The organism is Novosphingobium profundi (assembly GCF_020524485.1).
Taxonomy (GTDB): domain Bacteria; phylum Pseudomonadota; class Alphaproteobacteria; order Sphingomonadales; family Sphingomonadaceae; genus Novosphingobium; species Novosphingobium profundi_A.
The window spans coordinates 168774-397590 of record NZ_JAIVLF010000004.1; the positions used below are offsets into that span (position 1 = coordinate 168774).

At 64.7% G+C, this 228817-nt stretch carries 205 protein-coding genes, 5 tRNA genes, 2 pseudogenes and 1 riboswitch (2 of these 213 only partly in view); of the genes and pseudogenes, 105 read left to right on the forward strand and 107 right to left on the reverse strand.

Translation table 11 applies throughout. The features are described 5' to 3' along the window. From LC060_RS11130 to LC060_RS11145, 4 genes are all read right to left on the reverse strand, one after another. Positions 1-52: the beginning of a PilZ domain-containing protein gene (locus LC060_RS11130; protein ID WP_226635574.1), read on the reverse strand. 281 nt of this gene lie to the left of the window's left edge; only the first 52 of its 333 coding nucleotides appear in the window; its start codon is at positions 50-52; the stop codon falls past the left edge of the window. A gap of 76 nt (positions 53-128) precedes the next feature. Beyond that, positions 129-356 carry a hypothetical protein gene (locus LC060_RS11135; protein WP_226635575.1) on the reverse strand — a complete coding sequence of 76 codons (228 nt, stop codon included), beginning with the start codon at positions 354-356 and terminating at the stop codon, positions 129-131. Continuing rightward, entirely contained in the window at positions 356-4606 is a 4251-nt protein-coding gene (locus tag LC060_RS11140) for a translocation/assembly module TamB domain-containing protein (protein WP_226635577.1), read from the reverse strand. The genes LC060_RS11135 and LC060_RS11140 overlap by 1 nt, the downstream gene beginning before the upstream one ends. Continuing rightward, on the reverse strand, positions 4606-6765 hold the full coding sequence (locus LC060_RS11145; RefSeq protein ID WP_413465117.1) for an autotransporter assembly complex protein TamA: 2160 nt from the start codon (positions 6763-6765) through the stop codon (positions 4606-4608). The genes LC060_RS11140 and LC060_RS11145 overlap by 1 nt, the downstream gene beginning before the upstream one ends. A 257-nt stretch (positions 6766-7022) precedes the next feature. Here LC060_RS11145 and LC060_RS11150 point away from each other — a divergent pair, with 257 nt between their 5' ends. The 5 genes from LC060_RS11150 to LC060_RS11170 all read left to right on the forward strand — a co-directional run bounded on the left by LC060_RS11150 (position 7023) and on the right by LC060_RS11170 (position 11180). Further along, positions 7023-8066, forward strand: coding sequence for a YihY/virulence factor BrkB family protein (locus tag LC060_RS11150; protein WP_226635581.1), 1044 nt, complete (start codon positions 7023-7025; stop codon positions 8064-8066). A 75-nt stretch (positions 8067-8141) separates the two neighbouring features. Beyond that, entirely contained in the window at positions 8142-9443 is a 1302-nt protein-coding gene (ribB, locus tag LC060_RS11155; RefSeq protein ID WP_226635583.1) for a 3,4-dihydroxy-2-butanone-4-phosphate synthase, read from the forward strand. 13 nt (positions 9444-9456) lie between these two features. After that, positions 9457-9879: a 6,7-dimethyl-8-ribityllumazine synthase gene (gene ribH, locus LC060_RS11160; RefSeq protein WP_039393850.1), complete on the forward strand. Its 423-nt coding sequence runs from the start codon at positions 9457-9459 to the stop codon at positions 9877-9879. 304 nt (positions 9880-10183) lie between these two features. Continuing rightward, on the forward strand, positions 10184-10348 hold the full coding sequence (locus LC060_RS11165) for a hypothetical protein (RefSeq protein WP_159108105.1): 165 nt from the start codon (positions 10184-10186) through the stop codon (positions 10346-10348). Positions 10349-10574: 226 nt separating this feature from the next. After that, positions 10575-11180, forward strand: a complete 606-nt coding sequence (locus LC060_RS11170; protein ID WP_413465107.1) for a MarR family transcriptional regulator — start codon at positions 10575-10577, stop codon at positions 11178-11180. A gap of 98 nt (positions 11181-11278) precedes the next feature. Here LC060_RS11170 and eno read toward each other — a convergent pair whose 3' ends face one another. Further along, positions 11279-12565: a phosphopyruvate hydratase gene (eno, locus tag LC060_RS11175; RefSeq protein WP_226635587.1), complete on the reverse strand. Its 1287-nt coding sequence runs from the start codon at positions 12563-12565 to the stop codon at positions 11279-11281. Positions 12566-12762: 197 nt separating this feature from the next. Between eno and LC060_RS11180 the strand changes: the two genes are divergently transcribed. The 5 genes from LC060_RS11180 (at position 12763) to LC060_RS11200 (ending at position 14903) form a co-directional block, all read left to right on the forward strand. Continuing rightward, the gene (locus LC060_RS11180; protein WP_226635589.1) at positions 12763-13284 is read left to right on the forward strand and encodes a hypothetical protein; all 522 of its coding nucleotides are present in this window, start codon (positions 12763-12765) and stop codon (positions 13282-13284) included. 26 nt (positions 13285-13310) lie between these two features. Next, positions 13311-13706: a phage holin family protein gene (locus tag LC060_RS11185; RefSeq protein WP_226635591.1), complete on the forward strand. Its 396-nt coding sequence runs from the start codon at positions 13311-13313 to the stop codon at positions 13704-13706. Further along, entirely contained in the window at positions 13703-14020 is a 318-nt protein-coding gene (locus LC060_RS11190; protein WP_226635593.1) for a hypothetical protein, read from the forward strand. Before LC060_RS11185 ends, LC060_RS11190 begins: the two co-directional genes overlap by 4 nt. Beyond that, entirely contained in the window at positions 14013-14552 is a 540-nt protein-coding gene (locus tag LC060_RS11195; RefSeq protein ID WP_226635595.1) for a hypothetical protein, read from the forward strand. Before LC060_RS11190 ends, LC060_RS11195 begins: the two co-directional genes overlap by 8 nt. Positions 14553-14678: 126 nt before the next feature. Next, positions 14679-14903: a DUF4170 domain-containing protein gene (locus LC060_RS11200; RefSeq protein ID WP_039393863.1), complete on the forward strand. Its 225-nt coding sequence runs from the start codon at positions 14679-14681 to the stop codon at positions 14901-14903. A 108-nt stretch (positions 14904-15011) separates the two neighbouring features. Here the strand turns inward: LC060_RS11200 and greA are convergent, their stop codons facing one another. The 4 genes from greA to carA all read right to left on the reverse strand — a co-directional run bounded on the left by greA (position 15012) and on the right by carA (position 20441). Continuing rightward, entirely contained in the window at positions 15012-15488 is a 477-nt protein-coding gene (greA, locus tag LC060_RS11205; protein ID WP_226635597.1) for a transcription elongation factor GreA, read from the reverse strand. A gap of 137 nt (positions 15489-15625) precedes the next feature. After that, on the reverse strand, positions 15626-18949 hold the full coding sequence (gene carB, locus LC060_RS11210) for a carbamoyl-phosphate synthase large subunit (protein WP_226635603.1): 3324 nt from the start codon (positions 18947-18949) through the stop codon (positions 15626-15628). 29 nt (positions 18950-18978) lie between these two features. Further along, positions 18979-19278: a hypothetical protein gene (locus tag LC060_RS11215; protein WP_226635604.1), complete on the reverse strand. Its 300-nt coding sequence runs from the start codon at positions 19276-19278 to the stop codon at positions 18979-18981. Then, positions 19275-20441 carry a glutamine-hydrolyzing carbamoyl-phosphate synthase small subunit gene (gene carA / locus LC060_RS11220; protein WP_226635606.1) on the reverse strand — a complete coding sequence of 389 codons (1167 nt, stop codon included), beginning with the start codon at positions 20439-20441 and terminating at the stop codon, positions 19275-19277. The genes LC060_RS11215 and carA overlap by 4 nt, the downstream gene beginning before the upstream one ends. A gap of 160 nt (positions 20442-20601) precedes the next feature. On the opposite strand from carA, the gene LC060_RS11225 reads away from it, so the two are divergent. The 4 genes from LC060_RS11225 (at position 20602) to LC060_RS11240 (ending at position 25745) form a co-directional block, all read left to right on the forward strand. Next, the gene (locus LC060_RS11225; RefSeq protein ID WP_213501649.1) at positions 20602-21054 is read left to right on the forward strand and encodes a GatB/YqeY domain-containing protein; all 453 of its coding nucleotides are present in this window, start codon (positions 20602-20604) and stop codon (positions 21052-21054) included. Between the two features lie 37 nt (positions 21055-21091). Next, complete coding sequence (gene dnaG / locus LC060_RS11230) at positions 21092-22978, forward strand: DNA primase (RefSeq protein WP_226635608.1); 1887 nt, start codon at positions 21092-21094, stop codon at positions 22976-22978. 54 nt (positions 22979-23032) lie between these two features. Then, positions 23033-25042, forward strand: a complete 2010-nt coding sequence (gene rpoD / locus LC060_RS11235; RefSeq protein WP_226635610.1) for an RNA polymerase sigma factor RpoD — start codon at positions 23033-23035, stop codon at positions 25040-25042. A 142-nt stretch (positions 25043-25184) separates the two neighbouring features. Continuing rightward, positions 25185-25745: a hypothetical protein gene (locus LC060_RS11240; RefSeq protein ID WP_226635612.1), complete on the forward strand. Its 561-nt coding sequence runs from the start codon at positions 25185-25187 to the stop codon at positions 25743-25745. Here LC060_RS11240 and LC060_RS11245 read toward each other — a convergent pair whose 3' ends face one another. Together LC060_RS11245 and LC060_RS11250 are read right to left on the reverse strand one after the other, a co-directional pair. Further along, positions 25746-26201: a DUF3237 domain-containing protein gene (locus tag LC060_RS11245; RefSeq protein ID WP_226635614.1), complete on the reverse strand. Its 456-nt coding sequence runs from the start codon at positions 26199-26201 to the stop codon at positions 25746-25748. Continuing rightward, positions 26198-27505, reverse strand: coding sequence for a flavin-dependent oxidoreductase (locus tag LC060_RS11250; RefSeq protein WP_226635615.1), 1308 nt, complete (start codon positions 27503-27505; stop codon positions 26198-26200). Before LC060_RS11250 ends, LC060_RS11245 begins: the two co-directional genes overlap by 4 nt. A 252-nt stretch (positions 27506-27757) precedes the next feature. Here LC060_RS11250 and rpiB point away from each other — a divergent pair, with 252 nt between their 5' ends. From rpiB to LC060_RS11290, 8 genes are all read left to right on the forward strand, one after another. Next, entirely contained in the window at positions 27758-28195 is a 438-nt protein-coding gene (gene rpiB / locus LC060_RS11255; protein WP_226635617.1) for a ribose 5-phosphate isomerase B, read from the forward strand. Between the two features lie 20 nt (positions 28196-28215). After that, positions 28216-29514: a serine hydroxymethyltransferase gene (gene glyA / locus LC060_RS11260; RefSeq protein WP_226635619.1), complete on the forward strand. Its 1299-nt coding sequence runs from the start codon at positions 28216-28218 to the stop codon at positions 29512-29514. Positions 29515-29518: 4 nt separating this feature from the next. Beyond that, entirely contained in the window at positions 29519-29746 is a 228-nt protein-coding gene (locus LC060_RS11265; RefSeq protein WP_226635621.1) for a hypothetical protein, read from the forward strand. 40 nt (positions 29747-29786) lie between these two features. Beyond that, positions 29787-30275, forward strand: a complete 489-nt coding sequence (gene nrdR / locus LC060_RS11270) for a transcriptional regulator NrdR (RefSeq protein WP_039393889.1) — start codon at positions 29787-29789, stop codon at positions 30273-30275. Beyond that, on the forward strand, positions 30268-31044 hold the full coding sequence (locus LC060_RS11275) for an RNA methyltransferase (RefSeq protein WP_226635623.1): 777 nt from the start codon (positions 30268-30270) through the stop codon (positions 31042-31044). Before nrdR ends, LC060_RS11275 begins: the two co-directional genes overlap by 8 nt. Positions 31045-31151: 107 nt before the next feature. Then, positions 31152-31257: riboswitch (SAM-I-IV-variant riboswitch) on the forward strand. A gap of 39 nt (positions 31258-31296) precedes the next feature. Next, positions 31297-32223 (forward strand): homoserine O-succinyltransferase, encoded by a 927-nt coding sequence (locus LC060_RS11280; RefSeq protein ID WP_213501639.1) that lies wholly within the window; start codon positions 31297-31299, stop codon positions 32221-32223. Positions 32224-32466: 243 nt separating this feature from the next. Next, the gene (rpsD, locus tag LC060_RS11285) at positions 32467-33078 is read left to right on the forward strand and encodes a 30S ribosomal protein S4 (protein WP_148626548.1); all 612 of its coding nucleotides are present in this window, start codon (positions 32467-32469) and stop codon (positions 33076-33078) included. A 146-nt stretch (positions 33079-33224) separates the two neighbouring features. Continuing rightward, a complete protein-coding gene (locus tag LC060_RS11290; RefSeq protein WP_226635625.1) occupies positions 33225-33413 on the forward strand; it encodes a hypothetical protein in 189 nt (62 codons plus the stop codon). Between the two features lie 13 nt (positions 33414-33426). On the opposite strand, the gene LC060_RS11295 is transcribed toward LC060_RS11290, so the two are convergent. The 3 genes from LC060_RS11295 to LC060_RS11305 form a co-directional block, all read right to left on the reverse strand. Further along, positions 33427-35418 carry an alpha/beta fold hydrolase gene (locus tag LC060_RS11295; protein ID WP_226635627.1) on the reverse strand — a complete coding sequence of 664 codons (1992 nt, stop codon included), beginning with the start codon at positions 35416-35418 and terminating at the stop codon, positions 33427-33429. Positions 35419-35562: 144 nt separating this feature from the next. Next, positions 35563-36198: a ParA family protein gene (locus LC060_RS11300; protein WP_226635629.1), complete on the reverse strand. Its 636-nt coding sequence runs from the start codon at positions 36196-36198 to the stop codon at positions 35563-35565. A 107-nt stretch (positions 36199-36305) separates the two neighbouring features. Beyond that, on the reverse strand, positions 36306-37466 hold the full coding sequence (locus LC060_RS11305; protein WP_413465108.1) for a L,D-transpeptidase family protein: 1161 nt from the start codon (positions 37464-37466) through the stop codon (positions 36306-36308). 81 nt (positions 37467-37547) lie between these two features. On the opposite strand from LC060_RS11305, the gene LC060_RS11310 reads away from it, so the two are divergent. Both LC060_RS11310 and LC060_RS11315 read left to right on the forward strand, forming a co-directional pair. Next, on the forward strand, positions 37548-38147 hold the full coding sequence (locus tag LC060_RS11310) for a murein L,D-transpeptidase catalytic domain family protein (protein WP_226635630.1): 600 nt from the start codon (positions 37548-37550) through the stop codon (positions 38145-38147). 133 nt (positions 38148-38280) lie between these two features. Continuing rightward, positions 38281-38607 carry a DMT family transporter gene (locus LC060_RS11315; protein ID WP_226635632.1) on the forward strand — a complete coding sequence of 109 codons (327 nt, stop codon included), beginning with the start codon at positions 38281-38283 and terminating at the stop codon, positions 38605-38607. Positions 38608-38611: 4 nt separating this feature from the next. On the opposite strand, the gene tgt is transcribed toward LC060_RS11315, so the two are convergent. The 9 genes from tgt to LC060_RS11360 form a co-directional block, all read right to left on the reverse strand. After that, positions 38612-39745, reverse strand: a complete 1134-nt coding sequence (gene tgt, locus LC060_RS11320) for a tRNA guanosine(34) transglycosylase Tgt (RefSeq protein ID WP_226635633.1) — start codon at positions 39743-39745, stop codon at positions 38612-38614. A gap of 86 nt (positions 39746-39831) precedes the next feature. After that, complete coding sequence (locus LC060_RS11325) at positions 39832-40887, reverse strand: YdiY family protein (RefSeq protein ID WP_226635635.1); 1056 nt, start codon at positions 40885-40887, stop codon at positions 39832-39834. Between the two features lie 17 nt (positions 40888-40904). Next, positions 40905-41678: an ABC transporter permease gene (locus LC060_RS11330; RefSeq protein ID WP_226635637.1), complete on the reverse strand. Its 774-nt coding sequence runs from the start codon at positions 41676-41678 to the stop codon at positions 40905-40907. Next, complete coding sequence (locus tag LC060_RS11335; RefSeq protein ID WP_413465109.1) at positions 41675-42637, reverse strand: ABC transporter ATP-binding protein; 963 nt, start codon at positions 42635-42637, stop codon at positions 41675-41677. Before LC060_RS11335 ends, LC060_RS11330 begins: the two co-directional genes overlap by 4 nt. A 58-nt stretch (positions 42638-42695) precedes the next feature. After that, on the reverse strand, positions 42696-43736 hold the full coding sequence (gene queA / locus LC060_RS11340; RefSeq protein WP_226635638.1) for a tRNA preQ1(34) S-adenosylmethionine ribosyltransferase-isomerase QueA: 1041 nt from the start codon (positions 43734-43736) through the stop codon (positions 42696-42698). A 61-nt stretch (positions 43737-43797) separates the two neighbouring features. Next, entirely contained in the window at positions 43798-44487 is a 690-nt protein-coding gene (locus tag LC060_RS11345) for a peptidylprolyl isomerase (RefSeq protein ID WP_226635640.1), read from the reverse strand. A 94-nt stretch (positions 44488-44581) separates the two neighbouring features. Continuing rightward, positions 44582-45109 carry a pantetheine-phosphate adenylyltransferase gene (gene coaD, locus LC060_RS11350; protein ID WP_226635642.1) on the reverse strand — a complete coding sequence of 176 codons (528 nt, stop codon included), beginning with the start codon at positions 45107-45109 and terminating at the stop codon, positions 44582-44584. 70 nt (positions 45110-45179) lie between these two features. Further along, positions 45180-46088: a polyprenyl synthetase family protein gene (locus tag LC060_RS11355; protein ID WP_226635644.1), complete on the reverse strand. Its 909-nt coding sequence runs from the start codon at positions 46086-46088 to the stop codon at positions 45180-45182. Between the two features lie 3 nt (positions 46089-46091). Then, a complete protein-coding gene (locus LC060_RS11360) occupies positions 46092-46346 on the reverse strand; it encodes an exodeoxyribonuclease VII small subunit (protein WP_226636511.1) in 255 nt (84 codons plus the stop codon). Between the two features lie 137 nt (positions 46347-46483). Here LC060_RS11360 and purL point away from each other — a divergent pair, with 137 nt between their 5' ends. Continuing rightward, positions 46484-48643, forward strand: a complete 2160-nt coding sequence (gene purL / locus LC060_RS11365) for a phosphoribosylformylglycinamidine synthase subunit PurL (RefSeq protein ID WP_226635646.1) — start codon at positions 46484-46486, stop codon at positions 48641-48643. 85 nt (positions 48644-48728) lie between these two features. Here the strand turns inward: purL and LC060_RS11370 are convergent, their stop codons facing one another. After that, the gene (locus LC060_RS11370) at positions 48729-49433 is read right to left on the reverse strand and encodes an HD-GYP domain-containing protein (RefSeq protein WP_226635648.1); all 705 of its coding nucleotides are present in this window, start codon (positions 49431-49433) and stop codon (positions 48729-48731) included. A gap of 238 nt (positions 49434-49671) precedes the next feature. Continuing rightward, complete coding sequence (gene serB, locus LC060_RS11375) at positions 49672-50568, reverse strand: phosphoserine phosphatase SerB (protein WP_226635649.1); 897 nt, start codon at positions 50566-50568, stop codon at positions 49672-49674. On the opposite strand from serB, the gene miaA reads away from it, so the two are divergent. From miaA to LC060_RS11410, 7 genes are all read left to right on the forward strand, one after another. Continuing rightward, positions 50561-51547: a tRNA (adenosine(37)-N6)-dimethylallyltransferase MiaA gene (miaA, locus tag LC060_RS11380; protein WP_226635651.1), complete on the forward strand. Its 987-nt coding sequence runs from the start codon at positions 50561-50563 to the stop codon at positions 51545-51547. The genes serB and miaA overlap by 8 nt on opposite strands. A gap of 177 nt (positions 51548-51724) precedes the next feature. Further along, entirely contained in the window at positions 51725-53467 is a 1743-nt protein-coding gene (gene ilvB, locus LC060_RS11385) for a biosynthetic-type acetolactate synthase large subunit (RefSeq protein WP_226635653.1), read from the forward strand. Positions 53468-53496: 29 nt separating this feature from the next. Then, positions 53497-54015: an acetolactate synthase small subunit gene (gene ilvN / locus LC060_RS11390; protein ID WP_413465110.1), complete on the forward strand. Its 519-nt coding sequence runs from the start codon at positions 53497-53499 to the stop codon at positions 54013-54015. Positions 54016-54097: 82 nt separating this feature from the next. Next, positions 54098-55168 carry a ketol-acid reductoisomerase gene (gene ilvC / locus LC060_RS11395; RefSeq protein WP_226636521.1) on the forward strand — a complete coding sequence of 357 codons (1071 nt, stop codon included), beginning with the start codon at positions 54098-54100 and terminating at the stop codon, positions 55166-55168. A gap of 139 nt (positions 55169-55307) precedes the next feature. Continuing rightward, positions 55308-55685 (forward strand): I78 family peptidase inhibitor, encoded by a 378-nt coding sequence (locus LC060_RS11400; RefSeq protein ID WP_226635655.1) that lies wholly within the window; start codon positions 55308-55310, stop codon positions 55683-55685. 289 nt (positions 55686-55974) lie between these two features. Then, positions 55975-57648, forward strand: coding sequence for a 2-isopropylmalate synthase (leuA, locus tag LC060_RS11405; RefSeq protein ID WP_226635657.1), 1674 nt, complete (start codon positions 55975-55977; stop codon positions 57646-57648). A 243-nt stretch (positions 57649-57891) separates the two neighbouring features. Next, on the forward strand, positions 57892-58788 hold the full coding sequence (locus LC060_RS11410; RefSeq protein ID WP_226636523.1) for an NAD(P)H-dependent flavin oxidoreductase: 897 nt from the start codon (positions 57892-57894) through the stop codon (positions 58786-58788). On the opposite strand, the gene LC060_RS11415 is transcribed toward LC060_RS11410, so the two are convergent. The 3 genes from LC060_RS11415 to LC060_RS11425 all read right to left on the reverse strand — a co-directional run bounded on the left by LC060_RS11415 (position 58743) and on the right by LC060_RS11425 (position 60728). Continuing rightward, positions 58743-59339 (reverse strand): AHH domain-containing protein, encoded by a 597-nt coding sequence (locus tag LC060_RS11415; protein WP_226635659.1) that lies wholly within the window; start codon positions 59337-59339, stop codon positions 58743-58745. The two genes, LC060_RS11410 and LC060_RS11415, sit on opposite strands and share 46 nt — an antisense overlap. Continuing rightward, the gene (locus LC060_RS11420; RefSeq protein ID WP_226635660.1) at positions 59336-60112 is read right to left on the reverse strand and encodes a hypothetical protein; all 777 of its coding nucleotides are present in this window, start codon (positions 60110-60112) and stop codon (positions 59336-59338) included. The genes LC060_RS11415 and LC060_RS11420 overlap by 4 nt, the downstream gene beginning before the upstream one ends. A 121-nt stretch (positions 60113-60233) precedes the next feature. After that, a complete protein-coding gene (locus tag LC060_RS11425; protein ID WP_226635662.1) occupies positions 60234-60728 on the reverse strand; it encodes a flavodoxin family protein in 495 nt (164 codons plus the stop codon). An 83-nt stretch (positions 60729-60811) separates the two neighbouring features. On the opposite strand from LC060_RS11425, the gene recJ reads away from it, so the two are divergent. From recJ to LC060_RS11445, 4 genes are all read left to right on the forward strand, one after another. After that, the gene (gene recJ / locus LC060_RS11430; RefSeq protein WP_226635664.1) at positions 60812-62608 is read left to right on the forward strand and encodes a single-stranded-DNA-specific exonuclease RecJ; all 1797 of its coding nucleotides are present in this window, start codon (positions 60812-60814) and stop codon (positions 62606-62608) included. A 106-nt stretch (positions 62609-62714) separates the two neighbouring features. Next, positions 62715-62790: transfer RNA gene (locus tag LC060_RS11435), tRNA-Glu, on the forward strand. A gap of 39 nt (positions 62791-62829) precedes the next feature. Then, positions 62830-62905: transfer RNA gene (locus tag LC060_RS11440), tRNA-Glu, on the forward strand. A gap of 32 nt (positions 62906-62937) precedes the next feature. Next, a tRNA-Glu gene (locus tag LC060_RS11445) sits at positions 62938-63013 on the forward strand. Between the two features lie 70 nt (positions 63014-63083). Here the strand turns inward: LC060_RS11445 and LC060_RS11450 are convergent. The 5 genes from LC060_RS11450 to LC060_RS11470 form a co-directional block, all read right to left on the reverse strand. After that, entirely contained in the window at positions 63084-63821 is a 738-nt protein-coding gene (locus LC060_RS11450; protein WP_226635666.1) for an extensin family protein, read from the reverse strand. A gap of 61 nt (positions 63822-63882) precedes the next feature. Further along, positions 63883-64083, reverse strand: coding sequence for a hypothetical protein (locus LC060_RS11455; RefSeq protein ID WP_226635673.1), 201 nt, complete (start codon positions 64081-64083; stop codon positions 63883-63885). Positions 64084-64169: 86 nt separating this feature from the next. Further along, positions 64170-67694 (reverse strand): error-prone DNA polymerase, encoded by a 3525-nt coding sequence (locus LC060_RS11460; RefSeq protein ID WP_226635675.1) that lies wholly within the window; start codon positions 67692-67694, stop codon positions 64170-64172. A 74-nt stretch (positions 67695-67768) separates the two neighbouring features. Beyond that, on the reverse strand, positions 67769-69331 hold the full coding sequence (locus LC060_RS11465) for a M20/M25/M40 family metallo-hydrolase (protein WP_226635677.1): 1563 nt from the start codon (positions 69329-69331) through the stop codon (positions 67769-67771). A gap of 207 nt (positions 69332-69538) precedes the next feature. Further along, entirely contained in the window at positions 69539-70600 is a 1062-nt protein-coding gene (locus LC060_RS11470) for an SDR family oxidoreductase (protein ID WP_226635679.1), read from the reverse strand. A gap of 115 nt (positions 70601-70715) precedes the next feature. Here LC060_RS11470 and LC060_RS11475 point away from each other — a divergent pair, with 115 nt between their 5' ends. Together LC060_RS11475 and LC060_RS11480 are read left to right on the forward strand one after the other, a co-directional pair. Then, positions 70716-71093: a winged helix-turn-helix transcriptional regulator gene (locus LC060_RS11475; protein WP_213501588.1), complete on the forward strand. Its 378-nt coding sequence runs from the start codon at positions 70716-70718 to the stop codon at positions 71091-71093. A 36-nt stretch (positions 71094-71129) separates the two neighbouring features. Next, positions 71130-71978: a pirin family protein gene (locus LC060_RS11480; protein WP_226635681.1), complete on the forward strand. Its 849-nt coding sequence runs from the start codon at positions 71130-71132 to the stop codon at positions 71976-71978. A gap of 15 nt (positions 71979-71993) precedes the next feature. On the opposite strand, the gene LC060_RS11485 is transcribed toward LC060_RS11480, so the two are convergent. The 4 genes from LC060_RS11485 to LC060_RS11500 all read right to left on the reverse strand — a co-directional run bounded on the left by LC060_RS11485 (position 71994) and on the right by LC060_RS11500 (position 76748). Beyond that, complete coding sequence (locus tag LC060_RS11485) at positions 71994-72377, reverse strand: reverse transcriptase-like protein (RefSeq protein WP_226635683.1); 384 nt, start codon at positions 72375-72377, stop codon at positions 71994-71996. A gap of 273 nt (positions 72378-72650) precedes the next feature. Then, on the reverse strand, positions 72651-74225 hold the full coding sequence (locus LC060_RS11490) for a DNA polymerase Y family protein (RefSeq protein ID WP_226635685.1): 1575 nt from the start codon (positions 74223-74225) through the stop codon (positions 72651-72653). Between the two features lie 6 nt (positions 74226-74231). After that, on the reverse strand, positions 74232-74990 hold the full coding sequence (locus LC060_RS11495; RefSeq protein ID WP_226635686.1) for a hypothetical protein: 759 nt from the start codon (positions 74988-74990) through the stop codon (positions 74232-74234). 207 nt (positions 74991-75197) lie between these two features. After that, positions 75198-76748, reverse strand: a complete 1551-nt coding sequence (locus LC060_RS11500) for an amino acid permease (RefSeq protein WP_148626517.1) — start codon at positions 76746-76748, stop codon at positions 75198-75200. A 179-nt stretch (positions 76749-76927) separates the two neighbouring features. Between LC060_RS11500 and panB the strand changes: the two genes are divergently transcribed. Next, on the forward strand, positions 76928-77803 hold the full coding sequence (panB, locus tag LC060_RS11505; RefSeq protein ID WP_226635688.1) for a 3-methyl-2-oxobutanoate hydroxymethyltransferase: 876 nt from the start codon (positions 76928-76930) through the stop codon (positions 77801-77803). Between the two features lie 7 nt (positions 77804-77810). On the opposite strand, the gene LC060_RS11510 is transcribed toward panB, so the two are convergent. The 4 genes from LC060_RS11510 to LC060_RS11525 are packed head-to-tail and all read right to left on the reverse strand — an operon-like array spanning position 77811 to position 84517. Continuing rightward, positions 77811-79613 (reverse strand): tetratricopeptide repeat protein, encoded by a 1803-nt coding sequence (locus LC060_RS11510; RefSeq protein WP_226635690.1) that lies wholly within the window; start codon positions 79611-79613, stop codon positions 77811-77813. Positions 79614-79620: 7 nt separating this feature from the next. Further along, positions 79621-80997, reverse strand: coding sequence for a PEP-CTERM-box response regulator transcription factor (gene prsR, locus LC060_RS11515; RefSeq protein ID WP_213501576.1), 1377 nt, complete (start codon positions 80995-80997; stop codon positions 79621-79623). Beyond that, positions 80997-83132, reverse strand: coding sequence for an XrtA/PEP-CTERM system histidine kinase PrsK (prsK, locus tag LC060_RS11520; RefSeq protein ID WP_226635692.1), 2136 nt, complete (start codon positions 83130-83132; stop codon positions 80997-80999). Before prsK ends, prsR begins: the two co-directional genes overlap by 1 nt. Further along, positions 83132-84517, reverse strand: coding sequence for a TIGR03013 family XrtA/PEP-CTERM system glycosyltransferase (locus tag LC060_RS11525; RefSeq protein ID WP_226635694.1), 1386 nt, complete (start codon positions 84515-84517; stop codon positions 83132-83134). The genes prsK and LC060_RS11525 overlap by 1 nt, the downstream gene beginning before the upstream one ends. Positions 84518-84814: 297 nt before the next feature. Between LC060_RS11525 and LC060_RS11530 the strand changes: the two genes are divergently transcribed. After that, the gene (locus tag LC060_RS11530; protein ID WP_226635696.1) at positions 84815-85351 is read left to right on the forward strand and encodes a hypothetical protein; all 537 of its coding nucleotides are present in this window, start codon (positions 84815-84817) and stop codon (positions 85349-85351) included. Between the two features lie 23 nt (positions 85352-85374). On the opposite strand, the gene LC060_RS11535 is transcribed toward LC060_RS11530, so the two are convergent. From LC060_RS11535 to efp, 6 genes are all read right to left on the reverse strand, one after another. Continuing rightward, the gene (locus LC060_RS11535) at positions 85375-86703 is read right to left on the reverse strand and encodes an amidohydrolase (RefSeq protein WP_226635698.1); all 1329 of its coding nucleotides are present in this window, start codon (positions 86701-86703) and stop codon (positions 85375-85377) included. Positions 86704-86801: 98 nt separating this feature from the next. Further along, positions 86802-86885 (reverse strand) — tRNA-Leu (locus LC060_RS11540). Positions 86886-86988: 103 nt separating this feature from the next. Then, on the reverse strand, positions 86989-87342 hold the full coding sequence (locus LC060_RS11545) for a hypothetical protein (RefSeq protein ID WP_226635700.1): 354 nt from the start codon (positions 87340-87342) through the stop codon (positions 86989-86991). Positions 87343-87585: 243 nt separating this feature from the next. Next, the gene (locus LC060_RS11550) at positions 87586-88422 is read right to left on the reverse strand and encodes an inositol monophosphatase family protein (RefSeq protein ID WP_226635702.1); all 837 of its coding nucleotides are present in this window, start codon (positions 88420-88422) and stop codon (positions 87586-87588) included. An 81-nt stretch (positions 88423-88503) separates the two neighbouring features. Then, positions 88504-88875 (reverse strand): hypothetical protein, encoded by a 372-nt coding sequence (locus tag LC060_RS11555; RefSeq protein ID WP_226635704.1) that lies wholly within the window; start codon positions 88873-88875, stop codon positions 88504-88506. A 2-nt stretch (positions 88876-88877) separates the two neighbouring features. After that, a complete protein-coding gene (efp, locus tag LC060_RS11560; protein WP_148626507.1) occupies positions 88878-89441 on the reverse strand; it encodes an elongation factor P in 564 nt (187 codons plus the stop codon). 144 nt (positions 89442-89585) lie between these two features. On the opposite strand from efp, the gene LC060_RS11565 reads away from it, so the two are divergent. Further along, positions 89586-90008: a hypothetical protein gene (locus LC060_RS11565; RefSeq protein ID WP_226635706.1), complete on the forward strand. Its 423-nt coding sequence runs from the start codon at positions 89586-89588 to the stop codon at positions 90006-90008. Between the two features lie 138 nt (positions 90009-90146). Beyond that, a complete protein-coding gene (locus LC060_RS11570) occupies positions 90147-91247 on the forward strand; it encodes an ABC transporter substrate-binding protein (protein ID WP_226635708.1) in 1101 nt (366 codons plus the stop codon). 1 nt (position 91248) lies between these two features. Here LC060_RS11570 and LC060_RS11575 read toward each other — a convergent pair whose 3' ends face one another. The 3 genes from LC060_RS11575 to LC060_RS11585 form a co-directional block, all read right to left on the reverse strand. Further along, positions 91249-92505 carry a diguanylate cyclase gene (locus LC060_RS11575; RefSeq protein WP_226635710.1) on the reverse strand — a complete coding sequence of 419 codons (1257 nt, stop codon included), beginning with the start codon at positions 92503-92505 and terminating at the stop codon, positions 91249-91251. Between the two features lie 207 nt (positions 92506-92712). Continuing rightward, on the reverse strand, positions 92713-95250 hold the full coding sequence (locus LC060_RS11580; RefSeq protein WP_226635712.1) for a penicillin-binding protein 1A: 2538 nt from the start codon (positions 95248-95250) through the stop codon (positions 92713-92715). A 127-nt stretch (positions 95251-95377) separates the two neighbouring features. After that, positions 95378-96265, reverse strand: a complete 888-nt coding sequence (locus tag LC060_RS11585) for an N-acetylmuramoyl-L-alanine amidase family protein (RefSeq protein ID WP_226635720.1) — start codon at positions 96263-96265, stop codon at positions 95378-95380. Between the two features lie 638 nt (positions 96266-96903). Between LC060_RS11585 and LC060_RS11590 the strand changes: the two genes are divergently transcribed. From LC060_RS11590 to zapE, 3 genes are all read left to right on the forward strand, one after another. Then, positions 96904-99753 (forward strand): Rne/Rng family ribonuclease, encoded by a 2850-nt coding sequence (locus LC060_RS11590; RefSeq protein WP_226635722.1) that lies wholly within the window; start codon positions 96904-96906, stop codon positions 99751-99753. Positions 99754-100161: 408 nt separating this feature from the next. Then, entirely contained in the window at positions 100162-100944 is a 783-nt protein-coding gene (locus LC060_RS11595) for a succinate dehydrogenase iron-sulfur subunit (protein WP_039393979.1), read from the forward strand. A gap of 98 nt (positions 100945-101042) precedes the next feature. Continuing rightward, positions 101043-102158 carry a cell division protein ZapE gene (zapE, locus tag LC060_RS11600; protein WP_226635724.1) on the forward strand — a complete coding sequence of 372 codons (1116 nt, stop codon included), beginning with the start codon at positions 101043-101045 and terminating at the stop codon, positions 102156-102158. Between the two features lie 898 nt (positions 102159-103056). On the opposite strand, the gene LC060_RS11605 is transcribed toward zapE, so the two are convergent. The 13 genes from LC060_RS11605 to LC060_RS11665 all read right to left on the reverse strand — a co-directional run bounded on the left by LC060_RS11605 (position 103057) and on the right by LC060_RS11665 (position 121561). Then, complete coding sequence (locus tag LC060_RS11605; RefSeq protein WP_226635726.1) at positions 103057-105351, reverse strand: EAL domain-containing protein; 2295 nt, start codon at positions 105349-105351, stop codon at positions 103057-103059. A gap of 237 nt (positions 105352-105588) precedes the next feature. Then, a complete protein-coding gene (locus LC060_RS11610) occupies positions 105589-107484 on the reverse strand; it encodes an XrtA/PEP-CTERM system amidotransferase (protein WP_226635728.1) in 1896 nt (631 codons plus the stop codon). 12 nt (positions 107485-107496) lie between these two features. Continuing rightward, on the reverse strand, positions 107497-108981 hold the full coding sequence (gene xrtA, locus LC060_RS11615; RefSeq protein ID WP_413465111.1) for an exosortase A: 1485 nt from the start codon (positions 108979-108981) through the stop codon (positions 107497-107499). Positions 108982-109048: 67 nt separating this feature from the next. Beyond that, positions 109049-110263 (reverse strand): TIGR03087 family PEP-CTERM/XrtA system glycosyltransferase, encoded by a 1215-nt coding sequence (locus tag LC060_RS11620; protein ID WP_226636525.1) that lies wholly within the window; start codon positions 110261-110263, stop codon positions 109049-109051. Between the two features lie 5 nt (positions 110264-110268). After that, entirely contained in the window at positions 110269-111345 is a 1077-nt protein-coding gene (locus tag LC060_RS11625; protein WP_226635732.1) for a FemAB family XrtA/PEP-CTERM system-associated protein, read from the reverse strand. Further along, the gene (locus LC060_RS11630; protein ID WP_226635733.1) at positions 111342-112220 is read right to left on the reverse strand and encodes an XrtA system polysaccharide deacetylase; all 879 of its coding nucleotides are present in this window, start codon (positions 112218-112220) and stop codon (positions 111342-111344) included. Before LC060_RS11630 ends, LC060_RS11625 begins: the two co-directional genes overlap by 4 nt. Beyond that, complete coding sequence (locus LC060_RS11635) at positions 112217-113500, reverse strand: XrtA/PEP-CTERM system-associated ATPase (RefSeq protein ID WP_226635735.1); 1284 nt, start codon at positions 113498-113500, stop codon at positions 112217-112219. Before LC060_RS11635 ends, LC060_RS11630 begins: the two co-directional genes overlap by 4 nt. Before the next feature lie 20 nt (positions 113501-113520). Beyond that, positions 113521-115251 carry a preprotein translocase subunit YajC gene (locus tag LC060_RS11640; RefSeq protein WP_226635737.1) on the reverse strand — a complete coding sequence of 577 codons (1731 nt, stop codon included), beginning with the start codon at positions 115249-115251 and terminating at the stop codon, positions 113521-113523. Next, a complete protein-coding gene (locus LC060_RS11645) occupies positions 115251-116420 on the reverse strand; it encodes an AAA family ATPase (RefSeq protein WP_226635739.1) in 1170 nt (389 codons plus the stop codon). The genes LC060_RS11640 and LC060_RS11645 overlap by 1 nt, the downstream gene beginning before the upstream one ends. Then, on the reverse strand, positions 116417-117937 hold the full coding sequence (locus tag LC060_RS11650; RefSeq protein WP_226635741.1) for an XrtA system polysaccharide chain length determinant: 1521 nt from the start codon (positions 117935-117937) through the stop codon (positions 116417-116419). The genes LC060_RS11645 and LC060_RS11650 overlap by 4 nt, the downstream gene beginning before the upstream one ends. Before the next feature lie 16 nt (positions 117938-117953). Continuing rightward, complete coding sequence (locus LC060_RS11655; protein ID WP_148626490.1) at positions 117954-118595, reverse strand: XrtA/PEP-CTERM system exopolysaccharide export protein; 642 nt, start codon at positions 118593-118595, stop codon at positions 117954-117956. A 180-nt stretch (positions 118596-118775) separates the two neighbouring features. After that, positions 118776-120002 (reverse strand): pyridoxal-dependent decarboxylase, exosortase A system-associated, encoded by a 1227-nt coding sequence (locus LC060_RS11660; RefSeq protein ID WP_226635743.1) that lies wholly within the window; start codon positions 120000-120002, stop codon positions 118776-118778. Continuing rightward, positions 119999-121561 carry an acyl-CoA ligase (AMP-forming), exosortase A system-associated gene (locus tag LC060_RS11665; RefSeq protein WP_226635745.1) on the reverse strand — a complete coding sequence of 521 codons (1563 nt, stop codon included), beginning with the start codon at positions 121559-121561 and terminating at the stop codon, positions 119999-120001. The genes LC060_RS11660 and LC060_RS11665 overlap by 4 nt, the downstream gene beginning before the upstream one ends. A 24-nt stretch (positions 121562-121585) precedes the next feature. On the opposite strand from LC060_RS11665, the gene LC060_RS11670 reads away from it, so the two are divergent. Genes LC060_RS11670 through LC060_RS11685 form a run of 4 tightly spaced genes read left to right on the forward strand, consistent with a single transcriptional unit; the run spans position 121586 to position 124415 of the window. Then, complete coding sequence (locus tag LC060_RS11670) at positions 121586-122617, forward strand: GNAT family N-acetyltransferase (RefSeq protein WP_226635746.1); 1032 nt, start codon at positions 121586-121588, stop codon at positions 122615-122617. 40 nt (positions 122618-122657) lie between these two features. Beyond that, positions 122658-122921, forward strand: a complete 264-nt coding sequence (locus LC060_RS11675) for an acyl carrier protein (protein WP_226635748.1) — start codon at positions 122658-122660, stop codon at positions 122919-122921. Positions 122922-122940: 19 nt separating this feature from the next. Next, a complete protein-coding gene (locus LC060_RS11680) occupies positions 122941-123624 on the forward strand; it encodes a hypothetical protein (RefSeq protein WP_226635750.1) in 684 nt (227 codons plus the stop codon). Beyond that, entirely contained in the window at positions 123621-124415 is a 795-nt protein-coding gene (locus tag LC060_RS11685; RefSeq protein ID WP_226635752.1) for a hydrolase 1, exosortase A system-associated, read from the forward strand. Before LC060_RS11680 ends, LC060_RS11685 begins: the two co-directional genes overlap by 4 nt. Positions 124416-124489: 74 nt before the next feature. On the opposite strand, the gene trxB is transcribed toward LC060_RS11685, so the two are convergent. After that, the gene (gene trxB / locus LC060_RS11690) at positions 124490-125461 is read right to left on the reverse strand and encodes a thioredoxin-disulfide reductase (protein ID WP_226635754.1); all 972 of its coding nucleotides are present in this window, start codon (positions 125459-125461) and stop codon (positions 124490-124492) included. Positions 125462-125656: 195 nt separating this feature from the next. Between trxB and LC060_RS11695 the strand changes: the two genes are divergently transcribed. Beyond that, the gene (locus LC060_RS11695) at positions 125657-126535 is read left to right on the forward strand and encodes an alpha/beta fold hydrolase (protein WP_226635756.1); all 879 of its coding nucleotides are present in this window, start codon (positions 125657-125659) and stop codon (positions 126533-126535) included. Positions 126536-126652: 117 nt separating this feature from the next. On the opposite strand, the gene LC060_RS11700 is transcribed toward LC060_RS11695, so the two are convergent. The 5 genes from LC060_RS11700 to LC060_RS11720 form a co-directional block, all read right to left on the reverse strand. Beyond that, positions 126653-126853 (reverse strand): hypothetical protein, encoded by a 201-nt coding sequence (locus LC060_RS11700; RefSeq protein ID WP_226635758.1) that lies wholly within the window; start codon positions 126851-126853, stop codon positions 126653-126655. A 73-nt stretch (positions 126854-126926) separates the two neighbouring features. After that, positions 126927-127070 carry a hypothetical protein gene (locus tag LC060_RS11705; RefSeq protein WP_226635759.1) on the reverse strand — a complete coding sequence of 48 codons (144 nt, stop codon included), beginning with the start codon at positions 127068-127070 and terminating at the stop codon, positions 126927-126929. Positions 127071-127623: 553 nt separating this feature from the next. Continuing rightward, complete coding sequence (fghA, locus tag LC060_RS11710) at positions 127624-128463, reverse strand: S-formylglutathione hydrolase (protein ID WP_226635761.1); 840 nt, start codon at positions 128461-128463, stop codon at positions 127624-127626. Positions 128464-128476: 13 nt separating this feature from the next. Then, entirely contained in the window at positions 128477-128854 is a 378-nt protein-coding gene (locus tag LC060_RS11715; protein ID WP_226635763.1) for a VOC family protein, read from the reverse strand. Positions 128855-128868: 14 nt separating this feature from the next. After that, positions 128869-129981, reverse strand: coding sequence for an S-(hydroxymethyl)glutathione dehydrogenase/class III alcohol dehydrogenase (locus LC060_RS11720; RefSeq protein WP_226635765.1), 1113 nt, complete (start codon positions 129979-129981; stop codon positions 128869-128871). Between the two features lie 169 nt (positions 129982-130150). On the opposite strand from LC060_RS11720, the gene LC060_RS11725 reads away from it, so the two are divergent. Beyond that, entirely contained in the window at positions 130151-131056 is a 906-nt protein-coding gene (locus LC060_RS11725; RefSeq protein ID WP_226635766.1) for a LysR family transcriptional regulator, read from the forward strand. On the opposite strand, the gene LC060_RS11730 is transcribed toward LC060_RS11725, so the two are convergent. After that, entirely contained in the window at positions 131046-132560 is a 1515-nt protein-coding gene (locus tag LC060_RS11730; RefSeq protein ID WP_226635768.1) for an EAL domain-containing protein, read from the reverse strand. The genes LC060_RS11725 and LC060_RS11730 overlap by 11 nt on opposite strands. Positions 132561-132805: 245 nt before the next feature. Then, positions 132806-133969, reverse strand: coding sequence for an isovaleryl-CoA dehydrogenase (locus tag LC060_RS11735; protein ID WP_226635769.1), 1164 nt, complete (start codon positions 133967-133969; stop codon positions 132806-132808). 170 nt (positions 133970-134139) lie between these two features. Here LC060_RS11735 and LC060_RS11740 point away from each other — a divergent pair, with 170 nt between their 5' ends. Next, positions 134140-134874, forward strand: a complete 735-nt coding sequence (locus LC060_RS11740; RefSeq protein ID WP_226635771.1) for a hypothetical protein — start codon at positions 134140-134142, stop codon at positions 134872-134874. Between the two features lie 10 nt (positions 134875-134884). On the opposite strand, the gene LC060_RS11745 is transcribed toward LC060_RS11740, so the two are convergent. After that, positions 134885-135658: an enoyl-CoA hydratase/isomerase family protein gene (locus tag LC060_RS11745; RefSeq protein ID WP_226635773.1), complete on the reverse strand. Its 774-nt coding sequence runs from the start codon at positions 135656-135658 to the stop codon at positions 134885-134887. Positions 135659-135953: 295 nt separating this feature from the next. On the opposite strand from LC060_RS11745, the gene LC060_RS11750 reads away from it, so the two are divergent. Continuing rightward, positions 135954-136784 carry a sulfite exporter TauE/SafE family protein gene (locus LC060_RS11750; protein WP_039395616.1) on the forward strand — a complete coding sequence of 277 codons (831 nt, stop codon included), beginning with the start codon at positions 135954-135956 and terminating at the stop codon, positions 136782-136784. Between the two features lie 61 nt (positions 136785-136845). Continuing rightward, positions 136846-137991 carry a pyridoxal phosphate-dependent aminotransferase gene (locus LC060_RS11755; protein WP_226635774.1) on the forward strand — a complete coding sequence of 382 codons (1146 nt, stop codon included), beginning with the start codon at positions 136846-136848 and terminating at the stop codon, positions 137989-137991. Here the strand turns inward: LC060_RS11755 and LC060_RS11760 are convergent. Beyond that, positions 137979-138887, reverse strand: coding sequence for a LysR family transcriptional regulator (locus tag LC060_RS11760; RefSeq protein ID WP_226635776.1), 909 nt, complete (start codon positions 138885-138887; stop codon positions 137979-137981). The two genes, LC060_RS11755 and LC060_RS11760, sit on opposite strands and share 13 nt — an antisense overlap. Positions 138888-139115: 228 nt before the next feature. Here LC060_RS11760 and LC060_RS11765 point away from each other — a divergent pair, with 228 nt between their 5' ends. The 4 genes from LC060_RS11765 to LC060_RS11780 are packed head-to-tail and all read left to right on the forward strand — an operon-like array spanning position 139116 to position 143681. After that, positions 139116-141023 (forward strand): FUSC family protein, encoded by a 1908-nt coding sequence (locus LC060_RS11765; protein ID WP_226635778.1) that lies wholly within the window; start codon positions 139116-139118, stop codon positions 141021-141023. Next, entirely contained in the window at positions 141020-141241 is a 222-nt protein-coding gene (locus LC060_RS11770; RefSeq protein WP_226635779.1) for a DUF1656 domain-containing protein, read from the forward strand. The genes LC060_RS11765 and LC060_RS11770 overlap by 4 nt, the downstream gene beginning before the upstream one ends. Next, the gene (locus LC060_RS11775) at positions 141238-142209 is read left to right on the forward strand and encodes an HlyD family secretion protein (RefSeq protein WP_226635781.1); all 972 of its coding nucleotides are present in this window, start codon (positions 141238-141240) and stop codon (positions 142207-142209) included. The genes LC060_RS11770 and LC060_RS11775 overlap by 4 nt, the downstream gene beginning before the upstream one ends. Continuing rightward, a complete protein-coding gene (locus LC060_RS11780; RefSeq protein WP_226635782.1) occupies positions 142206-143681 on the forward strand; it encodes an efflux transporter outer membrane subunit in 1476 nt (491 codons plus the stop codon). Before LC060_RS11775 ends, LC060_RS11780 begins: the two co-directional genes overlap by 4 nt. 21 nt (positions 143682-143702) lie before the next feature. Here the strand turns inward: LC060_RS11780 and LC060_RS11785 are convergent, their stop codons facing one another. The 4 genes from LC060_RS11785 to LC060_RS11800 form a co-directional block, all read right to left on the reverse strand. Further along, positions 143703-144251 (reverse strand): superoxide dismutase family protein, encoded by a 549-nt coding sequence (locus LC060_RS11785; protein WP_226635784.1) that lies wholly within the window; start codon positions 144249-144251, stop codon positions 143703-143705. An 88-nt stretch (positions 144252-144339) separates the two neighbouring features. Next, complete coding sequence (locus LC060_RS11790) at positions 144340-145620, reverse strand: FG-GAP repeat domain-containing protein (protein WP_226635785.1); 1281 nt, start codon at positions 145618-145620, stop codon at positions 144340-144342. A gap of 32 nt (positions 145621-145652) precedes the next feature. After that, positions 145653-146834, reverse strand: a complete 1182-nt coding sequence (locus LC060_RS11795; RefSeq protein ID WP_226635786.1) for a hypothetical protein — start codon at positions 146832-146834, stop codon at positions 145653-145655. A 15-nt stretch (positions 146835-146849) separates the two neighbouring features. After that, positions 146850-147827: a sugar phosphate isomerase/epimerase family protein gene (locus LC060_RS11800; RefSeq protein WP_226635788.1), complete on the reverse strand. Its 978-nt coding sequence runs from the start codon at positions 147825-147827 to the stop codon at positions 146850-146852. Positions 147828-147992: 165 nt separating this feature from the next. On the opposite strand from LC060_RS11800, the gene LC060_RS11805 reads away from it, so the two are divergent. From LC060_RS11805 to LC060_RS11835, 7 genes and pseudogenes are all read left to right on the forward strand, one after another. Next, positions 147993-148613, forward strand: coding sequence for a TetR/AcrR family transcriptional regulator (locus LC060_RS11805; RefSeq protein WP_226635789.1), 621 nt, complete (start codon positions 147993-147995; stop codon positions 148611-148613). Between the two features lie 130 nt (positions 148614-148743). Beyond that, positions 148744-150201, forward strand: coding sequence for a Wadjet anti-phage system protein JetA family protein (locus LC060_RS11810; RefSeq protein ID WP_226635790.1), 1458 nt, complete (start codon positions 148744-148746; stop codon positions 150199-150201). Next, entirely contained in the window at positions 150198-150983 is a 786-nt protein-coding gene (locus LC060_RS11815) for a DUF4194 domain-containing protein (RefSeq protein WP_226635792.1), read from the forward strand. The genes LC060_RS11810 and LC060_RS11815 overlap by 4 nt, the downstream gene beginning before the upstream one ends. Further along, positions 150980-154402: an SbcC/MukB-like Walker B domain-containing protein gene (locus LC060_RS21060; protein ID WP_226635794.1), complete on the forward strand. Its 3423-nt coding sequence runs from the start codon at positions 150980-150982 to the stop codon at positions 154400-154402. Before LC060_RS11815 ends, LC060_RS21060 begins: the two co-directional genes overlap by 4 nt. A gap of 415 nt (positions 154403-154817) precedes the next feature. Next, a complete protein-coding gene (locus LC060_RS11825; protein ID WP_413465122.1) occupies positions 154818-155003 on the forward strand; it encodes a hypothetical protein in 186 nt (61 codons plus the stop codon). Then, positions 154994-155272 (forward strand): annotated as a pseudogene (locus LC060_RS11830) (transposase); the annotation flags it as partial. The gene LC060_RS11825 and the pseudogene LC060_RS11830, both read left to right, overlap by 10 nt. Next, positions 155218-156066 carry a tyrosine-type recombinase/integrase gene (locus tag LC060_RS11835; protein WP_226635797.1) on the forward strand — a complete coding sequence of 283 codons (849 nt, stop codon included), beginning with the start codon at positions 155218-155220 and terminating at the stop codon, positions 156064-156066. The pseudogene LC060_RS11830 and the gene LC060_RS11835, both read left to right, overlap by 55 nt. A gap of 456 nt (positions 156067-156522) precedes the next feature. Here LC060_RS11835 and LC060_RS11840 read toward each other — a convergent pair whose 3' ends face one another. Next, positions 156523-157407, reverse strand: a complete 885-nt coding sequence (locus LC060_RS11840; protein WP_226635799.1) for a LysR family transcriptional regulator — start codon at positions 157405-157407, stop codon at positions 156523-156525. 90 nt (positions 157408-157497) lie between these two features. Between LC060_RS11840 and LC060_RS11845 the strand changes: the two genes are divergently transcribed. The 3 genes from LC060_RS11845 to LC060_RS11855 are packed head-to-tail and all read left to right on the forward strand — an operon-like array spanning position 157498 to position 160112. Next, a complete protein-coding gene (locus tag LC060_RS11845; RefSeq protein WP_226635801.1) occupies positions 157498-157995 on the forward strand; it encodes a lactoylglutathione lyase family protein in 498 nt (165 codons plus the stop codon). Further along, positions 157988-158968, forward strand: a complete 981-nt coding sequence (locus tag LC060_RS11850; protein ID WP_226635803.1) for a zinc-binding dehydrogenase — start codon at positions 157988-157990, stop codon at positions 158966-158968. Before LC060_RS11845 ends, LC060_RS11850 begins: the two co-directional genes overlap by 8 nt. Before the next feature lie 25 nt (positions 158969-158993). After that, complete coding sequence (locus LC060_RS11855; protein ID WP_226635805.1) at positions 158994-160112, forward strand: NADH:flavin oxidoreductase/NADH oxidase; 1119 nt, start codon at positions 158994-158996, stop codon at positions 160110-160112. 37 nt (positions 160113-160149) lie between these two features. Here the strand turns inward: LC060_RS11855 and LC060_RS11860 are convergent, their stop codons facing one another. Further along, on the reverse strand, positions 160150-160674 hold the full coding sequence (locus LC060_RS11860) for an SRPBCC domain-containing protein (RefSeq protein WP_226635806.1): 525 nt from the start codon (positions 160672-160674) through the stop codon (positions 160150-160152). 76 nt (positions 160675-160750) lie between these two features. Between LC060_RS11860 and LC060_RS11865 the strand changes: the two genes are divergently transcribed. From LC060_RS11865 to LC060_RS11875, 3 genes and pseudogenes are all read left to right on the forward strand, one after another. Next, on the forward strand, positions 160751-160912 hold the full coding sequence (locus LC060_RS11865; protein WP_319005424.1) for a LysR family transcriptional regulator: 162 nt from the start codon (positions 160751-160753) through the stop codon (positions 160910-160912). A 71-nt stretch (positions 160913-160983) separates the two neighbouring features. Then, entirely contained in the window at positions 160984-162012 is a 1029-nt protein-coding gene (locus LC060_RS11870) for an IS110 family transposase (RefSeq protein ID WP_226635808.1), read from the forward strand. Positions 162013-162324: 312 nt separating this feature from the next. After that, a pseudogene (locus LC060_RS11875) lies at positions 162325-163107 on the forward strand (IS5 family transposase). Positions 163108-163244: 137 nt separating this feature from the next. On the opposite strand, the gene LC060_RS11880 reads toward LC060_RS11875, so the two are convergent. The 3 genes from LC060_RS11880 to LC060_RS11890 form a co-directional block, all read right to left on the reverse strand. Further along, the gene (locus LC060_RS11880; protein ID WP_226636527.1) at positions 163245-164552 is read right to left on the reverse strand and encodes an MFS transporter; all 1308 of its coding nucleotides are present in this window, start codon (positions 164550-164552) and stop codon (positions 163245-163247) included. 62 nt (positions 164553-164614) lie between these two features. Continuing rightward, entirely contained in the window at positions 164615-165406 is a 792-nt protein-coding gene (locus LC060_RS11885; protein WP_226635815.1) for a 2-keto-4-pentenoate hydratase, read from the reverse strand. A 90-nt stretch (positions 165407-165496) separates the two neighbouring features. After that, positions 165497-167002 carry a UxaA family hydrolase gene (locus tag LC060_RS11890; protein WP_226635817.1) on the reverse strand — a complete coding sequence of 502 codons (1506 nt, stop codon included), beginning with the start codon at positions 167000-167002 and terminating at the stop codon, positions 165497-165499. A gap of 115 nt (positions 167003-167117) precedes the next feature. On the opposite strand from LC060_RS11890, the gene LC060_RS11895 reads away from it, so the two are divergent. The 5 genes from LC060_RS11895 to LC060_RS11915 all read left to right on the forward strand — a co-directional run bounded on the left by LC060_RS11895 (position 167118) and on the right by LC060_RS11915 (position 172403). Then, positions 167118-168134 (forward strand): LacI family DNA-binding transcriptional regulator, encoded by a 1017-nt coding sequence (locus LC060_RS11895; RefSeq protein ID WP_226635819.1) that lies wholly within the window; start codon positions 167118-167120, stop codon positions 168132-168134. A 138-nt stretch (positions 168135-168272) separates the two neighbouring features. Further along, entirely contained in the window at positions 168273-168923 is a 651-nt protein-coding gene (locus LC060_RS11900) for an RpiB/LacA/LacB family sugar-phosphate isomerase (RefSeq protein ID WP_226635821.1), read from the forward strand. A gap of 127 nt (positions 168924-169050) precedes the next feature. Further along, positions 169051-169824 carry a 2-dehydro-3-deoxy-D-gluconate 5-dehydrogenase KduD gene (gene kduD, locus LC060_RS11905; RefSeq protein WP_226635823.1) on the forward strand — a complete coding sequence of 258 codons (774 nt, stop codon included), beginning with the start codon at positions 169051-169053 and terminating at the stop codon, positions 169822-169824. A gap of 7 nt (positions 169825-169831) precedes the next feature. Next, a complete protein-coding gene (locus LC060_RS11910) occupies positions 169832-170854 on the forward strand; it encodes a sugar kinase (protein WP_226635826.1) in 1023 nt (340 codons plus the stop codon). Further along, on the forward strand, positions 170817-172403 hold the full coding sequence (locus LC060_RS11915; RefSeq protein ID WP_226635828.1) for a carboxylesterase/lipase family protein: 1587 nt from the start codon (positions 170817-170819) through the stop codon (positions 172401-172403). The genes LC060_RS11910 and LC060_RS11915 overlap by 38 nt, the downstream gene beginning before the upstream one ends. 24 nt (positions 172404-172427) lie before the next feature. Here the strand turns inward: LC060_RS11915 and LC060_RS11920 are convergent, their stop codons facing one another. Both LC060_RS11920 and LC060_RS11925 read right to left on the reverse strand, forming a co-directional pair. After that, positions 172428-172838, reverse strand: coding sequence for a cupin domain-containing protein (locus LC060_RS11920; protein WP_226635830.1), 411 nt, complete (start codon positions 172836-172838; stop codon positions 172428-172430). Then, on the reverse strand, positions 172835-174139 hold the full coding sequence (locus tag LC060_RS11925) for a polysaccharide lyase family 1 protein (RefSeq protein ID WP_226636529.1): 1305 nt from the start codon (positions 174137-174139) through the stop codon (positions 172835-172837). The genes LC060_RS11920 and LC060_RS11925 overlap by 4 nt, the downstream gene beginning before the upstream one ends. A gap of 317 nt (positions 174140-174456) precedes the next feature. On the opposite strand from LC060_RS11925, the gene LC060_RS11930 reads away from it, so the two are divergent. From LC060_RS11930 to LC060_RS11950, 5 genes are read left to right on the forward strand one after another with little or no spacing between them, the layout of a single operon-like run. Further along, positions 174457-177210, forward strand: coding sequence for a TonB-dependent receptor (locus LC060_RS11930; protein ID WP_226635832.1), 2754 nt, complete (start codon positions 174457-174459; stop codon positions 177208-177210). A gap of 38 nt (positions 177211-177248) precedes the next feature. Continuing rightward, on the forward strand, positions 177249-178253 hold the full coding sequence (locus LC060_RS11935; RefSeq protein ID WP_226635834.1) for an alpha/beta hydrolase: 1005 nt from the start codon (positions 177249-177251) through the stop codon (positions 178251-178253). A gap of 27 nt (positions 178254-178280) precedes the next feature. After that, positions 178281-179906 carry a family 43 glycosylhydrolase gene (locus LC060_RS11940; protein ID WP_226635836.1) on the forward strand — a complete coding sequence of 542 codons (1626 nt, stop codon included), beginning with the start codon at positions 178281-178283 and terminating at the stop codon, positions 179904-179906. Beyond that, positions 179906-181321: a glucuronate isomerase gene (uxaC, locus tag LC060_RS11945; protein ID WP_226635838.1), complete on the forward strand. Its 1416-nt coding sequence runs from the start codon at positions 179906-179908 to the stop codon at positions 181319-181321. Before LC060_RS11940 ends, uxaC begins: the two co-directional genes overlap by 1 nt. After that, the gene (locus LC060_RS11950; RefSeq protein WP_226635839.1) at positions 181318-182694 is read left to right on the forward strand and encodes a mannitol dehydrogenase family protein; all 1377 of its coding nucleotides are present in this window, start codon (positions 181318-181320) and stop codon (positions 182692-182694) included. Before uxaC ends, LC060_RS11950 begins: the two co-directional genes overlap by 4 nt. Before the next feature lie 487 nt (positions 182695-183181). Here LC060_RS11950 and LC060_RS11955 read toward each other — a convergent pair whose 3' ends face one another. The 4 genes from LC060_RS11955 to rlxS are packed head-to-tail and all read right to left on the reverse strand — an operon-like array spanning position 183182 to position 186046. After that, positions 183182-183382, reverse strand: a complete 201-nt coding sequence (locus LC060_RS11955; protein ID WP_226635841.1) for a hypothetical protein — start codon at positions 183380-183382, stop codon at positions 183182-183184. Between the two features lie 32 nt (positions 183383-183414). Further along, positions 183415-183603, reverse strand: coding sequence for a helix-turn-helix domain-containing protein (locus LC060_RS11960; protein ID WP_214198258.1), 189 nt, complete (start codon positions 183601-183603; stop codon positions 183415-183417). Further along, positions 183600-184049, reverse strand: coding sequence for a CopG family transcriptional regulator (locus LC060_RS11965; protein ID WP_226635843.1), 450 nt, complete (start codon positions 184047-184049; stop codon positions 183600-183602). The genes LC060_RS11960 and LC060_RS11965 overlap by 4 nt, the downstream gene beginning before the upstream one ends. 44 nt (positions 184050-184093) lie before the next feature. After that, a complete protein-coding gene (gene rlxS / locus LC060_RS11970) occupies positions 184094-186046 on the reverse strand; it encodes a relaxase/mobilization nuclease RlxS (RefSeq protein WP_226635845.1) in 1953 nt (650 codons plus the stop codon). A gap of 364 nt (positions 186047-186410) precedes the next feature. Between rlxS and LC060_RS11975 the strand changes: the two genes are divergently transcribed. Next, positions 186411-186773: a hypothetical protein gene (locus tag LC060_RS11975; protein WP_226635847.1), complete on the forward strand. Its 363-nt coding sequence runs from the start codon at positions 186411-186413 to the stop codon at positions 186771-186773. A gap of 21 nt (positions 186774-186794) precedes the next feature. Here LC060_RS11975 and LC060_RS11980 read toward each other — a convergent pair whose 3' ends face one another. The 3 genes from LC060_RS11980 to LC060_RS11990 all read right to left on the reverse strand — a co-directional run bounded on the left by LC060_RS11980 (position 186795) and on the right by LC060_RS11990 (position 189887). Continuing rightward, the gene (locus LC060_RS11980; RefSeq protein ID WP_226635849.1) at positions 186795-187724 is read right to left on the reverse strand and encodes a HEPN domain-containing protein; all 930 of its coding nucleotides are present in this window, start codon (positions 187722-187724) and stop codon (positions 186795-186797) included. A gap of 101 nt (positions 187725-187825) precedes the next feature. Then, complete coding sequence (locus LC060_RS11985; RefSeq protein ID WP_226635850.1) at positions 187826-188047, reverse strand: RNA polymerase sigma factor; 222 nt, start codon at positions 188045-188047, stop codon at positions 187826-187828. A 55-nt stretch (positions 188048-188102) separates the two neighbouring features. After that, entirely contained in the window at positions 188103-189887 is a 1785-nt protein-coding gene (locus LC060_RS11990) for a ParB/RepB/Spo0J family partition protein (protein ID WP_226635852.1), read from the reverse strand. Between the two features lie 887 nt (positions 189888-190774). Between LC060_RS11990 and LC060_RS11995 the strand changes: the two genes are divergently transcribed. Both LC060_RS11995 and LC060_RS12000 read left to right on the forward strand, forming a co-directional pair. After that, positions 190775-191020 (forward strand): BrnT family toxin, encoded by a 246-nt coding sequence (locus LC060_RS11995; RefSeq protein ID WP_226635854.1) that lies wholly within the window; start codon positions 190775-190777, stop codon positions 191018-191020. Further along, positions 191017-191304: a BrnA antitoxin family protein gene (locus LC060_RS12000; RefSeq protein ID WP_226635856.1), complete on the forward strand. Its 288-nt coding sequence runs from the start codon at positions 191017-191019 to the stop codon at positions 191302-191304. Before LC060_RS11995 ends, LC060_RS12000 begins: the two co-directional genes overlap by 4 nt. An 84-nt stretch (positions 191305-191388) precedes the next feature. Here LC060_RS12000 and LC060_RS21130 read toward each other — a convergent pair whose 3' ends face one another. Both LC060_RS21130 and LC060_RS12010 read right to left on the reverse strand, forming a co-directional pair. Beyond that, on the reverse strand, positions 191389-191688 hold the full coding sequence (locus tag LC060_RS21130) for a GNAT family N-acetyltransferase (protein ID WP_226636531.1): 300 nt from the start codon (positions 191686-191688) through the stop codon (positions 191389-191391). A 310-nt stretch (positions 191689-191998) separates the two neighbouring features. Further along, positions 191999-193123: an alkene reductase gene (locus LC060_RS12010; protein ID WP_226635858.1), complete on the reverse strand. Its 1125-nt coding sequence runs from the start codon at positions 193121-193123 to the stop codon at positions 191999-192001. 131 nt (positions 193124-193254) lie between these two features. Between LC060_RS12010 and LC060_RS12015 the strand changes: the two genes are divergently transcribed. After that, positions 193255-194151, forward strand: a complete 897-nt coding sequence (locus tag LC060_RS12015) for a LysR family transcriptional regulator (protein WP_226635860.1) — start codon at positions 193255-193257, stop codon at positions 194149-194151. Positions 194152-194792: 641 nt separating this feature from the next. After that, positions 194793-195095: a hypothetical protein gene (locus LC060_RS12020; protein WP_226635862.1), complete on the forward strand. Its 303-nt coding sequence runs from the start codon at positions 194793-194795 to the stop codon at positions 195093-195095. A 249-nt stretch (positions 195096-195344) separates the two neighbouring features. Here LC060_RS12020 and LC060_RS12025 read toward each other — a convergent pair whose 3' ends face one another. Then, on the reverse strand, positions 195345-195677 hold the full coding sequence (locus tag LC060_RS12025) for a hypothetical protein (RefSeq protein WP_226635864.1): 333 nt from the start codon (positions 195675-195677) through the stop codon (positions 195345-195347). A 546-nt stretch (positions 195678-196223) separates the two neighbouring features. Beyond that, positions 196224-197270, reverse strand: coding sequence for a hypothetical protein (locus LC060_RS12030; protein WP_226635872.1), 1047 nt, complete (start codon positions 197268-197270; stop codon positions 196224-196226). Between the two features lie 840 nt (positions 197271-198110). Here LC060_RS12030 and LC060_RS12035 point away from each other — a divergent pair. Beyond that, positions 198111-198809, forward strand: a complete 699-nt coding sequence (locus LC060_RS12035) for a pirin family protein (protein ID WP_226635874.1) — start codon at positions 198111-198113, stop codon at positions 198807-198809. 20 nt (positions 198810-198829) lie between these two features. Here the strand turns inward: LC060_RS12035 and LC060_RS12040 are convergent, their stop codons facing one another. Beyond that, the gene (locus LC060_RS12040) at positions 198830-201676 is read right to left on the reverse strand and encodes a two-component regulator propeller domain-containing protein (protein WP_226635876.1); all 2847 of its coding nucleotides are present in this window, start codon (positions 201674-201676) and stop codon (positions 198830-198832) included. Positions 201677-201935: 259 nt separating this feature from the next. On the opposite strand from LC060_RS12040, the gene LC060_RS12045 reads away from it, so the two are divergent. The 13 genes from LC060_RS12045 (at position 201936) to katG (ending at position 214638) form a co-directional block, all read left to right on the forward strand. After that, positions 201936-202631, forward strand: a complete 696-nt coding sequence (locus tag LC060_RS12045; RefSeq protein ID WP_226635878.1) for a helix-turn-helix domain-containing protein — start codon at positions 201936-201938, stop codon at positions 202629-202631. Further along, on the forward strand, positions 202628-203203 hold the full coding sequence (locus tag LC060_RS12050) for a TMEM175 family protein (RefSeq protein ID WP_226635880.1): 576 nt from the start codon (positions 202628-202630) through the stop codon (positions 203201-203203). The genes LC060_RS12045 and LC060_RS12050 overlap by 4 nt, the downstream gene beginning before the upstream one ends. 154 nt (positions 203204-203357) lie before the next feature. Further along, positions 203358-203942 (forward strand): hypothetical protein, encoded by a 585-nt coding sequence (locus tag LC060_RS12055; protein ID WP_226635882.1) that lies wholly within the window; start codon positions 203358-203360, stop codon positions 203940-203942. A gap of 50 nt (positions 203943-203992) precedes the next feature. Then, on the forward strand, positions 203993-204655 hold the full coding sequence (locus tag LC060_RS12060; RefSeq protein ID WP_226635884.1) for a response regulator transcription factor: 663 nt from the start codon (positions 203993-203995) through the stop codon (positions 204653-204655). 265 nt (positions 204656-204920) lie between these two features. Then, a complete protein-coding gene (locus LC060_RS12065) occupies positions 204921-205580 on the forward strand; it encodes a hydrolase (protein ID WP_226635886.1) in 660 nt (219 codons plus the stop codon). 83 nt (positions 205581-205663) lie between these two features. Next, positions 205664-206500, forward strand: coding sequence for an alpha/beta fold hydrolase (locus LC060_RS12070; RefSeq protein WP_226635888.1), 837 nt, complete (start codon positions 205664-205666; stop codon positions 206498-206500). Positions 206501-206604: 104 nt separating this feature from the next. Continuing rightward, positions 206605-206868 (forward strand): DUF1427 family protein, encoded by a 264-nt coding sequence (locus LC060_RS12075; protein WP_226635890.1) that lies wholly within the window; start codon positions 206605-206607, stop codon positions 206866-206868. 95 nt (positions 206869-206963) lie between these two features. Continuing rightward, a complete protein-coding gene (locus tag LC060_RS12080; RefSeq protein WP_226635892.1) occupies positions 206964-208814 on the forward strand; it encodes an amidohydrolase in 1851 nt (616 codons plus the stop codon). 183 nt (positions 208815-208997) lie between these two features. Then, positions 208998-209897 (forward strand): glyoxalase, encoded by a 900-nt coding sequence (locus tag LC060_RS12085; RefSeq protein ID WP_226635894.1) that lies wholly within the window; start codon positions 208998-209000, stop codon positions 209895-209897. Continuing rightward, positions 209894-210325: a DoxX family protein gene (locus tag LC060_RS12090; RefSeq protein WP_226635896.1), complete on the forward strand. Its 432-nt coding sequence runs from the start codon at positions 209894-209896 to the stop codon at positions 210323-210325. Before LC060_RS12085 ends, LC060_RS12090 begins: the two co-directional genes overlap by 4 nt. Beyond that, positions 210318-211685, forward strand: a complete 1368-nt coding sequence (locus tag LC060_RS12095; protein WP_413465112.1) for an alginate export family protein — start codon at positions 210318-210320, stop codon at positions 211683-211685. Before LC060_RS12090 ends, LC060_RS12095 begins: the two co-directional genes overlap by 8 nt. A 34-nt stretch (positions 211686-211719) precedes the next feature. Then, on the forward strand, positions 211720-212421 hold the full coding sequence (locus LC060_RS12100) for a YoaK family protein (protein WP_226635898.1): 702 nt from the start codon (positions 211720-211722) through the stop codon (positions 212419-212421). Between the two features lie 33 nt (positions 212422-212454). Beyond that, positions 212455-214638 (forward strand): catalase/peroxidase HPI, encoded by a 2184-nt coding sequence (gene katG, locus LC060_RS12105; protein ID WP_226635899.1) that lies wholly within the window; start codon positions 212455-212457, stop codon positions 214636-214638. A 49-nt stretch (positions 214639-214687) separates the two neighbouring features. Here katG and LC060_RS12110 read toward each other — a convergent pair whose 3' ends face one another. From LC060_RS12110 to LC060_RS12120, 3 genes are all read right to left on the reverse strand, one after another. Beyond that, a complete protein-coding gene (locus LC060_RS12110) occupies positions 214688-215107 on the reverse strand; it encodes an OsmC family protein (protein ID WP_226635901.1) in 420 nt (139 codons plus the stop codon). Between the two features lie 23 nt (positions 215108-215130). After that, positions 215131-215460: a GNAT family N-acetyltransferase gene (locus LC060_RS12115; RefSeq protein WP_226635903.1), complete on the reverse strand. Its 330-nt coding sequence runs from the start codon at positions 215458-215460 to the stop codon at positions 215131-215133. Positions 215461-215529: 69 nt separating this feature from the next. Next, the gene (locus LC060_RS12120; RefSeq protein WP_214199552.1) at positions 215530-216228 is read right to left on the reverse strand and encodes a pirin family protein; all 699 of its coding nucleotides are present in this window, start codon (positions 216226-216228) and stop codon (positions 215530-215532) included. Between the two features lie 119 nt (positions 216229-216347). Here LC060_RS12120 and LC060_RS12125 point away from each other — a divergent pair, with 119 nt between their 5' ends. Next, positions 216348-217277: a LysR family transcriptional regulator gene (locus LC060_RS12125; RefSeq protein ID WP_226635905.1), complete on the forward strand. Its 930-nt coding sequence runs from the start codon at positions 216348-216350 to the stop codon at positions 217275-217277. A gap of 47 nt (positions 217278-217324) precedes the next feature. On the opposite strand, the gene LC060_RS12130 is transcribed toward LC060_RS12125, so the two are convergent. Next, the gene (locus LC060_RS12130) at positions 217325-218110 is read right to left on the reverse strand and encodes an SDR family NAD(P)-dependent oxidoreductase (RefSeq protein WP_226635907.1); all 786 of its coding nucleotides are present in this window, start codon (positions 218108-218110) and stop codon (positions 217325-217327) included. Between the two features lie 110 nt (positions 218111-218220). On the opposite strand from LC060_RS12130, the gene LC060_RS12135 reads away from it, so the two are divergent. Both LC060_RS12135 and LC060_RS12140 read left to right on the forward strand, forming a co-directional pair. Then, on the forward strand, positions 218221-219114 hold the full coding sequence (locus LC060_RS12135; RefSeq protein WP_226635909.1) for a LysR family transcriptional regulator: 894 nt from the start codon (positions 218221-218223) through the stop codon (positions 219112-219114). A 258-nt stretch (positions 219115-219372) separates the two neighbouring features. After that, a complete protein-coding gene (locus LC060_RS12140) occupies positions 219373-219552 on the forward strand; it encodes a hypothetical protein (protein ID WP_226635910.1) in 180 nt (59 codons plus the stop codon). A gap of 314 nt (positions 219553-219866) precedes the next feature. Here the strand turns inward: LC060_RS12140 and LC060_RS12145 are convergent, their stop codons facing one another. From LC060_RS12145 to aspS, 7 genes are all read right to left on the reverse strand, one after another. Beyond that, positions 219867-221192, reverse strand: a complete 1326-nt coding sequence (locus tag LC060_RS12145) for a tyrosine-type recombinase/integrase (RefSeq protein ID WP_226635912.1) — start codon at positions 221190-221192, stop codon at positions 219867-219869. 201 nt (positions 221193-221393) lie between these two features. Then, a tRNA-Met gene (locus LC060_RS12150) sits at positions 221394-221470 on the reverse strand. Positions 221471-221577: 107 nt separating this feature from the next. After that, positions 221578-222123: a 2'-5' RNA ligase family protein gene (locus LC060_RS12155; protein ID WP_226635914.1), complete on the reverse strand. Its 546-nt coding sequence runs from the start codon at positions 222121-222123 to the stop codon at positions 221578-221580. 37 nt (positions 222124-222160) lie between these two features. Next, entirely contained in the window at positions 222161-223135 is a 975-nt protein-coding gene (gene mltG / locus LC060_RS12160) for an endolytic transglycosylase MltG (protein WP_413465113.1), read from the reverse strand. A 31-nt stretch (positions 223136-223166) separates the two neighbouring features. Then, the gene (gene fabF, locus LC060_RS12165; RefSeq protein WP_226635917.1) at positions 223167-224426 is read right to left on the reverse strand and encodes a beta-ketoacyl-ACP synthase II; all 1260 of its coding nucleotides are present in this window, start codon (positions 224424-224426) and stop codon (positions 223167-223169) included. A gap of 133 nt (positions 224427-224559) precedes the next feature. After that, entirely contained in the window at positions 224560-224796 is a 237-nt protein-coding gene (locus LC060_RS12170) for an acyl carrier protein (protein WP_028657713.1), read from the reverse strand. A gap of 184 nt (positions 224797-224980) precedes the next feature. Further along, positions 224981-226774: an aspartate--tRNA ligase gene (aspS, locus tag LC060_RS12175; protein WP_226635919.1), complete on the reverse strand. Its 1794-nt coding sequence runs from the start codon at positions 226772-226774 to the stop codon at positions 224981-224983. A 170-nt stretch (positions 226775-226944) separates the two neighbouring features. On the opposite strand from aspS, the gene LC060_RS12180 reads away from it, so the two are divergent. Both LC060_RS12180 and rnd read left to right on the forward strand, forming a co-directional pair. Beyond that, a complete protein-coding gene (locus tag LC060_RS12180; RefSeq protein WP_226635920.1) occupies positions 226945-227958 on the forward strand; it encodes a hypothetical protein in 1014 nt (337 codons plus the stop codon). 75 nt (positions 227959-228033) lie between these two features. Further along, positions 228034-228817, forward strand: the 5' portion of a protein-coding gene (rnd, locus tag LC060_RS12185) for a ribonuclease D (protein ID WP_226635921.1). The gene runs 467 nt beyond the window's last position; only the first 784 of its 1251 coding nucleotides appear in the window; it begins with the start codon at positions 228034-228036; its stop codon lies off the right edge, out of view.

The following is a 228817-nucleotide window of genomic DNA, read 5'->3' on the forward strand; positions in this document are numbered from 1 at the left end:
GCAGCACCTCGTGGCGACCGGACAGCCGATCACCGGGATTTCCGGCGTACATTTCAAAACCTCTCGTGATGCGCGACCTTGGTCTGCAATCGTTAGCAAGTGCAGGTAAACACGAGGTTGCCTCAGGCCTACCTGACAGGAGCAGTGCTAACGCCTTCGCCGCCCGTAGGAGCGGCCGTAGGTGCCGAAGGGGTCAGCTGCGCATCAATCGCCTTGCTGCTCGCCTCAATGCGCTTCGTGGCCTCCTCGTAGCGCTCCTCGAACCCGGGCTCCTGCTGGCAGGCGGCGAGCAAGCCCGCACCTGCCAGCGCCAGGGCCAGCACCAGGGATCGCAAGACACTCGCACATCGCGGCATCAGTAATCCTTCCGGATGCGCACGTTGACGCTGTTGACGCCCGAACCACCCGCTTGGCTCAGAACCGAGAGCCAGTTGGTCACGCTGACCTCCAGCTGCGTCGCGGTGAACCCGCGGGCATCGGTGATGAGTTCGACGTAGATGTCGTCGGTCAGGTACTGACCTGCAGCAAGCGCGGTTCCGCGCCCGCTGTCCTCATCCGCGCCCAGGATACGCAGCCGGTCGACCCCGGTCGCCGAGCGCAGCGATCCGAGCGGGTTGAGACCGCCCCCCGAAGCCCGCAGCGAGTTGAGGGAGGAGGCGAGCTGTACGGCCTGGATGGCCGAGAGGTTCGCCACCGAACTGCCGAACAGGATACGTGAGACGATCTCGTCGTCGGGCAGGCTGGGCGAGGAATTGAAGTCGAACTGCGGATCGTAGGCCTGGCCCGAAACGATCACGCTCACCTGGACGTCCTCGATCGCTTCGGTCGCGGTGATGGCAACCGTGGGGTCGATCGTCCGGCCTCCATTGAAGGTGATGAGACCCTCGCTGAGATCGAAGGAGCGGCCCGCAAAGCCCAGGGTCCCGCGAACAAGTTCCACCTGGCCAGCCATTGTCGGCTCACTGCTGGTGCCATTGATGGTAAAGTCGGCCGACCACTCCGATTCCAGGCCCATACCGGAAACGTAGAGCTTTTCAGGTGCGACAAGATGGAGGTCGAGGCGGATGTTGCCGAAGGCGCCTGCCATGCTCTCCGCTTCCTCGTCGCCTGTCACGCGAACCGGACCACGACGCGGCTTGAAGCGCACGCCGGTCAGCTTGGGTACCTCGGAGACGCTGTCCATCACGATCTGATAGCGTGTCTCGGGAAGCCGGATTTCACCGGACAGGAGCGGCGTTTCGCTCGCCTTCTTCTGGAAGCGCAGCGAACCGCTGGCGCTGGCCGACAGCGAGCTGCTCTTGGCCAGGCGCGCATCGTCGAGTTCGACCTGGATATCCATCGGATAGCCACCCGCTGCCGACAGGCTGACAAAGCCGCTGGCATCGATAGTGCCAGCGCCAGCCTTGCCGGTCAGCGAGCGCAGGGCGAAGCGGTCCCCCGTAAAGGCACCTTCCAGATCCATCTCCGAAAGCCGGGTGCCATAGGCCTGGTTCTCATAGGTCAGGCCCCGGCCCTTAACCACACCCTCCAGGCATGGATCCATGAGCTTGCAGGAAAAGTCCGCAGCGAGCCCCACAGAGCCCGTCAGCGACTGGCCAGGCTGGCCCGCAAAGGAGAACAGCGTGGCAGCCGGCCCGTTGTAACGGATACCACCGCTCAAGGGCGCTTCGAGAAGCCGTGTCATCCATGGGCCTTCGCTCGCCGGAAGCGGCCGCAGGTTGGCGGCCATACGGCCGATCACGCTGCCTCGGCGGCGTACGACCGAGCGCACTTCCGCCCCGTCGGCCAGCAGCTTGCCGACAAGGTTCATGTTCACCGGCTCGCTCACAGTGCTGGAACTGGTCCGCGTGAAGTTCGCAAGCGTCAGGCGTGCGTCGGCCTGCGGGAAGGAGGCCGCATTTTCCTGCGCGAAATCGACGCTGCCATTGACCGTACCCCCAAGGCCGAGGCCCGGCATGAAGGCATTGGCCATGGCGACGTCGAGCCCTTCAAGCCGCGCCTTGAGCGACATGCCCGCGCCATAGTCACCCGAAAGGCGCAAGGTGCCTCCGCCAATCGAGACGGCGCTGGGCAGAAGCTCGTAGCCATCCTCCTTGATCGCAATGCGGGCCGGGTTGATCGTCTTGACGGTCTGTCCGCGCATACGACCGCGCAGGGCCACTCGCCACAATTCAGGCTGCATCTCGGCGTTGAAGCCAAGCCGGAAGGGAATACCGCTCACACCCTCGATCAGCCCCTTCGCCTTGCCAGCACCGTCGCGGTAATCGATCAGCACGCGCCCTGCGGCCAGATCGTATTCGCCCATGCTGACGCCCGACACCTGCGCGTCGGCGACGAGCAGCGGCTGATCGTAGAGCACCGCACGCCCATCAATGATAGCCGAACCGATGGCGAGGTTTGCAGGCCCCTGGAACACCGTGTCCTTGGCGCGCAGGTTGAACTTCGCGGCCTGGTATTCGCCGTCCGCCGAAAGATCGACCTTGCCGCCGACCCCATTGCCCGAGGCGCTCAGCTGACCGGCGAAAGGCCCACTGGCGGTCTGGACAAGGCGTCCGGCGAAATCGATTCCTGAAAGCGTAGCGGAATTGATTTGCACCGCCATGGCCTTGGCCATTTCCAGCGTGACGTCGGCCGTGAGCGGTCCGTAATCGGTATCGCTCGTCATATCGAGACGGTAGCCGCCCTTCGCCCCGGTCACGCGCGCATCGACATTGGCAAGACCAATGCCCAGCCCCGGCCGTTCAGCCGTGAGGTGCGCGTCGGGATCGGTCATGGTGCCCTTTACCCGTACGGCAATCGCGCCGTACTGCTCGGACGTGCCATCGGCGTTGAACGCAATACGGCCATCAGGCGACCACAGGCCCGATCCGCCCCGCACGTTGAGGTAAGGCGCAGTCAGGTTGACGTTCGAAAAGCGCGCCACACCGTCCGCGCCGTAACGCACGCGTGAGGACACCGCAAAATCGCCGCCAAGGTAGGTCGCGACATTCTCGTTGAGGAGCTTGGTCGAACGCGCCTTAACCGTACCGTCGAGGCCATAGTTCGCGCCCTCGCCCTTCAGCTCCATGTCGGCGTTGATCGTGAAGATGCCGACGCTGGAAAGCTCGTAGTTGTCGATCCGTCCGTCGAGCGCGCCGGTATAGAAGCCCTCGCTCATGTCCGCGGCCAGGAGCAGCCCGGCATCGATGCGGTCAGAGCGCAGGCGCATGTTGTCCGAAAGGATGCGCGTCCCCTTGACCGCGACATCGCCATCAAGGCGCACCTGCTCCAGGGTTCCTCCGGCGACCGCGTCGAGCCCCGTGATGCGGGCGACACGCGCCGAGACCGGAATGAGTATCCGCTCGGCATCGACCGTCGCCGCGCCACGTGCTGTGAAACCCTGCAGTCCCATGTCGTTCATGACCAGGCGCGCGGCCGTGATCTCGTAGTCCACGGACGGCGTCGCAAAGGCGCCATCCAGCGCAAGATGCGCATCGACCCCCGAACCGTGCAGGTTTTCGGTGAGCACCGAAGGGCTGAGCAAGGTGAAGTCGAGCGCGAAGTCCTCGAAGGTGTTGTTGGACAGGTCGATCCGGCCCGCAGGCACGAGACGGAAAGCATCGCTGCTGACCTGTCCCTTGAGCGCCAAGCTGCGCTCGGCAAGTGCGGCGGTCACATCAAGCCGGGTGATCGGCCCCAGCAGGGCCGCTGTCGGCCCTTCGAAAAGACGCGCAACCTGCGTGTCTCCGCGAACCTGGAAGGTGCCGTCGCGCGCGCGCAGGGTGAGATCCGCCAGCGGTGCGCCGCCGTACGTGCCCTCCAGCGTGCCATCCCAGCTCGCCCAGTCACCCTTGCCGGTCAGCGCCAGGTCCATCGGCTGGGTGAGGCCAGCAAGCGCGGCAATGACACCCTCGGTGGGCGCCTTAAGGTCCAGATCGATACCAAGGCGATTTTTCGCAGGCTGAGCGTCGAGTTTCACGAGGAAACTATCGCCCCCCTCCTTGCCTTCGATGGGAATTGTCGCGCCCTTGGCATCAACGATGGCCCGGCCATCGGAAATATGCGTCTCTCCCGATAGCGCCATGATGCGACGTTCGCCCGAAACCGGCGCCTCGGCGATGAAACGGTCGATCCGCAGCTCGCCGATGTCGATGTCGAGATCGGGAAGCAGCGGGCCTTCGCTCGGCGGGGCCTCCTTGAACACCGGCACGCGGCGCAGAACCATCTGCTGCGCTGTCGCGCTGCGCACATCGACGTGGTTCTGGAGATAGGCAAAGGGCCGCCAGTCGACATGGATTTCGGGCGAAAAGAGGAATTCCCCCTTCGTATCACGCACCGAGAGGTCATGCAGCGTCATCTCGCCGTATAGGGATCCCTCGATCCGGCCGACGCGAAGCCGCATGCCGTTCTCGAAGGTGAGACCCGCGATCTGCTCGGCCACGAAGCGATGCCCAGGCCCGGTATCGATGCCGAAGATCACGGCCGCGACAAGCACCACGATCCCCAGCACCGCAGCCACGACCGTCTTTACAAGGCGTACGCGCGCGCGATGCCACAGGCTCGGCTTGGTCGGAGCGGTTTCCACCGTGTCGCTTTCGCCGGTGTCGGGAAGTTCGTCCTGGGCCATCAGAAGGCCTGCCCGATCGAGACATAGACGTTGATGGAAGATTCTCCTGGACGCCGGTTGATGGGCGTCGCCACATCAAGACGCATCGGTCCAAAATTGGTGTAGAAGCGACCGCCGATACCCACGCCGTAACGGATATCGTTGAACTGTGGCATGGTCTCGCGATAGGCTTGGCCTGCATCAACGAAGGCAACCACACCGAAGTTTCCGAAGCGATACCGCGCTTCGACAGAGCCCTCGTTGAGGCTGCGGCCACCGACCGGACGGTCATCGGGGGCCTGTTCACCAAGCCCCTGATAGCTGAAGCCACGCACCGAACCGCCGCCACCGGCATAGAGGCGCCGCGAGGGCGCGAGATCAAACAGCCCCACGCCCTGGATCGTGCCGAAACGCACGCGCCCGGCGATCACCAGGCTGTCGGTCACCGGGTAGTAGGCCGAGCCATCGATGCGCGCGCGCAGGTAAGGATTGAACCCCTTGTTGAGGGTTGCCTCGGGCTGGATCAGCGTGGTCAGGCGGAAGCCCTTGGTCGGATCGAGGAGGCTGTCGGACGTGTCCCATCCGAGCTGCCCGTTGACGCCCGCGATGTAGTAGGTGCGGCGGCTGCGATCACCCGTTTCGGGGCGATAGTCGGTCTCGGCCGTCCCGATCAGTTCGACACCGACGCCATAAGTGAGCCGCTTCTGCCACAAGGGCGTGGAATCGCGGCTGATGCGCGCCGCGAGGCGTCCGGTATAGGCGTCGTAAGCGTCGTAGTCGTTGTAGAACGCCTCGGCGGTCAGCTCAAGCGTGCGGTCACGCTGGCCCGCATTGGAACGGCGGAACGTACTGCCAAGCCCCATCTGCTGTGTGCCGAGGATTCCGTTGACGCTAACCGCACCTTCGGGCGGGAACATGTTGCGGTGGGTCCAGGCCGCCTGCGCGGTGATGCCCTCACCCGCAGCATAGCCGAGCGAACCGGCGATCGTGCGGGCAGGGCCCTTGTCCTGCTTGACGTGGAGGCGCACCGCCTCGGTGCCGTCCTCCAGCACCTCGCCTGTCTGTTCGGGCTCCACCGCGACCGTCGAGAACAGGCTGGTGCCGATGAGCGCCTTGCGCAGATCGTCGACCATGCGGCTGTCGTAGAGATCTCCCTCCTCGAAACGCGCCAGCACTTCCACGTGCTCGGCATCGAAGGCCGTGTCGCCATCGGTGGTGATACCGCCGAAGCGTCCGCGCGGACCAATCGTGACGGGCAGCGTGTAGACGCCATCGCCTGTATCGCGGTCGAGCAGGATGTCGCGCTGGCCGACCTTGGCGAAAGGATAACCGTTCTGCGGCAAGGCTACTGCCACGCGCGCCTCGGCGCCCTGCACGCGCTGCGCCACGATCGGCTCTCCGACCTTGAGCGGCATGTTCTCCGCGATAAGACCTTCCGGCTCGGTCGGATCAGCCTCAATCACGATATCCGAGAACGTGAAGCGTTGCCCGGGAACCACCGAAATGCGCGCGGTAAGTTCGCCCTCATCGCTGTCGCGCGCAGGAGCAAGTCGCGTACGGATGCGCGGAGTATACCAGCCATCCGCCTCGAGCAGGGTCTGGAGAAGCTGCGCGTCTTCCTCAAGACGGGCCGAGACCATGGCGGAGTTGTTCGCCTTGCCATCGCCCTTCTCGAGGGCGGAGAGCGAGTTGAACATGCTCTTGATCGCCGTCGGGCTTTCCTCGTCCGCGCTTTCAAGCCCCTCGAGCTCGACGCGGTAGCGCACCTCGCCCTGCTCCTCCTCGCCGCCCTCCTCGGCGAATTCAACCGGGGTCACCTCGAACTGGTCAAGCGGCGGCAAAGGCTCGGAAAGTTCGGCGTCGCGAATGGGCGCGTTTTCGATCTGAGGGACAGCCTGCGCATCGTTGGGAAGCGTCTGCACCGTCTGCACGGGAGCTTCTGGCGCACGCGCGTCCTGATTTTCGCCATCACCGGCCATGCGGCGTTCGAAATCGGCGATCGATTCGAGCGGCTTGTCGAGTTCGGGATCCTCGCTCGCGCCCAGATCGGGCACGCGAGAATTGAATTCCTCATCATCGATGACAGGCTCGACCTCGGGCAGGCCAGACGCGTCCGGCAGCGCGGGCACATCCATGGCCCCAGCCTTCAGCGAGGACGGCGCCTCGGCACGTTCCTGCATGGCCGGATCGCCCGGCACCTGGCTTTCCTGCGCCAGAACGGGCGCGGCGTAGGCCAGGCCGACCGAAAGTGACAAAAGTGCGCAGCCGCAGCGGATAACACGTGCCCCCCTGGTTCGGGTACGGAGACAAGGTGTATCGCTTAGTCCGTTCATAAACAACGCTGTTTCTGTCCCCATGCGCGCCAAGGCCGTGTCCACACCGCCGATAACCCTTATCGCATTGCAACCACAATGGTTCCCGTTCAGTTTGTTAGCGCATGACCGAGGACTATCTCCCCCCTGACGCCCCGCCCGGTGCGGATTCCAACTGGCCCCTGCAGATGCCGCCCCGCGCCTGGCTGCGAATCCTGCGCAGAGTCTGGATCATGGCGGGCTTCCATGAACTGGGCCTTCTGGCAGGAGGACTGGCGTTCTACTGCTTCCTCGCGCTGACACCGCTGATCGCCGCGACGGTGATGATCTACGGCCTGGTCGGCGATGCCGACACCGTGCGCAAGCAGATGCAGAGCATCGTCGATGTCGTCCCGCCCGAAGTCGCCCAGGTCCTTCAGGCGCAGCTCATTCAGATCGTTTCGACCAGCTCGGGCGTTACCGGCCTTGCTCTTGTCATTGCGCTGTTCTTCGCCATCTTCGGCGGGATGCGCGCGGCCAACGGCATGATCAGCGCGCTCAACATCGTCAACGAGGAGCACGAGACGCGCGGCACCATCGCGGTTTCCTTGCGCGCTGCAAGCCTGACCCTGGCCGCCGTCTTCATTGCGCTGACCGGCGTCCTGGCAGGCGGCGTCTTCACCTGGCTGCAACGCCAGGCCTCGTTCTACCTTGGCACCTCGACCGCAACCCTGTTTACCTGGCTGACATGGCTCGCCGCGTTGATCCTGGGCACCAGCGGCTTTGCCCTCATCATGCGCTTCGGGCCCGACCGACGCCCGGCCAAATGGCGCTGGCTGGCGCCCGGCGCGATGCTGGCCACCTTCCTGTGGCTGGCGATCTCGTTCGGCTTCTCGTTCTATGTCGCCTATATCAGCGACTACAACGCCACCTACGGATCGCTCTCGGCCATCGTCGTCTTCCTGATGTGGCTTTACCTCTCGGCCTACGGGGTCCTGCTGGGCGCCCTGCTCAACGCCGAGATCGAGCGGCAGGTATTCCGCGACACGACCGCGGGCCGCACACGCCCTCCCGGCGAGCGCGGCGCGGTCCTGGCTGACATTCTCGATGACACGATCCCCACGCTCGAGGATCTCGAGCAGCACAAGGTTCGTCGCGCGCGTCTGGCGCGCCAACGCCTCGATAGCTGACCATCGGATATTCACCCCTTGCATTGTGATGTGATAAAGGTCTAACGGCCGCACATCGCAATGTGAGAAAGACCAATGCCCTCCAAAGTCATCGACCAGGTCCGCAAGCTCATCACCGAAGGCGGCATGAGCCGCGCCGGGCTTGCCCGCGCCGCCGGCCTCCACGCCAACACCCTGCGCGACTGCACCGAGGATAGCTGGAACCCCACCACCGAAACCCTCGCCAAGCTCGAACACGTGCTCTTCTCGAACGACGAGACCCCTGTCCTCGTCCCCATCGAGGAGATCATCGACGAGGCGCGCAACGGCCGCATGTTCATCCTCGTCGACGACGAGGACCGCGAGAACGAGGGCGATCTCGTCATCCCGGCCCAGATGGCGACGCCCGCCGCGATCAACTTCATGGCGACCCACGGCCGCGGGCTCATCTGCCTCTCGCTCACCAACCAGCGCGTCGACGAACTCGGCCTCGATCTGATGAGCCAGCAGAACGGCACCCGACACGAGACCGCCTTCACCACCTCGATCGAGGCGCGCGAGGGCGTGACCACGGGCATCTCTGCCGGTGACCGTGCCCGCACCGTGTCGGTTGCCATCGACGGCACCAAGTCCAAGGCCGACATCGTCACCCCCGGCCACGTCTTTCCGCTGCGCGCCCGTGATGGTGGCGTTCTCGTGCGCACCGGCCACACCGAGGCCGCGGTCGACATCTCGCGCCTCGCAGGTCTCAACCCCTCGGGCGTGATCTGCGAGATCATGAAGGATGACGGGACGATGGCCCGCATGGACGATCTTGTCAGCTTCGCGCGCCTGCACGACCTCAAGATCGGCACCATTCGCGATCTCATCGCCTACCGCCGCAAGCACGACCGCATGGTTGAGAAGACCAACGAGCTGACCTTCACGAGCCGCTATGGCGGCCAGTGGACGGCCTGCTGCTACCACAACCGTGCGACCGGCGATGAGACCATCGCGCTGGTCAAGGGGCGCATCGACCCCGCGCAGCCAACGCTGGTGCGCATGCACACGCTGTCCACCTTCGTCGACATCTTCGGCGAGGAATCGCAGGATCGCTCCGACCTCCTGCAGCGCTCGATGAAGATCATCGCCGAGGAAGGCTCGGGCGTCATCGTCGTCATCAACAGCCCGATGTCGCAATCTTTCTCCGAAGTGATGGACCTCAAGCGCCAGTTCCGCGATGGAAAGAATCCGGACCTGGAGGAGCTGCGCGATTACGGCGTGGGCGCGCAGATCCTCGCCGAACTGGGAATCCACGATATGATCCTCCTGACCAACACCCGTCATTCGCTCGTCGCGCTCGAAGGCTATGGCCTCGATATCGTCGGCGAACGCCCCATCACGTCCAGCGAAAGCTAAGGAAGCTATCACCATGGCTCGTTTTCTCATCGTCGAAGCCCGCTTCTACGACCACCTCAACGACATGCTCGTCGCAGGCGCCCGCAAGGCGCTGGAAGCCGAAGGCCATTCGGTTGACGTCATCACGGTTCCCGGCGCGCTCGAGATCCCGGGAGCCCTCGCCCTCGCGGATGGTGCCGGTGAATACGATGGCTATGTCGCCATTGGCGTCGTCATCCGCGGCGAGACCTACCATTTCGAGATTGTCGCGGGTGAAAGCGCGCGCGGCATCATGGCGCTGACCATGGACGGCATCGCCATCGGCAACGGCATCCTGACCGTCGAGAACGAAGAGCAGGCCCTCGTCCGCGCCGATCCGGCACAGAAAGACAAGGGCGGCGAAGCGGCCAAGGCGGCACTTGCCCTGCTCAAGCTGCAGGACAAGTTCGGCCGCTAAGAAAGGCATCATCACCGCCTTGCGAAGGGCGCCGCGGCCTTGGCCCGGCGCCCTTTTTCATGCGCGCGCCAGTCGCGGAAGCACGGTAGCTTTCGCCCTCGCACCAGTCCCGAAACGCAACAGCGCGCAAACCCCGATTGCTCTACCCTCGAATGGCCCTAAGAAGGGGGCATATGGCGTTTTAGAGCCATAACGGATGTTAATGTGACATCAGGCTCGGAACGCCCGATCCAGGGGGCGTTCACAAGGAGCCAAACCCGGGGTCGCAGCCGGTACACCAACAGCCGACAGGAGAAACGGCACCATGAAGGACCGGGCTCAATTGCAGGAATTGCTCGATGATCTCTACGACCGCCTCGCCCAGCTCGACATGGCAGGGGAAAGCGTGGCCGCCGCCCATCTCGATGCAGCCGTAACGCTGCTCAACCGATCGATCGAACTGCTACCAACTGCAACCGAAATGGAATAACCTCGTAAAGACGCGGTCCCGTAAGCGCGCTTAAGGTTGTCGGACCATGTCAGACGATCGGGGCAAGAATTCGTCAGGACGGGACGCCAAGGCCGCACGCGGGGATGATGCGGCTCAGTCAGGAATTGTACGCAGGATTGCTCCGACGTCGATGTGGATCTCGGCTCCCGGTTGGCCATCCGGCCCATCGGACCACCCACTCCTTGTGCGACGGTGATCCGGACTGATGGAAAATACAGACCAGAGGATGCGAAACCGAAACAAGGCGATCCGCCTGATCGGCATCGCCAACGAGCTCCTGGCCATGGCGCGCCAGCTCGAACTTGACGACGACGCACCCGAGGGTGCCTCGCCTTTCGATGCCCTGCCCGATCTTGCCGCAGCCGATGGGCATACACGGCGTCTGCGGGCAGCCACGTCCGCCAACGACACGGGCCGCAAGGACCATCCCATCTGGGTAGAACTCGCCCGACAGACCTACGAAGACCGGCGGCGGCGCTCCAAGATCTTCCAATCCGACGACCTGTTTGGCGAACCGGCCTGGGATATCCTTCTGGACCTGTTCATTGCCGCCAAGGAACGGCGCAGCGTTTCGGTAACGAGCGCATGCATCGGCTCTGCCGTGCCGTCCACCACCGCTCTACGCTGGATCACGATTCTGGAAAAACAGGGACTTCTCCTGCGCGAAGCAGATCCCGGCGATGCTCGCCGCGTCTACGTGAAGTTGAGCGCGCGTGGCTACGGTGCCATGCTCGAGTACTTCACCGCCGCCTCGCGCTCGGTGGTCTTGCTCGAAGAAGGCGGCACGACCGCAGCCCTCAAGGCGCAATAAAAAAAGGCCCCGATACCAATGTGGTACCGGGGCTTCTTCAACTCTGAGCCAGGAGCGCCGCGCCTTCGTGTGACGCGTACGCCTGCCAGATCGGCCTATCAGCCAAGCGAAACCTTGAAGGCTTCGGCTCCGGCGTAGTGCGCCGCGCCGCCCAGTTCTTCCTCGATGCGGATGAGCTGGTTGTACTTGGCAAGCCGGTCCGAACGCGCGAGCGAGCCGGTCTTGATCTGACCGCAGTTGGTCGCAACAGCGAGGTCGGCAATGGTCGCGTCCTCGGTTTCGCCCGAACGGTGCGACATGACGGCGGTATAACCGGCACGGTTCGCGATCGAGACGGCCTCAAGGGTCTCGGTCAGCGTGCCGATCTGGTTGACCTTGACCAGGAGCGAGTTGGCGAGGCCCTGCTCGATACCCATGGTCAGGCGCTTGGGGTTGGTCACGAAGAGGTCGTCACCCACCAGCTGCACCTTGTCGCCAACCTTTTCGGTGAGCGCCTTCCAGCCTTCGAAGTCGTCCTCGGCCATGCCGTCCTCGACCGAGATGATCGGGTAGGCCGCGCACAGATCGGCAAGGTAGTCGGCGAAAGCGGCGGGGGCGAGCGAGAGCCCCTCACCGCTGATCTCGTACTTGCCCTCGCGGAAGAACTCGGTCGAGGCGCAGTCCAGGGCAAGCTGGATGTCGGAGCCGGGCTTGAAGCCGGCCTTCTCGATGGACGCCATCACGAAGTCGAGCGCATCGCGCGTGCTGGCAAGGTTGGGGGCAAAGCCGCCTTCGTCACCGACCGCAGTCGCCAGGCCCTTCTCCGACAGACCCTTCTTGAGCGTGTGGAAGATCTCGGCGCCCCAGCGCACGGCCTCGGTGATCGAACCGGCGCCGACCGGCATGATCATGAATTCCTGGAAATCGATCGGGTTGTCGGCGTGCTCGCCGCCGTTGATGATGTTCATCATCGGAACCGGCAGCACATGCGCCGAGACACCACCGATGTAGGAATAGAGCGGCAAGCCACGGGCATTCGCGGCCGCCTTGGCAAGCGCCAGGCTGGTGCCCAGGATCGCGTTCGCGCCCAGGCGGCTCTTGTTCTCGGTCCCGTCGAGATCAATCATCGCCAAGTCCAGGTCGCGCTGGTCTTCGGCATCGAGGCCGATCAGGCACTCGGCGATATCGTCGTTAACCGCGTCCACGGCCTTGAGCACACCCTTGCCCAGGTAGCGGTCCTTGTCCCCGTCACGAAGTTCGACCGCTTCATGCGCACCCGTCGACGCGCCCGAGGGCACAGCGGCCCGGCCGAAGCTGCCGTCTTCCAACAGCACGTCAACCTCCACGGTGGGGTTGCCACGGCTATCCAGAATTTCACGGCCATGAATATCGATGATCGCGGTCATTTTCGAAACCTCCTCTGTCGCCACGTTCCAGTGACTCTGGTTGGCGCTCTAAGCAGCGGAACAACCTGTGACAAGTTGCGTTGCAGCATTATTGAGTAGCTTGTGTTACCCTGTGTGCACACCATATCATTCAGACGCCGCACGCGATGCCGGGGCAAAGGCACACTGCGGCGATTGGGCAAAGGAAGGAAACCTCGATGGTCGAATCCACCGTAGACGACACGACGACCCCTGGCGCGGATGCCGCCAAGAGCCACTTCACCAAGGCGGTCGACGAAGCCAAGGCAGGCGCCCACGCCCTTGCGGACGAGTATCGCGCCAAGTTCTCCCAGAAGAAGGACAGCCTGAACGAGGAAGCAAAGCACTGCTCGGACGAGGCGCGCGGAAAGGCTGATGCCTTTGCTGCAGACGCCAAGGCCAAGGCCGGCGAATATGCAGTGGAAGGCAAGGCACAGACAAGCAAGGCCATCGTGCGCCTCTCCAAGGTCATCGACGACAACGTCGCCTACATCGACGACAAGGCGGGCGTGAAGTACGGCGATTATGCCCGCTCGGCCTCCAAGTCGATGCAGGACGCTGCCGCACGCCTCGATGAAAAGTCGTTCGAGGAACTGGGCGAGGACACCCGCGCCTTCGTGCGCTCCAATCCGACACTTTCGGTCGGCATGGCCGTGGCCGCAGGCTACGTCCTGGGCCGTCTGTTTTCGAAAAGCAGCTGATCACCCCTGACGACCGAGCCTGATTGATGCTTCACCAACCCCCGCCGGGGACCGAGCCGAGCCCGGGAACCGACGACGTCACCCTTGCCGAGGATCTGCGCCTCCTTGCCGATGAGGCCAAGGTCCTCGCCAAGGCCGAACTTGGCTTCCAAAAAGCGCGCGCGGCCTATGCCGGGCAGCAGGTCAAGAAGATCGTGGCCCTGCTCGTCATCGGGCTTGTGCTACTTTTCTTTGCGGCCATGGCGGCCGTGGTCGGCCTCGTCATCGCGCTTGGCCAGGTGATCGGCGCCTGGGGCGCAATGGCCGTTGTCACACTTGGACTTGCCGTCCTCGCGGGGCTGTGCGCAATGAATGCCAAGCGCAAGCTCGGCGCCATGAAGCGCGTCATCGCCAACACGACCAGCGAAGAGGCTCGGCCATGAAGAGTTCGGCCCAAGAGGTCATGGCACAGCGCGAGGTGCGCAATGCGGCCAAGGACGCCTTCGACGCGCGCTATGGCGCGATCCGCGCCGACATGGAGGAGCGCGGCATTGCCGGGCGCATCCTCGACGAGACCGTCGAGGCCGCGCGCGGCGCATTCGACGAGGCCGTGGCCGTCGTCGAGGACAACCCGGCGGTCGTGGGCGGAACCCTCGCCGCGCTGGCGCTTTGGATATTCAGAAATCCCCTAATCTCCTGGGTCGAGACGCTGCTGCGGCTTGATCACGACCATGAAGAGGACACCGACAATGGCTGACAGCGAACCCACCACCCCCGCCACTTCGGCAACCAGCGCGAATACGGGCAACATCGTGGCCCTGCACTCCTCAAGCAAGGACGAGCGTCCTTCCGAAAAAGTGATCGGCTTCGTGAAGCGCCACCCGGTTATCACCGTGGCCGGAGGCCTGGCGGTTGGCGCAGCGGTTGCCGCACTCCTGCCGCGCCGGATGACGCGCGGCGCGGCCACGCGCGCAGTCAGCATTGCCCAGACGGCGGGCACCACCACGTTCCTGTTCGGCAAGCGCGCTGGCGACGAGATCCGCCTCCTCGGCCACCGCGCAAGCGACGAAACCCATGCGGCCCTCGAAGGACTCGAAGAACGCGCCGAGCACGCGGGCGACTATGCCGCGGGCAAGCTTGAAAAATTGGCCACTGCAGCGCTGGGTTTTGCATCCTCCATCGCCCGCAAGAGCGGCAAGCGCATCGAACAGGCAGGCGAGGCAACCAGCGAAGGCACGCACAAACTCGCGGATTTCGCGGAAGATCTGCGCAAGAAGGTGGGCCACTGAGGCTTCTTGATAATGATTTGCAGGAGCTGAAATAGCCCGATTTCCGGGAAGATCCGGCCTTGCCCCCAGCCCAGTCGGAAATTATAGGGCCAAGGCGTCTCCCAACAGGAAAAAGTGGCACATCACATGCAGCAGAAACTTCACCTCGTGATGGGCGGCCGGGTCAAGGATCCGACCGGTCTCGAATTCGTCGACCTCAACGACATGGACATCGTGGGCGTGTTCCCGAACATGGCAACCGCGAAGGACGCCTGGAAGTCGGCCGCACAGCGCACCGTCGATGACGCCGAGATGAAGTACGTGATCGTGCACCTGCACCGTCTGCTCGACCCCGAGAACAACGAAGTCTGATCCAGATTTCGGCACACACGAAAAGAGCCGGGAAGGACACCCTTCCCGGCTCTTTTCGTTTGCCGGTGGCGGTCCGGGCGATCAGATCAGCCCGGAATGCACGTCACATCAGATGAAGTCGATCTTCTCGACGAGGTAGAACTTGTCACCCGAAGGGACGGTCACCTCGACCTCTTCGTTCACCTTCTTGCCGATCAGCGCCTTGCCGAGCGGCGAGTTGTAGCTGATGCGCCCCGCCTTCGCGTCGGCCTCATACGGCCCCACGATCTGGTACTTCACCGGCTTGTCGTCATCGTCGAGCAGGGTCACGGTCGCGCCGAAGATGATCTTGTCACCCGACAGCGTTGCCGGATCGACGATATGCGCGCGGCTGATCTTGTCCTCAAGATCGCCGATCGTGGCCTCGATCTGACCCTGGCGTTCCTTCGCCGCGTGATATTCCGCATTTTCCGAAAGGTCGCCATGCGCGCGCGCTTCCTCGATCGCATCGACGACCCGAGGACGCTCTTCGCGCAGCGCCTTGATCTCTGCCATGAGCCGTTCGTAGCCCTCGGCGAGCATCGGCAGCTTTTCAACACTTGCCATCTAAATCTTCCTCCTGTTGCCGTCCCATGCTCGCCCCGCTGCGTCCCGCCAGGCGACTAGTCGCCTGCCCGGTCCCCGGCGCGCGCGCCATGAGGGACCGGTCCGATCTGCAGCGATGTGGGAAGGCAAGATCGATTTCAGCTATAATAATCTTGCAACGAACGGACTTCAAGCTGGCTCCCGCGAATCGTCGCGATTGCCTCGCTTGCCGCAATGCTCGCGGCGGCCGTGGTGAAGATCGAGACCTTCGCGGTCAAGGCCGAGGCCCGGATCGACTGCGAGTCCTTGAGGCTCTGCCACCCCTCGGTCGTGTTGAAGATCAGCGAGACCTCGCCATCCTCGATCTTGTCGACGATGTGCGGACGGCCCTCGGCCACCTTGTTCACCAGTTCAACCGCGATCCCGGCCTTCGCCAGGAACTGCTGCGTGCCCGACGTCGCGATGATGCGGAAGCCTTCAGCGGCCAGCTTCTGGACGGCGGGAAGGATGTGGTCCTTGTCGCTGTCCTTGACCGAGACGAAGACCGTGCCTTCCACCGGCAGGCGCATGCCTGCGCCCAGCTGGGCCTTGGCAAAGGCGCGCGGATAGTCGCGGTCGATGCCCATGACTTCGCCGGTCGACTTCATCTCCGGGCTCAGCACCGGGTCGGTGCCCGGGAAGCGCGCGAAGGGGAAGACCGCTTCCTTGACGGCGAAGTAGTCGAGCTCGCGCTTGATCGGCGGGAAGGTCGACAGCTTTTCGCCAGCCATGACGCGTGCGGCGATCTTGGCGATGGGCTGGCCGATCGCCTTGGCAACGAAGGGCACGGTGCGCGAGGCGCGCGGGTTGACCTCAATGAGGTAGACCTCACCATCCTTGACCGCGAACTGCACGTTCATCAGGCCGCGAACGCCAAGACCCAGCGCAAGCGCGTGCGACTGGCGCTCCATTTCCTCGATGATCTGAGCCGGAAGGCTGTAAGCGGGAATGGTGCAGGCGCTGTCGCCCGAGTGTACGCCCGCTTCCTCGATGTGCTGCATGACACCGGCAACTACGACCTGCTCGCCGTCGCACAGCACGTCGACGTCGCATTCGACCGCATCGCGCAGGTACTGGTCGATGAGGACCGGGCTATCGCCCGAGACCTGCACCGCGGTCGCGATGTAGTCATCGAGCTGCTGCTCGCTGTCGACGATCTCCATGGCGCGGCCACCCAGCACGTAGCTGGGACGCGTCAGCACGGGATAGCCGATGCGGTTGGCGACGGCGACGGCTTCGTCACGGCTGCGCGCCATACCGTTGGCGGGCTGCTTGAGCTTGAGCTTGTCGACCAGCGCGGCAAAGCGCTCACGGTCTTCGGCAAGGTCGATGGCGTCGGGCGAGGTACCCAGGATCGGGATACCCGCCTTCTCCAGCGCAGCCGCCAGCTTGAGCGGGGTCTGACCGCCGAACTGGACAATGACGCCGACGAGTTCACCCTTCGACTGTTCCACGCGCAGGATTTCCAGCACGTCCTCGGCCGTCAGCGGCTCGAAGTAGAGACGGTCGGAGGTGTCATAGTCGGTCGAAACGGTTTCCGGGTTGCAGTTGACCATGATGGTCTCGAACCCGGCCTCTTCCAGCGCGAAGCAGGCGTGGACGCAGCAGTAGTCGAACTCGATGCCCTGGCCGATACGGTTGGGACCGCCGCCCAGGATGACGACCTTCTTGCGCTCGGACGGCATGGCCTCGTCCTCGGGCTCCCCGAAGAGCGGCGCTTCGTAGGTCGAGTACATGTAGGGCGTGATCGCCTCGAACTCGGCCGCACAGCTATCAATGCGCTTGAAGACGGGGCGCACACCCAGCTTGTTGCGAAGTGCGCGCACTTCCTCTTCGCTAGTGGCACCGGCCATCGCGCGGATGGTGTCGTGCAGGAGCCCCGAGCTCTTGGCCTGGGTTTCGCCAAGACCACCCGCGACATGGACCGAACGCACGGCGAGCGTCGCCAGGCGCTTGTCGGAGAAGCCCATGGCCTTCACCCGACGCAGGCCCGCCGCATCGATCGGGAGGCCATGCTCCATGATCTTGGCTTCCTCGGCGATAATCTCCTCGATGTGGCGCAGGAACCACAGGTCGTAGAAGGTAATCGCGTGGATTTCCTCGATCGTGAAGCCCTCGCGCATGGCCTGGGCCACGTTGAGGAGACGGGTCGGGGTGCGCTGCGAAAGGGCCGCGGTGATGGTGTCGCGGCTTGCGCCTTCCAGCTCGACCACGCGATTGAAGCCGTCGAGCCCGGTTTCGAGGCCGCGCAGGGCCTTCTGCATCGATTCCTTGACGTTACGGCCAATTGCCATGACCTCGCCGACCGACTTCATCGCGGTCGAAAGCTCGGGCTTGGAGCCCTTGAACTTCTCGAAGGTGAAGCGCGGGATCTTGGTGACGACGTAGTCGATGGTCGGCTCGAACGAGGCGGGCGTGGCGCCCGTGATCTCGTTGGTGACCTCATCGAGGGTGTAGCCCACGGCGAGCTTGGCCGCGACGCGCGCGATCGGGAAGCCGGTGGCCTTCGAGGCCAGCGCCGAGGAGCGCGAGACGCGCGGGTTCATCTCGATGACGATGAGACGGCCGTCCTTGGGGTTCACCGCGAACTGGACGTTCGAGCCGCCGGTCTCGACACCGATCTCGCGCAGCACCTCGAGCGAGGCGGTGCGCATGATCTGGTATTCCTTGTCGGTCAGCGTGAGCGCCGGAGCCACCGTGATCGAGTCGCCAGTGTGGACGCCCATCGGATCAACGTTCTCGATCGAGCAGATGATGATGCAGTTGTCCTTGCGGTCGCGGACTACCTCCATCTCGTACTCTTTCCAGCCCAGCAGCGATTCCTCGATGAGGACCTCGGTGGTGGGGGACGCGTCGAGACCCGACTTCACGATCGCTTCGAACTCGGCCTTGTTGTAGGCAATGCCGCCGCCGGTACCGCCCAGCGTGAAGGAAGGACGAATGATCGAAGGCAGACCCGTGCGCTCAAGGACGGCAAGAGCCTCGTCCAGCGTGTGGGCGACACCCGAACGCGCGCTTTCGAGGCCGATCTTGTCCATCGCCTCGCGGAAGCGCTGACGGTCCTCGGCCTTGTCGATGGCATCGGCGTCCGCGCCGATCATCTTGACGCCCCACTTCTCCAGCGTGCCGTCATTGAACAGCGCGAGCGCGCAGTTGAGCGCGGTCTGGCCACCCATCGTGGGAAGCACCGCGTCGGGGCGCTCCTTCTCGATGATCTTGGCGACGACTTCGGGCGTGATCGGCTCGACGTAGGTTGCATCGGCCATGTCCGGGTCGGTCATGATCGTGGCCGGGTTCGAGTTGACGAGGATGACCCGGTAGCCCTCTTCCTTGAGAGCCTTGATCGCCTGGGTGCCGGAATAGTCGAATTCGCAGGCCTGGCCGATGATGATGGGTCCCGCGCCGATGACGAGGATCGAGGAGATGTCTGTGCGTTTGGGCATGGTTCAATCCTGCCTTAAGATTATGCGGGTCAAAGGGGAGACGAAGCGGTCGGGGCCGGGGTTCCCGGCGCGTCGGCTTCGATAATGCGGGCCTGAGGGAGCGAGCGGCGCACCTCGCGAAGGGTGCAGGCCTGCTCGGCCGCGCTCAGATCGGGAGAGAGGGTAACCACCGGAGCGCCCTTCCCGCCCGAGAACATCGCCTCGGGCACACCGCAGATTTCCGCGATGGCCTTCCCGTCCGTCGTCACCACCTGGGCCTTGGGCGGCGGTTCGCCACAGGCCGCCAGCGCGAGGGCGGGAAGGAGAAGGGAAAGGCGCGAGGAGATCATCCCAGCATCCCGACGAACTTCTCGAACAGGTAGAAGCTGTCCTGCGGGCCCGGCGAGGCTTCGGGGTGGTACTGCACGCCGAAAGCCTTCTTGCCCTTGATCGCGATGCCGCAGTTGGAGCCGTCGAAGAGCGAGACGTGGGTTTCCTCGATGGTGTCGGGGAGCGTCGCGTTGTCGACCGCGAAGCCGTGGTTCATCGAGGTGATCTCGACCACGCCGTCCTCGTGGCGCTTGACCGGGTGGTTCGCGCCGCGGTGGCCCTGGAACATCTTGGCGGTCTTGGCGCCCGCCGCGATGGCCAGCATCTGATGGCCAAGGCAGATGCCGAAGATTGGCACGTCGCGGTCCAACAGCCCCTTGATGACGGGAACGGCATAGGTGCCGGTCGCCGCCGGGTCGCCCGGGCCGTTCGAGAGGAACACGCCGTCAGGCTTGAGTTCGAGCACCTTTTCAAGGCTCGTCTCGGCCGGAACCACGGTGACTCGCGCGCCAGCCTTCACCAGGTTGCGGAAGATGTTGTCCTTCGCGCCGTAGTCGAGCGCGACAACGTGGGGGCGATCATCGCCCTCACCCGCCGCGTAACCTGCGCCCAGCGTCCAGGTCGAACCTTCCCAGCTCTCGTCCGCGGTGCGGGTGACGACCTTGGCCAGGTCCATGCCCTCAAGCCCCGGCCAGGCCTTCGCCTGCGCGATCAGGGCCGGAACGTCGAAGTTGCCTTCGGGATCGTGCGCGATGACCGCGTTGGGCGCGCCCGTCTTGCGGATGCGGCGGGTCAGAGCGCGGGTATCGATGCCCGAAAGGCCGATCTTGCCCTTGGCCGCGAGCCAGTCGCCGAACTCACCGCCCGAGCGGAAGTTCGAGGCGAGCGTCACGTCCTCGCGTACGACGCAGCCAACCGCGCCGTCGACCTTGGATTCCAGGTCCTCGTCGTTCACGCCGACATTGCCGATGTGGGGGAAGGTGAAGGTGACGATCTGGCCCGAGTAGGACGGATCGGTCATCACTTCCTGGTAGCCGGTCATGGCCGTGTTGAAGCAGACTTCGCCTTCTGCCACACCCACAGCGCCAAAGCCGCGGCCCCACAGAACCTCGCCTGTGCTGAGTACAAGAGCGCCCGTGGCTCCTTCCGGTTTAGGCGCAGGCGAAGATGCGGCGTCGGCCATAATGGGTCGCTCCGTTGAGGGTGTTTCTGACATGTGTGCTAAGGCGCTCCCGCTAGAGAGGGTTGTACATCACGTCAAGGCGGCTAGATGCAATTTTCGCGCTGCCTTGCTACTTATGCAATCCCAGCACGTCCCACATCCATACACCGACAGGAAAACAATGCTTCGTGATTCGATCAAGGCCGCCCAGATCGCAGCCATGAAGGCCGGCGACAAACCGCGCCTTGCAACCGTTCGGCTGATTCTCGCCAAGCTCAAGGACCGCGACATCGAGCTGCGCACCAGCGAAGCGCCCGCCGATGACGACGCCATGGTGATCGAGGTCCTGCAGAAGATGGTCAAGCAGCGCCGCGAATCGATCAAGCTGTTCGAAGAAGGTGGACGCCCCGAACGCGCCGCCGAGGAACAGGCCGAAGTCGAGGTCATCGAGACCTTCCTCCCCGCCCAGATGAGCGAAGAGGAAACCAAGGCCAAGATCGAGGCGATCAAGGCCGAAGTCGGCGCGAGTGGCATGAAGGACATGGGCAAGGTCATGGGCCTGCTCAAGGAGCGCCACGCAAGCGAGCTCGACATGGGCAAGGCCAGTGGCTGGGTGAAGGCCGCGCTCTCCTGATACGCCTCCCCTTCCCGCTCTAAGGCAGACTTTTTCCGTGCTTACGCCCCAATGGCTCGACCAGCTCCGTTCCCGCACCACGCTATCGGCGCTGGTGGGCCGTTCGGTGCGCCTCCAGAAAGCGGGGCGTGAGCACAAGGCCTGCTGCCCCTTCCACGACGAGAAGTCGCCCAGCTTCTACGTCAACGACGAGAAGGGGTTCTACCACTGCTTTGGCTGCGGCGCGCATGGCGATGCGATCCGCTGGATGACCGACCACCAGGGCCTCGCCTTCATGGACGCGGTCAAGGAACTTGCTGGTGAAGCGGGGATGGACGTCCCCGAGCCCGACCCGCGCGCCGCCAAGGCCGCGCAGAAGCGCGATACGCTCAACGACGTGACAACGGCCGCGCAGGAGTGGTTTCGCCACAACCTGACCACGCCCGAAGGTGCCGAGGCGCGCGCCTACCTCCAGACGCGCGGGTTCGATCCGCGTATCATCGCGCGCTTCGGCTTCGGCTTCGCGCCCGATGAACGCCAGGCCCTCAAGCAGGCCCTCGTGCGCTTTCCCGAACCGATGCTGATCGAGGCAGGCCTGCGCATCGAGGTCGAGGACCGCGACCCTTACGACCGTTTTCGTGGCCGACTGATGCTTCCCATCGAGGACGCGCGCGGCCGGGTCATCGCCTTTGGTGGACGCATTCTCTCAAAAGAGAAGACCAAGGCCCCGAAATACCTCAATTCTCCTGACACACCGCTGTTCGACAAGGGGCGCACGCTCTACAACCTGCACCGCGCCGCGCCCGCCGCGCGCCAGTCGGGCCGGATCGTGGTGGTCGAAGGCTACATGGACGTGATCGCGCTCGCCGCTGCGGGCATCGACGAGGCCGTAGCCCCACTCGGCACCGCGCTTACCGAGCACCAGATCGAAATGCTCTGGCGCCATGTGGAGGCGCCGATCCTGTGCTTTGATGGCGATGCCGCCGGGCAGCGCGCGGCGCTGCGCGCGATTACCCGCGCCCTCCCCCTGCTGCGCCCGGCCCATACCTTGCGCATCGTGCGCTTGCCCGAAGGGCTCGACCCTGACGATCTCATCAAGGCGCGCGGGCCTGCGGCCATGGAAGAGGTCCTTGGCGAGGCGCGAAGCCTGCTCGACGTGCTGTGGGAGGTGGAGAAGGACGCGCATCCCCTCACCACGCCCGAGGACAAGGCGGGTCTCAAGGCGCGCCTCGTCCAGCATGTGGAGACAATCCAGCACCCCGACATCGCCAGCCTCTACAAGCGCGAACTGCTCGACCGATATGGCGAGTTCGCTTTCCCGCGCCGCGAGAACCGCTGGCAGGGCGGACAGGGCGGCAGTGATTCGCGCCGTCCATTCACACCGCGAGGCCCCGGCCAGGGACGCTGGAACGGACGTCCAGCGACGCCCCCCTCGCTTCCCGAATCAATCGAGAAGCTGAAAAAGGCACTTTCAGGCGGATCGCGCGACGGGCTCGCTGCCGCGGTCATCGCCGGACTGATGCGTTGGCCCGAACTCGTCCCCCGCCACGCCGAGGCGCTGGCCCGCACGCCGGGCCTTGATTCGCGCTTCGACGCGTTGCTCGAATGTTGCGACGCCATGGCACCGCTTGAAAAAGACGCGCTATCCACCATATTGTCGGAAAATGGTCTGGAAGTTCCCAGAACCGCTGAATATTCGGGGTTTCGCTTCGGCTTTCTGGCCCCGGGCGCGAATGCAGAGCATGCGGCAGCGGAACTCGCCCAGGCCATCGATCTCTTGGTGGAACGTCCGGTCCTGGAGGCGGCACTGGCACAGGCGACAGCCCGGTTCGAAAGCGAAGTTTCGGACGAAACTTTTGCCGAGCAGCAACGTCTCCTCAAGAGAAAGCTGGAATTTGATAAACGCCTCAGGCAAATGGCGACAAGACATGCGTCTTCGTCCTGATTGTATAATTATACGCTCACAGGGTGTCGGGCAGCACGGGATAACGGCGGAAGAATGAGCAAGAACGAGACCAACGGCGGCGAAAACGACGGTACCGACGCGCCGCTGATCGACCTCAACGAGGCTTCGGTCAAAAAGCTGATCGCGCGCGCCAAGCGCAAGGGCTACATCACGATCGACGAACTCAACGAGGCCCTGCCCCAGGACCAGATGAATTCGGATCAGATCGAGGATATCTACGCCGCGATCAACGAGATGGGCGTCAACATCGTCGAGAACGACGAGGACGCCCAGAACGAGGACGAGGAAGAGGTCGAGGAAGTCGATTCCTCCGACGACACCTCGCCCAAGCCGGCCGTCGAGACCAAGAAGAAGGAAACGGTCGAGCGCACCGATGACCCGGTGCGCATGTACCTGCGCGAGATGGGCGCGGTCGAGCTGCTCAGCCGCGAGGGCGAAATCGCCATCGCCAAGCGCATCGAAGCGGGCCGCGACATGATGATCCTGGGCCTGTGCGAGAGCCCGATCACCTTCCACGCCATCATCCAGTGGTCCGAAGCCCTCAACAACGAGGAAATGCAGCTGCGCGAGATCCTTGATCTTGACGCCATGCTGTCGAAGGAGCCTGCCCCCGAAAGCCTCAACGAGGACGGTGAGAGCGACGACGACGGCGAGATTTCCGAGGCCACCGCAGGGCCCTCCTACAAGGACGACGACGAAGAGGAATCTTCGGAAGAAGGCGAAGAAGGCGAGGACGGCGAAGGCAGCCGCAAGGAAGAGGAAGAGGAAGAGGACAACACCCTCAGCCTCGCCCAGATGGAAGCGGCTCTCAAGCCCGAGGCGCTCGAGAAGTTCGCCACCATCACCGAGCTGTTCCAGGCCTTCGAGAAGCTCCAGTCCGAACGCCTTGAAGCGCTCGCGCTGGGCATCGATTTCCCGGCCGCCAAGGAAGACCGTTACAACGAACTGCGCGAGGAACTCACCGCGCAGGTCGAATCGGTCCAGTTCCACGCGACCAAGATCGAATACCTCGTCGACAACCTCTACACCTTCAACCGTCGCCTCACGACGCTGGGCGGCCAGATGCTGCGCCTTGCCGAACGTCACAAGGTGAAGCGCGTCGACTTCCTCAACAGCTACGTCGGTCGCGAGCTCGACGACACCTGGCTGCCGGAAGTGGGCAAGAAGGACAAGAAGTGGGCCGCGTTCGCGGAAAACGAGGCTGACGCGGTCGAACGCATCCGCCAGGAAGTCTCGGACATCGCGGCGGCCACCGGCATGGCGCTCCCCGAGTTCCGCCGCATCGTCAACATGGTCCAGAAGGGTGAGCGCGAGGCGCGCATCGCCAAGAAGGAAATGGTCGAGGCGAACCTGCGCCTGGTGATCTCGATCGCCAAGAAGTACACGAACCGTGGCCTCCAGTTCCTGGACCTCATCCAGGAAGGCAACATCGGCCTGATGAAGGCGGTCGACAAGTTCGAGTACCGCCGCGGCTACAAGTTCTCGACGTACGCGACGTGGTGGATCCGTCAGGCCATCACCCGCTCGATTGCGGACCAGGCACGCACGATCCGTATCCCGGTCCACATGATCGAGACGATCAACAAGCTCGTGCGTACAAGCCGCCAGTTCCTCCACGAGCAGGGCCGCGAGCCCACCCCAGAGGAAATGGCCGAGCGTCTCTCGATGCCGCTCGAGAAGGTGCGCAAGGTGATGAAGATCGCCAAGGAGCCGATCTCCCTTGAAACGCCGATTGGCGATGAGGAAGATTCGCACCTGGGCGACTTCATCGAGGACAAGAACGCGATCATCCCGGTCGATGCTGCGATCCAGTCCAACCTCAAGGAAACGGTCACCCGCGTCCTTGCCAGCCTCACCCCGCGTGAGGAACGCGTGCTGCGCATGCGTTTCGGCATCGGTATGAACACCGACCACACGCTGGAAGAAGTCGGCCAGCAGTTCTCGGTGACCCGCGAACGTATCCGTCAGATCGAGGCAAAGGCACTGCGCAAGCTCAAGCACCCGAGCCGCAGCCGCAAGATGCGCTCGTTCCTCGATCAGTAAGAAGACGGGTTTCCCATCGATCACGAAGCGCCCGCGGACCTGCTCCGCGGGCGCTTTTCTTTGCGATTGGAAAGGCTCACCTTTTGTGCTTGGTATCCCTCAAGGGGGACATCGATTTATGCGCGGCACCTTAGGATTTGCGATGGGCCTGCTCACCTGCGGCATGACGGCAAGCGCCCAAGGACAGAGCACCACACAGCGAACCACGGCGGCGACGCGTGGAGATAGCCAGCAACTGGCCAAACGGGTCACGGCCGCCGCCTATCCCCGCGACATCCGCGACCGGGAGATGGACCGTATCGTGGACACCGCTCTCGATGCCATTCGCGCAAGCTACGCCTTTGCAGACACGGCTCCGCCCTTTGCCCGCGACATGATCGAGGAGCATCTTGCCCGATTTTCCGCAGAGATGCGCAAGTTCGCCTACGACAAGATCGCGCTTCGCATGACACAGATGCTCGAACGCGAGTTCGCCCGCAGGTTCAATCGTCTTTCGTTGCTCGCGCTGGAGGCGCGGACCGGCACACCTCAAGGCCAGGAGAGCCTTCAGCAAATCGGCCGGGAAATCTACACGAGCGATCCCGGTATTCTTGAAACCGAAGACGCCATCGTGCGCACGTTCGTGGCCGCCGAGCGCGATAAATCACGGCAGTTGCGCCAGAACATTCGCGACATTCAGGCGGGCCGCATCCTCAGCCCCTGATCAGCCGACGCGGTGGACCGAGAGATAGACCGTGGAGCCCGTCTTGCCACCGGCCGCGACAAACAGCGTGCGATTGACCCAGGTGTAGTCCGGGTGGCCAGTGTCGAGCCGGATCGCGGTGCGCATGTAGTATTCGGAAAAATCGAGCGTTTCGCCCGCCGCAATGCGTTCGGCCGCTTCGGGCGGCATATGGCGCAACCCCTGACTGATGACTTCGATCACCGCGCCGTCATCGGTTTCGATGGCATAGCGCGCATCGAGATAGGCGACATCGTCGGTGCGCACGGTCTGCCAGTCGGCCCCGATGGCGAGCAGCTTTCCGTTGATCGCCGCGCCCGTCACGCGCCCGCCGACAATGGGAATGATGCGGCGAGTGCCTTGGGCGTTTTCACCCATCTCGTGCGGGGGCGAAAGCTCGACCTCGAATTCGCAGACATGCTCCAGCGTGGGGGTCACGGCAGTTTCTCCTCGATCTTGTGGGCACCCTCGACGCGCGCGCCGGGTGCGATGGTGGCCGGCGATGCGTTCAGTTCCTGCATCGCGAAACCCGCCGCGCGCTGGTAGGCGCGCATGAATTCTTCCCGCTCGCCCCTGGGGATCACGTCCTCGATATCCTCGAAAATGCCACCGCAGCGCTCCTCGACCATACCCAGCAGACCAAAGGGCCCGGCCCCACGGTTGCGCAGCGCCAACTGGCCGACCGGCTCGCAATAGCGGGCATCGAACGCGGCCAGCGCCTCGGCGCTGACACCCATCTCAAGGAACAGCGCGCCGATCCGGCGCGCGTCCATGATCGCCTGCGACGCGCCATTGGAGCCGGTCGGGTACATCGGATGAGCGGCATCGCCCATTAGCGCCACCGGCCCGTCGACCCAGGTCGGGATCGGATCGCGGTCGATCATCGGGTTCTCGTAAGCCACGTCCGCGCCCGCAATCAGCGCGGGCAAATCGATCCAGTCGTAGACGAAATCGGTGAAGTGATGGGCAAAGCTCTCGACGTCGACCGGGCGGAACCAGCCCAGGCTCTGCCAGTCGTGATCCTCGTCGAAGGTCTGCTCGGCGATCCAGTTCACGTCGCACAGGCCCTCGGCATCGGGCTGCGAGATCGGGTAGATGACGACGCGGTGGCGCGCCGTGCCCAGCCCCACGAAGGACGATCCGGTGCGAATGGCCTTGGCGCGCGTGGTGCCGCGCCACATGACCGTGCCACCCCAGTGGATCGGCGCCTGGTCCGGGTGCATCTGGGCACGCACGCTCGAATGAATGCCGTCCGCGCCAAACAGGAGCGTGCCGTGCTCCTCGACCTCGGTGCCATCGGCAAGGCGGCACAGCGCGGTGACCGAGCCATCCGCCTCCTTGCGATACCCCGTGACGCGCTGGCCGAGGCGCACCTTGTCCGCGCCAAGCCGGGCAATCGCGGTTTCATGCAGCAGCATGTGGAAGCGCCCGCGATGCACCGCGTACTGGTCCCAATGATACCCGGCCAGGCGTCCGCGCGGCTCGCTGTAGATCTCGCGCCCGTTGAGCCCGACCAGCGCCCATTCTTTGGCTGGAATGCCGATGGTGCCCATCACGGCCTGGTCAATACCCAGGTCAGCCAGTTCGCGCACTGCGTTGGGCTGCAGGTTGATCCCCACGCCCAGCGGGCGGGGCTCACGCACGCTTTCCAGGACGAGGCAGTCAACGCCAATCTGGTCGAGGGTCAGGGCGAGGCAAAGGCCTCCGATACCGCCTCCGGCGATGAGAACGCGTGGTTGCACCCTGACTTTCCTTCTTTCGCTGCGCATCATCCGCCGCTCACAGCAAGTTTCTTGCGCGAGCGGGTGGAGGGCGCGTACACTGAGCCACACCGCGACGCAACTGGATGAGGCTCGCACATCCAGCCCCTCTCTCCGGCACGCAGCCATTCTTGCCCAACAATCAAAGATAAGCGCTCAGGGACTCGCAAAACGACACCGCGATGACTAAGGGGGCGCTATCAACTCCTCTCTCTGTCAAAAGATCCATTCGCCATGCGTATTGCCATTGCTTCCGATCATGCCGCCGTGGACCTCAAGGCCACGCTGCGCGACTATCTCATCGAACTGGGCCACGAAGTGGCCGACCTCGGCCCCGAAACGGCCGACCGTGTCGACTACCCCGACTACGGCTACCTGCTCGGCTCGGTCGTCGCCGACGGCACCGCCGACTACGGCGTGGCGCTGTGCGGTTCGGGTATCGGCATCTCGATGGCGGTTAACCGCAACCTGGCCTGCCGCTGCGCGCTCGTCTCCGAGCCGCTCTCGGCCGCCCTTGCGCGTGAGCACAACAACGCGAACTGCATCGCGATGGGCGCGCGCCTGACCGGGATCGACATGGCCAAGGCCTGCCTCGATGCTTTCCTTTCGACCGAGTTCGGTGGCGGACGCCACGCCGGACGCGTCGAGAAGCTCTCCAACCCTCCCGCCTGAATCCAAGGGGCCCTTCGAACATGACCGTTGATACCGCAATCCGTTCCCCCGGCTTCTTCACCGACAGCGTGGCCGACAGCGATCCCGCCATCGCCGCCGCCATCGGCAAGGAACTGAAGCGCGAACGCAAGCAGATCGAACTGATCGCGTCGGAAAACATCGTCTCCAAGGCCGTCCTGGAGGCGCAGGGCTCGGTGCTGACCAACAAGTACGCCGAAGGCTACCCGGGCAAGCGCTACTACCAGGGTTGTGAACCCTCGGACGTGGTCGAGAGCCTCGCCATCGAACGCGCCAAGGAGCTGTTCGGCTGCGAATTCGCCAACGTCCAGCCCCACTCGGGCGCGCAGGCCAATGGCGCGGTCCTCCTCGCAACGGTCAAGCCGGGCGACACGATCCTGGGCATGAGCCTGGATGCCGGTGGACACCTCACCCACGGCGCCCGCGCGGCGCTGTCGGGCAAGTGGTTCAACGCGGTCCAGTACGGCGTGACCAAGGACACCCACCTCATCGACTACGACGAGGTCCAGAAGCTGGCGAGCGAGCACCAGCCCAAGCTCATCATCGCGGGCGGCTCGGCCTATCCGCGCGTGATCGATTTCAAGCGCATGCGCGAGATCGCCGACAGCGTGGGCGCCATCTTCCAGGTCGACATGGCGCACTTCGCCGGTCTGGTCGCGGCGGGTCTGCACCCCTCACCCTTCCCCTACGCGCACATCGCGACCACCACCACGCACAAGACCCTGCGCGGTCCGCGCGGCGGCATGATCCTCACCAACGACGAGAAGCTCGCCAAGAAGATCAACTCGGCGGTCTTCCCGGGTCTCCAGGGCGGTCCTCTGATGCACGTCATCGCGGCCAAGGCCGTGGCCTTCGGGGAAGCCCTGCGCCCCGAGTTCAAGGACTACGCGGCCAAGGTGATCGAGAACGCCAAGGTGCTGGCCGACACGCTCAAGGAGCGCGGCGCGGCCATCGTCTCGGGCGGCACCGACACCCACGTGGCTCTTGTCGACCTCTCGCCGCTCGGCGTGACCGGCAAGGACGCGGACGAGGCGCTCGAGCGTGCGGGCATCACCTGCAACAAGAACGGCATCCCCTTCGATCCGCTGCCGCCGATGAAGACCAGCGGCATCCGCGTCGGCACGCCGGCGGGCACGACCCGCGGTTTCGGCCCGGAAGAGTTCCGTGAAATCGGCAACATGGTCGCCGATGTCCTCGACGGTCTCGCCAAGTGCGGCGAGGAAGGCGACGCACAGGTGGAACAGAACGTGCGTGCGCGCGTAGAAGCCTTGTGTGACCGCTTCCCGATCTACGAGGACTAAGACCATGACCGACCCCCAGCGCCCCAACGAGACTGGCGACTTCGTGACCGATGCACGCCTTGAACTTTCCGGAATGCTGCGCGATGGCCTCGACCATCCCTCGACCCGGCCGGTTCTCGTCTGGGGGGCGCTGGGTGCGGTGGCAGGCGCAGCCCTGCCCTTCGTCTCGGTGGGCCTGGGGCTTGCCGCAGGCGCCGGATACAAGTTCTACAAGCGCGTGCGGCCCGACTGAAGTCGCGCCCGCCCCTCTTCTTTTGAAACGATAGGCCCGAATGCGCTGCCCTTTCTGCGCCCATGACGATTCCCAGGTAAAGGACAGCCGTCCGGCCGAGGACAACGCCGCGATCCGCCGCCGCCGCCAGTGCTCCAGCTGCGGCGCGCGCTTCACCACGTTCGAACGGGTGCAGCTGCGCGAGATCACGGTGCTCAAGTCCGGCGAGGAAGGCGAGGAGAGGCGCGAGCCCTTCGACCGCCTCAAGATCGAGAAATCGGTCTCGCTCGCCTGCCGCAAGCGCAGGATCGACCGCGAGAGGATCGACCAGCTCGTCTCGGGCGTCCAGCGCCAGATCGAGACCACCGGCGATGCCGAAATCCACTCACGCGAGATCGGCGAGATGGTGATGGACGGCCTGCGACAGCTCGACTCGGTTGCCTACATCCGCTTCGCCTCGGTCTACCGCGCCTTCAACGAAGCCCGCGACTTCGAGGAATTTGCAGGCACCGTGCGCGACGTGGCGACAGGCGACACCCAGAATGACTGATACCCCCACCCCTTCCGCGCCGACGTTCGGCACCGTTCCCGAAGACCGCAAGCCCATCGTCGTGCTCGTGCGGCCGCAGCTGGGCGAGAACATCGGCAAGGCCGCGCGCGCCATGCTGAACTTCGGGCTCACCGAAATGCGCCTCGTTTCGCCGCGCGACGGCTGGCCCAACCCTTCGGCAGGCCCCGCTGCGGCAGGCGCCAACGTGATCCTCGAAGAAGCCGAGGTCTACGAGACACTGGCCGACGCGGTCGCGGACTGCACCAATGTCTATGCGACCACCGTGCGCAAGCGCGGCGTGACCAAGCGCGTGGTGACGCCCGAAGAAGCGGCAGGTGAAATCTACGCCGAGCCGGGCCGTTCGGCCTTCGTGTTCGGCCCGGAACGCTCCGGGCTGGAAACCGAGGACGTGGCGCTCGCCCGCTCGATCCTGACCGTTCCGATCAACCCGGAATTTGCCTCGCTCAACCTCGCGCAGGCCGTGATCCTGTGCGCCTATGAGTGGTCCAAGGGCGCTGGCCTCACCCAGCCTACGCAGGAAGAGGTCCTGCCGCCTGCTCCGCAGGACGAACTGGAAGGGCTCATCGGCCACTTCGAGAAGCTGCTCGAACCCAAGAACTACTTCTGGCCCGAGACCCGCGCCGAGGCGAACCGCCTGACCTTGCGCAACCTTCTCACCAAGCCCGCGTGGAACCACCTGGAAGTGCGCACCATGCGCGGTGTCCTCTCCACGCTCGAAAAGGCCCGGCGCCCACGCGGCGAAGACTAAGCGCCCCTTCGGGCGTTGCGCCCTATCCCGCAACGCCCGCTCACCTATTTTCAACCCGCTTCGCGCAAAATCCCGTTTTGCTTTTGCGCGGCTGGGTGTATGGGCACATCCAGCATCAAGAGTTGGGGCGACGCCCAACGCCAACCTGCCGTTCCGGGCAAGGTGGTACTCCGCAAGGAGGATGTGGCCGTCCCGGCAAGCAAACGGACACGCCACATTTCGCGTCGCTTCCGCCCAGGAGTACGACGTCAAATGCCGATCAAGATCCCCGACGACCTGCCCGCACGCCAGACCCTCGAAGCCGAGGGCGTGACGGTCATGGGCGAGGCCGACGCGGTGCGTCAGGACATTCGCCCGCTGCAGATCGGGCTGCTCAACCTCATGCCCGACAAGGTGCGCACCGAGACCCAGCTCGCCCGCCTGCTCGGCGCCACTCCGCTGCAGATCGAACTGACGCTGGTGCGCATGACCGACCATGTCTCGCGCAACACAGCGCAGGACCACATGGAAGCCTTTTACCGTCCCTGGGAGGACGTGCGCGAGGAACGCTTCGACGGCTTCATCATCACCGGCGCTCCGGTCGAGCGCATGCCCTATGAAGAGGTGAACTACTGGGAGGAGCTGCGCCAGATCCTGGCCTGGACCCAAACCAACGTCCACCGCACGCTGACCATCTGCTGGGCCGCGCAGGCCGCGCTCTACCATTTCCATGGCATCCCCAAGCGCGTGCTCGACGCCAAGGCCTACGGCCTCTACCCGCACGAAGTCCACGCCCCCGCCTCGCCCTTCCTGCGTGGCTTTGCCGATGTCTTCAACGTGCCGGTTTCCCGCTGGACAGAAGTCTGTCCCGACGCACTGGGCGCCGCCGAACGCCTGGAGGTGCTGGCCTCCAACCCGGTCACGGGTCCGTGCCTCGTCGATGACCCTGCGCACCGTATGCTCCACATGTTCAACCATCTGGAATACGACACCGAGACGCTTGCCAACGAGTTCTTCCGCGACGGCGGCGCGCAGTTGCCGCACCGCTACTTCCCGGAAGACAACCCGAGCCGCCGCCCGCTCAATTCCTGGCGTGCCCACGGACACCTCCTGATCGGCAACTGGATCAACGCGATCTACCAGACCACCCCCTTCGATCTGGCCACGATGGGCATGGCAGGCTCGCTCGAAGCGCTGTAAGCGGTCGGGACGCGGCCCTGCGCGCGCCGAAGGGGCGTTTGCGCTTGACTTTGCGCCCCCATCCCGTAAGGGCCAGCGCTTCACGGGACGCCTTCCCTTTCGAGAGTAGGCGCCTCCTTCGGCCCCGCACCCCGGTGAAGCGGCGGCCGCATCCGGCATTTCATGGCCGGATGGTGCGCTCCGGGAAACTAGGGATCGCCTTGCCACGGTGGCACAGGCGGCAGCAGAACGGAAAGAAACGTTATGTCGAAGCGTAAGAGCGCTAAGTACAAACTCGATCGCCGCATGGGCGAGAACATCTGGGGCCGTCCCAAGAGCTCGGTCAACCGCCGCAGCTACGGCCCGGGCCAGCACGGTCAGCGCCGCAAGGGCAAGCTGTCGGACTACGGTCTGCAGCTGCGCGCCAAGCAGAAGCTCAAGGGCTACTACGGCGACGTGACCGAGAAGCAGTTCAAGCGCACCTACCAGGAAGCGTCCTCGATGAAGGGCGACACCGGCATGAACCTGATCGGTCTCCTGGAGCAGCGCCTGGACATGGTCGTCTACCGCGCCAAGTTCGCGCCGACCATCTTCGCGGCTCGCCAGATCGTCTCGCACGGCCACATTCGCGTCAACGGTGTGAAGTGCAACATCGCTTCGCGTCGCATCCGCGTGGGTGACGTGATCTCGCTCGGTGAAAAGGCCAAGGAAATGGCTCTCGTCATCGAAGCTCAGGCTCTGCCCGAGCGCGAGATTCCCGACTATGTCGCTTCGGAAGGCGACAAGGTGACCTTCGTCCGCGTTCCCACGCTCGACGAAGTCCCCTACCCGGTGAAGATGGAACCGAACCTCGTCGTCGAGTTCTACTCGCGCTAAGAGTTCGGCTCCTTCGGGAACGAAATTCTTTCGGAAAGGGCGGTCCCTCGGGGCCGCCCTTTTTTCGTGGCAACTCGCGGAAAAGCTGGGTCATTTCATCGCGAAAAAGCGGAACCTTCACAGGCCTCGTGTATTGCGCAGAGGCAATGACCCGCTTTCGCTACATCACCCCGCACCGCACCGGCAAATGGTACCCCGATCTCGAGACCGCGCAGCGCCATGCCTGCGACATCGGCGCGGGTTTCCGGGACGAACGCACCGGCCGCTTCGTCGCCTATGTCGACACCTATCTGGAGGAAGACGAAGCCGAATTCGCACTCGGCTCCGTTTCCTGAGGGAAACCTTCGCTCAGTCGAGCTTCAGCTCCGTGTGCAGGAAGGCATCACTGTCGGCCAGGAGCTGCGTGCGCGCCTCGCTGCTGTAGAGAAAGTGATCGAGGCCATCGAACTCGACATAGCGCACCGACTTGCCTGCCTGCTCCAGCTTCTTCGCCATGACCTGGCTTTCACGCACGCCCACGTTCTGGTCGAGCGTGCCATGGAACAGCAGCACCGGCGCCTTGATCTTCTCCGCGTTCTGCGCCGGTGAGCCTTCGCGCAGGTGCGGACCGTTGCCAAGCTCTTCGCGCACCAGCGCGGCGTTGGTGAAGCCCTCGGCCTCGGCGCGCAGGATTTCAAAGTCGGTGACGGGTGCAACGGCGACCACCGCCTTGAACAGATCCGGGTCGAGCACGCCGCTCTGGAGCGCAGCGTACCCCCCGTAGGACCATCCGAAGATCGCCAGCTTGTCGGGCGCGGCAATGCCCTGCGCCACCAGCCAGCGCCCGGCGTCATTGACATCACCGATGGCCGTCTTCCACGACTTGAACCCGTTTTCCTTGTACCATTCCGAACCGTAACCGGCGGAACCGCGGTAGTTGGGCTGGAGAACCGCGAAACCGCGTGCGGCAAAGAACTGGACCATCCAGTCGAAGCCCCACTCGTCGCGCGCGCTCGGCCCACCGTGCGGCATGACGATGGCAGGCAGATCGCGGCCCGTGCTGCCCGGCGGCAAGGTGAGATAGCCCGGGATCTGGACGCCGTCCCCGGCCGGGAACATCACCGGCTTCATCGGCGCCAGCTCCAGGTCGACGAGCTTCGGGCGCACCGGCAGGACTTCCTCAAGACGCCGCTCGGCCTTGTTGAAGAGATAGAGCATGCCCGGCTCGGTATCGCCGGTCACGCGCAGCAGGAGGTTCTTCTCCTCCCGGTCGGCATCGACGACCCGGACAGCGACCTCCCCGGGCAGCGCGCCGGCGAGCGCCTTGGACAGCGCCCCCATCTCAGGATCGAAGTAGACCTGCTCGCGCCGCTCGCGCGCATAGGAGAGTCCTACGACACGGTTGTCGCGCCCGATGCGGATGAGGCCGTCGATATCGACGTCGTCCGCCGCAAAGAGCTTTTCGCGCGTCAGCGAGCCATCGAGCGAGACCGCATAGAGGCCGCGATGCCCGTTCTCCCACGCCCATCCGAAAGCACGGTTGCTCTTGCCATCAACGGCCAGCGGCTCGAAGCGCAGGACGCCTGTCTCCTCCGGACCACCCCAACTCGAGAGCCACTGCCATTCCCAGTCGCCCGGCGTGCGGTAGAAGAAATCCTCGGTCGGCTTGAGGAGCCCGCTCGCGCCGGTCTGCTGGCGGCTCTTGACGCGAATCGTTCCATGACCGTCGGTCATGTACCCGGTCGCGAATTCATCGGGCTTCTCGACCCGGCGGCGGCGCCCCTTGATCGTGTCGACCATCTCGACACCAAGGCCCTCTTCCTCGTTCGCGAGGCGCGTGCCGATGGTGTTTTCCGGCACGAAGACCTTGGTCATCAGGACGCGCCCGGGCTCACCTTCTACGTCCCAGTCAATCACGCTCCCCCCGTTCTGGAAGAACGTGCGCGCGCGCAGGGATTTCGTGTTCGACAGAAGCGTCGCATTCTTGCCGTCATCGTCCAGCCCGAAGATGCGGGTGAAGCTGACAAGCTGCCCCGCATAGTCCACGATGTAGTGCACCTGGCAGACCAGGCGCGCGTTGGTGGACCATTTGCAGAAGCGCAGTTCCCCTTCCTCGGTCGGGACGCTGGTGATGGCCGTCGGGAAACCACCCTCGGCAAGGTTGGCGACTTCGAGCACACGGCCACCCTTGCGCGGCGAGATGAAGGCGATCTTCGTTCCGTCCGGGGACAGGCTGATCTGGGTAATATCCTCCAGAGCCCCGAACCGCGCGGCCAGCTGTTCTCCACTTTCCCCGGACTGCGCCTGTGCCTGCAGCGGCACGGCCGCCGCCATCGCCGAGCCCAGGAACAGCCCGGACACGAGCGCACGCAAACCTCTCAAGACCACCCCGAAACCCCTCATTTCCCTATTACGGAAAGGGACTATGCGAGCGTCCAATGAGGCGGTCAAGTTGCCGAAATTTAATGCAAAGTAATTTCGAGGAAGAGTTGCGCAGAAAGCGCACTATTCGCCCGGCGGCATGCCCACCTGCTCACAGACCCAGCCCCACAAGGCATCGACTTCCAGAGCCGCCTTGCCTTCGGGTTCGATCTCACGCGCGACTTCGCCGCTTCCGGCGCTGCGGTGAAAGGCGGCGCGTTCGCCGAAGTGGTGGGGGCTGACCGAAAGCCCGAGGTTACGCGCGGCCTCAGCCGCTTCCTCAAGCATCCGGGTTGCGCGCGCGGGAACGGCGTTGAAGACGACGTGTGCCGGCTTGGAGGCATAGGCCATGAGCCCTGCCGTGGCCTCCAGCGCATGGAGATCAAAAGCCCGCGCCTTGGTGGGAACAAGCACGATGTCGGCCACCCGCACAGCCTCGCGCGAGGCGGTATCACCATGGGGCGGCGTGTCGATCACGATGACATCGGCGCCGGCACGCTTGGCCCGCTCGACCGTGCTGAACAGGCGCACCGGGGGGCAGGTGATGACTTCGGGCAGGAACTCGCCGCGCCAGTCTCCCCAGGCCGCGGCGGTCGCCTGGGGGTCGGTATCGATCACCTGGACCTGGTTGCCCGCGTAGACCGCGCTGGCGGCAATGTGGAGGGCGAGCGTCGTCTTGCCCGACCCGCCTTTCTGGCTGACAATCGCTATCGTGGTCATCCGGGCTGTCTCTCCTCACCCCGCTGGAGAACGTGTCCGCCCCGCGAATCAAGGCCTGGACCATGCGAATGTCCGGGCCCCGCCCCGCCTTGTCCAGCAAAAGACCTTCAGCCGCTCAGGGCACACTCGGTTTCTTGCATGGCGCCGTCAGAGGAGGCCACGGCCGCCGCCATGCGCGCGTCGCGTCCATAGATGTCGGGATAGAGCTCCACCCCGTGCCCGTCCTGCGCGCGGCCAGCGGTGAAATAGGTAATGTAGACCGGCAATGCCTTGCCGAGCGCCAGGCGGGTCTCGCGCCGTGACGCCAGGACCGCGTCGATCTCGGCGCGCGTGGCTGCGCCTTCCAGCAAGGTCGCCGCAAAGCCGAGCGCGTCCCCGGTACGGATACAGCCGTGGCTGAAGGCGCGCACCTCTCGCTCGAAGAGCGCCTTGCCCGGTGTGTCGTGCATGTACACGCTGTAGGGATTTGGCATGTCGAGCTTCATCTGGCCCAGCGCGTTGTTCGGCCCGGGCTTCTGGCGCCAACGGCCGCCCGTGCGCACGTAGCCCTTGCTGGCCGGGAACCGCCCGTTGTTCTCGCGCACGATGCTTTGCGGGATATTCCACCAGGGATTGAAGATGACCCCACGCACTTCGGCCCGGAAGGTGGGAGACGGGGTCGAGACCTTGCCCACGATGACAGGCCAGGAACCTACCTGCGCACCCTCACGCCACAGGCGTGCCGTGAACGCCGCCGTATTGACGAGAATGTAGTCGCGTTCCATGCGGTGGGGCAACCAGCGCCACCGCTCCATGTTGCGTGCCAGCGTGGCGCGCCGCTGGGGATCGGTTTCCTGCGCCAAGGCCTGTCGCAAGGCCGCGTAGTCCGGATGGTCTGGCCATAGCGCATCCAGAAACGAGGTCAGCCCTCCTGCGGCCCGCGCCCGGGCGAGCCATGCGGCGATGTCGATCTCGGCATCGGGATCGGCAATGTGCCAGCCGCTCCGCATGCGCGCAGATGCCTCGCCCAGCAGAGCGGTCCGAGCCAGATCGAGAGCCAGTTCCTGCGCCGCGCTGGCAATGACGTCGGTGTCACCACCCTTTCGCGCATCCTCGAGGACCGAGGTGTCGAGCGGGCGCAGACCATGCTCGGGCAAAGACCCTGCCGCCGCCTCGAGAGCGGCCAGCTCCGTCTGCGACCAGGGGGCCGTTTGCGCGGCCGCAGGTGCTCCTACGAGCGCAAATGCAAGAGCCGTGGCACAAAGCAATGAATTGACATGTCTTTTCATATACAAAAGATTCGTTGTCTGAGTTTATGACTTAATATATACATATAACAGACAAACAATAAACGGGTCGGACACACAAGCATGAACTTCAACAGGCGCCACTTCCTTGGCGCGCTCGCCACGGGTGCGGCCAGCCTGGCCTCGCCCATCTCTTTTGCAGCCACTCCCAGCCGCCAGATACCGCGCGGACTTGCGCAGGCCAAGGCCGCGCTCGACGCCCATGGCGCGCGGGTGCGCCACCGCGACATCGTGGGTCTTGTGGATTTCAGCGCCCCCTCCGGTGATCCGCGGTTCAGCCTTGTCGATATCGGCAACGGCCGGGTCATCGCGGATTTCCACGTCGCGCATGGCCGGGGATCGGACCCGAGCAATACCGGCATGCTCCAGCGCTTCTCGAACCGACCGGGATCGAACGCCTCGTGCCAGGGCAGCTTCCTGATCGGGGAAACCTACTATGGCAAGCATGGCCGCTCGCGCCGGATCCACGGGCTCGATCCCGAAAATTCGATGGCCTATCCGCGCGCCATCGTGATCCACGGCGCCTCCTACGTCTCGGCAGACATGGCGCGCCACACCGGACGCGTGGGGCGCAGCCTCGGATGCTTCACGGTGTCCCAGCGCGACATCGGCCCCGTGCTGAGCAAGCTGGCGCCGGGCCGCCTGCTCTTCGCCCACCGCTAAGACCACCATCCGGCAGGCATTGACGCCGTCCGAAGCCGGTATTAGCCAAAGCCCTTGCAAGGACGACCTTCCCCCTCGCGTTTGCAGGGGCGACCAAACCGGGACGGCCCGGCAGCACACAGGAGGCTGCCGCATGGCATGGATTTTCGTCGTACTCGCCGGTCTGCTCGAGACCGTCTGGATCTATTTTCTCAAGAACACCGAAGACGGGATCAGCGCACTGGGCGCCCTTGCCATGGCCGCCTCGCTGCTTGGCAGCTTCTGGTTGCTGGCCCTTGCCATGCGCGCGAACCCGCTTGCCGCGGCCTATGCCGCCTGGACCGGGATCGGAACGCTCGGCGCGTTCCTGCTTGGCTTTCTGGTCTTCGGGGAGCGGCTGAGCCCGGCGGCGATCGCCGGGCTCGTGCTCATCGTCTCGGGCACCGTGCTCCTGCGCGTGGCAACAGGCAGCGGCGCCTGACGCGCTATTTGCGGTTGGCGAAGTAGTCGCGCCGAAAATCGGCCGCGAAGGCATCGAAGCGCTGTTGGGCGATAGCGTCGCGCATGCCCTGCATGAGCTGCTGGTAGAACCAGATGTTGTGCTCGGTCAGCAGCATCGCGCCGAGCATCTCGCCCGAGCGGATGAGGTGGTGCAGGTAGGCGCGGGTATAGGTCTGGCAGACCGGACAACCGCAGCGCTCATCGACAGGCCCGGTATCCTCGGCATGGCGCGCGTTGCGCATGTTGAGGGGACCGTTCCAGGTGAACGCCTGCCCATTGCGTCCCGAGCGGGTGGGCAACACGCAGTCGAACATGTCGACCCCGCGTTCGACCGCGCCGACCAGATCGTCGGGCTTGCCCACGCCCATGAGGTAGCGCGGACGATCCTCAGGCAACTGCTGGGGCGCAAATTCAAGCGTCGCGAACATCGCTTCCTGCCCCTCGCCAACGGCCAGACCGCCAATGGCGTAGCCATCGAAGCCGATGTCGACGAGCGCATCCGCGCTGGCCTTGCGCAAGCCTTCGTCGAGCGCGCCTTGCTGGATACCGAAGAGCGCCGAGCGCTCGGCATGTTCCTCGCCGCTGTCGAAGCCCTCGCGGCTGCGCCGGGCCCAGCGCATCGACATCTCCATCGAGCGCGCGATGACATCGCGCGGCTGGTCGATCTTGGGGCATTCGTCAAAGGCCATGACGATGTCCGAGCCAAGCAGGCGCTGGATTTCCATCGAGCGCTCGGGGCTGAGCATGTGGCGCGAGCCGTCGAGGTGGCTGGCGAAGGTCACTCCCTCCTCGGTGATCTTGCGCAGGTCCGAGAGGCTCATCACCTGGTAGCCGCCGCTGTCCGTCAGGATCGGGCGATCCCAGTTCATGAACTTGTGCAAGCCCCCCAGGCGCGCCATGCGCTCGGCGCCCGGGCGCAGCATGAGGTGGTAGGTGTTGCCAAGGATGATGTCGGCCCCGGCGGCGCGCACGTCCTGCGGCTTCATCGCCTTGACCGTGGCCGCGGTGCCCACGGGCATGAAGGCAGGCGTGCGGATCTCGCCCCGGCGCATCTGGATGACACCGGTACGGGCCCGACCGTCGCGGGCGTGGATCGAAAACTGGAAACGCGGTTTCATGCCCCGCCCGTTAGAGCATTTTCCCGAGAGATGGAATTATCTGATGGTTCGGAAAAGAACACGGCGAACCCACCGCTCCAGACGCATCAGAAGCCATAGACCAGTGAGAAGCTCGAGGTCGTATCAGTCTTGAGCGTTCCGGTCGCCGGTGAGGTTTCGTGCTCGAAATTGTAGGAGAGCTTCAGCTTGATGTGATCGGTCATCGCGGTTTCGAGCGCGGTGAGCGAGGTGAAGGTATTGTTTTCCGTGCTCACATACCCGCTGGCAACCTGCGAGAGCTTGACCGTTTCATTGAGCTTCCATGCGAAATCCAGCGACATGAGAGCGGAATACTGAGTGTCGCCAGGCTGATCGACATAGTCGATCACACGCATCGCCGGGCCTGCCTCAACCGAAAGCGTCATGGCACTTGTATTGATCAGGCGTCGGCCGAGACCGCCGGAGAGCGAGAAGCGGTTGTCGAAGCCCGAAATCGGGTCCTTCTCATACTGCGCGCGCGAATAGATGAAGTAGCCTTCATGCAGCGTGTAACGCGGCTGGTAGGCAAAGACGTACTTGTTGTTCGTCGTGCGCCCTTCGGTCTCCTGGTAGTTGGCACTGGCGGTAATCGTGTGCTGCCACTTGATTCCCTGCCGGTCGAACTTCATGCCGCCCGTCACGCCGAAGTTATTGGTGTTACCGGTGTTGCGAAAGCCGCCCAGCTCAACCTGCCCCTTCCAGAGCTGAAGAATACCGGCCTGCCGGATCCGACGCTGCTTCGCTTCGAACTTGGCACGCTCCTCGGCCGCACGGCGATCGCGGTAGCTCTTGTGCATGCCCCGGATCTCGTCCTTGAACCAGGGCTGCACCTTGATCGCGAACTTCACGACCGCATCAACCTCGGCGTCCTCGTCACCCTTCATCGATTCCTCGAGCATGGCCCGCACGTTGCGCGGCAAGCTCGGGCGCTCGGCATCGACGAAGGGGATCGGCTCCACGAAGGTCGGAAGCAAGACGACGACGGGCCGGGGGGGAATGGGATCGGGCATCGCGATGACGTCCCAGTCCACGGCGCTGCCCTCCGGAGGCTCATCTTGCGCGAAGGCCGGAACGGAGAGCAGGACAAGGGGAAGGACGAGGCTTGACCGGAAGCGAAAAGGCATTGGCGATGGTTACGTAATCACGAACGCAAACGCCAGCCCGTTGCAAAGATTCGTGCAATAATTGCAATGCAGAGAGCCAGGAAGCCGAGCGCCATGAGAAGCGAGACGATAACCGGGAAATCCGCCTGGCCATAGAAGCACCAACGCAGGCCATTGACGAGATAGACCATCGGATTGGCGAGAGCCACCGAACGCCAGGGCTCGGGCAGGAGGTCGATCGAGTAGAAGGTCCCGCCCAGAAACGTCAGCGGCATCACGAACAGCGAAGGCACCATGCCCACCTGCTCGAAGCTCTTGGCCCAGATCCCGAGGATGAACCCGAAGAGCGAGAACGAGGCCGAGACAAGCAGGACAAATCCGAGCACCAGCACCGGATGGACAATCGTGTAGTCGACGAAGAAGCGCGCGGTCCCCAGAATGATCGCGGCAAGAACCAGCGATTTCGTCGCCGCCGCCCCCACGAAACCGACAAGGGTCTCGGCAAAGCCCACGGGGGCCGAGAGCAACTCGTAGATCGCGCCCGTGAAACGCGGCATGTAGATGCCAAAGGCGCCGTTCGCCGTACTCTCGCTCAGGAGTGTGAGCATAAGCAGGCCGGGCACGATGAAAGCGCCGTAGTCGACCCCCTCAAGGCCGGACTCCATGCGGCCACCAATGGCCGCGCCGAAGACGACGAAGTAGAGCATCGTCGAAAGCAACGGCGCGATAATCGACTGGAGCGCGGTGCGCAGGGCCCGCGCAAGTTCATGCTTGTAAATGGTCCACGCGCTGCGGGCGTTGAACAGGCTCATGCGCCCTCTCCCGTGTCGGACTGGTTTTCGAGGAGGTTCACGAAGATCTCCTCCAGGTTGGATTCGCGGATGTCGATGGCGATATAGTCGACCCCGTGGGCGATCAGCGCCTTGGTGAGCGCGGCCACCTCGGACTTGCCCTGCCCGGTGCCGTCCCCACCCCGGTAGACAAGCGCACGGCCATCTTCAGCCAGGCTCAGCGAGTGACCTGCAAGCCCCTCGGGGACGGCGGACATCGGCGCTGCCAGCGTGAAGACCGCTTCGGTGCGGCCGAGCCGGGCCATCATGGCGCGGGTCTCCTCGACCATACGGATGCGCCCCTTCTGGATGATCCCCACGCGGTCGGCCATTTCCTCGGCCTCCTCGATGTAATGGGTGGTGAGGATGATCGTGGTGCCCTGCTCGCGCAGCGCGGAAATGTGCCTCCACATGTCGCGGCGCAGTTCCACGTCCACGCCCGCCGTGGGCTCGTCGAGGAACAGCAGTTCGGGATCGTGGGCGAGCGCCTTGGCGATCAGGACGCGGCGCTTCATGCCGCCCGAAAGAGCGCTCAGCGATTCCTCGCGCTTGTCCCAGAGGCTGAGCGCGCGCAGGATTTTCTCCACCCGCACCGCATCGGGCGCAAGGCCGAACAGGCCGCGCGAATAGTTCACCGTGTGGAGCACCGTCTCGAACATGTCGGTGGCCAGTTCCTGAGGGACGAGCCCGATGCGGCGGCGCAAGGTCCGCCAGTGGCGTCCCATGTCCTCACCAAAGGCCCGGATCGTGCCCGAGCTGGGCTGAACGAGGCCGCAGACCGCGCCGATCAGCGTGGTCTTGCCCGCCCCATTGGGCCCCAGAAGCGCGAAGATCTCGCCCTTGCGAATGGTCAGGTCGACACCGTTCAGCGCGGTGAAGCCCCCGTCATAGGTCTTGGTCAGACCCTCGATTTCGAGAATGTCCTGCATGGCCGGGAACATGGGAGGAAGCCCACGCGCTTCCAAGCCCCCACGCGGCAATTGCCGGACAAAAAAGAGATCAGGCCTTCGCGCCCGGGATCAGCAGGCTGGAATCGCCGTAGCTGTAGAAGCGGTAGCCGTGCTCGATGGCGTGGGCATAGACCGCCTGCATTTTCTCCAGCCCCATCAGCGCCGAGACGAGCATGAAGAGCGTCGACTTGGGCAGGTGGAAGTTGGTCATCAGCCCGTCGATCGCCTTGAAGCGGTAGCCCGGCGTAATGAAGATCGCGGTGTCGCCCTCGAAAGGACGGACCACGCCGTCCTCGCCGGTCGCGCTTTCCAGAAGTCGCAGGCTGGTCGTGCCGACCGCGATGATGCGCCCGCCCGCCGCGCGCGCGGCGTTGAGGCGATCCGCCGTCTCGGCGTCGATCCGGCCCCATTCGGAATGCATCTGATGTTCGGCGGTGTCGTCCGCCTTGACCGGAAGAAAGGTGCCCGCCCCGACATGGAGCGTCAGCGTCTCGCGCCCAATCCCGGCCGCATCGAGCCGCGCGACCAGTTCAGGCGTGAAGTGCAAGGCCGCCGTAGGCGCGGCCACCGCGCCCTTCTCGCGCGCGAACATGGTCTGGTAGTCGCTCTTGTCCGCCTCGTCGGTGTCGCGCTTGCCCGCGATGTAGGGCGGGAGCGGCATGCGCCCGGCGCGTTCGAGCAGGATCTCGACCGGCTCTTCACCCTGAAAGGCCAGCGTCCAGCTGCCGTCGTCCCAACGTTCCTCAGCGATGGCCTCGACCTCAGCGGGAAATTCGATGCGGTCACCAACCTTGAGGCGCTTGCCATTGCGCACGAAGGCCTGCCACCGGCGCAGGTCCAAGCGCTTGTGCAGGGTCGCGCCGATGCGCGCCTCGCCGCGGCGGCCTTCAAGCTGGGCGGGAATGACGCGGGTGTCGTTGAAGACGAGGATATCGCCCGGGGCGAGGACCTCTGGGAGCTCGCGCACGATGCGGTCGGCCAGCGGCGCATCGCCATCGGCCACAAGAAAACGTGCCGCATCGCGGGGCTTGGCCGGGCGCAGCGCGATGTTCTCGGTTGGGAGATCGAAATCGAAAAGGTCTACTCGCATGACGGGCAGCCGCTAGACGCGAAACACGCCTGCGGCAAGATGCAAGCGGCCCGGAGGCCTCTTACTGCGAGGCCGAGTTGTTGAGATCGTCGAGCGTGACGGGTGTATCGTCGGTCACCGCCGGAGCGGGCGCCGCCGGCTTCCCCTTGTGCTCGGAGAAGAGCGAAGCCTGGACGATCTTCGTGGGATCCTCGGGCGGTTCGCCGCGGTGGATCGCATCGACGTAGTTCATGCCAGCGATGACGCGGCCGAACACGGTGTACTTATGGTCGAGCGCGAAGCGCGGATAGAACACGATGAAGAACTGGCTGTTCGCGCTGTTGGGATCGTTGGTGCGCGCCATCGCAACCGAGCCGCGCACGTGCGGCATCGCATTGAATTCCGCTTCCAGGTCGGGAAGGGCGGAGCCGCCCTGCCCGGTGCCCGTCGGATCGCCAGTCTGCGCCATGAAGCCATCGATCACGCGGTGGAAGATCAGACCGTCGTAGAAGCCTTCGCTGGCGAGCTTGCTGACACGTTCGACGTGGTGGGGCGCCCATTCGGGCACGAGGCGGATGAGCACGCGGCCACCGTTGCTGAGGTCGAGGACCAGCACGTTCTGCGGATCATGGCTCGGGTCCATGTCGATCTTGGTGGGCAGCTGCGCCGGAGCCTCGGTGGCCGCGGCGTCCTTGTCCTTGGCGAACGCGGCCGGGCTGGCAAGTACAGTGGCACCCAACATCAGCGCGGCAACGGTAAGGCGAAATTTCATGGATTACTCACAAGCTCGAAAACCGATCCTCGGCAGGGCGATAGAGCCCTCTCGCTGTCGGTACAATGAATGATTTTGCGGGATGCCCCCGCGCTCAGTAGTCGCCGAGGCGCCCCCGCGCGTCGATCCGGGCGATCACGTCCTCGCGCACGGCCGGGCTCACGAACTTGGTGATATCGCCCCCGAACAGCGCGATCTCCTTGACCAGCTTGGAGGCGATCGGCTGCAGGCTGACGTCAGCCATCAGGAACACGGTCTCGATGTCGGGATCGAGCTGCTGGTTCATGCCGGCCATCTGGTATTCGTACTCGAAGTCCGCGACAGCGCGCAGGCCCCTGAGGATGATCGTTGCGTTCTGCCGCTTCGCGAACTTCATCAGGAGCGCATTGAAGGCGACCACCGTGACGTTCTCGACGCCCAGTTCCTTCACCTCCCGCTCGACCATGGCCATGCGCTCTTCGGGCGTGAACATCGGGTTCTTGGACGGATTGGTCGTCACCCCGATGATCAGGCGATCCACCAGCTTCGCGCCGCGCCGGATGATGTCGGCATGGCCCAGCGTAATCGGATCGAACGTGCCGGGATAGACGCCCACGCGCTCCGCAGTCCGGGTCTCAGTCATTTCGGCTTCCTCCATGCGGCTCGCGGGCCGCGGCTTCCTGCCTTGATGTGCGCTGCCTTGCGCGAGAAAATCAGTGATCGCGCTCGACGATATAGCGCGCAACGCTGCGCAGAAGATCGGCTTCCTCGCCATGCCCCGAAAGGTGCCCGACGGCCTGTTCCACCAGCATGCGGGCCTGTTCGCGCGCACGGTCCGCGCCCATCAGCGAGACGAAGGTGGCCTTGCCCGCATCGGCATCCTTGCCCACGGCCTTGCCCGCCACCTCGGCATCGCCTTCATGATCGATGAGGTCGTCCGCGATCTGGAAGGCCAGCCCGATGTCGCGCGCATAGCTGCGCAGGTGCGTGCGTCCCTCGGGCGGAACATGGCCCAGGATTGCGCCCATCTCCACCGCGGCGCCCAGCAGGGCCCCGGTCTTGAGCTGCTGGAGGCGCGTGATCGTGTGCAGGTCGAATTCGGACGTTTCCGCCACCAGATCCATCATCTGGCCGCCCGCCATGCCTTCCGCCCCGCTGGAAGTCGCCAGCACGCGCACCAGTTCGATGCGGGTGAAGGGATCCGCGCTTGTCGCCGGATCGGACAGCACCTCGAAGGCAAAATCGTGCAGGGAATCGCCCGCCAGGACCGCTGCCGATTCGTCGAAGGCCAGATGCAGGGTCGGCTTGCCGTGGCGCAGGGCATCATCGTCCATGCACGGCAGGTCGTCGTGGATCAGTGAATAGACGTGGATCGATTCGAGCGCGATGGCCGCGCGGATTGCCGCCTCGCGCTGAACGCCATACATGCCCGCAACCGCCGTCAGCAGCAGCGGACGCAGCCGTTTGCCCCCACCGATGGCGGCATAGCGCATCGCCTGGTAGAGACGCGCACGCGCATCGTCGGGTACCGGCAGCAGCGCATCGAACGCGCCATCCACTTCGCCCGCAATCGCGACCAGCGCCTCTTTCAGCAGCGAATCGCCCGAAGCCCCCTCTCCCACCTCTCAGCGCTCCGGCGTGTCGAAGGGCTGGGTGGAGACGGGCGCGCCGTCGGGCCCGGTCACGATCTTCTCGATCCGGGCCTGGGCCGCATCGAGCCGCTTCTGACAGTGCTGACGCAGCTTCTCGCCCTTTTCATAGAGCGAGATCGAATCCTCCAGCGGCACTTCACCGCTTTCCAGCTGGCGCACAATGGTTTCCAGTTCGCGCAGCGCGTCTTCAAAGCTGAGCGTGTCGAGTTCGGGTGTCTGGGCATCCATGCGCCAAGCAATGGCGCTGCCCGGCACAAGGGTCAAGGTCGCACAGCCCTCTTCCGACAGGCAATTCGTGCATCAAAGGCCGGATCCGCGATATTGGAGACTAGCAAGCGCGCATCGACATGGCTAAGGGCCTCCCCATGAGCGAAATCACCCCTGACGTCGTCGAGGCGCATGGCCTCAGCCCCGAGGAATACGAGCGCGTCGTGAACGCGATGGGCCGCGTGCCCAATCTCCTTGAACTCGGCATCTTCTCGGTCATGTGGTCCGAGCACTGCTCGTACAAGTCGAGCCGCTTCCACTTGAAGCAGCTCCCGACCGAGGCGCCCTGGGTCATCTGCGGCCCGGGCGAGAACGCGGGCGTGATCGACATCGGCGACGGCCAGGCCGCCATCTTCAAGATGGAAAGCCACAACCACCCCTCGTACATCGAACCCTACCAGGGTGCGGCGACGGGCGTCGGCGGCATCCTGCGCGACGTCTTCACGATGGGCGCGCGCCCGGTCGCGAACATGAACGCACTGCGTTTCGGCCGCCCTGAACACCCCAAGATGAAGCACCTCGTGCAGGGTGTGGTTTCGGGCATCGGTGGCTATGGCAACTGCGTGGGCGTTCCGACTGTCGGCGGCGAGACCAACTTCCACAAGGCCTACGACGGCAACATCCTCGTCAACGCGATGACCGTGGGCGTCGCGGACACCGACAAGATCTTCTACTGCGCCGCGACCGGCCTTGGTAACCCCATCGTCTATGTCGGCTCGAAGACCGGCCGCGACGGCATCCACGGCGCGACCATGGCGTCCGCCGACTTCGACGAGAAGTCCGAAGAAAAGCGCCCGACCGTGCAGGTTGGCGACCCCTTCACCGAGAAGCTGCTGATCGAGGCATGCCTCGAGCTAATGGCAACCGACGCCATCGTCGCGATCCAGGACATGGGCGCGGCGGGCCTCACCTCGTCTTCGGTCGAGATGGCCAGCAAGGGCGGCGCAGGCATCCGCCTCGACATGAACCAGGTGCCCTGCCGCGAAGAGGCGATGACGCCCTACGAGATGATGCTGAGCGAGAGCCAGGAGCGTATGCTCATGGTGCTCAAGCCCGGCAAGGAAGCCATGGCCGAAGCCATCTTCAAGAAGTGGGAACTCGACTTCGCGGTGATCGGTGAAGTGACCGACACCGGCCACATGGTCCTCGAATTCGACGGCGACGTGGTCTGCGACATTCCGCTTGGGCCCTTGGCTGACGACGCGCCGGAATACCAGCGCCCCTATGTCTCGGCTGAGGACTACAAGGCCTGGGCCGCGGTCCCCGCGATGGGCGATGTGCCCGCGACCACCGATCTGGGCGCAGACCTCACCACGCTCATCGGCTCGGCCGACCTCGCCTCGCGCGCGTGGATCTGGCAGCAGTACGACAGCCAGGTCGGCGCCGACACGATGCAGAAGTCGGGCGGTGATGCTGCAGTCGTGCGTGTCCACGACACGAAGAAGGCGCTCGCGATCAGCACCGACTGCTCGCCGCGCTACTGCTACGCCGACCCTTACGAGGGCGGCAAGCAGGCCGTGGCCGAGACCTACCGCAACATCTCGGCCGTAGGCGGTCTGCCGCTGGCGATCACCAACTGCCTCAACTTCGCCAACCCCCAGCGCCCGGAAATCATGGCGCAGATCGTCGGCTGCCTGAACGGTATGGGCGATGCCTGCCGCGCGCTCGACTACCCGATCGTGTCGGGCAATGTGTCGCTCTACAACGAATCGAAGGCCACCGGCGGCGGCTCGGCGATCCTGCCGACCCCGGCGATCGGCGGTGTCGGCCTGCTTGCCGATCACGACGCGATGGCCACCATTGCCTTCAAGAACGAAGGCGATGAAATCTGGCTGATCGGCGGCAAGGGCTCGCACCTGGGTCAGTCGCTCTGGCTCAAGACCATCGCGGGCAAGGAAGCGGGCGACGCGCCCGTCGTCGACCTCAAGGCCGAGGCCGCGAACGGCGGCACGGTGCGCAGCCTGATCGGCGCGGGCACGGTCAACGCCGTCCACGACATTTCGGATGGCGGCCTTCTCGTCGCGCTGGCCGAAATGGCGCTGGCAAGCGGCCTTGGCTGCACGCTCGAAGGTGAACTGACCACCGCCGAAGCCTTTGGCGAGGACCAGTCGCGCTATGTCGTGACGGCCCCTGCAGGAACCGAGATCCCGGGTGCCGAGAAGATCGGCACCGTTGGCGGCTCCTCGGTTGCCGGTGTCGAAGTCGCCGAACTGCGCCGCGTCAACGAGGCGTTCTTCAAGGACTGGATGGAAGCCTGATCGGCTTTCCTTGAGGAAACACACTTCCCGGCCGCCCCCGCACCACAAGGTTCGGGGGCGGTTTCGTTTCGGCACAGCCCAAAATTCAGAGCTTGGCCTCTTCCAGGCTTCTGGCGAAGAGCGCGAGCAGGTCGGGATCGAAACTGCCGCGTGTGCGGCGCATCTCGTCGAGCGCCATCGCGCTTGACCAGGCCTGCTTGTAGCTTCGGCTTGAAATCAGCGCGTCGTAGACATCGCAGATCGTCGCAACACGAACCGGCTCGGCAATGTCCTTCGCGATCAGCCCGCCCGGATAGCCACTGCCATCGAGCCGTTCATGGTGATGGCGGCAGACCGCGATCATCATCGGGCTCGCCAAACCCCAGCGCTCCAGAAGCTGGCCTCCGCTTTCGGCATGGCCGCGCATGACCTCAGCCTGGGCCGCGTCGAGGCGCCCCGGCTTGTCGAGTATCTCGTCCGGGATTGTCAGCTTGCCGATGTCGTGAAAAAGGCCCGCAAGGCCCATTTCCAGGACATATTCCCGGTCGTGCCCGGCGTGATGTGCAAAGTTCATCATCAGGCACGACACCGCAAGCGCGTGCGAGCGCAGACCCCTGCGCCCGAAATGGTCATGCACCGATGTCAGTATCCCCGCGCGATTTTCGCGCAGCCAACGCTCGATCTGGATGACAAGCCTGCGCGCCTCCTGCAGCCCCGAAGGCTCTGCGCGCAGGACCTCCTGCGCAATACGGCCCAGGCGAAGGCGCACATCGACGCGGATGTCCATCTCGGTCTCGGGCGTCCAGGGCATGGATTCGAGCCAGCCCCCTCGGGACGTCCGCCCGCTCTCTGCAATCCAACCGCCGCCAAAGGCCATAAATTCCGCGTGTCCCGTGCCTTGACCATCAAGCTGCGGTCCAACCACCATAGCTGCGTTTACAAACTCTTAATGGCCCCTCGTAGGTGCATAAAGAACGGCGTTTTTGCGTGACATGTGCAAGCACGGGGTCTGGCTAGCGCCATGCTTCGGGGGCACCCGCCGTGAAAACTCAGCCGTGCACCCAGTCCTGCTCGTCGATACCCAGAAGGCGCAGAACGTCGGTAAGGTCGCCCCGGTCGATCCAGCCATTGGCCGCAAGGCGCGCCTTGGGCTTGGCGTGGTAGGCGATGCCGTAGGTCGAGGCCTCCAGCATCGGAATGTCGTTGGCGCCATCGCCCGTCGCAAGGCTGGGCACAAAGTCGCCGCCTTCGCCCGCAACAGCCGCGATTTCGGCCAGCAACGTCGCCTTCTTGACCGAACTGTCAACCACCGGCCCGGCCAGTTCACCGGTCAGCTTGCCATCGGCGACGGCGAGGCGGTTGCCCACGACGTGCTCAAACCCCAGCATCGCGGCAATGGGATCGGCGAAGTGGTGGAAGCCGCCGGTGACGAGCACGGTGCGGCAGCCGAACTTCTTGAGCGTCTCGACCAGCGTCTTGGCGCCGGGCATCGGACGGATACGCTCGGCCAGGCAATCATCGACCGCATTCTCGCGCAGCCCTGCGAGAAGCCCTACCCGCTCGCGCAGCGCCGATTCGAAATCGAGCTCGCCCTGCATCGCGCGCTCGGTGATGTCCGCGATCCGCTCCTTGAGCCCGGCGAAATCGGCCAGCTCGTCGATGCATTCCTGCCCGATCATCGTCGAATCCATGTCCGAGATGAAGACCTTGGGCAGGAACGGCTCATGGTCGGTGACAAGGCCATCACTCGCGCCGAAATGGGCGTCCAGCGTTTCGCGCAGGACATCCGCACCATCGTCGGGCGAGGCGATCTGGAGCGTCCTGTCACAGAAGTCGAGCATCGCCGCCGAGGCCAGGCGCACCCCGCCCTTCTCCATCTCGGCGCGCACGGTGTCGATTTTTGCCGAGAGATTTTCTGCGTCTGCTATCAGCCGGGCGATGAGCACTACCAAATTCCTTGATGCGAAATATGATTCCAAGGCCGAGGACCGGCCGCCGCTGGCGCTCATTGCAGGGCCGACGGCCAGCGGCAAGAGCGATTGTGCGGTAGCCTTGACCCAGGAGCTGGAGAAGCGCGGCCGCAGCGCCGTGGTTCTCAACGCCGACGCCTCGCAGGTCTATGCCGATATTCCGATCCTGAGCGCTTGTCCGACCGAGGAAGAGCGCGGCGGGATCACGCACCGCCTGTTCGGCACCTGGGACGCGGCCACGGCCTGTTCTGCGGCCGATTGGGCCACGGCCGCCCGCGCGGAGATTGCCGATGCCCATGAACGCGGCGCGGTCCCGATCCTCGTCGGCGGCACCGGCCTCTATATCCGCACCCTGCTTGACGGCATCGCCCCGATCCCGGCCATCGATCCCGCCGTGCGCGAGGCGGTGCGCGCCCTCCCCGTCGCCGAGGCGCACGCCGCGCTTTCCCACGAAGACCCGGCGCGCGCCGCGCAGCTCGCCCCGGCGGACACCACTCGCGTGGCGCGCGCGCTGGAAGTCGTGCGCTCCACTGGCCTCCCCCTTGCCCATTGGCAGGAACGCAAGGAAGGCGGGATCACCGATCAGGTCACGCTCTTCCCGGCCATCCTCATGCCCGAACGGCAATGGCTCTACGAACGCTGCGACCTGCGCTTCACGCGCATGGTAGAGGCTGGCGCCCTCACCGAAGTCGAGGCGCTTCTGGCGCGCCAGCTTGATCCCGACCTGCCCGCAATGCGCGCAATCGGCGTACCCGAACTGGCCGCTCACCTGCGCGGCGAGATCACCTGCGAGGAGGCCATCGCGCGCGGCACGCAGGCAACGCGCCGCTACGCCAAGCGCCAGTTCACCTGGCTGCGCCACCAGCCCCCGGAAGACTGGCCCCGAATCGAGTCTGAAAATTACACCTTAAAGTCCATTTGCGATATTTTATTTCGACGTTTTGGGTTGACGTGATATTTCGCAATGCCTAAAGGCTGCCTCGTCAAGCCCTCGGAAGTTGGGCTCGGAGGAGAGGATGACCCGGCGCGGCGATTGCCGTGCCGGGTCCGCTTCTTTGGAGGGAAACCCTCCTGACTTATCCATCTCGCGGCCCCCGGATTTCCGGGGCCCTGAGGCAAAAAGGAACGTGTTGTGAGTGACGAGCGCAGCGGCGCGAACATCCTGGTCGAAAGCCTGGTCCGGCAGGGCGTCGAATTCGTATTCGGCTATCCCGGCGGGGCGGTTCTACCGATCTACGATGCCCTATTCGGCGATGAACGCCTGCGTCATATCCTCGTGCGGCACGAAGCCGGCGCGGCCCACGCAGCCGAAGGCTATGCCCGCTCGACCGGCAAGCCCGGCGTCGTGCTGGTCACCTCGGGCCCGGGCGCGACGAACGCCATCACCGGCATTGCCGACGCGTACATGGATTCGATCCCGCTCGTCGTCATCTCGGGCCAGGTCGCGACCAACCTGATCGGTTCGGACGGCTTCCAGGAAGCCGACACGGTCGGCATCTCGCGCCACTGCACCAAGCACAACTACCTCGTGAAGGACCCGGCCGATCTTGCCGCGGTCATCGACGAGGCGTTCCAGATCGCGACGACCGGCCGCCCCGGCCCGGTCCTCATCGACATTCCCAAGAACGTCCAGGTCGCCACCGCCACCTGGAGCGACGCGCCCATCCAGCGCCGTGATCGTTACGTGCCCCGCCTGCGCGCGGACACCAACGAGATCGCCGAAGCGATCGAGATGATCGCCTCGGCCCGCGCGCCCGTGCTCTACACCGGCGGCGGCGTCATCAACTCGGGCCCGCACGCCACCGCGCTGCTGCGCGAACTGCAGGCCAAGACCGGCGCGCCCGTCACCTCGACCCTGATGGGTCTGGGCGCGTTCCCGGCGGATCACGCGGACTGGCTCGGCATGCTGGGCATGCACGGCACCTACGAGGCCAACCTGGCGATGAACCAGGCCGATCTCATCGTCTGTGTCGGTGCGCGCTTCGATGACCGCGTGACCGGGCGTCTCGATGCCTTCGCGCCCAACTCGAAGAAGATCCACATCGACATCGACCGCGCCTCGATCAACAAGATCGTGCCCGTCGACCTGCCGCTCGTGGGCGACTGCGGCGAGATCCTGAGCCAGCTTCTCGAAGCTTGGGGAACCCGCGCACCGCAGGACCTGTCGGGCTGGAAGACCCGGATCGACACCTGGCGTGAACGCAACAGCCTCGCCTATCCCGGCAACACCGCCGCGATCATGCCCCAGCACGCGGTCGAGCGCCTGTTCGAACTGACCAAGGCGAAGGACCCGATCATCGCCACCGAAGTCGGCCAGCACCAGATGTGGGCGGCGCAGTACTTCCACTTCTTCGGTCCGAACAAGTGGCTGACCTCGGGTGGCCTTGGCACGATGGGCTATGGCCTGCCCGCCGCCATCGGCGCGCAGCTCGGCAACCCGGACAGCCTCGTCATCGACATCGCGGGCGACGCCTCGATCCAGATGAACATCCAGGAGATGGGCACCGCCAGCCAGTACCGCCTGCCGGTCAAGGTGTTCATCCTCAACAACGAATGGATGGGCATGGTGCGTCAGTGGCAGGAGCTCACCTACGAGAGCCGCTACTCGAATTCCTACTCGAGCAGCCTGCCCGACTTCGTGACGCTGGCGGAGGCCTATGGCTGGAAAGGTATCCGCATCGAGAACGAAGGCCAGCTTGATGCTGGCATCGAGGAAATGATGGCCTATCAGGGCCCGGTCATCGTCGATTGCCGCGTGGCCAAGGAATCGAACTGCTTCCCGATGATCCCCTCGGGCGCGGCCCATACCGAGATGATCCTCTACGGCGATGCCGTTGCCGGTACGCTCGACGATGCCGCCAAGGCGCTCGTCTGAGCGCTCTTGCGAACCCAGGAATACGGACAATGATGCAGATTAAGCAAGAGGTCGAGGAACGGCACGTCCTGACCGTCATGGTCGACAACGAAGCCGGTATCCTTGCCAAGATCGCCGGGCTGTTCACCGCACGCGGCTACAACATCGACAGCCTCACCGTGGCCGACATCACCGAGAACCACTCGGTGAGCCGGATCACCATCGTCACCCACGGTCCGCCGAGCCAGATCGACCAGATCCACGCGCAGCTCGAACGCCTCGTGCCCGTGCACAAGGTGGTCGACCTCACCGAAGCAGGCCCGCACGTGCAGCGCGAACTCGCGCTCATCAAGGTCGCGGGCGTGGGCGAAAAGCGCGTCGAGGCGCTGCGCGTCGCCGACGTGTTCCGCGCCAAGGCGGTCGACACGACCACGTCCAGCTTCGTCTTCGAGCTCACCGGCAGCCCGGAGAAGATCGACAGCTTCGTTGCCATCATGCGCGAGCTGGGTCTTGTCGAAGTGGGCCGCACCGGCATCGTCGCGATGATGCGCGGCGCCGAGGAAGCCTGACCAATTAATCCCAACTTCGCGTCGCACCGCACTTGATTGCGGGCAGGCGGTCGATAAACCGCGACGCAGGATCGAAAGCGAGCTGGCCGTCCCATCCGCACAGGACGCGCCCGAGCACCAGAAGGAAAGCCAGATGAAAGTCTATTACGACGCCGATTGCGACATCAACCTGATCACCTCCAAGAAGGTCGCGATCCTGGGCTACGGCAGCCAGGGCCACGCCCACGCGCAGAACCTGCGTGACAGCGGCGTCAAGGACGTGGCGATCGCGCTGCGCCCGGGTTCGGCTTCGGCCGCGAAGGCCGAAGGCGCGGGCTTCAAGGTCATGGCGAACGCCGAAGCGGCCGCCTGGGCCGACGTGCTCATGATCCTCGCGCCCGACGAGCACCAGGCCGCCATCTACGCTGCCGACCTGCACGACAACCTGAAGCCGGGCGCCGCGCTCGCCTTCGCCCACGGCCTCAACGTCCACTTCGGCCTGATCGAGCCGCGCAAGGACATCGACGTCATCATGATCGCGCCCAAGGGCCCGGGCCACACCGTGCGCGGTGAATACCAGCGTGGCGGCGGCGTGCCCTGCCTCGTCGCAGTCGACCAGGACGTCTCGGGCAACGCCCACGACATCGCCCTTGCCTACGCTTCGGGCGTCGGCGGCGGCCGTTCGGGCATCATCGAGACCAACTTCCGCGAAGAGTGCGAAACCGACCTCTTCGGTGAGCAGGCCGTGCTCTGCGGCGGCACCACCGCCCTCGTCCAGGCCGGTTTCGAAACCCTGGTCGAAGCCGGTTACGCGCCGGAAATGGCCTACTTCGAGTGCCTCCACGAGCTCAAGCTGATCGTCGACCTGATGTATGAGGGCGGCATCGCCAACATGCGCTACTCGATCTCGAACACCGCCGAATACGGCGACATCAAGACCGGTCCGCGTCTCATCACCGAAGAGACCAAGAAGGAAATGAAGCGCGTTCTGGAAGACATCCAGTCGGGCCGTTTCGTGAAGGACTTCGTCCTCGACAACCGCGCCGGCCAGCCGGAACTGAAGGCGTCGCGCAAGACCGCGCAGCGCCACCAGATCGAGGAAACCGGCGCCAAGCTGCGCGCCATGATGCCCTGGATCGGCGCCAACGCCCTCGTCGACAAGACCAAGAACTGATCGCGCTGCGTCCCACCGGACGCCGCATCGCGACACTTGCAGACCCGATCCTGTTCGCGCAGGGTCGGGTCTGTGCTTTCTCGGGTTCTGCAAACACGCAGCCAGCGCCCGTTCAGCCGCCCCTTGCGAAGGATCGCGAATGACACGCTATACCCGCCGTATCCCCGCCCTCGTGGCCGCTCTTGCCCTTCCCCTGATGGCCCTGCCCGCCTGCTCGGCCTCCTCGCAAGGAGGCCCCGACATGGCCGCAAGCCCCACCGATCCGACACCGGCTGCATCCCGCGACGCCTCCCCCATCGGCCCTGAGCCGGAAGCGCTGTGCGGTGTCGAGCTGTTCGAACGTCACGTCGGCGAAGAGGCCACGGAAGCTCTCCTTGCCTCGATCCGTGAAGCGCGCGGCAAGAAGCCCATGCGCGTCCTGCCACCCGGCTCTGTGATGACCATGGATTTTCGCCAGGACCGCCTCAATATCCTGACCGACGAGGACAATATCATCACCACCATGCGCTGCGGCTGATCTCTCCCCACGCCCGGTTCTGCCGCCACGCGGACAGATGCGCGCCGCGCGGCGCGGCGTGCGGATTTGGCGCAATCAGGCCCTTTACATTGCGCGCAGCAGTGCCCATAGGCTTTGGCATGACTCGTCGTCTTGGCCTTCTCCTGCGACTTACGCGCCCTTGGGCGTGAGCTTGCGTGCTGCCCTGACAGCGCGCACGGCGCTCAAGGGGACCTGAGAAAGACGCGCGCAGGACGCCAGATCCGCGCAGCGCAAGGCCAGCAAGACAAATTCCGAACGAGACACACCCATGACAATGCTGAAAGACCCCTCGGTCAAGTATCGCCCCTTCCCGCAGATCGACCTGCCCAACCGCCAGTGGCCGTCGCAGACGATCACCAAGGCGCCGCGCTGGCTCTCCACGGACCTGCGCGATGGCAACCAGGCCCTTATCGATCCGATGGGCGCGGAGAAGAAGACCCGCTTCTTCGACCTGCTCGTCAAGGTTGGCCTCAAGGAGATCGAGGTCGGCTTCCCGAGCGCAGGCGCGACCGAGTTCAATTTCATCCGCGGTCTCGTCGATTCGGGCCGTATCCCCGAGGACGTCCTCGTCCAGGTGCTGACCCAGTCGCGCCAGGACCTGATCGAGAAGTCGTTCGAGAGCCTCGCGGGCGTTCACGAAGCGATCGTCCACGTCTACAATGCGGTCTCGCCGCTGTGGCGCAACGTGGTCTTCAACATGGACCGCAAGGACGTGCGTGGCATTGCCGTCAACGGCGCGAAGATCATCCGCGACCAGATCGCCAAGTACCCGCAGACCAAGTGGAACGTGGAGTACAGCCCCGAGACCTTCTCGACCGCCGAACTCGACTTCTCGATCGAGTGCTGCGAGGCGGTGATGGAGGTTCTCCAGCCCACGCCCGAGAACCCGATCATCCTCAATCTGCCGGCCACGGTCGAGGCGGCGACGCCCAACATCTACGCCGACCAGATCGAGTACTTCTGCCGCAACCTGCCCAACCGCGAAAGCGCGGTCATCTCGCTGCACACCCACAACGACCGGGGCACCGGCGTTGCCGCGGCGGAACTGGGCCTCATGGCGGGCGCGGACCGTGTCGAGGGCTGCCTGTTCGGCAATGGCGAGCGCACCGGCAACTGCTGCCTGGTGACGGTTGCGATGAACATGTACACGCAAGGGGTCAGCCCCGAGCTGGATTTCTCGGACATCGACGAGGTCATCCAGACGGTCGAATACTGCAACCAGCTCAAGGTCCCCGAGCGTCACCCCTACGGCGGCGAACTGGTCTTCACCGCGTTCTCGGGCTCGCACCAGGACGCGATCAAGAAGGGCTTTGCGGCCAAGGAAACGCGCAACAACGAAGTCTGGGCCGTGCCGTATCTGCCGATCGACCCCGCCGACCTCGGCCGCGACTACGAGGCGGTCATCCGCGTCAATTCGCAGTCGGGCAAGGGCGGCTTTGCCTGGGTCATCGAGCAGGACCAGGGCCTCAAGCTGCCCAAGCGCATGCAGGCGCACTTCTCCAAGCACGTGCAGAACCTGGCCGACGAACTCGGCCGCGAGTTGCAAGCCGGTGACATCTGGGACGTGTTCCGCGCAGCCTATCGCCTCGATGCGCCGCAGCGTTTCCAGCTCATCGACTGGGACGAGGCACGTGGCAGCGACGGCACCCGCGTCTTTGCTGGCAAGATCGGCGTCGATGGCCAGGAACAGTCGGTCTCGGGCCGCGGCAAGGGCCTGATCTCCTCGATCGTGGCGACGCTCGATGAGGGCTTCGGCGTCAAGCTCGACGTGCGCGACTACGCCGAGCACTCGATGGGCAAGGATTCCAACGCCCGCGCCGCCGCTTACGTCGAATGCGTGACGCCCGAGGGCCAGGTCATCTGGGGCGTGGGCATCGACGAGGACGTGGCGACCGCCAGCGTGCGCGCCGTGCTGAGCGCGGCCAACGCCGTGGGCGCCTGATCCTGCTACCAAGACAAACGCAGAAGGGCGGGAAGAGCATAGGCTTTTCCCGCCCTTCTCATATGCCGCGCCGACGATTTTTCTTTCCCTATACGTAAAGCAATCTCGACAGTCCGCTTCCGCCTGCCTATCCTTTTGGACAAAGCACATGTTCTGGAAGAGAGATTGCCCGTGACTGGACCTGACAGCGGCGCCGCAGCGCGTCTTCGCGCCAAGCTGCGCCTGCCCGTGATTGCCGCCCCGATGTTCCTTGTGTCCGGCCCCGAGCTCGTGATCGCACAGGTGCGCTCCGGCATTGTCGGCAGTTTTCCCTCGCTCAACGCGCGGCCCGTCAGCCAGCTCGACGAGTGGCTTCATCAGATTACCGAGGAAACGACGGGGTGCGAGGCTCCCTTCGCGGTCAACCTGATCGTCCACAAGTCGAACGCCCGCGTCGAGGAAGACCTCGCCGTGCTCGAGAAGTGGAAGGTGCCGCTTGTCATCACCTCGCTCGGAGCCAATGCCGAACTGAACCAGGCTGTCCATGGCTGGGGCGGGATGGTCCTGCACGACGTGATCGACAATCGCTTCGCCCGCAAGGCCGTGGACAAGGGCGCGGACGGTCTCATCGCGGTCGCCGCAGGTGCTGGCGGGCATGCGGGGCGCCTTTCCCCCTTCGCGCTGGTTCAGGAGATCCGCAGCTGGTTTGATGGGCCCCTCGCCCTCTCCGGCTCGATTGCCAATGGTCCCGCCATCCTCGCCGCCCAGGCCCTTGGCGCCGACTTCGCCTATATCGGCACCCCCTGGATCGCGACCGAGGAAGCCCAGGCCGTCCAGGGCTACAAGGACGCCATCGTGGCGGGTTCCGCCTCCGACATCGTCTATTCGAACCTGTTTACCGGCGTTCACGGCAACTACTTGCGCCCCTCGATCGTGGCGGCCGGTCTCGATCCCGACAACCTGCCCGAAGGAGACCGAAGCCAGATGAACTTCGGTTCGGGTGGGAACACCGCCGCCAAGGCCTGGAAGGACATCTGGGGCGCCGGGCAAGGGATCGGTGCTGTCCAGACCGTGGAAAGCGTCGCTGCGCGCACCGAGCGCCTCGAACGCGAATATCAGGAGGCCCTGATCCGTCTGCGTGGCCGCACCGGCATGGCCTGAACCACAGGCTCGGCGCTTTCCGGCGGCACGGCGGGGACAGGCGTGGCCGCCCAGAGGGCTTCTGCTACCTCATCGAGCTCGGAGAAGTCGCGTGTGGCCGGGTCGTAGCGGTTCAGCAGCGGACGCTGGACCCGCGTGTCGAGCAGGAAGCGCCGCAAGGCCCGCTGCAGAAGTGCGAGGCGCATCTGCGCCTGGCGTGCCGCCTGTGCGGGATCGCGGCTCCGCTGGCGGGCCCAGTCCGCCTCGATCTGCCCCACCCGCAAGGTGACGAGTTCGCTGTAACGGCGATGCGGCCCCCGGTGGAGCGGCAGCCCAAGCCGCAGCGCCGCCACCTCGCGGCAGGGAAGCAGCAGGCCGTTCTCGCGAAAGTCCTCGAAGCGGGCATGACCATCGCCGATTTCGCGAAACATGCGCTCAAAACTGGTGCGGGCGAGCAATTGGCGCGGCAGGAGATGATGGCGCTGAAGGGCGGGATCGTATCCCGGCGCGTTCTGCCGGTTGACCGATCGGAACGCGAGGAAGTTACGTCGACCACCCTCGGGCGGGGTCATTCAGCACGCCACGCCCAGATCTTGCGCCCCTGCCCGGCGGGCTCGAGGACAAGCTGCTCGGCACCGATAGAGACGTCCACCTCGCCCGGAGGCACGCCGTTTGCGACAAGGTAATCGACCAGCCGCACCGCCAGCTTGATATCCGCCACGGGATCGTCCTTGGTCCCGGCTTCGAGTTGCATCTCCGCGCCGGCAAAGAAGGCCAACCCCTGGCTCGCCACGCTGCCATCGGGCGCGCGCGCCAGCGAGGTCAGCCCCAGCGCCGGAAAAGCCCCGCCCGCCAGCCAGTTGAGGACGAGGCGGGCAAAATAGGCGGGCTCCATCGCACTGCGGGCCGGAGGCCAGAGGACTTCCCGGAGCGGCAAATGCAGCGCCAGGTTCGCGGCCAGCCCGGCCATAGTGCGAATGACCGGCGCCAGTCCCGCTCCGGCGGCAATGTGGCCCGCAGGCCCCAGGATAACGGCTTCGCCCGGCGTAGTCGGCGCATCCTCGCCCATCGGAGCAAAGCCATATCTCCGGGACGAAGCCGGCAGCGGTTCGGCCTCGGCGGGAGCGAGCCCGCGCAGGTCGAACGTCAGGCCGCTTGCCAGGATTTCCACCCAGCCTTCCTCCGCCGGGGGCTCATGGCTCAGGCGCGCGACAAGGCCATCGTTGCCGCCCTCTTCGACAACGCGGCGTATGGTGGCAAGATCCGGGCGGGTTCCAGGCGCGAAGACAAGCGCAAAGGCCTCGTCCGCGACGGGCCAGGCCCTGGTTGAAACGCTCGCTTCCACCGCTCTTGCCGTCCTCCCGGGCCCCCGAACCGCATTGGCGCACAGCCAAGCCTACTCGTCCAATAGGCCACAACTGGCCCCCGTTCGTCGAGTCTCTTGCGCGCATTCGTCTCACGACGGGTCAGAAGACGCCCATGGCAAGCCCTGTCGCGAGCGCCTCGCCCATCTCCCGGCATGCCGATAGAGAGGCCTGCGGCACTATCTTGGGCGCCAGGATCTCCTCGGGCGTCTGCGCCCCCAGGTTGACGATCATCCCCTCGGCCACACGCTTGAGCCGCCAGCCCGTGGCGATCCGCTCGATCTGGGCCTGCGCGCCGTGTCCGTCCGAGCCGGCCGCGATCACCGTCGCATAGCCCCGCCCCTCGATGCGGCCCAGCACGGGGTAGTAGGCCTGGTCGAACATCTCCTTCATCTCGCCCGTCACGCTGGCAAGGTTCTCCGGGCACACGAAAACATAAGCCCCGGCCTCCAGGATATCGTCCGCCGTGACATCGCGGGCCCGTATACGGCGCACACCGCCCCCCTCACCTGCATCACGTGCGCCCTCTTCCAGCGCCTCCGACAGCGCGCGGGCCGCCCCTGTTCGGCTGTGCCAGATGATCGCCAGATGGCTCATTGCGGGGTGTACTCCTCATGCAGGGGTGTTGGCGGCGTGAACGCTCTTTACCGTTGCCACGCGGTACGTGTAACCGCAGCGCCATGGCTTCGCGACCTTCAACCGTTTTCGGCATCGAGCGCTCCCTCACCGGCAAGTCCTGGCTCTGGCGTGGGGGAAACATGGACATCTCGCAAGGCTTCGGAAGCCCCGGCGGACTGGAGGATGACATCGTCACCCAGCTCCTCCTCTCGCGCGGGGTCGATCGCAGCGATCTGGACCGCCACCGCAATCCCTCGCTGCGCGCCTTTCTGCCCGACCCGTCCGAGTTCCAGGACATGGACGTGGCCGCTGCGCGCCTGGCCGATGCGGTCCAGAGGCGCGAGGCGATCACCGTCTACGGCGACTACGACGTCGATGGCGCAACCAGCGCAGCGCTGCTGATCCTGCTGCTGCGCCGCCTGGGCATCGAGGCCCGGTACTACATCCCCGACCGCCTGCTCGAAGGCTACGGCCCTTCGGGCGAGGCGCTTGTGCGCCTGGGCAAGGAAGGCTCCGATCTCGTCGTCACGGTCGACTGCGGGGCCATGGCGCACGAGGCGCTGGCCATGGCGAAGGATGCCGGGCTCGATGTCGTCGTGGTCGACCACCACAAGTGCTCGCCCGAGCTTCCCAGAACGGTCGCGCTGGTCAATCCCAACCGCCTCGACGAGAGCGACCTTGCCGCCTCGCACGGAAATCTCGCGGCCGTGGGCGTTGCGTTCCTCCTTGCCATCGCCACCGTGCGCACGCTGCGCGCGCGCGGCTACTTCCAGGAGAGGCGCGAGCCCGACCTCTTTGCCCTGCTTGATCTCGTCGCCCTGGGCACGGTGGCGGACGTCGCCTCGCTCCACGGCCTCAACCGCGCGCTCGTAGCGCAAGGGCTCAAGGTCATGGCCCGGCGCGAGCACATCGGCATGTCCGCGCTGATCGATGCGAGCCGCCTGAGCCGCGCCCCCACCTGCTCGGACCTCGGCTTTGCGCTGGGTCCGCGCATCAACGCCGGCGGGCGCGTGGGCGAATCGACGCTGGGCGTGCGCCTTCTCACCACCACCGACCCGCACGAGGCCGAGCAGATCGCTGCCCAGCTCTCGCACCTCAATGACGAGCGCCGCGCAATCGAGCAGGCCGTGCAGGAAGCGGCCGAGGAGCAGTTGGCCCGCCAGGACAACCGCTCGGTCCTTGTCCTGGCCGGCGCAGGCTGGCACCCCGGCGTCATCGGGATCGTCGCCGGGCGCATCAAGGAGAAGACCGGCAAACCTGCACTCGTCATCGCGCTCGAGGCTGACGAGGCGGGCAATGGCAAGGGATCGGGCCGCTCGATTGCGGGCGTGGACCTGGGTGCGGCGATCATTGCCGCGCGCGAAGTGGGCCTGCTGGTGGCGGGCGGCGGCCACGCGATGGCCTGCGGCCTTACCATTGCGCCGGACAAGCTGGATGCCCTGTCCGACTGGCTCGACGACAGGTTGGCCGGAGACGTCGCCCGCGCCAGCGCCAGCCAGTCGATTCGCCTCGATCTTGCGCTGTCGCCGGGCGGCCTGACGCCCGACCTCGTCGAAACACTCGACGGCGCAGGCCCTTACGGGATGGGCTGGCCGGGCCCGCGCGTGGCCGTGGGGCCGGTGCGCGTGTTCAAGGCGGACGTCGTGGGCAAGGACCACGTGCGCCTGATCGTGGGCGGACAGGATGGCGGGCGTTTCAAGGCCATGGCCTTCCGCGCGGCCGAGACCGACATGGGCCAGGCCCTCCTCCATGGCAGCGAAGGACGCCGCCTGTGGCTCGCCGGACGCACCAAGATCGACGACTGGGGCCCGCGCCCTCAGGCCGAACTGCATATCGAAGACGCCGCCTTTGCCGACTGAGTTTCAAGAATTTTTGCAGGAATTTCATTTTTCGCCAACGATAGGGGTTGACCGTTCATGGGACCCCCGCTAGAGGCGCGGTCCTGCCACCGGCGCAGCACGGTTTGGCCCCTTCGTCTAGCGGTCTAGGACGCGGCCCTTTCACGGCTGAAACACGGGTTCGAGTCCCGTAGGGGTCACCATTCCGGTGCTGTGCCTGGCAGGTTTTAAAATGGCTTAACGGCCCCTTCGTCTAGCGGTCTAGGACGCGGCCCTCTCACGGCTGAAACACGGGTTCGAGTCCCGTAGGGGTCACCAAGCTTTTTTGAAACGCCTTACATGGCCTTCGTGGCCCCTTCGTCTAGCGGTCTAGGACGCGGCCCTTTCACGGCTGAAACACGGGTTCGAGTCCCGTAGGGGTCACCACTTCTTCTTCCGGCAAGAAACGCCGGTCCGGGCGCATCAGCCCTTCCCCTCACCTTCGTGATACCTCGTCCTAGCGACAGGCCGTAGCGCCCATCGTACGCTGCGCCTGGTCCAGATGCAGGTGATTGGCGTGCGCCGCGTTGTAATCAGGCGAAAGCACGGTCGCGAAGGGTCCGCAGGCCGCATCGCGCACCGCGTGGAGAAACGCCGCCTTGCCGCCGGTCTCTTCGTCCCAGTCATCGAGCAAGGTGATACGCGTGCCATCCTCCAGGACGAAGCCCGCAATGTCGATGGCGTTGCCTGTGGCGTGCTCGCTCCAGTTGCCCTGCTCGCCGCCACCGATCCGTCGGCAGTTGTAGGTTCCCATGTGCTCGATCCGGGCGACACCCTGCCCCAGATGCGCGCGCGCCGCCGGTTCGATGCCATGGCGCAGCCAGCGCGCAAAGGCCGCATCGACCGCGCAGGTCGTCTGCGCCGTGGAGGGGCGTAGCCCAAACCCCAAGGCGGAGACCGAGGCCAGTTGCTGGCGATCTTCGCGCCGACATGCACCGTCGCCGGTGGCGGGCAGGATGTCAGGAACGATGGCGCTGCGTTCCAGAAACGCGATACATGCCCTGGGATCGTCACGCAGGGCCGCGAGCTTGAACCCCGTGGCCCAGCCCTCGGGCTGGTCAAGCGTCAGCGGCACACGCGGATCATGTTCGGGATGATCGGCGAGCCAGGCCAGCCCTGCCGCCACAAGGCACACCAGCGCCAGGAGAACGAGGGCAATCCGGTCGAGAGGCAAGCGGCCAAGAAACGAGGACATGGCCCTTACAAGCCGTGTCGCGCCGCTTTGCTCCCGCCCGCAGCCCCCTTGGGTCGCTCTCTCAGTCGCTCAGCATGGCCACAACGAACCAGGACAGGCCGGTTGCAGCCAGGAACAGGGGCCAGGACCAGAAGAAGACATGACCGTCAATCGACGCACGCTCGAGCAGGAGCACACCGCCACGCATGCCCTGCGAGCCCAGAATACCGGCCACCACCCATGTCAGCAGCCCGGCCGGAAAGAACGCCTTGATAAGCGCCACGTCGCAATCTCCTCCTTCAGTTCCCCGGCTAGACATGCGCCCAAGTGGTTAACGTCGTGCAAATACATAGCGAACGATAGCGAAATTCAATGAAAGTCGCGTGACTTGGGGATCACGCGGACATCGCGCGGGTGGCTGCGATTGTAGCCGCAATCGCGATTGCCCGGCCCCGGCGCCCGCCAGGGCTCGACCGGCGCGAAGGCCTCCCCCTCTTCGCTGCCCCGAGCCCCGGCCCTGTCCATCTGCTCGGCGCGGCTCGGCAGCGGGTGGGACACATGATCGGCGCGCGCCGGAGAGGCAGGCAGAAGGTCCTCGGACAGGCGGTGCAGGTCCTGCGTCGCGTCGGTAAGGTGCGCGGCGATGACGTGGATCACCTCGTCGTCGTATTCGACCCGCCCGCGCACTTCCATGACGCGCGCGCCCATGATGACGCGGCGCTGCTTCTCCATGAGATCGGGCCAGACCACGATATTGGCCACGCCCGTCTCGTCCTCCAGCGTGATGAAACACACGCCCTTGGCGCTTCCCGGACGCTGGCGGATGAGGACCACGCCCGCGACCTTGACCATCGCGCGGAACTTGCGTGCGCGCAGATCCGCGCAGCGTACGAAGCCGCGTTCGGCCAGGGATGCCCTCAGGAAGGCCATGGGATGCGCTTTCAGGCTCAGGCGCTGGGTCTGGTAGTCGGCGACCACTTCCTCGCTGAGAGGCATGCCAGGGAGGCGTGTGGGCGATGTCTCGGCCCCCTCGTCGCGGGCCGCCGCCGCCGCGAAGAGCGGAAGGTCGGGCGCGGCGATCAGGCTGCGCGCCTCCCACAAGGCCTGGCGGCGCGGCAGCGACAGCGAGGAGAAGGCATCGGCCGAGGCCAGCTTCTCGATCAGGGCGGGCCCCAGATGCGCCCGCTCGCGCAGGGCCGCAACGTCCGTAAAGGCCCCTCCGGCAGAGCGCGCGGCCACCAGCTTGGCCGCCGCATGCTCGGGAAAACCGTCGATCTGCCGCAGGCCCAGCCGCAGCGCGACACGTCCACCGTCCCGGGGAGAGCCCTCCAGCGTGCAGTCCCAGTGCGAGTGGTTCACATCGACGGCACGCACCTCCACCCCGTGCTCACGCGCATCGCGCACGATCTGCGCGGGCGCGTAGAAGCCCATGGGCTGCGAATTGAGGAGCGCGGCGGCAAAGGCCGCCGGGAAATGGCATTTCAGCCAGCTCGACACGTAGACGAGGTGCGCAAAGCTCGCCGCGTGGCTTTCAGGAAAGCCGTATTCGCCAAAGCCCTTGATCTGGTTGAAACAGCGCTCGGCGAAATCGAGATCGTAACCACGCGCGACCATGCGCCCGACCATCATGTCCTCCAGCTCGTGGACCATCCCGCGCGAACGGAAGGTCGCCATGGCCTTGCGCAGCCGGTTGGCCTCGGCGCTGGAGAACTTCGCGGCATCAAGCGCGATCTTCATGGCCTGCTCCTGGAAGATCGGAACCCCCAGCGTGCGCGCGAGAATACTGGTCAACTCGTCCGGCGGGCCATGCTCGGGCGCGGGCGCGGGGATTGCCACCGCCTCCTCCCCGCGCCGCCGCTTGAGGTAGGGATGGACCATGTCGCCCTGGATGGGGCCGGGGCGCACGATGGCGACCTGAATGACAAGGTCGTAGAATTCGCGCGGGCGCAGGCGCGGAAGCATGTTCATCTGCGCGCGGCTCTCCACCTGGAACACGCCCAGCGAATCTCCCTTGCGCAGCATTGCATAGGTCTCCGGGTCCTCGCGCGGGACCGTGGCCAGCGTCAGGTCGCGGCCATGGTGCGCCCCCAGCAGGTCCAGGCACTTGCGAATGCAGGTGAGCATGCCAAGCGCCAGGACATCGACCTTGAGAATGCCCAGCGCGTCGATGTCATCCTTGTCCCACTCGATGAAAGAGCGGTCCGCCATGGCCCCGTTGCCGATCGGCACGGTTTCGCTCAACGCCCCCTGAGTGAGGATAAAGCCGCCCACATGCTGCGACAAATGACGAGGCATACCAATCATTTGTTCGGTCAACTTGAGAACACGCCGCAAGTGCGGATCGGTAAGGTCCATGCCCGTCTCGTGGACGTGCTTCTCGCCTATCTCCTTGCCGTAGCCACCCCAGACGGTGCGCGCGAGCGCGCTTGTCACGTCCTCGGTCAGGCCCATCGCCTTACCCACCTCGCGGATCGCCATGCGCGGACGGTAGTGGATGACCGTGGCGCACAGCCCCGCGCGGTGGCGGCCGTAACGCCGGTAGATGTACTGGATCACCTCCTCGCGCCGCTCGTGCTCGAAGTCGACGTCGATGTCGGGCGGCTCCTTGCGCTCCTCGGAAATGAAGCGGTCGAACAGGAGCGCGTGCTTGGCCGGATCGACCGCGGTGATCTCGAGACAGTAGCAGACCGCCGAATTGGCCGCCGATCCGCGCCCCTGGCACAGGATCGGCGGCTCCTGCCCGCGCGCGAAGTCGACGATGTCCTTTATCGTCAGGAAATAGCGCGCCAGCCCCATCTTGCCGATCAGCGCGAGTTCGCGGCGCAACGTGGCGTCCACCGCCTCGGGTGTACCTTCGGGGTAGCGCCGGGCCGCCCCCTCCCAGGTCAGGAGCTCAAGCTGCGCCTGCGGATCGCGCCCTCCGGGGCAGATCTCCTCGGGGTACTCGTACTGCAGTTCCTCCAGGCTGAAGGTGCAGGCATCGGCGAGGTCACGCGCGGCGCGGATCGCGTGGGGCCAGCGCGCAAAGAGCCGCTCCATCTCGGCGGGAGACTTGAGGTGCCGCTCGCCATTGGGCTCCAGCGCCAATCCGGCGCGTGCGACGGTAGTCCGGTGGCGGATCGCGGTCATCACGTCGTGGAGCGGGCGGCGCTCGGGCGCGTGATACAGCACGTCGTTGGTGGCGAGCAGCGAAAGCCCTGACCCACGTGCCATCGCGTCGAGCTGCGCGATCCGCGCCACATCATCCCCGACATGGAGATAGCACGCGGCAATGTGGCCTAGCCCGGGGAGGTGGACGGCAAGGTCGGGCAGCAGCTCATCCAGCGCACCTGTGCGTTCAAGCAACGCCGGGGCCTGCGCGCTCTCCCCCCCAAGGGCAACCACGTTGCTTTCCACGGCAATCGTGAAACGCTCCTCCAGGTCGCGCGGAGGCACCAGCACAAGGTGGACACCCTCCCCCCGCGCGGCCAGCATCGCCAGCGAAATCTCGCACACGCCCTTGTCCTGCCATTCCCCGTCCAGCGTCCCCATGCGCCCGGCTGAAATCAGCGCGCAGAGCCGCCCATAGGCCGCACGGTCCTGCGGATAGGCAAGGAAGGTCAGCCCCTCGACGGTTTCGATCCGGCACCCGATGACCGGGCGCAGCTTGAGCGCATGCGCCTCGGCGTGGATGCGCACCACGCCCGCCATCGAGTTCACATCGGCAATGCCGATGGCATCGTAGCCCAGCTCGTACGCGGTCTCGACCAGGCTCACCGCATCCGAGGCTCCGCGCAGGAACGAGAAGCAGCTCACCAGACCCAGCTCCACAAAGGAACTGCGCGCAGGTGGCTCCACGCTGTCAGGGTCGACAGTCACGCGGCGGCGGTCAGGGGTCAGCGGAGCTTCGGGCATGGCAAACGAACGCAATCACGAAAGGAACAAATGTTCCTTATATGTTCTCATTTACTCATGCGCCAGCCCGGAGCCTAGGAATAGGTGGCGATCGTCGCGGCCATGTCATCGAAACGCACCCAGGCGGCCACCGCCACCGCCGCCGTGAGCAGGCAGGTCACGCAGATGGCCAGGGTTCCGCGCGAAAGCGGCTGCGGGCGCAAGGGAAGCAAGGTCATCACGGCCACGCCCAGCGGCAGCGCCACCGCGCCCGGCATATCCGGCCCCACCCCCTGCATCAGCAGGAAGCCCAGCGTCAGGCCGTACCCCAGGCTCACGGCCGCCACCACGCCGTCCACCGCCAGCGCAAGGCCAGCAGGGACGAAACGCCGCAGCCCGGCGGCAAGCCCCGTCAGCATGAGCGGGATCGTCAGCGGATAGGCCGCCACCGGCGCAAGCGCCTGTGCCGCGCATCCCAGCAGCAGGATTGGCACCATTGCGCCGACGTCGCCGCTCACGCCCCGGGGCTTGCGGCCGAACGTCGCCACAGCCAGCGCCACCGCGGCAAAGGCGACCATGGCCTGAAGGCGGGGGATCGCGGCCAGCCTGTCATAGTAGTTCGCCCCCTCGCCCGAAACCGAGAGCATGTTGACCCCTGTGAAAACCAGCGCCGATCCGACCAGCAGCACCAGCATCCGCACCAGACCACTGAGCGCCGCGCGCGCCTCGACACGCCCCGCGAGCGCCAGCCCGCCGCCCGCAACGGCAAGGGCCAGCATGCCCCAGCCCCACACCGGCGCATAGTCGAACACGAAAAGGCCAAAGACATCGAAGAAGACCCGACCGGGGGCGGGTCTGGGCAAAGGCTCCGGCCCCAGCAGCGCCCGCGTCAGGCCCAGCGTCTGGTCGCCCATCTGCTGGAGCGAACCCCGGTCCAGATTGGCCGGTGTGGCCTGGGGCGAATGGTAGAGTTCGGGCCGCCCGATGAAGGCGAAGTTCCAGGCCGCGTAGTCGCCCTCGAGCGCAACGGTAAGATCGGTGTCGTTGGGCAGGAAGGCATAGATGAAGGTGGACAGCGAATCCCCGCCCGGGTGCCTCGCCGCCTTCGCCCAGAGGCCCGCCACTTCGCCGTTGTCCCGCGAGGTCTGGAACAGGCGGGCCACACCCCCGCCGCCGCGCGCCTCGAGATTGATGATCGCACCGATCCGCTCGGCCTCGGGCGCGGCTTCAAAGAACATCCTGGCTCCGCGAAGCCCGGCCTCTTCGCCATCGGTCAGGAGAACGTAAAGGGTGCGTGCTGGCACAGGTCCGGCCTTCAGAGCCCGCACGGTTTCAAGGATCGTGGCCACCCCGGCGCCATCGTCGGCTGCGCCGGGCGAGCCTTCAACGCTGTCGTAATGCGCCATCAAGGCCACCCCGGGCAGCGAGGGATCGCGCCCGGGCAGCTGCGCGATGACGTTGATGAGCGGAATGTCCGCTCTCTCCAGTCCCGCCCTCGCGTTGAGATGCTTGCGCCCCGGATCGTCAAACGCGCCGGCCTGTTCACGCACCACCAGCCCCTGTTCGCGCAGCTGCGCGCTCAGCCAGGCACGTACCTGCGCAATTTCGGCGGAGCCGCTGGGGTGCGGTCTTCGGGCGATCCGATCAACATGTGCCATGGCCCTTTCGGCCGAGAACGCCTCGACCGGAGTATCCTGTCCGTGCGGTGACGGAGGCGTGGTCCCCATGATCGCCAGGACCAGAGCGCACAGAACTGCACTGCATAACACCAGAACCTGCTTCAACGGCGCACTCCCCTCAAGTGCGCCGTTTGTCCTGCCTCGGGCGCAAGGCTGTCAAGAGCCCCCGCCCTTGTGCTGGACGTGTCAGGGAATGAGGCGATCCTCGCGCAACTTTGCAAAGAGATCGAAGAACGCCTCGTCGGTGGCCTCATACCCGGTGAAGCCCAGCTTTCGGCTCTTGCCCATGTCGGTGACAACCTCGATGGGACGCCCCAGGTCAGCATCGGTGTGCCAGGGGGAGGCCAAGCGTGCGAGGTCGCTTTCGACGAGGCCATGGCGCGCCGCGATATCGGTCCAGATGTCCGCGTCGTGCGCCATCTGCTCTTCCAGCGGGCGCACGGTGCCATCGAAGGGCGCAGCCTCGATGCCGAACCACTGCGCGATCCGCTCCCACATCCAGCTCCAGCGAAAGACATCGCCGTTGACGATGTTGAAGGCCTCGTTCGCCGCAGCGGGCGAGGTCGCGGCCCAGACCAGCTGGCGGGCCAGCTGGCGCGCATCGGTCATGTCGGTGAGGCCGTTCCACTGCATGGCCGATCCCGGGAAGGTGAAGGGACGCCCCGTTTCGCGGCAGATCGTGGCATAGACAGCCAGCGTGGTGCCCATGTTCATGGCGTTGCCCACGGCCTTGCCGATCACCGTGTGCGGGCGGTGGACCGACCAGGTGAAGCCATCGCGCTCGGCCGCGGCGAACAGCTCGTCCTCCTGTGCATAGTAGAAGTTCTCGACATCGAGCCGCCCCTGGTCCTCGCGGAAGGGGGTCTTGGGCAGGTGGCCCTTGCCGTAGGCCTCGAGCGGCCCGAGGTAGTGCTTGAGCCCGGTCACCAGCGCTACGTGCCGCGCACGGCTTGCCGAAGGCAGCGCGGCCAGCAGGTTGCGCACCATCGCGCCGTTCACGCGGATGTTTTCGGCCTCGCTGTCCCGGCGCAGCCAGGTGGTGAGGAAGACGGCGTCGGGATGGATGTCCGCCAGCGCGGCCTTCGTCCCTTGTGCGTCGAGCAGATCGGCCGCGACCGGCGCCACGCCGTCCTGTTCCTGCGGGCGGCGGGCGAGGCCATGGACCTTCCAGCCTTGGGCGACGAGCTGGCACGCCACGGCGCTGCCGGTAATGCCAGTTGCGCCCACCACGAGTGCAGTGCGGGTCATGCAATTCTCCGTTTCTCAGCTTTGCAGGTTTACCTTGGCGCCCGATCTAGGCAGGAACGCACGAGCCTTCCAGAAGGCACCATTTCGGGACATAGGCACCAGGAGGTAACCACCCATGCAACCAGGTACCCCCGAGGACCAGTGGCGCGAGGACTGCGCGCCGCGCCGGGTCCTCGAACTCTTCGCGACCAAGTGGACCAGCATGGTCCTGCACACGCTCCACGCCCGCCACGAAGGGGCCGCGCGCACCGGTGTGCTGTTGCGCAGCCTTCCTGGAATCTCCAAGAAGATGCTGACGCAAACTCTTAGGGATATGGAATATTCCGGTCTGATATCACGCCACGTTCAGGGCACGATCCCGCCCGCTGTCGAATATCGCCTGACACCGCTCGGCCTGCGCTTCGTGGAGCCTGTCGAACTGCTCTACGGCTGGGGGCGCGACAACGCGGACGCCCTCGACGAATTGAAACAAAGGCCGACCTCGCGCCGTTGAGCGCACGTTCGCTGCATCCCAAAGAAAGACCTCTCCATGCGCCAGGTTCTCCGCCAGCACCCCGCCCTTCGCGACGATATCGGCGACCTCACCACCCGCCGGCCGCTACCAAGCCGCGATCTGCCCCAGCTCGATCCGTTCCTGTTTCTCAACCACCACGGGCCTCAGGTCTACGCCCCCGGCAACCACGGCCTCCCCTTCGGCCCGCATCCGCACCGTGGCTTCGAGACGGTCAGCTTCATCCTTAAGGGCGAGATGGCGCACCTCGACAGCGGCGGGCATGAAAGCGTGATCGGCGAAGGCGGGATCCAGTGGATGACGGCGGGCTCGGGGCTCGTCCACGCCGAGATCAGCCCGGAAAGCTTCAAACAGAGCGGCGGCCCGCTCGAGATCCTGCAACTGTGGGTCAACCTGCCCGCCCGCCTCAAGATGACGCACCCCGACTACACCGGCCTGCAGCGCACGGACATTCCGGCCATCGCCGTGCCGGGCGGGACGGTGAACCTGATCTCCGGCGATTTCGAAGGGCAGAAGGGTCCCTATGCCTCGCTCACCGGCGTCGCGATGATGACGGTGGAACTGGAGGCCGGAGCCAGCCTGACGCTGCCCGCGCCCTCGGTGCGCACGGTGTTCCTCTATGTCGTGGCGGGCGAGCCCGTGGTCGGGGGCACTGCGTGCCAGGAAGCGCATCTCGTCGAGCTCGATCAGGGCGGTGATGCCGTCGAGGTCACGACGCACGGCCCCGTAACCCTGCTTTACGGGCACGCCGATCCCATCGGCGAACCAGTCGTGGCGCATGGCCCCTTCGTCATGAACACCCGCGAAGAAATCCACGCCGCGATCCAGGACTACCAGGCAGGCAAGTTCGGCGCGATTGCCGGGTAATCCGGCAACGCGCCTTCAACGCAGACGCCGCTTGTCGAGCGCGATCCCGGCGAGGTTCTGCCCTCGCCGGATCCAGCGCACGCGCACTCTGGGACCTCCCGCGATGAGTTCGCGCAAGCGCGTGGCGTATGGCTCCCGCCCCGAACCACCGTCCAGCACGCCCTGCGCCTCGTTCACCACGGCCAGCGCATCGCCGAGCAGGACCACGTCCTCAAGGCCGATGCGGCAGGCAAGATCCAGCGCCTCCAGCAGCGCCAGCCACTCGGCATCGAAACTGCCGCCCTCTCCCATATCCTCGAACAGATGCGCCTCGCCGCGTACGACGACCGCCGCTTCCATCCGGCCCGGGTTGGGACGGCAACCGCCGTCGAAATAGATCTTGGTCCTGCCACCTGCCATGGCGTCCTCTACCGCGCCACTCTCGCGTGTGCGAGCCCCCTCTTCCAGGGTTGCCGAATGCGGATCGGGTCAAGTGCGACCTGAAGAAAGAAGCATTTTTCAAGGGGCCATCGCCCCTTGACCCCAAAATCGGCGACCTCGCCTTTCTCAGCCAGGGTGGCGCGCGCGAGGTGAGCTAGACGGGATGGGCAGCCCGAGGGCGATGGCCCTCGGAAAATTCTTTATTGACTTTAAATATAAATCCCAAATTACTGAAAAATATATATTTATAAATTACCCAAAGAGCCCTTGGAGAAACCACGCCGGGACACCCCCGCGCCCGTCGCCAACGACCCCGCTGCGGTAGATCCAGTAGCGGCGTCCTGTGGCATCCTCGATCCGGTAATAGTCGCGCAGGCGCACGGCGCCGCGTTCGCGCCACCATTCCGGAGCAATGCGTTCAGGCCCTTCGGAGCGCAAAACGTCATGCGTCGCCCCCCGCCAGCGAAAGCGCCGGGGCAGGCCGTCCGGGGTCTCGTAGATTACCGATATCGGCTCAGGCTTATCCAGCATTTTCAAAGGTCTGATTTCATAATCGGACACACATTGCGAAGTCTTGAGGGGAGCCAGAGGCTCCTGCCAGCGCTGCGCGCGCTCGGGCATGTGGCTGGCGAAGGGAACCGGACGACGCACCGCCTCGGCCCCAAGGCGTACCGTCAGCCGGTCTACGCAAGCCGCAAGGCTGGTTCCGCGCGCCTCGCCTTCCTCGCCTGCCTGTTCGAGATCGCGCTGGGCCAGATCGAGCGGCTCGCACCAGGGCGCACGCAGGCGCACCATCTCGATCCCGAAGCCCGCATCGACATCCTCGATCCGCCGCGCGAAGAGCCCGGCCAGATGCGCGGTCGCGCGCGAGGGCGCCGCCATCTCGACCTTGCGTACGACGAGTTCGCCATCGACTTTCCAGAGCCCCAGTTCGAGCCGCCGTGCCCCTTCTCCCCGGCCTTCAAGCACGCGCTCCATGTCCGCCGAGAGATCCCGCACCACCTGCTCCAGGAGGGCCAGATGGCGGATCGGTTCGAGCAGGCGCCGCTGGACAAGCGGGGCGTGGGTGACGAGCACGGGCAGGAGCGGCTCGGGCACGCGGCCCAGAAGCTGGTCCATGCGCATGAGCGGGTTGGCGCTGGCCGAACGGCGGTTGCGAAAGCGCCGCACCAGCGCGTCGCGCGCCACGCCGTCCAGATCCCCCAGCCGCTTCAGTCCCAACCGCCGCAGCACGGTCAGCACATCTCCATCGAGCCGGAGCGCGGCCACGGGAAGGCTGACGAGGCGCTGGGCGGGATCGTCCCCTTCGCGCAGGATCGCCCCGTCCGGGCCATGGTGCGCAAGCGCCCAGGCCGCCCCGGCGGTGGGCGCGATGGCCATGCGGGTCGCCAGCCGGCGGCGTGCAAAGGCCTTGCGCGCATCGGCCAGCAGCGCCGCCTCGCCCCCGAACAGATGCGCGACCCCGGTCACGTCAACCAGCAGGCCATCGGGGGGATCAAGCGCCGACCAGGGTCCCCAGCGCAGCGCCCAGCCCGCAAGCTTTTCCAGAAACGCCAGGTCTCCTGCCGGATCGGACGGAGCCACGGCGAGGCCAGGACAAAGCGTGCGCGCATCGGCCAGCATCATGCCCGCCTGCGCGCCCGCCGTGAGCCCGGCGGCATTGGCCGCGGCAATGCGCGGCCCATGCGCGGTCTCCGCGATCAGCGCGAGCGGGTGGGCATCGGCGCCCTCCCCTTCGGCAAGCCCCTCGCCCAGCCGCCAGCGGTCGAGCGCCAGAACGCGCAGCCAGATGCCGAGGATACGGCGGGAGGAGGCTCCTTCCAGCATGGCGCGTCAGGCCCCGCCGCCTCCCTTGGCACGCGCCAGGGTGTTCTGCAGTTCGGGCGCCGCGCCGCCCGTTTCGGCCACCAGCCGTCCATCCCCGCACAAAAGCCACTGGCCCGGAGGATGGCGCCGCGCACGAAAGAGCTGCGCCTGCCAACTCGGCGCTCCGGGCGCCTGCGCGTTCCAACGCGGCGCAAGCGATGGCGCGGAGGCGACCTCCCAGCGCATCCGCGCCGAGGAAAGATCGCGCCGGGCATCGAGCCGGACCAGCCAGAACGGCACGCCATGGCGCTCGGCGGCAAGACCAAGACGGCGCGATGCGGTCATGTCGAGCGCGCGCGGGTTGCCCGAAATCTCGCCGATGACGAAGGCAAGGTCGCGGCAGCGCAGCCCTTCCTCGAGCGCGAAGAGCGCATCCTCCGGGCTCTTCACCGCGACGTGGATCAGGCGGTCGCGCAAGCTCTCGGGAAGCCCGGGCCGGTAAGGGCGTCCGCTGCGGGTCAGGGCCTTGCGGTCCTGCACCCAGAGCCACATGCGCGTATCGGGCGTGTCGGCCAGCGGATCGGGCGCGCGGGCCTGCTGGCGATCAAGCGCAAGGGCCAGGGCCAGCGCAGCGCCCGCGCCCTCATCGCCCGAAGCGAAGATCTCGCCATGCGCGGTGGCTTCCCCTGCCTGTCCCGGCGCCCATCGCTCGCCCTGCTGCTCACCAAGACGGGTGGCGCCAAGCTCGGCGGCGGTCGGCAGGGAAAGGGACGGATGCGAAGTCATGGCAGAACACCGTTACGGGAACAATGTTCTTATTATGTTCTCATTGAGGTCCGTTTGCAATCGCCTTGCTGTGCGCAAGGGTGTGGAGATGCATGTGGATAACCTGTGCGCACAATGAGGATATCGTCAGCGCGATTTCTCTCCCCGCACGAAAAAGGGGGCGCCGAGACGCCCCCTTTTCCTGTTTCGAAACCTGATGCGCAAGGCTCAGTCGATCGGCGGGACCGGCTGCGGCGGCGCATCGGCGTCGCTCTCGTGGACCTCAACGAGGCCGCGTCCGACGTGGCTCTTGCGGTAGCCGTAGGCGAAATAGACGATCAGGCCGATGCCGCCCCAGACCGGAAGAACCATCTTCGATTCAAACGGCAGATTGAGGAACAGGCCGAAGCAGCCAGCGGCCGCCAGCGGGGCAACCACCCACACCAGCGGCGTGCGGAACGGGCGCGGACGGTCGGGCTGGGTGCGGCGCAGGATCAGCACGGCCAGGGCCACCATGAAAAAGGCGAACAGCGTGCCCGAGTTCGAGATGTCGGCCAGCTGGCCCACCGGCAGGAAGGCCGCGAAGAAGGAGACGGCAACGCCGGTGATCATGGTCACGATGTGTGGGGTCTTCCACTTGGGGTGGATCGAGGCGAGCTTCTCGGGGAGAAGCCCATCGCGCGCCATCACGAAGAAGATGCGGGTCTGACCAAAGAGCATGATCAGGATGACCGAGGGCAGCGCCAGGAAGGCGGCCACGCCGATGAGGTCACCCACGCGCTCCCAGCCCACCGCGCGCAGCACGTGCGCCAGCGCCTCGCGCGAGCAGACGAGCGGCTCGGTGCCGGCGGCGACAAGGCTCTTGCACTGGTCGGCCAGCATCGAGGTGCCGGGCGCCAGAATCTCTCCGTTGGGGCCCGAAACCGGCTGCGCGCCGATCGCGCCGATCGCGCCTGCGGCAACCAGCAGGTAGAACACGGTACAGATCGCCAGGCTGCCGATCAGGCCGATGGGCACGTTCTTCTGGGGGTTCTTGGTCTCCTCGGCCGCGGTCGAGACCGCGTCGAAGCCGACGTAGGCAAAGAAGATCGAGGCCGCCGCGCCCACCGCGCCAAGGCCCGCACCCTGGCCGTTGCCGAACCAGCCGTTGGGCATGAAGGGCTCGAAGTTCTCGCCCTTGATGACGGGCAGCGTGAGGACGATGAAGACGGTAAGTGCGGTGACCTTGATCGCCACTAGCACGGCGTTGACGCGCGCACTTTCGGTAGTGCCGACCATCAGCAGCGCGGTCACCAGCAGCGCGATCAGGAGCGCGGGCAGGTTCACGATACCGCCCGCATAGGGCCCGACCGAGATCGCATGGGGCAAGGTGATGCCCCAGCTGTTGAGCAGGCCCACGAAGTATCCCGACCAGCCGACCGAAACGGCGCTGGCGGCCACCGCATATTCGAGGATGAGCGCCCAGCCCACCATCCAGGCGAGAAGTTCGCCCATGACCGCGTAAGTATAGGTGTATGCCGAGCCCGAAACCGGCACCATCGAGGCGATCTCGGAGTAGCACAAGGCCGCCACGCCGCACACGACAGCCGCGATGACGAAGGCCCACATCATGCCCGGCCCCGCCTTCTGCGCGGCCTCGGAAGTGAGAACGAAGATACCGGTGCCGATGATCGCGCCGACGCCCAGAAGCGTCAGCTGAATGGCCCCGAGCGACCGATGTAGTGATTTCTTTTCCGCCGTCGCCAAAATGGCGTCGAGCGGTTTGACGCGTCCAAACATGCGTGGATCCCTGAATTCGCTGATGGGCGCAAGCTAGTCCAAGGCGCGCGCAAGGCAATAGCTGCAAGCCCCATAAGGGCAGCCTTTGAACAGGAATCCGCGCAAAACATGCCGTTTGCGCCAAGTTTCACCTCCCGCTAGGAGGCGCAGCACATAACGGGCACATCAAAGGAGAGGCCATGTCCACGACGTTCCAGCTCGACACGGCGACCAGCCGTGCCCATCCCACGCCCGCGCCGATGAAGCGCCTGACGATCCCGGCCATCCGCGCACGCAAGGATGATGGCGTCACGGCAGAGCCCATCGTCATGCTCACCGCCTACACCGCGCGCCAGGCACAGCTGCTCGATGCGCACTGCGACCTCCTGCTCGTGGGCGACAGCCTGGGCCAGGTAATCTACGGCCTGTCCTCCAGCGTGCCGGTGACGCTGGAGATGATGATCAACCATGGCGCCGCCGTCGTGCGCGGCAGCTACCACGCCGCGGTTGTCGTCGACATGCCGTTTGGCACCTATGAGCAGTCGCCCGAGCAGGCCTTTGCCAACGCGGCCCGCCTGCTGAAGGAAACCGGCTGCGCGGCGGTCAAACTGGAGGGCGGCGAGGCCATGGCCGAAACCGTCGCCTTCCTGACGCAGCGCGGCATTCCGGTGATGGGCCATGTCGGCCTCACCCCCCAGGCGGTCAACGTGCTGGGCGGCTACAACGCACGCGGGCGCTCGGACGCGGAAGCCCAGAAGATCGTGGACGATGCCAAGGCGCTCGACGCGGCCGGGGCCTTTGCGGTCGTGATCGAGGGCGTGGTTGAGCCCATCGCGATTGCCGCCACCAAGGCGATTGCCTGCCCGACCATCGGCATCGGCGGCTCGGCGCAGTGCGATGGCCAGGTGCTCGTCACCGAGGACATGTGCGGCCTGTTCGAGCGCGTGCCCCGCTTCGTCAAGCGCTATGCCAACCTTGCCGAAGAGATCGAGACCGCGGCGGCCACCTATGCGGGCGAAGTGCGCGCGCGCAGCTTTCCCGGACCCGAGCAGACCTACCAGCCCCGGAAAGGCTGAACGCTCCTCACCCGGCGTTTGGTGCGTCGCCCAGCAGCGCTTCGCCCTCGGCGATGAGCGGGGTCTCTCCAACCATGCTCCGAGCCTTGGCAAGAAGCGCGCGGGCGGTGCCGGGCGCCTCGTCCGAAGCGGCCAGCGCAAAGCCGAGCGCCTGCGCGGCGTCCGGGCTGGAGCGCTGGAGGCGGTAGGCCGCCTGCGCAGCCTCGCGCGCCTCTTGCATGTTGCCAAGCCCCGTCTCGACGAGGGCCAGATCGCAGAGCAGGCGCACATCGCGCGCACCGCCATTGTCGCGCAGCCAGGTCAGGATCGCGCGTGCGCGCAGATAGTCCCCGCTCGCCATCGCCAGCCCGGACGCGGCGCGCAGGGCCACGCGGCTCTCCGGGTTCTGATCGAGATAGCCCTGCACCAGGCCTTGCGCGCCCTTCGCATCGCCAGCGAGAAGAAAAGCCTCCACGCGCCGGCGGAACAGGCTGGGGGGCATGCGCACTCTTGTCGCAAGGGCATAACGCTCCTGCGCGGCGGCGGGATGGCCAAGGGCCAGCTGGACATCGCCGGCAAGCGCCTGGCTGTCGAAGAACCCGGGCCTCTCGCGGCGCATTACCTCGGCGGCCCGTTCGGCCGCACGCCCCTGCCCTTCGGCAAGCAGCCGACCGATCGGCCCAGCCCGCCCGACAACACGCAATTGCGCCTGTGCCGGGCGCGCGGCGCGGTCGAGCAGTTCCCCGGCCTTCTGGCGATTTCCCAGGACCTCGTAAGCCCGGGCGACCTGCGTAAGCAGGTAGGGCGAGGCCTCGTCGCGGGCTATCTCCGAGCCAAAGCGCATCGTCGCAAAGCGGAACTGCCCGGCCTCATAGATCGCGCGGGCGAGCAGGTCCTTGGTGCGGCGGCTGTCGGGCCGCTGGCGCAGCACCGCCTCGAAGGCCTCGATCGCGGTCTGCGGATTGCCGAGCGCCAGTTCGGCCACGCCGCGAAGCTGCTGGACACCGGGTACCGCATCGAGCTGACCTTCCGTGTGCGCAAGCAGGCTGCGGGCCAGTTCGAAATTTCCGGCGCGCGCGGCGATCACCGCCTGAAGGTAATAGGCCTGCGGGTTGCCGGGCATCAGTTCAAGCACGCGCCGCGTGACCGTTATCGCCTGCCCGGCGCGTCCGAGGTCACCAAGGCTCGCCGCATAGTCGAGCAGGAGCGAAACGTCCGAAGGCGCAGCCATGATGCCCTTCTCGAACCACGGCAAGGCACCGACAAGGCCATAGCGATCGCGCACGAGCTGCCCCTTGAACTGCAAGGCCCGGGCGCTCTGCGGCCCCAGTTCCAGCGCATGGTCGGCCGCGGCAATGGCCTCCATGTGGGCCCCGCGCACGTAATCCAGCCGTCCCATCTCGACCCACAGCTCCGGGTCATCCGGGGTCAGCGCGCGCGCCTTGGCGAAAGCCGCCTGTCCGGCCTCGAAGTGGCCCGAAAGTTGTTCCAGGCGGGCCAGCGCGCGCCAGCCACGTGCGGCGCTGCCGGGCGCGAAACCGCCCTCTTCGAGCCACGCCCGCGCCTTCTCGCGTTCCCCTTGCGCCAGATAGGCCTCGCCCATCCAGGCCGCGACCTCACCGCGCGATGCCCCATTGCCGAGCGCGGCGCGCAGTTTCATTTCGGCCGCAATGCCATCGCCGCGCGCAAGCGCCGCGCGCGCCTCTGCAATGAGGCCGGAGAGGGGCACCGCCTCTTGCCCGTGCCCCTCTCCGCTACCGGGTAGCGAGCACAGCACCAGCAGCGCCGATACCAGCGCGGCGCGCCCCCACGTCCATCTTCCCACCGTCATCGGGGCATCAGGGCTGCAGGTCGTACTGCTTGAGCAGATCATAGAGCGTGGGACGGCTGATCCCGAGCATCTTGGCCGTACTCGAGATATTGCCTTCGCTGCGCGCCAGGGCATGACGGATCACCTTGCGGTCGGCCTGCTCGCGCGCGGTCTTGAGGTTGAGCGCGTTGATGACCTGCTCGTCAGGATCGGCGAGGTCGAGGTCGCTGGCCGAGACGAGCTTCTCGTCAGCCATGATCACCGCGCGCTTCACCCGGTTCTCCAGTTCGCGCACGTTGCCCTGCCAGGGCCAGGCATCGATCGCGGCCAGGGCATCGCTGGCAAAGCCGCGCACCTTGGGGTTCATCTCGGCCGCGTAGCGCGCAAGGAAGGTCTTGGCGAGCAGCGTCGCATCGCCGGGGCGCTCGGCCAGACTGGGAATGCGCACGACGATTTCGGCGAGACGGTAGTACAAATCCTCGCGGAAGCGGCCATCGGCGATCATCGCATCGAGATCCTGGTGGGTGGCGCACACGATGCGGGTGTCGACCGGGATCGATTCGCGCGAGCCGACCCGCTCGATCACCCGCTCCTGCAGGAAGCGCAGCAGTTTGACCTGGAGCTGGAGCGGGATGTCGCCCACCTCATCCAGGAACAAGGTCCCGCCCCCGGCCTGCTCGATCTTGCCGGGCGTCGTCTTGACCGCGCCGGTGAAGGCGCCCTTCTCGTGCCCGAACAGCTCGCTTTCCAGGAGATTCTCCGGGATCGCAGCGCAGTTGATGGCGACGAACTCGCCGCGCGCCCGGTCGCTCGCATCGTGCAGGCCGCGCGCAAGCAGTTCCTTGCCGGTCCCACTCGCCCCCAGCAGCATGACCGAGACATTGGTGTTGGCGACGCGTTCGATGGTGCGCGCGACCTTGAGCATTTCGGGAGCGGCGGTGATCATCCGCCCCAACACCTTTTCTTCCTTCTCGACCTTGGAGGACAGGCGGCGGTTCTCTTCCTCCAGCCGGTGGAGCTGGAGCGCACGGCGCACGATGAGACCCAGCGCATCGATGTCGACAGGCTTCTGGTAGAAGTCGTAGGCACCGCGCGCGATGGCGGTCAGCGCGCTTTCGCGCGCGCCATGGCCGCTGGCGACGATAACCTTGGTGTCGGGCTTGAGCGCCATGATCTCGTCGAGAACGGCGAACCCCTCGCTCGTGCCATCAGGATCGGGCGGCAGCCCCAGGTCGAGCGTCACCACGTCGGGCGCCTCGGAGCGCAGGAGGGCAAGCGCCGAGGGACGGTCCCCCGCCACGATGACCTCGAAGTCCTCGTAGGCCCACTTGAGCTGGGCCTGGAGCCCGGCATCGTCCTCGACGATGAGGAGCTTGGGCAGCGACTTTGCGGCAGTATCACTCATCACGCGACTTTCTGATCATTCTTCGTGAGGTTCTGGTAGAGATTGGTCGCCTCGCTGAGCGGGATACGCACGACGAAGCGCGACCCCAGCCCCTCGCGCGATTCCACATCGAGCCGCCCGCGCATTGCACGCACCAGTTCGCGCGCCTCGTACGCGCCGATCCCGAAGCCTCCGCTCTTGGTTGACACGAAAGGCTTGAACAGACCGTTGCGGACGAACTCGGCAGACATGCCACAGCCGGAATCGAGCACCTCGAAGCGGGCATGGAGACCATCGGCAACGACCGAGAGGAAGACAGGGCTATGCGGATCGCTCGCATCGATCCCGTTCTGGACAAGGTGGACAAGCACCTGTTCGAGCGAATGGCGGTTGGCAGTGATCTCCAGGTCGGGCGAATCCACGGCCACGAACTGCGCGCTGTTCTCGAAACTGGTCCCGACCGAGGCCGTTACGTCGCGGGTGCGAATGTTCTCCAGCTTCTCCACCGCGCCGTTACCGTAACGTCCAAGGCGGGCAATCAGCGCGTTCAGCTTCTCCGAGGAATTGCGCAAGGTCACCAGCATGTCGGCGCGGAAAGCCGGCTTGTCGGCGTGCAGTTCGGCGTTGCGGGCAAGCAGGCTGAACTGGCTCGCGAGGTTCTTGATGTCGTGCATCACGAAGGCGATGCGGCGGTGGAAGTCATCGAACCGGTTGGCCTCGGCCAGCGCGGTCTGGCTGGCATTTTCCGCAAGATAGCTTGCCACCTGCTGGCTGATGACGCGCAGGAGATCGAGGTCCTCCCAGTCGAAGGTGCGCGCGAACTGCGGCCGGGCGAGCACCACAAGGCCGACCAGGCGCTCGAAGTGAACGAGCGGAATGACCGCCCAGCTGCGCGCATCGGCAAGGAGCCACTGTGGGATCTCGAACGCCGTGTCCGCTTCAGGGGCTGCGCTGCGGCCGCGTACTTCGTCGAGATCGACAATATAGCCGGTGCGTTCGAGGTAGGACTGGCTCTGCAGCGACATCGCGACACCCGGCACCTCGATCTCGGGCCAGTTCCAGCGTGCGGCGAGCGTCATCTCGCCCTGCTCACCGGGCGCGAGGAGAAGTCCTGCGGGGCTCTCGAACAGGTCCGCGACCGACTTGACCACGCGTTCCCCCAGCGGCGCGGCGTTCTCCCCCCCGCTGCCGATGGTGCGGGTGAAGCGCAGCCATTCCTCGCGGTAATCGTAGCGGTGCTGGAAGAAGTGCTTGGCCAGCGTCACCTTGAGCCAGCTGCGCAGCTTGCGCGAGGGCAGGACCACCAGCGCAATTGCACTCGCGAGGGTCAGGAAGGCAAGTTCGAGCAGGCGCGCGAAGTTGCCGCCCGCATAGGACAGCCACTGCGCCACGGCGACCATCCCCACCAGATAGGCCCCGATCACGAGCAGCGAGAAGGTCTGGAACGTGACCGCACGCGAAGGACGGATTTTCAGTTCGTCCCGGTTGGCCGCGACCGACAGACCGATGAACATCGCCAGGATCACCGTCGCCACTGCACGCAGGGCCGCCACTTCGCGCGGCCAGGCCCCGGCAAGGTACGAGATCGTGTAAAGGTTGAGGTCGAAGGCCCACAGCACAGCGAGGCCAATCGTCGGCCAGCGAAGCGCCGGGCGCGCATCGTGCGAACAGCCCGCGTAGAGATTGTGGACCAGGACCAGACCGCCCACCGTCACCAGGAGGCGGAACAGGACATTGAATTCGAACGCGAGGCTTCGCAATTCGGGGGGCAGCGGCAAGGTCATCACGACATAGTCGATGCCCAGGTGCAGAACCTCGACAAAGCACAGCGCCATGACGACAGGTCGGATCGGCGCAAGCGAGGTGTCACGTCCATCGCCACTGAACAGGCGAAAGACGACATAGAGCCACCCCATGTTGCGCGCGGTCTCGCAGAGCGAGGCGAGGAACGGCGGCACCGTTCCCACCGCGACAGCCGCGACCGACAGGCTCCACAGGGAAGTCAGGAACAGGGCGAAGAGCGCGGCGCCGCCCGCACCGGCAAGCCGGTGGCGGCGTGGCCACAGCGAAAGGCCGACAGCCGCCGTCGCAATGGCGCCCGTCAGGTCCAGCGCAATCGCGATCGTCGTCCAGATATCGGGACTGTTCCAGGCCATCATCGCGCTCCCTCGCTCCAGATTACGACCCGCAAGGTCTGCAACAGGATCAGGAGGTCGAGAAAGGGCGTGTAGTTCTTCGCGTAATAGAGATCGTATTCCAGCTTGTTGCGCGAATCCTCGACCGACGCGCCATAAGGATAGTTGATCTGCGCCCACCCGGTAATTCCGGGTTTGACCATATGGCGCTCGGCAAAAAAGGGAATGTGCGCTTCCAGGTCAGCCACGAACTCGGGTCGCTCCGGGCGGGGCCCGACGAAGCTCATCTCGCCTTTGAGGACCGTCCAGGCCTGCGGCAGTTCGTCGATCCGCAGCTTGCGCAGGAAACGGCCAAGCCGGGTGATGCGGGGATCGTCCCTGGTCGCCCATTGCGCTCCGGCCGCTTCCGCATCGCTGCGCATCGAGCGCAACTTGATGACATCGAAAGGCACACCGAACAGGCCGACACGGGACTGGCGGTAGAAGGCCGGCCCGTTGCTGTCGAGCTTGACGAGGACCGCGAAGACCAGGACCACCGGGCCGGTCAGGAGCAGGACGCACGAACTTGCAACGATGTCGAAAAGACGTTTGACCGCGCCGGAAACGGCCCGCCCCGACGAAAAGCCATCTGAAAAGATCAGCCAGCTGGGATTGACCGTGTCGAGGTCGATCCGGCCGGTCTCGCGCTCGATCAGGCTGGAGAAATCGTTGACGTGGACGCCGGCGGTCTTGATCCGCAGCAGGTCCTTGAGCGGCATCGCGTTGCGCCGCTCTTGCAGCGCCAGCACGACTTCGCTGACCCCCAGGCTCTCGACGAAGCGGGTAAGGTTCTCGATCTCGGCGCGCGGGGTCGCCCCCTCCACGCAGGGCGCGCCCTCGTTCATGTCGACGAAACCGGCGACCGCGAAGCCGCTTTCCGGACGCCTGGAAAGCACCTCGATGCGCCGCGCACGCGCGCCCGAACCCAGCACCAGGACGCGGCGCCGGAACACGGCGGAGCCGAAAGCGGCGTGGAAGAAGAGCCGGTTGCCCATCAACAGCACGATCGCCAGGCCCATCGAATAGACAAGGGTGGAGCGCCAGAACTGCTCGGTGGCCACAACAAAGTCAACGAAGGCCAGCGCGATCACGCCCAGCGAGACCGCAACGAGCAGGCGCGCGGCGGCAAATCGCATGGAACGAAGCGCCTCCGAGGCATAGACGCCGACCGAAACCATCGCGAGGATCATGACCGCCCCGAAAGCGCCGTGTGCGGCTATACGCGCCAGCAGCGAGCCCATGTCCATACCGATCTGCATCGCCCGCAAGCGCCAGGACAGCTCGTTCGCGAGGACCAGCAAGGCGAAGTCGACGATACACAGCAGGATCACCGCGTAGGGGATATAGTGTTTGAAAAGCCGGACCATCGCCTCGGGTCGCTATCCTTGTGCATGTTAACACGTGTGACCCCAGCTTAACGCCAAGGCGTAAACTGTCGGTAAAACTAACACGTCACTACCGGCTTGAGGGCTGGACACAAGGACGAAAATCCCGGATCATGGCGCTTTCAGAGCTATTCCCTGCGCCAAATGTCGGCACATTTTACAGGAATGTACAGCACGTCAGAGGGCGCCCGGCACCTTTCCGGGACTGGCTGTAAACCATGCGCTAACCACGAGAGGAAACCATGGTGTTACGCGCCTCACGGTAGAGGCCGCGCTGCCATGACAGGAATACGCACCAGCCGCGCGTCAGCCGGCAAACTCTCGCTCAAGCAGATCTCGGTACACTTCGCGGCCATCACGCTCGTCGCCACGGGCATGCTGGCCGTGTTCGCCGACGGCGAGCGCAGCAAGGCGGCCCTCGCCGCCGCGGCCGCGCATGAGGCCGACGCGGAGGACGCGATCGGCCAGGCCGCAAAAGGCGCGGCCAAGAACCTCATCAAGATACGCCCCCGCCGCGAAACGGCCGGGCAGTTCGGCCCGGACCCGGTGCTGCGCCCTGCCCCAACGGGCGCGATGGCCTATGCCCAGAGCCACGAAGCGCGCCATGAGCCCGGCTACGAACCCGGCCCGGACCTCCTGCCCACATCCCCCCTCGCGCAGTCGGCACCTCCGGCCAATCTGCCGCCGGGCATGACACTCGAGGAATGGCTGGCCCTGCACGAAGAGGAGCGCGGCGACCTGCCCGCCATTCGCCTTGGCCCCGATGACCTGCGGACGATGGGCGCCCTGCCCTTGTCCGGCCAGCCCGCCGGCTGACCAAACAAGAGCCACAGGCGCGCCTACTTCTTGCCCAGGATATCAAGCGCGGTGAGCGTCAACGTCTCCGCGCCCGAGCCGATGACCTTGTCCGCTTCGGGTGCCCAGAACGCACTGTGGAGCGAGGGCAAGGGCGGCCCTCCTTCCTGCGCGGCCTGGTAGGCCGCCTCGGGCACGCCGCCCACCCAGAAGATGATCGACTTGATGTTCTCCTCGTCAGCGCGGCGGTATTCGCCGAAGTCCTCCCCGCCCATCACGGACGGGAGTTCGCCGACCTTGTCGGCCCCCATCTTCGCCTGGAGCCGCCCCAGCGTTTCTTCCGTGAATTCGGGCGAATTCCAGGTTGCCCGAGTATAGAGCTCTTTCCAGCTCACCTCGGGCAGGTCCTCTTCAGGGACACCGGCCGCCAGCGCTTCGCCGCGTGCGATCCGCTGGATACCCTCCAGCAGCTTGGCGCGCGTTTCATCCGAGTAGCTGCGCACGGTCAGTTCCAGCTTGGCGCTGGAGGAGATGACGTTGTGCTTCGTGCCTGCGTGGAACGAACCGACTGTCACCACGACCGAGTCCTTGGGATCGATCTCGCGGGACGCCAGGGTCTGCAGCTTCATGACGATCGAACTGGCCAGCACAATGGGGTCGATCGTGGTGTGGGGGTAAGCTCCGTGCCCGCCGCGCCCCTTGACGAGAATGTCCACGCTGTCGACATTCGCCAGCGCCCAGCCCACGGCCGCGCCGACCTTGCCCGCTTCCATTCCGGCGGAATCGTGAAAGGCCAGCGCATAGTCCGGCTTGGGAAAGCGCGAATAGAGGCCGTCTGCCAGCATCGCGCGCGCACCGGTGCCCATTTCCTCGGCAGGCTGGCCGACCATAACGAGCGTGCCCGACCACGCCTCGCGCCGAGCCGAAAGCAGTCGCGCCGTCTCGATCCAGGCGGTCATGTGGGTGTCATGGCCGCAGGCGTGCATGATGCCACTTTCCACTCCGGCCGTGGATACCCCCTTCATCTTCGAGGCAAAGGGAAGGCCGGTCTGCTCGGTCACGGGAAGGCCATCCATGTCCGCGCGGATAAGAACCGTGGGGCCCTCGCCGTTGCGCATGACTGCAACGATGCCCGTGCCGCCCACGCCCTCCGTCACCTCAAACCCGGCCTCGCGCGCGGCCTTGGCCATGATCCCGGCGCTGCGCGTCTCCTGCATCGAGAGCTCCGGGTGCGCGTGCAGATCGCGGTAGATCTCCATGAGCGAAGGCATGTCAGCAGTGATCGCCTGCGCGACCTCGTTGTCCCCCTGCGCCGCCACAGGTGAGGAGGTAAAGCCCAGCGCCGTTCCGGCGGCCAGGGCCAAGCGAAGCATGTCAAGATGTCCCATGCGCGCAAGGCTATGGAATGCCCTGTAAAAGGCAAGGGCTCATAACGCTCTGGGAAAAGGCTGCCCCCCGGCAGATGCCGGTGTGGTGCCCCTGGCCCGACTCGAACGGGCACGCCTTTCGACAAACGATTTTGAGTCGTTCGCGTCTACCATTCCGCCACAGGGGCACGGGATGAGGCCAGACGCTTAGCGGCAGCCATCGGCGCATTCAAGAGGCCAATGTGCGAATACCCACCGGGACGGACATTTGCGCCGGTCCGGGTCTTTTTCTCAGAATTCCCAATCAAGTGCGACGTGGAGCAATTGCCGCTTCATGGCACCCTTGCGCGATCCGATCGAGCCGATCTCGAAGCGCGGCCCATCCTCACCTGTGGCGTACTGCCAACGCAGCTTGATCTTTTCGGCGTCCGCTTCGGGAGCCGGGCCAAGCGCGACGCGCTCGCTACGCTCCCGCGTATTCAAGGGCTTGGCGGATAGGGAAAATCCACGAAGGTCGAGACGTGAGCCCGGCGACGAGGGGCTTGCCGAAGAGGCGACGAGTGCCAGCGGAACTACGCCCTTCGCGACAGGCTCTCCCGCATGAACAGCGGCGGCCGGGATGCATGCCCCGATGCCAAGAGCCAAGCAAAGGACGTTCCTGATCGCCATTCCACCTCCCCGGACCAGCACTACGTAAGTACCACGTAGAAACGGCGTGGGGAATACGACAGTTCCCGGCAAGACCGGGAAAGGCACATAAAAATACTCTGGAAGGGGATACTAAGCCCCCATTTCCAACGCGTTGGGCCGCTCGAAAAAAATCGCTGCGCCCGACACGAAAAAGGGCGGCCAAAGCCGCCCTTCCCCGATCCGGATCCTCCGCGCGGCTCAGCCCTTGAGCGAGTTCGCGAGGATCTTGTGAATGCGCGAATGCAGCACGTCGTTGCCCGCCAGGATCTGGCTATCGCAATAGGGAAGCGAGCGCCCCTTCCAGTCGGACACGAAGCCACCGGCCTCGCGCACGAGCAGACAGCCCGCCGCCGTATCCCACGGCTTCAGGTCGGCTTCCCAAAAGCCCTCGTAACGGCCCGCAGCAACCCAGGCGAGATCAAGTGCAGCCGAACCGAAGCGACGGATGCCCGCAACCTGCGGCGCCAGCGCCTGATAGATGCGCGACCATTCCGCGACGTTGCCATGCCCCTGGAAGGGAATGCCCGTCGCGATCACGCTCTCATCGAGGTGGCGGCGCGACGACACGCGCAGGCGCGCATCGTGGAGCCAGGCGCCCCGGCTCTTCTCGGCCCAGAAGCTCTCGTCGGTGATCGGCTGGTAGATCAGCCCCGCGGTCACCTCGCCCCAGCCGCCGTTGATCGACTTGTTGCCGTCAAGGCGCGGCTCCTGCACCGCGATCGAGATCGCGAAGTGCGGAATGCCGTGAAGGAAGTTCGTGGTGCCATCGAGCGGATCGACGATGAAACGCGGCTTGTCGGGATCGCCCTCGATCGAGCCGCCTTCCTCGAACAGGAAGCCCCAGTCCGGGCGGGCTGCGCGCAGCTCGTCCCAGATGGTGCGCTCGGCGGCCTGGTCAGCCTTGGAGACGAAGTCGGACGGCCCCTTGCGCGAGACCTGGAGATGTTCGACTTCACCGAAGTCACGGCGAAGTCGGCCACCAGCCTTGCGGGCGGCCTTTTCCATGACGCGGATGAGACCGGAAATTGCGGCCATAACCTTTACTCTGCTCCTACTGCCGGCCGGGCCGGCACATCAATTTTCAAACGCGCCGACCTCACCCGAACGATCGGGTGGTCAGCGCCCGTTGCCCGCGCTCGCGCCTTCGGGCTGATAACCGCAGACCAGGGCAATGGCTTGCAGCAACTCGCCGGGCTTGTCACGGTGAACCTTGTCGGCGTTCTTGGCGATGAGGCCATCCACCGAGGTGCCGATCTTACCCAGCGAGTTGTTGTAGAGACAGCCCACCAGCGCGTTCTTGACCGGCTCCTCGACCTGCTCGGAGCGCAGGGCAGAGACCATCACGTTGAGATAGAGGACCGCGTTCTGCACGTCCTCGGCCTTGGGCTGGGCCGGAGCGGCGTCCTGCGCCGCCACGCCGACCGGCAGGGCCGAGAGGGACAGGGCCGCGCCGAGCGCCAGCTTGTGGAGGTTGGAACGCAGCTTCATGATCAGTCCGCCTTTCGCACGTAGGCCTTTTCATAAACATCAACGACGATGCGCGTACCGCTTTCGATGTGCGGCGGCACCATCACGCGAACGCCATTGTCGAGGACAGCGGGCTTGTAGCTCGACGAGGCGGTCTGCCCCTTCACCACGGCGTCGGCCTCGACGATGACGGCCTCGACCTGCTCGGGCAGCTGCACCGAGATCGGGCGCTCTTCCCAAAGTTCAAGGGCAACCTGCATGCCGTCCTGGAGGAAGGCCGCGGCATCGCCGAGAAGATCGGCGGGAAGCTGGATCTGGTCGTAGGTCTCGGTGTCCATGAACACCAGCATGTCGCCCTCGGCGTAGAGGTACTGGAAGTCCTTGGTGTCGAGGCGCACCTTCTCGATGGTGTCGGCGCTGCGGAAGCGCACGTTGGTCTTGCGGCCATCGACGAGGTTCTTCATCTCGACCTGCATGTACGCACCGCCCTTGCCGGGCTGGGTGTGCTGCGTCTTGGCCACCTTCCAGATGCCCTTTTCGTATTCGAGAATGTTGCCGGGACGAATGTCGACGCCGCTGATCTTCATGGAAACCTGCCTTCGATGGGAAAGAGCTGAGCGAAACGGATCCGGACCTCTACAGGAGAGACACAGGGTTTCGCAAATCCCGCGCCCCTTAGCCGAGGCAGACGGGCATGGCAATTGCCTCGCTGCGGTGCTAGCGCGGCTGTCATGAACCGAGCCGCCCTCTCCCGCCGCCTTGCGCCGGCGATCCTGTGCCTTGCTGCTTCTCTGGCCCTTGCCGCGCCGCTCAGTTCGGCGGGCGCCGACAGCCCGGAGCCGCCGCCGGTTCCAGGCGGCAAGATCGGCACGCTCAAGATGGGGCGCTACGCCTGCGAACTGCCCGGAGATGCGGGCGGCCTGATCGGCGAGCCGGTTCCCGAATACGACTTCACCATCGTCAATGCCTCCAGCTATCTCGCCAAGGGCGTACGCGGAAGCTACCTGCATACAGGCTCCGAGGTGGTGATGACGGGCGGCGTTTTCCGCAACCGCCGCTTCACGCGCATCAGTGCGGGTTTCCTCGAAGAAACGGGCCCTGGCCCCGAACCTGAAGCTGGCGCGATGCGCTGCATCCTCGTGCCCCGGCGCTGATCGCGAATTTCGCGCTCCTTCCACACCTGACGGCAAAAGCGCACCGGGGCGTGCAGCCTTTTGCGCATCGGACCATTTCCTCCCCCAAGGCGACGCGGACCCGGCTCCTCCGGCCCCGCCAGACAAAGGGGATCGGGAATGACCGACAGGATCAGGATCGGAGTGCTCAACGACGCAGCGGACCTGCGCGCGGACGAGAACAACGATTCGCCTGCCTACCACGACATCGCATTCTGGCTTGATCGCGAGATCGCGGCCCTGCGCAGCACTGGCTGCGCGCTCCCGGAAGTGGAGATCGTACACGCCTACGCGCTGGGCCTGCCCGGTGGCACCGGAGCCGCGGTCGAGGACGCCTGCCATCGCCTGATCGATGACGGCGTCGCCCTGATCGTGGGCCCCTTCGTCAGCGACAACGCCGCCATCGCCGCGCGCGTCTACGAAGATCGACGCGTTCCCGCCGTAATCTGCTCCCACGATGAGCATGCGCGCACGCGCCATGCCTTCCAGCTCCAGTCGGGCGGCGCCGTCGAAGAGGCCGCGCGGCTTGTGCAGTACCTTTTCACCAGTGGATGCTCCCGACCGGTCGTCCTGCACGAGACATCCCGCCTGGGGGAACGTCTGGCCAAGGCATTCCTGGAAGAGGCCGCAATCGCAGGGCTTGCTCCGCGCGTGCGCATAGCTGTGCCATCGCAGGCTGGAGCGCACGAAGTTCCGGATACTCTCGCCCCGGCCCTCAACGAAGGTGATGTTCGCTCCGGTGCGCTGATCTATCTGGGGCGCACAGCGCCACCACGCGAGCTTCGCGATGCGATTGGGCAGTCGGGCTATGACGGTGCCTGCCTGCTCAATCTCCTCGCGGCCCAAAACGCCGCGACGCCGCACGCCCCTGCAAGTCGGGAAGATCTCGAGGGGTGGCTGCATCTGTCGCTCGTAACCGAGAGCAATCCGCGCTTCCGGACGCTCCAGGACGAATTTCCCGATGCCTGCGCGCACCACGGGGCGATGGCGCGTGATCAAGACCTGGCACGCCTGGTCGCCCATGCGCTTGCCCGGGCGCCATCGCTTACCCCTTCAGGCATGCGACTTGCTCTCGAGCAGGTCCGCCTTCTTCCCGCAGCGCAAGGCGAGGAAGGGACCATGCTAGGCTTTGGTCCGCTTGTACGCGCGGCCCTGCAGGGCCCCTACCTGACGATCCGGAAATGGACGGCGGGTGACAGCGTGGCAATAACAGCAACCTGAACTAGACGAGCCCCTCGGCCTCCGCCCCGAGAACCGGAGGGACGGCATCGGCAAGCTCCGAACTCTTGTCCACAGTGCGGATCTGCAGGATCGAGCCCCGGAAGGGACGTACACAGTTTCGGCCTGCATTCTTCGCCTGATAGAGCATCTGATCCGCCCGTGCCATGGCGGTCACCACCCCGCGAGGCGAGGTCCTGTCCACTTCCGCCACACCGACACTCAATGTGACGCCAAGCGCCTTTCCACCCGCCGCGAACGGCTCTCCAGCCACGGCCTCGCGCACCCGGTCAGCCACATCGATGGCGCCCGACAGCGACGTCTCGGGGAGCAGGATGGCAAATTCCTCGCCTCCAATGCGCCCGACCAGGTCCTCGCGGCGCCCCTGCATGTCGAGGATCTGGGCAATCCCGAAGAGCACTTCGTCCCCCGCAAGATGGCCATGGACATCGTTGACCTGCTTGAAATGATCGACGTCCAGGAGGAGCAGCGACATCGGCCGGTCATGGCGACGCGCGCGCTGGATTTCGGTCTCGGCCCGCGCGGTGAACGCACGGCGATTGAGCATCCCGGTGAGATAATCGTGGTCGGCCAGATCCAGGAGCTGGCCCACGTATTCGGAAATGCGTCGCACCATGGGCCGAAAGATGAAGAGGGCCTCGAAGGCCAGAGTCAGAAGCACGATCGCAAGGATGCCCCACTGGATCCGCTCCATCTGCTGGGCGCGCACCTCGCTGACCGACTGGTGGATCGCGACAACTTCCTCAAGACCGGCCAGCAAGGGCCCGCGCGAGAGGACCGACAGGGTGCGCAGGTTCCCGATCTCGTCGGCGGCCGCGGGCCCATGGCCTCCCCGCGGGAGGGCGATCTCCGCTTCCGCCGCATCCAGGAAACGCCGAGCCAGACGGTCTATTTCAGCAGGTCCATAATAGATGTCGTGCAAACGGCGCTCGGCAACCGAGGCACCTTCCTGCCTTGAAGCGAGGCTGGCCAGTTCGCGGTGGGCGTCGGCAAACTGGCGCACGGCCGTCTCAAGCGGTTCGCGTACCTCCTCGTCGCCCCGGTGCAGATCGTCCGCAAGTGCACTGATGCGCTGCGAAAGCATACGCTGACGTCCGCTCATGTTGATGATCGCTGCGCCGCCTTCGTTCGCCCGCAACGTCTCGGTCAGGACGAAGTGCGACACGATGCTGAGGAGCGCGATCAGTCCCAGCGCCACGACATAGCGTAGCGTGAGACTGCGCGGTGTAACCTGCGACATCTGCAACCACCCCCCGTTCGAAATCCGCGGGGACAGTGCCTGTGAAGGCTTAACAACTAGTAATAATACTTAGGTTTCAATCATATGTGCAATTTGCACACACAGATGACCTCACAGGAATATCCCTGAACGACGCCCTAGACGCGGCGAACTCGGGGGCCTTTGACATGGCCCAAAGTCCGCCAGGATTTTTCCCGCTGGCTCCGATCAGTAGATGCCGCCCTGCTCCTCGGCAAAATTATCGGCAACGCCCTGGGCAGCCTCGGCCGCCGCCGCCCGCGCCTTGCGTGCGCCATCGATCTCGGCAATCAGCGCATCGCGCCGTTTGGTGAACTCGTCCTCGGCGGTGTACTGGCGCGGTTCGGTGTCGGGCTTGAAGGCTTCCCAGATGACGGAAGCCTTGGGTTCGTCCGAAGGCTCTACGCCCATCACCTGCTTGCCGGTCACGCGATCGATACGCACCATGCGCACGCCTGGCGGCGCGACGAAGGGCTGGTCGCTCCAGCGCTCGCGCGTGGCCTCGATCACGTCCTTGAAGATCGGCGCCGCGATCCGCCCGCCCTGGGCATAGCCCCCAAGTGAGCGCGGATTGTCGTAGCCCACGTAGACACCGCCCACGTAGTCCTGCGAGCCGCCCATGAACCACACGTCGGTCGGGCCGTTGGTGGTTCCGGTCTTGCCAAAGAGCGGCAGGTCGAGGCTGCGCAGACGCACCGCGGTGCCGCGCGTGACAACACCTTCGAGCATGTGGATGGTCTGGTAGGCGGTGTCCGCGTTCATCACCTGCTTGCCGCGGCGCGCGATGCGCGGCATCGGCTTGCCGTCCCATTCGGCCATGTTGCAGCCATCGCAGTTGCGCTTGTCGGCCTTCCAGATGACCTTGCCGCTGCGATCCTGCACGTAGTCGATGACCGAGGCGTCGTATTGCACACCGTTGTTGGCGAGCGCGGAATAAGCGTTAGCCATGCGCGCCACGGTCGTCTCGCCTGCGCCGAGCGCGAAGGAGAGGTAGGGCTTGTACTCGCCGATGCCCATGGTCTTGAAGGTCTTGACCACCTTGCCCATGCCGATGTCGTTGGCAATGCGCACGGTCATCAGGTTGCGCGACTGTTCGAGACCCCAGCGCATGGTGCGCGAACCCGCACCACCTTCGTTGCCGAAGTTGCGGAAGCACTTCTGCCCAAGGTTGCCGCCCTGGTAGACACAGAAGGTGCCGTCGAGCACCTGGGTCGCGGGCGTCATCCCGTTGTCGAGCCCGGTCGCATAGACGAAGGGCTTGATCGTCGAGCCGGGTTGGCGCTCGGCCTGGACCGCACGGTTGAACGAGCCCAAACCGGAATCGAAGCCACCCTGAAGAGCCAGAAGACGTCCCGAATGGGGCTGCTCCATGACCATGCCGCCCGAGACTTCGGGCACGGTGCGCACCGCGTAGGTCCCGGCCGAAACCGGGGCGGCGGCCAGAAAATCGCCGACCTTGGCACGGTCCGGAATATTGGTGAGTGCGGCGATGTCGCCATCGGAAAAGCCGATGCGCCCTTCCCCATTCGCGGTATCGAGCACGACCCCGACGCGCCAGTCCTGATAGTCGATGGTCTTGTTCGAGACGATGAGCTGGGTCTGCCAGTTCTCCATGTCGTTGATGTGCGCGATCGGCCCCGCCCAGCCACGACGGCCATGATAGTTCAGAAGCCCCTTGCGCAACGCGGCGCGCACCGCGCCCTGCAGTTCGGGATCGAGCGAGGTGCGCACCCACAGACCGCCCGCATAGACACTGTTGGGCCCGTCCTCGGCCTTTTCGCCGTAACGGTCGATCAGGCGGCGGCGCACCTCCTCGATGAAGTAGCCGTTGGCGGGATCGTAGTCGGGGCCGCGCTGCGTGACGAGGCCGAGCGGCTGTGCCTTCGCCTGCGCAGCATCGGCTTCGCTCACCCACTCGTTGCGGACCATCTGGTCAAGCACCCAGTTGCGGCGTTCGAGCGCGCGAGCCTCGTGCTTCTTGCGCCCATAGACTTCGGGCGCGCGCGGCAGGATCGCAAGAAAGGCGGATTCGCTCAGCGTCAGCTCATCCACGTCCTTGTCGAAATAGGCGCGTGCCGCAGCCTGGACACCGAACGAGCGACGGCCAAGCGGGATCTCGTTGAGATAGAGCTCGAGGATCTGCTCCTTCGAAAGCACGCCCTCGATGCGATAGGCGAGCACCATTTCCTTGAGCTTGCGGGTGACCGAGTACTCATCGCCGATAAGGATGTTCTTGGCGACCTGCTGGGTGATCGTCGAGCCGCCCTTGGCGCGCTGGCCCGAACCATACTTGGAAACATAGTCGACCACAGCCCCTGCAAAGCCGCCGATATCGACGCCGCCATGCGACCAGAACGTACGGTCCTCGGCCGAGAGGAAGGCGTTGACCAGCGGGCGCGGCAGATCGACATAGCGCAGCTGCACGCGGCGTTCACGCGCATAGCTGTAGGCAATATCGCCATTGATATCGCGCACCATGGTGGGGAGTGGCGGCTGGTAGGCCAGCAGCGACTTGGCATCGGGCATGTCGCGCATGAGCACGGCCCACAGGCCAATCAGACCGATGATCCCGGCCACACACAGGTACACAAATCCGCGCAGGATCCGGCTTGATCGCCAGATCCGTGCGATTCGACCCTGGCCACCTTCGCGGCGGGGGCTGGTGCTTGCGTCTTCCGGCGTATCCTGGGCCGCGCCGGGGCCAGTGTCAGAGCTCGTGTCGGTCATCGTGCAAGCCCTCTAGCACGCCCTTTTTGCGCAAGGCCAGCGCGAGATCGGGCAAGTCGCGGATAACACGGCGAAGCGAGACACACATTAACGCCACCACATGCGACAGGACCGATCTCCCTCCCGCTCACCGGAAATCCGCACGCCGCGCGAAATAGCGCCGGATCGCGCGCGCCGCTGCGCCTGCAACCACGCCCTGCCCTTCGCGCGACTGGAGGAAAGCGGCATCCTTAGCATTGTTGATATATCCGGTTTCGAACAGGACCGAGGGCATGTCCGGCGCCTTCAGAACCGCCAGCGCAGCCGTTTCGACATGACGCCGGTGAAGGCGCACGTCCGCGTCGCCCAACTCCTCGATCAGGAAGGTGGCCACTTGCGCGGAGGCCTCCTGCGCGCCGCGCTGCGAGAGGTCGAGCAGGATCGCGCCCACCGCATCGTTGGCGGCATCTAGGACAATGCCGTTTACCCGGCGCGCGCGCGCGGCATCGCTCTGCGCCGCACTGGCCGCGAACCGGCGTGCGGCCTCGCTGCTCCCCTTTTCGGAGAGGACATAGGCACTGGCACCTCGCGCGAGGTCGCTCTCCGCGCTGTCGGCGTGGATCGAAAGAAAGAGGTCAGCCCCCAGACGCCGGGCAATATCGGGGCGATCCGCAAGCGAGATGAAACGGTCAGCATCCCGCGTCAACGCAACCCGGACATCGCCGTGGGCGAGCAGGTCGGCGCGGATCGCGCGCGCAATCTGCAGGGCAATCTGCTTCTCCTTCACTCGGCCATTCCCTGCGCCGGGATCAAAGCCCCCGTGCCCGGCATCGATCACGACGAGTGGCTGACGGGCATCGCGCGGACCTTCGACCGGTGGCAGATCGGCCGGCACGCCGATCTCCGGCAGCTTCATGCGCACCACGTATTCGCGCCCCCCGCTCGCCTGTGCGAACGTGCGATTAATCACGAAAACGCAGGCAAGCAGCGCGAGCGGAGCCAGCAGCAGCAGGAATATCTGGACCAGACGCACCATATTCGGTGTCTCGTTAGGGCCTTGCCGCAAGCCCCGCAATCCTCTTGCGCGCGTCGGCACGGATCCGCCCGGGACACAGCGCATTTCAGCGGGTGCACGCCCCGCTGCAGCGATGTTCGATCCACTTCGGAAGACATGGCCCACCAAGCAACTTGCCGTGGCTTACGTGTAGTGCTAGGCAGTTCAAATCCGCGACTGTTCACCCTAGACAGGTTGGCAAGTTATCTTCCTGAAAAGGGCTTGCAATCTGCCATCAGGGCCTACAGCCTGCGCGGAGAGAATTGAACCGGCCGCTTTCCGGCCCGGCTCCAACAGGTTGATGCGAGAGATGAGAAGCCAATTGCCGCCTTGCCAGCCCAAGCCCTTCGGGGCGGTGGCGGCGTGGCCGCAACTTTCGGCGTGTTGGGTTTCGCCACGCGAACTTCCGCTCGCAGACGCAATCGCTGCCGCAACGGCAGTGGAATTTGATACGACACTCGGAGCGATGGATTGCTCCGACCCCATCTACAATCCGGTCCGCTACGGAGACGAGGCACCCCGTCGTTACGGCACCCTCCCGTTCTCCTGCGACCTTCACGACAATCGACGCGCGCCACTGGCTGATCCGGCCGGAAGGCAGCGCGTCCGGAGACTTACCAATGGCAACGCGCATGCTCATCGATGCGCGCCACCCGGAAGAAACGCGGGTGGCGGTACTCAAGGGAAATCGCATTGAAGAGTTCGATTTCGAATCGACCGAACGCAAGCAGATAAAGGGTAACATCTACCTCGCGAAGGTGACGCGCGTGGAGCCTTCGCTCCAGGCCGCCTTCGTCGATTTCGGTGGCAACCGTCACGGCTTCCTCGCCTTCAGCGAAATCCACCCGGACTACTACCAGATCCCCAAGGAAGACCGCGACGCGCTCCTCGCTGAGGAAGCTGCGCACGCGGAGGAAGAAGCAGCCCTGCGCGCAAGCGAAGTGGACGATGAGGACGAGGACGAAGAGAACGACACCGACGGCGAAGACTTCGACGACGGCGGCCTGACCGAGGTCGACACTTCCGAGAAGGACGATGTCGCCACGATCGAGGACGGCAACGTCGAGCGGGGCTTCGAGGACGGCGAAGACAGCGAGGACGAGAACCAGGGCCGCTCGCGCCGTGGCCGTGGTCGCGGCCGCCGCCAGGGTAAGGCCCGCTCGAAGGAAGCCGAAGAGCTGCGTTCGAAGCGTCTTGCGCTGCGTCGCCGCTACAAGATCCAGGACGTCATCCATCGTCGTCAGGTCCTGCTCGTGCAGGTCGTCAAGGAAGAGCGTGGCAACAAGGGCGCAGCCCTCACCACCTACCTCAGCCTTGCCGGTCGCTACTGCGTGCTCATGCCCAATTCGAGCCACGGTGGCGGCATCAGCCGCAAGATCAGCTCGGCCTCGGACCGCAAGCGCCTGAAGTCGATCATCGCCGAGATGAACCTGCCGCGTTCGATGGGCTGCATCGTGCGCACGGCCGGCCTCCAGCGCACCAAGACCGAGATCAAGCGCGACTTCGACTACCTCGCTCGCCTGTGGGACGAGCTGCGCGAAAAGACGCTGCACTCGGCCGCGCCCTCGCTGATTCACTCGGACAGCGACCTGGTGAAGCGTGCCATCCGCGACATCTACAACCGCGAGATCGAGGAAGTCGTTGTCGAGGGCGAGGAAGGCTACCGCGCGGCCAAGGACTTCATGAAGCTCCTGATGCCCAGCCACGCGCGCCGGGTTAAGCCCTATTCCGACCCCGTGCCGCTGTTCCAGCGCTACGGCGCCGAGGACCAGCTGACCGCGATGTACGACCCGGTCGTGCAGCTCAAGTCGGGTGGCTACATCGTCATCAACCCGACCGAGGCGCTGGTCTCGATCGACATCAACTCGGGCCGCGCCACCAAGGAGCACGGCATCGAGCAGACGGCGGTCGCCACCAACCTCGAAGCCGCGCGCGAAATCGCGCGCCAGCTGCGCCTGCGCGACATGGCTGGCCTTGTCGTGATCGACTTCATCGACATGGAATACGGCTCGAACGTCCGCAAGGTCGAGAAGGCCATGAAGGACGCGCTCAAGAACGACCGCGCTCGCATCCAGGTTGGCCGTATCTCGAGCTTCGGCCTCATGGAGATGAGCCGCCAGCGCCTGCGCACCGGCGTACTCGAGGCGACCACCCGCTCGTGCCCGCACTGCGACGGCACCGGCCTCGTGCGCACCGCCAGCTCGGCGGGCCTTTCGGCCCTGCGCCTGATCGAGGACGAAGCGGCCAAGGGCAAGGGCGTGATCGTCTCGCTCTTCGCCAGCACCGAAGCGGCCGTCTACATGCTCAACGCCAAGCGCGCGGACCTGGCCGACATCGAGGAACGCTACGGCGTGACCGTGGAAGTCATCCCCGAAGGTGAGAACGAGGGTGCCAAGATGCGCGTCGCTTCGTCCGGCCCGCGCAATGACTTCGTGCCCCGCTTTGAGCCGATTGCGGTCGAGGTTGAGGACGACGGCCTCTACGAGGACGAGGAAGACGAGGCCTTCGAGGCCGAGGAAGCCCGTTCGAACGACGAGGACGAAGGCGGTTCGCGCCGCAAGCGTCGCAAGCGCCGCCGGGGTCGCGGCGGTCGTGACCGCCGCGAGGACGGCCAGGACGCGGGCGAAGCCCAGGCCGAGGCTGACGAGGACGGCGAAAGTGCCGAAACCAACGGTGCCGAAGCCAGCGACGAGCACGACGACGAAGCCGAGGCTCCCCGCAAGCGCCGTCGCCGTGGCGGTCGCCGCCGCCGGGGTCGCCGCAATGCCGAGGGCGAAGGCTTCGGCAACGAAGGTGACGAAGGCTCCTCGGACGAGAGCCCGGCTCCCGAAGCCGAAGTGGAAACCGAAGCACCTTCCGAGCCCGCCGTGAGCGCGCCCGAACCGGCTCCGGAACCCGAAGCCGCGGTCGCCGCCGAAATGGCGCCCGAACCGGTCGAGGTCGCGGAAGTTCCGGCCGAGGAAGAACCCGCTCCCAAGCCGAAGCGCACGCGCACGCGCCGCAAGAAGGTCGAGCCTGCCGCCGAGGAAGCCGCCGCCGAACCGGCTGCGGAAGCTCCGGCCGAGGCTGCGACTGCCGAAGCGGAAGCCGAGGAAAAGCCCAAGCCCAAGCGCGCCCCGCGTCGCAAGAAGGTTGAGCCTGTTGCCGAAGAGGCCGCAGCCACGACCGAAGCGGCCGAGGAAAAGCCCAAGCCCAAGCGCGCTCCGCGCCGCAAGAAGGTTGAGCCTGCCGCCGAAGAGTCCGCAGCCTCGACCGAAGCGACCGAGGAGAAGCCCAAACCCAAGCGTGCCCCGCGCCGCAAGAAGGTTGAGCCCGTCGCAGAAGAGGTCGCCGCTGAGGCTGCCCCCGAAGCCGCGGCGACCAAGCCTGCGAGCGAGGAAACCCCGACCAAGGTTGAAGCCGAGGCCGAGGAAACTCCCAAGGCCGAGGCTCCGCGCCGCGGTTGGTGGCAGCGCACGTTCGGCGAATAATCGCCGCGACCGCGCAAATATCGAAAAAAGGCTCCCCGCTCTTCGGAAACGGGGAGCCTTTTTTGCATGGGCTATCGCAAACTGCGCTGGTGCCGCTGGCCAGGCCGACAGCCCAAAACCGTGCACCCGCTCGCGCTAAAAATACCGCCCGGACATACCCCTTCCCTGCAAAACCATCGAATTTCTGCGACTTACAGAACACGACTGGCGCTATGGATCGCGGATCACGAGGACGCCTTTTCGCCGCCCAATTCAGCCGAAGATGCGCAATTTGCATGAAAAAAAAGCGGTGTCAGAGCGCTCGAATGCCCATCTGTTCACACTCCCCCCTTGCCCCACGCGGCTGAATCGCTAGAGGGGAACCACCGAGGCGGTTATGCCGCAATGCAAGAAAACGGGGATTCGTTCATGGCGCAGTTCACCCTTCCGGCCAACAGCAAGATCAAGAAGCAGGGCAACGTCCACAAGGCTGAAGGTGCGACCCGCGTCAAGAAGTTCACCGTCTACCGCTACGACCCGGATTCGGGCGAGAACCCGCGCTACGACACGTTCGAGATCGACCTCGACAACTGCGGCCCGATGGTTCTCGACGCGCTCATCAAGATGAAGAGCGAGCAGGACCCCACCCTCACCTTCCGCCGTTCGTGCCGCGAAGGCATCTGCGGCTCGTGCGCCATGAACATGAATGGTGCCAACGGCCTCGCCTGCACGACCGCGATCGAGGATCTCAAGGGCAACATCCGTATCACGCCGCTGCCGCACATGGACGTGGTCAAGGACCTGGTTCCCGACTTCACGCACTTCTACGCGCAGTACGCTTCGATCCGCCCCTGGCTGCAGACTGTCTCGACCACGCCATCGGGCAAGGAACGCCTGCAGACCCCCGACCAGCGCGAGAAACTCGACGGCCTCTACGAGTGCATTCTGTGCGCCTGCTGCTCGACCTCGTGCCCGAGCTACTGGTGGAACTCCGACAAGTTCCTGGGCCCGGCCATCCTGCTTCAGGCCTACCGCTGGCTGGCCGACAGCCGCGACGAAATGACCGGTGAGCGCCTCGACGAGCTGGAAGACCCCTTCCGCCTGTACCGCTGCCACACGATCATGAACTGCTCGAACGTGTGCCCCAAGGGCCTCTCGCCCGCGCGCGCAATCGCCGAAATCAAGAAGATGCAGGCCGAACGCCAGATCTGATCGGCGTACCTCGGCGTTTCATCGATGTCAGTCGTGATGCATTGCGCGCTCCCCGTCGGCGTTCGTCGCCTGCGTGATGTCACCCGGGAGCGCGCGGCATGACCGCGATGCTCGGTCGCTACGAGACTCTGGTTGCCACCGGAGAGCTGCGCTCGGATCCCGAGCAGGCCGCCGTGGCCGAGCGCCTCGACCAGTTGCAGCGTGCCTTCTACAAGGCGCGCAATTCCACAGGCCTTTTCGGCAAGCTTCTGGGCAAAAAGGCCCCCTCCCCGCGCGGTGTCTACATGTGGGGCGGCGTCGGACGCGGCAAGTCGATGCTGATGGACCTGTTCCACCAGACGCTCGACATCACGGCCAAGCGCCGGGTTCACTTCCACGCCTTCATGCTCGAGGTGCACGCTCTCCTCAACGAAGAGCGCAAGAAGGAAAGCGGCGACCCGATCCCGCCTGTCGCCGCAACGATCGCGCGCAACGTGCAGTGCCTCGCCTTCGACGAAATGGTGGTCAACAACTCGGCCGACGCCATGATTATGAGCCGCCTGTTCACGCAGCTCATCGAGCACGAGGGCGTCACGATCGTAACGACGTCGAACCGGGCTCCGTCCGAACTCTACAAGGACGGCCTCAACCGCGAACACTTCCTGCCCTTCATCGACCTTATCGAGCGTGAGCTCGACGTCTACACGCTGAACGGCCCGACCGACTATCGCCTCCAGCGTCTTGGCGGCATGGCGACCTGGCATACCCCCTTGGGCGAAGAGGCGACCGAGCAGACCCGCGAGGCCTTCTACCGCCTGACCGACTATCCGCCCGAGGATGCCGAACACGTTCCCCCGGCGGATATCGACGTTGGTGGCGGACGACTGCTGCATGTACCCAAGAGCCTCAAGGGCGTAGGCGTCTTCAGCTTCAAGCGCCTGTGCGCCGAAGCGCGCGGCGCCTCCGATTACCTGGCGATTGCGCGCGCCTACCACACGGTCATCGTCGTCGGCATTCCCCGTATGGGCCCGGACCGCCGCAACGAAGCAGCACGTTTCGTGACCCTGATCGACGCCCTTTACGAGAACAAGGTGAAGCTCATCGCGGCCGCCGATGCCTCTCCGGAAGAGCTCTACGAGGCCGGCACCGGTCGCTTCGAATTCGAGCGGACAGTCAGCCGCCTGAACGAGATGCAGAGTGCAGACTACCTGGCCAAGGGCCACGGCGAAGACTAAAGCACTCCCCGATGCGCTAGGCCGGATCAACCGCTCCAGGCTAGTATCGGTTCGCCAGGCCTTCTGAACCATCAGAAGCAACCATCCGATGGGATTGCTGAATGACGTCGCCCTCAACACGTTTCGGTGAGGCCGCCCGCCGGTCCATAGTGCCATCCGCGAACTCGGCACGCTGGTAGCTAGTCCGACGATCCCAGCAAGACCCAGGTTCACCAAAAGCTTCAATATGGGACTTCATGGTGGAGGCCCCACCCTCCCCCTTCGATCATATGCAAGCAAGTCGCGATGCGGACTACGCAGCATATCCAGAATGAGCCAAGGTCACCGCATAGCGCCGACGCGATCCGGTTAGCAAAACGCAATCAGGGCGACGCCAGGTACCCTTCATAAAAACAGGAGGACGCCCCGCCGGCACCTTTTCGACATGAGTCGCATTTTGCCTTCGGCATCCGGATAGAGTGCCCAGTCGTAGTCACTCACGCGTTTCATTCGCGATTTCAGCTGCACACGCAGGAATTGCGTTACCTAACCGCGACTCACCCCTTGGTGAGTTAGCCATCGAAACTAACTCACCAGGAAAGTCACTAGCAGCTCGCGGCCTCGAATTTTGATCTACAGTGAAGCCTACATGCTAGATAAATTGCGAAAAATGATACTCACACCAGACGCAAGCAAATAAATCCTCAAAATAAAACCCCCTGGAAGTCTATATTGACTTCCAGGGGGTCTTTTTTGAATTGGGCTATGAAGGACCTAAGGCCCTTCATATCAGTCACAAATCAGTGACCGAACGAGCCCCACCAGTAACCAGAAAGCATTGTATTTCCCCATGTGAACCGTCGCTATTGCTGCGACAGACACAGGGTTAACCGTTAGCTAACTCAATCTCAAGACTTTTTTAACCAAGCAGCTTCATCTGCCCTGCGGTGACCATAAGTGACAGGTCGGCAAAGGGCACGGGCCGCCCGATGTGGTAGCCCTGAACAATGTCACATCCCTGCTCCTTGAGGATGTCGAGACCGACCGACGTTTCCACACCTTCTGCAACCACGGTTCGGTCAAGCGAATGCGCCATCTCGATGATCGACTGGACGAGCACGAGATCGTCCTTGCTGGTTTCCATGGAGGATACGAACGAACGATCAATCTTCACTTCGCTCGCCGGGAGGTAGCGCAGGTAGTCGAGAGTCGCGTTGCCCGTCCCAAAATCATCGATCGAGAGACGCAGCCCCGACTGCACGAGCCGCTGCAGCATCTGATAGGTGCGCGAACTGCGGTCCAGCTTGTCTGTCTCTGTGATCTCAAGGATAAGACGATCGGCTGGCAAGCCATGCAGCGCCAGGATATCGGCGATCATGGTCGGCAGGACCGGATTGCGCAGCAGTTGTGCGGAAATGTTGACCGACATCGAGATGTCGAGCCCTTCGCGCATCATCTCGACGGCGCAGCGCACGGCATCATCGACCACAAACCGCGTAATGCGCTCGATCCGGTGAAATTCTTCGGCGATGCGAATGAACTTTTCGGGCGAGATCGGACCACGCTCCGGGTGGGTCCAGCGCACGAGCGCTTCGGCGCCACAGATCCGGTTGGATCGCAAGTCGAACTTGGGCTGATAGGCGACCCACACCTCGCCGTTGTCAATCGCGCGGTCAAGCGAGGTCAGCAGCGAGATCTCCCACTGCGCTTCATGCTTGCGACTGTCGTGCTGATAGACCAGTTCGTCGTTACGAATAGCCTCTTCCGCCGACTGCATGGCTCCGGCCACTCGCGTCGACATGCTACGATCGAACTCGGAATCGACGCCGCAATTGAACGAGAGATCGATATCCAGACCGCCTACCTGGATACCGTTCTGGACGATACGGTGGAGGCCTTCCAGGTTCTCGAAGAGATCGAAAGCATTGCGGATCGAGGAAAGCCACATGAACATGCCGCCCTCATGGTAGACGGTCGCAGTGTCATCACTGATGCGAATGCGCCGGACGATCTCTCGCGCGACATTGGCCTCCACGTGCTCGGCAAAACTGCCGATGATCGCGCCATAGTTGCGGATCTTGAGCGCAACGAGAATGCGGTTGGACTTTTCCGCCGAGTTGCGCAGCGCCTGAACGCTGGGAAGGCCCGATCCTGCATTGGTTTCACTCGCGACTTCGACCCGATCGAGGCTGCGCATCCGCAGAACGGCAATGAGCGCGACCACGAAGGCCGGGGCCACTTCCATACTGACACCGACGTATTCGAGCATGAAAGGGATCGCGACAATCACTGCCAACAAGGCGCCCGACCGCTTCCAGTCGAGCACCCGCCCCCGGCCAGTCCCGGTCACGATAATCGCCACAACCACGATTAAGGGGAGCAACCAACCTGCCCGGCGTGGCAACCCACGCTGGAGAGTTTCACCTGCCAATGCTTGAATGTAGCCCCCGGGGATCGTGCCTTGCTGTCCCGGCACCTTGTGGATGTCGTTGTAGCTCGGCGCAGAAGGAGCAACGATCACATCCTTGCCTCGAACCGCATTCGCCAGAAAATCCCCGCGGATGATATCGATATAGCTGAGTGAAGGGATCGTGCGTACATCGATCGACATATCCGGAGTAAAGAGCTCGTCTTCTCCGCCTTCCACACCTGCAATCGCAGCCGCCATCGACGGAATTCGGCCTTCTGGACTGCCCGAGGCGTAGGGCATTTCAAAACCGAGATTGAAAGGATGGTGCAATGTCAGCAGAGACACCACCTCAGAGTACCGCGCATAGTCCCCCTTGGGGACATGACCGGCGTAGTTGCCAAGCTGCTGCTCGCTGCTGGGCACAGCCCCACTGAACACCTTTCCAGGATGCGCTTTCAGCTGCGTCACGAACGCAGCTCGATCGGCGGGACTGGCCTGATCTGGCAACAGTCGTCCAAAGAAGACGCGCCTCGCTCCCGCACCAAAGAGCGTTTCGAGCAAGCGGGCATCGTCCCCACGCGACACATCAAGACTGCCCAGAGCCCCCAGCGTCCGATCGTCCATCAGAACCATCACGGTCTGGCCGTTGGAAGGATGCAGCCGCAGCGGCACGCGCAGATTGCGCAGGACGTCCTCGATCGGCACACTCAGGCCGCTCACACCGAGCAGAAGCCCGGTGAACGTGGCCCAGAACACGATCCGGAACCGGGCACTCTTCCAATACTGGCGAAGCCGCGCGATCATATCAGGCGAAGTCCCCACTCAGGCGCCCTGAGGCAACAGGTGCGCAGGTATAGCCCGCGGCTACGCCGCGTTCGCGCCAAGACACCTCGGATTTGCAACCAAAATTCGTCATCGACGTCCCATCTGTGACGTTTCGTCCTACCCTCTTAAGGGCAACTTCCTAAGAATATGTGTAGTTAATCTTAACTTTGCTGCACAGCTTTGCAGAAAGCCGGAAACGCCCGAATTCAAGCCAGTTCAGACCAATCCCAACGTGGTAAACGAACGCTCAAGCATAAGCAGCTGCCAGAGCAAGCGCGCGTGGTCGCTCCGGCCGGCCACATGCTCCTCCACGAGATGGCCCAGGTGGCGCTGGTCGAACCAGCCTGTGGCGGCGAGCCCCTTTCCATGTGCGATTTCCCGTGCCGCGTCCTGAAGTGGCCCCCGGAACCATTGCGCAATAGGCGTTACGAAACCCTGCTTGGGGCGATAGAGGATGTCCTCGGGAAGATGGCGCTGCATCGCCTTCTTCATCAGCCACTTGCCCTGGCGTCCTCGCACCCTGAGGCTTTCCGGCAAGCAGGCGGCAAACTCGACGAGGCGATGATCGAGCAGCGGTTCGCGCGCCTCGAGGCCGACCGCCATGCTCGTCCGGTCAATCTTGGTCAGGATATCGCCCGGTAGCCAGAACTTGAGATCGGCGTACTGGGCACGGTCCAGTCCCGAGCGCGCCGGTGCCTCGCGCATCAGCGCCTCGAGCGGCTGCTCGGCGCGGTAATCGCCGCGCAGTCGCTGGAAATCGGTGGAATACAGCCGCTCGCGCACTTCGGGCGTGGCGTAGGCCAAGGCCCGTGCATAACCTTGTGCACTGTCGCCCGCCAGAGCCAGCAGGGTCGACTTCGCCCGCAAGGGACGCGGCGCCCAATCGGCCTTGGGATAGAGCGCGCCGAGCCTGCCGAACACCGCGGCCCGCGCGGACGCAGGAATCGTACCGCGCACCCTATCTTCCGCACTCTGGAAGACATGGCGGCGATATCCTGCCAGGGCTTCGTCCGCTCCGTCGCCCGACAGGGCCACCGAGACATGCTCACGGGCAAGCTGGCAGACCCGCCAGGTCGGAAGCGCGGAGGCATCGGCGAAGGGCTCATCGAACATGCCCGCCAAAGCTTCCACCGCCTCGAAATCATCGGGTGAGACGCGCCGCGTGACATGATCGGTTCCAAAACGCTGGGCGATCTTCTGCGCGTAGGCAGTCTCGTCGAGCCCCGCGACATCAAAGCCTATCGAGCAGGTGCGCACGGGCTGCGCGCTTGCTTTGGCCATGAAGGCGACCACGCTGGAACTGTCGACACCCCCGGACAGGAACGCTCCCAGCGGCACGTCCGCCACCATGCGCGAGCGGACCGCCTCCTGCAAAAGCGCATGAAGTTCCTCTTCCAGCACGGCGCGGCGTCCGGAGCGACGCCCGGCAAAGCTCACGTCCCACCACTTGCTCGGCACAGGCAGGGGCTTGCCGTGGCGCAGGTGGAGGAAATGGCCAGCCGCCAGCTTGTGCACGTTCTTCAGGATCGCGCGGTGATCGGGCACGTAGCCCCAGGTCATGTAGTCCTCGACCGCCAGCGGATCCGCCTCACGCCGGAGCAGCGGATGGGCCAGCAGGGCTTTGAGTTCGGACCCGAAGATAACGCTGCCATCGCTCAAAGTAGTGTAGAACAGTGGTTTGACGCCCAGACGGTCTCGCGCGAGGAACAGGCTGCGCGCCTCCAGGTCGTATATCGCGAAGGCGAACATGCCCTGCAGATGCTGCAGGCAGTCCGTGCCCCAACGCTGCCAGGCCGCAAGGATCACCTCGCTGTCGCCATCGGTGCGAAAATGCACCCCGCCCGCCGCCAGTTCGCGGCGAAGTTCGCGGAAATTGTATATTTCGCCGTTGAAGACCAGAACTGCCCGGCCATCGCTCGAGGCCATCGGTTGGGGCGAACCGGCGAGATCGATGATCGAAAGGCGGCGATGCCCAAGCCCTACCCCCGGCGCCGTCCAGACACCTTCGCCATCGGGGCCACGATGCGCCAGCGCATCGCACATGCCCGCCACCCGCGCCGGATCGACCGGCTTGGGTGTATCCAAATGATATATGCCCACAATTCCACACATGGCGGATGTGCCCTATCTCAGCCCGGCCACGGCGTCCATCCAAAGGGACAGATCGCCGGTCGCCTCCAGGAAATGTCCGATCCTCTGCTGGGCCCGTTCGCCCTCCCCCTCTTCGGCGGAGAGGATGAGCGTGACCGTGGGCTGTGCCCGCAGGACGAGCTGATCCTCGATGACGGCAAGCTTGAGCCGGGCATTGCTCCCCGAAAGGAGATCGCCATTGCGGTACCAGGTCATCGCCAGGCGTTCGAACTGGCCATGCGCAACCAGGCGTTCGCCGTGGCCACCCTGGGGAGCCGTCGCCGGTGCCGCCCAGGCCCAGGGGCTGTCGGGCATCACCGCGCCTTGCCCGAAGCCACCGGCCTCACGGCCTTCGCCCTGGCCCGAATAAAGCGCGATGAAAACATCGACGGTCCCGCCCTTCCCGTCCGCGTAGCGTCCCAGTAGCCGGTGATCTGCCCCTTGCGCGCGTGGTTCCCACCAGACTTCAGGGGTATAAGGAACCCGGTGCCAGCCTGTGACTTCGGGCAAGGCGATCCGGGCTGGCAAAGGCGCGGCCAGCCGGTCTGCGCTCCAGGCCCAGGCATTCACCCCCATGAGCAGAACGCACAAGGCTAATACCGCGATGATGCTCCTGCCGCGTCCGATGGCTTCCAGCTTTGCCAGAACAGGGCTGCGCGCGAGCTTTTCAAGGTCGACCATGGGGGCATCCAAGGGCCGATCAAAGAAGCACCAGGCCCCGGCGATGACCAGCCCCAGGACCACCGCGAAGAAGATCCAGCCATAGACGATGTGATCGAATCCCGCCGCGACCTCTATCCCCACGTGCTGGGCGGCGTAGATCGTCCCCCAGGCGCGCAGCCCGTTGGCCAGGATCGGCACGACCACACATGCGGCCAGCAAGGCAAGGCGCCGCCCCCAGCGCACGAAGCAGACGTTGGCGGCAAGGACGCCAAAGGCCACCATCGCGATCAGGAATTTCACGCCCGAGCAGGCCTCGGCTACCTTGAAGAGGCCTGCTGGTGTGTCGATGAAGACCCCTTCGATCACGGCGGGAATGCCGCTCGCGCGGGTCAGGGCAATGGTGATCTCGGCCGTGACCATCTGGAGCGGCTTCACCAGTTCTTCCCCGAAGGGCACCATGAACACGAGATAGAAGAGCGGAAAGCACAGGGCCATGCCCACACGGGGCCCGAGCAGCAGAGGGACGAAGGCTCCGAGTAGAGCGACGACGCCCGCCTGGCGCGCGAGGTCCAGGCCCGACACGCCGCCCAGCAACCACACAAATGCCGCGCCTGCGACCAATATCAGGCCCGGCCACCAGGCGGCGGGAGCGAGGCGCGCCAGCTGGCTGCGGCGCTGCCAGACAAGCCACATCTCGACCAGTGGGATCAGCAACATGTGGTTGTAGGTCGAGATGTCCCACCACTGCCGGGCCATGGCGGCCCAATCGCTTGCAAATCCAACCAGCAACACGAGCCAGGCGACGACCAGTGTCATCAGCGGTGTGCGCCAAGCCTGCGGAATGCGCGCGGGCAAATCACGCAAGGCCGTGGGAAATGCGGCGTTAGGCATCGCCGGACACCCCGCAGAGCCCCGCAAGGCCGGAAAGAGCGGCCTCCCAACTGGCGTGCCGGCAGACCCAAGCCCGCGCGGCCATGCCCATCTCCCGCCCGATGTCTGCATGAGTGGCGAGGTGGACGATGGCCGCGGCAAGGTCCTCGTCGGTGTCTCCCACGCGAAAATCCACCCCTTCGCACGCGGGGATGCCGGTGGCCGCGCCCGATGTCAGGACCACCGGGCGCGCCATCGCCATGGCTTCCAACACCTTGTTCTGAACACCCCGCGCGATGGACAGCGGCACCAGCGCCATATCCGACGCTTCCAGAAAGGGGCGGACATCGGGAACCCGGCCCCAGACCGTGACGCCCTCTTCCTGTGCCAACGCCTGCACCTCGCGCGTGGGATTGCGGCCCACGATGTGGAGACTTGCCTGCGGGAAATGCTCCTGCACACGCGGCAGGATCTGGCGCGCGGCGCGCTCGACTGCGGCAATGTTGGGGGCGTAATCCATCTGCCCGGTAAACACGAGCCGCGGGAAGCCTGCTGCGCGCATTCGGGGCTCAGGCTCCACCGCATCCGGCGCGAAGGTCTGTGCATCGATCCCGTTGCCCACGGCCGCCACGCGCGAGGAGGACTGCGGCAAGCGTGCGCGCAGAAGCTCGGCTTCAGCCTCGCTGACCAGCAGCGTGGCATCGCTGCGCGCGACAATTCGCGCCTCTTCGCCCGCGAGGAGACGGCCTTCGCGCCTTTCCATCCATCGGCGCGGGCCCTTGTGGTCCTGGGCATAGGCTTCGAACTTGGCGGAATCGACATCGACAAGATCGGTCACCACGCGTCCGGCGAAGCCATCCGGGACATAGTGCGCCATCTGGCCGGAAAAGACGAAGATGACCGCGATGTTCGCGTGGGCCAGGACGCGATCAACATAGGCGGCCAGGCGCGGATCGTGAAACGCGCGCAGACTGACCGGAACGCCAAGCGCCAGAGCTTCCAGCGCCGCGCGCGGAACGCTCTTTGTGCGAGGCAAAAGGCAATGGCTCGCCGCAAGGCCGGCCAGCTCTTTCTCGTGGTCCCAATCGGCCGGATCGTCGGCAAAGGTTGCAACATGAACAGGACCAAGCCGCGCCAGCGCCTTCAGCACATGGTGCGAGCGGATCTTGTCCCCCCGGTCGGGCGGAAACGGCAAGCGATGGGCCAGGAAAAGGATCTCGCCGCGCATCATGCCTAACCGATCCCGCGTGCGATCAGGGGCCCAAGGCGATTGGCAATGCCCAGCGGCAGGCGCTGCCACAGCCGCACCTGCAGCGCCCGTTTCGCGCTTTGCGGGTTCATATCGCGCATCGCGGCCCCCGGTGCGGTCCAACTGGCGTAGGTCAACGCGCGCGGCTCGAAGCCCCAGTTGCGCTTGTAGTGGTAGGCGCCGCTGTCGGTCTTGGAGCGACCGAAGTCGAAGCTGTGCATGCCCCGGTGCCGGGCGTGGAGCATGAGCTCGAAATACATGCGCTCGTTCGCGCGCAGCCGCCGTGCCGCCCAGGTCCCGCCGCCCCAATAGGGCATGACGGTGCCCTTGTGATAGAGGCTCAGCACGCTGGCGACCGCCTGCCCTTCATGGCGCACGGTCAGGATGTCGGCGTCCTCGCCAAAGGCCCGGAGCACGGCGCCCAGCAGCTTGCGCGGGAAAACCGGGGTGCCCAGGTTTCGATAGCTTTCGCAAAAGACGCGGTAATGCTCGGCAAGCGCGTCCTCGCCCCGACCTACATGGACCTCCAGATCGGCCGAGAGGCTCTTGCGCACTTCGGCGCGCTGCTTGCGCGGGATCGCCTTTAGCTCGCTCTCGTCGTCCGTGGCGAGAGGGCGCGCGAAGGTGCAGTGGGAGCCGTCCTGAAGCGCCCAGCCCTCTCCCGCTGGGGGAAGCAGGCCTCCGCGCAGTTCCACCGTTGGACAGGACAAGCGCCCGGCCAGTTCGCGTGCGGCGTCGAAGAACGCCTGCGGATCAGCTCCTTCGTGAAGCAGAAGCCCGCCGTCCACCGCGAAGCCACTCGAGGCGAGCACGCGTCCGAAGATCGGCGAGGAGATGCAGTCGAGTGGAAGAAGGCCCGAAAGTGCGCCCGCCCGCTCGGCGACCAGAGCCAGCGCCGTGTTGCCCGTCGCTTCAGCCACGGTGCAGAACCAGGCCGGACGATGAAAGGGTGTGCCTTGCGGATGGGCCTGCACGAAGTCGTCGATACGCGCCCGTTCGCTCCGGTCGGAAAGGTCCGCCAGACGCACCTGTGTGCCGACCGGGGCAAAGGGCGCGTTCACGCCGCCAGTCTCACGGCGCGCTGGCGCTCGGCATCGACCAGGACGTCCATCCGGCCCCAGCGGAATTCGGCCGTCAAGCTCTGCAGCTTTCCCGCCATACGGTGAAGGTTGGTGTAGTGGCGCAGCCGCGAGCGCAGCGGGGCCCCCTCGACGCGGGGCTGGTCGGGATCGATCTCCCAAGGGTGGAAATAGAAGACCGCCGGGCGCCCCTCGGCGTTGACCTGGCGGATCGCCCAGCGCGTGAAGGCATAGGGAAGAACACGGAAGAACCCGCCTCCACCAGCCGCCAAGCGCCGCGTACCGACTTCGGCGGTGGTCACGGGAATTTCGACAAGATCGCTGCCCGCAATGGGGTGGAAAGCAAAGCGCGGCGCCTCGCGCCAGCCATAGTGATCGTGCACCACGGGCGCCACGCTCGAACTGTAGGCATATCCGGCCTCGGCCAGGACCTCGTAGGCCCAGGGGGTCCGCGCATCGATGGAAAAGCTGGGCGCGCGGTACCCCTGCACGGACGCGCCGCTCACATCCTCCAGAACCTTGCGACTGCGCGCCAGATCTTCGCGAAAGGCGTCTGCCCCCAGGCGAAACACGCGTTCGTGCGCCCAGCCATGGCTGGCGATCTCATGCCCGGCCTCGGCGATCCGGCGCATCATTGCGGGCGCGCGCTCGGCGATCCAGCCCAGCGTGAAGAAGGTTCCGGTCACGCCTGCCTCGGCAAACAGGTCGAGCACGGCCTCGCAGTTGCGCTCCACCCGCAAGGGCAGGCGATCCCAGTCGCTGCGCGCGATCACGTTCTCGAACGCCCCGACCTGGAACCAGTCCTCGACGTCGACCGAGAGGCCGTTGATGATGGCCTTTGGCCCTGCCCCGCTCATGCCGCGCTGCGCTGGTCTCCGCCGCCCTCGACCCATTCGATCAGCATGGTCAGGACATGGCGCAAGGTCCGCTCCTGTTCGTCGAGGCGAGCTTCCAGCGCCGCCGTTCGCTCATGCGCTTCGGCCAGTTGCGCCTCGAGATGGCCCACGAGTTCGGCGGAAGGATCCTCCGCTTCAAGAGCCTGTGCCTCATGGGCCTCAGCCTTGTTGGCGAGTTCCACGACCGCCTGCTGAAGCTCGCAAATCTGGGCGTCGCGATCCGCCAACGCGCTTTCGATCAGGGCAATGGCGGCGGGCGCATCGATCGCCGCGTGGTTCGCTCGTGTCGCACTCTTCCCATCTTCCTCCGACGCAAACGCAGCATCGTGCGCGATCGCGACCGAAGCGGGCACCCCGTTGTCGAGCGAATGGTCGGGATGGTGGTGCGCCGTTCGAGCCTCTTCGCCCTCGTGGCCATGACCGATGGTGCCGTCGTGCTTCATTTCGTCCAGCACCTGCGTGAGCATGGCGCTGTCGATCCGCGTGCGCTGCTCGACCGATCCGAGCAGCAAGAGGCGGTTGGCGACCTGGTTGATCCGGCGCGGGACACCGCCCGTCGCCTCGTAGATGCCGGAAAAGACGCGCTGATCGAAGCTGGGATTGCCGTCCCACCCCACGCAGGTGAGGCGATGTTCGATGTAGGCCTGGACTTCCTTGGGTTGCATCGCGGTCAGGTGGTGGGTTGCGATAACGCGCTGGCGCAACTGCTCCAGCCGGTCGCTTTCCATCAGCGTGGTGCGAAATTCGGGCTGGCCCAGCAGCAGCGTCTGGAGCAGCGGGTGCGACCCCAGCTGGAAGTTCGAAAGCATCCGCAGCTCTTCGAGCGCGGTGATCGAGAGGTTCTGCGCCTCGTCCACGATCAGCAGCGAACGGCGCCCCGCACGCGCTTCCTCGTGGAGGAAGGCCTCGATCGCGCCAAGCGCGGAAGCCTTGTCGTGCCCGTCGACCTCGACCCCGAAGGCCCGCGCGACGACATGGACGATCTCTTCGCCATCGAGCGCGCTGGTCACCACGTTGGCCGCGGTCATCCGGCCCGGATCGATCGTGGCCATGAGGTAGGCGACGAGCGTCGACTTGCCCGAGCCGACCTCGCCGGTGATGGCGACGAAGCCCTCCCCCTGCGCGAGGCCATATCCCAGGTAGGAGAGCGCCTTGCGGTGCGTCACGCTCTCGAAATAGAACGCCGGGTCGGGCGTCAGCTGGAAGGGTCTGGCTTCGAGCCCGTAGAAATCATCGAACATCGTGAACTCCTCCCTCGAAGTCAGAAGTTGTAGCGAAGGCCGGCAAGGCCTGTCAGCGACCAGTAGTCGCGCACCGTGTCGAGGTCATAGCTCGAACCATCGACCGACACGGCCAGAGTACCGCGCAGGCGCGGCGTGATCATGTGGTAATAGGACGCGGCCAGACCATAGGTCGTGACATCGCCGAATGCGGTGTCGGTCGATTTGATCCAGTTGACGTAGCCATTCGTCGACCAGCCCGCGTTACGGCCCAGCGGCCCCGACAGGTAGAGCGAGGCCCACGTGTTCTCGTCGACCATGCCATCGGCGCTGGCAAGGATGGTCCCCTGCGCGGCGATATACTTGCGCCGGTCATAGCCAAGCCCGATCCCTGCGCTCAAGCGGCCAATCTGCATCGTGTAACTGGCTGCGATGCCGCGCGCGCGGAAGGCCGAAGCGCGCAGCGAACCCAGGACGCCGGGAAGACAGTTGCTGCCCTCCAGCGAATTGACGCAGCCCACCAGATCGCCCGTCACCGGATCGCGCACCGCCTCGAAATCGGTCGGAAGGTCGTTGAGCGCGCGGTTGATCTGCCCCCCGAAGCCAGCCAGGTTGTCGTAGACCGAAACGCTGAGCGTCTTGCGGTCATCGGGCGAGTAGGCAAGCTGGCCACCGAAGGTGGTGGAGCCGTAACGGCGCCCCACATGCGCCGAGAACGACGTACGTCGGCTCGGCCGCCACATCACGGCGACGTCCCACAGGATGCCCGAGACATCGTAGGACAGCTGGCGAGGCGAACTCTTGTCGGTCACGTACTGCCCGTCGCGCCCGATCAAGGGGCGATCCTCGGCATCGGTGGCCGCGTCGCGGTTCGAAATCTCGACATCCTCGTACCCGATGGCGCCGACGACCTGTACGGTCCGGCTCACCGGCAAGGTTACCATCGCGCGCGCCTGCATGTCGCGCACGCGCTGGTCGAGAACGGAGATATCCTCCTGGTAGGCGCTCCCGGCCACGGCAAGGCCGACAGGAAGCACCGTGCCCGGCTTGACGCCCGCCTGAAGCTCGACCGACTGCACCACGCTGTCCTCGCTGCGCGTGACGCGCTCGCCGTCCGGCGTTGGCAGGAAGGCGTTGCCCTGCTCCACCCGCGAATAGCCCGCGCGGTAGCTGCCCTGAACATCCACGGCACCCGCGCGCGTGGAAAGGGTCGGCCCGGCGTAGACCGAATAGACCGTGCGCCGGTCGTCCCCGCCCAAATAGCGCGCCGATCCACCCGAAAAGCTCGATTGCGTGGCAAGGCCGCCCGCCTCAAGCGTCAGGCCCGGCGTCACTGTCGCGTAGCCGCGCGCGACACCGCTCAGGATATCGCTGTCGCGCGCATCCCCCCAACCGATCTGGCGGGCATAGCGCGCCGACAGCGAAAGACCGGTGCGCCGCCCCTGGAGCCCGGCGTCGACGCCAACTGCGGCCTGGGTATAAGTCAGGACGTCGCTGCCCGGCGAAAGCTGGGCGCTGACGATCTGGTCCAGTTCGATGTAGGGGCGTATTTCCACGCGGCGTCCGTCCGTGGCCTTCTCGCCCTGCGCGTCGCCCGAAGGACCGGCACCCGAAGCTCCGTTGCCCGACGTGGCACCGGGATCGGCTGCGTCCTCATCGCCAAGCCCGCCATAGCCCAGGGTTTGCGCGGCGGCGCTGCCGGGACAAGCCCCGGACACACAGGCAAGGACGAACCCCAGGCCTGCATAGGTCAAAAGGGAATGGCCGCGCATCAATCCTTGTATCCATAATAGGACCCGAAGCGGCGGCCGCTTGGGCTGAATTGCGCGCCGTTCAGAAGGAGCTGCACGTTCGAGCAGCCATCCAGCAGCTTGATCGCATCGTCAAGAGCCCCCTGCCCGGTCCGGTCCGCCCGCACGATGACAATGGCCTGTCCGACATGCTTGGCCAGTTCGGCGGCAGGCGAAGCGGCCAGCGCGGGCGGCGAATCGAAGATGACGATGCGCTGCGGGGCGCCTTGCGTCAGGCGGTCGAGCACACGCTTCGTGCGCGAACTCGACAGATACTCGCTGTCGGTATTGGTGTCCTCGCCTGCAGGCAGAACCCACAGGCCCGGAATGTCGGTTCCCAGCACGCAGTCGGCCACATCGAGCGTCTCGTCCATCAGCGCGTCCATCAGACCGCGCCCACCGGGCAGGCCCAGCATCGAGAGGACCGAGGGCTTGGCGAAATCGGCATCGACGAGGAGCACCTCGCTCTCTTTCTCCGCCGCGATGGAAAGCGCGAGATTGAGGGCGCAATAGGTCTTGCCTTCGCCCGGATGCGGCGAACTGATGAGCACCCGCTGCGCGGCGGGCCCCGCCTTCTTGCGACGCAGTTCCGCCGCCTGGGGCAGCACCTGCCGTTTGACGATGCGGAACTCTTCGAGAAGCGCCGTCACCGCCCCTTCGGGCACGATCAGGCCATGCTCGGCCAGGGAATCGCGGTCGATGGGGTGGCGCGTCCCGGAAAAGACCACCGGCTCCTCGACCACCTCCGGGACCGGCTCCACTGATACCGGCGCGACGGGCGCGGGATCGGCGGGTGCAGGCGCAAAGTCACTCGCCCGGCGGCGGGGATGCGATGCGGCGCTGGCCGGTTGCGACGCGGCCTGTTCAGGCTCTCCGGCTGGCTTTGCCGCGTTGTCGTTGCGCACGATCCGGCGCGCCTTACCACTCGCCGCAGCCTTCGCCGAAACATCGGCGGGAAGCGGATCCGGACGCGCGATGAAGCTGCCGAAATCGAAACGACGCGCGGCACGCTCGATCAGCGAGGGACTTTCACTTTCAGAGTTGCCCGGCACCTGCGCCGCGTTCTCCTCAGATGCCGTGCTCGCGTCCTCCGGCGTCGTGTCCTCAGCGGGGATCTTCTCCGGTTCGCTCATCTTGCCTTCCCCGCTCATGCGACCATGCCCCGCTGGACGAATTCCACCACGAGCAGCACCACGAGAAGACCGCCGAGCGCCGCCGTCGCGCCATAGAAATACTTGAGCCTGCGCCGCCGCAGCGCACGCGCGCCTTCGGTCAGGTTCTGCGAGATCGCGCCCAGCACGGGAAGACCCGTGGCGCGTTCCAGACCCGCGGTGGTCGCGAAGACCGAACGCACCTTGCTCAGCGCGAAGGCCGCCGCACAGCCTCCGCCGACACCTACAATCAGCACGCCGATCAGCAGTATTGGACGGTTGGGCGCGACGGGTGCACGCGGGGTCGTGGGCGGATCGACGACCTCGAACTTCACCGCTTCACGCTCGGTCTTCACCTCCCCGCGAATGCGCAGTTCCTCGCGGTCCCGCAGGAGCTTGTCGTATTGCTGGCGCAGCACATCGTAGTCACGCGCGATGCGGTTGGCCTCCGCTGCAAGTTCGGGATTGGCAATGGCATTCGCGGTCATCGTGGCAACGTCGGACTGCAACGCGGCCTTGCGCGCGACCAGCGCCTGCACATTGGCCATGCGTTCGGCACGGATCGAGACCAGCGAGGCGTACGCCGGGTTGGGCATCCCTGCGCCGCTGTCGCTCTCGGCCGCCGCCGCGCCCTTCAAGGCATTGACCTGGTTGCGCGCGGCAATGACGTCGGGGTGGTTTTCGGTAAGGCCGCGTCCCCGCATCGAGGCGAGGTCGGACTGCGCCTTCGCCAGCGCCGCGCTGGCTGACCCGGCGCTGCCGCCCGGCATCGTGCGCGGCGTGCTTGCGATCTGGCCATTGATCGCGGCAAGCGCGCTTTGCGCGGCGGCAAGATCGGCCTCGACCCCGCGCAGCTGCGAACGCGCCGCTTCGAGCCGCTGGTTGTTGAGGGCGCCGCCCTGTGCCAGCTCGGGGTGCTGCGCTTCAAAGGTAGAGCGCTTGTTCTCGGCCGATTCGAGCTCGCTCTCGCGCTGCTTGAGCTGCTGGTTGAGGAACTGGAGGCTCTCGGCCATCTCGCCGCGATTTCCCGAAAGGTTCTCCTCGCGGAAGATGTCGATCAGCTTCTGCGCGACATTCTGGGCCAGCTTCGCGTTCTCGGCATCGGAGAACGACCCATTGCTGGCCGTCGCCCGGATCTCGAAGAGGTTGTCCTGCTGCGCCACGACCGAGACGTTCTTGCCCAGCGCCAGGACCGCGGCCTCCATCGCCTTGGGATCCTCGATAGTGTCGCCAAGGCGCGTCGCGCGCACCACTTTTTCCAGGTTCACCGCGCTCGTCAGCGTCTGGCGGATGCGCTCGATGTCGCGCTTCTTGTCGGCCACACCGATGCCCACCTGTTCGGCGAGGGCATCGTCAAGCTGAATGAAGATACGCGCACGCGATTCGTACGAATTGGGGATCAGGGCCACGGCCAGCCACCCCACCAGGCAGATCGCCCAGGCGCAGGCCAACGCGATCCAGCGCCGGTGCCAGACGCTGTGCATCGCTGCGAGCAGTTCTTCATACAGCGTGTTCATGGCTGCGCCCTGACCTTCAGAACATACTCTCGGGGATGATGATGACATCGCCCGGCGAGAGCATCACGTTCGCCTTGCTGTCCCCTTCCTTGAGCAGGTCGGAGAGGCGCAGCTTGTATTCCTTCTGCTTGCCGCTGGTCTTGTCGAAGCGGATCAGGCGCGCGCGGTTGCCCGCCGCGTACTCCGACAGTCCGCCCACCGCGATCATCGCGTCGAGCAGCGTCATGTTCGCGCGGTAGGGGATCGAGGCGGGCTTCTCGGTCGCACCGACCACGCGGATCTGCTGGCTGAAGGTGCCCGAGAAGCTGTTGACGATCACCGAGACGAGCGGGTCCTCGATATACTGCGAGAGCTGCAGGCGGATGTCCTCGGCCAGCATCGCGGGGGTCTTGCCCACGGCAGGCATGTCGGTGATGAGCGGCGTGGTGATGCGCCCGTCCGGCCGCACCTGAACCTTGGCGCCCAGTTCCGGGTTACGCCACACGAAGACGGTCAGATCGTCGAGCGGCCCGATGATGTACTCCTCACCCGGCCCTTCCTGCATCGCCACGAACGTCGCTGGCGGCAGTTCGGGCGCGCTGGTCGTGGCGCAGCCCGACAGCGCAAGGCTGGCCAGTGCGCATCCGGACACGAGTGTGGCAAGGCGATCAAACCGCATGTCTTCTTCCCTCTGACCCCGTTATGCCTCTCCTGCGACCGTGAGTTACGCAAGTTAAGGTTCGGGCAAATTCCACTTCGCCCTATGGGCAAAAAGGGTGAACATTGCGTTAGCCTTACGCACTAACTCTAGCCTCAGTCCCGAAATGGGACAATCATCCACCTCTTCCTGCAATCGTTGTCAGACAAGCCGCTCCAAGGCAGGCCCCTGCCCCAGGAACGAGGCCGGGCTCGCGCTTGCACCATAGGCGCCCGCGCAGAAGACCGCGACGAGATCACCCACGTCTGCGCGCGGGAAACCGCCCTTTTCCGCCAGCTTGTCGAGCGGCGTGCACAGGCACCCGACGATTGAGGCCTCTTCCTCGACCGCCGCGTCGAAACGCGTGGCAATGGCGACCGGGTAGTTGCGCCGCACGACTGTCCCGAAGTTGCCCGAGGCGGCCAACTGGTGGTGCAGCCCGCCATCGGTCACGAGAAAAGTTTCACCATGGCTCGTTTTGCGATCGAGCACCCGGGTGAGGTAGACCCCGGCCTCGCCCACCAGGTAGCGCCCAAGCTCCATGCAGAAGCGCGTCTCTTTCAGGATATCGGGAAGCTGCTCGAAACGCTGCGCCAGAGCCCCGCCGACAGCCGCCAGATCCACCGGACGGTCCGGACCGAAATAGGGAATGCCAAGGCCGCCGCCTAGGTTGCAGTGCGGGGGCGCTTCGCCCACCTCCTCGGCCAGCCGCGCGGCAAGATCGAGCGCTTGCCTCTGCGTTTCGGCAATCGCGCCGGCATCCAGCGCCTGGCTGCCTGCAAATATGTGAAAGCCGCGCCAGTCCGCGCCCGCCTCCAGCAGGCGGCGCACCAGGGCCGGAACGCGCTGCGCATCGATGCCGAAGGGCTTGGCGCCGCCGCCCATCTTCATGCCTGAGCCCTTGAGGTCAAAGTCGGGATTGACCCGCACGGCAAGGCGCGGGCGCAGGCCCAGCTTCTGGCCAAGCGCGAGCGCGCGGGCCGCCTCGCCCTCAGACTCCAGGTTGAGCGTGACACCGTGGACGATGGCCGCCTCCAGTTCGCGGTCACGCTTGCCGGGCCCGGCGAAGCTGATCTCTGACCCCAGGACGCCGCAGGCCAGGAGTTCGCGCAGTTCGCCGCCCGAGGCGATGTCGAAGCCATCGACCAGCCCGTGCATCAGCGAAAGCACAGGACCGAACGGATTGGCCTTGACCGCATAATGCAGCGCGAGGCGCTCGGGCATGGCCGCGCGCAGCTGGGCGATGCGCGCACGGATACGCTCTGCGCTGTAGAGGAAAAGCGGGGTATCCCCGGCTTCCTCGACCCAGTGCGTCACGGGCTTTCCGGCAACGGCGAGCACACCGGCAATGGCCTCGAACCCTGCAGGGATGGGACCCAGCGGCTTCATGCCGGCACCTCGCCGGTCACACTTGCACGAATTTCGGCGGCAAGGCCTGCCCGGTCGATCTTGCCATTGGGCCCCGTGGGCAGGGTGCTGCGCCAGTGAATGACCTTGGGCTGCATGAAATTGGGGAGTTCCTTCATCAGTTCGCGCGGCAGGCGTGCCTGCGCATCGGGCGCGTCCATGGCGGCCCTGACGACAAGGTGGACTGCCTGCCCCAGCCGCGCATCGGGAACGCCCAGCGCGACCGCCTCGGCCACGAGCCCGCTAGCAAGCGCCGCATCCTCGACTTCCTGAGGGCTGATGCGGTTGCCCGCGCTCTTGATCATCGCATCGCGCCTTCCCACGAAATAAAGGAAGCCTTGCGCATCGCGCCGCACCCGGTCGCCCGACCACACCGCGATGCCGCCATAGTGCGAGGCCGATGGGGCCGGACGGTAGCGCTCGGCTGTGCGCGCGGGGTCCTGCCAGTAGCCCTGCCCAACCAGCGGACCGCAATGGACCAGTTCGCCCTCCTCGTCATCCGCCGCGATCTCACCGGCATCGTTGATGACCAGGATCTCGGCATGGGGCACAGCCTTGCCCATCGAGGTGGGACGCTCGTCGATCAACGCCGGATCGAGATAGGTCGAACGAAACGCCTCGGTCAGCCCGTACATCGCGTAAAGGCGAGCTTCTGGGAAAAGGCCGCGCAAGCGGGCCACGAGGTCCGGGGTCAGCGCACCGCCGCTGTTGGTCAGGCGGCGCAGATGCGCGGCCGTATCGGCGGGCCAGTCGAGCTCGCACACCTGCACCCAGAGCGGAGGCACGGCGGCCAGTGTCGTGATCCGGTGGCGCGCCACGGCTTTCACCAGATCGCGGGGCAGAAGATAGTCGAGCGGGACGACGCAGCCCCCGGCCACCCAGGTCGAAAAGAGCTGGTTCTGGCCGTAATCGAAGGCAAGCGGGAGGACGGCCAGGGTGCGATCCTGCGCACTGAGCTGCGTGTACTGCGCCACACTCTCGGCGCCCAGCCACAGGTTTGCATGGCTCAGCATCACGCCCTTGGGCCGTCCGGTCGAGCCGCTGGTGTAGAGAATGGCGGCAAGGTCCGCCGGGTCGGCAGCCGAAGGAGGCAGAGGCGCATCCATTTGCGCAGCCTGCGCCAGCGCGTCGGCCTCTTCGATGCAGCGGCAGCCTTCGGGCACGTCACCTTCGTGGAGGGTCGCCAGGCGGCTTGGCGTCGCCAGCAGCAGCGCGGCACCACTGTCACTCAGAATATGCGCGACCTGCGCGTGCTTCAAAAGCGGGTTCACCGGCACATGGACGAGCCCGGCGCGCGCGGCGGCAAGCGGCATGAGGCAGGCCAGTTCGCCCTTCGCCGCCCAGGTTGCGACCCGCGCGCCCGGCTCGGACACCTCGCGCGCCAGCCAGGCGGCCAGACGCCCGACACGCAATCTTAAGGTCTTGTAGTCCAGCTCCGTTTCGCGCAGCACAAGGGCCTTGGCGGACGCCTCCCCGATCTCGATGACATGGTCGACAGGGCGCGCCGGGACCGGCAACGGGGGTGAGAGCGTGGAACGCATGGCGATGGAATTGACCCGCAAATCATGAACATTTCGGTTAATGCCTCGATCTACCACCAGCCGCTGCGGGAAGTCCAACCCGGCACGCGCCTCGATACCCTGCTTTGTGAAGAGGCGCGCGCGCCCTTCGACCGGCTGTGGTGGTGGCAGGCGCTGGAGCGCCATTGCGGCCTTTCCGGCACGCTCCACGGGGCCCGCAGCGAGGCGGGTGAGGCGCTGCTCGCCCTGCACGAGGCCGCGCCGGGGCACCTTGTCGCGCTCGCCAACTGGTACACGTTCCGGTTTCGCCCGATCATGCGCGGCGATCCGAAGCTGCTGGTCCCGCTTGCCAAGGCGCTCCCCCCCCTCACCCGCCGGATCACGCTCGACAAGGTTCCGGACGAGGATGGGAGCGCCCGCGCCCTTGCCCAGGCCTTCCGCGCGGCCGGATGGTGGGTATTCTGCGAGCCGTGCGACACCAACCACGCGCTAGAGGTGCGCGGGCGCGATTTCGCAACCTACCACGCGACGCTCCCCGGCCCCTTGCACACGACCCTCAAGCGCAAGAGCGGCAAGGTCCACACCAAGATCCTCACGTATTTCGACGCCGAAGCCTGGGCGCAATACGAAGCGATCTACGCGCAAAGCTGGAAAGGCGAAGAAGGCGCGCCTGCTTTCCTGCGCGCCTTTGCCGAGGCCGAAGGTGCGGCCGGACGCCTCCGCCTCGGACTTGCCCATGACGCCGCCAACCCGACTGGCCCCGCCATCGCGGCACAGATGTGGAGCGTCGAGGGCAACACCGCCTTCATCCACAAGCTCGCCCATCGTGAGAGCGCCCGCGCGCTGTCGCCGGGCTCCGTGCTCACCGCCGCGCTTTTTCGCCACGCGCTCGACACTGACAAGGTGGCCCTTGTCGACTTCGGGACAGGCGATGATGCCTACAAGCGCGACTGGATGAACGCCGTGCGCCCACGCTATCGCATCGAGGCGCTGCGCCCCGGCGCGCTGGCCAACCTGCCTCATCTGGTGCGCCGCGTCGCCGCGCGTCACCTTGCCGCACGCTTCAAGCGCGGCTAGACGCCCGCGGGAGATAGATATGCCTGTTTTCGAGAGGGCCATGGCAGATACAACCGACCAGACCTTGCGCGCGATTCTCACCGACGTGCTCGGCCTCGCACCCGAACAGACCGCCACCTTCGAGGCCGAGACCGGCCTTTTCGGGCACCTTCCCGAACTCGATTCGATGGCGGTCGCGAGCCTCCTCACCGAGATCGAGGACCGTTTCGACATCCTGATCGAGGATGAGGACGTCGACGGCGAGATGCTCGAGACCTACGGCGCTCTTCGTGCCTTCGTCTCGGCCAAGACCGCGCAAGGCTGACAGGACCGGGCGGGCACACATGGATTATATCCCCTGGCCCGACCCGACATTTCCGAGAGAGCCCGCCCACGCGCTCGCCTTCGAAGGCACAGGGCCGCATCGCCTGCTGATCGTCCCGGCGCTTTTCGATGAGGGCAACCGCCTGCGCCGTCTGACGGTCGAGGTCCAGCGCCGTCTTGCTGCCCGCCACACCATCACCAGCGTGATGCCCGACCTTCCCGGCTGCAACGAGAGCCTGGCTCCGCTGGAGGCGCAGAACCTTGCAAGCTGGCGCGGAGCCATGGAGGCCTGCGCTGTGCACTTTGGCGCCACGCACGTCCTTGGCCTTCGCGGCGGCGCGCTGGTTACGCCCTGCACCCTCCCCGCACTCCATTATGCCCCGGTCACAGGCGCTGCGATCCTGCGTCAGATGCTGCGCGCACGCCTTCTGTCCGCGCGCGAGGCGGGCCGCACGGAAACGCGCGCGGACTTGGAAGAGCTGGCCCGCACCCAGGGCCTTAACCTCAACGGCTATCGCATCGGCGCGTGCCTTTTCAGCGACCTCGAACAGACCGAACTGCGCGGCGACGCGCAAGACCTTCCCCAATCGCAGATCGGCGGCGCGGGCCTCTGGCTGCGCGCCGAGCCTGGCGAGAGCCCGGAGCAGGCCGACACGCTTACGCGCGCCGTCGCCGAGTGGGTGGAACGGAGCGCCCGGCCATGACCCGGCGGCCCATCCTGTTCCCATGCGCAGAGCAGCGCCTGGCCGGAACGCTCGACATCGCGGACGACACCACCGCGCTCCTGATCGTGAGCGGCGGCAACGAGACGCGCGCCGGGGCCTGGGATGGGCAGGCCGCGCTTGCCACCCGGATTGCTGAGGCCGGGTATCCCGTCGTGCGCTTCGACCGGCGCGGCGTGGGCGATAGCGAGGGAACCAACGGCGGCTTTCGCACGAGTGGCCCGGACATCGCCGCCGCACTCCAGGCCCTGCGTACGCAGTGCCCGCAGGTCATTCGCATCGTCGCCTTCGGCAATTGCGATGGGGCCGCTGCGCTCATGCTGACGCGCGGGCAAGGCTGCGACGCCCTGGTCCTTTCCAACCCCTGGACCATCGAGGGGGAGGACGAGGCAACGCCCTCGCCCGAAGCAACCCGCGCACACTACCGCGGCCGCCTGGCCGATCCCGCCGCGATCCGACGCCTGCTATCGGGCAAGGTCCGCCTGGGGGACCTTGCTCGAAGCCTCATCACAGCGCTTCGTCCGGTACCTGCGGCTGGGAGACTTGTGTGCGAACTTGCAGCCGGGATTGCGACCTTTCATGGGCCGATCCGCTTTCTCGTCGCCGAGCGGGACCGAACCGGACAGACGTTCCTGGCGCGCTGGGACAAGGCCGACCCGCGCATCCATCGCTGCTCGGGCGCCTCGCACAGTTACGTCGAGCCCGATGCGCAGGAGTGGCTTTTTGCGCAGATCCTGGAGGTCTTACGCGAAACGGGCCGGAACGCAGGATAATACCCGCCTTCCGGCCCGCTTTCAGATCGCTATCGCAAGAGCGTGCAGCGGGGCGCGCAGCGGCGCCCAGCCGATCAGCCCTGGACGGTCTCGGTCACGCCCGCGAATTCCTTTTCGGCAAGGTAACGCTCGGCGTCGAGCGCAGCCTGGCAGCCCATGCCCGCCGCCGTAATGGCCTGACGGTAGGTGTGGTCGCAGACGTCACCGGCCGCGAAGACACCCGCCACGTCGGTCTTGGGCGTTCCGGGAGTGACAAGCAGGTAGCCGGTGTCGTCCATCGCCAGCTTGCCCTTGAACAGCTCGGTCGCAGGCGCGTGGCCGATGGCGACAAACGCGCCGTCCGCCTCGAATTCGCTCGCCGCGCCGGTGGCCGTGTCGGTGAGCGCGAGCGCGCGCAGTTCGCCATTGTCACCGGCAAGGAACTGGTCGACCTTCTTGTTCCACAGGACCGAAACCTTGGGGTTCGCTTCCAGACGGTCCTGCAGGATCTTCTCGCAGCGCAGCGAATCGCGGCGGTGGATCAGCGTCACGTTGTCCGAGTGGTTGGTGAGGTAGAGCGCCTCTTCCACCGCAGTATTACCACCGCCGATGACCACGACCTTCTTGCCGCGGTAGAAGAACCCGTCGCAGGTCGCGCAGGCCGAGACGCCCTTGCCCGAGAGCTCCTGCTCGCCCGGAACGCCCAGCCACTTGGCCTGCGCACCGGTGCAGATAACCAGGGTATCGCCCTCATAGGTGTCGCCGCCGTCGCCGGTCGCGACGAACGTCGGGCCCGAGAGATCCACGTCGGTGATCGTGTCCCACATCATGCGCGTGCCCACGTGCTCGGCCTGGGCCTGCATTTCCTGCATGAGCCAGGGGCCCTGGATCACTTCGCGAAAGCCCGGGTAGTTTTCCACATCGGTGGTGATGGTGAGCTGGCCGCCGGGCTGCAGACCCTGCACCACGATCGGCTCCATGCCCGCACGCGCGCCATAGATCGCGGCGGAAAGGCCGGCAGGCCCCGAACCGATAATGAGCATGCGGGTCTTGTGATTGGTTGCCATCGGGCGGTCTCCGGAGAAATGCGGGAATCGGGCGAATATCGAGCGGGGGAAATAGGAACTTTCCGACCCCTTTGCCAAGTCGGGTCGGGAAAGGATTTCGTGGCCTGTCTAAATCGGCGCTTGCCCGCCCCTTCCCGGCGCGCAGGCGGGCGTGAGGGAGTTGACCTTCCTGCAGGGCCGGGCCACCTCTCCTTCATGGACTCCCAACTTGGCCCTACTTCCAACCGTTTCGTCTCGCAGCGCCTGCGCCTGAATTACGTGGAATGGGGCAATCCCGACGCGCCCCCACTGATCCTGCAGCACGGCGGGCGCGACCATTGCCGCAGCTGGGACTGGGTGGCCGAGGAACTGCGCCGGGACTGGCATGTGATCTGCCCGGACCTGCGCGGACATGGCGACAGCGACTGGTCGCGCGAGGGGCACTATGGGATGGACGCCTTCGTCTTCGACATGGCGCAACTTGTTCACACGCTGGGTTACCCGCAGATCAGTATTGTGGGCCATTCGCTGGGCGGCGCCATCGCCACCCGTTTTGCCGCGCTCTATCCCGAGCGCGTTGCCAAGCTCGTCGCCATCGAAGGGCTACGTCCGGTCGAGGGGCCCTGCCGCGACCGGGAGCGGCAATCGCCCGCAGACCGGCTGCGCAGCTGGATTTCCAGCAAGCGTGAGGCTGCCGGGCACCCGGCACGCCGCTATACGACCCGCCGTGCCGCCTTCGAACGAATGTTGGCCGCCAACCCGTTCCTGAGCGAAGCGCAAGCACGCCATCTCAGCATCCATGGGGCCAGCCGCAACGAAGACGGCAGCTGGAGCTGGAAGTTCGATCCCTATGTCCGGATTGCGCAGACCATCGATGTCACCACGCCCGAACTTCACGCCTTGTGGGGGGAGATCACCTGTCCGGTGCTGCTGATGGCAGGCCTCAAGAGCTTTGCACAGAGCCCCGCCAAGGACGGGCGTATGGACCTGTTTCGCGATGCGCGGCTGATCGAGTACGAGGACGCCGGGCACTGGGTCCATCACGACCAACTCGGCCGCTTTGTCGAGGATGTGCGGACATTCCTGCAAGGCTGATGTCCGGCGGCCCGGAGTAGTAAGCGAGCATGAAGGCCCCGCCTTTCAACCCCGCATAAGCAGCCTTATCGGCGCGAGGGACGTGTATTGGCGCCCTGGAAGCGATGGCCTACGGGCCTATTTTCGGGAGGCTTGGGACGAAGCGCCCGCACCGTCGGCATTCCCGGCCACGGCCGAGCCGCCGAAGGGAAGCGCGAAGGCGGCAATCGCCAGCCCAAGCCCGAACAGCACCGCCGGAATGACGGCCGCCGCCGCACGAGAGCGCGGCGGTTCATCCTCGCGCGCCTTGTAGCGCACGCGAGCGGAAGTATCAGACACGTGGGTGCGATCGGGGGCCATGGCGCAGTAACGCGCAGGCAACCCCGCGCGTTCCCGCCCGACAAGGTCCTGATTAGTGGAGGAGGTAGAAGCCCAAGGCTGCCCAGCACGCCAGACTGAGCACGAAGCCCGCGATCAGCCCGCGCGGATCGTGCTCACCGGCACGGTTCTCCAGACGCTGCATGGCATAGACCTGACGCGGTCCGGGATCGAACATGATGCTTTTCTTGTTTGCGACCTGCACGGTGACATCCCCAAATAGTGGCCAGCATCTTGCGTTTTGCAAAACCGACCTCGTTTTACTCCAAACATCCGAGTGCACTTCTTAGTGTCATCCCGAATGGCCCTTCGACGCCTTGATCTATAACAAGATTACCGCATTTTTGCTATATCGAATGTGAAGCAAGGCAAAAACATCTCGAATTGGCCTGTGGTTGGAATATTAATTCGCAAATCTAAAATTTGCTGACATGGATATGCAACAATATCCAGTTGTCCAATATGCATGCTCGCACTGCAGCACGGCTCAAGCCGACGCAATCTCGGACCATTGGCGACGTAGTGCGCTCGACCTCGCGGCAGGGCACAATTTGCGCCGGTTTTTCGTGCCGCAGGGCAGCAAATGCGGCAAAAACAGGTCGCACTCGGTATGCCCGATACCGAATCGACGGCGCTACGGGCAAGCATGTGTCAAACGATTCGGCAGGCCAAGGCAGGAAGGGACAGGCCTGTGTGCCCTTCCGGCCAAGCCAGTATTCGCGGCGTTCCGCTCAGGCGGCGAGGTGCGCCGCGTGCCAGGCGACGTGTTCGCCCAGGAACGTCGAGATGAAGTAGTAGGAGTGGTCGTAGCCCTCCTGCATGCGGATCGTGGCCGGCATGCCCGCAGCCTTGCAAGCCTCGACAAGAAGCTGGGTCTTGAGCTGCTCTTCGAGGAAGCCGTCGGCTGTCCCCTGATCCACCAGCAGATGCGGCGCGCGTGCACCATCGGCAATGAGCGCGCAGGCATCGTACTCGCGCCAGTCCGCCCGGTCCGCGCCGATGTACCCGCTCAGGGCCTTCTCGCCCCAGGGACACGCCTGCGGCGAGACGATCGGCGAGAACGCACTGATCGAGCGGAACCGCTCCGGGTTACGCAGGCCGATGGTCAAGGCGCCGTGGCCGCCCATTGAATGGCCGGTAATAGCCTGGCGTGCCATGTCGGCCGGGAACGCCTCCCCGATCAGCGCGGGCAATTCGCTCTCGATGTAGGAGCGCATGCGGAAGTTGGCCTTCCAGGGCTCCTGCGTCGCATCAACGTAGAAGCCCGCGCCCTTGCCGAAGTCGTAGCTATCCTCGTCGGGCACGTCCTCGCCGCGGGGCGAGGTGTCGGGCGCGACGAAGATGATCCCGTGCCGGGCACAGGCTTCGCGAAACTCCCCCTTTTCGGTGACGTTCGCGTGGGTGCAGGTGAGCCCCGAGAGGTACCACAGGACCGGCAGCTTTGCGCCCTCGGCGTGGTCGGGCACGAAGACCGAGAAGGTCATGTCGGTGACAGTCTCAGCCGAGCGATGCGTGTAGACGCCCTGGATGCCGCCATGGCTGCGGGTGGTGGATACCGTCTCGAGGCTCATGTTCTGCTGTTCCTTACGCTGCCACGTGCCAGAGGCAGATCTTGTTGTTGTCCGGGTCGCGCAGGTACGCGCCGTAGCTGCCCGGGAACGCGGCGCGCGGCCCCGGTTCGCCATCGCAGGTGCCCCCGGCCGCAAGACCGGCCTTGTAGGCCGCGTCCACCGCCTCGGGGCTCGCGGCCTTCAGACCGATCGTGCCGCCGTTGGCGAAGGTCGCGGGCTCACCGTTGGCGGGCACGCCGACGATGAAGTTGGCCGTTCCGTCGGAATACACGTAGGCCGCGCCGTCCTTGATCCCGAAGCCTTCCTTGAGACCATAGGCCCCGAAGACGGCGTCGTAGAAGGTCTTGGCGGTAGCGGCATCGTTGGTGCCGACGAAGATGTGGCTGAACATCGTAAAGGGTCTCCTCAGTAAACCACGACCGAGCGAATGGATTCGCCCGCGTGCATCAGATCGAACGCCTTGTTGATGTCTTCAAGCCCCATGACGTGGGTAATCATCGGATCGATCTGGATTTTTCCGTCCATGTACCAATCGACGATCTTGGGCACGTCGGTCCGGCCCTTGGCGCCGCCGAAGGCCGAGCCCTTCCACACACGCCCGGTGACGAGCTGGAACGGACGGGTGGAGATTTCCTTGCCCGCTTCGGCCACGCCGATGACGATGCTCTCGCCCCAGCCGCGGTGGCAGCATTCGAGCGCGGTGCGCATGACTTCGGTGTTGCCGGTGCAGTCGAAGGTGTAGTCCGCGCCGCCGTCGGTCATCTGCAGGACCTTGGCGATCACGTCCTCGCGCTTCATGCCCTTGGTGTTGAGGAAGTCGGTCATGCCGAACTTGCGGCCCCATTCCTCACGGTCGGAATTGAGGTCGATGCCGATGATCTTGTTGGCACCAGCGAGCTTGGCCCCCTGGATCACGTTGAGGCCGATGCCGCCCAGGCCAAAGATGACGACGTTGTCGCCGACCTGCACCTTGGCGGTATTGACCACCGCGCCCACGCCCGTGGTCACGCCGCAGCCGATGTAGCACGAGGTCTGGAACGGCGCGTCCTTGCGGATCTTGGCGAGCGCGATTTCAGGCAGGACGGTGAAGTTCGAGAAGGTCGAGCAGCCCATGTAGTGGTAGAGCTTCTGGCCCTTGTAGGAGAAGCGGCTGGTGCCGTCGGGCATCAGGCCCTGGCCCTGGGTCGAACGGATCGAGGTGCACAGGTTCGACTTGCCCGAGGTGCAGGTCTTACACTGGCGGCATTCGGGCGTGTAGAGCGGGATGACGTGGTCATCGACCGCGACCGAGGTCACGCCCGCGCCCACTTCGCGCACGATCCCTGCGCCTTCGTGGCCCAGGATCGAGGGGAACAGGCCTTCGGAATCGAGCCCGTCGAGGGTGTAGGCGTCGGTGTGGCAGATGCCGGTCGCCATGATCTCGACGAGGACCTCGCCCTCCTTGGGGCCTTCGAGATCCACTTCGACGATTTCCAGCGGCTTCTTGGCTTCGAACGCGACGGCTGCGCGAGTCTTCATGGGCGGTATCTCCTAGTCTGCCGGATGGCGTTGGCGGGCCTTCTAGCGCGTTGCTGGATTGGCGTGAATGGGGTTGTTTTGCAAAGCATTATAACCATACAGGAATAATCTTTGCAGGAGAACGGCCATGGGACCAACGACATGAGAGCTGAGACATGAGGTCCGTCGCATGAGCGGAGCCTGGGACGGCATCGAGGAATTCGTGAGCGTGGCGCGCGCGGGCAGCTTTACCGGGGCGGCGCGCAGTTTCGGTGCGTCGGTCACGCACATGAGCCGCTCTGTCAGCCGCCTGGAGGCACGACTGGGCAGCCAGCTCTTCCACCGCACCACCCGCTCGCTCAGCCTGACCGAGGCGGGACGCCACTTTTTCGAGACCGGCAGCCGCCTCATTGCCGAACGCGACGATGCCATCGCCGCGATGACGGCGAGCAGTTCGCCGCGCGGGCATTTGCGGATCACCTGCTCCTACACGCTGGGCGAGCAGTTCATCGGCCCGATCCTGCGCGGCTATGCCCAGGAATATCCCGAAATCGCCATCACCTGCGATCTCGACAACGATGTCGTCGACCTCATCCGCGACGGCTACGATCTGGCCATCCGCACTGGCCACCTGGAGGACTCGCGCCTTGTCGCCACCCGCGTCGCCTCGCGCGCGATGGTGACGGTGGCTTCCCCCGGCTATCTTGCGCAGCACGGCGTACCCCTGCGCATCGGCGATCTCAAGGGCCACGCCTGCCTGATGGGCTCGAACAGTCTGTGGCAGTTCGCACGCGGCGAGACCTTCCGCCCTGAAGGACGCTGGAAGGCGAACAGCGGGATCATGGTGCTGGAAGCGGCGCTCGAGGGCATGGGGCTGTGCCAGCTGCCGCGTTTCTATGCCGCACCGCACCTGCGCAGCGGCACCTTGCGCGAGGTCCTGAGCGCCGAATGCCCCGAGGACGAACCGATCTGGGCGGTTTACCCCCGCCCCAAGCATCTTTCCCCCAAGGTCAGCACGCTGGTGGAGCGGCTGCGGGCCGAACTCCAGGGACGGCTCTCGGGCGAGGATATCCCCGCTACCGCTCTCACGGGGTGAAGCTGTAGGGCTTTTCTGCCCGGAGCCGGCCCTCGAGCACCTCGAGGCCCAGGGCCCGGTCGAAATAGTACCCTTGCGCGTATTCCACCCCAAGCCCGCGCAGCAAATGCACCTGCTGTTCGGTCTCGGCACCTTCCCCGATGACCTCCAGATGGAGGTCCTTGGCGATCTCGATCACCCGCTCGGTCACATGGCTTGTCGCGGTGTTGGCGCCGAGCGCGTGGACGAAAAGCTTGTCGACCTTGAGATAATCGAGATCAAGCTGGGCCAGGAAGCTCAGGCTGGAATAGCCGGTCCCGAAATCGTCGATGGCGATGCGCGCGCCCATGGCGCGAATGGCCCGTATGGCATCGCCCGCACGTTCGACATCGATAAAGGCCCGTTCGGTCGCCTCGAAGACGAAATTGCGCGGCGGCAGACCGGCCTCGGCAATGCGCCGCCCGATCCGATCCGGCAAAGCCGGATCGTGGAGATCGTTGGCCGAGAGGTTGATCCCGATATGGAGATCAGGGCGTAAGGCCAGCAGGCGCGGCGCATCGCGCATGATGAGGTCGAACAAGCGCTCGGTCAGCGCATGGATGAGCCCTGACGCCTCGGCCACGGGAATGAACTCATCGGGGCCCACCTTGCGCTCACCATCGCAGCGCCAGCGCAGCAGGGCCTCCACGCCGGAAATCCCTCCCGTCCGAAGATCGATGACAGGCTGGTATTCCACGAAGAACTGGTCGCGCATCAGGCCGCTGCGGATGAGCGCGGCGCTGGATGTGCGCTGGCGCATGATGCTGATGAGCATGGCGGCCAGGAGCAGTCCGATCAGGATGCCGATCGGCACCAGCATCACGAGCGTCTGATAGAAGAACTGGCGCACCAGAACACCCGGCACCGCAGCCCCCACGGCTAGATCGTAACGGCTGTTCTTGAGCAGATAGACCACATGATCGCCCGACCAGAAGCCCTTGTCCAGCACGGCGCGGCCTGCAAAGGGCGCAAAGTCGAAAGCCCCCTTGGACATGACCACGCGCTCGCTGCTCCAGGAAATCGCGGCAATCGCCGTCCCTTGCTGCAACTCCACGAAGCTGAGCAGGAGGTCCTTGTGGACGACCGCGACATAGGGCCCCCGGCCGATGACGAAATACCCGGGCCCATCAGGCTCAAACCGGACATCCATCCAGACCTCGACGCCGGTGTTCGAGCGGATCGACGGCTCGCCCAGTTCGATACGCAAGTCCCGATCGATGGAGGAACAGACTATGGCGTTGTCCCGGACATATCCGACCGCCTGAAGCAGGGTGGAATCAAGGTCGATACTGCGCATCTTTGCCAGAGCCGCCTCCGAGCAAGGCGCAACGCCCTCCAGATCCAACGCGAGGCGATTGGCCGCCATGACCTGGTCGGCGGCGACCACCACCTTGCTCAGGACAACGTCCGCCATTTCCCGGGCGGCTTCCTCGGCACGCGCCTCGGCCTGCTGCCAGGCGACCAGCGCGGCAAGGCCGACAGGCATGAGAACGAGGAAACATGCCGCGGCCAGTATCAGGGGAGAAAAAAGTCTCCGATTGGCCGACGCTGGGGTCACCCACTCACTCCAGGCAAGAAAAAGACACCGGCGTCACTCCTTACCCGATGCACAGCGGGTCTATCAGCGGCGGGAGGCAACTTCAATCTGCGGAGGCCGAGCGTAGACATATTGTATGCAATGCAGAACAAACGGCGAAGTTGCAGGGCACCTCGCCGGTCGCACAGCGCCGGTTATCCCGCCCCGATCAGTTCCCGTCCGATCAGCATCCTCCGGATCTCGTTGGTGCCCGCTCCGATATCGAGGAGCTTGGCATCGCGCAGGTAGCGCTCCACCGGCCAGTCGGTCGTGTAGCCCGCCCCGCCCAGCGCCTGCACCGCCTCGCCCGCCACGCGAAACGCGCTTTCGCTCGCCAGCAGGATTGCACCGGCTGCATCGAAGCGCGTTGTATTGCCCGCATCGCAGGCCCGCGCCACCGCGTAAACGTACGCGCGGGCCGATTGCAGCGCGACATACATGTCCGCGACCTTGGCCTGCATGAGCTGGAAGGTTCCGATGGGCGCGCCGAACTGGCGCCGTTCGCGCACGTAGGGAATGACGGTATCGAGGCAGGCCTGCATGATGCCCAGCTGCAAGCCGGCCAGCACGACGCGTTCATAGTCGAGGCCGCTCATCAGCACCTTCACCCCGCCCCCGACCGGGCCGAGCACGTTCGCCTCGGGCACGAAGCAATCGGCAAAGACAAGCTCGCACGTGGGCGATCCGCGCATGCCCAGCTTGTCGATCTTCTGGCCGATGGAGAAGCCTTGCATCCCCTTCTCGACCAAGAACGCAGTGATCCCGCGCGAGCCCGCATCCGCATCGGTGCGCGCGTAAACCACCAGCGTATCGGCAAATGTCCCGTTGGTGATCCAGAACTTGGTGCCATCAAGACGCCAGCCGCCCGGGACCGCCTCGGCGCGCAGCTTCATGCTCACGACATCCGACCCCGCGCCCGCCTCGGACATGGCGAGACTGCCGACGTGTTCGCCGCTGATGAGCGGGGCGAGGTACTTCTCCTTCTGCGCGTCGCTGCCCCAACGGCGGATCTGGTTAACGCACAGGTTCGAATGCGCGCCATAGGACAAGCCGACCGAGGCCGAGGCGCGGCTGACTTCCTCGACCGCCACAACGTGTTCGAGATAGCCAAGGCCGATCCCGCCCCACTCTTCCTCCACCGTAATGCCATGGAGGCCAAGCGCGCCCATCTCGGGCCAGAGTTCGCGGGGAAACCTGTCCTCGCGGTCAATCTCGGCTGCCATCGGCGCTATCCGCTCGGACGCGAAGCGCGCCACGCTTTCGCGGATCATCTGCGCGCTTTCGCCCAGGCCAAAATCGAAATCGGGGGTCGCTGTCATCTCTCTCCTCTTCCCGCCACCATGAACGGCGACGCATCCTTCGGACCTTGCGGGTGTTGTCCCCGGTATGTCCTGTTGTAGGCTGCCCCTGCATCCGGGACTTTGCGGTGCAGGTCAAGCAACACCTGACACCCAAGACACTGCACTCGTAACCAAGGTGTGAAATTATCGTGCCAAATCAGGATCCGATCGCAAAGCCTTCGAGCCCTCGCGACGCGCAGCCCAGCAAGGCTGTCCTGGGTACCAACGCACCACCGCGCGTGCAGGTCCTCGTGACCTACCTTTTCCTGGCGATCATGGGCATCGAACTCGTCACCCTGGTGATCTCCGCGCGCTGGGCCCATGTGTTCCTCGTCACCGGCCTCATGATCGTCATCGCCATCCCCGTCACGGTGCACCGTCGCCTGATCGCCAATGTCCCGGTCGAGATCCAGATATTTGCAGTGATCTTTGTGTTCGCCACGCTGTTCCTGGGCGAAGTGGGCGACTTCTACGAAAAGTTCTGGTGGTGGGACATCGCGCTCCACACCTGTTCGGGCGTGATGCTGGGGCTGCTCGGCTTTCTCACGCTTTACATGCTCAACGAGACCGAGACGGTCAGCCTGCACATGCGCCCCTCGTTCCTAGCCTTCTTCGCTTTCTTCTTCAGCGTCGGGCTCGGCGCGATCTGGGAGATCTTCGAGTTCACGATGGACCAGGTCTTCGGGCTCAACATGCAAAAGCCGATGCTGGACGATCCTTCGGGCCTTACCGACACGATGTGGGACCTTATCGTCGACACCCTGGGTGCGCTGACCGCCAGCCTGATCGGCCTTGTCTACATGCTCCAGGCCCGCAAGGAGGGGCGGCGTGACTGGTTGCAGCGCTTCGTCGACCGCTACCCCCGCTTCTTCAACCACACCTAAGGGCGCGCTCTTACGACCCGATGAAGTTTGCCGGGCGCCGCTCGAAGACCGAGGCAACGCCCTCGGCGTAGTCCGCCGTCGCGCGCAAGGCCGACTGCTCGGCATGTTCGCGCCGCATCGCCGCCACCGCCGCGTTGGCCGTGCCGTCCATCAGCGTGCGTCGCACCGCAAGCAGCGCCAGCGGGGCGTTGCCGGCAATCTCGTGCGCCATGGCAAGCGCCTCTTCGGCGACGGTGCCCTCGTCCACCATGCGGTCGACCAGCCCCCAGTCGAGCGCCGTCTTGCCCTTCACGCGCTCGGAGGAAAGCATCATCCAGCTCGCCCGCTGAGGGCCCAGGAGCCGCGGCAGGGTATAGGTCAGCGCGAAACCGGGGTGAAAACCGAGCCGGGTGAAATTGGCCGAAAGCCGCGTGGTCGGGTCGGCCACCCGGAAATCGGCGGCCATGGCAAGGCCCAGCCCGGCACCGATGGCCGCGCCCTGCACTCCGGCGATGATCGGCTTGCGGCGGCGGAACATCCGCTCGGCCTGGTTGTAGAGCTTGGAGATTGCGGCCATGCCGCCATTGCCCGCAATCGTAGCGTCCCCAGCAAGATCCGCGCCTGCACAGAACGAGCGCCCTTGCGAGGTCAGGACCGAGCAGCGCAGCGCCGGATCGCTGTCCACCTTGTAGAGCGCATCGGCGATCTGACGCATCAGGTCGGGACAGGCGAAATTGTGGGGCGGCTTGGAAAAATGGATCTTCGCAACGTGGTGATCACGCTCGAGGGTCACATCGATGCTCATCTGCGGTGGGTCTCCTGCCTGACGGCCTTTTTCATGCCTTTCCGGACTTATTCCAGAAAGGTTAGCGCCTGTTCAAGCACGTTCGCGGTTATGAGCCAGCGCATCTCCGTACAGCATCTATCGCGCGATTGCTGCATTGCCGAAATTTAAGGGCTCGCCTGTGCGCAATTCCTTCGACATACTCCACGGCCATGCACAGACGTGACACTCCGCCTCGCCTTGCAATTCCGCCCATGCCCCGCGTTTCGGGGGAGCGCATCGTCCGCCTGTCCGCGCACCTGGGGTGCAGCGCGGCATGACGGCGGACCTATGGACCTGGGCTTTACCGCTCGCGCTCATGCTGGGAGCAGGTCTGGCCTCGGGCTTTGCCGCCGGGCTCTTCGGGATCGGCGGTGGTTTCGTGGTCGTGCCAGTGCTGTTCATCATGCTTCCGCTGCTGGGAGGGACGCCCGAGAGCCTTGCCCATGTCGCCATCGGCACCTCGCTCGCCACGATCCTGGTGACCTCGCTGCGCTCGGTTCAGGCCCATGCCCGGCGCGGAGCGGTCGACTTCGCGCTGCTCAAGGCCTGGGCGCCCTGGATCGTCCTCGGCGTAGCCGCCGGCGTGCTACTTGCAGCAAGGGTCAGCGGGGCCATGCTCGCGCTCATCTTCGGGGCGGGCGTTGCCATCATGGCGCTCCATTTCCTCTTCCCCATCCTTGCCAACCGCCACTTACGTGACGAGCTTCCCGGCGGCCTTGCGCGCGTCGGCATCGCGGGGGGCATCGGCGCCTTCTCGTCCCTGCTGGGCATTGGCGGCGGCACCATCGCGATCATCGTCATGACGCTGTGCGGCAAGGACATTCACCGCGCCATCGCGACGGCTTCTGGCGTCGGTTTCCTGATCGCGGTGCCGGGCACCCTGGGTTTCATCGCCATCGGTCTTGGCGCGCCCGACCTGCCGAGCGGATCGCTGGGCTACATCAACCTTCCCGCGACGCTCGCCATCGTCAGCACGTCGATCATATCGGCCCCCTGGGGCGCGGCGACCGCGCACCGTCTGCCCGCCGCCGTGCTGCGCCCGGTCTTCGGCCTCTACCTGCTCTTCGTCGCCTTCACCATGGTCCGCAACGGGCTCGGAGGCTGATCCCCGCTAGAACTGTCTGACACTCGAACCACCCGCCCATCCCGTAAGGAGGAAACGCCCGATGTCCCATGCCTTCACCCGCCGCGCCCTGATCGGCAGCGCGACCGCCGGAACGGCGCTGGGCCTGGCCGCAACGAGCGCCTCGCGCGCGGCGCTGGCCGCCTCGCCGGTTCCGCCGCCCAGCGCAGTCGGCGACCTCTTCGGGCCGCCCACAGGGCTTGCCCAGCTCAGCCGGAACGAGAACCCCTTCGGCCCCTCGCCCAAGGCGCTCCAGGCCCTGACGCAGGCCTCCGGCCACGGGGCCTATTACGCCGACAGGGGCGTCGCCTACCTTACCGACATGATCGCCGAGCGCTTTGGCCTCGCCCCGGATCACGTCATCGTGAGCTCGGGCTCCACCGAGGTCCTGTGCTGCGCCTCGATGGCGCTGGCCGAGCAAGGCGCGATCCTGTGCCCGGACCTGTTCTGGGACACCACCGTCACGTATGCGGAGAAGAAGGGCGCCAGGCTGAAGCGCGTTCCCCTTGCCCCCGACATGGGGATCGACCTTGCCGCCATGAAGGCCGCGATCACCCCGGACATCGGCCTCATCCACATCTGCAATCCCAACAACCCCACCGCCATGTCGCTCGATGGCGATGCCCTGCGCGCCTTCATCCGCGGGGTCGACCCGGCCATCACCGTCCTTGTCGACGAGGCCTACATGGAGCTGACCGCGCGGCCCGACTACACCTCGATGGTCGATCTCCTGGCCGAACGCGAGAACCTCATCATCTGCCGCACCTTCTCCAAGATCTACGGCATGGCAGGGCTGCGTCTGGGCTACGCGCTCACTTCGCCCGCCATGGTGGAGAAGCTGCGCGGCTATCTGATGAGCTTTGGGGGCAACAGCGCCGGGCTCGCCGCGGGGATCGCCTCCTACCAGGATGAGGCTTTCCTTTCCTATTCCAAGGCCCGCATCCTTGAAGCGCGCGAGGCCATCATGGACGCGGTCGGCGCGGCCGGGCTCACAGCCCTGCCCTCTGACGCCAGCTTCGTCTATGTGAAGGTGCCCGATGCCGATGCCCTGAAGGCCGAGATGGCCAAGGCCCAGGTCGCGATCCGCCCGGCCTACGGGACCTGGACGCACTACTCGCGCGTCAGCACCGGCCGCATGGAGGACGTGGCCCGCTACGCCGAAGTGCTGCGCCGGACCTACAAGGCCTGAGGCAGCGCCGCGTCCTCGCGGAACTTCTCGCGGATCAACTCGTGCACCGCCGCGATCCGCGGTTCGCGCAGGACCTTGGGCAGCCAGATCAGGAAGTAGCGGTTGACCGGCATCTCGACCGGCGGCTCGATCTCGACAAGTTCGCCGCTCGCGATGTGCCGTTCGCACAAGTAGCTGGGCAGGACGCACCAGCCAAAGCCGTCCATGACCATGCGCTGGAGGCACCTGAGGTCCTGCCCCATGATGGCGGGCGGAAGTGCATGGCGGGCAAGGCCATTGGCGCCCAGCCAGGTCGAAATGAGCTGCTGCTTGATGTTGAAGGCCAGCACCGGCTCCTCGTGGAGCGCCTGGCCCAGATCGGGCGCGGCCATGATCCGCGCGGCCACTACAGGCGAGGCGACCGCGTGCAGGCGCTCCTCGTGCACCATCTCGCTGCGCACATTGCCGTCAAGCACCGGATAGCCCGACAGCGCCAGGTCGCAATCGTCCTCCAGCACGCCAGCCGCCATCTGCGCGTGGTCCGCGGCCGCGAAGCGGATCTGCATGCCCGCCCGCACCAGTGAAACAAGCCGGGGCACGACCATCTCGGCCAGGAAATCGGCCTGCCCCATGATCCGCACGATCCCGGTCTGATCCCGTGAGCGGGCCCGGGTGCGCGCGAGGACGGCCTCGGCCATGTCGAGGGTATCGCCTAGCCCTGCGGCCATTTCGTCGGCAATCACCGTCGGGCGCACCCCCTTGGCGTGGCGCACGAAGAGCGCATGGCCGATCGCGGCCTCAAGCGCGGCGATATGCTGCGAGATTGCAGGCTGGGTCAGGCCCAGGCTGCGCGCAGCACCGCTAAGCGATTGTTGCCGGTAGACTTCCACGAAACTGCGCAGTTGTGTCAGGGCCATGACCTCACATAACGCAACTTATGGATAATCCCAAATCATCTAATATCCCTTAGGAGTAAAAACCGCATATTGGGCACCTCGCCCATCGCGGACGGATGATTGATCCCCCCCTCCCCCACGTTCATCCGATCGCGATGGGCATTCTCGCCTTACCCTCGCACGCGCGCCCGACCGACCACCCCATCGCCCCTGCCGGACACCGTCGCCTCCCCGTTGGACCCCCGCCCGATGACCTCGCCCCGCTGGCAGGCTAGTTTCTTTGCCCTGAAGACCACGCTGGCCGCGCTCATGGCGCTGTGGATCACGCTGTGGGTCGGGCTGGAGCGTCCGTTCTGGGCGATCACGACCGCCTACATCATCTCCAGCCCGCTTTCCGGCGCAACGCGCTCCAAGGCGATCTACCGCGTGCTCGGCACCTTCGTGGGGGCAACCGTGGCCGTCGCGCTCGTCCCCGCGCTCGTCGACTGGCCGCCGCTCCTGTGCCTCGCCTTCGCGCTGTGGGTCGGGGGGACTCTGGCGATCTCGCTGCTCGACCGTTCGCCGCGCGCCTACACGATGATGCTGATGGGCTACACCGCGCTCATTGTCGGCTTTCCCGCAGTGGACCAGCCCGAGGCCGTGTTCGAGATCGCGACTGCGCGCGTGACCGAGATCGTGCTCGGCATTACCTGCGCCACGCTCACCCACAGTCTGCTCTGGCCCCAGTCGGTGGGCAAGACGATGGGCCTCAAGCTCTCGGTCTGGTGCCGCGACGCCCGCGCCTGGCGCGCCGAGATCCTCGCCTCGGACGGGTCGGGCGATCCGCGCGAGGGGCGCCGCAGGCTGGCCAAGGACGCGATGGACTGCGTCATCATGGCCACCCACATCCCCTTCGACACCTCGCACTGGCGCGACGCCAGCAGTTCGGTCCAGGCGATGCTGCGCCGCATCCTGCTGCTATTGCCCGCGCTTTCGGGGCTCGCCGACCGCCAGCGCGCGCTTGACGAGCTTGCGACCCGGCCTGACGCGAGCCCGGAATGGCGCGAACTCCTGCGCCACAGCCACACACTGCGCGAGGGCCAGACCGCGCAGCTTCTCGACGAATGCGAAGCGATCCTCGCCCACGTCGAGGACCGGCGCAAACCCAAACCTGTCGACAAGCTGGAGAACCGCGCGGTGATCGCGCTTCATGCCGACTGGGTCTTTGCCATGCTGGCAGGGCTCGCCGCCGCGATCTCGATCCTCATCTGCTGCGCGATCTGGATTGGCACGGGCTGGGCCGACGGCGGGGTTTCGGCGATGATGACGGGCATCTTCTGCTGCCTCTTCGCCGCCCTCGACAACCCGGTAAAAATGATCCTGAGCTTTGGCGGGGCGATCATCGTCTCGTTGGTACCGGCCGCCTTCTACCTCTTCGTGCTGATGCCGCCGGTCGACGGGTTCATTCCGCTCGCGATCCTGCTCTTCCCGGTGCTGTTCGCGGCGGCCTGGATCATCCCCCACCCGCGCTATGGCCTGATGGGCGGCGCATTCATGCTGGGCTTTGCCAATGCGCTGGCGCTGCAGGAGAGCTACCACGCCGACTTTGCGCGCTTCCTCAACGGCAATGCGGGGCAGGTGCTGGGCGTGCTCGTCGCGGCAATCGTGACGGCGGGGCTGCGTTCGGCGGGCGTGGACCGGATCGTGCGACGCCTGCGCCGCAATCTCCACCGCGATCTCGTCAGCCTTGCCTCGGCGCGCGTCGCGCCCAACCCGATGGCTGCCCTTGGCCGGACGACCGACCGCATGGCGCTCATCACCGAGCGCCTGGGCGATGCGACCGACGAGGCCACCGCAACCTTGCGCGAGGTGCGCATCGCCGAGAACATCGTCACCATCCAGCAAGTGCGCATGAGCGCCGAGCGCAAGCTCTCGCTCGCCCTCGCGCGGGTCCTGCGCGACGTGACACGCACCTACCAGGAGCCCGCACGGCCCGCGCCCCCGCGCCTGCTTGGCCGGATCGATGCGGCCATGCGCCTGATGCTCGCCAAGGGGCCGCCGGTCGCGCACCGCCAGGATGCCCTGCCCGACCGTACCGATGGCCTGGGGGCGCTGGTGGCCCTGCGCCGCAACCTCTTCCCCGAAGCCGCCGATTTTCGAAGGGATGCCCTGACGTGACGCCGGACTATCTGCTGGGCGTCATCTACGTCGCCGCCGCCCCGGTCGAGGCCTGCATCGCGCTCGTCCTCACCTTCCTCTTGCACCGCCTGCTCTCCACACTGCGCCTCTACCGCTGGATCTGGCACGGGGTGCTGTTCGACACCGCTCTCTTCGTCGTCGTCTGGGCCGCCCTGGTCCTTGTCCTTCCCCCGCAGTTTGCCGGATACCACCCATGAGCCCGTCATCCACCGAACGTCGCCGCAAGGTCATTTCCATGGCCATCACGGGTTCGCTCGTGCTTGTCTCGATCTGGGCGGGCATCTCGCTGTTCCGCTATTATCAGGACGATCCCTGGACCCGGGACGGGCGCATTCGGGCCGACGTCGTACAGATCGCACCTGACGTCGGCGGCCTCGTCACCAAGGTCTATTTCGACCACGACGATCCGGTGAAGCGCGGCGACATCCTCTTCGAGATCGACCCCGCCCGCTACACGCTGGCCGTGACCGAGGCAAAAGTCGCGGTGCGCCAGGCCGAGGCCGACCTCGACGCGGCCCGCTCCGCCGCGCAAGGAGTTGAAGCGAGCCTGGCCGAAGCCCGCCGCGAGGAAAAGCGCGATACCAGCCTGTCCGACCTTCTCCCCAGCGAGACGACCGAGCAGACCCAGACCCGCGCCCGCGAGTTGACCGCACGCGCCGCGCAGGCCCACGCCGCCATCGAGCAGGCCGCCGCCCGCCTCGCGGCCGCCCGCAACGCGCTGGACCTTGCCGAACTCAACCTCAAGCGCACCCACGTGGTCGCGCCGGTGAGCGGCTACATGTCCGATTTTGCCCTGCGCGTGGGCAATTACGTCAGCGCGGGCAGTCCGGTACTCGCGCTTGTCGACACCTCCACCTTGCGCGTGGAAGGCTATTTCGAGGAAACCAAGCTTGCCCATATCCACCTGGGCCAGAAGGCGCTGATCCGGCCGATGGGCACCGACCAGCCGATGCACGGGCACGTCTTTTCCATCGCGGCGGGCATCAAGGACCACGACCGCACCGACAGCCAGGACCTGCTGCCCGCGATCAATCCCTCCTTCAGCTGGGTACGCCTGCCCCAGCGCATCCCGGTGCGCATCCACATCGACGATGCGCCCAGGGACCTTGCGCTGATCTCGGGGCGCACCGTTTCGGTCAGCCTTGAACTGGACGACAAGCAGTGAGACGCCTGCGCTTTCGCTCACTAGGCACCCTCGCCAGCGTGACCGCGCTGGCCGCCTGCACTGTGGGGCCCGATTACCACCTGCCCGAGAACGCGGCCATCGCGCGGCCCGAGGCCAAGGCCCCGCTCACCGCAGGCGCGCTTACCGTGACGGACGAACTGCCGCCGCGCTGGTGGTCGCTCTACGACGATCCGGTCCTCGACGCGCTGGAAGAGCAAGCTCTGGCCGCCAACACCGAGCTGCGTTCAGCGGGCGCCAACCTTGCGCGCTCGGCCGCCATGGTGCGCGCGACAAAGGGCCTCCACGATCCGCAGGTCGCAGTTGATGCGCAGGTCCAGCGCGCGCGCCTTTCGGGCGAGAGCTTCCTGCGCTTCGAGACGATCCCGATGAACAACCTGGGCATCGGCGAGGCCAACGTCTCCTACCAGCTTGACCTCTTCGGCCAGATCCGCCGCCGGGTCGAGCAGGCCGAGACCGAGCACGAGGCGACCGAGGCGCTGCTTGAGGCCGTGCAAGTCACCGTCGCCGCCGAAGTCGCGCGCGCCTATGTCGAGGTCTGCGGGGAGAACGAAGCGGTCGAGCTGGCCGAACAGGCCGTCGAAACACGCGAACACATCTTGGGTGTACTTGAGCGGCTCCACGCCGCCGGCAAGATTGGCACGCCCGAGGTCACCCTTGCCGAACAGATGCTTGCGCAGGCCCGATCACAGCTCCCCGGACACCGCGCCCGCGTGCGCGCCGGGCTCTATCGCCTCGCCTATCTCATCGGGAAGACCCCGGCCGAATACCCGCACGAGGTGGAAAGCTGCAAGGCCCTGCCCAAGCTCGACCGTCCCCTTCCCATCGGCGACGGTGCCTCGCTGCTGGCGCGCCGCCCCGACGTGCGCGCGGCCGAACGCACGCTGGCCTCGGCCACGGCCGGGATCGGGGTCGCTGAGGCCGACCTCTACCCCCACATTGCTATCGGTGGCGGGGGCGGCACCTTCGGCCTCCTCGCCGATGTGGGCAAGGCGATGGCGGGCCACTGGTCGATCGGGTCGATGCTGAGCTGGGTTTTTCCCACGCGCCAGCAGCGCGCGCGTGTCACGCTGGCCAAGGCCGGGGCGGACAAGGCGCTCGCCGATTTCGACGGCGCCGTGCTGGGCGCCTTGCGCGAGACCGAGACCGCGCTCTCCTCCTACCGCGAGGCGCACAACCGCGCCGTCGATCTGGAAGAGGCGCTGGAGAAGGCCGAAACGCTCGACGCGCAGAGCAAGCGTCTGTTCCGCGCGGGCAAGACCGGTCTTCGCGATGACCTTACCAGCAACGCCTCTCTCATCGCCGCGCGCGATGCCGAGCGCGAGGCCAACGACGCGGTCGCACAGGCGCAGATCAACCTGTTCCTGGCGCTGGGCGGGGGCTGGACGGATCAGAAGGCGAGCGAGGCCCTCCCCGAGGAAGGCAGCGAACTGCCGCCCGAGACCGGAGACTGACCTCGCCCAACCAATTCGCTGTTACTTTGGCGCGCTAAGGACCGCGCAAGCGACACGGCTGCCCGCCGCGCCCGACGGCTGGCTGGTGTAGTCGTCCGCGCCCTCGTGGATGACGAGCGCCGAACCGTCGGCATCATGGATCGAGGTTTCGCCCGCCATCAGCGTAACGCCGGTGTTGAGCACCTGAGTCTGGAGATGCCCGTCTGCGCCGACGGTCTGATTGGGCATGTCGCCGCCGTGGGGGCCACCCTCAACCATCAGGCCGTGATTGCTGCCGCCCGGCGCAAAATGGCCGCCTGCGCTCTTGAAGCCGTCCGCGGGATCGCAAGTGCCACTCTCATGGATGTGAAACCCATGCGCACCGGGGGCAAGGCCGGTCACGTCCGCCGTGATCAGGACACCCGCCGGGGTCTGTTCCAGGTCGACCCGGCCCACACTCGTCCCGGAGGTGTCGATGACAGCGGCGCTCACCTTGCCTTCGTGATGCTCGGCCAGCGCAGTGGTCGCGGCGAGCGGGGAAAGGCTGACGGCCAGCAGGGCCACGGCGGTCACGCGAGGGGATGTGAACATGAGAAGGCTCCTTTGCTCAGGCATTCGAGGTCCCCACCCCAGCTACGTGTCTAAGTCTACGCGTGAGCCTTCCCGCCGGTTCCCGTGCCTAGTTGGCCGGCTGGCCAAGCTTGGGAAACGGCGCCTTCTTCACCGTGTCGCGGTTGGTGAGGAGCAGGCGCGCCTGCGTGCCCCACTGGCCGATGAAGAGGTCGTCCTTGCCATCGCCATCAAGATCGCCCTTGGCCATGCTCCAGCTGCGTCCGGTGGTCTCGCTCGGCATCATCGCCAGCGTCACGTCGGTGAAGTGGCCCTTTCCATCGTTCTGCCAGGCCCGCACCTGGAGCGGTACGAATCCGGGAACCTGGATGGCCGAGACGACGATGTCGGGCGCGCCGTCGTGGTTGAAGTCGACGATCTCGCCGCCCCAGCTGGAAAAGCGATGCTCCGGGAGATTGCCCTTCGTCGCGTCGCGCCAGTGGCCCTTGCCATCGTTCAGCAGGAGGCGCGTCTGCGGGTCCTTGTCCCAGCCGTGGTTGTTGCTGGTGAGATTGAAATAGAGAATGTCGGGAAGGCCGTTGCCGTTGGCGTCGAAGACATGAACCTCGCGCGTTTCGGTGGGCACGTCCTGCTCCAGCCGGTCGGTCGCCTCGGTGAAGTGGCCGGTTCCATCGTTGAGGAGCAGGCGGTTGGGCCCGTCCTGCTGCGCGGTCACGATGTCGAGCGCGCCATCGCCGTTCATGTCGGCCAGCACGATCCCCTGCGTGCCCTGTTCGTTGCCGGGCAGATGACTTACCGAGGCATCGATGAAGTGGCCGGGATTGTCGGGATCGTTGAGCCACAGGAAGTCCTTGGCCGAGCCCGCACCCTTCTCATTGGTGTTGCCGATCACGATGTCGGGCAGACCGTCACCATCGACATCGCCGATGGCAAGCGCGTTGCCCTCGCTGTGGCTGGGGAGACGGTCACTGGCATCGGTGAAGGTCCCACCCGGTCCGCCCAGGAAGAGCTGGTGCACGCCGTCGTCCTCGGCCACGAAGACAATGTCCATCCAGCCATCACCATTGAAGTCGGCCGCCGCGACATGCTCGCTGTCGTGGACGATGTTGCCGAACGCGCCCTTCTTCCAGGTGAGCGTGCCGTGCCCGTCATTGAGATAGAGCCGGTTCACCCCGTATTCGACCGCGACAACGACATCGAGATCGCCATCCTTGTCGACATCGACAAAGGTCGCATCAAGCGCGTGCAGCCATGGATCGAGCGGCACGTTGACCCGCGTCGCATCGACGTATTCAGGCGAACGCGGCTCCTGCGCGGCGAGTGGGGTAAACGTGAAGGACCCAAGGCCCGCGGCGGAAAGCGCAAGCAGGCTGCGCATGGCGATCTTCATGAAATGCTCCGAAACTGCTTGTGCCAAGAGGCTTAGTCGGCCGCCCCGAACGTGCCGATGTAGAGGCCGCCCTGCCCGGCGATTTTCGGGCTCTCACGCGGATCAACGGCGTAGGCGATATGGAGGCCATCGGGCGAGATGACCGACTGGCGCGCGGTCGCGGCGGTGTCGCCCATGGTGGTCAGGCGCCGGGGCTCCTGTGACCCGTCGATGCGCACCATGTAGAGATCGAAGGGGCGATCAAAACCGACATTGGCACCATGGGGCGCATAGTCCTCCAGCTCCTCCGGGCTCGGCAGGTCGAGCCCGGTGCGCGTGGCCATGAAGGACATGAAACGCGCCGGGTGGCTGCTGAGACCGCGCCACTTTCCAACCGGATCCGAGGCACGGTTGGATTCTTCCAGGCCGTAACGCTCGTCCGGGAACAGGTGCGTTTCGGTGTGTGCGGGGCTGGTGTAGAGGGGGGTGATCGCGCCGGTCTCTACATCCACCTTGACCATCTCGTCGTCGAGCACGTCGCCCTTCTCGAAGATGGTGTAGAAGGTGACGTAGCGCCCCTCTTCCATGAACCCGTAGGCTTCGGCGACGGTCATCCCTTCCGGCTTGTCGGGCGAGCGCGCGTCGTAGAGCACCCGCTCCTCACTCAGCACCGGCTTTCCTTCGGCCCACGACAGTTTTGCCGTGGTCAGGAGCGAGTTGTTGTTCGCCGCATCGCCCCAGGCGATGCGCACCGCGCCGTCTGTATCGGGCGTGCGGGTAATCGCGATCTCGCCAAAGCCCTTGGCGCCGATGGGCAGGAGCGGCCCCAACCCGGCGGACATCCAGTAGAGTTCCTGCCCGCGCACCGGTTTCCCATCCGCGGCAGGACGGCGCGGGGCCAGGATCAGGAAGCTGCCATCGTAGAGATAGTAGATCCGCGTCACGTCTTTCTGCCCGCCCAGATGGCACGTCAGGCAGCGCACCTTGCCCGTCGCTGGATCGAATTCATGTGCGGGGGTATTGCGGCTCTCCGCCTCGGTGAAGGCAATCTTCGCGCCATCGGGCGACCAGTCGGGACGCGTCCCCCAGTCGAGCACCCGCTTTGTTGAAAACGCGGCCTCCATGTAATCGGGATGGTCGGACACCGGATCCTGCGCATGAACCTGCGGCGCCAGCGCGGCGACGGTGATCGGAAGGGCTGCGGCCCGGATCAGGTTAGGAAGCGGGTTTGGCATGGTGGGCACGGCTCCTCAGGACGGCTGAACTGCGGGCGCTGCACCCAGGTAGGCCGCGCTCTTGGCCAGCGAGGTGAAGCGGTCTGCCGTAAACGGAGGCTCCTGCTCGACATAGAACTGGCGCACGCCCGCCGCGTAGGCTGCGGGCAGGAGACGCCCCCAGTCGAGGCTTCCCGCCCCCACTTCGGCCGGGTCCTGGCGAAAGGCGAAATTGGATTTCGTCGTGGCGTGGATGTCCTTCACGTGAGCCTGGCGCACCCGGCCCGCGTAACGCGTGACGAACTCCACCGGGTCAATCCCCGCCGCTGCGACCCAGCCCAGGTCGACCTCGAGCCCGACGAGTTCGGGATCGGTGCGCTCCATCAGGATTTCCCAGCCGGTCCGGCCGGTGTCGTCGACCGGGCCGAACTCCACATTGTGGTTGTGGTAAGCGAGCTTGATCCCGTGCCTGGCCAGCGACGCTGCGCGCTCGTTGAGGAGATCGGCGGTGCGCTCCCACACGTCGGCGCCCTGGCTGTGTACGGCACGGTAGAGGTAGTCGATAAAGGGTTCATCCTCACCGCGCGTCACATCGCGCGGGAAGACGAACATGGGCAGGACAACGTCGCGCACGCCAAGGACACCGAGATCCTCGACGAGCTTTTCGGTGTCGGCCTCGGTTCGACCGATCAGTGCATCCCCCAGGTGAATGCTGGTGATGGCAAGACCTGCCTCGTCCGCCGCCGCGCGCAAGTCCTGCGGGGTATGGCCGTGCAGCCCTGCCAACTCCAGCGAACGGAAACCAATCGCGGAGAGCTTGCGCAAGGTCCCCCGGATGTCCTCACGCGCCATCGCATCAACGGTGTAGAGCTGTACGCCAAGCGGCAGGCCGTGGTCGGATAGAAAATGGCGCATGTCGGCAGGCTCCTTGGCGAGCAGGCGGCCGGGAATGGCCAGCGCCGCAGCTCCGATAGCCATGGCGGCCAGCATCTGGCGGCGGTGAAGACGGTGCATGGTGTTCCCCCTTGTCGCGGCGCGACCCTTCGCGCTTGGTGAGCGTGGTATGGCGCGACAGGGACGCTGGCAACGAATTTTTCACGCCATTAAATTTTCTATCGCCTTGCGGAAAGAGCCCGCGCGCCCTCTCGATAATCGGGGCCGGCGTGCTAGAGATCCCCCATGCCCGACGCCGCCGCTTCCCCCTTTGATGCCCGCACGCCCCGGCGCCGTGGCTACGCCAAGGGCGCAGCCAAGCGCGAAGCGATCCTGCGCGGCGTGATGGAGTTGATGAACCGCGAGGGGTACACCCGCCAGTCCCTGCGCGACATTGGCGAGGCATTGGGCATGGAGCCCGCCCACATCCTCTACTATTTCGCCAACCGCGAGGACCTGCTGCAAAGCGTGATCGCGCTGTGGGACAGCGACTCGATCCCCTCCTTGCGTGAAACGGGCACCCGCGCCGCGCCGCCAAGCCTGGACCTGTTCGTGGAGGCCGTGAGCCGCAATGTCGGCGCGCCGGGCATGGGCCACCTCTTCCTTGCCTTCGCCGCCGAAGCGGTCGACCCGGAGCACTCCGCCCACGCCTTCTTCAAGCAACGCGTGGATCGAGTGCAGCACGATCTGGCCCAGGCCATCTGCGCAGGGCAGGCCTGCGGCAAACTGCGCGCCGGTCTTGATCCCGACCAGAGCGCGCGCCACCTCATGGCGCTGGCCGACGGACTCCAACTCCAGGCCATGCTCCAGGCCCGAGGCGACGTGATCGCAGACCTGCGCGCGGCCATAAACGCCCTCGCCGCCTGAGCCCACCCCTGCTCAGGGGTGTTCACAAGCTGGCGCGCACGGTTGCAGCACCGCAGCTTGCCACTTATGCCCCTGCCCCTTCACACCGGCGTCCTTTCCATCCCGGAGCGGGCGCCCAGATGGGACTTCGATGCAGACCGAGAGCAACGAACATCGGGAGAAAGGCACGCGCGATGCCCTGTTCGGGCATTTGCCTCCCAGCCTCTTTGCCGTTCTCGCCTCCCCCGCCCGGCGTGACTACGCGCGGCTGATCATGTGGGTCTACCGGGCCTTCTTCGGCGAGCACTACACGAACCCCGTGCGCAAGGACGACCTCGTCGCCTTCATCGCGACACAGATCGACCGCCTCTCCGACATCGCCGACGACTTTGCCTCCGACGCGGCAAACGCGGACGCCAGCCAGAACCCGCTCAAGGTCTACGTCAAGCTGCGCCAGGCCGGATGGCTGGTCGAGCACTCGCGCGGCTATGTCGAGATGGTCGATCTCGACGCTTCGGTCTCGATGCTGCTCGAAACATTGAGCGCCATCGAGGAAGGCGAAGCGGTCCATTTCGGCGGCACCATCGCCGCTCTTGAAAGCGTGATCGAGCGGCTGGGCGATGACCCCTTCGACAAGGCCTCCTCGCTCGCCGATGCCGCGCTGCGCGCGCGGCGCTTCCAGCAGCACCTCTCCGCCATCATCGGCAACCTGCGCGCCCATGAGCAGCGCATCGTCTCCGATCCGCAGCCCACCCAGATCCTCGCCCGCTTCTTCGACTTCGTCGAGGACGTGCTGATCGCCGACTACCGGGTCATCAAGACCACCAACAACCCCTTCCGCCACCGCAACCGGATCATCCAGATGATCTCGGACTACGAGCACGACGCCGAAGTCGTGGCCGCCTTTGCGCAGGGGTATCAGGCGCAGGGCCTGGCGACGAACCCGGAGACCGCAACCTCGCGCGTGCGCCAGCATCTCGACCAGGTGAAACGCATCTTCGATGCCGCCGAGGAACGCCTCGACGACATTGACGCCTTCCGCAGCCGCCTCGAACAGCGCATCGCGCGCACCGTCAGCTACATGAACGAGATCGACGGCTCGAGCCTGCTGCGCGTCACGCACCTCCTGCGCGACGCCTCGGCCCTGCCGCTCGAATGGGACGATGCGGTGGAGGTTCCGTCCGAGCTGACCGATCCCGTGCGTCACTGGGGCCCGGACAGCCTTGCCGCGCCGACCGCCCGGCGCATCGTCGCCCCGCCCAGCCCCGTGCGCACCTCTACGGTCGATCCCGCAATGGTCGCCTACGACCATTCGCAAAAGGCCTACCTCCTGCGCCTTGCCGTCACGCCGCAGAAGATCGCCGACTACGTCGAGCGCAATCTGGGCGAACGCGACGCGCTCGACGCCGACGCCTTCGGCATTGAAACGCCGGAGGAAGCGCTGCTGCTCCAAGGTGCGCGCCAGCTCGACATGTACGCCAGCAAGGACCTCTCGCGGCGGTTTCGCGTGGTCCATGATCCGGGCCGCGTGGTCGAGACCGACTGGTCCGCCTTCACCGCCTTTCGCATCGAACGTCTTTCCCTTGAACCTGCGAGCAACGAGCAATGAACGGCCCCACGCTGTACGATCTTGAAGAGCTGCTGGAGCACCCGCAGAACCGCGACCTCTCCAAGGAGATGATGGTACGCGCGGCCGATCGCCTGCTCTACCAGCAGTGCCTGTTCCGCGATGACCACAACGCGGCCGGAACCTACGACCTCCTCGTACGCCACCGGGTCTACTTCGCGGGGCTCTTCGACGCTCTCGGCCGCGATCTGGTGGTCCGCCCGGATGAGATGATGGTCGAACTGCGCCCGCAGGAGAGCCTGACCCGCACGATCCTCTCGCTCGACGAGACGATCCTCTTGCTGGCCTTGCGCGCCACGTTCGAGAACGGCGTCCTCACCATGAACCAGGAAGAGTTCGGCCACGTCGAGACAACCTCGATGGAGGTCATGGAGCGCTACGACCAGTGGGTCGCGCGCACCCGTCCGCCCTGGTCGCGCGTGCGCCGCATCCTCGACAGTTTCCGCCGCCGCCGCTTCATCGACCTGGGCGATGAAATCCCGCAGGAGAACGGCATTGCGATCACCATCCGCCCCTCAATCCGCAGCGTGACGGGCGACGCCTGGCAGACGCGCATCGAGGAATGGATGGAAGCCACCCGCGCCCGCCTCGAGACCGAGGCCGCGCAGGATGAGCCCGAACCTGAGGTCGAGGCCGAAGACGTCGCCGCGCCCACGAAAACCGAGGCACAGGCGCCGGACGCCGCGCCGGAAACGGACGCCACCACATCCGAAGACGCCAAATCCGAAGACGGGGACGACACCTCGCAGGAGACCACCTCGTGATCACGCTCAGCCGCATCAACCTCATCAACTGGTACACCTTCGAGCGCCTCTCGGTGGACCTGCGCGGCAGCACCTCGCTGATCGGGCCCAACGGCGCGGGCAAATCCTCGATCCTCGATGCGATCCAGGTCGTCCTCACCGGTAACAACCGCAACTACTTCCAGCTCAACGCCAGCGCCAACGTCACCGCCGGGCAGACCCGCAAGGTGGGCGAGAACCGCTCGGTCTTCGACTACTGCCTGGGCCGGGTCGCCGGTGAAACGCTGCGCACCAATTGCCTCAGCTACGTCAGCCTCGTCTTCGAGCGCGAGAGCGACGGCTACTGCTGGACGGTCGGCATCGCGATGAGCGCGGTCGAGGGTGAGCAGACCGAAACCGTGCTGGGCGCCTTCATCGCGCCGGGCCAGTCGCTGCGCGACGCCGACTTCATCGAGGAGAGCGAGGACGGCGCGTCCTACGTGCTGCCCTATGCCGATCTCGTCACCCGCCTGCGTACGCACAAGGGCTTCGAGAACTTCGGCCACCGCCCGACCCACTTCACCCGCCGCGTGCTCTCGGTGCTTGGCGGCAAGGGCCACCACGCCGACCCGGAAAAATTCCTCAAGGCCCTGCGCAACGGCCTGCGCATCCGCGAGATGAAGTCCGCGACCGAATTCGTGCGCGAGTTCCTGCTCGATCCCGCCGGGCTCGACGTCGATGGCCTGCGCAAGTCGGTCGCGACCTGGCGCGGCCTCCTCAAGAAGATCGACGACCTCGAAATCCAGAAGAAACAGGTCACCGAGGCCATCGCGGCCTATCGCGAGCTGGACGAGAAGGTCTCCGAGGAAACCCGGATGCGCTGGATCGCCAGCAAGGCCGAGCGCGACCGGCTGGAAGAGCACCTGCGCGTCGTCACCGGCCAGCACGAGGCCAAGCTGGCCGAGCAGGACCTCGTCGACCGCCGCGTCGTGCGCACCCGCGAGACGGTGGGCCGCCTGCGCGAGGAAATCCGCGACATCTCGCGCGCGCTCGACAACGACACGCGCGAGCAGGCGATCCGCGAATTCCGGGATCTGAACCTGCCGATCGCCGAGCGCGCCTTCACCGAAGCGGACGGCCAGTACAAGGCCTACTTCGCCGCTATCGGCGCGGTCGCCGGGCTCGCCGACCGGATCGTGCGCACCTATGCGGGCGAGGAATACCGCCACGCCAGCGAAGCCCTCGAGGCCCTGAAAGCCCGCATCGCCGATGGCGCGGCGCTTTCCGCACGCGACATCGACCAGATCGTCGCCCAGCTCCTGCCCCCGCTCGAACGCTACGTGACGAGCGCGCAGGACGCGCGCGAGGCGCACCTCGCCAGCCTGGCCAGTCTGCGCCAGCAGCTGCGCGAGAACCGTGAGCAGCTCCAGGGCCTGGAACGCGGCGGCGCGCTGATCGAAGGGCCGACCGCGCGCCTCATCGACTACCTCGACGAAAACGGCATCACCGCCCGCCCGATCTGCGAACTTGTCGAAGTCATCGACGAGCGCTGGGTCGAGGCCGCCGAGACCTTGCTGGGCGCCGCACGCGACGCGCTGGTCGTCGATCCGGCCGACGCGCAACAGGCCATCGGGCTGCTGCGCAAGCGCCGCCGCGACTTCCCCGGCACCCAGATCGTCAACACCACCAAGACGCGTGGCGACTGGAAGGAGCCCGACGCGACGAGCCTGGCCGCGATCATCGCCACCGATGACATCCACGCCCGCGCCTTCGTCAACCGCCGCCTCAACACCGTGCGCCGCGTCGAAACCGAACGCGAACTTCTCCAGTACGACCGCGCCGTCACCGAGGACTGCCTCTACTCCTCGGGCGGCTCGATCGAGAACCGCCGGCCTGCGCAGGTCCATCGCCTCGGCAAGGAAGCCAGCCGCAAGAACCTGCCGATGCTGGAGGAGCGCGTTGCCGAGCAGGAACGCACGCTGGAACAGACCAGCACGCAGGCCAACCGTCTCAAGGACTTGATCGCCGACATTCAACGCTTCCTCGAGATTGCCGCCGGGCGAAGCCTGGCCGACCTCGAACGCGCGCGCCAGGATGCCGGGGAAGGCGTCGCCCAGATCCAGGACAACATCCGCACCCTTGAAGGTGAACGTCCGGTCGAGATCCGCGAGCGCCTGGAAGCGCTCAAGGTCGACCTTGCCGCCTACGAAGAGGAACTGGAGGAAGACGAACGCACACAGCGCGTGACCGGCCACCACGTCGGCAGCGCCAGCGAAAAACTGGCCGTTGCGCAGGAGGAATTCGCCAAGGCCGAAGCCTCCTTCGCCGAGCGAGACACGCTGGCCGAACTCGCCCGCGAGGATGCCTTACGCGATTTCGCCTACCTCATGGAGGAACACCGCAAGGTCGTGCCCGCCGTGCGCAACGCCGCACAGGAACAGGCCGCGCGTGCCCGCGCCCGCGTCACCCAGCTCCTCGGCCAGGCCCCGCAGAAGGCCTATGCCTACGCCCACGATGCGGGCATCGTCGAACAGTTCGACAAGGAGGCCCCCCACGAGGTCCAGCTCGCCTGGCTCGAAAAGCAGCTCGGCGCGATCATCACCAACACGCTGGGCGAATACCGCGAGCAGGCCGAGGAGGCGCGCGCGTCGATCGAGACCTCGCTCAAGACCGACATGCTGGTGAAGCTGCACGACCGCCTCGAAGGCGCCAAGCGGCAGATCCGCAACATCAACCGCAGCCTGCAGATGCGCCCGTTCCACGGCGAGCTCTACCGTTTCGAGGTGAAGCCCGACCGCTTCTTCGCCGAAATCGTCGAGATCGCGCGCCTCGTCCAGCTCAACAGCATCGATGTCAGCACCCTCTTCGACGAGGGCGCGAACGAGATCGAGCCAAGCCTGATGAAGGGCGTCGAGCGCATCAAGCGCATGATCGACGAGGGCGAGAACGTCGAGCAGATCAGCGACTACCGCAACTACCTGCAGTTCGAGCTGCTCACTACCACGCTCGACGGTGAGCGGGTCACCTCGGACTACGCCAAGCGTCAGGGCAGCGGCTCGGGCGGCGAAAAGCAGGTGCCCTTCTACATCGCCATGGCCTGCGCGATGGCCAATGTGTGCCACGGCGCGGAAGACAACCGCGAGCGTCTGGGCTTTGGCATCATCTTCTTCGACGAGGCCTTCAACGCGCTCGACGGCGGCAACGTCAACAGCTGCCTGGCGCTGCTGCGCGAGTTCAATCTGCAGGTCCTGGCCTGCGCCCCGATCGAGAAGCTGGGCGTGTTCATGGAGCAGATGGACACCGTGCTCTCGATCCGCCGCGTGGGGACGACCACCATGCTCTACGCGGACTACCTGAAGGACGAAGGCCGCCGCAAATTCCGAGAGGCAAATCCCGCGAACGAGCCCTTCGACCTGTTCAAGGAGCGTTTCGCGAAGGACGATGCCCTCGCGCAATCCTGAGCACCTCGGGCCGCCGGACGGTTTTGCGTCCGGCGCTCCAAGGCGCGCGCTCACTGCGCGATCATCCTACCCGACACAAAAAGTGCTGCAACGCCCGAACACTTCGGCAGGGTCTTGAAACGTAGGCATTTCAGACCCTGCGCGCGCCATGGCGCGAATGCGCCCCCAGACTTGCGTGCCCTCCCCGGCCCCATTCACATGTAGCACTGGCCCCGCAGTTCTTTGTCATTGCAACTGATTCTCAATACCCTAAGTGCGCCCACTCATTGAGATCAATTTGCAAAAGAGCCTGGCATGAAACTTGTCCGGTCGCTCACCATGTGCGGCGCTGCGCAATTCGCCGTTCTCCAGCCGACGCTTGCCATGCCCGAGGACGCCGCCCCGGACACCCCTTGCGGGCGAAGGCAGCATCATCGTGACAGCGGGCGTTGCCGGTACGAAGACCAAGCCCCCTCTGGTCGAGGTTCCCCAGCCGCTGACGGTCATTCATTCGGAGCGCTACGTCGAACAGGGTGCGATCAACATCAGCGACACGGTGAAGCGTCCTCGCCACCCCCTATGGGCGCGACACCCGCGTCGACGGTTTCACCATCCGCCCTGACATTGAAAGGTGTGCTCAAGCTGCCTTTGCGGCAGACCACCGGCATGGTCGCAAGTCTTCTCGAGATGGCAGGGCTTGATTGGCCAGTGCCAGATTTCAGCACCCTGAGCCGAAGGCAGAGGACCTTGCTTGTCGAGATCCCCTGCCAGCCCCATTCCAGGCCGTTGCACCTGCTGATCGACAGCACGGGCATCAAGGCAGTTAGCGACGGGGAATGGTGCAGACGCAAGCATGGTCCTTCCAAGCGCCGCCATCCTCAACCGATTCACCGTACTCGGAAGGCCCCAAACTCAGCGTGTCGCGTGATCGATTTATGCAACAAAGCCATCAGCGGACGCGCGGCGAATTTCTGACCTGGCGAGAGCGCCTTGCGGTGAAATCCCGACGCCAGGCTGATTATGCCTTCGCTGTCCTCGCACGGACCCTATCCTGGGCCTATAATCGTGGGCTTGTCCCCCTCAATCCGTGCGAAAGGCCAGGTCGGCTTTACCGAGCCTCTCGATCCGAAAATATCTGGAGCAAGGCTGACGAAGCGGCATTCCACGCCGCAGCATCTCCCCACCTCTCGCTTGCCCTAACTCTGGCCCTCTGGACGGGACAGCGCCAAGGCGACCTCCTTCAGCTCCCTTGGTCAGCTTATAACGGCGAGACGATTCGCCTACGCCAGAACAAGACCAAGATGGCGATTGAAGTCCCTGTCGGCGCTCCACTCAAAGCGGCTCTCCAGAAGACGCTTGATCGCTACCGCTCTGACAACGTGCCAGTTCCTGAGACAATCCTCGCAACCGAGAGAGGAACTGCCTGGACCGAAGGCGGCTTCCGCGCCTCCTGGCGAAAGGCTTGCATCAAGGCAGGCGTCAAAGGCGTCACCTTTCACGACCTTCGCGGCACAGCCGTTACGCGCCTCGCGATCGCCGGTGCGACCGTGCCTGAGATCGCGACCATCACCGGCTACAAGTTGAAGGAGGTCGGGAGCATCCTCGATGCCCACTACATGAGCCGCGATCGGGCCCTCGGACAGGCAGCAATTCGCAAGCTCGAAGAGAGCAATTCTCCCAAATAACCCCCAAACGCGCCTTACGCGTCCAGATCAACTACGGAAGAATGCAATAAAAAACCCCGGAAAATCCGGGGTTTATAGGTGGTAGCGGAGGAGGGATTGGCCCAGTTCGCTCATCCTCCTGAATTTATTCAAAAACGGCGAGGATCCGCCCTGCACGCCACCCCCAATCATACCCCCAAATTAGCCATTTTCGACGAATTGACCTACACAAGCGATGAATTGAGCCGCGAAATTTGGGGTCGGATGTCACCGATGTTTAGCTCCATCTCGCGGACTTGAACTTCGCCTTCACACCGTTCCAGGATAACGACGTCAGGCGCTTACCCTGACCCGAAAGCCGGCAACATAGCAACGATCTTCAACCGACCCTTTGTTGCCGCTCAGGTGCCAACTCTCGATGCCAGAGTACGGTCGTCCGCTATTCGCTAGCTATGGCCCCGAAAGCGATCACAAAGTTTATTGGGCCATAGGTTCCTGAAGGGAATCGCGCAGGTTCGAGAGAACCTTGCGCATGCGGACGGTCAGGGGCCATTCACTGCGATGGAGAAGCCACAGGGTATCGACCACGGGCGGACCTTTTCCCGCCACCCGAATCTGCTCGGGATTGCGAAACGCCTGCCGGGCGTAACGCGGCAGGACTGTGAAACCTAGCCCACGGGCGACCGGTTCCAGAATGAGGGCAATCTGGTTCGTGAAGCCTCGGATAGGCAGGTGAGAGAGACCGGGATTACCGGGAAAACGTAGCGACAAAAGCCGCTTGGCCATGGCCATTCCATCGGGGTGGTCGATGAAGCCCAGGCGCTCGAGATCGCCCCAGGCGTTCACCTCGCTGGCCGCGGGCACGATCAGTTCCAGGGGTTCGTGCAGGAAAGGCGTAAGGCTCAGCCGCGCATCGTCGGGTCGCGTCGTCGACAATCCAACCTCGAACCGGGCATCCAGCACCGACTGGACGATCTCGGCATCGGGAGCGAAGCGATGGCGGATGCTCAACGCCGGTTCCCGTTCCTGGATGTCGAGAAGCAGGGGATGGAGCATCAGGCCGACACTGCCGGGCGTAATCAGGCTGATCTCCCCTTCCATGCGCTCGCCGTCTGACAGTCGCGATCGCAGGCGCAAGTCCGCTTGCTCGACCTCACGCGCATAGGCGAGCATCGCATGTCCGGCCGGCGTCAGTTCGAGAGCGCGAGGGCGACGTATCACGAGCTGGCCCGCCTGCGCTTCGAGGCGCGCCATGTGCTGGCTGACGGCGGCTTGCGTCAGGTTCAGGGCATCGGCGGCCCGGGTGAAGCTTCCGGTCTCCACGACGCGGACGAAGCTGGTGATCCATTGCGGGTTCATCATAATAAATTCTTATCACAATGATAAGCTTATGACACTTCTCATTATGATAAGCGCCCCCCACAATCCTGGCAACAGATCAGGAGAACACCAATGGCCCCCTACCCCCGCAGCTTCTCGCATATCGGCCTGTCGGTCACCGACCTCGACGAAGCCGTGAAGTTCTACACTGAAGTCATGGGCTGGTACCTTATCATGCCGCCCACCACGATCGAGGAAGACGAGAGCGCCATCGGTGTCATGTGCACCGACGTGTTCGGCGCTGGCTGGGGCTCCTTCCGCATTGCCCACCTTTCGACCGGCGACCGCGTGGGCGTCGAGATCTTCCAGTTTCGCAATGCAGAGCGGCCGGAAAACAATTTCGAGTACTGGAAGACGAGCGTGTTCCACTTCTGCATCCAGGACCCCGACGTCGAGGGCATGGTCGCCAAGATCGTGGCCGCCGGCGGCAAGCAGCGCATGCCCGTGCGCGAATATTTCCCCGGCGAGAAGCCCTACCGCATGGTCTATTGCGAGGATCCCTTCGGCAACATCCTCGAGGTCTACAGCCACAGCTACGAGCTGACCTATTCGGCCGGAGCCTATGCCTGAGGCTCTGCCCGAAACCTACTGCGCCTGGACCTGGGTGGCTGGCGAGGCCCCGCTCGCCCTGGTCCAGGCGACACGGCCCATGCCACGGCCCGGCCCGGGCGAGGTCATCGTGCGCAACGCGGCGATCGGCCTCAATCCGGTGGACTGGAAGGTCCTCGGCGGCCCCGGATGGCAACCTGGTCATGTGCCCGGTGTCGACGGCGCAGGGACGGTGGTGAAGATCGGACCGAATGTCGATCCGGCCTGGCTGGGAAGCCGCGTGGCCTACCACCAGAGCCTGCAGTCGCACGGTAGCTTCGCGCAGTACACCCCCGTCGGGGCGCACGCGCTCATGCGTGTCCCCGACGCTCTTGACCTAGCCCTTGCCGCCAGCATGCCCTGCCCGGCGCTGACCGCCTGGCGCGCGCTCGCGAAGCTGCCTCCGGGCGGCAACCAGCGGATGCTGGTCAGCGGAGCAGGCGGCGCAGTGGGCAATTACCTCGTCCAACTTGCTGGGCAACTGGATTGGCGCGTCAGCGTCATGTGCAACATCCGCCACCGCGAGCGACTGGCCGGGCTTGGTGCCGTGGACTGGATCGCCGGGCCACTCGCGCAGGAAGCTGAAATCGGACCGCCGCGCTTCACGGCGGTTATCGATGCAGTCGGCCCAGAACATGCCGCGCGGCTTCATCCTGGTCTGAAGGCCAACGGCCATCTCGTGTGCATCCAGGGCCGGGTATCGGACTGGCCCAGTCCGGCGTTTGGCCGCGCGCTCTCGCTACACGAAGTCGCGCTCGGCGCCCTTCACCAGCATGGCGATACCGCCGACTGGTCGATCCAGACCTCGACGGGCGAAGACCTGCTCGCACAGGTCGCAGCGAAAACCCTTGCGCCCGAGTCCCTTGTCACCGGGCCCTTCGAGGACCTGCCACGCATGCTCGAAGCGCTGCGCAGCCGCGATTTCAGCGGCAAACCCGTCATCATGCTCGACTGAACCAAGTTCTACGAAAGAGGATACGATGCCCGCACTTTTCACCCCCTTCACGCTCAAGGACGTCACCCTTCGCAACCGCATCGGCGTGCCGCCGATGTGCCAGTACAGCGCGCGCGACGGCTACGTCAGCGAGTGGCACCTTCCCCACTACGCCGACATCGCGCGCGGCGGCGCGGGTCTCTTCATCGTCGAGGCGACCGCCGTCTCGCCCGAAGGGCGCATCACACCGGGCTGCACGGGCCTGTGGGAAGATGGCCAGGTAGAGGGCATGGCCCGTATCGCCCATGCCATTGCCGCGGGCGGAGCCGTGCCCGGCATCCAGATCGGCCATGCCGGACGCAAGGCCAGTGCCAACAAGCCCTGGGAAGGCGACGACCACATCCCCAACGACCAGCCCGGTGGCTGGCAGACGATCTCGCCTTCGGCCCTGGCCTTCGGCGGCGGTCTACCCAAGGTGCCGACCGAAATGACGCTGGACGATATCGCGCGCGTAAAGCGGGATTTCGTCGCGGCCGCGATCCGCGCGCGCGACGCTGGTTTGAAGTGGCTCGAACTGCACTTTGCGCATGGCTACCTGGCGCAAAGCTTCTTCTCGGTCCACGCCAACACGCGCACCGACGCCTATGGCGGTGACGTCACGGCGCGCAGCCGCTTCCTGATCGAGACCTTGCAGGCCGTGCGCGAAGTCTGGCCCGAGAATCTGCCGCTCACGGCCCGTTTCGGCGTCATCGAGTTCGATGGACGCGACGAAGAGACGCTTGCGGAGGCGATTGGCCTCGTGAAGACCTTCAAGAACGAAGGGCTCGACTTCCTGAGCGTCAGCATGGGCTTCTCGACGATTGAAGCCAACGTGCCCTGGGCCCCGGCCTTCATGGCACCGATCGCCAAGCGCGTGCGCGATGAGACCGGGCTTGCCGTCGGCACGGCCTGGGGCATGGACATTCCGCAGGACGCCGAGAGGGCCATTGACGAACAGCAGATGGACGTCGTCTTCGCCGCGCGCGCGCACCTCGCCAATCCGCATTATCCGTTCCGCGTGGCCCGCGAGCTAGGACTGCCCGCTGCGGGCAGCGTGTTGCCCAACCAATACGCCTATTGGCTGCGCCGTTATCCGGGCCCCCAGAATGGTCCGGTGATTGACTGAGGCCAGGCAGGTCAGCCTCCCAGCCTCAGTCGAACTCTCAAGCCGCTGCGGCTCTCGCAGCGGTGACGAGACCTTCAAGCCAATCCTGATGGCCGTTGATCATCGGATTGGGGCGCGCAAGGGCAAGCTCCTTTGCCGGTGCGCCGTTCTGCGTTTCCTGCGTGAGAATACGCAGGCGTTGCCCGGAAAGCTCCTCAATCAACCACGCGTGGTGCACGTCGAGCCGCTGCTCGTCCTCACCCGACCACCCGTGCCAGGCGATGCGCGCTGGCTGGCCTTTGACAGGCGGCACGCATTCCACCACTTCGGCATCGACCGGGAATCCGAAGGTCTTGAAAAAGAAGCGGTCGCCGAGTTCTAGCGCGGGCCCCTTGTCCCCATGGATCGCGATGTCCGAGCTGTTGGCGTAATAGCCCGGCCAGCGCGCCGCCTCGACCAAGAAAGGCCAGGCGTCGGAAACCGCAAGATCCCGGACGATGACCTCGTTCGAACAGAAATTGTCGCTGAAACCCGGGACATAGCCCGCGGGCCACTGGATTTCGCCCATATCGTACTCCTGCATGAGTGGGAAAACCTGAGCACAGGATATAGGCGGGCGCTTGATATAGCTGAAATCACATCTCAATATCCCTGACATCATGAAGAGTGATATCAAGAATACCGACCTCAATCTCCTGAAGGCCTTCAATGCCCTTCTGGACACCCGATCAGTTACGCGGGCGAGCGAGCGGCTTGGCCTGACCCAACCGGCCGTAAGCGGCATGCTCAACCGGCTTCGCGAGACCTTCGATGGGCTTTGATGATGTGACCGCCCCCCGACGGCCTTGATGTGCGAAGGTGGGTCTGGAACGATCCACATAGGAGAGCGGTCATGTCGGAGATTATCACGGTCGGGCTCGACTTGGCGAAGAATGTGTTTCAGGTGCATGGTGCTGATGCCGAGGGTCATGCTGTGCTTCGCAAGAGGCTGAGGCGAGACCAGGTCCTGACGTTTTTCAGTCAACTGCCACGCTGCAAGGTTGCCATGGAAGCTTGTGGCGGTGCGCATTTTTGGGGCCGGGAGATCGGTAATCTGGGGCATGAGGTGAGGCTTATTCCGCCTGCTTATGTGAAGCCTTTCGTGAAGCGGCAGAAGAACGATGCAGCGGATGCGGAGGCGATTTGCGAAGCGGCTACGCGCCCAACGATGCGTTTCGTGCCCGTGAAGAGCGAAGAGACGCAGGCGGCAGCAACGGTCTTCCGTATTCGCGAGCTACTGATCAGGCAGCGCACGCAGGCGATCAATTCCCTGCGCGGCCATCTCGGGGAGTTCGGGCAGATCGTGCCGCAGGGAGCGGTAAACGCAACGCGGCTGATCGCAATCGTCCAAGGGCCGGACAGTGGATTACCCAGCGATGCCATCGCCACTCTGCAGGTGCTGGTTGCAACCCTTACCCATCTCGAGGTGGAGATCGGCAAGCTTGATGCCGAGATTGCCCGGCGAGCGAAAGAGAACGAAGTCGCCCGTCGGCTCATGACGGTGCCGGGCATTGGGCCGCTGATCGCTACGGCCATCGCGGTTCTGGCCCCGGCTCCTGAGACATTCCAAAAAGGGCGCGACTTTGCGGCATGGCTTGGCCTGACACCTCGGCAGCATTCGACAGGAGGCAAGCAGCGCCTTGGGGCCACGACAAAGATGGGCGAGCGATCATTGCGGCGCCTTCTAATCATCGGTGCCAACAGCGTGATCATCAAACGCCATGTCCATGCCAGCGCCAGACCGGGGACATGGCTGGGCGGGATGCTGACCCGCAAGCCTCCCATGTTGGTGCGTGTGGCGCTGGCCAACAAGATGGCACGGATCGTCTGGGCCTTGATGATGCGGGGCACAGTTTACCAATCTCCGGTCGCGGCTGCATAAGTCAGCCGTAGGTCGCGAGGGCGTCGGAGCGTAGGAGGGCAACGAGCAGTTTGGCGCAACGGTCGTAAGACGGGATCGGGAAAACCAGGGCGCAACAAAGTGCCTTCGAGCACGCGGCTTTGATCTGGACCCGACCTGCGAACACCATACGGACCCGCGGCATCTACCCCGCCGCACACGAGGCCGGATACATGTCAGCACCCGACAACGCGTCAAAGCAGCTCAAATACCTCTTGCGCATGGGGCAGTTATACATGTTGCGCAAATGCCCGAGGGATTCCGTTTGTGAATTCAGTTGGTTAGGTGCCGCTGATGAGTAAACCGCCCCGCGCCCGCTACCGCACGACGAACTGGAGGTCCTTCAACGCAGCGCTGGCGCTAAGAGGTTCGCTTCAGGTCTGGTTTGATCCCGGGATGCAGTGGCTGTCTGCACCCACCGGCAAGCACGGGCGCCAGCCCGTCTTCTCGGACGCGGCGATCCAGGCCTGCCAGCCCCGTTCCGGGCCGTTGCACCTGCTGATCGACAGCACGGGCATCAAGGCGGTGGGCGATGGGGAATGGTGCCGACGCAAGCATGGTCCTTCCAAGCGCCGCCAGTGGCGAAAGGTCCACCTGGGCGTGGACGCCGGATCGCTTGAGATCCGCGCCATCGAAGTGACCGTGAGCCGGGTTGGAGATGCACCCATGCTTCCCGAACGGCTGGAGCAGATACCACCCGACCAAGCGATCGCGACCGTCAGCGCCGATGGTGCTTTTGACACCAGGGTCTGTCACGAAGCCATTGCCGCACGCGATGCCTGTGCGATCATACCCGCCCGCAGCAATGCAAAAGCCTGGCCCGGGAGCACACCGGGCGTTGCCGTCCGCAATTAAATCGTTCGCTCAAACCGGCGGTTCGGCAGGCCAATCTGGAAACGCTGGAGCGGCTATCATCAGCGCAGTCTGGTCGAGACGAAAATGCATTGCTTCAAGCTGCTGGGCGAACGCATCATGGCTCGTGAATTCGATCGCCAAGTCGCGGAAATCCAAATCCGCGCCGCTATCCTCAACCGATGCACGGCACTCGCAAGGCCCCAAACTCAGCGTGTCGTGTGATCGACGCCTTCAAAGGCCAACTGCTGCCCTGCGATTGATCTATGCAACAAAGCCGATCCCAACTTTCAAAAATGTCGAAGAAGCCACAGACAAAGGCAGCAAGAGTCCTCGATCCGAATTCTGACGAAGTCCGTCGATCATCCGGCCCCAAGCCTAGCTGCATCCAATCTCGGGCTGAGCAGATGGATCGCCAGCAAAGCAAGCAAATAAGCACTGGCGCAAATAGCAAAGAGAACTTCATAATTCCCTGTCGCATCGAGGATATAACCTGCAAAGAGTGCCATCCCCATTCCACCGAGTGCTCCAACGGTTCCTCCGATACCCACGACCGATCCCACAGCTCCCCGAGGGAACATGTCTGAAGGCAATGTATAAAGGTTAGCGGAGAAAGCCTGGTGGGCCGCCGTAGCGAGTCCGATAACAAGAACTGCACTCCAGACATTGTCGATTGATTGCGCGAACCAAATGGGAAGCACGCAGACAGCGCATACAAACATGGTCAACTTCCGCGCGAAGTTGGGAGTGCGGCCCGCTTTGATCAGCTTGGACGACATCCATCCGCCCGCGATCGAGCCGAAGTCGGAGATCAGATAGATCGCCGCGAGCGGCAGGCCGAAGGTCTTGAGATCGAGATCGTAGCGCTCGAACAAATAGCCAGGTAGCCAAAACAGGAAGAACCACCAGATCGGGTCGATCAGGAACTTGCCGAGGGCATAGGCCCATGTTTCCCGTACGATGAGCAGGCGCGACCATCCGATCTTCTCTATCGGATCGGCCGGGTCTTGTTGGATCCACGCAAGTTCCTCCCTTGTGAGTCGCGCGTGCTCACTAGGATGGCGATAGACTGCCCACCAAGCGGCCAGCCAAGCGACCCCGAATAGACCTGTCACGAAAAAGGCCATCCGCCAGTCGAACCATAGAACCAGCAGCGGCACGATGAGGGGTGTTAAGATCGCACCCACGTTCGCGCCAGCGTTGAATAGGCCGATGGCAAAGGCGCGCTCCTTCTGCGGGAACCAGTCGGTGACCGCGCGGATACCTGCCGGGAAGTTGCCGGATTCGCCGATGCCAAGACCGAAGCGCGCCGCGGCGAACGAGGTCACGCCGCTGGCAAAGCCGTGCGCCACGTGGCTGATCGTCCAGATCACGATGGCGATGGTATAGCCGAGCCGCGCGCCCAGCGCGTCGACGACCTTGCCGAACGAGAGATAGCCGATGGCATAGGCGAGTTGGAACCAGAAGATGATCCCGGCGAAATCGGATTCGCTCCAGTTGAATTCCGCCTCGAGCGTAGGCTTGAGGACGCCGATCATCTGGCGATCGACGTAGTTCACTGCTGTCGCCGCGAACAACAGCGTCACGATCAGCCAGCGATAGCGTCCGACCTTGCCCTGGACTGGCGACGCGGTTTCGGCCGAAGTCATCGTCCCGGTACCTTCCTGCATCATTCCTGCTCCCTTTACGGCGGCCCATTGGCCTTCCGTCTAGATCCGTGCCTCCCCGCCTGTCAGGCAGAGACGATCCTGCATTTCAACGACCCGCACCCGGCGAACTCGGCCAGCACCCGATCACCCGGCGCAACCGGATGGACACCGGTTACCGCACCAGTCGAGATCCAGGCCCCCGTGCTGCAGTCGATGCCGCGTTCACTGAGGTTCCCGAGCAGGAAGCGTACAGCGCCCAGCGGTCCGTCGAGCATGTTGGCAGTAGTATTGCTGCCCACGGTCTCGCCATTGATCTCGAGCCGTACCTCGATGGTATCGAAGTCCACTTCCTGCCAGTCCGCCAGCGCTGGCCCGATCAGGAGGCCGTGGTTGTTGCCAAAGTCGGAGACCGTCACCGGCGGCCCGTCGGCATTGATCCCGGGATAAGGCGAACTCGCGATCTCGATGCCGAGATGGACCCGGTCGATCAGCGCTGGAACGGCCGCATTGTCGACCGGCACGACGCCGTCCCAACCGGGCGCGACGTGGAGCAGAAACTCGGCTTCAGCGGCACCGAAACCCTCGGTGAAGACCGGCATTGCCAGTTCCTCGTCGGCACCGACGGGATGTACCGTATCGGCGAAGATCGGCCCGGCGAGACGATTGGTGCCTAGCCTTGCGTCGTCGGGCGGATTGATCTTTCCGACCTTCCAGCCAGCGACCTCTCGCCCATCGAGGACAAGTGCGATGTCCTGGATGGCATAACCCGAATCCATGTCCTCGGGGCGGGTGCCAGGATAGGCATCGAGCCCCTTGGCCACCTTGCGTGCTGTGACGAAGGCCTGCGCGACATTGCGCGCTTCTTGCTTGGACATTTTCCTCAACCCCACGAATTCTATCCTTGAGCGAAAGTGCTATAGGAAACCGGTGTCATAAGCAAATGCAATTGCACCGCCCGAACCTCTTCAAAGAGTTACGCCGCGCTTCCAAATGGCAATGGCGCGCTGCCCTCCCCGCTCGGCTGCGGTGCGCTCGCCGCTTGCAAAGGCCAGGATTCGGGCGAGGAAGGCGCCGTCGGCGCTTTCGCGTCCCTCGCGCAGGGCAAGCGAGGCGTCGAAGTCGATCCAGTGTGGCTTGGCCTGCGCCAATGCCTCGTTCGAAGCCACCTTGAGGCACGGCACCGCGAAGCCGAGCGGCGTCCCCCTGCCGGTGGTAAAAAGTACGAGAGTAGCGCCCGAAGCTGCCAGCGCGGTCGACGATACGGCATCGTTGCCTGGCGATTCGAGCAGGCTCAATCCCGCCGCGACCGCTTGCTCACCATAGGCCAGAACATCGCAGAGCGGCGCGCGGCCAGCCTTCTGGACCGCGCCCAGCGACTTCTCCTCAAGCGTGGTGATGCCGCCCGCGATGTTGCCGGGCGAAGGGTTCTCCGAAACCGGCAGCCCCTGGTCGAGGTAGTAGCGCTTGAACCCGTTGACCAGCGCCGCCGCCCGATCGAATACATCGCGCGAGACGGCGCGCTCGAGCAGCGGCTCCTCGGCGCCGAAGATCTCGGGAATTTCGGTCAGGATCGCACGCCCGCCAGCCCCGGTCAGCGTATCGCAGAAGCGCCCGAGCAAGGGGTTTGCCGTCAGGCCTGAAAAGCCATCGGAGCCGCCGCACTTCAATCCGACGCACAACGCCGAAAGCGGCAGCTCCTCGCGGAGCGCCTTGCTCGCCTCGGCCACGAGTTCGTCGATGAGCGCCCCGGCCGCCGCAATCTCGTCGCCCGCGCTCTGGCTGGAGAGAATGCGCAGCTTCGAACGCGCAGCTTCGGGCACCTCCTGTGCGAGCGCGTCGAGCTGGTTCGATTCGCAGCCGAGCCCGAGCAGCAGCACGCCCGCCGCATTGGGGTTGCAAGCCAGCCCTGCGAGCACCGCCCGGGTGCCCCCGAGATCGTCTCCGAGTTGCGAACAGCCATGAGGATGGCCGAAGGCGTGGATGCCGTCGATCCGCCCGGCGGCGATCAAGTCGCCATGGCGTAGCGAAGCCTCTCGCGCGATCTGCTCGGCGGTGAGCGCGACGCAGCCGACGCTGGGCAATATCCAGATCTCGTTACGCGTCGCGGCGCGTCCATCGTCACGCAAGTACCCCCGCCACTTCGGCTGCTCGTCCGCGATCCGCGCGGTGGATACAGCCGACGCGGAATCGGTGGGGCGATAGGCCAGCTCGCCGACGAGCGCGGTCGCGACATTGTGGGTATGCACATGCGCGCCTGCCGCGATGGCCTTGCGCGCACGGCCTATCGGCTGACCATATTTCACGACGAGGCTGCCCTCGGCAATGTCCTGGAGGGCGAACTTGTGCCCTTGATGGACAGGCTCTAGCAAGTGAACGCCCTCGACCCAGACGCCCGCCTCGAGCGGAGACAGGGCCACGCCGATGTTGTCGGTGGGATGCACCTTGAGCGTAGGGGGGATTTCTGCAGTCATCTTTAACCCGGCAAGATGGAGTTTTACATTTGGTAACCGGTGTCATATTGCCTTTGCTCAGAGCCTAAGGCAAGGGCTGATGAGAACGAATGCAATAACGGACGGGCACGGGTACATGGCTAGGGACGCGAAACCCACGATCAACGATGTCGCCCGTCTGGCCGGCGTTTCCAAGAAGACCGTCAGCCGCGTGATCAACAAGTCGCCGCTGCTCAACGAGGCCACCCGCTCGAAGGTCGAGGCAGTCATCGCCGAGATCGGCTACGTACCCAATCCGCAGGCACGCGCACTGGCACTTCGCCGTAACTTCCTGATCGGACTGATCCACGACAACCCCAATGCGCAGATGGTCCTGGGCGTGCAGGAAGGTATCCTCGAAACGATCCGCAACACCGAATTTGCCCTCGTCGTGCGCCCGGTCGATCGCCACTCGCCCCAACTGCTCGACGACATCCGCCATTTCATCGAGCAGCAGCGCCTCTTCGGCGTCATGCTCCTGCCTCCGATCTCCGAGAACGACGAGCTCGCGGACATGTGCCGCAAGCTGGGCTGCACCGTCGTGCGCATGGGCTCGGCCGCGCTCGACAAGAGCGAGCATTTGGTCGCTTCCAATGACCGGCAAGCGGTCGCAGATGCGGTATTCTGGCTCTCCGAACTTGGTCACCGCAGGATCGGGTTCATCGCCGGTCCGCAAGGCTTCCGCTCGGCACGCGAGCGTGAACTGGGCTTCGCCGACGGGATGGCCCGTGCGGGGCTGCCGATAGACCCGGCGCTCATGGCGCGCGGCACCTACCGCTTCGAATCGGGCCTTGCCGCTGGCGACCGGCTGCTTGCGGTCGATACGCCGCCCACCGCCATCTTCAGCAGCAACGACGAGATGGCCGCCGGATTTCTCCATCGCGCGCTCGACAAGGGGCTCAAGGTCCCCGGGCAGATCTCGATCATCGGCTTCGACAACACCGCGACCGCAGCCCATATCTGGCCGCCGCTCACCACCGTGCAATGGCCGATCAAGGCCATGGCGCGCGCTGCCGCGCACAAGCTGATCGACCCGCTCGACGCCGCCTCGCAGCCCTCGATCTTCCTTTCCGACCTGATCCGGCGTTCCTCGGCGGACGCCCCTTCCGCCTGAACCGCACCCGCCCCGTCAACGATGGGTTGAAATGCACCGCCACTTGCGACTACAGTGCTCATGACACCGGTTTCCATAAGCTGCGATCAGCGCAGCGACGCGGCTTTCAGAAGACCACGAAATCAGAGTGAGGATGCCATGAAGATTGCCCTTATCATCGAGAACAGCCAGGCCGCCAAGAACGGCATTGTCCACGAGGCGCTGACCTCAGTCGCCGAACCGCTCGGCCACGAGGTCGTGAACTACGGCATGTACACGCCCGAGGACGCGGCGCACCTCACCTACCCGATGAATGGCCTGCTCGCGGGCATCCTGCTCAATTCGGGCGCCGCGGACTTCGTCGTGACCGGCTGCGGCACGGGCACCGGCTCCATGCTCGCGTGCAACGCGATGCCCGGCGTGTTCTGCGGGCTGATCATCGATCCCACCGACGCCTTTCTCTTCGCCCAGATCAACGACGGCAATGCGGTTGCCCTTCCCTATGCCAAGGGCTTTGGCTGGGCAGCCGAACTCAACCTGCAGGACTGCTTTAACAAGCTGTTCGACGGCGAGAGCGGCCTTGGCTATCCCAAGGAGCGCGCGGCGGTGATGAAGAAGAACCGCGGCATCCTCGCCGATCTCAAGGCGGCGACCTGCCACGACATGGTGAGCGTGCTCAAGAACGTCGACCAGGACCTGCTGCGCACCGCGATCTCGGGCGAGCACTTCGCCGAATACTTCTATCCCGCCTCGAAGGACAATGCGATCAGCGACTATCTCAAGAGCCTGAACGCTGACGCGCCCGCCTGATCCTAGCCCCGTAAGGATCGGGAGCCATTAGCCACGGGCAGGCGCACGGATCGAACCGCAGCCCCATGCCCGTGGCCGGGACAGGCTGCGCAACAAGAATGAAACTGGGGACGGAGAGGCACGCCCAATGAGCAACAACGTTTTCGATCTGTCGGGCCGCGTAGCGGTGGTCACCGGCGCCAATACCGGCATTGGCCAGGGCATCGCGCTCGCACTTGCGGAGGCCGGGGCGGACATCGCCGCGGTGGGCCGCAGCGAAGCCACCGAGACCGCCGAGATGGTGCGCGCGCTGGGCCGCCACTGCGAACTCGTCCGCGCCGACCTGTCCTCGATCGAGCCCGTCTCCGAGGTGGTCGATGCGATCGTCGGCAAGCTCGGGCGGCTCGACATCCTCGTCAACAATGCCGGGATCATCCGCCGCGCCGATGCGCTCGACTTCAGCGAGGAGGACTGGGATGCGGTAATGGACACCAATCTCAAGACCCTGTTCTTCCTCAGTCAGGCTGCGGCCCGTCACATGGTCGGTTGGTCGAGCCAGTCGGGCCCGCGCGGCAAGATCATCAACATCGCCTCGATGCTCACCTTCCAGGGCGGCATCCGCGTGCCCAGCTATACCGCGAGCAAGAGCGGAGTCGGCGGTCTCACCAAGCTGCTTGCCAACGAATGGGCGCCGCGCGGGATCAACGTCAACGCCATCGCGCCCGGCTACATCGCGACCAACAACACCGCCGCCCTGCAGGGTGACGAGACACGCAATCGCCAGATCCTCGAGCGCATTCCCGAGGCGCGCTGGGGCGATCCTGCCGACATCGGCGGAGCCGCGGTCTTCCTTGCCAGCAGGGCAGCCGACTACGTCCAGGGGCATATACTCGCTGTCGACGGGGGGTGGCTTGCCCGCTGAGCACCTCATGAGCGGACACGTAACCTGTTTCGGCGAGCTCCTGCTGCGCCTCGCGACACCGCCTGGGCGCCTAACCGTTCAGTGCGATGCGCTTGAGATGGTCGTGGGTGGCGCCGAGGCAAACGTGGCTGCGGGCCTTGCCTCGCTTGGTCATCAGGTCAGGATGGTCAGCCGCGTGCCTGAAGGCCCACTCGGCGACAAGGCCCGCGCCGCGCTCGGCGGTGCCGGTGTCGATGTCGCGGGCGTTACGCGGGGCACCGGACGCATGGGGCTCTACTTTCTCGAGACGGGCGCGGGCCTGCGCCCATCGACGATCACCTATGATCGCGCGGGAAGCGCCTTTGCGTCCTCATCGGCACGCGACTTCGATCTGGCGGGAGCGCTTGCAGGCGCTCGCCTGCTGCATCTCTCGGGCATCACCCCGGCCCTTGGCCCGGGCGGTGTCGACCTCGCCCGCGCGGCAGTTCGCGCAGCACAGGAGGCAGGCGTGCCGATCTGTTTCGACGGCAATTACCGGGCGATGCTCTGGGATGCCTGGGACAGCGACCCACGTGCGATCCTCACCGAGCTCTTCGCCGCCGCCACGGTGATGATCGGCAATCACCGCGATATCTCGCTGCTGCTCGGCCGAGCGTTCTCGGGCGACGGCGCCGACCGTCGCCGCGAGGCCGCCGAGGCCATGTTCGCGGCCTTTCCGAAGCTCGAGATGATTGCCTCGACCGCGCGCCATGTCGTGAACTCGGACCACCACCGCATCGCCGCACGCATCGACACGCGCAGCACTGCGCACCAGACCGGCGAGGTCGACGTGACCGGCATCGTCGATCGCATCGGCACCGGCGATGCCTTTGCAGCGGGCGTACTGCACCGCTGGCTCGAAGGCGGGGCCGAGGACGCCAACGTCATCAAAATGGCGCAGGCCGGGCTGGCCTATACCGTGCTCAAGCACTCGCAGCCCGGAGACATGTGCCTCATCGGACCGGGAGAACTCGATGCCTTTTCCGCCAGTGGAGGCGACGTCAGGCGCTGACCTGTCACGCCGCCGCCTGCTTGCCTCGGGCGGCGCGATTGCCGCCGCGAGCCTCGTGCCGTCTCCATCATCGGCGCGCGCAAGCAAGGCTCCTCGCGCGGCACGCTATCAAGGTGTCGGCGAAGAGGGCGTGCTTGCCTTCAAGGGTATCCGCTACGCGCGCGCCGCGCGCTTTGCCCGCGCTGTCCCCGAACCGGCGCAAGGCCCGCTGCTGCGCGCCGAGAGCTTCGCCCCGCTCTGCCCGCAGCGCCCCCTTTCCGATCACCCCCAGAGCGAAGACTGCCTCTTCCTCAACGTCTGGACACCCGAGGTGGACGCGCGCGCGCGCCGTGCGGTCATGGTCTATTTCCACGGCGGAGCCTATACCACCGGCTCGGTCACCGATCCATTGACGCATGGGGGCAAGCTGGCCGCGCAGGGCGACGTCGTCGTTGTTACCGTCAACCACCGCCTCAATGCGCTGGGCTATGCCTGGCTCAAACCCTTCGGCGCGCGCTATGCGGACAGCGGCAATCTGGGCCAGCTCGATCTGGTGCTGGCACTGCAATGGGTGCGCGAAAACATCGCGCATTTCGGCGGCGACCCTGCGCGGGTCATGGTCTTCGGCCAGTCAGGCGGAGGCGCCAAGATCGCGACCCTGATGGCGATGCCTGCGGCGAAGGGCCTCTTCCACAGCGCCGCTACGATGAGCGGCCAGCAGGTACAAGCGAGCGGCCCGGCTCATGCATGGGCGCGCACGCAGGCCTTCATGGCCAAGCTTGGCCTCGCGCCCAGCGAGGTCGATGCCCTGCGCACCATGCCGGTCGAGAGGCTGGTCGAGGGTCTCGATGCGAGAGACCCGGTGATGAGTAGCGGCCCTGTCTACTTCGGCCCGGTGCTCGACATGACCAACTTGCCGCGCCATCCCTTCTGGCCCGATGCCGCGCCGCAATCACGCGCCATTCCCATGATCCTGGGCAATACCCGCGAGGAGACGCGTGCCTTCCTCGATCCGCGCGGGCCCCGACTAGAGGGGCTCGAATGGGAGAACCTTGGCGAGCGATTGGGCCGCGAGATCAAGATCGATCTCGATCCGGTCTGGGTCGCTGCCCAGTACCGCGCCCGCTACCCCGGTTGGTCTCCCGAACAGATCTACTATGCCGCGACAACGGCAGGCCGCTCCTGGCCGGGCCAGGTCATCGAGGCCGACGAGCGCGCCAAGGCCGATGCCGGGGCGACCTGGGTCTACCAACTCGATCGCCCCTCCCCCGTCGATCCTTTGAGAGGCGCAGCGCATACCGACGACATTCCCTATGTCTTCGGCACACTCAATGCCCCCGGCAGCTATTCCGGTACCGGCCCCACGGCCCGCGCGCTGAGCTCTGCGATGATGCGCGCCTTCACCGGCCTTGCGAAGACCGGCAGGCCCGGCCTGGCTGACTGGACGGCCTATGCCCTGCCCGAGCGCGCGACCATGATCTTCGACGAGACGACAAGGCTCGAGAACGATCCGCGCCGCTGGCAGCGCGAGCTCTGGGCAACCGCCCCCTATGTCCAGCCCGGAAGCTGACTGCCCAGCGTCAGGTCCCTGGTATTACGGCGCCGGGGGTGTCGGCGGATTGGGGTAGGCGATGATCAGCGATAGCGGCGCCTCGCCGAGTTGGCGGATCCCGACCACCGCGCCGGTGTAGAGATAGGCGGACATGCCTACGCGAAGGCGCGCCGTCTTCCCGTCCGAGCTGACTTCGCCCTCGCCCGACAGGACATAGTAAACCTCGTCGTGAGAGATGGGATGGTCGCCGATTGCCGCATCCTTGTGAAGGATACGGCGACGAAACTCCATCGTGCGCGGCGCGGGCGCGGCATCGGAGATACGGTAGGCCGTACTCATGCCGATGGCCCCGTGCGGAGGAGGTTCCTCGCGCACGGTATCGGCCTCGTCGATCACCACCATTGCCGGAGCCGCGGCCATCAGCAGCGCGGCGACGATGGCGTCCGCGCTCATTGGCGCATCGCCTTGTCGCGCGCGGTCAGCTTTTCCTGCGCTCCTGTCTTCTGTCCGGGATAGACGCCTGAGACGGGCGTCATCGTCTTCATGTCCCAGTCCTTCTCGATGAAGGGCGCACGTGTCTCGCCCGGATGCGGATAGCCGCCGACGACTTTCTCGTCGTCGAGGATTTCGCCGCGTCCTTCGGCGACGAAAAACAGCACGCGGATATCGTCGGGTGCGCGGTCCCAGGGGCGTGCGCCGACGGTCGAGAGCAGGCTCGTTTCGAGCCGGTCCGCAGGCAGGATGTCGTAGCCATCGAGGTTTGCCATCGGCCGATCTTTCTCAATCAGCTTTGCATTGGTGACGCCGTAGCGCCCGAACATCGCCTCGGGATTGCCCCAACGGTCGACCGCCTTATTGTCCTTGCTGTAGAAGGCAAGGTCGCCATCGCCGCCGAGCGTGAGGAACGGCAACCCCGGCGCGGTCGAGTTACCCGCACGCATGAGATTGCCCACCGCCGTGATCTCGCCGGTCACGTAGTCGTGGCCCGCCCACTCGAGGTTCATCAGATTGTAGTGCACCGCTCGGTGGCCGGGATCGTAGATCATGTTGTTGATCATCAACACCTGTGCGCCGCCCTTGACCAGCGGCGAGCGCTCCATGTTGTGTGCCCACAAGTTGCGGTAGAAGGTGATGTTGGTGGCGTTGTCGTGGACCAACGTGCCCTTGGAATGCTCGCCCTTGGGGTGACTGGCCTCTGCCAGCCCCTCAGCGGCGAGATTTTCGCGAAAGACAATATCGTGACTCGTTCCCTTGCGCCATTCCTCGACGCTGTTGCCGGTGAAGCGCGGGCCGGAGGCGGACATGTTCTCGTCGACCGCCCAGAAGAAACTGCAGTGCTCGACCACTACGTTGTACGCTGCGACGGTGGAAAACGCATCCGCCTCCCAGCCCGAGAGCTTGGGCTGGCCGTCAACCCCGGTCATGATCCGCAAGTGGCTGAGGATCACGTCGTGGCTCTTAAGATCGATGCCCCCGCGCACGATGGTGATGCCGGGCGAAGGCGCCGTCTGCCCCGCGATCGTCGCATAAGGTTCAGTCATTTCGATGACCGAGCGCTCGAGATCGATCACCCCGCCGACCTCGAACACGATTACGCGCTTGCCCTTGGTGGCGAGCGCCGCGGCAAGCGAACCGGGGCCCTCCTTCGCGAGCGTGGTGACGCGAACGACTCGCCCGCCCTCGCCGCCATGGGTCGGGTCCCCGGCGGCTGCAAAGGCATGGCCGCCAAGAACGAATCCGGTGCCGGCGATCAGCGCAAGACGGCCTGCAAGCTTGCGAAAATTCAATTCCTATCTCCCATTATGCTCTGCTTCTTGACAGGACGGGTAGCCTGTGACCATAACAATGACACCGGTTACCAAAGAGGGCAAGAGCCCAGAACGGAAAGCCGGTCGGCGGAAAGGCTCCGCCAAGGAGGACGCGCCGCAAGGCGCAGGGAGATGATGAGCTGACAGGGGCAGGCGCTGGTCGCTTTCCTTTGACACCGGTAGCACAAGGCCAATGAGCCAAGTGAGGGGATGAGGCCATGCGCAAGCATGTTATGAGGATTTCACCAGTCAAGTGCGCCCTGATGGCGACCAGTGCAATCGCACTTCCGCAAGTCGCGCAGGCGCAGGAGAGCACCACCGATCCGACCGCGACGCTCGATGCCGAGGCGATCATCGTCACCGGTTATCGTCAATCGCTCGATGCCGCGATCAGCGTGAAGCGCGATTCGATCGGTGCAGTCGATGCAATCGTCGCGGAAGACATTGCCAAGTTCCCCGACCAGAACCTGGCGGAATCTCTACAGCGCATTCCGGGGATTTCGATCCAGCGCGACGCCGGTGAAGGCCGCGCGATCACCGTGCGCGGCCTGGGTGCGCAATTCACCCGCGTGCGTCTCAACGGCATGGAGACGATCGCGACTTCGACCGATGGCGCGTCTGCCAACCGCGATCGCGCGTTCGACTTCAACGTCTTCGCCTCCGAGCTATTCAGCTCGATCGTCGTACACAAGACGGCCGAGGCAGCTCTCGACGAAGGCTCCCTCGGCGCGGTAGTCGATCTCAACACGGGCGCCCCCCTCCGCGGCAAAACAGGCATCACCGCCGTCGCCTCGGCGCAGGGACGCTACAACGACCTCACCAAGGACGTCGATCCCAGGCTTGCCGGGCTCGTGGCCTGGGTCAACGAGGACCACACGTTCGGCGTTTCGGCCTCGGTCGCCTGGTCGGACTACACGACCAAGGAGCTGGGCAATAACTCGGTCCGCTGGGCACAGGCACCGTTCTCCTCGGTCAATGGCGAGACCTGCATGAGCGGGTCGAACTTCGTCACCACCCCCTCGGCCGCCTGCATTGAAGTAGCGGAAGCCTTTCATCCGCGTATTCCACGCTACGGCCTTGTCAATCACGACCGCGAGCGCCTCGGCGCTACCGGTTCGATCCAGTGGGAGCCGACCGAAGACACCAAGCTCTCGGTCGATGGGCTCTACTCGCGCTTCAAGGAGAACCGTGACGAGTACTGGGGCGAGGTGCTCCTGCGCAGCAACGAGCGTACCATCGATGTCTCTAATTACGTGATCGATGGCGACAACAATCTGATTTCAGCCGATCTCGACAATGTCTACGTTCGCACCGAACGCTACCACCGCGAGAGCGAGACCGAGTTCTACCAGATTTCGGCCAAGCTCGAGCAGCGCCTGGGTGAGACGCTTAAGGTCAACCTGCTCGCCGGCACCTCCAAGTCGCAGGCAGACATCCCGGTTGAGACCACGCTCGCCTACGACAATCGCGATGCGACCGGTTACAGCTACGACTACACCGACATGAAGTCGCCGCTGCTCACCTTCGGCGACGAGATCACCGACCCGACCGCGTTCCAGTTCGCCGAATTCCGCGATCGTCCCTCCTACCTCACCAACAAGTTCAAGACCGTCTCGGGCGACCTCGACTGGGAAGTCTCGGACGACTTCACGATGATGGTGGGCGGCTTCTACCGCCAGTTCGACTTCGCCACCGAAGGCTACCGGCGCGACGCGAACTACTGCTCGGCCTTCACCTGCGCCCCAGGGACATACGGCGCGCCCGTTACCGCCGAGCTTTCCGACATCTTCGAACTGGGCGATGCCGGGCAGCCTTCCGGCAACACCAATGCCTGGATCGTGCCGAACCTCGGCTCGGGAACCGACTTCGTCGACCTCTATTCGCGCGAAGCGGTGCTGCAACAGGGCGAGCAGCGCGACGTCACCGAAAAGACGATGGGTGGCTGGTTCATGGCCCAGTTCGAGACCGAGATCTTCGGCATGCGCATGAACGGCAACGCCGGCGTGCGCTACGCCAAGACCAAGCAGTCGTCCTCCGGCTTCACCGACGGCACCTACGTCACCGTGAAGCGCGACTACGACGACTTCCTGCCCTCGTTCAACGTCAACTTCTTCCCGACCGACAACGTCATCGTGCGCGGTGCGATCGCAAAGGTCATCACCCGCCCGACGCTCGGCAGCCTGACCCCGGGCGGTTCGGTCGATCAGTTCAACTTCCGCGTTTCTTCGGGCAATCCCTTCATCGATCCCTACCGCGCGACGACTTACGACGCCGCCGTGGAATGGTACTTCGCGCCCGGTGCGCTCGCCTCGGTCGCGGTCTTTGCCAAGGACATCGTCAGTTTCCCGATCTCGACCTCGCTCCAGGGCACCTGGGCCGACAGCGGCCTGCCGACCTCGCTGCTGACCGAAGGCACGCCCGCCTACAACGCCATCGTGCTGGGTCAGGACCCGAACCGCGAGTTCGAGTTCCGCACTACGGGCAATGGCCCGGGCGCGAACCTCAAGGGCATCGAGCTCTCGCTGCAGCTGCCTTTCTCAGCCTTCACCGACGGCTTCGCGCGCAACTTCGGCGTCCTTGCCAACCTGACGCTGGTGAAAAGCGACGTCGACTATACGGTCGCAGGCGCCCTCGCCTACGATCCGGTCACCAACAGACTGACCGCCCAGGCTGCGGGTGATTACGTCCAACCCCTGCTCGGCCTCGCCAAGCGTTCATGGAACGGCACAGCCTATTACGACGATGGCAAGTTCTCGGTACGCGGCTCTATCGCCTACCGCAGTGGCTACAACGACAGCACCAGCGGCAACAACAACGTGTTCGAGGGCTACGGTAGCTCGCTCAACGTAGATGCCTCGCTCCGCTACAAGTTCACCGACTACCTCGAGCTTTCGCTCGAAGGGACGAACCTGACGGACAATTACCGCTATCGCTTCACCGACCTTGCGGCCAACCGCAACTACGAAAACAACCACTATGGCCGCACCTTCCTGTTCGGTGCGCGCTTCAGCTACTGATCGACCATGACCCGGGCCCCGGGACGCAGGAGAAAACCATGACCATCAACCGCCGGTCGTTCATGGCTGCCTCACTCGTCTCGGGGCTCGCTCTTTCGGCAACACGGACCTACGCGCAGACACGGCCACCGCAAGCCGACAGCCCGCGAGCACCCGGCCTGCCGCAGCCAAGCGAGACGATCGACCTGTGGCCTGCCGGCGCGCCCGGCATGCCCGCGCGGGCACCACAGGAAACGGTGACCGAGCGTTCCAGTGATGAGCTGGTCACCGACCGAGCGGTGCTCGGTATCACCCGACCGCGCATGGCAGTATTCCGGCCCGACCGACCCAACGGTGCGGCGGTCCTGCTGACGCCCGGCGGCGGCTACAAGCATGTCGTAGTCGACAAGGAGGGCTACGAGATGGCGCGCTGGCTCACCCCGCGCGGCTTCACCGCCTTCGTCCTTTTCTACCGCCTGCCCGGCGAGGGCTGGGCCAACCGCTCGGATGTCGCGCTCGCCGATGCGCAGCGCGCAATGCGCCTCGTGCGCCTCCGCGCATCCGCGTTCGCGATCGATCCCGAGCGCGTCGCGGCCATGGGTTTTTCAGCAGGTGGCCACGTCTGCGCCGATCTCGCGGCGCGCTTCGCCGCGCGCGTCTATGCGCCTGTCGACGAGGCCGACACGCTTTCGGCAAAGCCGATCTGCGCAGCGCCCGTCTACCCCGTGGTCTCAATGGATCCCGTAATCGCGCATGCCGGTTCGCGCGACCTGCTGCTCGGCCCCGCGCCCACTCCGGCGCTCGAGGCGGCGCATTCGCCCGACCACAACGTGCCCGCCGACGCGCCGCCGCATTTCCTGCTTCACGCCGAAGACGACGACGTCGTGCCCAGCGAGAACACCTTGCGCCTGCGCGCCGCGCTCAAGGCGCGCGGCATCCCGGTCGAGACGCACCTCTTCGCGCAGGGCGGCCACGGCTTCGGCCTGCGCAAGGCAATCGGCAAGCCGGTCGAGGTCTGGCCCGACCTGTGGCGCGCCTGGGCGCGGACGGTGGGTCTGGGCTGACGGACGATGAAGGATACGATCAAGGGAATGCACAGACGTGAAGCGCTCAAGGCAACAGCCCTTGGCGCGATGGGACTGGCGGTGCCGATTGGTCCGGCTGCCGCTACCGGGGTGGGCGAAACATCTCTCCTCCCGCCCGCCCCGGCAACCCCGCGCAAATGGGCGCGCGGGCTCGACAACCAGCGCAAGGCGGACCTCGGCAACGGGACCTTCCTCAATCCGGTGCTCTCGGGCGACCGCCCGGACCCGGCGATCCTGAAGGATGGCAAGGACTACTACCTCACTTTCTCAAGCTTCGATTCCTATCCCGGCCTCACCATCTGGCACAGTCGCGACCTCGTGAACTGGCATCCGCGCAAGCCGGCCCTCCACCGCAACATCGGTTCGGTCTGGGCTGTGAGCCTGGATAAGCACGCGGGACGCTACTTCCTCTACATCCCGGTCAAGGCCGAACCCAACGACATCTACGTGATCTGGTCCGATCACATCGACGGCCCGTGGAGCGATCCGGTCGCGCTTGGCCTGCATGACCACATCGACCCGTGCCACGCCGTCGGCGAGGACGGCTCGCGCTGGCTGTTCCTTTCGGGCGGGGACAGGGTGCGGCTCTCCGATGACGGCCTCGCGCGCGCGGGCGAGGTCGAGCACGTCTACGATCCCTGGCGCTATCCCGATGACTGGGACGTCGAGGGGTTCTCGCCCGAAGGGCCCAAGATCCACCGCCATGGCGACTGGTTCTACATGCTGACCGCAGTCGGCGGGACTGCGGGACCGCCGACCGGGCACATGGTCATCGCCGCACGTGCGCCCTCGATCCACGGGCCCTGGGAGCATCATCCCAACAACCCGCTGGTGCGTACCGAAAGCCTCGACGAGGCCTGGTGGTCGCGCGGCCATGCCTCGCTTGTCGAGGGGCCCGATGCGCGCTGGTACACGCTCTACCACGGCTACGAGGCGGGCTTCTGGACGCTCGGGCGCCAGTGCCTGCTCGACCATGTCGCGTGGAGCGAGGACGGCTGGTTTCGCATGACCGGCGGCGACCTCGCTGCGCCGCTGGCCAGCCCCAGCGGGGGTGAGGCACTGCCCCACGGCATGGCCCTCTCGGACGACTTCACCGCACCGCTCGCGCTTGGCTCGCGGTGGTCGTTTTTCCGCCCTGCGCCCGACGAAGCGCAGCGTTGCACGAGCAATGACGGTGTGCTGCATCTCGCCGCGAAGGGCTCGGCGCCGTCGAGCGGATCGCCGCTGCTGCTCATCGCGGGCGACACCAGCTACCGCTTCGAATGCGACATCGAGATCGACCCGGGATGCACCGCAGGGCTGGTCCTGTTCTACGACGATAAGCTCTATGCAGGGCTAGGCTTCGACGCGGATCGCTTCGTCACGCACCAGTACGGGATCGAGCGCGCGCGCCCCGCCAATCCGCACGGGCGCCGCATGAAGATGCGCGTGACCAATCGGGCTCACATCGTCGCCATCCATACCTCTGGCGACGGCGGGAAATCCTGGCAGCGCTTCGACCGGGGCATGGAAGTCTCAGGTTACCACCACAATGTACGCGGAGGGTTCTTGATGTTACGCCCTGGGCTCTACGCGGCCGGAAGCGGCGAGGCCCGCTTCCGCGATTTCCAATTCACAGCACTGGAAGACTGATGCCCCGCCCCCTCAACCTGCATCCCGACCGCCTTCTCCCTACCGATCCCGCCACCCGCAGCCTCGCGCGCGAACTTTACCAGAGCGTCGCCACGCTTCCGATCGTGAGCCCGCACGGTCACACCGATCCTTCGTGGTTTGCAGGCAATGCGCCCTTCGGCAATGCGACGCAGCTCCTGCTCGTGCCGGACCACTACGTGTTCCGCATGCTCTATTCGCAAGGGGTGCCGATGGAGGCGCTAGGCGTGCGCAACCCGCAGGTCGACCCGCGCGAGGCATGGCGGCTGCTTGCGCACAACTACCACCTGTTCCGCGCGACACCTTCGCGCATGTGGCTCGACTGGGTCTTTGCCGAGGCCTTTGGCATCGACGTGCAGCTCGGCGCAGATACCGCCGACCACTATTACGACACCATCACCGAGAAGCTCGCCACCGAGGCCTTCCGTCCGCGCGCACTCTTCGACCGGTACGGCATAGAGGTCATCGCCACCACCGAGAGCCCGCTCGACAGACTCGAGCATCACGCCACACTCAAGGCCGAGAACGCAAGGCCCGGGGGCTGGCAGGGTAGGGTCATCACCGCCTACCGGCCCGATCCGGTGATCGACCCCGAGTTCGAGGGTTTCCGCGAAAACCTCGTGCGCTTCACCGAGATCACCGGCGAGGATTGCCTGGACTGGTCGGGCTACCTCGCGGCCCACCGCCAGCGCCGCCGCTTCTTCGCGCAGATGGGCGCGACCTCGACCGACCACGGCCACCCGACCCCGCGCACCGCCGACCTGCCGCGCGCCGAGGCCGAGGCGCTCTTCGCAAAAGTCACGAACGGCAACTTCACACCCGAAGATGCCGAACTGTTCCGCGCACAAATGCTGACCGAGATGGCGGGCATGAGCCTCGAGGACGGACTGGTCATGCAGATCCATCCAGGCGCGTTTCGTAACCACAATGCCCGCGTATTCGAGCGTTTCGGGCGCGACAAGGGCGCCGACGTGCCGAGCCGCACTGAATATGTCGCGAACCTGAAGCCCCTGCTCGACAAGTACGGCAACGAGGCCGCTCTCTCCATCATCCTGTTCACTCTGGACGAGAGCACCTATGCGCGCGAACTCGCGCCGCTCGCGGGCCACTACCCGTGCCTCAAGCTGGGCCCGGCCTGGTGGTTCCACGACAGCCCCGAGGGCATGCGCCGTTTCCGCCGCATGACCACCGAAACCGCTGGCTTCTACAACACCGTCGGCTTCAACGATGACACCCGCGCCTTCCTCTCGATCCCCGCGCGCCACGACGTTGCCCGCCGTGTAGACTGCGGGTTTCTCGCCGAACTGGTGATGGAGCATCGCCTCGAGGACTGGGAGGCCGCCGAAGTTGCGCAGGACCTTGCCTCCAACCTCGTGAAAAAGGCCTACCGACTATGAGCGAGCGGCTTTGCGCATCCGCGCTCAAGACACTGCCCGCCTCCATCGCGGCTCCCGCCTATGATCGCAACGAACAACAGGTCGGCATCGTCCATTTCGGCATCGGTGCCTTCCACCGCGCGCATCAGGCCTGGTACACCGATGCCGCCATGAACGCGGGCGAGCGCGACTGGTCGATCCTCGGTGTCTCGCTGCGCTCGCCGGGCGTTGCCGCGCAGCTCAATCCGCAGGACGGGCTCTACACGCTGGTCGAATGTTCGGCGCAAGGACGCAGCGCGCGGGTGATCGGTTCGGTGCATGAAGTGCTGGTCGCCGGTGTCGCCAGAGCGCGCCTTGCCATCGCCCTCTCCGCCCCGCAGACGCGCATCGTCTCATTCACCGTCACCGAGAAGGGCTATTGCCGCAAGGCCAACGGCTCGCTCGATTTCAACGCGGCCGCGCGCGGCTTCTACCCGATCCTGAGCAATGCGCTGCGGGAACGGCAGGCGTCCGGATGCGGCGGGCTCACCCTGCTCTCGTGCGACAACCTTGCCGACAACGGTCGCCAGCTGGCGCGGCTCATGCGCGAATGGCTCGCGCGCGAAGCGCCCGATCTCGTCGAATGGTTCGAGGCCGAATGCACCTGCCCCTCGACTATGGTCGATCGCATCGTGCCCGCCCCGACGAGCGCCGACCGCTCCGAGGTGGCACAGCTGCTCGGCTGCCTGGACGAAGGCGCGGTGGTGACCGAACCCTTCAGCCAGTGGGTCATCGAGGACCGCTTCGCGCGCGGGCGCCCGGCATGGGAAAAGTTCGGAGCGCAGCTCGTCGCAGACGTCGCGTCGTACGAGACCGCCAAGCTGCGCATGCTCAACGGCGCCCATTCGGCGTTGGCCTACCTCGGGCTCCAGCGCGGGCACACTTACGTGCACGAGGCGATGGGCGATGGCGCAATCCGCCCGCTCATCGAGTGCATCATGCGCGACGAGGCCGCGCCCACCGTCGTGGCGGCGCCAGGGCAGGACCTCGATACCTATGCCGATGCACTGCTCGCACGCTTCGAAAATCCGGCACTCAACCACAAGCTGGTCCAGATCGCGATGGACGGCAGCCAGAAGATCCCGCAGCGCTGGCTTGAAACATTAGAAGCTCAACGCCTTGCAGGTCGTAAATGCCCCGGTCTCCTGACCGCCCTCGCGGCTTGGTTTCTCCATCTGCGCGGAGCCAACGGGCCTGTAGACGATCCCATAGCAGACACTTTGTCGAACTTGGCCCTGAGCAATTCAAACTTGCAACTCGCGACCTTGCTTTTCACAGGCGATGGGTTGCTATCCGGTTTCTGGAATCCTCTGGGAGTTGATATCCCAGAGGATTCCAGAAACGGTGACGCTTGAATTTAGCGCTTGCTCGATGCTGACGGATGCCTTCACCGCGAGTTCTACCGCATGTAATTCGGTCGTTGGGATGGTGCGCGTGGTGCCGCTGGAAGCGGCTGCAGACATAAGGAATAAGGCAATCAAGTGTCATCTCCACGTCGCTTAGCCCACTAACAGCAGAGTTAATCGTCATATTAGCCGACTAGCGAACTGCGAATAAGATACGACCGGCGCCGCCTAAGTTTTGATAAAGGTATTTTCCGGCATGGCCGGTCTCAGGAACGAGCCTTTCGGGGCTGGACGACCGACAAGGCGCCTGGCGGCCACGACCGCCGCCGGCGCATAGAGGCCCTTCTGCGCCCGCCCCCTACCGATCCGAAGGTTATTAGCAACCACGGAGCGAACGTCGGCTTACCCTGTACGGTCGCGGGTAAGTGGACTGTCGGCATTGTCCCACCAGCGGCCAGTCCAACTACCTCGATCGAGCTTCTGATCGATGGATAGCCTAACAATCCCTCGCGTCCGCCTCATCCATCTCCTTCACCCAGGTCCGCAACGCATCCATGATCCGCCGGATGAGAACATCGTCCTGATCATCAAGAAACAGGTTGCCATCATCGGCGAACTCACGGCGCAGCTTCATCGGCATGGTCACGATACTGGCGGTGATGACGGCCTCGATACGGCGCAGGTCAAGGGTATTCATGGGATCGATCTCCTTTCGTGATTGTCGGACGTTCAGCCCTTCTCGATGAGCCCGCGCAGACTGGCGTATGGCACGAGGGTGATCGCCCCCACCTTGACGACCTCGATGCGGCCTTCAGCGATGAGCTCATACAGCTTGGAGCGCCCGATCCCGGTGAGCCGGCAGGCTTCGGGAATGCGCACCGATATCGGCTCGGTCGGGGCCGGGGTCTTGTCGCTCATAGATCGAACTCCTGCTGGATCTCGGGTTTGGGGCCTTGGCCCGATGCCTTGCCCTTGGCGGCAAGCTCACCGGCCATGCGCACGAACTGCTCGTAGCGAAGCTTGCCCAGGTGCCGGGTCTCGGCGTCGAAGGCGGGGTGGTGCGCGGTCATCGTGAGCTGATGGCGCACCAGCAAACCAACCACTTCGGTGAGATGCGCCATCTGCCTTTCGAGGGCTTCACTGGCCTTCACCTGACGGGCAAGCGTAACCCCGAACTTGGCTTCGATGGCCTGTCCCTCCTCGGCCGCGAACCACGCGGTCAGCGCCTTGGTCAGAACGTCGGTCTTCGAGCTCTCGGGCGCGGCGGCGGCCACCTCGAGCTTGGCCGAGAGAACGTCGGGCAGATAGAACTGGTGGCGGGTCTTGGTCGTCTGCATGCGCACGAGGATGCACCGGCGCGCCATGGTCCGACAGAACCTCTCCGGTGCCAGCTGGGGCCCCTGCCGATCTACATGCCGATTTCCGGACCGCGATCGCGGCCCTTGCCGATGGTCCAGTTGATCGCGTCTCCCCGCTGGATCCCCGAGACAAAACGGCCCCGCTCACGTTCGAGCACCGGTTGCCAGGGCACCAGCGTGAAGTCGCGCGAACGCGCGACCACCGCGAATTTGTCCTCGCCAATCTGGACTGGCTGCTTGTAGATGCCCTCCAGATACCCGCCCCTGCTCTGCGAATAGTCGAGGCCCAGCTCCTTCGCGAGCTGCCCGGCGACGCGCGTGAGCTCGCGCTGCTTGAGGCTCGCGATCAGGTCGGGCTTGTAGACCATCGCCTCCCCTTCCTGCCGGGCCAGATCCTGCTCGATCAGCCATTGCTGACGCCGTGCCAACGCATTGCGGATTTCGACGCCGATCTTGCCGTCAAGTTGCAGCCGTCCGGGCTCCAGGCATTTGCGGTCAAGCCAGGTCGGCCCGTCGTGACGGGCAAGGCTCGTCAGGTCGCGCTCGGCTACCACAGAGACTTGGACGGGTTGGCGCTGACCTCGGGCCTGTTCGTAGCCCTCGACGAGCGCGGTGTGATCGCGTCCGATCGCCCAGCTGCCATCGCTCGCGCGCTCCAGCTTCCGGGTCGCCTTGCGGATGGCTTCGAGCCTGCGCACATGCGCCTCGGCAAAGGTGCGCGTCGCGCCCGGATCGTGGGCCTGGTGCGCGGCGATGCTGTAGCGCCCTCCATTTGCTTCGGCGACCTCCATGATCGTCTTGTCCGAGGCGCGCAGACCGTGGCGGCTGGGCGCAATCTCGACCAGGCGCCCGGTCATCGCCCCATCGGCCAGATCGTGGCCCAGATCGACGTAGTGCGAGCGCCCGTCGGTCGCCTCGACAATGAGGTAGTGGCGATCGCGGATTTCATCGGAGAGCCCACGGGCCTGTATACGGCCAAGTAGCTTCTGGCCCTTGCTAGGTTCGTAAATGGCGTAGTCATGGGCGAGTACCTGCGGGGTGGCTTTCAACTCGCGGTGCATGGTGGCGATGATGTCGTGGCGTGTCCCCATGGTCCGCAGCGACGCTTCCAGGCCCTCTTCGAGCCGGTAGCGCCCCTTGCCCTCCTCGTGGGCCAGTCCCATGCGCTGGAGCGTGCCGAGCCGAGCAGCGCGCAAGGCCTGCTCGGCCGGATCGCGGTGCCAGGCCGAAGCGATGCCATTCTCGTCACGATCGCGCAGCAGACGGCGGTCGATCCCGGTGAAGCGTTCCTGGCTCACTTCACGCGCATTGCCTTGCGCGATCTCGTGCGCGGTGCGTGGGCCCAGATCGCGGTTGACGATGTCGCTTGCGCGCCCAGCGATGCCGTGGCGGATGTAGTCGCGCGCGATGATCAGATTCTGCCCGCGTTCATCGACACCGCGCACGACGATATGGGTGTGGGGATGGCCGGTGTTGAAGTGATCGACCGCGACCCAGTCGAGGCGCGTGCCCAGGTCCTTCTCGACGTCCTTCATGAGATCGCGGGTCAACGGCTTGAGGTCCGGATACTGCGCCCCGTCCTCGGCCGAGACGATGAAGCGGAACTGGTGGCGATCGCCGGTGCCGCGTTCGAGGAAAGCCTTGCCGTCGACCTCGTCGCGATCGGGGCCGTAAAGATCGCCTCGTTCGCCCTTGCGCGTGGTGCCGTCGCGCTGGAGATAGCGCAGATGCGCGGCGGCGGCCTTGGCGCCCTTCCCCGCCAGCTTCACGAAGCGCGCTTTGACGATCACGCGCCGGGCGCGCGGATTGGAAAAACGCCCGGCGTTTCCCAGCACCGTTCCGATCGTTGATCCCCGCCCGATCCGGCTGCCGGTAAACCGACCACGGGACCGGGCTTTGCGGGCTCCGTTCCCTCCGGCCTGGTTGACTGCCCGGAGCAGGTCGTGGCGAAGGGGACGCTCCTTGCCCATATGGCCAAGCCAGACATCGAAGTCGTCGTCCATCAGGTTCACCTCCAGGTCCAAAAGACCCGATGAGGGAGGACCGACCCAACGCTTCAAGGTCCTCCACCGGTGTCTCGCGCCAAACCAGCGCAAATCCACGCGATTTTCCCCCGCAATCTCGTCGTGGAGGCATACGACGTTCCCCAAGCGCCCCTAATCTCCCACAAAAACGATGTGCAGACAGACAGTTAGCAGGGGGCGCGAGACACCTGCCTTTACCTTGCCTTACGCCCTATCCCCCTCTCCTGCGATCACCCCCGTCTGCCTCCCCTCACCCGCCCTGCCGAAGACACGGCCTTCACGATGTTCGCCATATGTTCTATATCAGGGCGACCCGCATCGAGTCGCATGGAGGCATGGCAGCATGGGTGTTCACATTGAGGTTGGAGGCAAATCGAGCCTGCTTCTGACGGGCCATATCGAGACGCGTCTCGAGGTACCGGCGCGTGGGATTACCGAGGGGTTTTCGCTGGCGTTTTCAGATGGAACCTTGCTGCGTGGGACGTTCCTGGACGGTGCTTTCACCTGCCGTTTTGCCCTCGCGGTCGAAGGCGCAGCGCAGGTTCGCATCACGCGTCACGATGACGGTGACCGGGTCGATCTGACCTCAAATTTCGAGTGGATCACGCTCGCTTGCGGCCAGGAAACCCTGCAGCCTGTCGCAGCCAATGCGGACGAGGATGTGCTGCAACTGACCCTCGACATCGTGGTCGAGGAGCGCGTCTGAAAGGGAATGGAAGCCAGCCGATCAGCTGGCTTCGCGGGCGGTCTCTTCGAGCTGGGCGATGCGCTCGGAGCACACGGTCTGGACGACGCGACCGAGTTCCTCGACCTGTTCGCCGAGCCAGGTCAGCTCTTCCTCGCTCACGGTGTAGTGCTTGGAGTAGCGGGCCTTGACGTAGGCTTCCTTGAGCTTCTCGAACATGCCGCGCTGCCAGCGGTTCTCGCGCGGCCAGGCGTAGACCAGCCGAGGATCGAGACGCTCGGCCTGGGTGCGCAGGAACGCCAGATTGTGGACGTGCGGTGTGTAGAAGGTCGAGACCAGCAGGACGCAGTGGTAGAGACGTTCTGCCGTCTGATGCATATCGAAGGCCGCATCTTTCAGATTACCTTCTGAGATATGGAATTTGGCTCCATTGAAGCGCTTCTGGGCAGCTGGGAACCACTCCCCGTAGTACTCTTTCGCCAGATCCAGCGCGGCATGCGGGGTCTTCGGCTTGGGGGTCGCCAATTCGCTGTCGTCGGCCTCGTAAAGCCCGATGCCGTCGCGGGCGATGTCCATGAAGAAGTAGCGGCCCTGGGCGAGCCCGTCGTTCACTTCCTGCATGGTGTGGACGATGAAATTGACCGGCGTCTTGAGGCTCTCGGTGATGCCGTATTCGCGCATCAGCCGTTCATCGACGCGGGTCCAGTACTTGACCCGGTCGGTCAGCCGCTTGTCACTGACGATGACCAGCAGATCGTAGTCCGACTTGTAGCCCTTGGCGGTGTGCGGCTCGTCGATCCAGTTGCCCCGGGCATAGCTGCCGTAGAGCACGATCTTGAGGATGCGCCCCTTCTTCTTCCAATTCTGCGTCGAAAGCGCGAAGGCGTCCTCGAATTCCTCGAAGACGATCTGCACCACGCGCTCGAGCTCGCGCTGCTTGTTCGCCGGGAGATGGTCGAGGCTCGTTTTCATGGGCACAGACTCGCGCCTAACATCCCAGTTGCCAAGAGCAAAGTGCAAGGGCCGGTCCTGCACAGGACCAGCCCTTGCCGCGTGCAGTAGGAACCCGCACGCTATTCCCTGCCCAACTCGTCCAGCCGCTTGCCCAGATGGCGGATGGCACGCCCGAGGCGCTTCACCACTTGCCGCTGCGACAATCCGGTGCGCCGGGCGATCTCCTCGACGGACATGCTGTGGAGCCGCATCGCGAGGAATATCTGGCGGTCGAGGTTGGTGAGTTCGAGCAGCGCCGCCTCGATCCGGCGCAGGCGTTCGGGATTGAAGTCCTGTTCCATGGGCCTTGTCTCCTATGCGGAGGAGCCCGGCGACCTTGGCCACCGGGCTCACTCATCAGGCCGCCTGCGGCAGCGGGTTCGGGGTATCTGGCTCGGCTCCTTCGGCCTCGACAGCTTCGGCATTCTCAGCGATCCGCACCGAACGCTCGACACTGCCAACGCCCCCGCGCTCGGTGTACGCAGTGGCCGGGAACGCCATCCAGCGGGGCACCCAGCTCTCGCGCTTGCGCCGTCCATTGCTCCCCGTCAGGCAATCGCGGATGATGCCGCGCTGGACCTTGCTCGTTGCCTTGGCGTTCTCGGCGGCGACCTTCTCGCCCGCGACATCGGCCAGCAGACGCCCGATCACTTCGCGGTCACGCACGGCATCGAGCAAGGCATCGTCGGCCTGCGAGACATCGGCCATAGTCACGGCCATGTGCTGGCCGAGCATCTCGATCAGGCTGGTGCCGATGCTAAGCGTTTCGCCCATGACCACGGCCAGAACCCGCAGCACTTCGGCATCGTCCAGCGCAATCAGACGGCGCAGCAACCCGCAAAGCCCCGCCCCATCGGGATTGCCTGCGGTGACGGTCGGCGTGTCGGCATCAAAGCCGAGCAGGGTCAGAACCTCGCGCCGCCTTGCATCGAACAGGCTTTCCGAAAGACAATTCTCGACGCTCTCGGCCACCGCATCGTTGGAGGCCTTCTGCGGCTCGATCCGCACCGACCATAGACAAGACCCGGCAATCGCATGGGCAACCATCACCCGCAGCGACAGCCCGGCATCTTCCACCAGTCTGGCCCGCACGGCGGCATGGCGGTGCAGGTCGATATAGGCGTTCACCGTGCTCGACACTTCGGGCCGGGCGACCTTCTCCAAGGCCTCCCCGCGTTCCAGTCGCCTCGCTTCCTTCATGGTCACATAGCCTTCGTGGAAGGTGACGTCGCCGCGATGCCCGATGGCGATATAGACCCGCCCGCCCTTGGCCTGCGCCATGCGTTCGTGTTCCCACGAATGGAAGGTGTCGCCCCTCTCCAGCACGACCACTTCGCCCCAACCGGCCTCTCGCAGATGCTGGGCCCGATTGTCGACTTCGGCCATCTGGAGGCCCCAAAAGGCTTCCGAAGAGGCAAAATAGGCCTCGTTTCCGAACAAATCGGCGATTGTTTCAATCTTGCAAGCCTCGATGTCGAACAGCGCCGCGCTCACCGGGATCGATGCCCCGCCGAACAGCCAAGCCTTGAGCCAGGCCCCGGTCGGCGCGGTCGCCCGCTCGTCGTCGTGCAGGTCCAGCCATTCCTTCTGCTTCGCCTTCGAGGCCATTGTCAGGTGCCGCAAGGACACCGCATCGATGCCGTCCGAGCGATAGAGATTGCGCAAACGCGGCACCAGATTGCCGAGCGCCAGCGTGCGCTTCACCTGCAAGGCGGTCAGACCGAAAGTCTGCGCGATGCCGTCCACGTCGCGTCCTTCGCGCACCAGCCGGGTGAAGGTTTCGCAGCGGGTCATTTCGTCGGGATCGAGCCGGGCCACGTTCTCGATCAGCGAGGCTTCCAAGGCGGCTGCATCGTCGCCCGGTTCGATCACCGCGCAGGGCAGGTCCTCGATGCCGCCGCCTTCTTCGGCAACGGTACGGGCTGCATGATAGCGGCGCTTGCCTGCGAGGATTTCATAAGCGGGCGGGCTGTCGTTCCCCTCTTCCCCCGTACCGGGCAGCTCGCGAACGATCAGCGGCACCAGTACGCCGCGTGCGCGCACCGAGGGCAGGATATTGGCGATGTCGCAGGTCTTCTTCGTGCCCCGCATGTTGAGGCTGGACACCGAGAGACGCGCAAGGTCGATGTGCATGAGTTCCATTTTGCTTCACTCCTTCCTTCAACCGCCATTGACCGGCGCCAGGGTGGCGGGGGGCGGCAGGAGCGAACCAGCAGCCCCGCCGGCAAAGGCGGGGCGCACCTGCAAGGCCGTAGCAACGTGAAGGACCCGGGAGCGAAGCGGACGGGTTGCGCCCCGTCGCGGCGGGGCTATCGGGCAGCGACGCCCCCCGCCACCTTGGAGCCGACAAAGGCCAGCGCCGCCGCGCGGGTCAGCGCGGCGACACTTGAAGGGATGCGCCCCCTGACAGGGATCGTCACGGCTCTGCCGACGAGACGGCGGCGCAGCCGGTGGCTTGGTTGAGCGTCAGCGAAATAGAGCCCGGCCGCGCCATCGGCGCGGGTCAGCCTGCAATGATTGCCTCGCGTCAAAGATCGCAAGCCTGATCCATCTACCTGAACCGCCAGACTGCGCCCCTTCCCAAGGCAGCCGCCAAAGCCTTCACGAAGACCACCAAGATTTGGAGGGAATGCAGTCGCTGTTTCACGCCCAAGTCCACCGTTCCATGCGTGACCCGAACCGACAGAGATTCTGAGACCAACCTTCCCTCGCCAACCACCTCCGTCAGCGGCGAAGACGGGCGCGCCAGGGGCTCAATCCGGCCCACGGGCGCATGACGTGCAAGCGACAGGCCCTTCGCTGCTCGAACCTCAGCCGCGTGGCCGACACCGTACCGCCTGACGGCTCGCCGATGGAACAGAGCAAGCCTCCGCTCGACCAGCGCGCTCGCCCCGCGCTCCTCATCTCTGCCAAGATGTTCAAGCGGCTGCGCATCACCAGAGGGACCCAAAGATCAATACCGACGCCATGTGCAAATTGTAGTTACAAAAAGCGATTGACGATCACTCAAATCGTACCTACAAAAAACGATGATCATCGTGTGGGATGAACCGAAACGGCAAGCGAACCTCGTCAAGCACGGGATCGACTTTGCCGATGTGGGCGAAGGGTTCTTCCTCTCCGCCCTGGTCATCCCCGCGAAGGACGGACGCTTTGCCGCCATCGGTGAGATGAACGGCACGATCACGGTGATTTTCGCTGTGCTGGGCACCGAAGGCGTCTCGATCATTTCTGCCCGCCCGGCCAGCCTTACGGAACAGAGGCTCCTGCCATGACCGACCCGAAACACACCGCTCCCGGATACACCAAGGCCGATATGGATGCGGTCAGCGACAACCCCGAATGGACGGTCGAGGACTTCGCCAAGGCAAAGCCTTTCACCGAGACCTTCCCCGGCCTTGCAAAGACGATTCGCTCGCGCGGTCCGCAGAAATCCCCGAAAAAGATCAGCACCACGCTGCGCCTTTCACCCGAGGTGATCGAACATTTCAAATCCGGGGGGCCCGGTTGGCAGTCACGGATCGATGCCGCTCTCAAGGACTGGGTGGCAGCGCACTAAAGCCACTTTGCGCCCTTTGCTGACGAGCCGTCACCGATCTTGGGCCTGCAAAAGCGGATGGGGGTGTCGCAAGAGAGTGGCCGATCAGCGACAAACGAGCAGCTCGCGGCCAGGACGGTGCCCGGGACGCCCAACTGATCGAAAACCCAACTTATGGAGAAGTGCCCAGGAGGCCTTGTTGCCAATCCTGCACTCCGCGGTGATCTGCCTTTCAGGATAGAGTTCCCGTATCCGGGAAATGACGTTGGAGACGGCCTCCAGGGCAAACCCTTGTCGCTGGTGGCGTGACGCGATCCAGTAGCCGACTTCGAGTCTGTCTTCATCGTGCAGATGAGTGCCAACGACGCCGATCAGTCCCCCATCGAGAAAGCTCCAAGAAAGCAGTTTCTGTCGTCGTTCTGGCCTATCAGTGCGAAGGCATCAGATCGCGTGAAGGGAGAAGGTAGGAAGTGAATCACATCCGTAATCGCGGGATCGTCAGTCATGCCAGCGAGGTCATCGACATCATTGATCGATAGCGGCCTGATCGAGAGCCGCGCGGAAGTGATCTGTGGTAATGTTGCAAGTGACTGATGCATAATCGTCTTCTTCGAACCGGGTGTTCGGCATTGGTGGTATGCCATTCCCTAGCAGGGATCCGGTTGCGAGGGCGTCACGCGGTTTGAAGGCACCCTCGCACACGGTTTCGGAACGGTTAGCCCCGATAAGGTGGATAATCGATGTAACCTTCAGCTCCGCCACCATAGAAGGTCGAATGGTCTGCTTCGCTTAGCGGCAGATTATGCTTGAGGCGGTTCACCAGGTCGGGGTTCGAGATGAATGCCTGCCCGAACGCGGCAAGATCGATGACGTTCTGCGAGATCAGGATTTCTGCTCGTTCGCGGGTCATCCCTCCGGCCAGGATCAAGGCCGTTTCAGGAAGGTTGCCCTTGATGAGTTTCATAAGCGCAGCGAACTTGTCGCCTGTGTCCGCGCCGGTGCCGTCGCCCATCTGAAAGCCGCCCTGATCCATGAGATGGACATAGGCGATGTGACGTTCACCCAATGCCTTGCTCAAAGCGGCGTAGGTCTCATCAATTTCGGGATAGAGCGGCATGTCGAACAGCTGACCATAGGGCGAGAGGCGAATACCCACCCGTTCACGGCCAATCCTCTCGATCACCGCATCAACCACTTCCAGCGTGAAACGCAGGCGGTTTTCAAGCGACTGGGAGCCGTATTCATCGGCCCTGTCGTTCACCCGCGGATTGAGGAATTGCTCGTGGAGGTAGCCATTGGCCCCATGTATCTCCACGCCATCGAACCCGGCTTCGATCGCGTTCGCAGCGGCTTGGGCAAAGTCTTCGACGACACGACCGATTTCATGGGTTTCAAGCGGACGGGGTGTGCTCGTCGCGATCAGCCCGGCTTCGCCATTTTCATCGTAGCCGAAGGCCAGCGCGCCTTCAGCAATTTTCGAGCTGGCACTGACCGGCGCCTTTCCATCTTCCTGAATTGTCGGGTGGGATACACGGCCGACATGCCAGAGTTGCGCGAACATGGCACCGCCGTTGGCGCGCACGGAATCGGTGGTCAGCTTCCAACCCGCAATCTGCTCGGGCGTGAAGACTCCCGGATTGAAGAGATATCCCTGCCCCTCTCTGGAAATGGGCGTTCCCTCACTGACGATGAGCCCAGCGCTGGCCCGCTGGGTGTAGTAGAGGGCAACGCGCTCGCTGGCGATGTCTTCGGGAGCCCGAGCGCGGGTCAATGGTGCCATAACGACCCGATTTGCGAGATCGCGGTGTGCTAGACGAAACGTTTCAAAGAGTTTGGACATACTTCCTTTCCTGTCGCCAAGGGAGACGGCGGAAATAGGCCCGTGGATGATTGCGGATAAGATGGGAGTTGTGAATTTCACTACGGACAAATATTCTCCAATCGGAACGTCCCTTCAAATCGAGCCGCACAATGGTCAGCAGCGTCGATAGTATCACAGCCATCCGGGCTTTCGTGGCCGCCGCCGAAGCAGGCGGCTTCAAGCAGGGAGGAATATCGCTTGGCTTGACGTCGTCGGCCGTAGGCAAAGCCATTGCACGCCTGGAACATCAACTCGGCGTCCAACTCTTTCACCGAACCACTCGCACGCTGTCTCTGACTGAACCAGGAGCTTTGCTTCTTGTGCGTGCGAAGCGGATTCTTATCGAACTGGAGGAAGCCGAGGCGGAACTTCAAAGTTCGGCAACCGAGTTGCGAGGGGGCCTACGGGTCGGGCTCCCGCTGTCAGCCGATATCTTTGGCAAGCCGCTCGCGGATTTTTCACAGCGCTATCCATGCGTGCAGCTTGAATTGGAATTCAGTGACCGGATGGTCGACGTCATCGCGGAAGGTTTCGATGTCGTAATCAGGACGGGCGGCCAGTCGGATTCCCGGTTGATGCAACAAAAGCTGGGGGATTTCACTTGGTGCCTTGCAGCCAGCCCCCTTTACCTGGAGCATGCCGGAACGCCGCAAGAACCAGAAGAACTGATCGATCACGTGTGCTTGCGCCAGCGATTGTCGACAGGCCGTATCGCACCCTGGCCCTTGCTCAACGATAAAGACCTGTCTGTTCCCGTGAGCCACTCGGCCGACATCATCGATCCTATACTGGACATGGTGTTGGCCGGTGCAGGAATTGCTTCGTTTCCAACGTTTATTGTGCACCGACATTTCGCTGAGGGACGCTTGGTCGAGATTCTCCCAGGGCAAATGCAAAGAGACGGCGTAATGAACTTGATCTGGCCATCGGGCCGCTACCAGTCCCCCAAGACACGCGCGTTCGTAGATTTCATGCGGCAGTGGGCCCAATCCGAGATCCGGCCATAGTTTGAAGGGCTGATTTTCGGTCATGCAATTCCATGATTACAAAGGGCAAAATCTCTGGATACCAAAGGCTGGCTCAAGCCTTCAGGTGGGCAGCATGGAAGCGCCCAAGTCGGGCGCCTCAGGAGCGTTTTGTAGGTCTCTGGACCGGTCCAGTCCGGTGTCCAGATGGCAAGCAGCACCTGCCCCTTGTTCAAGACAGCAACTGCGGTTAGGCACCTAGAATGTCATGCCAGCTTTCCAATCAATCGAGCTTCCGGATTTGGATCGCCGGACTGCTGGCGCTCATTGGGCTAAATGCCCTGCAACCGTTCCAGGTCACGTTTGACGTTACGCAGGGCTCGGCATTCAGTGCGACGACTGTTGATGTCGCTGTGGCGGCGAGCCGGGATACTCATGGTTTTAGCCCGAGAGTAGCACCTGACCAGAAGCTTCATATCCCATTTCGATGGGCCTTTCAGACGGCTGACTGTTCAGCGGCAATCGAGGGGCCACCCCTTGTCCCAGAAAGGCAAACTTTCTCCCCACGCAGGCATCCAGGATTTCCCCCGGATAGCACCGGGCCTCCCAAATCCTGAGCTAGTTTCCGATCCGTGCGCGCTCTGTGTGCATGATACGAAATTTACTCAGGAAGTTCCTGCAATATGAAACCGAAAGAAACAGGCAGCTTGGCTGCGACTGAAGATCGTGAACGTGCGCGTAATATTTTATTAGGATATCCCAATTTAACCGAACACGAACTCGAAGAGTTGCATAATTGGTTTTCTCGCGTCGCGACCCCTCTAGATCTCGGCCTTCTGGCTTCAGATCCAAGCGTATTACATCAATACCGAACCTATAGATCAGAACATGTAGATCGATTAAAAATCCGAGATTTAATTACAGGCGCCCTATTTATCGTCTCAATCTCACTGGTGATTTTGGTGATATACCTAAATGCCCCATGAGCAACTAAGGGCATGATGCTTGGAGGCGATGGCATATTGTCGCCTCCAAGATTTTACGGAAGAGATGAGCATATTTTCCGGAACGACAAATATCCTGCGCTCCCCCGCCAGATCTGACATTCCGCAATCGGCCCCGGCCTCCTGGTGCCGGCGGGCTGGCCACGCGCCATGACTTCGAGGGTTGGCAGGTCGGCGCCCTTGTCGGTCGTTCGAGGGCCAATCTGGCGCGCCAAGAAGCCGTCTGTCCGGTTAGGTTTGTCGACCCGAGCTCCTAGCTGTTGGGCGGTTCATCCACTTTTGTACCGTAGCGGCGGCCTCTTCGAGGAGAACGGGAAGCGCTTCAGTTGCTCCCTCCCAGCGCTCGTCGAATTCGCTTTCATCATCGGTATCGACGGATCGAGCCGATACAGCAACACGACCAGCAAAGGGCGGGTCTATTGAGATTTGAAAGCACTCAAACGCCCGTAGCCCCGGTATGTAAGCGAACCTCGCGGGCTGATCCGCCCATTCGGTGAAAAGCTTTTTGACCGTGGCTTGCGCCCAAACGTCGATGACCGGATCAACTTCTGCATAGGCTGTCATCGCCCGAGTTTGCTCTGTTGGCCGAATATCCACAAGGGGGCGTGTGTGACTGGCCGGCTGCGCGCCCATAGCGGATCTCGTTCGTGCGGGTTATGTGTTCGCCATGCCGCCCGCCAATCCACCGACACCGCCGCAGAAGCCCTGCAAACTCACGCCCGAGCAGGCATCTTTCATCCGAGAAGCTGCACAACGCATTTTTGGTGCCGATGTAGTCGTTCGAAATTTTGGCACCGATCCCGACGCTCTTCGCATCCATGTCGAAACCAGCCATGAAGGTGGGGCGGTTGCCGACTTTCTCGGCACTCTTCTCACTCGTATAGATCACATACCGACCGTGTGGCGCACAAAACGCGGAGCCAAAGTTCAGGGCCCAGCCAAGATTGCCTATCGACAGGGTGAAGTGCTTTAGGCAGTCCTCCCGGCGACTGCGCGCCCTAGTCAGTCGCTCCGAGGTCGCTTGGATGCGCTTGCAAGCGGCCAGTCCTCTTTTCGATTTCGATCCTGCTGTACGGCGGTTGACCGCCGGGGGAGCAGGTGGCCACAGGCCTAGCGTAGATCGTAGAAAGCCAGACGGTTCGTTACACCAATCCACATCTGGCGGCCGCCGCGCGTAAAACCGAAGCTTTGCGGATAGCAACCGCTGCAGGCGAGTGAGAAGCGTTGAAGGATGCGCCCGTCTTCCATCGATAGAAGCGCAAGGATCTGACGCTTGTCGACACTGGGGAGCGGGATGAGCGCATGCCGACCGTCAGGGCTGACTGTCGGGCCGCGCGATGCGGTCCAGTGCTCATCGGCTCGGGCCTTCAAACTCCACACCTTTTGCCCATCCTTCCCGTCGATGAGCGCGGCCAGGATTGCTTCGACCGGCTTTGGCTTTGGCCGAACCGGGCAGTTCGCGTAGCATTCTGCGACGATGTCTGCCCCCGCCGGCTGAAGGGGGCGCCAAGCCAGGATATGCGATCCGTCGGGGGTCAATACGGCGTGCGCGAAGCGATCCTTGCTAAACGGGGTAAGGGGGACTGGTTTTTGACCCTGCGTCCACAGGAGCCAGGCTGCCGGAAGATAGTGCCGGGGAGCCGGGCCGCTGCTTGGAGCAGGCCCGCGTGAAGGGGCCAGAACCCGCTGGAATTGCAGCAGGGCGTGAAGGCGCCCGTCCGGCGATTGAACAGCCGAGATGTCAAAAGAGCTGAACCCGTTGTAAGCCTCGGCGCGAAGTTTGAGCGCCTCGGCATCTTTGGCATCAAGGGTATCGAGTATTTGCCCGTGCTCCACGTCAATCATAGCCAGAGTGGGGGACGGATCAGTGTGCTCAGGCCGGTAACGATGTCCACGCGTGCCGAATTGCGCGATCGCCCGCCCGTCAGCGCCGCCCCAGGCGAGCGCGTCCAACGGCCCCGCGGCGTGTTTGGGCGGAGCAAAGCGCCGTACGTCCCCGTCGCGGCTTATAAGGATGGGCATGAGGCCACTCGACGCAAAACCACTCGGCTGCATGACCTTCTGCTCGACCGACCAGAGGCCCGCTCCGTCGAGCGCCCAGGCAAGCGCATCTTGACGATCGCCCCGCCTCCCCGTGCCGAAATCTCGAAACGTCACGCGATTTGGCTTTCGAAACCCGGGGCCAGCGTCAAATGTGACAACGTCGAGCGGACTGGTCTGCCCCTGCCCCCAGAAGGCGATGGACTGGCCGTCATGCGATACGACTGGAGGACGTCGGTAATCCTGACCTTGCGGCAGATCCAGACAGTGGACCACGGCCAAGCGGGCGGGGCCGGGGCCAAGCGGCTCCATGTCAGCTCGACCTGGCTTGTTGGGACACGGCACAGCTTTAGGCGCACGGCTCTCGTTTGCTCCGCGCGTCATGACGGTTGCAGGGCGCGGGCTGTGAGAGGCGACGGCTGACGCAGGTGCTAGGTGAGCACTGAGCAGCGCCCAGCTCACAGCGAGATAAAAGGTGGCGGAAGAACGCATGGCGCGCCCAACATGACACAGGAAAATATAAATGAATACTACCAGTTGAGAACGCTCTTCCAGAAAGCAGATGAATTGGCGCGACACCAGCACAGGCATTTTCAGAGCACGCGGGGCGCAATATCAGACCGCGTGTTCAGTTTCTGCTGCCAGGCTCTCCGCAAACCAACGACCGCGCTTCGCCGTCGTACGAAAGCCCAAGGGTGAGTGCGTCCCGATGTGAGTGGTCAGCCCGAATGCGCCCAAGTTGGTCGTTCAGGGCCGGATTTGGCGCGCCAGGGAGCAGACCGACCGGTTTCACCTTACGAGGCTATTATTCGCTAAGACGGGGCGGGCGGTTGAAGTCGCAACTTTTCGAATTCATCGAATTCGCTCGGCGAAAATATCGGTCTGATCGCAAGACCTGGACGGGCCTAAGAAGGTGCTTCGCGGCGGCCGGTTCTGGCGGCCTCTTGGAGACAAATTATGATAACCTTTCGCGACAGAGGTGCTCGTGGCCGTCATTCAGGCGCCGAAGTCGACGCACGCCACAGTTTCTCTTTCGGCGATTATATAGACCCGAAGAACATGGCCTTTCGTGCGCTTCGGGTTCTCAACGAGGATTGTATCATTCCCGGAGGAGGCTTCGCCGAACATGCCCACCAGGACATGGAAATCATAACCCTGGTGCTGGACGGTACTGTTCTCCATCGCGACGATCTGGGCAATGAAACACGGATCCGTGCAGGAGAAGTGCAGCGCATGAGCGCGGGCACGGGCGTGCGCCATTCCGAACGCAATCCCTCGGCGGACAGCCGCACCCATATTCTGCAAATATGGATCCACCCTTCGAAGGCAGGCCTTGCGCCGTCCTACGAGCAGCGCAGCTTCGATCCGCGTGGGCGACACAACCGCTTTTGCGTCCTGATCAGCGAGGATGGGCGCGAGGGTTCATTATCGATCCATCAAGACGTAATTCTGGAACTGGCATGCCTTGATGAAGGCACAAGCCTCACCCGCTCGCTTGACCCGCAGCGCGGCTATTGGGTGCAGGTCATCAGCGGCATTATCGGTTTGAATGGCACGGAGCTTCGAATGGGCGATGGCGCCGCCCTGACTCAGGAGCACATCCTAGCGCTTGAAGCGGATACAGACTGCGAAGTGTTGCTGATTGATTTGCCGTAAAAGAAGGTCCCGCCTGGAGATCACACGGTTCTATACGCAATGTCCGCCGGGACGGCGAGCGTGATTGCCGTTCCGCCCTGTCCGGTATTCGAGATATCCAAGGTTCCGGAGAGCCTTCGCGTGCGTTCTCGCATTCCAACCAGACCATAGTGACCTTCTCTTGCCCCGGCCTCGAGAACAGAGCGGGACAGGCCCTTACCATCGTCTCGAATGGAAACGATGACTTCGTCCGAGCTATAGCGAATACGCAACGCGACATGGCTTGCTTGGGCATGGCGCACCGTATTGCTCAAGGCTTCGCGCATGATGATGATGACTTCATCGGCCACAGGCGCGCTGATCAGGCGGGCAAGGCCGGTCGTTTCGAGATCCCACGCGATCGTTGACGGGAGGATGTCATCGGCCAGGACGGAGAGACGCTCGGTCAATTCCACCGGCAGCAGGTCCTGGCGCATGGAATGGACACGTTCGCGGCTTTCCAGAAGTACGCTGTCCGCCCGGTCCAGCGCGTTCTCCATTTCCGCGCGCGCCTTGTCGCCCCGTGGCAGCAGTTCGACGACGGCCTGGAAACGGAGCATCAGGCCCTGGAAGCCTTGAAGCAAGGTATCGTGCAGTTCCCGGGCGATGCGCTCGCGTTCGGCCAGTTGCACCTCCACACGGCTGCGCGCACGCTCGGTGATGATCGCCAGTCGTCTGCGGTAGAAGAGCCAGATCGCCGCCATGACGAGGACCGCGCCGAGGATGAGAAACCAGCTTGACTGGTAAAACGCAGGTGCGACCTCGAAGCTAAGCCGTGCCCCTTCGCTATTCCACACGCCTGCATTGTTGGCCGCGATGACCTGGAATTCATAACGTCCGGGAGCGAGGTTCGTGAACAGCGCCTGCCGCCCCGTTCCCGCATCGTACCAGGTCCCATCGCCCCCGGTGAGACGATACCGGAACTGGTTTGTCGCCGCGTCCGTCAGGCTGAGTGCCGTATACCGGACCTCGACCCTGCCGATGTTGGGAGGCAAGCGCACCGGTTCCTTCCCCGAAAGCGGATAGCCGCGGCCTTCGGCGTTCAACGACAGGATCGATACGGGCGGCACGGTGCGATTGCGGACAAGGCGCGAGGGTTCGACCCAACCGATCCCCCTGTCGGTCACGAACCAGAGCGTTCCACTTGCGTCGCGGGCAATGTCGTTCGATTCAAAGACGTTGGAACGGGCCCGATAATCGCTTTCCTGGCCAATGTTCTGGAAGGCGACTGGGGTGCCGGGCTTGCGGAAGGCCTTGGCGAGCGCCTCGTCCTTCACGCGCCCGACCCCCGTGGCACCGATCATCCAGGTCCATCCATCGCCCGTCTGAAGCACACCGGTCAGTCCGGCGAGAAAGGGGTACATTCGTTCGGACAGTTGCGTCATCGTGCCGTTCGCGAGGAGAGCGAGGCCCTTTTGTCCGCCGATAAGCAGTCCCTCCCGAGCCGGTGTCAGTGTGGTGATCGTGCCGATCGTGAACGCCTTGCCCGGCACCCGAATTCGTGTGCCACGTGCATCGCGTTCGAGCAGTCCGGTGCGACTGCGCGCAGCCAACAGCCCTCCTCCAGGATCGGCCCTCAAGAGGGTTATGGTCCCGCCCGGAGGCCCGGCTTCGATCAACCTGTTCTCACCAACCCGGTACAGCCGGTCCATGCCCGTCCAGAAGGTACCGTTCTTGTCCTGGGCGCAGCTGACTGACAGTGGCCCAGCAATTTTGCGAACCTGCCTGACCGTCCCATCCGGTTCGAGTTCGAGCATGGTCGCACCTTCGAGGCTGATTGCCAGCATACGCTCCGGACTGCCGCACAAGACCCCGATATCCCGCTGGGCAAACACCAGATGCGGCACGCCATCACGATGGCTGATACGATAGACACCATCCATTCCGGCGAAAAAGACAAACGGTGACCGCGGGTCGCTGACGAACCCGGTCACGGGTTGGGGCGTCCCCGTGGCGGCCATCATCGTTGCCGGTGCGAAGCGGTCCAGCCCGGTGGCCGTTCCGACCCAGACATTTCCTTCATGATCCTCAAGGACTGACAAAGAAAGCTTCGCGGTCATGGCATTGGGCGTTTCGCCGGTTAGTTGGCCATTCCGGTTCCGATAGCGGACCAGGCCGTTGTCCTGCCCTGTGATCCAGATGCTGCCGTCATGGTCTATCAGCATATGCCGCGTCACATACGGCGTACCGACATGGCCCACCTTTGCCTGGGGGCCTTTGCCGTCCATCCGGCGCAGCCCCCCGTCATCGGCAAGCCAGATTGTTCCATGGCGATCCTGCGCCATCGCGGCAAAGCTTTCGATCTGACCAGTACTGCGCAGCAGGCGCGATCCGCCCCGCTCAACGCGGAGTAGCGACGGTGGCAACGCGGCGTAGATCGCACCGTCGCGGGTCGCCAGGATCGGACCCATGAGGCCGTCGACCAGGCCTCGGCTGCTGTTAAAGCGCGTCCAGCGACCCGCCTTGCTACGCGCGAGTTGCATGGCCCCGCGCACTTCGCTGGCCACCCAGATCGATCCGTCACGGGCTTGCACGATCGCGGCCACCCCGCCTTCGGGCGGCCAGGGATTGGCGTCACGCAGGTGACCCTCGTGATAGATGCCGATGCCCCCGAAGTCATAGCCGACCCAGATCTCGCCATTGCCCGCGGCCAGCAAGGCAGTGACCTGGAGTGAGCGCCCTCGATCCTCCCGATCGGGCCTGATCTGCTCGAAACGGACGCCATCGAAGCGATAGAGACCCGTCGACGTCCCCAGCCAAAGGAAACCATCCGGTCCTTGCGCCAGGGCGCGGATATTACCCGGCGCGCCGTCCCGCAAGGTCCACCCGGTATGATGAAGCTGGTCCACGTTACGATCGGGATCAAGAGTCCAGCCCGGCGATGCGATAGACAGCAGGAGAAGTCCCAGAAGGAATCTCCGGCCAACGGACACTAGGGAGAGGTTTGAAGAGGACACCGGTGCCAAGTCTCGAATTAGCCGTGCCCGGCAAGTGGACCAACCTGTGTCTATCGGGGCGAGCGGGGCGTTTCGCAAGCCTCTTTGGAGGGCACGTCCCGCCCCCCTATCGGGGCTTAACCCAATTGCTGCAGAGCAATATCGTGCCACCATGTTTCAATCGCTGCGCCCCCGTCTCGCCTCAATGGCGCACGAACGTTCCCATCCGGAGCCGGGGACGCTTGCGTTGCCGTCGCCCGCTTCGTCGAGAGCTGCCGGTTGGGACGCAACGCTGCAAGCCGATGGGCCGAGCGGCATAGCCGAAACGTCGCGGATGCTGGCCTTGCTCGTTGAAGCGCAACAGGCCTTGCACGACGATCCTCAAATCGCCTGGGAGTATATCGAGCAGGTCGGATCCTTGATCCGCCTCGCATGCGACAGGACTGCCGACGGACCGCAGTTGATCTGCGCATCGCCCGCGCACCAGCCCCCGCCAAGCGGAGGACTGGCCGCCTGGCAGGCGCGCAAAGTCGTCCAGCATATCGACATGAACCTTGCGACGAATATCAAGGCAGAAGACCTCGCCGGCCAAGCCAACCTCAGCACCGGGCACTTCTTCCGTGCATTCAAGACGACGATTGGCGAGACGCCTCACAGCTACATCATGCGCCAGAGGGTACGGCGCGCACAGCGCCTGATGCTGGAGACGAACGACACCCTTTCGCAGATCGCCAGCGCGTGCGGTCTCGCCGACCAGGCCCATCTGACGCGGCTGTTCAAGCGCATGGTCGGCACTACGCCGCTAGTATGGCGGCGATGCTGGCAAACTGAGCACACGCGCGCCCAAGCGGTCGGAGCGCCGGCATGAACGCGCGCAGGCTGGAATCGTTGACAGATGGCGTGATCGCGATCGTGATCACCATCATGGTGCTCGAATTGCACGTTCCCGGTGGGGGCTCGCTGACGGATCTTGCCCAGGCACTGCCACTACTCGTTGCCTATAGCCTGAGCTTCATCAACGTCGGGCTTTATTGGAACAACCATCACCATCTCTTCCAGCTTGCTCCGCGCATTGATGGCAAGGTGCTTTGGGCGAACCATTTTCTCCTGTTCTGGCTGAGCCTCGTGCCGTTCGTGATCCGCTGGCTCGATGCAAGTTCCTACTCGGTCGGCGCAACGGCTGCCTACGGAATTGTGCTGGGCGGAGCGGCGATCGGCTTCTTCCTGCTCGAAAGGGCAATAATCGCGTGTAACGGTGTCCAGTCGATACTCGCACAGGCCATCGGCATGGATGCGAAAGGCTGGGGAACGCTTGCCATCTATGCCATCGCGGTGCCGCTGAGCTTCGTGAGCCGCTGGATCGCGCTATCGCTTTATATCCTTGTCATCGCGCTGTGGCTGGTGCCGGACCGCCGGCTTGCGCGCTCTATACAGGGCTGACGCCTGAACCGGCATTGCGGCCACTATGGCGCAGCCCTGTCCAATTCGTATCAGCCTTATTCGCGACCTCGCAAACTGGCGCAGTTATCCTTGTCCTTGTTGAGGCGCGCAGGCCACCCTGGTCAATGCAGCGCTTCGGCGAGGGAAAGAGCGCATGGACAACAGTGGATCGGGTGAGATTGGGACCTATCGCGCAGTACACTTCACGGCCCGCCCGATCGACGCACTGCTGACCGACGTCGAGTTGCTGATCGTAGGAATGCCGGCCGCTCCTGATCCTGCGGACGACATTACGGCAAGACTGGATACTGCGCTCCAACGTACTCTGGTTCAGTTGCGGGAGGGCGGTCTTTTCCTTGGACAATTTGGCGAGACGCTGGTCCTTGATCGGCTGCCGCCTCCTTTCCTGGCCTGCTCGATTCTCGCTCTCGGGATGGGCGAACTGGCGAAGCTTGACCCACGCGGCATGGGCATCCTGAGTGAAATGGCAATGCGTTCGGCTTTGAAGCTTGGGCGCTGCGACGTGGGCTATATGCTCAAGCTGCCCTTATCGGATCAATCCTCCGAGCTCATTACGCGCGTCGCCCGCGAAGTCATGGCAGGGATGCTGCGGGCAATCAATGCTCATCCCGCGATCATGCGATGCGCCATTCTCGAATGGGTTGTCGATGATCCCAATGCCCATGCTGAAGCCGCAAGAGAGGCCATGCGCCGGGAACTGGCCGAATGGACGAACTGAGCTTCGGGTCCGCGATGGACTTATCTGCGCGCCACATTTAGGTCGAGCATATGTCAATCGGTTCTCACTCCAGCCACCTTCGGACAAAGCAGTCAGCGCCGATTCGTATACTTCTGGTGGATGACCACGTCCTGCTTCGCGAAGGCGTTCGAGCCGTTCTCGCGACGCAGGAGGACATGGTTGTCGTAGGTGAAGCCGACGATGGCGCCGGGGCGATCGAGGAGTATGCCCGGGTCCGTCCCGATGTGGTCCTAATGGATCTTCAGATGGCGGAAATCCAGGGGCTCGAAGCGATCAGCGCGATCCGGGCGAACGATCCGCAAGCCCGTATCATCGTTCTCACGACGTACTCCGGTGATGCGCGTGCGATCAAGGCGTTGCGGGCGGGAGCGGTAGGCTACCTGCTCAAGGCCACACTTCGCAAGCAACTGCTCGATGCGATCCGTTCGGTTCATCTCGGCGGCAAGCACCTGGATGCCGCCGTTGCCACCGCAATCGCAACACATGTTCTAGACGAACCTTTGAGCGAGCGTGAAACCGAAGTCTTGACGCTGGCTTCAAGGGGCAAGTCCAATCGCCAGATTGCAAACGCGCTGACTCTTTCGGAAGAAACGGTCAAGGGGTACATGAAGTCGATCTTCGCGAAGCTCGAGGCTACCGATCGCACGCATGCGGTGACCATTGCCATCACCCGCGGGCTGATCGAACTCTAGGCGCGGCCTCGGCCCGGGCGGGTTCGCGTCCGGAACGTCACAAAGCCATCACTCCCATGCAAGACGCTGCACGTCACAGCGCCTATTTTGCTGCCCGTCGGGAGCAGACGGCTTGGGTGACACCTGCGGCCTGGCGCCTGACTTCGTCAGTCTTTTCTATTTTTTCGAACGCTGTCGATAATTTTATGCGGATGGATGGAAATATCAGTCCCGCATATCGTGGCGTCACCGGAAGCGAAAAACGCACATCAAGCAAGGAACAGCCATGACCATCACCGCTACTGCAACCCCTGGCAAATCCCTCATCTCGCCGAGCAATCACACGCTGGTCCTGATCGACTTCCAGTCGCAGATGAGCTTTGCGACCAAGTCGATTGCCCCAGAACTCCTGCGCAATAACGCAGCACTGATTTCGCGCGGCGCCAAGTCGTTCGACGTGCCGACCATCCTCACTACCGTTGCCGAGAAGAGCTTCTCCGGCCCGATGTTCGACGAGATCACCGATGCCTTCCCGGGGCAGGAACTGCTCGATCGTACGTCGATGAACACCTGGGAAGACGAAGCGGTGATCGCCGAGATCAACCGCATCGGCCAGAAGCGCATCGTCTTTGCCGGCCTGTGGACCTCGGTCTGCATCGTGGGGCCGGTCGCCTCGGCGATCGACCAGGGCTTCGAGGCCTATGTCATCACCGATGCCTGCGGCGATATTGCCACCGAAGCGCACGAGCGTGCGGTGGAGCGCATGATCCAGCTTGGCGCTGTGCCGATGACCTCGCTCCAGTACCTGCTCGAACTGCAGCGCGACTGGGCCCGGACCGAAACCTATGACAGCACCACCGGCATCGCGGCCAAGTGGGGCGGCGCCTACGGCCTTGGCATCAAGTACGCCAAGACGATGTTCGGGGCTTCCGAAGGCGGTCACTGACCGTCTCCCTCGGGGTCGCCAGCGCCTACGCCCCCTCCCCGGCTGGCGGCCCCACTTCCTCTTCGGTTCGAAGGAGCAGCACAATGGCTTACGTAACCACCAAGGACGGTGTCGATATCTTCTTCAAGGACTGGGGTCCAAAGGACGCCCAGCCCATAGTCTTCCACCACGGCTGGCCGCTCTCGTCGGACGACTGGGATGCACAGATGCTGTTCTTCCTCAACGAAGGCTACCGCGTCATCGCCCATGACCGGCGTGGCCACGGCCGTTCGGCGCAAGTGAGCGATGGCCACGACATGGACCATTACGCCGCTGATGCCGCGGCCGTGATGGAGCACCTCGACTTGCGCAATGCGGTCCATATCGGCCATTCGACCGGTGGCGGTGAAGTGGCGGCCTATGTCGCGCGCTACGGCATCCCACAGGGCCGCGTCGCCAAGGCCGTTCTGGTGGCCGCCGTGCCGCCGATCATGCTCAGGACCGAGGCTTATCCGGGCGGTCTTCCGATCGAGGTCTTCGACGGTTTTCGCACAGGGCTTGCGGCGAACCGAGCCCAGTTCTTTCGTGACGTGCCGACTGGCCCCTTTTACGGCTTCAATCGTGAAGGTGTCGAACCCATCGAGGGCGTGATCGCCAACTGGTGGCGCCAAGGCATGATGGGCAGCGCCAAGGCGCATTACGAAGGCATCAAGGCTTTTTCGGAAACCGATCAGACCGCCGATCTGAAAGCGATGAGCGTGCCCACCCTCGTCCTGCATGGCGATGACGATCAGGTCGTCCCCTACAGGAATGCCGGTGTGTTGCAGGCGGAAATCCTGCCCGCTGCAACGCTCAAGATCTACGAAGGCCTCTCGCACGGCATGCTCACCGTGAACGCCGGGATCGTCAACCCGGACCTCCTGTCCTTCGTGAAGGCCTGATCCGGACGGCTACGTCCCGGCGTTTGCCATCTTTGTGGACCCTGCACGGATCGCCTGGACCAAGGGACACCCAGAGCGGAGCACGTGCGCCGAGGAGACCAGACATGAAAGCCTACCTACTCTCGATTGCCGCCGGGTTGCTGGTCGGCGTTGTCTACAGCCTCCTTGGCGTACGTTCGCCCGCACCACCGATGATTGCGCTGGCCGGTCTGCTCGGCATCCTTCTTGGCGAACAGATCATTCCTCTGGCGCAGCGTATCATGACGAAAGACGATGTTGCCGAGTTCGTCATGACCGAATGTCGCGATCACGTGCTCGGGCGGCTTCCGGGTGACGCGCACGACGCGCACGACACGCGCGACGCATGATAACCCGTCGCCAAACCCTGCTGGGAGCGGCTGCCACGTCACTGCTGCCAACATCACTCACGGCCCGAACGGGTCGAACCAAGGACATTAAGGCCATGGCCAACGACACGATCATCATCAACGCCAAGGTGACGACCCTCGATCGCGAGAACCCGGTGGCACAAGCCGTGGCCATCCGCGGTGGCACGTTCCTGACCGTGGGCAGCGAGCAGGAGGCACGCGAAGCTGCAGGCCCTGATGCCACGGTGATCGACGCGAAGGGTCATCGCCTGATCCCGGGCCTGATCGACAGCCACATGCACATCATCCGCGGCGGGTTGAACTTCAACATGGAGCTGCGCTGGGACGGCGTGACCAGCCTTTCCGAAGCGATGGCGATGCTCAGGAAGCAAGTCGACAACACGCCCGCGCCGCAGTGGGTGCGCGTGGTCGGCGGCTTCACCGAACACCAGTTTGCCGAAAAGCGCCTGCCCACCATCGAGGAACTGAACGCCGTCGCACCCGATACGCCGGTGTTCATCCTCCACCTCTACGACCGTGCCCTGCTCAACGCCGCCGCGTTGCGCGTGGTGGGCTACACCAAGGACACGCCTAACCCGCCGGGCGGCGAGATCGTGCGCGATGCGCAGGGCAATCCCACCGGCCTGCTGCTGGCGCATCCCAACGCGACGATCCTTTATTCGACACTGGCCAAGGGGCCCAAGCTGCCGCCCGAATACCAGCTCAATTCCACCCGCCACTTCATGCGCGAGGTCAACGCCTTGGGGGTGACCGGCGTCATCGATGCGGGAGGCGGCGCGCAGAACTATCCCGACGACTACGAGATCATCGAGAAGCTTCACGCCGACGGCCAGCTCACAGTCCGCATCAGTTACAACCTGTTCACCCAGAAGCCCAAGGAGGAACTGGCCGACTTTACCGGATGGGCAAAGCAGGTGAAGCCGGGCCAGGGCGACGACACCTACCGCCACAACGGCGCGGGCGAAATGCTGGTCTATTCCGCCGCCGACTTTGAGGATTTCCGCCAGCCCCGCCCAGACATGGCGCCCGAAATGGAGGGCGATCTCGAGCCCGTCATCCGTCTTCTCGCCGAGAACCGCTGGCCCTGGCGCCTTCACGCGACTTACGATGAAACCATCGGCCGCGCGCTCGACGTCTACGAGAAGGTCAACCGCGACATCCCGCTCGAGGGCATCAACTGGTTCTTCGACCACGCCGAGACGATTTCGGACCGCAACATCGATCGCATTGCCGCGCTGGGCGGGGGCATCGCGGTGCAGCACCGCATGGCCTATCAGGGCGAATACTTCGTCGAACGCTATGGCGCGAAAGCCGCCGAGCGGACCCCGCCGATCGCGCGCATGATCGCCGCCGGCATCCCGGTGGGCGCGGGTACCGATGCGACGCGCGTCGCCAGCTACAACCCCTGGGTCTCGCTCTCGTGGCTGGTTACCGGGCGCACCGTGGGCGGTCTTTCGCTCTACCGCGGCGACAACCGCGTCAGCCGTGAAAAGGCGCTCGCAATGTGGACGCACGAGAACACCTGGTTTTCGAACGAAGTGGGCAAGAAGGGGCAGATCAAGGCCGGACAGCTCGCCGACCTCGCGCTGCTCTCGGACGATTATTTCGAAGTTCCCGCGCACGACATCGTCCACATCCGTTCGGTGCTGACGATCCTTGGCGGCAAGGTGGTCCACGGCGAGGGCGACTTTGCGCCGCTTGCCCCCGAACTTCCGCGCGCTATGCCCGACTGGTCGCCCGTCGCGACCTTCGGTGGATACTATCAAACCCCCGAGGCGAAGCAGAAGTTGGCCTCAGCCTGCGGGTGCGCCAGTGGCTGCGGCGTGCATGGCCATGACCACGCCGCCGCGCTCGGGGCCAATATCCCGGCCGCCGACGTCCAGTCATTCTGGGGCGCGCTCGGCTGCGGCTGCTGGGCCGTCTGACCGGAGGAGGCCCTTTCGCTATCCTATCCGAAGGGTCTTCCTGCATTTCAACTATTTAGAAAAATTCGATCGATTTTATTCGGATCGATCGAAGTTTGACTAAGCTCTACACCAGGCTGGTTCCCGCCCGACGTAACTTCGGGCGCTGGAACACCGCACGCGCACCCGAAGGAGCCCGCAAAGATGAAGCGCATCACTTTTCTGCTCGCTGCCGCGGTCATCGCCTCGAGCCCCATGACCGTCCCGGCGCTCGCCAAGTCGGCCCCCACGGCCGACTACGCCGTCGGCCCGCAGTACGACACCACCCACGTCTACGTGCCCGAAGCCCAGTTCGACACCTTCGTTGCCAGCTTCGTTGCCACGTTCGGGGGCAAGACCAGCAAAGAGGGCGAATTTCAGGTCACGCCGACAAAGAGTCTCACCAAATCGCAACTTGTCCTCACTCCGGCCGGCACGGTGTCGGTCTTCGGCTTCAAGACGCCGATTCCCTACCCCTTCGGCGACGAGCGCAGCGGCTATCTCGTCACCGACATCGACGCCGCCGTCGCCTCGGCGGTAAAGCATGGCGCCGTGCGCCGCCTGGCCACGTTTCCCGATCCCATTGGCCGCGACGCGCTGGTGCAGTGGCCCGGCGGGGTCAACATGCAGATCTACTGGCACACCGCCAAGCCGGACTATGCCCCGCTCAAGACCGTGCCCGAAAACCGCATCTACCTGACCAGCGATGCGGCCGACACATTCATCTCCGCCTGGACCGGCTATGCGCACGGCAAGATCGTATCGGACGAGAAGGCCGGTGACGGCTCGGAAATCGGCGAGCCCGGCAAGACGATCCGCCGCGTCGAGATCACCAGTGGCTATGGCGACATGGTCGTCTACGTCTCCGACGGGCAACTGCCCTGGCCCTATGGCCGCGACATGACCGGCTATGTCGTCGGCAATCTGGCCGATACGCTGGCAAAGGCTTCGGCGGCCGGTGTCGAAACGCTGGTCGCCCCGTTCACGGTGAGCCATCGCGAGAGCGCGATCGTGCGTTTTCCAGGCGGCTACATCGCGGAAATCCATCAGAAGATCGGATCATGATCGACACGACCCGCGATCCGCGCTTCGTCGATGCGATTCTCGACTGGCGTCCGACCTGGTTTCTTGCCAGGCTGGCGCTGGTCGGGGCCTACCTTGTCGGCGGGCTGATCAAGCTGACCGACTTTCCATCTGCGGTTGCCGAACAGGCGCACTTCGGGATGAACCCGCCCGCCGTATGGGCCGCGCTGACGATCGCGGTCGAACTGATCGGACCGATCCTGATCCTGTGGGGACGGCTCGTCTGGCTGGGCGCGGGCATGCTCGGTGTCTTCACGCTTCTCGCCGCGATCGCCGCCAATGCCTTCTGGGGCATGGAGCCGGGACCCGAGCGCTTCGCCGCCACGAACGCCTTCTTCGAGCATCTTGGCCTCATCGGCGGCTTCGTCATGGCCGCGCTGGTCGCCGAACGGGAACGGCGGCGTGCGTAGGATCGTCCTCGTGGGCGGCGTCTTCGGCGCGCTCTGCGCCGCGAACGCGGCCCATGCCGATCCCCACGAGGCGTGGCAGGCACCGACGCTGACCATTACCCGGGCCGACGAAGACTGGTCGGACCTGTCCGATGCGCAAAAGCGCAGCCACCACTGGACCGGCCCCTTCAAATACGTTCCGCTGGGAAACGACGAGGACTGGCTGTCGACCGGGATCGAGCTGCGCGCCCGTTCCGAAGACTTCGCCAACAACTTGTGGGGCGATGCGCCCGCTCCCGACGACGGCTACGTCTGGCTCCGCGCGCTGCCCTATGCGGATCTGCACCTGAGGCACTGGCGCGCGTTCGCGCAGCCCATTCTGGCCACATCGATCGGCGTGGCTCCCGCTTCGGGCCCGGTCGACGAGACCGGCATCGACATTCTCCAGGGCTTCGTCGAGGCCGATTATGGGTCATTTCGGGCCCGGGCCGGACGCCAGATGGTCTCGCTCGGTACCGAACGCCTGGTCGGCACCCGCTATGGTCCCAATGTGCCGCTGGCCTTCGACGGCCTGCGCCTTGATACGCAGCTAGGCACGGCGGACATCGCTGCGCTTGCGCTACGCCCGGTGCGACCCGGAACTGGAAATTTCGACGACCGCACATCATCGGACGAGACCTTGTGGGGGCTCTATGCCTCGCTTCCCGATCTCGACCTCTACTATCTGGGATACCGCAATGACGCGGCAAGCTGGGGCGCACGATCCGGGCGGGAGACGCGCCATAGTCTGGGCGCGCGCTGGCATGGTAATCGCGACGACTGGCACTGGAACATCGAGGGTGTCTACCAGTTCGGGCGGTTCGCTGGCGGGTCGATCTCGGCCTGGACGCTGGGCAACGAGCTGGGCCGCAGCTTCCCGGCCCTTCCGATGAAGCCTGACCTGACACTGCGCGCCAATGTGGTGAGCGGCGACGGCAATGCGCGCGACGGACAGCTTGGCACGTTCAACGCGCTCTTTCCCAAGGGCAAGTATTTCGGCGAGCTCTCGCCGGTTGGCCCCTACAATATCGTCAATCTGCAGCCGGTCCTTGGCCTCAGCCTTTCCCCCAAGCTTTCCGCCAGTCTCGGGGCGGCCGCCTATTGGCGCTATTCGACCGCGGACGGCATCTACGACATTCCTGGAAATCTGGTGCGTGCGCCCGGAGCCAGCCATGCCCGCTACATTGGCACCGAAGTCGAGGCCGGGATTTCGTGGCAGGCGACGGCCGAACTGGAGCTGTCCGCCTCGGTTTCCAGTTTTTCCGCAGGGCCCTTCATCCGCGAGACGGGACGTGCCCGCGCCATCCGGATGTTTGGCCTCGAAAGCAATTTTCGCTTCTGACCCGTTTTTTCGACCTTTCGCGCAGGAGAATTCGATGTCCACGCCCCCCGTTCCTTCGTCATCCGACGCCCTGCCGCGATTGCTGCTGCTGCTTTCCGCGACGACCGGCCTTGTCGATGCGGCATCGGTGCTGGGACTGGGCAAGGTCTTCACCGCGAACATGACCGGAAACGTCGTGTTCCTGGGCTTTGCTGCCGCCGGGACGAGCGGCTTCCGGTTCGCGCCAGCGCTTCTGGCTCTTGCAGCGTTCATGATGGGAGCCTGGGGCGCAGGCAAACTCGGACGAGCGCAATCCGCCCGGCCATTAGGCCAATGGTTGATGCGTGCGGCATTGACGGAGGCCGCGCTGCTGTGGGTAGCGGCCGCCATCGCGACGACGATCGACGTGGCCGCGCAGGCGCCCGAGCCGGCCGTTCTCGCGGTCATCGCCCTGACCGGGTTTGCCATGGGCCTGAGGAACGCGACGATCCGCCAGCTCAAGGTGCCGGACCTGACGACAACGGTCCTGACGCTCACCATCACGGGTATCGCAGCAGACCAGACTGGCCGCACGACGCCCAATTTCCTGCGGCGCTTCGGCGCGGTTCTGGCGATCTTCGCCGGTGCAACCGTAGGCGCCCTGCTGCTTCGCCTGGGCGGGCTTGCCTGCCCGCTCGCCCTGGCCGGTCTGATCGTGCTGGGGGCGACCTTCGCCTTCCTGCGCAGCCCGGTTGCCGCCGCGCCGCACGGCAAATGAAATCCAGTGTCTCCAAGGAGGAAGTCCACCGCCATGACCACCGACAGCCAATGCCCGTTCCACGCCAACCCGGTCCGAACGCTCACCGGATGCAGCAACCGGGACTGGTGGCCCAACCAGCTTGACCTTTCGATCCTCGCACAAGGGGGCAAGGACCCGAGCCCGATGGCCGCCGGGTTCGATTACGCCGCCGCCTTCACGGCGCTCGATCTTGCTGCCGTGAAGGCCGATCTCGCGGCGCTGATGACCGACAGCCAGCCCTGGTGGCCGGCCGATTACGGGCACTACGGGCCGTTCTTCATCCGCATGGCCTGGCACTCGGCGGGGACCTATCGTTCGGGCGACGGGCGTGGCGGTGCAGGCGCCGGGCAGCAGCGTTTCGCTCCGCTCAATTCCTGGCCCGACAACGGCAACCTCGACAAGGCCCGCCGACTTCTCTGGCCGATCAAGGCGAAGTATGGCGCCGCGTTGTCCTGGGCCGACCTCATGATCCTTGCCGGCAATGTCGCGATCGAGAGCATGGGCGGGCCGATCTTCGGCTACGGCGGCGGGCGCGAGGATGTCTATGCCCCCGAGACCGACGTCTACTGGGGCACCGAGGAGCAGTGGGTCGGCCAAGGCGCCGAAACCCGCATCCAGCCCGACAAGGACATGGACCTCGAAAACCCGCTCGCCGCGATCCAGATGGGCCTCATCTACGTCAATCCGGAGGGGCCGGGCGGCAATAGCGATCCGGTCGGCTCGGCGCGCGACGTTCGCGAGACCTTCGCGCGCATGGGCATGAACGACGAGGAAACGGTCGCGCTGACCGCCGGTGGCCACACCTTCGGCAAGACCCATGGCGGGGGCGATGCCGCGCTGGTTGGCGCTGAGCCCGAAGGCGCGGACATTGCGCAAATGGGTCTCGGCTGGATTTCAACCGCGGGCAGCGGCATGGGCGACGACACGATCACCTCGGGCCTCGAAGGTTCGTGGACGCCCACGCCTATTACCTGGGACATGAGCTATTTCGACATGCTGCTCGATCACGACTACGAGATCGTCACCAGCCCGGCGGGCGCGCACCAGTGGCAGCCGGTGGGCAACCCGGCCGAGACGCAGGCACCGGGCGCGCACAGCCCCGAACGGCGCGTGCCCACGATGATGACCACTGCCGACATGGCGATGAAGGTCGACCCCAAATACCGCCGCATCATGGAAAACTACCGCGCGAATCCGGACATGTTCGCCAATGCCTTCGCGCGCGCCTGGTTCAAGCTCACCCACCGCGACATGGGCCCCAAGGCGCGCTACCTCGGCCCCGACGTGCCCACTGAGGACCTGCCGTGGCAGGACCCGCTGCCCGCACCGACCTACGCCCCGCTGGGCGAGGCGGACATCGCCACGCTCAAAGGCAGGATCGCGGCGAGCGGGCTTTCGGTGGCGGACATGGTGCGCACGGCCTGGGCCTCGGCCTCGACCCACCGCGTCACCGACCATCGCGGCGGCGCCAACGGGGCGCGTATCCGGCTTGCCCCGCAGAAGGACTGGGCGGTGAACGAGCCGACCGAACTTGCCCGCGTGCTGGCGGTCTACGAAGGCATCAAGGCGGAATTTGGCGACGTCTCGATCGCCGACCTCATCGTGCTGGGCGGCGGCGTCGGCATCGAACGCGCAGCCAAGGCGGCCGGACGTGACCTCGAGGTGCCCTTCACGCCGGGCCGGGTCGACGCCAGCGCCGAGCAGACCGATGCCGAGAACTTCGCCTGGCTCGAGCCCAAGGTGGATGGATTCCGTAACTACCTTGGCGCGAACACGCCGCTGCCGACTGATGCCTTGCTGGTCGACAAGGCGCAGTTGCTCGGCCTGTCCGCGCCTGAAATGACGGTGCTGCTGGGCGGCCTTCGCGTTCTGGGCATCAATCATGACGGGGACCGTCGCGGTGTTCTGACCGAACGTCCCGGCACGCTCTCGACCGATTTCTTCGTCAACCTCCTCGACATGGGGACCACGTGGACGAAGGACGAGGCCGCAAGCGACCTCTACATCGGTCTCGACCGGGCGACGGGCGAGGAGAAGTGGACCGCCAGCAGGGTCGATCTCGGCTTCGGCTCCAACGCGCAGCTTCGCGCGTTGTGCGAAGTCTATGCGGCCAGCGATGGTGAGGATCGCTTTCTGGCCGACTTCAGCGCCGTCTGGGCTAAGGTCATGGATGCCGATCGCTACGATCTCGCCTGAAAAGGCCAAGGGAGCGCCCCGCAGCCGATTGCGCGCTGCGGGGACGATCTCACGCCGCAAGGGTGGTGATACGGATGTCGCCGGTCAGGGCCTTGTGAACCGGGCACCTGTCGGCCACCTCGAGCAGGCGCTCGCGCTGCTCAGGGGTCAGGAGAGAGCCCGTGATGGCGACAGTCTTCACGAAGTTGTCATGCGCGCGCTCGTCTCCTGCGGCATGCCTTTTTACGTGTTCGACCGACACGTTCACGTGCTCCAGTGGCCATCCTTGCTTCCGGGCGTACCAGCGCACCGTGATCGCGGTGCACGCGCCAAGCGCCGAAGTCAGCAGGTCGAAGGGGTTGGGGCCAAGATCGTTTCCGCCTTCAGAATGCGGTTCGTCACCGAACAGATGATGTCCGGAAACCTCAATGGCGACCGCCAGCGGACTGCCTTGCGCATCCGCGATCTGCGCCAGTGTCTTGCGAGCCATCTGTGATATCTCCCGTGAAGCCGCTATTGCGAGCCGATGCGCGGCGCTTCGCTCGGCGCGACTGTCATCACATCGTGCCATTCGGGATGCTTGGCGTAGCGCGCTCGCACGTAAGGGCAGATTGGAATGATGCGAAAGTGGTGTTCGCGGGCGTCTGCGACCAGAAAGTCGACGAGCGCTGCCGCCGCACCGGTCCCGCGAAGCACTTCGGGAGCACCAGTATGATCGGCGCTGATGAGGTCGGGGCCCCAGTGTGTGAAGGTCAGTTCGGCCTCGGCATCGATGCCGGTAACGTGGGCGACGTAGCGGCCTTTGCGCGGTCCGTCTTCCCTGGTGATGTGGATCTGTGTCATGTCAGGTATTCCTGCCGGGCAGGAGGAGCCCGCGCCCTGCGGCCCCCTCCCGGATTAGGTGGCTGGCACTCAGGCCGCGTCGACCAGCACGATCTCGCTGTCTTCGATCGCGGTCACGCGGATCACATCGAGATCGCGGATCGCGACGCCGTCGCGGGCATTGATGCGCACGTCCTCGATGCGGACCGCACCCGCCGCGGGGACGAGGTAGCCCTTGCGATCGGCGCCAAGCGCGTATTCGGCCGTCTCGCCCGCCTTGAGCGTGGCGGCGACCACGCGCGCATCGGTACGGATCGGCAGGGCATCGTCATCGTTGGCGTAGCCCGAAGCAAGGGTCACGAAATGGCCCGCCCGCTCGCCCTTGGGAAAGGGCCGCGCGCCCCAGGTCGGCGTGCCGCCCTTGCTGGTGGGCACGATCCAGATCTGGAAGATCCTGGTCGTCACATCCTCCAAGTTGTATTCCGAATGGCGAATGCCGGTCCCGGCGCTCATCACCTGCACATCACCCGCTTCGGTGCGGCCCTCGTTGCCAAGGCTGTCCTTGTGCGTGATCGCGCCTTCCCGGACATACGTGATGATCTCCATGTCGCGGTGCGGGTGCGGGGGGAAACCGGTGCCGGGGGCGATCGTGTCATCGTTCCAGACGCGCAGGGCACCCCAATTATGGCGCTGCGGGTCATGATAATCCGCAAAGGAAAAGTGGTGATGGGCATCAAGCCAACCGTGGTTGGCAGCACCGAGGCCGTCAAAGGGACGAAGTTCGATCATGGTCTTGTCTCCGATTGGGCGATGCGGGTGTGATCGCGCCTTGCCCCACCGGTGTAGCCCCCCTACTCTTTTCAGATCAGGGGCATAATTTTCAACAGTTCATTCGAGGAATTGGAATAGTGAGCGATCCGGGCAATCCCACGCTGGACCAGCTGAATATCTTTCTGGCCATCGTCGATACCGGCAGCTTCGCGGCCGCTGGGCGCAAGCTCAATAGGGCCGTCTCGGTCATCAGCTATGGCATCACCAACCTTGAGGCGCAGCTTGGGGTCATGCTGTTCGAGCGCGAGGGAACGCGGCGCCCCAGGCTCACCGCTGAGGGGCGCACGCTCCTGTCCGAAGCGCGCCTGATCGCGCAGGGCGTCGACGGCCTGAAGGCCAAGGCGAAGGGCTTGCTTAGCGGCCTCGAAGCCGAAGTGAATCTTGCCGTCGATGTTATGCTTCCCGCCGATCGGCTCGGACAGGTTCTGAAGGAATTCGTGCAGCAATTCCCGACCGTCCAGTTGCATCTGCACGGCGAAGCGCTGGGCGCGATCGCCTCGCTGGTTCTGGATCGCGAAGCCGACATCGGCCTGTCGGGGCCGCTGGCCGCCGGCGTTGACGGACTGGAAAGTCGCTCGGCCGGCTCGATACCCATGATCCCCGTGGCCGCCCCCGATCACCCCCTGGCGCGCATGACGCCCATCGCGCCTGGAGCGGGGCGCAATTATATCCAGCTCGTGCTGAGCGATCGCTCCCGGTTCACCGAAGGCCGCGACTTTTCCGTCTTCAGCGCGCGAACGTGGCGCATGGCGGACCTTGGCGCCAAGCACGCCTTGCTCCGACAAGCCATCGGGTGGGGCAACATGCCGCTCGACATGGTGGAAGCCGATCTTGCCGCAGGCAGGCTGGTCCGCCTCGATATGCCCGATCACGTCGGCGGGACCTATCGCTTCGCCGCGATCTGGCGACGTGATGCCCTCCCTGGCCCAGCGGCGACATGGCTGATCGATCGCTTTGTCGAGCTGGGCAGAGACGACTCTGAGATTGCCGGGCTTGGGGACATCTGACAGAGTTCAGATGGTCCCCAGTTCCTTCTTGAGGCCATTGGCGCCGCTCACGCGATGGTGGGAACGATGCCACCTTCCACCCGGATTGCAGCGCCATTGGTAATCGCGCCCCACGGGCTCGACAGCAACGCGACCTGAGCCGCGATTTCGTCCGCTTCGATCAACCGCCGGATCAGCGACAACGGGCGATACTTGCGGAAGAATTCAGCCTCCCGGTCGGCTTCCGGCGCATCCTTGTTGTCCACGACCGAACGGATGAATTCGACGATGCCTTCCGAGCGCGTCGGGCCGGGCATCACGGAATTGACGGTCACACCTGTCCCGCGCGTTTGCTCGGCGAGGCCGCGTGCAATGGCGAGTTGCGCTGTCTTGGTCATGCCGTAGTGGATCATTTCGCCAGGGACGACGAGCGCGCTTTCACTGGCGATGAAGATGATCCTGCCCCAGTCCTTGGCCAGCATGCGCGGGAAATAATGGCGGGCGAGCCGCGCGCCGCTCACCACGTTGACTTCGAACATATGGTGCCAGTCGGCGTCTGAAATATCGGCGAAGGGCTTGGCCTCATAAATGCCCAGGTTGTTGACGAGGATGTCGGCCTCCGGCGCTGCCTCGATCAGGGTCGCCGCGCCGTCCGCCGTGGCGACGTCTGCCACAACGGCCTTCACCGAGCCGATCTTGGCGATACGTTCAGCGGCAGCATCCAGCTTATCCTGATTGCGACCGCTGATGATCACGCTCGCGCCTTCGCGTGCCAGACGTTCGGCGATCGCGAAACCGATTCCGGCTGTCGATCCGGTCACCAGCGCAGTCTTGCCCTTGAGTTGCAGGTCCATGGTACGTCGCTCCGTTTATCCGTTAATGGGAACGGAGATAAGCGAAGCGGCTATTGATGATTAGATCGCAACTGTGCACTTTAGAAGTGTCTTGAAATCATGAGTGGCCAATGGACAATCGCTTCGGGGACATGGAAATTTTTCTGAGCGTCGCACACAATGGCAGTTTCGCCGCCGCCGCCCGTATCCTGCGCGTCACACCGTCCGCGGTCAGCCGATCTGTTTCACGTCTGGAGGCGCGGCTTGGAGTGCAACTCATCGCGCGTACGACCCGTGCCTTGGCGCTTACCGCCGATGGCGAGACGTACCGCGATCGCGTTTCGGCACTGATGGAAGACTTGAACGATATCGAAGGCAGCTTTGGGGGAGAGGAGCAGGAACCGAAAGGGCTATTACGCGTCAATGCATCGGTTCCCTTTGGCACGCATTGCCTTCTCCCGATTCTGCCGCGTTTCCTGGAGCGATTTCCTGCAGTGACGGTCGAGCTTGCCTTGTCGGACGCCTTGATCGAATTGATCAGCGCGCGCGCGGATATCGCGATCCGCATCGGGCCCTTGCGCGATGTGGGCCTCAAGGCCAAGAAGCTTGGGCGCAGTCGCATGGTCTTGGTGGCGAGTCCGGAGTATCTGGCACGCCATGGCGCTCCAAAAGAACCCGGCGATCTTGAACACCATGCCTGCCTGCGCTTCAGCTTCCGCCGCTCGGTCGACACCTGGCCTTTCTCGGTAGACGGTCGTCTTGTCTCGCGGACGGTCAACGGACCTTTCCTGGGCAATTCCGGTGAAGTGGTCCGGTTGATGGCATTGGCAGATGGTGGGATAGCCCGGCTCGGGCATTTTCATGTCACCAAGGACCTTGCTGAGGGTCGCCTGGTCGAACTGCTGTCCTCCTTCCATCCCGGTGACGGGGAAGATATCCATGCGCTCTATCTCGGGGAACAGCATCCCTCACGCACTGTGCGCGCTTTTCTTGATTTTCTGGCGAGCGAACTGGTTCTGCCGTAGCGCAAGTTCGCCATATGGCATGGCGGCTTTAGCCCGTCGATGCATGGCGTGCGTGTCCCAATCTTGCGCCGTGACACGGGAGGGGACGTCTGAAAGCCAAGTCAGGATCACCATTCAGGCCACGCCGATCGAGACGGAACGGCCAAGGATGATGGCATTCGAGTTTTCTACTATCCTGAAAAGTTGGAGTGACTTTATACAGATTTCGTAAAATTCGCGGCGTGCCTAGATGGAATCCGACATCAGGAGGCATCAATCATGGCACAATTGGTCACGCAAATCGCCCGGTATCCTCGCGTTCTTGCCGAGAGTGCGCAGCCGGTCATCATCGCTTTCAGCGTGGCCGGCTTTACCGGTGGCGCTCTTTCCGCGATCGGGGCCCTCGCCGGGGAGGCCCGCAGGCGCACTGCGGCCAGAGTCGGTGTGTCGGTTCAGTAAAGCCCTCGATTGGGAAGCTGCAGAAGCGGGCCATTGACGCGAAAAAGGGAAAGTAAGGTCGAGCGTGCCCGGCAAGCCAAGATCAGTTCATAAGAGGCTGCAATGGGACGTAGGCCGACAGCCAGATTTTCCACTCTGTCAGGATGATTCGCCTGGCACAACGGACAGGCAGCTATCGCCCGTTCCTCAACAGGGAAGCGACAGTCCGCAACCGGCCCGGGCACGCCATTAAGAAATGGGTTTCGGCCCATTGCGGCCACTGACGGCCCTCAAATTCACCAGCGCTCTCACGCGGAGAGAAAAGCCATCGCCTTTCAGCGTGGCTTCCCATTTGTCGAGACTAGCCGCAGAAAGGGTTTGGGCTTGCCCTGGGGCGGCTGCACCTCAGCCACAGGTGCGCTTCTAGGCTCACTACAGCGGTTGCTTTTGGGCGAGCCGGACCTCGCTTTCTTCGTGATCGCGTCATCTATCATGTTTGCCCAGTCCTGAAGCATGCGCCGCCGCGAGGAAATATAGAGCGCGCTGTTGTATGCGCCCCTCACCGAATTGGTTTCCGAATGCGCCAAAGCCATCTCGATCCAATCCGAGCTGTAACCTTCCGTTTCGTTGGCCCACGTCGATGCCAGCCCTCGAAAGCCGTGAACGGTCTGGCGGCGCCGGTAGCCCATGCGATAGCAGGCATAGATCATGGTGTTCTCGGAAATCGGCTGACCGGGCTTCGGGCCGGGGAAGACGAACCCGCTTTCGCTTGCCAACAGGCGCCGCCGCAGCATTGCGACGGCTTGCCTCGGCAAGGGCACCAGATGCTCGCGCCCCATCTTCATGCGTTCAGCCGGGACGCGCCAGAGAGGTTCGCTCCCGTCTAGATCCTCGAACTCACTCCAAGCAGCGAATCGTACTTCGCTGGTACGGGCCCACGTCATCATGGTGAACATCAGGGCATCGCGTGTAAGCGACTGACAGCGTGGACTGTCCTCCCCATCGTAGGAAGCGATGGCCCGTAACAACTGCGGCAGTTCCTTGAGCGGCACGCGAGACATGTGCTTGACACGCGGCCGAGGTTTGAGCGCTCCCGCAAGGTGAACCGAAGGATCGTCTTGCGCCCAGCCGTTGGCAATCGCGAAACGGAAGACCTGCCCCACGCATTGCTTGGCCCGGCGACTGATATCGAGAGCCCCACGCTCTTCAATCTTACGGATCATGGCCAGGATCTCGGGAGCGGTGATCTGGGTGATCGGCTTTGCGCCCAGCATCGGAAAGACGTCCCTCTCCATTCGACTCAGCACACGCTTGGCGTGCGCATCGTCCAGCCCCCCTTCTCTATTCGCATGCCACTTGCGCGCCACTGTCTCGAAAGTGTTCGTCCTGACCTGGACCTCCGCAGCGATCTCGACGCCAGGATCACGCCCCTCGGCGAGCAGCCCCCGCGCCACATCCCTGCGCGCACGGGCGACCGCGAGGGAGACCTCGGGGTACTTGCCGAAGCTCAGCAGCTTCTCCTTGCCCGCGAAGCGGTATTTCATCCGCCACAGCTTCGAGCCGTTGGGCTGGACGAGCACATGTAGCCCACCCCCGTCCGAGAGCTTGTATGGGCGCGGCCGGACGGCCGCATATTTCACCTCGAGTTCCTTGAGTGCCATGTGGGGGTATCGCCGTTGTAGGGTATGCGGCGATGGTACCCCCAGATTCGGCGAAAATTCAAACCGACACCCCCAAACGCAGCCGAACGCACTTGGACGTCGACGCACGCAGACAACCGGGAAAAATAATTGATTTTAAAAAGAAAAAAGACGCTGCCGGCTTGTTCTGGACTAGCGCGGACAACGTCTGAAAATGGGGTATGGTAGCGGAGGAGGGACTCGAACCCCCGACACGCGGATTATGATTCCGCTGCTCTAACCGGCTGAGCTACTCCGCCATACCAATTCCGGCCTTGGCCGGAGCAGTGTGGTGCGCCGCGTCTGCGGGGCAGGTGCGTGCCTCTAGGGGGGTATCGAGGATTGGTCAACACCCTATTTTACAAATTTAGCGATTAAAGTGCAGGTCCTTGATCGGGCGCCATAATCCGTCCTCCCAGGCATAGAGGCCAAAGCCGCGGAAACGGAAAGGTCGGGGCTCCAGCGTGGGCCCAAGCTGCGCCTGAAGCGCCCTCGCCTCTTGCGAGGTCACCTTGTTCTGGATCGTGACGTGGAGGCGCGGGGGCTGGGCGTCCTGGCGCGTGAGGAGGCCGTGCATACGCTCGGCGATCTCGGCGTGGCATTCGACCATGTCAGGCGATTCGATGCGAAGCGCCGTGCCCTTGCCCAGCTTCAGCAGCCCCACGATCTGGGCCTGGGGCGGCGGATTGTGCGTCAGGTCTTTCAGGAGCTGTATCAACTCCGCCTCCACGCTGGGTGGGAGCGCGTGAAAGAGCGTCACGTGCGCACGGAGGCGATTGCGTTCAGGCGGAAAGTGGGCGGTGCGAAGCGCGTCGGCCCAGGCCTGTATCTCAGGAGGAAGCAGGGCCGTCACGAGCAAGGGGGCGCCCGGCTGACGCTCAGGGGCAAGAACTTCCCCGGGAAGGTTCACCATGGCCAGCCTACCGTCATGCCAGGTGCCTCGAATGCGCTCAGATCTCGCCGCGCTTGCGCCGGATCTCGAACCACTTCTTCACGTTCTCGTTGTGCGCTTCGAGAGTGGATGCGAAGACGTGTCCACCCGTTCCGTCCGCGACCATGTAGAGCGCGTCGGTCTCGGCCGGGTGCAGTACCGCCTCGATCGAGGCGCGGCCCGGATTGCAGATCGGGTGCTTGGGCAGGCCTACCATGGAGTAGGTGTTGTAGTCGTTGATCGCCTGGATCTCGGACTGGCGGATGCGCCGCCCCAGCGGCTTACCCTTGGTAATGGGGTAGATGATCGTGGGGTCGGCCTGAAGCAGCATCCCCTGCTTCAGACGGTTGGAGTAGAGCCCGGCCACGACAGTGCGCTCCTGCGCCTTGGCCGTTTCCTTCTCCACAATGGAGGCCAGCACTAGCGCTTCCTCGGGCGTCTTCACGACAAGATCGGGGGCGCGCTTTTCCCAGAGCTCGGCCAGGGTACGGCGCATACCCGCCTGCATCTTGCGCAGGACGTCGGCGCGCGCATCGCCTTTCTGGATATCGTAGGTGGCAGGAAGGACCGAACCTTCTTCAGGCACGGCAAGCTCGCCGGTCAAGGCCTCCTGCGCCATCAGGCGCTCGTAGACCATGATCGAGGGCATGCCTTCCGGGATCATGACCTGGCGACGCACGACGTCATCGCTGGTGATGATCGCCAGGACCCGCGAGGGACTGGCGTGGGCGGGGATCACGAATTCCCCCGCCTTGATCGCGCCGCCGCCCCCGAAGAGGCGCGCGCGCAGGGCGAACCCATCGCCCGAGCGCACCACGCCCTCGTCCTGAAGCTTGTCGGCCACGGCCGAAAGGCTGGCGCCATTGGGGACCACGAAGGCGGAATCCTTCGCGAGCGGGCCGGAACCAAACCAGCCGCCCACGACGTTCCACATCACGATCCCCGCCACCAGGACGAGCGCTGCCACGAGGGCATACCTGCGCCGTGACATCATGAGGGTTCTTCCCCGAAGCCCGCGCGGAAGGTCAGTCGACCTTCTTCATGATCAGGCTGGCGTTGGTACCGCCAAACCCGAAGCTGTTGTTGAGCACGGCGCGCACTTCGCGCGAACGTGCGACCTTGGGGACCAGGTCAACGCCTTCGCAACCTTCCGAAGGAGTGTCGAGATTGAGCGTAGGAGGCACGATCTGGTCACGCATCGCCAGGATGCAGAAGATCGATTCGACCGCGCCCGCGCCGCCAAGGAGGTGGCCGATGGCCGACTTGGTCGAGCTCATCGAGACGCTGTCCATGGCTTCGCCGAAGAGACGGCGCACCGCGCCCAGCTCGATGGTGTCGGCCATCGTCGAGGTGCCGTGAGCGTTGATGTAGTCGATGTCGGCCGGCGTCATGCCCGCCTTCTTGAGGGCCGCAGCCATCGAACGGTAGGCGCCGTCCATCTCCGGGTCCGGAGCGGTCACGTGGTAGGCATCGCCCGAAAGGCCGTAGCCCACGACTTCGGCGTAGATCTTCGCCCCGCGCGCCTTGGCGTGCTCGTACTCCTCAAGGACGAGGACGCCCGCGCCCTCACCCATGACGAAGCCGTCGCGGTCCTGGTCGTAGGGGCGGCTAGCCTCTTCAGGACGGTCGTTGTAGCTGCAGTTGAGCGCGCGCGCCTGGGCGAAGCCGGCAATGCCAATCGGGCAGATCGTGCTTTCCGCACCGCCCGCCAGCATGATGTCGGCGTCGTCGTCCTTGATCATGCGCGCGGCATCGCCGATCGAGTGCGCGCCGGTCGAGCAGGCGGTGACGACCGCGTGGTTCGGGCCCTTGAGGCCGTACTTGATCGAGACCTGACCCGAGATGAGGTTGATGAGACGGCCGTGCACGAAGTGCGGCGAAACGCGGCCCGGGCCACGGTTGGCGAGCACGAGCGATTCGCTCTCGATACCGGGGAGACCGCCGATACCCGAGCCGATCGAGCAGCCCGCACGCAGCTTGGTCTCTTCGTCCATCTCGACAAGGCCGGCGTCTTCAAGCGCCTGGCCCGCGGCATCGATGCCGAAGACGATGAAGGGATCGACCTGGCGCTGGATCTTGGGATCCACGCGCTTGCTGGCATCGAACCCGTACTCGTGATCCGCGGGCTTGACCTCGCAGGCGATCTGGCACTTCTGATCCGACGCATCGAACTTGGTGATGGGCCCCGCCCCGCTCTTGCTGGCGAGGATGTTCTTCCAGGTCGTTTCCACGTCAGCGCCCAGCGGGGTGACGAGGCCAAGTCCGGTTACGACGACACGACGCATTCCAATGCTCTCCGAAACGGCGACAGGCCCGCCCCCTTAGAGGTCGAGCCTGTCAAATTCAATCCAATTGCCCACAAACCGGCGATGGTCCGCCCTGAAAGGACGTTACCGGGACGCTGCGGGCGGGCCGGGATCAGCCCTTGTTCTCGTCGATGTACTTGATCGCATCCGAGACGGTGCTGATCTTTTCAGCGGCATCGTCCGGGATTTCGACGCCGAATTCTTCTTCGAACGCCATGACCAGCTCGACGATGTCGAGCGAATCGGCACCCAGATCATCGATGAAGCTTGCATCTTCGGTGACCTTGTCGGCTTCCACACCGAGGTGCTCGACGACGATCTTCTTAACCCGATCGGCGGTATCGCTCATTTGTATAGACCCCTTCAGAAAGCGGAGGATTAATCTTGGTTGCTTGACGCCCTAGTTCCTAGGGCGCTGGCTGGCAAGTGCCGCCACAGCACGGGCACCGCACTTGTCCCAAGTGCGACGCCTTTGCAAGGGTGAAAGACCCTCACGGCGCCGCAAGCTCGGTTTTTGCGTCGTTTTTCGCCGATCAGGCGCCCGGCTTGGGCTGGGGCTCGACGACGCGCATGTGCAGTTCGCGCAACTGACGCGATTCCGCAGGCGTCGGCGCGCCCATGAGGAGATCCTCGGCGCGCTGGTTCATCGGGAACAGCGAGATTTCGCGCAGGTTCTGCGCCCCGCACAGCAGCATCACGATGCGATCGACACCGGCGGCCATGCCGCCGTGCGGCGGGGCGCCGTACTGGAAGGCGCGGTAGAGACCGCCGAAGCGCTCTTCCACGTCGTCCTTGGTCAGGCCCACCTTCTCGAAGGCGGCAACCATCAGTTCGGGATCCTGGTTACGGATCGAGCCCGAGGCGATTTCGAAGCCGTTGCACACGAGGTCGTACTGGTAGGCCTTGATCGTAAGCGGATCCTGGCCTTCCAGTGCTTCCATGCCGCCCTGCGGCATCGAGAACGGGTTGTGCGCGAAGTCGACCTTCTTGTTGTCTTCGTCCCATTCGTAGAATGGGAAATCGACGATCCAGCACAGATCGAAGCGATCCTTGTCGATGAGGTCGAGCTGCTCGGCGACGCGGGTACGCGCAAGGCCTGCCAGCTTGGCGGCCTGCTCGGGCTTGCCCGCAGCGAAGAAGACGCCGTCGTTCTCGCCAAGGCCGAGCGCCTCGATAAGGGCCGCGGTTTTTTCCTCGCCATGGTTCTTGGCGATCGGACCACCGGGCTTACCGTCCTTGATGTTGATGTAGCCAAGGCCCGAGAAGCCCTCGCCGCGCGCCCAGTTGTTCATCTCGTCGAAGAACTTGCGGCTGCCTGCGCCCGCGCCGGGAGCCGGGATCGCGCGGATCACGCCGCCCCCGCCAACGATGCTGGCAAAGATGCCGAAGCCCGATTCGACGAAGTGCTCGGTCACGTCCTTGATGAGGATCGGGTTGCGCAGGTCCGGCTTGTCCGAACCATAGTCAAGCATCGCCTGGGCGTAGGGAATGCGACGGAATTCGCCCGAAGGCGTCACCGGCTTGTCCCCTGCGAACGCCGCGAAGATGCCCTGCATGACCGGCTCCATCGTCTCCCAGATCTCTTCCTGGGTGACAAAGCTCATCTCGAGGTCGAGCTGGTAGAACTCGCCCGGCAGACGGTCGGCGCGCGGGTCCTCGTCGCGGAAGCACGGCGCGATCTGGAAGTAACGGTCGAAGCCAGCCACCATGAGCAGTTGCTTGTACTGCTGGGGCGCCTGCGGGAGCGCGTAGAACTTGCCCGCGTGGATGCGGCTCGGCACGAGGAAGTCGCGCGCGCCTTCGGGCGAGGACGCGGTCAGGATCGGCGTCGAGAATTCGGTGAAGCCGATGCCTTCCATGCGGCGGCGCATGTCCGAGATAATCTGGGTGCGCTTGACGATGTTCGCGTGCAGCGTCTCGCGGCGCAGGTCGAGGAAGCGGTACTTGAGGCGAATGTCCTCCGGGTACTCCTGCTCACCGGCGACCGGCATCGGCAATTCGGCGGCCTTGCCCAGCACCGTCACCGAACGGGCGTAGACCTCGATCTCGCCGGTGACGAGGTTGGGGTTCACCGTCTCGGGGGTGCGCGCCTTGACGGTGCCCTCGATGGTGACGACCGATTCCAGACGCAGCGCGTCGAGGATCTCGAGTGCGGGGCTGTCGCTGTCGGTCACGACCTGGGTCATGCCGTAGTGATCGCGCAGGTCGACGAACAGGACGCCGCCGTGGTCGCGCTTGCGATGGACCCAACCCGACAGGCGGACCGTCTGGCCGACCTCGGTCGCCGTCAGGGCGCCGCAGGTGTGGGAACGATAGGGATGAGTCATGGCGTCAGGCTTCTTCTTCGCGAAAAACTAAGAGTTCAGGCCGCGTCCCCTAGTCGAGTGGCGCGCCGATTTCCAGACACCGATTGACCCTGCGCAAAAGGTTATCCGCGTAACTCGGTATAAACCATTATAACCTAATTGCCTCAGGCTCGGGTCGAATGGAGAACACGATGTTGGCAGAGGTCACGATTGACAGCGCGGAAAACAAGGCTTTTCGACGCTCGATCGAGGACATGGTGCGCAGCCAGCGCGCGGATGAAGCGGCCGATATGCTACGGGACATGCTGTCAGGTGTGTGCTCGGCGCAAGGCCCCCTCCCCGCCGAATTCCTGAATACACGGCCCGAAGCGATCTCGTTCACGGGCTGGAATCTCCTGGCTGACGCGATCTGGAAGCTGGACCAGTGCGGCGAGCCGGTCTCGGCCGTCAGCCTCGACCTCGATCCGCACACCATCAGCGAGGAGGACGGTGAGCCGGTCCTTGCCACCCGCTTCTTCTTCGACACTTCCTGGCCCTTCTCCGAATGCACCCGAGAGGAACTGCTCGAAGGCTTCAACGACTACGGATCGGCCTGGCACAACGACCACGCCGATGCCGAAGAACGCGTCGTCGGTATCGACGGCCTTGGCACCATGGCCGATGCTCTGGCCGCGCTGCACATGGCCAACGCCGCGCGCGAGACGCCGAATGCCACCGCTCTCCAGGCCGAGTTGCTCGGCACGCTTTACATGGGCGTGCTGTTCCACCTCGCCGTCGAGGACAAGGCCCGCCGCACCGCCCTGCCGCGCCGCATGGCCCTCCTCGCGGTAAGCGAAAGCCCCTTTGCGGCCCTCTCCACCCCGGTCCTTGCCAATTGCGACGCGCCCGAGGCGCCGAGCATTCCGGAACCCTTTGAAGGCTCCGCGCCCCCCTTGGGCACCTACGACGAGGACGCGGAAGAGGAGGACTTCGAGAACGAGGGCGAAGACCATGCCGACACGATGGCCGCGCTTCTTTCGCCCTCCTATTCCGGTGACGTGCAAGGCACCGCTCCGGGCGATGACCCCGAGGCCTGGCACCTGCCGCCCCCGGGCATCCACACAACCGGCACGCAGCTGCGCCGCAAGCTGGTGACCGAGGAAAGTATCTCCGAGCTCGCCGAATCGGCCCGTCCGGGACTCCTTGCCCGCCTGTTTCGCCGTTAATAATCGCAAACAAACGCGAAACGGGGCATCGCTGGCGTTGATCCCTTCGCGTGTTCAGCGTAACGCCGCATGCAAATGAAGATACACACCCTGATCACGGACAGCGACGAGCTCGCCCAACTGTGTGACCGCCTGGCAAAGTCCGACTTTGTCGCGGTCGACACCGAGTTCATGCGCGAAAACACCTACTGGCCCGAGCTTTGCCTCGTCCAGATCGCCAACACCGAGGAAGCCGCCGCGATCGACCCGCTCGCCAGCGGGCTCGACATGACGCCGCTCTACGAGCTGCTCACGGACAACCACGATGTCCTCAAGATCTTCCATGCCGGCGGGCAGGACGTCGAGATCATCTTCAACGCGACGGGCAAGACCCCCTCGCCGATCTTCGACACCCAGATCGCAATGATGGCGATCAGCCAGTCGGAACAGATCGGCTATTCCAACCTCGTCGAATCCTGGCTGGGCCTCACCATCGACAAGGGCGCGCGCTTCACCGACTGGTCGCGCCGCCCGCTGACCGAGCGCCAGATCGAATATGCCATCGGCGATGTCACCCACCTCTCGAAGATCTTCCCCAGGATCCTCAAGCGCCTGATCAAGACGGGCCGCGGCATGTGGCTGAACCAGGAAATGGAAAAGCTGGCCGATCCGGACAACTATCGGAACGACCCGACGCTGGCCTGGCGGCGGATCAAGGCCGCGGGCCGCAATCCGCAGATGCTCGGCCGCCTGAAGGCCATCGCCGAGTGGCGCGAGATGGAAGCGCAGGGCAAGAACATTCCGCGCGGGCGCATTGCCCGTGACGAGACGCTTGCCGACCTTGCGAGCCATCCGCCCAAGCAGCAGTCCGACCTCGCCA

Excerpts from the sequence above, each read along its gene's own strand:
- LC060_RS11135 (WP_226635575.1), bottom strand. The coding sequence starts at position 356 with ATGCCGCGATGTGCGAGTGTCTTGCGATCCCTGGTGCTGGCCCTGGCG.
- LC060_RS11140 (WP_226635577.1), bottom strand. The coding sequence starts at position 4,606 with ATGGCCCAGGACGAACTTCCCGACACCGGCGAAAGCGACACGGTGGAA.
- LC060_RS11145 (WP_413465117.1), bottom strand. The coding sequence starts at position 6,765 with ATGCAGGAACGTGCCGAGGCGCCGTCCTCGCTGAAGGCTGGGGCCATG.
- LC060_RS11150 (WP_226635581.1), top strand. The coding sequence starts at position 7,023 with ATGACCGAGGACTATCTCCCCCCTGACGCCCCGCCCGGTGCGGATTCC.
- ribB (WP_226635583.1), top strand. The coding sequence starts at position 8,142 with ATGCCCTCCAAAGTCATCGACCAGGTCCGCAAGCTCATCACCGAAGGC.
- ribH (WP_039393850.1), top strand. The coding sequence starts at position 9,457 with ATGGCTCGTTTTCTCATCGTCGAAGCCCGCTTCTACGACCACCTCAAC.
- LC060_RS11165 (WP_159108105.1), top strand. The coding sequence starts at position 10,184 with ATGAAGGACCGGGCTCAATTGCAGGAATTGCTCGATGATCTCTACGAC.
- LC060_RS11170 (WP_413465107.1), top strand. The coding sequence starts at position 10,575 with ATGGAAAATACAGACCAGAGGATGCGAAACCGAAACAAGGCGATCCGC.
- eno (WP_226635587.1), bottom strand. The coding sequence starts at position 12,565 with ATGACCGCGATCATCGATATTCATGGCCGTGAAATTCTGGATAGCCGT.
- LC060_RS11180 (WP_226635589.1), top strand. The coding sequence starts at position 12,763 with ATGGTCGAATCCACCGTAGACGACACGACGACCCCTGGCGCGGATGCC.
- LC060_RS11185 (WP_226635591.1), top strand. The coding sequence starts at position 13,311 with ATGCTTCACCAACCCCCGCCGGGGACCGAGCCGAGCCCGGGAACCGAC.
- LC060_RS11190 (WP_226635593.1), top strand. The coding sequence starts at position 13,703 with ATGAAGAGTTCGGCCCAAGAGGTCATGGCACAGCGCGAGGTGCGCAAT.
- LC060_RS11195 (WP_226635595.1), top strand. The coding sequence starts at position 14,013 with ATGGCTGACAGCGAACCCACCACCCCCGCCACTTCGGCAACCAGCGCG.
- LC060_RS11200 (WP_039393863.1), top strand. The coding sequence starts at position 14,679 with ATGCAGCAGAAACTTCACCTCGTGATGGGCGGCCGGGTCAAGGATCCG.
- greA (WP_226635597.1), bottom strand. The coding sequence starts at position 15,488 with ATGGCAAGTGTTGAAAAGCTGCCGATGCTCGCCGAGGGCTACGAACGG.
- carB (WP_226635603.1), bottom strand. The coding sequence starts at position 18,949 with ATGCCCAAACGCACAGACATCTCCTCGATCCTCGTCATCGGCGCGGGA.
- LC060_RS11215 (WP_226635604.1), bottom strand. The coding sequence starts at position 19,278 with ATGATCTCCTCGCGCCTTTCCCTTCTCCTTCCCGCCCTCGCGCTGGCG.
- carA (WP_226635606.1), bottom strand. The coding sequence starts at position 20,441 with ATGGCCGACGCCGCATCTTCGCCTGCGCCTAAACCGGAAGGAGCCACG.
- LC060_RS11225 (WP_213501649.1), top strand. The coding sequence starts at position 20,602 with ATGCTTCGTGATTCGATCAAGGCCGCCCAGATCGCAGCCATGAAGGCC.
- rpoD (WP_226635610.1), top strand. The coding sequence starts at position 23,033 with ATGAGCAAGAACGAGACCAACGGCGGCGAAAACGACGGTACCGACGCG.
- LC060_RS11240 (WP_226635612.1), top strand. The coding sequence starts at position 25,185 with ATGGGCCTGCTCACCTGCGGCATGACGGCAAGCGCCCAAGGACAGAGC.
- rpiB (WP_226635617.1), top strand. The coding sequence starts at position 27,758 with ATGCGTATTGCCATTGCTTCCGATCATGCCGCCGTGGACCTCAAGGCC.
- glyA (WP_226635619.1), top strand. The coding sequence starts at position 28,216 with ATGACCGTTGATACCGCAATCCGTTCCCCCGGCTTCTTCACCGACAGC.
- LC060_RS11265 (WP_226635621.1), top strand. The coding sequence starts at position 29,519 with ATGACCGACCCCCAGCGCCCCAACGAGACTGGCGACTTCGTGACCGAT.
- nrdR (WP_039393889.1), top strand. The coding sequence starts at position 29,787 with ATGCGCTGCCCTTTCTGCGCCCATGACGATTCCCAGGTAAAGGACAGC.
- LC060_RS11275 (WP_226635623.1), top strand. The coding sequence starts at position 30,268 with ATGACTGATACCCCCACCCCTTCCGCGCCGACGTTCGGCACCGTTCCC.
- LC060_RS11280 (WP_213501639.1), top strand. The coding sequence starts at position 31,297 with ATGCCGATCAAGATCCCCGACGACCTGCCCGCACGCCAGACCCTCGAA.
- rpsD (WP_148626548.1), top strand. The coding sequence starts at position 32,467 with ATGTCGAAGCGTAAGAGCGCTAAGTACAAACTCGATCGCCGCATGGGC.
- LC060_RS11290 (WP_226635625.1), top strand. The coding sequence starts at position 33,225 with ATGACCCGCTTTCGCTACATCACCCCGCACCGCACCGGCAAATGGTAC.
- LC060_RS11300 (WP_226635629.1), bottom strand. The coding sequence starts at position 36,198 with ATGACCACGATAGCGATTGTCAGCCAGAAAGGCGGGTCGGGCAAGACG.
- LC060_RS11305 (WP_413465108.1), bottom strand. The coding sequence starts at position 37,466 with ATGAAAAGACATGTCAATTCATTGCTTTGTGCCACGGCTCTTGCATTT.
- LC060_RS11310 (WP_226635630.1), top strand. The coding sequence starts at position 37,548 with ATGAACTTCAACAGGCGCCACTTCCTTGGCGCGCTCGCCACGGGTGCG.
- LC060_RS11315 (WP_226635632.1), top strand. The coding sequence starts at position 38,281 with ATGGCATGGATTTTCGTCGTACTCGCCGGTCTGCTCGAGACCGTCTGG.
- tgt (WP_226635633.1), bottom strand. The coding sequence starts at position 39,745 with ATGAAACCGCGTTTCCAGTTTTCGATCCACGCCCGCGACGGTCGGGCC.
- LC060_RS11325 (WP_226635635.1), bottom strand. The coding sequence starts at position 40,887 with ATGCCTTTTCGCTTCCGGTCAAGCCTCGTCCTTCCCCTTGTCCTGCTC.
- LC060_RS11330 (WP_226635637.1), bottom strand. The coding sequence starts at position 41,678 with ATGAGCCTGTTCAACGCCCGCAGCGCGTGGACCATTTACAAGCATGAA.
- LC060_RS11335 (WP_413465109.1), bottom strand. The coding sequence starts at position 42,637 with ATGTTCCCGGCCATGCAGGACATTCTCGAAATCGAGGGTCTGACCAAG.
- queA (WP_226635638.1), bottom strand. The coding sequence starts at position 43,736 with ATGCGAGTAGACCTTTTCGATTTCGATCTCCCAACCGAGAACATCGCG.
- LC060_RS11345 (WP_226635640.1), bottom strand. The coding sequence starts at position 44,487 with ATGAAATTTCGCCTTACCGTTGCCGCGCTGATGTTGGGTGCCACTGTA.
- coaD (WP_226635642.1), bottom strand. The coding sequence starts at position 45,109 with ATGACTGAGACCCGGACTGCGGAGCGCGTGGGCGTCTATCCCGGCACG.
- LC060_RS11360 (WP_226636511.1), bottom strand. The coding sequence starts at position 46,346 with ATGGATGCCCAGACACCCGAACTCGACACGCTCAGCTTTGAAGACGCG.
- purL (WP_226635646.1), top strand. The coding sequence starts at position 46,484 with ATGAGCGAAATCACCCCTGACGTCGTCGAGGCGCATGGCCTCAGCCCC.
- LC060_RS11370 (WP_226635648.1), bottom strand. The coding sequence starts at position 49,433 with ATGCCCTGGACGCCCGAGACCGAGATGGACATCCGCGTCGATGTGCGC.
- miaA (WP_226635651.1), top strand. The coding sequence starts at position 50,561 with ATGAGCACTACCAAATTCCTTGATGCGAAATATGATTCCAAGGCCGAG.
- ilvN (WP_413465110.1), top strand. The coding sequence starts at position 53,497 with ATGATGCAGATTAAGCAAGAGGTCGAGGAACGGCACGTCCTGACCGTC.
- LC060_RS11400 (WP_226635655.1), top strand. The coding sequence starts at position 55,308 with ATGACACGCTATACCCGCCGTATCCCCGCCCTCGTGGCCGCTCTTGCC.
- leuA (WP_226635657.1), top strand. The coding sequence starts at position 55,975 with ATGACAATGCTGAAAGACCCCTCGGTCAAGTATCGCCCCTTCCCGCAG.
- LC060_RS11410 (WP_226636523.1), top strand. The coding sequence starts at position 57,892 with ATGTTCCTTGTGTCCGGCCCCGAGCTCGTGATCGCACAGGTGCGCTCC.
- LC060_RS11415 (WP_226635659.1), bottom strand. The coding sequence starts at position 59,339 with ATGACCCCGCCCGAGGGTGGTCGACGTAACTTCCTCGCGTTCCGATCG.
- LC060_RS11425 (WP_226635662.1), bottom strand. The coding sequence starts at position 60,728 with ATGAGCCATCTGGCGATCATCTGGCACAGCCGAACAGGGGCGGCCCGC.
- recJ (WP_226635664.1), top strand. The coding sequence starts at position 60,812 with ATGGCTTCGCGACCTTCAACCGTTTTCGGCATCGAGCGCTCCCTCACC.
- LC060_RS11450 (WP_226635666.1), bottom strand. The coding sequence starts at position 63,821 with ATGTCCTCGTTTCTTGGCCGCTTGCCTCTCGACCGGATTGCCCTCGTT.
- LC060_RS11460 (WP_226635675.1), bottom strand. The coding sequence starts at position 67,694 with ATGCCCGAAGCTCCGCTGACCCCTGACCGCCGCCGCGTGACTGTCGAC.
- LC060_RS11465 (WP_226635677.1), bottom strand. The coding sequence starts at position 69,331 with ATGGCACATGTTGATCGGATCGCCCGAAGACCGCACCCCAGCGGCTCC.
- LC060_RS11470 (WP_226635679.1), bottom strand. The coding sequence starts at position 70,600 with ATGACCCGCACTGCACTCGTGGTGGGCGCAACTGGCATTACCGGCAGC.
- LC060_RS11475 (WP_213501588.1), top strand. The coding sequence starts at position 70,716 with ATGCAACCAGGTACCCCCGAGGACCAGTGGCGCGAGGACTGCGCGCCG.
- LC060_RS11480 (WP_226635681.1), top strand. The coding sequence starts at position 71,130 with ATGCGCCAGGTTCTCCGCCAGCACCCCGCCCTTCGCGACGATATCGGC.
- LC060_RS11485 (WP_226635683.1), bottom strand. The coding sequence starts at position 72,377 with ATGGCAGGTGGCAGGACCAAGATCTATTTCGACGGCGGTTGCCGTCCC.
- LC060_RS11490 (WP_226635685.1), bottom strand. The coding sequence starts at position 74,225 with ATGCTGGAAGGAGCCTCCTCCCGCCGTATCCTCGGCATCTGGCTGCGC.
- LC060_RS11495 (WP_226635686.1), bottom strand. The coding sequence starts at position 74,990 with ATGACTTCGCATCCGTCCCTTTCCCTGCCGACCGCCGCCGAGCTTGGC.
- LC060_RS11500 (WP_148626517.1), bottom strand. The coding sequence starts at position 76,748 with ATGTTTGGACGCGTCAAACCGCTCGACGCCATTTTGGCGACGGCGGAA.
- panB (WP_226635688.1), top strand. The coding sequence starts at position 76,928 with ATGTCCACGACGTTCCAGCTCGACACGGCGACCAGCCGTGCCCATCCC.
- LC060_RS11510 (WP_226635690.1), bottom strand. The coding sequence starts at position 79,613 with ATGACGGTGGGAAGATGGACGTGGGGGCGCGCCGCGCTGGTATCGGCG.
- prsR (WP_213501576.1), bottom strand. The coding sequence starts at position 80,997 with ATGAGTGATACTGCCGCAAAGTCGCTGCCCAAGCTCCTCATCGTCGAG.
- prsK (WP_226635692.1), bottom strand. The coding sequence starts at position 83,132 with ATGGCCTGGAACAGTCCCGATATCTGGACGACGATCGCGATTGCGCTG.
- LC060_RS11525 (WP_226635694.1), bottom strand. The coding sequence starts at position 84,517 with ATGGTCCGGCTTTTCAAACACTATATCCCCTACGCGGTGATCCTGCTG.
- LC060_RS11530 (WP_226635696.1), top strand. The coding sequence starts at position 84,815 with ATGACAGGAATACGCACCAGCCGCGCGTCAGCCGGCAAACTCTCGCTC.
- LC060_RS11535 (WP_226635698.1), bottom strand. The coding sequence starts at position 86,703 with ATGCTTCGCTTGGCCCTGGCCGCCGGAACGGCGCTGGGCTTTACCTCC.
- LC060_RS11550 (WP_226635702.1), bottom strand. The coding sequence starts at position 88,422 with ATGGCCGCAATTTCCGGTCTCATCCGCGTCATGGAAAAGGCCGCCCGC.
- LC060_RS11555 (WP_226635704.1), bottom strand. The coding sequence starts at position 88,875 with ATGAAGCTGCGTTCCAACCTCCACAAGCTGGCGCTCGGCGCGGCCCTG.
- efp (WP_148626507.1), bottom strand. The coding sequence starts at position 89,441 with ATGAAGATCAGCGGCGTCGACATTCGTCCCGGCAACATTCTCGAATAC.
- LC060_RS11565 (WP_226635706.1), top strand. The coding sequence starts at position 89,586 with ATGAACCGAGCCGCCCTCTCCCGCCGCCTTGCGCCGGCGATCCTGTGC.
- LC060_RS11570 (WP_226635708.1), top strand. The coding sequence starts at position 90,147 with ATGACCGACAGGATCAGGATCGGAGTGCTCAACGACGCAGCGGACCTG.
- LC060_RS11575 (WP_226635710.1), bottom strand. The coding sequence starts at position 92,505 with ATGTCGCAGGTTACACCGCGCAGTCTCACGCTACGCTATGTCGTGGCG.
- LC060_RS11580 (WP_226635712.1), bottom strand. The coding sequence starts at position 95,250 with ATGACCGACACGAGCTCTGACACTGGCCCCGGCGCGGCCCAGGATACG.
- LC060_RS11585 (WP_226635720.1), bottom strand. The coding sequence starts at position 96,265 with ATGGTGCGTCTGGTCCAGATATTCCTGCTGCTGCTGGCTCCGCTCGCG.
- LC060_RS11590 (WP_226635722.1), top strand. The coding sequence starts at position 96,904 with ATGGCAACGCGCATGCTCATCGATGCGCGCCACCCGGAAGAAACGCGG.
- LC060_RS11595 (WP_039393979.1), top strand. The coding sequence starts at position 100,162 with ATGGCGCAGTTCACCCTTCCGGCCAACAGCAAGATCAAGAAGCAGGGC.
- zapE (WP_226635724.1), top strand. The coding sequence starts at position 101,043 with ATGACCGCGATGCTCGGTCGCTACGAGACTCTGGTTGCCACCGGAGAG.
- LC060_RS11605 (WP_226635726.1), bottom strand. The coding sequence starts at position 105,351 with ATGATCGCGCGGCTTCGCCAGTATTGGAAGAGTGCCCGGTTCCGGATC.
- LC060_RS11610 (WP_226635728.1), bottom strand. The coding sequence starts at position 107,484 with ATGTGTGGAATTGTGGGCATATATCATTTGGATACACCCAAGCCGGTC.
- xrtA (WP_413465111.1), bottom strand. The coding sequence starts at position 108,981 with ATGACACTGGTCGTCGCCTGGCTCGTGTTGCTGGTTGGATTTGCAAGC.
- LC060_RS11620 (WP_226636525.1), bottom strand. The coding sequence starts at position 110,263 with ATGCGCGGCGAGATCCTTTTCCTGGCCCATCGCTTGCCGTTTCCGCCC.
- LC060_RS11630 (WP_226635733.1), bottom strand. The coding sequence starts at position 112,220 with ATGAGCGGGGCAGGGCCAAAGGCCATCATCAACGGCCTCTCGGTCGAC.
- LC060_RS11635 (WP_226635735.1), bottom strand. The coding sequence starts at position 113,500 with ATGTTCGATGATTTCTACGGGCTCGAAGCCAGACCCTTCCAGCTGACG.
- LC060_RS11640 (WP_226635737.1), bottom strand. The coding sequence starts at position 115,251 with ATGCGCGGCCATTCCCTTTTGACCTATGCAGGCCTGGGGTTCGTCCTT.
- LC060_RS11645 (WP_226635739.1), bottom strand. The coding sequence starts at position 116,420 with ATGAGCGGGGAAGGCAAGATGAGCGAACCGGAGAAGATCCCCGCTGAG.
- LC060_RS11650 (WP_226635741.1), bottom strand. The coding sequence starts at position 117,937 with ATGAACACGCTGTATGAAGAACTGCTCGCAGCGATGCACAGCGTCTGG.
- LC060_RS11655 (WP_148626490.1), bottom strand. The coding sequence starts at position 118,595 with ATGCGGTTTGATCGCCTTGCCACACTCGTGTCCGGATGCGCACTGGCC.
- LC060_RS11660 (WP_226635743.1), bottom strand. The coding sequence starts at position 120,002 with ATGAAGCCGCTGGGTCCCATCCCTGCAGGGTTCGAGGCCATTGCCGGT.
- LC060_RS11665 (WP_226635745.1), bottom strand. The coding sequence starts at position 121,561 with ATGCGTTCCACGCTCTCACCCCCGTTGCCGGTCCCGGCGCGCCCTGTC.
- LC060_RS11670 (WP_226635746.1), top strand. The coding sequence starts at position 121,586 with ATGAACATTTCGGTTAATGCCTCGATCTACCACCAGCCGCTGCGGGAA.
- LC060_RS11675 (WP_226635748.1), top strand. The coding sequence starts at position 122,658 with ATGGCAGATACAACCGACCAGACCTTGCGCGCGATTCTCACCGACGTG.
- LC060_RS11680 (WP_226635750.1), top strand. The coding sequence starts at position 122,941 with ATGGATTATATCCCCTGGCCCGACCCGACATTTCCGAGAGAGCCCGCC.
- LC060_RS11685 (WP_226635752.1), top strand. The coding sequence starts at position 123,621 with ATGACCCGGCGGCCCATCCTGTTCCCATGCGCAGAGCAGCGCCTGGCC.
- trxB (WP_226635754.1), bottom strand. The coding sequence starts at position 125,461 with ATGGCAACCAATCACAAGACCCGCATGCTCATTATCGGTTCGGGGCCT.
- LC060_RS11695 (WP_226635756.1), top strand. The coding sequence starts at position 125,657 with ATGGACTCCCAACTTGGCCCTACTTCCAACCGTTTCGTCTCGCAGCGC.
- LC060_RS11705 (WP_226635759.1), bottom strand. The coding sequence starts at position 127,070 with ATGTTCGATCCCGGACCGCGTCAGGTCTATGCCATGCAGCGTCTGGAG.
- fghA (WP_226635761.1), bottom strand. The coding sequence starts at position 128,463 with ATGAGCCTCGAGACGGTATCCACCACCCGCAGCCATGGCGGCATCCAG.
- LC060_RS11715 (WP_226635763.1), bottom strand. The coding sequence starts at position 128,854 with ATGTTCAGCCACATCTTCGTCGGCACCAACGATGCCGCTACCGCCAAG.
- LC060_RS11720 (WP_226635765.1), bottom strand. The coding sequence starts at position 129,981 with ATGAAGACTCGCGCAGCCGTCGCGTTCGAAGCCAAGAAGCCGCTGGAA.
- LC060_RS11725 (WP_226635766.1), top strand. The coding sequence starts at position 130,151 with ATGAGCGGAGCCTGGGACGGCATCGAGGAATTCGTGAGCGTGGCGCGC.
- LC060_RS11730 (WP_226635768.1), bottom strand. The coding sequence starts at position 132,560 with ATGCCTGTCGGCCTTGCCGCGCTGGTCGCCTGGCAGCAGGCCGAGGCG.
- LC060_RS11735 (WP_226635769.1), bottom strand. The coding sequence starts at position 133,969 with ATGACAGCGACCCCCGATTTCGATTTTGGCCTGGGCGAAAGCGCGCAG.
- LC060_RS11745 (WP_226635773.1), bottom strand. The coding sequence starts at position 135,658 with ATGAGCATCGATGTGACCCTCGAGCGTGATCACCACGTTGCGAAGATC.
- LC060_RS11750 (WP_039395616.1), top strand. The coding sequence starts at position 135,954 with ATGACGGCGGACCTATGGACCTGGGCTTTACCGCTCGCGCTCATGCTG.
- LC060_RS11755 (WP_226635774.1), top strand. The coding sequence starts at position 136,846 with ATGTCCCATGCCTTCACCCGCCGCGCCCTGATCGGCAGCGCGACCGCC.
- LC060_RS11760 (WP_226635776.1), bottom strand. The coding sequence starts at position 138,887 with ATGGCCCTGACACAACTGCGCAGTTTCGTGGAAGTCTACCGGCAACAA.
- LC060_RS11765 (WP_226635778.1), top strand. The coding sequence starts at position 139,116 with ATGACCTCGCCCCGCTGGCAGGCTAGTTTCTTTGCCCTGAAGACCACG.
- LC060_RS11775 (WP_226635781.1), top strand. The coding sequence starts at position 141,238 with ATGAGCCCGTCATCCACCGAACGTCGCCGCAAGGTCATTTCCATGGCC.
- LC060_RS11785 (WP_226635784.1), bottom strand. The coding sequence starts at position 144,251 with ATGTTCACATCCCCTCGCGTGACCGCCGTGGCCCTGCTGGCCGTCAGC.
- LC060_RS11790 (WP_226635785.1), bottom strand. The coding sequence starts at position 145,620 with ATGAAGATCGCCATGCGCAGCCTGCTTGCGCTTTCCGCCGCGGGCCTT.
- LC060_RS11795 (WP_226635786.1), bottom strand. The coding sequence starts at position 146,834 with ATGCCAAACCCGCTTCCTAACCTGATCCGGGCCGCAGCCCTTCCGATC.
- LC060_RS11800 (WP_226635788.1), bottom strand. The coding sequence starts at position 147,827 with ATGCACCGTCTTCACCGCCGCCAGATGCTGGCCGCCATGGCTATCGGA.
- LC060_RS11805 (WP_226635789.1), top strand. The coding sequence starts at position 147,993 with ATGCCCGACGCCGCCGCTTCCCCCTTTGATGCCCGCACGCCCCGGCGC.
- LC060_RS11810 (WP_226635790.1), top strand. The coding sequence starts at position 148,744 with ATGCAGACCGAGAGCAACGAACATCGGGAGAAAGGCACGCGCGATGCC.
- LC060_RS11815 (WP_226635792.1), top strand. The coding sequence starts at position 150,198 with ATGAACGGCCCCACGCTGTACGATCTTGAAGAGCTGCTGGAGCACCCG.
- LC060_RS11835 (WP_226635797.1), top strand. The coding sequence starts at position 155,218 with ATGGTGCAGACGCAAGCATGGTCCTTCCAAGCGCCGCCATCCTCAACC.
- LC060_RS11840 (WP_226635799.1), bottom strand. The coding sequence starts at position 157,407 with ATGATGAACCCGCAATGGATCACCAGCTTCGTCCGCGTCGTGGAGACC.
- LC060_RS11845 (WP_226635801.1), top strand. The coding sequence starts at position 157,498 with ATGGCCCCCTACCCCCGCAGCTTCTCGCATATCGGCCTGTCGGTCACC.
- LC060_RS11850 (WP_226635803.1), top strand. The coding sequence starts at position 157,988 with ATGCCTGAGGCTCTGCCCGAAACCTACTGCGCCTGGACCTGGGTGGCT.
- LC060_RS11855 (WP_226635805.1), top strand. The coding sequence starts at position 158,994 with ATGCCCGCACTTTTCACCCCCTTCACGCTCAAGGACGTCACCCTTCGC.
- LC060_RS11860 (WP_226635806.1), bottom strand. The coding sequence starts at position 160,674 with ATGCAGGAGTACGATATGGGCGAAATCCAGTGGCCCGCGGGCTATGTC.
- LC060_RS11865 (WP_319005424.1), top strand. The coding sequence starts at position 160,751 with ATGAAGAGTGATATCAAGAATACCGACCTCAATCTCCTGAAGGCCTTC.
- LC060_RS11870 (WP_226635808.1), top strand. The coding sequence starts at position 160,984 with ATGTCGGAGATTATCACGGTCGGGCTCGACTTGGCGAAGAATGTGTTT.
- LC060_RS11880 (WP_226636527.1), bottom strand. The coding sequence starts at position 164,552 with ATGCAGGAAGGTACCGGGACGATGACTTCGGCCGAAACCGCGTCGCCA.
- LC060_RS11885 (WP_226635815.1), bottom strand. The coding sequence starts at position 165,406 with ATGTCCAAGCAAGAAGCGCGCAATGTCGCGCAGGCCTTCGTCACAGCA.
- LC060_RS11890 (WP_226635817.1), bottom strand. The coding sequence starts at position 167,002 with ATGACTGCAGAAATCCCCCCTACGCTCAAGGTGCATCCCACCGACAAC.
- LC060_RS11895 (WP_226635819.1), top strand. The coding sequence starts at position 167,118 with ATGGCTAGGGACGCGAAACCCACGATCAACGATGTCGCCCGTCTGGCC.
- LC060_RS11900 (WP_226635821.1), top strand. The coding sequence starts at position 168,273 with ATGAAGATTGCCCTTATCATCGAGAACAGCCAGGCCGCCAAGAACGGC.
- kduD (WP_226635823.1), top strand. The coding sequence starts at position 169,051 with ATGAGCAACAACGTTTTCGATCTGTCGGGCCGCGTAGCGGTGGTCACC.
- LC060_RS11910 (WP_226635826.1), top strand. The coding sequence starts at position 169,832 with ATGAGCGGACACGTAACCTGTTTCGGCGAGCTCCTGCTGCGCCTCGCG.
- LC060_RS11915 (WP_226635828.1), top strand. The coding sequence starts at position 170,817 with ATGCCTTTTCCGCCAGTGGAGGCGACGTCAGGCGCTGACCTGTCACGC.
- LC060_RS11920 (WP_226635830.1), bottom strand. The coding sequence starts at position 172,838 with ATGAGCGCGGACGCCATCGTCGCCGCGCTGCTGATGGCCGCGGCTCCG.
- LC060_RS11930 (WP_226635832.1), top strand. The coding sequence starts at position 174,457 with ATGGCGACCAGTGCAATCGCACTTCCGCAAGTCGCGCAGGCGCAGGAG.
- LC060_RS11935 (WP_226635834.1), top strand. The coding sequence starts at position 177,249 with ATGACCATCAACCGCCGGTCGTTCATGGCTGCCTCACTCGTCTCGGGG.
- LC060_RS11940 (WP_226635836.1), top strand. The coding sequence starts at position 178,281 with ATGCACAGACGTGAAGCGCTCAAGGCAACAGCCCTTGGCGCGATGGGA.
- uxaC (WP_226635838.1), top strand. The coding sequence starts at position 179,906 with ATGCCCCGCCCCCTCAACCTGCATCCCGACCGCCTTCTCCCTACCGAT.
- LC060_RS11950 (WP_226635839.1), top strand. The coding sequence starts at position 181,318 with ATGAGCGAGCGGCTTTGCGCATCCGCGCTCAAGACACTGCCCGCCTCC.
- LC060_RS11955 (WP_226635841.1), bottom strand. The coding sequence starts at position 183,382 with ATGAATACCCTTGACCTGCGCCGTATCGAGGCCGTCATCACCGCCAGT.
- LC060_RS11960 (WP_214198258.1), bottom strand. The coding sequence starts at position 183,603 with ATGAGCGACAAGACCCCGGCCCCGACCGAGCCGATATCGGTGCGCATT.
- LC060_RS11965 (WP_226635843.1), bottom strand. The coding sequence starts at position 184,049 with ATGGCGCGCCGGTGCATCCTCGTGCGCATGCAGACGACCAAGACCCGC.
- rlxS (WP_226635845.1), bottom strand. The coding sequence starts at position 186,046 with ATGGACGACGACTTCGATGTCTGGCTTGGCCATATGGGCAAGGAGCGT.
- LC060_RS11975 (WP_226635847.1), top strand. The coding sequence starts at position 186,411 with ATGGGTGTTCACATTGAGGTTGGAGGCAAATCGAGCCTGCTTCTGACG.
- LC060_RS11980 (WP_226635849.1), bottom strand. The coding sequence starts at position 187,724 with ATGAAAACGAGCCTCGACCATCTCCCGGCGAACAAGCAGCGCGAGCTC.
- LC060_RS11985 (WP_226635850.1), bottom strand. The coding sequence starts at position 188,047 with ATGGAACAGGACTTCAATCCCGAACGCCTGCGCCGGATCGAGGCGGCG.
- LC060_RS11990 (WP_226635852.1), bottom strand. The coding sequence starts at position 189,887 with ATGGAACTCATGCACATCGACCTTGCGCGTCTCTCGGTGTCCAGCCTC.
- LC060_RS11995 (WP_226635854.1), top strand. The coding sequence starts at position 190,775 with ATGATCATCGTGTGGGATGAACCGAAACGGCAAGCGAACCTCGTCAAG.
- LC060_RS12000 (WP_226635856.1), top strand. The coding sequence starts at position 191,017 with ATGACCGACCCGAAACACACCGCTCCCGGATACACCAAGGCCGATATG.
- LC060_RS12010 (WP_226635858.1), bottom strand. The coding sequence starts at position 193,123 with ATGTCCAAACTCTTTGAAACGTTTCGTCTAGCACACCGCGATCTCGCA.
- LC060_RS12015 (WP_226635860.1), top strand. The coding sequence starts at position 193,255 with ATGGTCAGCAGCGTCGATAGTATCACAGCCATCCGGGCTTTCGTGGCC.
- LC060_RS12020 (WP_226635862.1), top strand. The coding sequence starts at position 194,793 with ATGAAACCGAAAGAAACAGGCAGCTTGGCTGCGACTGAAGATCGTGAA.
- LC060_RS12025 (WP_226635864.1), bottom strand. The coding sequence starts at position 195,677 with ATGACAGCCTATGCAGAAGTTGATCCGGTCATCGACGTTTGGGCGCAA.
- LC060_RS12035 (WP_226635874.1), top strand. The coding sequence starts at position 198,111 with ATGATAACCTTTCGCGACAGAGGTGCTCGTGGCCGTCATTCAGGCGCC.
- LC060_RS12045 (WP_226635878.1), top strand. The coding sequence starts at position 201,936 with ATGTTTCAATCGCTGCGCCCCCGTCTCGCCTCAATGGCGCACGAACGT.
- LC060_RS12050 (WP_226635880.1), top strand. The coding sequence starts at position 202,628 with ATGAACGCGCGCAGGCTGGAATCGTTGACAGATGGCGTGATCGCGATC.
- LC060_RS12055 (WP_226635882.1), top strand. The coding sequence starts at position 203,358 with ATGGACAACAGTGGATCGGGTGAGATTGGGACCTATCGCGCAGTACAC.
- LC060_RS12060 (WP_226635884.1), top strand. The coding sequence starts at position 203,993 with ATGTCAATCGGTTCTCACTCCAGCCACCTTCGGACAAAGCAGTCAGCG.
- LC060_RS12065 (WP_226635886.1), top strand. The coding sequence starts at position 204,921 with ATGACCATCACCGCTACTGCAACCCCTGGCAAATCCCTCATCTCGCCG.
- LC060_RS12070 (WP_226635888.1), top strand. The coding sequence starts at position 205,664 with ATGGCTTACGTAACCACCAAGGACGGTGTCGATATCTTCTTCAAGGAC.
- LC060_RS12075 (WP_226635890.1), top strand. The coding sequence starts at position 206,605 with ATGAAAGCCTACCTACTCTCGATTGCCGCCGGGTTGCTGGTCGGCGTT.
- LC060_RS12080 (WP_226635892.1), top strand. The coding sequence starts at position 206,964 with ATGGCCAACGACACGATCATCATCAACGCCAAGGTGACGACCCTCGAT.
- LC060_RS12085 (WP_226635894.1), top strand. The coding sequence starts at position 208,998 with ATGAAGCGCATCACTTTTCTGCTCGCTGCCGCGGTCATCGCCTCGAGC.
- LC060_RS12090 (WP_226635896.1), top strand. The coding sequence starts at position 209,894 with ATGATCGACACGACCCGCGATCCGCGCTTCGTCGATGCGATTCTCGAC.
- LC060_RS12100 (WP_226635898.1), top strand. The coding sequence starts at position 211,720 with ATGTCCACGCCCCCCGTTCCTTCGTCATCCGACGCCCTGCCGCGATTG.
- katG (WP_226635899.1), top strand. The coding sequence starts at position 212,455 with ATGACCACCGACAGCCAATGCCCGTTCCACGCCAACCCGGTCCGAACG.
- LC060_RS12110 (WP_226635901.1), bottom strand. The coding sequence starts at position 215,107 with ATGGCTCGCAAGACACTGGCGCAGATCGCGGATGCGCAAGGCAGTCCG.
- LC060_RS12115 (WP_226635903.1), bottom strand. The coding sequence starts at position 215,460 with ATGACACAGATCCACATCACCAGGGAAGACGGACCGCGCAAAGGCCGC.
- LC060_RS12120 (WP_214199552.1), bottom strand. The coding sequence starts at position 216,228 with ATGATCGAACTTCGTCCCTTTGACGGCCTCGGTGCTGCCAACCACGGT.
- LC060_RS12130 (WP_226635907.1), bottom strand. The coding sequence starts at position 218,110 with ATGGACCTGCAACTCAAGGGCAAGACTGCGCTGGTGACCGGATCGACA.
- LC060_RS12135 (WP_226635909.1), top strand. The coding sequence starts at position 218,221 with ATGGACAATCGCTTCGGGGACATGGAAATTTTTCTGAGCGTCGCACAC.
- LC060_RS12140 (WP_226635910.1), top strand. The coding sequence starts at position 219,373 with ATGGCACAATTGGTCACGCAAATCGCCCGGTATCCTCGCGTTCTTGCC.
- LC060_RS12145 (WP_226635912.1), bottom strand. The coding sequence starts at position 221,192 with ATGGCACTCAAGGAACTCGAGGTGAAATATGCGGCCGTCCGGCCGCGC.
- LC060_RS12155 (WP_226635914.1), bottom strand. The coding sequence starts at position 222,123 with ATGGTGAACCTTCCCGGGGAAGTTCTTGCCCCTGAGCGTCAGCCGGGC.
- mltG (WP_413465113.1), bottom strand. The coding sequence starts at position 223,135 with ATGATGTCACGGCGCAGGTATGCCCTCGTGGCAGCGCTCGTCCTGGTG.
- fabF (WP_226635917.1), bottom strand. The coding sequence starts at position 224,426 with ATGCGTCGTGTCGTCGTAACCGGACTTGGCCTCGTCACCCCGCTGGGC.
- LC060_RS12170 (WP_028657713.1), bottom strand. The coding sequence starts at position 224,796 with ATGAGCGATACCGCCGATCGGGTTAAGAAGATCGTCGTCGAGCACCTC.
- aspS (WP_226635919.1), bottom strand. The coding sequence starts at position 226,774 with ATGACTCATCCCTATCGTTCCCACACCTGCGGCGCCCTGACGGCGACC.
- LC060_RS12180 (WP_226635920.1), top strand. The coding sequence starts at position 226,945 with ATGTTGGCAGAGGTCACGATTGACAGCGCGGAAAACAAGGCTTTTCGA.